Annotated in this window: 227 protein-coding genes and 1 tRNA gene; 107 read left to right on the top strand and 121 right to left on the bottom strand. The window is 38.8% G+C overall.

Annotated elements, in window-relative coordinates:
- Window positions 1-106 precede the first annotated feature (106 nt).
- Entirely contained in the window at window positions 107-1,774 is a 1,668-nt protein-coding gene (locus tag ACKWBX_RS10485; protein WP_413968630.1) for an LVIVD repeat-containing protein, read from the top strand.
- 79 nt (window positions 1,775-1,853) lie between these two features.
- Here ACKWBX_RS10485 and ACKWBX_RS10490 read toward each other — a convergent pair whose 3' ends face one another.
- Both ACKWBX_RS10490 and ACKWBX_RS10495 read right to left on the bottom strand, forming a co-directional pair.
- Window positions 1,854-2,978 (bottom strand): redoxin domain-containing protein, encoded by a 1,125-nt coding sequence (locus ACKWBX_RS10490; protein ID WP_413968631.1) that lies wholly within the window; start codon window positions 2,976-2,978, stop codon window positions 1,854-1,856.
- 97 nt (window positions 2,979-3,075) lie between these two features.
- The gene (locus ACKWBX_RS10495) at window positions 3,076-3,564 is read right to left on the bottom strand and encodes a hypothetical protein (RefSeq protein ID WP_413968632.1); all 489 of its coding nucleotides are present in this window, start codon (window positions 3,562-3,564) and stop codon (window positions 3,076-3,078) included.
- A gap of 91 nt (window positions 3,565-3,655) precedes the next feature.
- Here ACKWBX_RS10495 and ACKWBX_RS10500 point away from each other — a divergent pair, with 91 nt between their 5' ends.
- The gene (locus tag ACKWBX_RS10500) at window positions 3,656-6,568 is read left to right on the top strand and encodes an FAD-binding and (Fe-S)-binding domain-containing protein (RefSeq protein WP_413968633.1); all 2,913 of its coding nucleotides are present in this window, start codon (window positions 3,656-3,658) and stop codon (window positions 6,566-6,568) included.
- Here the strand turns inward: ACKWBX_RS10500 and ACKWBX_RS10505 are convergent.
- The gene (locus tag ACKWBX_RS10505) at window positions 6,557-7,405 is read right to left on the bottom strand and encodes a UDP-2,3-diacylglucosamine diphosphatase (protein ID WP_413968634.1); all 849 of its coding nucleotides are present in this window, start codon (window positions 7,403-7,405) and stop codon (window positions 6,557-6,559) included. The two genes, ACKWBX_RS10500 and ACKWBX_RS10505, sit on opposite strands and share 12 nt — an antisense overlap.
- A gap of 204 nt (window positions 7,406-7,609) precedes the next feature.
- Between ACKWBX_RS10505 and aroC the strand changes: the two genes are divergently transcribed.
- From aroC to ACKWBX_RS10530, 5 genes are all read left to right on the top strand, one after another.
- Window positions 7,610-8,674 carry a chorismate synthase gene (gene aroC / locus ACKWBX_RS10510; RefSeq protein WP_413968635.1) on the top strand — a complete coding sequence of 355 codons (1,065 nt, stop codon included), beginning with the start codon at window positions 7,610-7,612 and terminating at the stop codon, window positions 8,672-8,674.
- A 58-nt stretch (window positions 8,675-8,732) separates the two neighbouring features.
- On the top strand, window positions 8,733-10,058 hold the full coding sequence (locus tag ACKWBX_RS10515; RefSeq protein WP_413968636.1) for a dicarboxylate/amino acid:cation symporter: 1,326 nt from the start codon (window positions 8,733-8,735) through the stop codon (window positions 10,056-10,058).
- Between the two features lie 143 nt (window positions 10,059-10,201).
- The gene (gene gshB / locus ACKWBX_RS10520) at window positions 10,202-11,233 is read left to right on the top strand and encodes a glutathione synthase (RefSeq protein WP_413968637.1); all 1,032 of its coding nucleotides are present in this window, start codon (window positions 10,202-10,204) and stop codon (window positions 11,231-11,233) included.
- Window positions 11,226-12,050: an N-formylglutamate amidohydrolase gene (locus ACKWBX_RS10525; RefSeq protein WP_413968638.1), complete on the top strand. Its 825-nt coding sequence runs from the start codon at window positions 11,226-11,228 to the stop codon at window positions 12,048-12,050. Before gshB ends, ACKWBX_RS10525 begins: the two co-directional genes overlap by 8 nt.
- A complete protein-coding gene (locus ACKWBX_RS10530) occupies window positions 12,047-13,219 on the top strand; it encodes a flavohemoglobin expression-modulating QEGLA motif protein (RefSeq protein ID WP_413968639.1) in 1,173 nt (390 codons plus the stop codon). The genes ACKWBX_RS10525 and ACKWBX_RS10530 overlap by 4 nt, the downstream gene beginning before the upstream one ends.
- Window positions 13,220-13,313: 94 nt before the next feature.
- Here the strand turns inward: ACKWBX_RS10530 and ACKWBX_RS10535 are convergent, their stop codons facing one another.
- The 3 genes from ACKWBX_RS10535 to ACKWBX_RS10545 all read right to left on the bottom strand — a co-directional run bounded on the left by ACKWBX_RS10535 (window position 13,314) and on the right by ACKWBX_RS10545 (window position 16,897).
- On the bottom strand, window positions 13,314-14,477 hold the full coding sequence (locus ACKWBX_RS10535; RefSeq protein ID WP_413968640.1) for a DUF748 domain-containing protein: 1,164 nt from the start codon (window positions 14,475-14,477) through the stop codon (window positions 13,314-13,316).
- Between the two features lie 71 nt (window positions 14,478-14,548).
- Window positions 14,549-14,956, bottom strand: coding sequence for a thiol-disulfide oxidoreductase DCC family protein (locus tag ACKWBX_RS10540; RefSeq protein ID WP_413968641.1), 408 nt, complete (start codon window positions 14,954-14,956; stop codon window positions 14,549-14,551).
- 39 nt (window positions 14,957-14,995) lie between these two features.
- Window positions 14,996-16,897: a tetratricopeptide repeat protein gene (locus ACKWBX_RS10545; protein WP_413968642.1), complete on the bottom strand. Its 1,902-nt coding sequence runs from the start codon at window positions 16,895-16,897 to the stop codon at window positions 14,996-14,998.
- A 451-nt stretch (window positions 16,898-17,348) separates the two neighbouring features.
- Here ACKWBX_RS10545 and ACKWBX_RS10550 point away from each other — a divergent pair, with 451 nt between their 5' ends.
- The 3 genes from ACKWBX_RS10550 to ACKWBX_RS10560 are packed head-to-tail and all read left to right on the top strand — an operon-like array spanning window position 17,349 to window position 20,373.
- Complete coding sequence (locus tag ACKWBX_RS10550; protein ID WP_413968643.1) at window positions 17,349-17,834, top strand: T9SS type A sorting domain-containing protein; 486 nt, start codon at window positions 17,349-17,351, stop codon at window positions 17,832-17,834.
- 1 nt (window position 17,835) lies between these two features.
- Window positions 17,836-18,480 carry an outer membrane beta-barrel protein gene (locus tag ACKWBX_RS10555; protein ID WP_413968644.1) on the top strand — a complete coding sequence of 215 codons (645 nt, stop codon included), beginning with the start codon at window positions 17,836-17,838 and terminating at the stop codon, window positions 18,478-18,480.
- A 12-nt stretch (window positions 18,481-18,492) separates the two neighbouring features.
- Window positions 18,493-20,373: a hypothetical protein gene (locus ACKWBX_RS10560; protein ID WP_413968645.1), complete on the top strand. Its 1,881-nt coding sequence runs from the start codon at window positions 18,493-18,495 to the stop codon at window positions 20,371-20,373.
- Window positions 20,374-20,455: 82 nt separating this feature from the next.
- On the opposite strand, the gene ACKWBX_RS10565 is transcribed toward ACKWBX_RS10560, so the two are convergent.
- Together ACKWBX_RS10565 and ACKWBX_RS10570 are read right to left on the bottom strand one after the other, a co-directional pair.
- The gene (locus ACKWBX_RS10565) at window positions 20,456-23,734 is read right to left on the bottom strand and encodes a two-component regulator propeller domain-containing protein (RefSeq protein ID WP_413968646.1); all 3,279 of its coding nucleotides are present in this window, start codon (window positions 23,732-23,734) and stop codon (window positions 20,456-20,458) included.
- 154 nt (window positions 23,735-23,888) lie between these two features.
- Entirely contained in the window at window positions 23,889-26,063 is a 2,175-nt protein-coding gene (locus ACKWBX_RS10570) for an endonuclease MutS2 (protein WP_413968647.1), read from the bottom strand.
- 287 nt (window positions 26,064-26,350) lie between these two features.
- Between ACKWBX_RS10570 and ACKWBX_RS10575 the strand changes: the two genes are divergently transcribed.
- Window positions 26,351-27,016, top strand: coding sequence for a uracil-DNA glycosylase (locus ACKWBX_RS10575; protein ID WP_413968876.1), 666 nt, complete (start codon window positions 26,351-26,353; stop codon window positions 27,014-27,016).
- A gap of 73 nt (window positions 27,017-27,089) precedes the next feature.
- The gene (locus ACKWBX_RS10580) at window positions 27,090-27,518 is read left to right on the top strand and encodes a response regulator (RefSeq protein ID WP_413968648.1); all 429 of its coding nucleotides are present in this window, start codon (window positions 27,090-27,092) and stop codon (window positions 27,516-27,518) included.
- Between the two features lie 6 nt (window positions 27,519-27,524).
- Here the strand turns inward: ACKWBX_RS10580 and ACKWBX_RS10585 are convergent, their stop codons facing one another.
- The 5 genes from ACKWBX_RS10585 to ACKWBX_RS10605 form a co-directional block, all read right to left on the bottom strand.
- Window positions 27,525-28,373 carry a substrate-binding domain-containing protein gene (locus ACKWBX_RS10585; protein ID WP_413968649.1) on the bottom strand — a complete coding sequence of 283 codons (849 nt, stop codon included), beginning with the start codon at window positions 28,371-28,373 and terminating at the stop codon, window positions 27,525-27,527.
- Window positions 28,370-29,242: a nucleoside phosphorylase gene (locus ACKWBX_RS10590; protein WP_413968650.1), complete on the bottom strand. Its 873-nt coding sequence runs from the start codon at window positions 29,240-29,242 to the stop codon at window positions 28,370-28,372. The genes ACKWBX_RS10585 and ACKWBX_RS10590 overlap by 4 nt, the downstream gene beginning before the upstream one ends.
- A gap of 1 nt (window position 29,243) precedes the next feature.
- The gene (locus tag ACKWBX_RS10595; RefSeq protein ID WP_413968651.1) at window positions 29,244-30,176 is read right to left on the bottom strand and encodes a DUF1835 domain-containing protein; all 933 of its coding nucleotides are present in this window, start codon (window positions 30,174-30,176) and stop codon (window positions 29,244-29,246) included.
- 114 nt (window positions 30,177-30,290) lie between these two features.
- The gene (locus tag ACKWBX_RS10600; RefSeq protein ID WP_413968652.1) at window positions 30,291-30,620 is read right to left on the bottom strand and encodes a translation initiation factor; all 330 of its coding nucleotides are present in this window, start codon (window positions 30,618-30,620) and stop codon (window positions 30,291-30,293) included.
- Between the two features lie 4 nt (window positions 30,621-30,624).
- Complete coding sequence (locus ACKWBX_RS10605) at window positions 30,625-31,575, bottom strand: isopenicillin N synthase family dioxygenase (protein WP_413968653.1); 951 nt, start codon at window positions 31,573-31,575, stop codon at window positions 30,625-30,627.
- 117 nt (window positions 31,576-31,692) lie between these two features.
- Here ACKWBX_RS10605 and ACKWBX_RS10610 point away from each other — a divergent pair, with 117 nt between their 5' ends.
- From ACKWBX_RS10610 to ACKWBX_RS10665, 12 genes are all read left to right on the top strand, one after another.
- Window positions 31,693-33,669 (top strand): alpha-ketoacid dehydrogenase subunit alpha/beta, encoded by a 1,977-nt coding sequence (locus ACKWBX_RS10610; RefSeq protein WP_413968654.1) that lies wholly within the window; start codon window positions 31,693-31,695, stop codon window positions 33,667-33,669.
- 149 nt (window positions 33,670-33,818) lie between these two features.
- Window positions 33,819-34,301 (top strand): hypothetical protein, encoded by a 483-nt coding sequence (locus ACKWBX_RS10615; RefSeq protein ID WP_413968655.1) that lies wholly within the window; start codon window positions 33,819-33,821, stop codon window positions 34,299-34,301.
- Between the two features lie 22 nt (window positions 34,302-34,323).
- Window positions 34,324-35,019, top strand: a complete 696-nt coding sequence (locus ACKWBX_RS10620; RefSeq protein ID WP_413968656.1) for an OmpA family protein — start codon at window positions 34,324-34,326, stop codon at window positions 35,017-35,019.
- A 34-nt stretch (window positions 35,020-35,053) separates the two neighbouring features.
- Entirely contained in the window at window positions 35,054-36,217 is a 1,164-nt protein-coding gene (locus ACKWBX_RS10625) for an NAD(P)/FAD-dependent oxidoreductase (RefSeq protein WP_413968657.1), read from the top strand.
- Window positions 36,214-36,939: a methyltransferase domain-containing protein gene (locus ACKWBX_RS10630; RefSeq protein WP_413968658.1), complete on the top strand. Its 726-nt coding sequence runs from the start codon at window positions 36,214-36,216 to the stop codon at window positions 36,937-36,939. Before ACKWBX_RS10625 ends, ACKWBX_RS10630 begins: the two co-directional genes overlap by 4 nt.
- Entirely contained in the window at window positions 36,936-37,991 is a 1,056-nt protein-coding gene (locus ACKWBX_RS10635) for a type III polyketide synthase (RefSeq protein ID WP_413968659.1), read from the top strand. Before ACKWBX_RS10630 ends, ACKWBX_RS10635 begins: the two co-directional genes overlap by 4 nt.
- A 12-nt stretch (window positions 37,992-38,003) precedes the next feature.
- On the top strand, window positions 38,004-38,792 hold the full coding sequence (locus tag ACKWBX_RS10640) for an enoyl-ACP reductase FabI (protein ID WP_413968660.1): 789 nt from the start codon (window positions 38,004-38,006) through the stop codon (window positions 38,790-38,792).
- A 4-nt stretch (window positions 38,793-38,796) separates the two neighbouring features.
- On the top strand, window positions 38,797-39,255 hold the full coding sequence (locus tag ACKWBX_RS10645; RefSeq protein ID WP_413968661.1) for a 3-hydroxyacyl-ACP dehydratase FabZ family protein: 459 nt from the start codon (window positions 38,797-38,799) through the stop codon (window positions 39,253-39,255).
- Window positions 39,248-40,522, top strand: coding sequence for a beta-ketoacyl-[acyl-carrier-protein] synthase family protein (locus ACKWBX_RS10650; protein ID WP_413968662.1), 1,275 nt, complete (start codon window positions 39,248-39,250; stop codon window positions 40,520-40,522). Before ACKWBX_RS10645 ends, ACKWBX_RS10650 begins: the two co-directional genes overlap by 8 nt.
- Window positions 40,523-40,547: 25 nt before the next feature.
- Complete coding sequence (locus ACKWBX_RS10655) at window positions 40,548-40,802, top strand: acyl carrier protein (protein ID WP_413968663.1); 255 nt, start codon at window positions 40,548-40,550, stop codon at window positions 40,800-40,802.
- Between the two features lies 1 nt (window position 40,803).
- Window positions 40,804-41,040, top strand: coding sequence for a hypothetical protein (locus tag ACKWBX_RS10660; RefSeq protein ID WP_413968664.1), 237 nt, complete (start codon window positions 40,804-40,806; stop codon window positions 41,038-41,040).
- On the top strand, window positions 41,037-41,465 hold the full coding sequence (locus tag ACKWBX_RS10665; protein WP_413968665.1) for a hypothetical protein: 429 nt from the start codon (window positions 41,037-41,039) through the stop codon (window positions 41,463-41,465). Before ACKWBX_RS10660 ends, ACKWBX_RS10665 begins: the two co-directional genes overlap by 4 nt.
- A 19-nt stretch (window positions 41,466-41,484) precedes the next feature.
- Here ACKWBX_RS10665 and ACKWBX_RS10670 read toward each other — a convergent pair whose 3' ends face one another.
- Together ACKWBX_RS10670 and ACKWBX_RS10675 are read right to left on the bottom strand one after the other, a co-directional pair.
- Window positions 41,485-42,432 carry a TerC family protein gene (locus ACKWBX_RS10670; protein WP_413968666.1) on the bottom strand — a complete coding sequence of 316 codons (948 nt, stop codon included), beginning with the start codon at window positions 42,430-42,432 and terminating at the stop codon, window positions 41,485-41,487.
- 139 nt (window positions 42,433-42,571) lie between these two features.
- Window positions 42,572-43,084, bottom strand: a complete 513-nt coding sequence (locus ACKWBX_RS10675) for a YceI family protein (RefSeq protein ID WP_413968667.1) — start codon at window positions 43,082-43,084, stop codon at window positions 42,572-42,574.
- 131 nt (window positions 43,085-43,215) lie between these two features.
- On the opposite strand from ACKWBX_RS10675, the gene ACKWBX_RS10680 reads away from it, so the two are divergent.
- Window positions 43,216-43,572 carry a hypothetical protein gene (locus ACKWBX_RS10680; RefSeq protein WP_413968668.1) on the top strand — a complete coding sequence of 119 codons (357 nt, stop codon included), beginning with the start codon at window positions 43,216-43,218 and terminating at the stop codon, window positions 43,570-43,572.
- Window position 43,573: 1 nt separating this feature from the next.
- Here the strand turns inward: ACKWBX_RS10680 and ACKWBX_RS10685 are convergent, their stop codons facing one another.
- The gene (locus tag ACKWBX_RS10685; protein WP_413968669.1) at window positions 43,574-43,876 is read right to left on the bottom strand and encodes an HPF/RaiA family ribosome-associated protein; all 303 of its coding nucleotides are present in this window, start codon (window positions 43,874-43,876) and stop codon (window positions 43,574-43,576) included.
- A gap of 294 nt (window positions 43,877-44,170) precedes the next feature.
- Between ACKWBX_RS10685 and ACKWBX_RS10690 the strand changes: the two genes are divergently transcribed.
- Entirely contained in the window at window positions 44,171-44,398 is a 228-nt protein-coding gene (locus ACKWBX_RS10690; RefSeq protein WP_413968670.1) for a hypothetical protein, read from the top strand.
- 12 nt (window positions 44,399-44,410) lie between these two features.
- Window positions 44,411-44,965: a DUF4251 domain-containing protein gene (locus ACKWBX_RS10695; protein WP_413968671.1), complete on the top strand. Its 555-nt coding sequence runs from the start codon at window positions 44,411-44,413 to the stop codon at window positions 44,963-44,965.
- A gap of 580 nt (window positions 44,966-45,545) precedes the next feature.
- Here the strand turns inward: ACKWBX_RS10695 and ACKWBX_RS10700 are convergent.
- The 4 genes from ACKWBX_RS10700 to ACKWBX_RS10715 all read right to left on the bottom strand — a co-directional run bounded on the left by ACKWBX_RS10700 (window position 45,546) and on the right by ACKWBX_RS10715 (window position 50,069).
- Window positions 45,546-45,980 (bottom strand): hypothetical protein, encoded by a 435-nt coding sequence (locus ACKWBX_RS10700; RefSeq protein ID WP_413968672.1) that lies wholly within the window; start codon window positions 45,978-45,980, stop codon window positions 45,546-45,548.
- Window positions 45,981-46,227: 247 nt separating this feature from the next.
- On the bottom strand, window positions 46,228-47,412 hold the full coding sequence (locus tag ACKWBX_RS10705; protein WP_413968673.1) for an ATP-binding protein: 1,185 nt from the start codon (window positions 47,410-47,412) through the stop codon (window positions 46,228-46,230).
- Window position 47,413: 1 nt separating this feature from the next.
- The gene (locus tag ACKWBX_RS10710; protein ID WP_413968674.1) at window positions 47,414-48,991 is read right to left on the bottom strand and encodes an ATP-binding protein; all 1,578 of its coding nucleotides are present in this window, start codon (window positions 48,989-48,991) and stop codon (window positions 47,414-47,416) included.
- 1 nt (window position 48,992) lies between these two features.
- The gene (locus ACKWBX_RS10715; protein WP_413968675.1) at window positions 48,993-50,069 is read right to left on the bottom strand and encodes a DNA adenine methylase; all 1,077 of its coding nucleotides are present in this window, start codon (window positions 50,067-50,069) and stop codon (window positions 48,993-48,995) included.
- 515 nt (window positions 50,070-50,584) lie between these two features.
- On the opposite strand from ACKWBX_RS10715, the gene ACKWBX_RS10720 reads away from it, so the two are divergent.
- Both ACKWBX_RS10720 and ACKWBX_RS10725 read left to right on the top strand, forming a co-directional pair.
- Window positions 50,585-50,860 carry a transposase gene (locus ACKWBX_RS10720; protein ID WP_413968676.1) on the top strand — a complete coding sequence of 92 codons (276 nt, stop codon included), beginning with the start codon at window positions 50,585-50,587 and terminating at the stop codon, window positions 50,858-50,860.
- The gene (locus tag ACKWBX_RS10725) at window positions 50,857-51,720 is read left to right on the top strand and encodes an IS3 family transposase (protein WP_413968677.1); all 864 of its coding nucleotides are present in this window, start codon (window positions 50,857-50,859) and stop codon (window positions 51,718-51,720) included. The genes ACKWBX_RS10720 and ACKWBX_RS10725 overlap by 4 nt, the downstream gene beginning before the upstream one ends.
- 430 nt (window positions 51,721-52,150) lie before the next feature.
- Here ACKWBX_RS10725 and ACKWBX_RS10730 read toward each other — a convergent pair whose 3' ends face one another.
- From ACKWBX_RS10730 to ACKWBX_RS10760, 7 genes are all read right to left on the bottom strand, one after another.
- Window positions 52,151-52,300, bottom strand: coding sequence for a hypothetical protein (locus ACKWBX_RS10730; protein ID WP_413968678.1), 150 nt, complete (start codon window positions 52,298-52,300; stop codon window positions 52,151-52,153).
- Between the two features lie 115 nt (window positions 52,301-52,415).
- Window positions 52,416-52,577: a ribbon-helix-helix domain-containing protein gene (locus ACKWBX_RS10735; RefSeq protein ID WP_413968679.1), complete on the bottom strand. Its 162-nt coding sequence runs from the start codon at window positions 52,575-52,577 to the stop codon at window positions 52,416-52,418.
- A gap of 102 nt (window positions 52,578-52,679) precedes the next feature.
- The gene (locus tag ACKWBX_RS10740; protein ID WP_413968680.1) at window positions 52,680-53,771 is read right to left on the bottom strand and encodes a glycoside hydrolase family 18 protein; all 1,092 of its coding nucleotides are present in this window, start codon (window positions 53,769-53,771) and stop codon (window positions 52,680-52,682) included.
- A 149-nt stretch (window positions 53,772-53,920) separates the two neighbouring features.
- A complete protein-coding gene (locus ACKWBX_RS10745; RefSeq protein WP_413968681.1) occupies window positions 53,921-55,099 on the bottom strand; it encodes a PQQ-dependent sugar dehydrogenase in 1,179 nt (392 codons plus the stop codon).
- Window positions 55,096-55,890 (bottom strand): sugar phosphate isomerase/epimerase family protein, encoded by a 795-nt coding sequence (locus ACKWBX_RS10750; RefSeq protein WP_413968682.1) that lies wholly within the window; start codon window positions 55,888-55,890, stop codon window positions 55,096-55,098. Before ACKWBX_RS10750 ends, ACKWBX_RS10745 begins: the two co-directional genes overlap by 4 nt.
- A 106-nt stretch (window positions 55,891-55,996) precedes the next feature.
- Window positions 55,997-57,253 (bottom strand): FAD-dependent oxidoreductase, encoded by a 1,257-nt coding sequence (locus ACKWBX_RS10755; RefSeq protein ID WP_413968683.1) that lies wholly within the window; start codon window positions 57,251-57,253, stop codon window positions 55,997-55,999.
- 157 nt (window positions 57,254-57,410) lie between these two features.
- Window positions 57,411-58,964 (bottom strand): DEAD/DEAH box helicase, encoded by a 1,554-nt coding sequence (locus tag ACKWBX_RS10760; RefSeq protein ID WP_413968684.1) that lies wholly within the window; start codon window positions 58,962-58,964, stop codon window positions 57,411-57,413.
- A gap of 118 nt (window positions 58,965-59,082) precedes the next feature.
- On the opposite strand from ACKWBX_RS10760, the gene ACKWBX_RS10765 reads away from it, so the two are divergent.
- On the top strand, window positions 59,083-59,658 hold the full coding sequence (locus tag ACKWBX_RS10765) for a pseudouridine synthase (RefSeq protein WP_413968685.1): 576 nt from the start codon (window positions 59,083-59,085) through the stop codon (window positions 59,656-59,658).
- A gap of 13 nt (window positions 59,659-59,671) precedes the next feature.
- On the opposite strand, the gene ACKWBX_RS10770 is transcribed toward ACKWBX_RS10765, so the two are convergent.
- Window positions 59,672-60,598 carry an EamA family transporter gene (locus ACKWBX_RS10770; RefSeq protein ID WP_413968686.1) on the bottom strand — a complete coding sequence of 309 codons (927 nt, stop codon included), beginning with the start codon at window positions 60,596-60,598 and terminating at the stop codon, window positions 59,672-59,674.
- 18 nt (window positions 60,599-60,616) lie between these two features.
- Window positions 60,617-61,075 carry a cold-shock protein gene (locus ACKWBX_RS10775; protein ID WP_413968687.1) on the bottom strand — a complete coding sequence of 153 codons (459 nt, stop codon included), beginning with the start codon at window positions 61,073-61,075 and terminating at the stop codon, window positions 60,617-60,619.
- 294 nt (window positions 61,076-61,369) lie between these two features.
- On the opposite strand from ACKWBX_RS10775, the gene ACKWBX_RS10780 reads away from it, so the two are divergent.
- Window positions 61,370-62,833, top strand: coding sequence for a c-type cytochrome (locus ACKWBX_RS10780; protein WP_413968688.1), 1,464 nt, complete (start codon window positions 61,370-61,372; stop codon window positions 62,831-62,833).
- A gap of 817 nt (window positions 62,834-63,650) precedes the next feature.
- Here ACKWBX_RS10780 and ACKWBX_RS10785 read toward each other — a convergent pair.
- Window positions 63,651-64,442, bottom strand: coding sequence for a hypothetical protein (locus ACKWBX_RS10785; RefSeq protein ID WP_413968689.1), 792 nt, complete (start codon window positions 64,440-64,442; stop codon window positions 63,651-63,653).
- Between the two features lie 195 nt (window positions 64,443-64,637).
- Here ACKWBX_RS10785 and ACKWBX_RS10790 point away from each other — a divergent pair, with 195 nt between their 5' ends.
- Window positions 64,638-65,255, top strand: a complete 618-nt coding sequence (locus tag ACKWBX_RS10790) for a GntR family transcriptional regulator (protein ID WP_413968690.1) — start codon at window positions 64,638-64,640, stop codon at window positions 65,253-65,255.
- Here the strand turns inward: ACKWBX_RS10790 and ACKWBX_RS10795 are convergent, their stop codons facing one another.
- Window positions 65,256-65,855: a hypothetical protein gene (locus ACKWBX_RS10795; RefSeq protein ID WP_413968691.1), complete on the bottom strand. Its 600-nt coding sequence runs from the start codon at window positions 65,853-65,855 to the stop codon at window positions 65,256-65,258.
- Between the two features lie 3 nt (window positions 65,856-65,858).
- Window positions 65,859-66,347, bottom strand: a complete 489-nt coding sequence (locus ACKWBX_RS10800; RefSeq protein ID WP_413968692.1) for an RNA polymerase sigma factor — start codon at window positions 66,345-66,347, stop codon at window positions 65,859-65,861.
- A gap of 137 nt (window positions 66,348-66,484) precedes the next feature.
- Between ACKWBX_RS10800 and ACKWBX_RS10805 the strand changes: the two genes are divergently transcribed.
- Window positions 66,485-66,631, top strand: a complete 147-nt coding sequence (locus tag ACKWBX_RS10805; RefSeq protein WP_413968693.1) for a hypothetical protein — start codon at window positions 66,485-66,487, stop codon at window positions 66,629-66,631.
- On the opposite strand, the gene ACKWBX_RS10810 is transcribed toward ACKWBX_RS10805, so the two are convergent.
- The 5 genes from ACKWBX_RS10810 to ACKWBX_RS10830 all read right to left on the bottom strand — a co-directional run bounded on the left by ACKWBX_RS10810 (window position 66,628) and on the right by ACKWBX_RS10830 (window position 70,735).
- Entirely contained in the window at window positions 66,628-66,900 is a 273-nt protein-coding gene (locus tag ACKWBX_RS10810; RefSeq protein WP_413968694.1) for a protealysin inhibitor emfourin, read from the bottom strand. The two genes, ACKWBX_RS10805 and ACKWBX_RS10810, sit on opposite strands and share 4 nt — an antisense overlap.
- Window positions 66,901-67,917, bottom strand: coding sequence for a M4 family metallopeptidase (locus ACKWBX_RS10815; protein WP_413968695.1), 1,017 nt, complete (start codon window positions 67,915-67,917; stop codon window positions 66,901-66,903).
- Window positions 67,918-68,003: 86 nt separating this feature from the next.
- Window positions 68,004-69,068, bottom strand: a complete 1,065-nt coding sequence (locus ACKWBX_RS10820; protein ID WP_413968696.1) for an amidohydrolase family protein — start codon at window positions 69,066-69,068, stop codon at window positions 68,004-68,006.
- A 48-nt stretch (window positions 69,069-69,116) separates the two neighbouring features.
- Window positions 69,117-69,728, bottom strand: a complete 612-nt coding sequence (locus ACKWBX_RS10825) for a nucleotidyltransferase family protein (protein ID WP_413968697.1) — start codon at window positions 69,726-69,728, stop codon at window positions 69,117-69,119.
- A complete protein-coding gene (locus tag ACKWBX_RS10830; RefSeq protein WP_413968698.1) occupies window positions 69,725-70,735 on the bottom strand; it encodes an XdhC family protein in 1,011 nt (336 codons plus the stop codon). The genes ACKWBX_RS10825 and ACKWBX_RS10830 overlap by 4 nt, the downstream gene beginning before the upstream one ends.
- A gap of 163 nt (window positions 70,736-70,898) precedes the next feature.
- Between ACKWBX_RS10830 and ACKWBX_RS10835 the strand changes: the two genes are divergently transcribed.
- From ACKWBX_RS10835 to ACKWBX_RS10845, 3 genes are all read left to right on the top strand, one after another.
- Entirely contained in the window at window positions 70,899-71,990 is a 1,092-nt protein-coding gene (locus ACKWBX_RS10835; protein WP_413968699.1) for a vWA domain-containing protein, read from the top strand.
- 213 nt (window positions 71,991-72,203) lie between these two features.
- A complete protein-coding gene (locus tag ACKWBX_RS10840) occupies window positions 72,204-73,028 on the top strand; it encodes an OmpA/MotB family protein (RefSeq protein ID WP_413968700.1) in 825 nt (274 codons plus the stop codon).
- Window positions 73,029-73,210: 182 nt separating this feature from the next.
- Window positions 73,211-73,378: a hypothetical protein gene (locus ACKWBX_RS10845; RefSeq protein WP_413968701.1), complete on the top strand. Its 168-nt coding sequence runs from the start codon at window positions 73,211-73,213 to the stop codon at window positions 73,376-73,378.
- Between the two features lie 2 nt (window positions 73,379-73,380).
- Here ACKWBX_RS10845 and ACKWBX_RS10850 read toward each other — a convergent pair whose 3' ends face one another.
- From ACKWBX_RS10850 to ACKWBX_RS10860, 3 genes are read right to left on the bottom strand one after another with little or no spacing between them, the layout of a single operon-like run.
- Entirely contained in the window at window positions 73,381-74,865 is a 1,485-nt protein-coding gene (locus tag ACKWBX_RS10850) for a M14 family metallopeptidase (RefSeq protein ID WP_413968702.1), read from the bottom strand.
- Window positions 74,855-75,514 (bottom strand): N-acetylmuramoyl-L-alanine amidase, encoded by a 660-nt coding sequence (locus ACKWBX_RS10855; RefSeq protein WP_413968703.1) that lies wholly within the window; start codon window positions 75,512-75,514, stop codon window positions 74,855-74,857. Before ACKWBX_RS10855 ends, ACKWBX_RS10850 begins: the two co-directional genes overlap by 11 nt.
- Window positions 75,511-75,870, bottom strand: coding sequence for a 3D domain-containing protein (locus tag ACKWBX_RS10860; RefSeq protein ID WP_413968704.1), 360 nt, complete (start codon window positions 75,868-75,870; stop codon window positions 75,511-75,513). The genes ACKWBX_RS10855 and ACKWBX_RS10860 overlap by 4 nt, the downstream gene beginning before the upstream one ends.
- A 161-nt stretch (window positions 75,871-76,031) precedes the next feature.
- Between ACKWBX_RS10860 and ACKWBX_RS10865 the strand changes: the two genes are divergently transcribed.
- A complete protein-coding gene (locus ACKWBX_RS10865) occupies window positions 76,032-76,433 on the top strand; it encodes a DUF2452 domain-containing protein (RefSeq protein ID WP_413968705.1) in 402 nt (133 codons plus the stop codon).
- Here ACKWBX_RS10865 and ACKWBX_RS10870 read toward each other — a convergent pair.
- Window positions 76,428-77,303: a pirin family protein gene (locus tag ACKWBX_RS10870; RefSeq protein ID WP_413968706.1), complete on the bottom strand. Its 876-nt coding sequence runs from the start codon at window positions 77,301-77,303 to the stop codon at window positions 76,428-76,430. The two genes, ACKWBX_RS10865 and ACKWBX_RS10870, sit on opposite strands and share 6 nt — an antisense overlap.
- A gap of 55 nt (window positions 77,304-77,358) precedes the next feature.
- On the opposite strand from ACKWBX_RS10870, the gene ACKWBX_RS10875 reads away from it, so the two are divergent.
- A complete protein-coding gene (locus ACKWBX_RS10875) occupies window positions 77,359-78,684 on the top strand; it encodes a serine hydrolase domain-containing protein (RefSeq protein WP_413968707.1) in 1,326 nt (441 codons plus the stop codon).
- Between the two features lie 487 nt (window positions 78,685-79,171).
- On the opposite strand, the gene ACKWBX_RS10880 is transcribed toward ACKWBX_RS10875, so the two are convergent.
- From ACKWBX_RS10880 to ACKWBX_RS10905, 6 genes are all read right to left on the bottom strand, one after another.
- Window positions 79,172-80,014 (bottom strand): 1,4-dihydroxy-2-naphthoyl-CoA synthase, encoded by an 843-nt coding sequence (locus ACKWBX_RS10880; RefSeq protein ID WP_413968708.1) that lies wholly within the window; start codon window positions 80,012-80,014, stop codon window positions 79,172-79,174.
- Window positions 80,015-80,620: 606 nt separating this feature from the next.
- Window positions 80,621-81,241, bottom strand: a complete 621-nt coding sequence (locus ACKWBX_RS10885; RefSeq protein WP_413968877.1) for a class I SAM-dependent methyltransferase — start codon at window positions 81,239-81,241, stop codon at window positions 80,621-80,623.
- A gap of 50 nt (window positions 81,242-81,291) precedes the next feature.
- Window positions 81,292-82,521, bottom strand: coding sequence for a glycosyltransferase (locus tag ACKWBX_RS10890; protein WP_413968709.1), 1,230 nt, complete (start codon window positions 82,519-82,521; stop codon window positions 81,292-81,294).
- Window positions 82,522-82,796: 275 nt separating this feature from the next.
- On the bottom strand, window positions 82,797-84,308 hold the full coding sequence (locus ACKWBX_RS10895; RefSeq protein ID WP_413968710.1) for a DEAD/DEAH box helicase: 1,512 nt from the start codon (window positions 84,306-84,308) through the stop codon (window positions 82,797-82,799).
- 135 nt (window positions 84,309-84,443) lie between these two features.
- Complete coding sequence (locus tag ACKWBX_RS10900) at window positions 84,444-85,373, bottom strand: 2-hydroxyacid dehydrogenase (RefSeq protein WP_413968711.1); 930 nt, start codon at window positions 85,371-85,373, stop codon at window positions 84,444-84,446.
- Window positions 85,374-85,883, bottom strand: coding sequence for a DUF6155 family protein (locus ACKWBX_RS10905; protein WP_413968712.1), 510 nt, complete (start codon window positions 85,881-85,883; stop codon window positions 85,374-85,376). It abuts the gene before it with no gap.
- Between the two features lie 169 nt (window positions 85,884-86,052).
- Between ACKWBX_RS10905 and ACKWBX_RS10910 the strand changes: the two genes are divergently transcribed.
- Complete coding sequence (locus ACKWBX_RS10910; protein WP_413968713.1) at window positions 86,053-86,916, top strand: sigma-70 family RNA polymerase sigma factor; 864 nt, start codon at window positions 86,053-86,055, stop codon at window positions 86,914-86,916.
- A gap of 648 nt (window positions 86,917-87,564) precedes the next feature.
- On the opposite strand, the gene ACKWBX_RS10915 is transcribed toward ACKWBX_RS10910, so the two are convergent.
- The 6 genes from ACKWBX_RS10915 to ACKWBX_RS10940 form a co-directional block, all read right to left on the bottom strand.
- Window positions 87,565-88,791: a YaiO family outer membrane beta-barrel protein gene (locus ACKWBX_RS10915; protein WP_413968714.1), complete on the bottom strand. Its 1,227-nt coding sequence runs from the start codon at window positions 88,789-88,791 to the stop codon at window positions 87,565-87,567.
- Window positions 88,788-91,139 (bottom strand): sulfatase-like hydrolase/transferase, encoded by a 2,352-nt coding sequence (locus tag ACKWBX_RS10920; RefSeq protein WP_413968715.1) that lies wholly within the window; start codon window positions 91,137-91,139, stop codon window positions 88,788-88,790. The genes ACKWBX_RS10915 and ACKWBX_RS10920 overlap by 4 nt, the downstream gene beginning before the upstream one ends.
- A 64-nt stretch (window positions 91,140-91,203) precedes the next feature.
- Window positions 91,204-92,634, bottom strand: a complete 1,431-nt coding sequence (locus ACKWBX_RS10925; protein WP_413968716.1) for a glycosyltransferase family 2 protein — start codon at window positions 92,632-92,634, stop codon at window positions 91,204-91,206.
- A complete protein-coding gene (locus ACKWBX_RS10930; RefSeq protein WP_413968717.1) occupies window positions 92,624-94,762 on the bottom strand; it encodes a HEAT repeat domain-containing protein in 2,139 nt (712 codons plus the stop codon). The genes ACKWBX_RS10925 and ACKWBX_RS10930 overlap by 11 nt, the downstream gene beginning before the upstream one ends.
- A 4-nt stretch (window positions 94,763-94,766) precedes the next feature.
- Window positions 94,767-95,138, bottom strand: a complete 372-nt coding sequence (locus tag ACKWBX_RS10935) for a response regulator transcription factor (RefSeq protein WP_413968718.1) — start codon at window positions 95,136-95,138, stop codon at window positions 94,767-94,769.
- A 6-nt stretch (window positions 95,139-95,144) separates the two neighbouring features.
- Window positions 95,145-95,774, bottom strand: a complete 630-nt coding sequence (locus ACKWBX_RS10940; RefSeq protein WP_413968719.1) for an Hpt domain-containing protein — start codon at window positions 95,772-95,774, stop codon at window positions 95,145-95,147.
- A 138-nt stretch (window positions 95,775-95,912) separates the two neighbouring features.
- Here ACKWBX_RS10940 and ACKWBX_RS10945 point away from each other — a divergent pair, with 138 nt between their 5' ends.
- Entirely contained in the window at window positions 95,913-97,223 is a 1,311-nt protein-coding gene (locus ACKWBX_RS10945) for a dipeptidase (RefSeq protein ID WP_413968720.1), read from the top strand.
- Between the two features lie 136 nt (window positions 97,224-97,359).
- Here the strand turns inward: ACKWBX_RS10945 and ACKWBX_RS10950 are convergent, their stop codons facing one another.
- Both ACKWBX_RS10950 and ACKWBX_RS10955 read right to left on the bottom strand, forming a co-directional pair.
- Window positions 97,360-97,758, bottom strand: coding sequence for an acyl-CoA thioesterase (locus ACKWBX_RS10950; protein WP_413968721.1), 399 nt, complete (start codon window positions 97,756-97,758; stop codon window positions 97,360-97,362).
- A 154-nt stretch (window positions 97,759-97,912) separates the two neighbouring features.
- Window positions 97,913-98,806, bottom strand: coding sequence for a DUF72 domain-containing protein (locus ACKWBX_RS10955; protein WP_413968722.1), 894 nt, complete (start codon window positions 98,804-98,806; stop codon window positions 97,913-97,915).
- 131 nt (window positions 98,807-98,937) lie between these two features.
- Here ACKWBX_RS10955 and ACKWBX_RS10960 point away from each other — a divergent pair, with 131 nt between their 5' ends.
- Both ACKWBX_RS10960 and ACKWBX_RS10965 read left to right on the top strand, forming a co-directional pair.
- The gene (locus ACKWBX_RS10960) at window positions 98,938-99,141 is read left to right on the top strand and encodes a hypothetical protein (protein ID WP_413968723.1); all 204 of its coding nucleotides are present in this window, start codon (window positions 98,938-98,940) and stop codon (window positions 99,139-99,141) included.
- A gap of 132 nt (window positions 99,142-99,273) precedes the next feature.
- Window positions 99,274-99,681, top strand: coding sequence for a glyoxalase (locus tag ACKWBX_RS10965; RefSeq protein WP_413968724.1), 408 nt, complete (start codon window positions 99,274-99,276; stop codon window positions 99,679-99,681).
- Here ACKWBX_RS10965 and ACKWBX_RS10970 read toward each other — a convergent pair.
- Complete coding sequence (locus ACKWBX_RS10970; protein ID WP_413968725.1) at window positions 99,673-100,353, bottom strand: DUF2461 domain-containing protein; 681 nt, start codon at window positions 100,351-100,353, stop codon at window positions 99,673-99,675. The genes ACKWBX_RS10965 and ACKWBX_RS10970 overlap by 9 nt on opposite strands.
- A gap of 94 nt (window positions 100,354-100,447) precedes the next feature.
- On the opposite strand from ACKWBX_RS10970, the gene epsC reads away from it, so the two are divergent.
- From epsC to ACKWBX_RS10990, 4 genes are all read left to right on the top strand, one after another.
- The gene (gene epsC, locus ACKWBX_RS10975; protein ID WP_413968726.1) at window positions 100,448-101,236 is read left to right on the top strand and encodes a serine O-acetyltransferase EpsC; all 789 of its coding nucleotides are present in this window, start codon (window positions 100,448-100,450) and stop codon (window positions 101,234-101,236) included.
- A complete protein-coding gene (gene cysM, locus ACKWBX_RS10980) occupies window positions 101,229-102,113 on the top strand; it encodes a cysteine synthase CysM (RefSeq protein WP_413968727.1) in 885 nt (294 codons plus the stop codon). The genes epsC and cysM overlap by 8 nt, the downstream gene beginning before the upstream one ends.
- A gap of 461 nt (window positions 102,114-102,574) precedes the next feature.
- The gene (locus ACKWBX_RS10985) at window positions 102,575-103,456 is read left to right on the top strand and encodes a helix-turn-helix transcriptional regulator (protein ID WP_413968728.1); all 882 of its coding nucleotides are present in this window, start codon (window positions 102,575-102,577) and stop codon (window positions 103,454-103,456) included.
- 93 nt (window positions 103,457-103,549) lie between these two features.
- Entirely contained in the window at window positions 103,550-104,140 is a 591-nt protein-coding gene (locus ACKWBX_RS10990) for an ester cyclase (RefSeq protein ID WP_413968729.1), read from the top strand.
- Between the two features lie 663 nt (window positions 104,141-104,803).
- Here ACKWBX_RS10990 and ACKWBX_RS10995 read toward each other — a convergent pair.
- The 6 genes from ACKWBX_RS10995 to ACKWBX_RS11020 form a co-directional block, all read right to left on the bottom strand.
- Window positions 104,804-105,601: an alpha/beta hydrolase gene (locus ACKWBX_RS10995; protein WP_413968730.1), complete on the bottom strand. Its 798-nt coding sequence runs from the start codon at window positions 105,599-105,601 to the stop codon at window positions 104,804-104,806.
- 1 nt (window position 105,602) lies between these two features.
- Window positions 105,603-106,472 (bottom strand): alpha/beta hydrolase, encoded by an 870-nt coding sequence (locus ACKWBX_RS11000; protein ID WP_413968731.1) that lies wholly within the window; start codon window positions 106,470-106,472, stop codon window positions 105,603-105,605.
- A 99-nt stretch (window positions 106,473-106,571) separates the two neighbouring features.
- Window positions 106,572-107,117, bottom strand: coding sequence for a hypothetical protein (locus ACKWBX_RS11005; RefSeq protein ID WP_413968732.1), 546 nt, complete (start codon window positions 107,115-107,117; stop codon window positions 106,572-106,574).
- Between the two features lie 51 nt (window positions 107,118-107,168).
- Window positions 107,169-107,660: a Dps family protein gene (locus ACKWBX_RS11010; protein ID WP_413968733.1), complete on the bottom strand. Its 492-nt coding sequence runs from the start codon at window positions 107,658-107,660 to the stop codon at window positions 107,169-107,171.
- A 210-nt stretch (window positions 107,661-107,870) separates the two neighbouring features.
- A complete protein-coding gene (gene corA / locus ACKWBX_RS11015) occupies window positions 107,871-108,965 on the bottom strand; it encodes a magnesium/cobalt transporter CorA (protein WP_413968734.1) in 1,095 nt (364 codons plus the stop codon).
- A gap of 39 nt (window positions 108,966-109,004) precedes the next feature.
- Complete coding sequence (locus ACKWBX_RS11020) at window positions 109,005-109,790, bottom strand: tRNA pseudouridine synthase A (protein WP_413968735.1); 786 nt, start codon at window positions 109,788-109,790, stop codon at window positions 109,005-109,007.
- Between the two features lie 107 nt (window positions 109,791-109,897).
- Between ACKWBX_RS11020 and ACKWBX_RS11025 the strand changes: the two genes are divergently transcribed.
- The 4 genes from ACKWBX_RS11025 to ACKWBX_RS11040 all read left to right on the top strand — a co-directional run bounded on the left by ACKWBX_RS11025 (window position 109,898) and on the right by ACKWBX_RS11040 (window position 113,342).
- Complete coding sequence (locus ACKWBX_RS11025; protein WP_413968736.1) at window positions 109,898-110,332, top strand: hypothetical protein; 435 nt, start codon at window positions 109,898-109,900, stop codon at window positions 110,330-110,332.
- 158 nt (window positions 110,333-110,490) lie between these two features.
- A complete protein-coding gene (locus tag ACKWBX_RS11030; protein ID WP_413968737.1) occupies window positions 110,491-110,973 on the top strand; it encodes a hypothetical protein in 483 nt (160 codons plus the stop codon).
- A gap of 177 nt (window positions 110,974-111,150) precedes the next feature.
- Window positions 111,151-111,849, top strand: coding sequence for a response regulator (locus ACKWBX_RS11035; RefSeq protein WP_413968738.1), 699 nt, complete (start codon window positions 111,151-111,153; stop codon window positions 111,847-111,849).
- Entirely contained in the window at window positions 111,846-113,342 is a 1,497-nt protein-coding gene (locus ACKWBX_RS11040; protein WP_413968739.1) for a sensor histidine kinase, read from the top strand. Before ACKWBX_RS11035 ends, ACKWBX_RS11040 begins: the two co-directional genes overlap by 4 nt.
- Window positions 113,343-113,402: 60 nt before the next feature.
- Here ACKWBX_RS11040 and ACKWBX_RS11045 read toward each other — a convergent pair whose 3' ends face one another.
- The 3 genes from ACKWBX_RS11045 to ACKWBX_RS11055 all read right to left on the bottom strand — a co-directional run bounded on the left by ACKWBX_RS11045 (window position 113,403) and on the right by ACKWBX_RS11055 (window position 116,557).
- Window positions 113,403-114,872: an AAA family ATPase gene (locus ACKWBX_RS11045; protein WP_413968740.1), complete on the bottom strand. Its 1,470-nt coding sequence runs from the start codon at window positions 114,870-114,872 to the stop codon at window positions 113,403-113,405.
- Window positions 114,873-114,878: 6 nt separating this feature from the next.
- Entirely contained in the window at window positions 114,879-115,292 is a 414-nt protein-coding gene (locus tag ACKWBX_RS11050) for a hypothetical protein (protein ID WP_413968741.1), read from the bottom strand.
- 104 nt (window positions 115,293-115,396) lie between these two features.
- Window positions 115,397-116,557 (bottom strand): vWA domain-containing protein, encoded by a 1,161-nt coding sequence (locus ACKWBX_RS11055; protein WP_413968742.1) that lies wholly within the window; start codon window positions 116,555-116,557, stop codon window positions 115,397-115,399.
- A 77-nt stretch (window positions 116,558-116,634) separates the two neighbouring features.
- Between ACKWBX_RS11055 and ACKWBX_RS11060 the strand changes: the two genes are divergently transcribed.
- Window positions 116,635-117,441: a DUF1853 family protein gene (locus ACKWBX_RS11060; protein ID WP_413968743.1), complete on the top strand. Its 807-nt coding sequence runs from the start codon at window positions 116,635-116,637 to the stop codon at window positions 117,439-117,441.
- A gap of 101 nt (window positions 117,442-117,542) precedes the next feature.
- Here ACKWBX_RS11060 and ACKWBX_RS11065 read toward each other — a convergent pair whose 3' ends face one another.
- Window positions 117,543-118,388 (bottom strand): DUF4249 family protein, encoded by an 846-nt coding sequence (locus ACKWBX_RS11065; protein WP_413968744.1) that lies wholly within the window; start codon window positions 118,386-118,388, stop codon window positions 117,543-117,545.
- A gap of 3 nt (window positions 118,389-118,391) precedes the next feature.
- Window positions 118,392-120,791, bottom strand: coding sequence for a TonB-dependent receptor (locus ACKWBX_RS11070; protein WP_413968745.1), 2,400 nt, complete (start codon window positions 120,789-120,791; stop codon window positions 118,392-118,394).
- A 592-nt stretch (window positions 120,792-121,383) separates the two neighbouring features.
- Between ACKWBX_RS11070 and ACKWBX_RS11075 the strand changes: the two genes are divergently transcribed.
- The 8 genes from ACKWBX_RS11075 (at window position 121,384) to ACKWBX_RS11110 (ending at window position 126,665) form a co-directional block, all read left to right on the top strand.
- Window positions 121,384-121,851, top strand: coding sequence for an OsmC family protein (locus ACKWBX_RS11075; protein ID WP_413968746.1), 468 nt, complete (start codon window positions 121,384-121,386; stop codon window positions 121,849-121,851).
- 243 nt (window positions 121,852-122,094) lie between these two features.
- A complete protein-coding gene (locus ACKWBX_RS11080) occupies window positions 122,095-122,637 on the top strand; it encodes an RNA polymerase sigma factor (protein WP_413968747.1) in 543 nt (180 codons plus the stop codon).
- Window positions 122,637-123,176: a hypothetical protein gene (locus ACKWBX_RS11085; RefSeq protein WP_413968748.1), complete on the top strand. Its 540-nt coding sequence runs from the start codon at window positions 122,637-122,639 to the stop codon at window positions 123,174-123,176. The genes ACKWBX_RS11080 and ACKWBX_RS11085 overlap by 1 nt, the downstream gene beginning before the upstream one ends.
- Window positions 123,160-124,251 carry a hypothetical protein gene (locus ACKWBX_RS11090; protein ID WP_413968749.1) on the top strand — a complete coding sequence of 364 codons (1,092 nt, stop codon included), beginning with the start codon at window positions 123,160-123,162 and terminating at the stop codon, window positions 124,249-124,251. The genes ACKWBX_RS11085 and ACKWBX_RS11090 overlap by 17 nt, the downstream gene beginning before the upstream one ends.
- Before the next feature lie 86 nt (window positions 124,252-124,337).
- A complete protein-coding gene (locus ACKWBX_RS11095; RefSeq protein WP_413968750.1) occupies window positions 124,338-125,024 on the top strand; it encodes a hypothetical protein in 687 nt (228 codons plus the stop codon).
- 81 nt (window positions 125,025-125,105) lie between these two features.
- Complete coding sequence (locus ACKWBX_RS11100; RefSeq protein ID WP_413968751.1) at window positions 125,106-125,771, top strand: hypothetical protein; 666 nt, start codon at window positions 125,106-125,108, stop codon at window positions 125,769-125,771.
- Between the two features lies 1 nt (window position 125,772).
- Window positions 125,773-125,913: a hypothetical protein gene (locus ACKWBX_RS11105; protein ID WP_413968752.1), complete on the top strand. Its 141-nt coding sequence runs from the start codon at window positions 125,773-125,775 to the stop codon at window positions 125,911-125,913.
- A gap of 32 nt (window positions 125,914-125,945) precedes the next feature.
- A complete protein-coding gene (locus tag ACKWBX_RS11110) occupies window positions 125,946-126,665 on the top strand; it encodes a head GIN domain-containing protein (RefSeq protein WP_413968753.1) in 720 nt (239 codons plus the stop codon).
- Here ACKWBX_RS11110 and hisIE read toward each other — a convergent pair whose 3' ends face one another.
- The 23 genes from hisIE to ACKWBX_RS11225 all read right to left on the bottom strand — a co-directional run bounded on the left by hisIE (window position 126,666) and on the right by ACKWBX_RS11225 (window position 147,427).
- Window positions 126,666-127,286 (bottom strand): bifunctional phosphoribosyl-AMP cyclohydrolase/phosphoribosyl-ATP diphosphatase HisIE, encoded by a 621-nt coding sequence (gene hisIE, locus ACKWBX_RS11115; RefSeq protein ID WP_413968754.1) that lies wholly within the window; start codon window positions 127,284-127,286, stop codon window positions 126,666-126,668. It lies immediately after the preceding gene.
- Window positions 127,270-127,914: a GNAT family N-acetyltransferase gene (locus ACKWBX_RS11120; protein WP_413968755.1), complete on the bottom strand. Its 645-nt coding sequence runs from the start codon at window positions 127,912-127,914 to the stop codon at window positions 127,270-127,272. Before ACKWBX_RS11120 ends, hisIE begins: the two co-directional genes overlap by 17 nt.
- Before the next feature lie 8 nt (window positions 127,915-127,922).
- Window positions 127,923-128,678, bottom strand: coding sequence for an imidazole glycerol phosphate synthase subunit HisF (hisF, locus tag ACKWBX_RS11125; RefSeq protein ID WP_413968756.1), 756 nt, complete (start codon window positions 128,676-128,678; stop codon window positions 127,923-127,925).
- A 70-nt stretch (window positions 128,679-128,748) separates the two neighbouring features.
- Complete coding sequence (locus tag ACKWBX_RS11130) at window positions 128,749-129,102, bottom strand: four helix bundle protein (protein WP_413968757.1); 354 nt, start codon at window positions 129,100-129,102, stop codon at window positions 128,749-128,751.
- Window positions 129,103-129,184: 82 nt separating this feature from the next.
- Complete coding sequence (locus ACKWBX_RS11135; RefSeq protein ID WP_413968758.1) at window positions 129,185-129,694, bottom strand: DinB family protein; 510 nt, start codon at window positions 129,692-129,694, stop codon at window positions 129,185-129,187.
- Between the two features lie 2 nt (window positions 129,695-129,696).
- Window positions 129,697-130,446 (bottom strand): 1-(5-phosphoribosyl)-5-[(5-phosphoribosylamino)methylideneamino]imidazole-4-carboxamide isomerase, encoded by a 750-nt coding sequence (gene hisA, locus ACKWBX_RS11140; protein WP_413968759.1) that lies wholly within the window; start codon window positions 130,444-130,446, stop codon window positions 129,697-129,699.
- A gap of 46 nt (window positions 130,447-130,492) precedes the next feature.
- Window positions 130,493-130,855: a four helix bundle protein gene (locus ACKWBX_RS11145; RefSeq protein WP_413968760.1), complete on the bottom strand. Its 363-nt coding sequence runs from the start codon at window positions 130,853-130,855 to the stop codon at window positions 130,493-130,495.
- Window positions 130,856-130,877: 22 nt separating this feature from the next.
- Window positions 130,878-131,525 carry an imidazole glycerol phosphate synthase subunit HisH gene (hisH, locus tag ACKWBX_RS11150; protein ID WP_413968761.1) on the bottom strand — a complete coding sequence of 216 codons (648 nt, stop codon included), beginning with the start codon at window positions 131,523-131,525 and terminating at the stop codon, window positions 130,878-130,880.
- Between the two features lie 42 nt (window positions 131,526-131,567).
- Window positions 131,568-132,707, bottom strand: coding sequence for a bifunctional histidinol-phosphatase/imidazoleglycerol-phosphate dehydratase HisB (gene hisB, locus ACKWBX_RS11155; RefSeq protein ID WP_413968762.1), 1,140 nt, complete (start codon window positions 132,705-132,707; stop codon window positions 131,568-131,570).
- Window positions 132,700-133,749, bottom strand: coding sequence for a histidinol-phosphate transaminase (gene hisC, locus ACKWBX_RS11160; RefSeq protein WP_413968763.1), 1,050 nt, complete (start codon window positions 133,747-133,749; stop codon window positions 132,700-132,702). The genes hisB and hisC overlap by 8 nt, the downstream gene beginning before the upstream one ends.
- A gap of 5 nt (window positions 133,750-133,754) precedes the next feature.
- Complete coding sequence (hisD, locus tag ACKWBX_RS11165; RefSeq protein ID WP_413968764.1) at window positions 133,755-135,071, bottom strand: histidinol dehydrogenase; 1,317 nt, start codon at window positions 135,069-135,071, stop codon at window positions 133,755-133,757.
- A gap of 91 nt (window positions 135,072-135,162) precedes the next feature.
- Window positions 135,163-136,020, bottom strand: a complete 858-nt coding sequence (gene hisG / locus ACKWBX_RS11170) for an ATP phosphoribosyltransferase (RefSeq protein WP_413968765.1) — start codon at window positions 136,018-136,020, stop codon at window positions 135,163-135,165.
- Between the two features lie 197 nt (window positions 136,021-136,217).
- On the bottom strand, window positions 136,218-137,033 hold the full coding sequence (locus tag ACKWBX_RS11175; protein WP_413968766.1) for a prohibitin family protein: 816 nt from the start codon (window positions 137,031-137,033) through the stop codon (window positions 136,218-136,220).
- 12 nt (window positions 137,034-137,045) lie between these two features.
- The gene (locus ACKWBX_RS11180; RefSeq protein WP_413968767.1) at window positions 137,046-139,073 is read right to left on the bottom strand and encodes a vWA domain-containing protein; all 2,028 of its coding nucleotides are present in this window, start codon (window positions 139,071-139,073) and stop codon (window positions 137,046-137,048) included.
- Between the two features lie 124 nt (window positions 139,074-139,197).
- Window positions 139,198-139,512, bottom strand: a complete 315-nt coding sequence (locus tag ACKWBX_RS11185; protein WP_413968768.1) for a YbjQ family protein — start codon at window positions 139,510-139,512, stop codon at window positions 139,198-139,200.
- A gap of 17 nt (window positions 139,513-139,529) precedes the next feature.
- Complete coding sequence (gene fabG, locus ACKWBX_RS11190; RefSeq protein ID WP_413968769.1) at window positions 139,530-140,279, bottom strand: 3-oxoacyl-[acyl-carrier-protein] reductase; 750 nt, start codon at window positions 140,277-140,279, stop codon at window positions 139,530-139,532.
- A gap of 103 nt (window positions 140,280-140,382) precedes the next feature.
- Complete coding sequence (gene sucD, locus ACKWBX_RS11195; RefSeq protein ID WP_413968770.1) at window positions 140,383-141,255, bottom strand: succinate--CoA ligase subunit alpha; 873 nt, start codon at window positions 141,253-141,255, stop codon at window positions 140,383-140,385.
- A 70-nt stretch (window positions 141,256-141,325) separates the two neighbouring features.
- Complete coding sequence (locus ACKWBX_RS11200; protein WP_413968771.1) at window positions 141,326-142,261, bottom strand: UDP-3-O-(3-hydroxymyristoyl)glucosamine N-acyltransferase; 936 nt, start codon at window positions 142,259-142,261, stop codon at window positions 141,326-141,328.
- A 90-nt stretch (window positions 142,262-142,351) separates the two neighbouring features.
- Window positions 142,352-142,918 carry an elongation factor P gene (efp, locus tag ACKWBX_RS11205; RefSeq protein WP_413968772.1) on the bottom strand — a complete coding sequence of 189 codons (567 nt, stop codon included), beginning with the start codon at window positions 142,916-142,918 and terminating at the stop codon, window positions 142,352-142,354.
- 40 nt (window positions 142,919-142,958) lie between these two features.
- Window positions 142,959-143,744 (bottom strand): acyl-ACP--UDP-N-acetylglucosamine O-acyltransferase, encoded by a 786-nt coding sequence (gene lpxA, locus ACKWBX_RS11210; protein WP_413968773.1) that lies wholly within the window; start codon window positions 143,742-143,744, stop codon window positions 142,959-142,961.
- A gap of 4 nt (window positions 143,745-143,748) precedes the next feature.
- Window positions 143,749-145,155, bottom strand: a complete 1,407-nt coding sequence (locus tag ACKWBX_RS11215) for a bifunctional UDP-3-O-[3-hydroxymyristoyl] N-acetylglucosamine deacetylase/3-hydroxyacyl-ACP dehydratase (RefSeq protein ID WP_413968774.1) — start codon at window positions 145,153-145,155, stop codon at window positions 143,749-143,751.
- A 2-nt stretch (window positions 145,156-145,157) separates the two neighbouring features.
- Window positions 145,158-146,174 (bottom strand): UDP-3-O-(3-hydroxymyristoyl)glucosamine N-acyltransferase, encoded by a 1,017-nt coding sequence (lpxD, locus tag ACKWBX_RS11220; RefSeq protein WP_413968775.1) that lies wholly within the window; start codon window positions 146,172-146,174, stop codon window positions 145,158-145,160.
- A 23-nt stretch (window positions 146,175-146,197) separates the two neighbouring features.
- The gene (locus ACKWBX_RS11225; RefSeq protein ID WP_413968878.1) at window positions 146,198-147,427 is read right to left on the bottom strand and encodes an HD domain-containing protein; all 1,230 of its coding nucleotides are present in this window, start codon (window positions 147,425-147,427) and stop codon (window positions 146,198-146,200) included.
- A gap of 115 nt (window positions 147,428-147,542) precedes the next feature.
- Here ACKWBX_RS11225 and porX point away from each other — a divergent pair, with 115 nt between their 5' ends.
- The 6 genes from porX to ACKWBX_RS11255 all read left to right on the top strand — a co-directional run bounded on the left by porX (window position 147,543) and on the right by ACKWBX_RS11255 (window position 152,432).
- Entirely contained in the window at window positions 147,543-149,087 is a 1,545-nt protein-coding gene (gene porX, locus ACKWBX_RS11230) for a T9SS response regulator signal transducer PorX (RefSeq protein ID WP_413968776.1), read from the top strand.
- Between the two features lie 68 nt (window positions 149,088-149,155).
- On the top strand, window positions 149,156-149,566 hold the full coding sequence (gene tsaE, locus ACKWBX_RS11235) for a tRNA (adenosine(37)-N6)-threonylcarbamoyltransferase complex ATPase subunit type 1 TsaE (RefSeq protein WP_413968777.1): 411 nt from the start codon (window positions 149,156-149,158) through the stop codon (window positions 149,564-149,566).
- A gap of 205 nt (window positions 149,567-149,771) precedes the next feature.
- The gene (locus ACKWBX_RS11240) at window positions 149,772-149,903 is read left to right on the top strand and encodes a hypothetical protein (RefSeq protein WP_413968778.1); all 132 of its coding nucleotides are present in this window, start codon (window positions 149,772-149,774) and stop codon (window positions 149,901-149,903) included.
- Window positions 149,904-150,006: 103 nt separating this feature from the next.
- Window positions 150,007-150,666, top strand: coding sequence for a hypothetical protein (locus ACKWBX_RS11245; protein ID WP_413968779.1), 660 nt, complete (start codon window positions 150,007-150,009; stop codon window positions 150,664-150,666).
- Window positions 150,667-150,770: 104 nt separating this feature from the next.
- Window positions 150,771-151,970 carry an alanine dehydrogenase gene (locus tag ACKWBX_RS11250; RefSeq protein WP_413968780.1) on the top strand — a complete coding sequence of 400 codons (1,200 nt, stop codon included), beginning with the start codon at window positions 150,771-150,773 and terminating at the stop codon, window positions 151,968-151,970.
- 75 nt (window positions 151,971-152,045) lie between these two features.
- Window positions 152,046-152,432 (top strand): DUF4258 domain-containing protein, encoded by a 387-nt coding sequence (locus ACKWBX_RS11255; RefSeq protein WP_413968781.1) that lies wholly within the window; start codon window positions 152,046-152,048, stop codon window positions 152,430-152,432.
- On the opposite strand, the gene ACKWBX_RS11260 is transcribed toward ACKWBX_RS11255, so the two are convergent.
- Complete coding sequence (locus tag ACKWBX_RS11260) at window positions 152,429-153,595, bottom strand: proline dehydrogenase family protein (RefSeq protein WP_413968782.1); 1,167 nt, start codon at window positions 153,593-153,595, stop codon at window positions 152,429-152,431. The two genes, ACKWBX_RS11255 and ACKWBX_RS11260, sit on opposite strands and share 4 nt — an antisense overlap.
- 112 nt (window positions 153,596-153,707) lie before the next feature.
- Here ACKWBX_RS11260 and aroB point away from each other — a divergent pair, with 112 nt between their 5' ends.
- Both aroB and ACKWBX_RS11270 read left to right on the top strand, forming a co-directional pair.
- Entirely contained in the window at window positions 153,708-154,769 is a 1,062-nt protein-coding gene (gene aroB / locus ACKWBX_RS11265; protein ID WP_413968783.1) for a 3-dehydroquinate synthase, read from the top strand.
- Window positions 154,770-154,868: 99 nt separating this feature from the next.
- A complete protein-coding gene (locus ACKWBX_RS11270) occupies window positions 154,869-155,207 on the top strand; it encodes a hypothetical protein (RefSeq protein WP_413968784.1) in 339 nt (112 codons plus the stop codon).
- Window positions 155,208-155,209: 2 nt separating this feature from the next.
- Here the strand turns inward: ACKWBX_RS11270 and ACKWBX_RS11275 are convergent, their stop codons facing one another.
- The 3 genes from ACKWBX_RS11275 to ACKWBX_RS11285 all read right to left on the bottom strand — a co-directional run bounded on the left by ACKWBX_RS11275 (window position 155,210) and on the right by ACKWBX_RS11285 (window position 157,500).
- Window positions 155,210-155,725, bottom strand: a complete 516-nt coding sequence (locus tag ACKWBX_RS11275; RefSeq protein WP_413968785.1) for a DinB family protein — start codon at window positions 155,723-155,725, stop codon at window positions 155,210-155,212.
- Window positions 155,726-155,794: 69 nt separating this feature from the next.
- A complete protein-coding gene (locus ACKWBX_RS11280; protein ID WP_413968786.1) occupies window positions 155,795-156,274 on the bottom strand; it encodes an Lrp/AsnC family transcriptional regulator in 480 nt (159 codons plus the stop codon).
- Between the two features lie 116 nt (window positions 156,275-156,390).
- A complete protein-coding gene (locus tag ACKWBX_RS11285; protein ID WP_413968787.1) occupies window positions 156,391-157,500 on the bottom strand; it encodes a M14 family metallopeptidase in 1,110 nt (369 codons plus the stop codon).
- A gap of 267 nt (window positions 157,501-157,767) precedes the next feature.
- Here ACKWBX_RS11285 and ACKWBX_RS11290 point away from each other — a divergent pair, with 267 nt between their 5' ends.
- The 3 genes from ACKWBX_RS11290 to ACKWBX_RS11300 are packed head-to-tail and all read left to right on the top strand — an operon-like array spanning window position 157,768 to window position 159,381.
- On the top strand, window positions 157,768-158,154 hold the full coding sequence (locus ACKWBX_RS11290) for a helix-turn-helix transcriptional regulator (protein ID WP_413968788.1): 387 nt from the start codon (window positions 157,768-157,770) through the stop codon (window positions 158,152-158,154).
- A gap of 53 nt (window positions 158,155-158,207) precedes the next feature.
- Window positions 158,208-158,585, top strand: coding sequence for a hypothetical protein (locus tag ACKWBX_RS11295; protein ID WP_413968789.1), 378 nt, complete (start codon window positions 158,208-158,210; stop codon window positions 158,583-158,585).
- Window position 158,586: 1 nt separating this feature from the next.
- Complete coding sequence (locus ACKWBX_RS11300) at window positions 158,587-159,381, top strand: TerC family protein (protein ID WP_413968790.1); 795 nt, start codon at window positions 158,587-158,589, stop codon at window positions 159,379-159,381.
- Between the two features lie 42 nt (window positions 159,382-159,423).
- Here ACKWBX_RS11300 and ACKWBX_RS11305 read toward each other — a convergent pair whose 3' ends face one another.
- From ACKWBX_RS11305 to ACKWBX_RS11330, 6 genes are all read right to left on the bottom strand, one after another.
- A complete protein-coding gene (locus ACKWBX_RS11305; RefSeq protein WP_413968791.1) occupies window positions 159,424-160,380 on the bottom strand; it encodes a sterol desaturase family protein in 957 nt (318 codons plus the stop codon).
- Window positions 160,381-160,498: 118 nt separating this feature from the next.
- The gene (locus tag ACKWBX_RS11310) at window positions 160,499-163,165 is read right to left on the bottom strand and encodes a DNA gyrase/topoisomerase IV subunit A (protein WP_413968792.1); all 2,667 of its coding nucleotides are present in this window, start codon (window positions 163,163-163,165) and stop codon (window positions 160,499-160,501) included.
- 31 nt (window positions 163,166-163,196) lie between these two features.
- Window positions 163,197-165,053 (bottom strand): DNA topoisomerase IV subunit B, encoded by a 1,857-nt coding sequence (locus ACKWBX_RS11315; protein ID WP_413968793.1) that lies wholly within the window; start codon window positions 165,051-165,053, stop codon window positions 163,197-163,199.
- Window positions 165,054-165,199: 146 nt separating this feature from the next.
- Window positions 165,200-166,096 (bottom strand): DMT family transporter, encoded by an 897-nt coding sequence (locus ACKWBX_RS11320; protein WP_413968794.1) that lies wholly within the window; start codon window positions 166,094-166,096, stop codon window positions 165,200-165,202.
- A 95-nt stretch (window positions 166,097-166,191) separates the two neighbouring features.
- Window positions 166,192-167,286 (bottom strand): redox-regulated ATPase YchF, encoded by a 1,095-nt coding sequence (gene ychF / locus ACKWBX_RS11325; RefSeq protein ID WP_413968795.1) that lies wholly within the window; start codon window positions 167,284-167,286, stop codon window positions 166,192-166,194.
- 284 nt (window positions 167,287-167,570) lie between these two features.
- Window positions 167,571-167,924 (bottom strand): 4Fe-4S dicluster domain-containing protein, encoded by a 354-nt coding sequence (locus ACKWBX_RS11330; protein WP_413968796.1) that lies wholly within the window; start codon window positions 167,922-167,924, stop codon window positions 167,571-167,573.
- A gap of 136 nt (window positions 167,925-168,060) precedes the next feature.
- Between ACKWBX_RS11330 and ACKWBX_RS11335 the strand changes: the two genes are divergently transcribed.
- The 9 genes from ACKWBX_RS11335 to ACKWBX_RS11375 all read left to right on the top strand — a co-directional run bounded on the left by ACKWBX_RS11335 (window position 168,061) and on the right by ACKWBX_RS11375 (window position 176,474).
- Complete coding sequence (locus ACKWBX_RS11335) at window positions 168,061-169,125, top strand: acyl-CoA reductase (protein WP_413968797.1); 1,065 nt, start codon at window positions 168,061-168,063, stop codon at window positions 169,123-169,125.
- Window positions 169,126-169,194: 69 nt separating this feature from the next.
- Window positions 169,195-170,259, top strand: a complete 1,065-nt coding sequence (gene serC, locus ACKWBX_RS11340) for a 3-phosphoserine/phosphohydroxythreonine transaminase (RefSeq protein WP_413968798.1) — start codon at window positions 169,195-169,197, stop codon at window positions 170,257-170,259.
- A 6-nt stretch (window positions 170,260-170,265) separates the two neighbouring features.
- On the top strand, window positions 170,266-171,216 hold the full coding sequence (locus tag ACKWBX_RS11345; protein ID WP_413968799.1) for a D-2-hydroxyacid dehydrogenase: 951 nt from the start codon (window positions 170,266-170,268) through the stop codon (window positions 171,214-171,216).
- A 65-nt stretch (window positions 171,217-171,281) separates the two neighbouring features.
- The gene (locus ACKWBX_RS11350; RefSeq protein WP_413968800.1) at window positions 171,282-171,914 is read left to right on the top strand and encodes a DUF937 domain-containing protein; all 633 of its coding nucleotides are present in this window, start codon (window positions 171,282-171,284) and stop codon (window positions 171,912-171,914) included.
- Between the two features lie 67 nt (window positions 171,915-171,981).
- Window positions 171,982-172,470 carry a DUF6146 family protein gene (locus tag ACKWBX_RS11355; protein WP_413968801.1) on the top strand — a complete coding sequence of 163 codons (489 nt, stop codon included), beginning with the start codon at window positions 171,982-171,984 and terminating at the stop codon, window positions 172,468-172,470.
- 28 nt (window positions 172,471-172,498) lie between these two features.
- The gene (locus ACKWBX_RS11360; RefSeq protein ID WP_413968802.1) at window positions 172,499-172,816 is read left to right on the top strand and encodes a DUF6787 family protein; all 318 of its coding nucleotides are present in this window, start codon (window positions 172,499-172,501) and stop codon (window positions 172,814-172,816) included.
- 56 nt (window positions 172,817-172,872) lie between these two features.
- Window positions 172,873-173,175, top strand: a complete 303-nt coding sequence (locus ACKWBX_RS11365) for a hypothetical protein (protein ID WP_413968803.1) — start codon at window positions 172,873-172,875, stop codon at window positions 173,173-173,175.
- Between the two features lie 254 nt (window positions 173,176-173,429).
- Complete coding sequence (locus tag ACKWBX_RS11370) at window positions 173,430-175,751, top strand: TonB-dependent receptor (protein WP_413968804.1); 2,322 nt, start codon at window positions 173,430-173,432, stop codon at window positions 175,749-175,751.
- Between the two features lie 102 nt (window positions 175,752-175,853).
- Window positions 175,854-176,474, top strand: coding sequence for a GTP cyclohydrolase (locus ACKWBX_RS11375; RefSeq protein ID WP_413968805.1), 621 nt, complete (start codon window positions 175,854-175,856; stop codon window positions 176,472-176,474).
- A 98-nt stretch (window positions 176,475-176,572) separates the two neighbouring features.
- Here the strand turns inward: ACKWBX_RS11375 and ACKWBX_RS11380 are convergent, their stop codons facing one another.
- The 5 genes from ACKWBX_RS11380 to folE form a co-directional block, all read right to left on the bottom strand.
- Window positions 176,573-177,454 (bottom strand): sterol desaturase family protein, encoded by an 882-nt coding sequence (locus tag ACKWBX_RS11380; protein ID WP_413968806.1) that lies wholly within the window; start codon window positions 177,452-177,454, stop codon window positions 176,573-176,575.
- Window positions 177,454-177,897 carry a monoheme cytochrome C gene (locus tag ACKWBX_RS11385; RefSeq protein WP_413968807.1) on the bottom strand — a complete coding sequence of 148 codons (444 nt, stop codon included), beginning with the start codon at window positions 177,895-177,897 and terminating at the stop codon, window positions 177,454-177,456. The genes ACKWBX_RS11380 and ACKWBX_RS11385 overlap by 1 nt, the downstream gene beginning before the upstream one ends.
- The gene (locus ACKWBX_RS11390; RefSeq protein ID WP_413968808.1) at window positions 177,897-179,117 is read right to left on the bottom strand and encodes a sulfite oxidase; all 1,221 of its coding nucleotides are present in this window, start codon (window positions 179,115-179,117) and stop codon (window positions 177,897-177,899) included. The genes ACKWBX_RS11385 and ACKWBX_RS11390 overlap by 1 nt, the downstream gene beginning before the upstream one ends.
- Before the next feature lie 85 nt (window positions 179,118-179,202).
- Window positions 179,203-179,502 carry a hypothetical protein gene (locus tag ACKWBX_RS11395; RefSeq protein WP_413968809.1) on the bottom strand — a complete coding sequence of 100 codons (300 nt, stop codon included), beginning with the start codon at window positions 179,500-179,502 and terminating at the stop codon, window positions 179,203-179,205.
- 70 nt (window positions 179,503-179,572) lie between these two features.
- Window positions 179,573-180,172 (bottom strand): GTP cyclohydrolase I FolE, encoded by a 600-nt coding sequence (gene folE, locus ACKWBX_RS11400; RefSeq protein ID WP_413968810.1) that lies wholly within the window; start codon window positions 180,170-180,172, stop codon window positions 179,573-179,575.
- A 263-nt stretch (window positions 180,173-180,435) separates the two neighbouring features.
- On the opposite strand from folE, the gene ACKWBX_RS11405 reads away from it, so the two are divergent.
- From ACKWBX_RS11405 to ACKWBX_RS11415, 3 genes are read left to right on the top strand one after another with little or no spacing between them, the layout of a single operon-like run.
- Window positions 180,436-181,116: an ABC transporter ATP-binding protein gene (locus tag ACKWBX_RS11405; protein WP_413968811.1), complete on the top strand. Its 681-nt coding sequence runs from the start codon at window positions 180,436-180,438 to the stop codon at window positions 181,114-181,116.
- Window positions 181,117-181,133: 17 nt separating this feature from the next.
- Complete coding sequence (locus ACKWBX_RS11410; RefSeq protein ID WP_413968812.1) at window positions 181,134-181,691, top strand: CPBP family intramembrane glutamic endopeptidase; 558 nt, start codon at window positions 181,134-181,136, stop codon at window positions 181,689-181,691.
- Entirely contained in the window at window positions 181,688-182,452 is a 765-nt protein-coding gene (locus ACKWBX_RS11415; RefSeq protein WP_413968813.1) for a TIGR02757 family protein, read from the top strand. The genes ACKWBX_RS11410 and ACKWBX_RS11415 overlap by 4 nt, the downstream gene beginning before the upstream one ends.
- A 65-nt stretch (window positions 182,453-182,517) precedes the next feature.
- Here the strand turns inward: ACKWBX_RS11415 and ACKWBX_RS11420 are convergent, their stop codons facing one another.
- From ACKWBX_RS11420 to ACKWBX_RS11440, 5 genes are all read right to left on the bottom strand, one after another.
- The gene (locus ACKWBX_RS11420; RefSeq protein WP_413968879.1) at window positions 182,518-182,925 is read right to left on the bottom strand and encodes a fasciclin domain-containing protein; all 408 of its coding nucleotides are present in this window, start codon (window positions 182,923-182,925) and stop codon (window positions 182,518-182,520) included.
- Window positions 182,926-182,949: 24 nt separating this feature from the next.
- On the bottom strand, window positions 182,950-184,050 hold the full coding sequence (locus ACKWBX_RS11425; protein ID WP_413968814.1) for a fasciclin domain-containing protein: 1,101 nt from the start codon (window positions 184,048-184,050) through the stop codon (window positions 182,950-182,952).
- Window positions 184,051-184,201: 151 nt separating this feature from the next.
- Window positions 184,202-186,046, bottom strand: a complete 1,845-nt coding sequence (locus tag ACKWBX_RS11430; protein WP_413968815.1) for a cytochrome-c peroxidase — start codon at window positions 186,044-186,046, stop codon at window positions 184,202-184,204.
- Between the two features lie 79 nt (window positions 186,047-186,125).
- Window positions 186,126-187,655: a PhoX family protein gene (locus ACKWBX_RS11435; protein WP_413968816.1), complete on the bottom strand. Its 1,530-nt coding sequence runs from the start codon at window positions 187,653-187,655 to the stop codon at window positions 186,126-186,128.
- A gap of 203 nt (window positions 187,656-187,858) precedes the next feature.
- The gene (locus tag ACKWBX_RS11440) at window positions 187,859-188,992 is read right to left on the bottom strand and encodes a Gfo/Idh/MocA family protein (protein WP_413968817.1); all 1,134 of its coding nucleotides are present in this window, start codon (window positions 188,990-188,992) and stop codon (window positions 187,859-187,861) included.
- A 120-nt stretch (window positions 188,993-189,112) separates the two neighbouring features.
- On the opposite strand from ACKWBX_RS11440, the gene ACKWBX_RS11445 reads away from it, so the two are divergent.
- Window positions 189,113-190,600 (top strand): S10 family peptidase, encoded by a 1,488-nt coding sequence (locus tag ACKWBX_RS11445; RefSeq protein WP_413968818.1) that lies wholly within the window; start codon window positions 189,113-189,115, stop codon window positions 190,598-190,600.
- Here ACKWBX_RS11445 and ACKWBX_RS11450 read toward each other — a convergent pair.
- Window positions 190,597-191,061, bottom strand: a complete 465-nt coding sequence (locus ACKWBX_RS11450) for a hypothetical protein (RefSeq protein WP_413968819.1) — start codon at window positions 191,059-191,061, stop codon at window positions 190,597-190,599. The two genes, ACKWBX_RS11445 and ACKWBX_RS11450, sit on opposite strands and share 4 nt — an antisense overlap.
- Window positions 191,062-191,180: 119 nt before the next feature.
- On the opposite strand from ACKWBX_RS11450, the gene ACKWBX_RS11455 reads away from it, so the two are divergent.
- The 5 genes from ACKWBX_RS11455 (at window position 191,181) to ACKWBX_RS11475 (ending at window position 196,654) form a co-directional block, all read left to right on the top strand.
- On the top strand, window positions 191,181-191,636 hold the full coding sequence (locus tag ACKWBX_RS11455) for a hypothetical protein (protein WP_413968820.1): 456 nt from the start codon (window positions 191,181-191,183) through the stop codon (window positions 191,634-191,636).
- A 20-nt stretch (window positions 191,637-191,656) separates the two neighbouring features.
- Window positions 191,657-192,334 (top strand): SGNH/GDSL hydrolase family protein, encoded by a 678-nt coding sequence (locus ACKWBX_RS11460; protein ID WP_413968880.1) that lies wholly within the window; start codon window positions 191,657-191,659, stop codon window positions 192,332-192,334.
- A gap of 11 nt (window positions 192,335-192,345) precedes the next feature.
- A complete protein-coding gene (locus ACKWBX_RS11465) occupies window positions 192,346-194,061 on the top strand; it encodes a phytoene desaturase family protein (protein ID WP_413968821.1) in 1,716 nt (571 codons plus the stop codon).
- A gap of 167 nt (window positions 194,062-194,228) precedes the next feature.
- Window positions 194,229-194,936 (top strand): Bax inhibitor-1/YccA family protein, encoded by a 708-nt coding sequence (locus ACKWBX_RS11470; protein ID WP_413968822.1) that lies wholly within the window; start codon window positions 194,229-194,231, stop codon window positions 194,934-194,936.
- Window positions 194,937-195,097: 161 nt separating this feature from the next.
- Window positions 195,098-196,654 carry a M28 family peptidase gene (locus ACKWBX_RS11475; protein WP_413968823.1) on the top strand — a complete coding sequence of 519 codons (1,557 nt, stop codon included), beginning with the start codon at window positions 195,098-195,100 and terminating at the stop codon, window positions 196,652-196,654.
- 63 nt (window positions 196,655-196,717) lie between these two features.
- Here the strand turns inward: ACKWBX_RS11475 and ACKWBX_RS11480 are convergent.
- Window positions 196,718-196,793, bottom strand: a tRNA-His gene (locus ACKWBX_RS11480).
- A 152-nt stretch (window positions 196,794-196,945) separates the two neighbouring features.
- Between ACKWBX_RS11480 and ACKWBX_RS11485 the strand changes: the two genes are divergently transcribed.
- Together ACKWBX_RS11485 and ACKWBX_RS11490 are read left to right on the top strand one after the other, a co-directional pair.
- Window positions 196,946-198,985, top strand: coding sequence for a tetratricopeptide repeat-containing sensor histidine kinase (locus ACKWBX_RS11485; protein WP_413968824.1), 2,040 nt, complete (start codon window positions 196,946-196,948; stop codon window positions 198,983-198,985).
- 166 nt (window positions 198,986-199,151) lie between these two features.
- Window positions 199,152-201,260: a tetratricopeptide repeat-containing sensor histidine kinase gene (locus tag ACKWBX_RS11490; RefSeq protein WP_413968825.1), complete on the top strand. Its 2,109-nt coding sequence runs from the start codon at window positions 199,152-199,154 to the stop codon at window positions 201,258-201,260.
- On the opposite strand, the gene bshB1 is transcribed toward ACKWBX_RS11490, so the two are convergent.
- The 4 genes from bshB1 to ACKWBX_RS11510 form a co-directional block, all read right to left on the bottom strand.
- Window positions 201,257-201,973, bottom strand: a complete 717-nt coding sequence (gene bshB1 / locus ACKWBX_RS11495; protein ID WP_413968826.1) for a bacillithiol biosynthesis deacetylase BshB1 — start codon at window positions 201,971-201,973, stop codon at window positions 201,257-201,259. The two genes, ACKWBX_RS11490 and bshB1, sit on opposite strands and share 4 nt — an antisense overlap.
- Window positions 201,974-202,032: 59 nt before the next feature.
- Complete coding sequence (locus tag ACKWBX_RS11500; protein WP_413968827.1) at window positions 202,033-203,211, bottom strand: trans-sulfuration enzyme family protein; 1,179 nt, start codon at window positions 203,209-203,211, stop codon at window positions 202,033-202,035.
- Window positions 203,212-203,250: 39 nt separating this feature from the next.
- Window positions 203,251-204,657, bottom strand: coding sequence for an MATE family efflux transporter (locus ACKWBX_RS11505; RefSeq protein ID WP_413968828.1), 1,407 nt, complete (start codon window positions 204,655-204,657; stop codon window positions 203,251-203,253).
- A 223-nt stretch (window positions 204,658-204,880) separates the two neighbouring features.
- On the bottom strand, window positions 204,881-208,063 hold the full coding sequence (locus ACKWBX_RS11510) for a cytochrome c biogenesis protein (protein WP_413968829.1): 3,183 nt from the start codon (window positions 208,061-208,063) through the stop codon (window positions 204,881-204,883).
- A 138-nt stretch (window positions 208,064-208,201) separates the two neighbouring features.
- Between ACKWBX_RS11510 and ACKWBX_RS11515 the strand changes: the two genes are divergently transcribed.
- The 8 genes from ACKWBX_RS11515 to galK all read left to right on the top strand — a co-directional run bounded on the left by ACKWBX_RS11515 (window position 208,202) and on the right by galK (window position 217,350).
- Window positions 208,202-208,957: a Rossmann-like and DUF2520 domain-containing protein gene (locus tag ACKWBX_RS11515; protein ID WP_413968830.1), complete on the top strand. Its 756-nt coding sequence runs from the start codon at window positions 208,202-208,204 to the stop codon at window positions 208,955-208,957.
- Window positions 208,950-209,477, top strand: coding sequence for a KdsC family phosphatase (locus tag ACKWBX_RS11520; protein ID WP_413968831.1), 528 nt, complete (start codon window positions 208,950-208,952; stop codon window positions 209,475-209,477). Before ACKWBX_RS11515 ends, ACKWBX_RS11520 begins: the two co-directional genes overlap by 8 nt.
- Window positions 209,478-209,479: 2 nt before the next feature.
- The gene (locus tag ACKWBX_RS11525; RefSeq protein WP_413968881.1) at window positions 209,480-210,067 is read left to right on the top strand and encodes a Maf family nucleotide pyrophosphatase; all 588 of its coding nucleotides are present in this window, start codon (window positions 209,480-209,482) and stop codon (window positions 210,065-210,067) included.
- 36 nt (window positions 210,068-210,103) lie between these two features.
- Window positions 210,104-211,057 (top strand): septum formation inhibitor Maf, encoded by a 954-nt coding sequence (locus tag ACKWBX_RS11530; protein WP_413968832.1) that lies wholly within the window; start codon window positions 210,104-210,106, stop codon window positions 211,055-211,057.
- Window positions 211,058-211,060: 3 nt separating this feature from the next.
- Entirely contained in the window at window positions 211,061-211,624 is a 564-nt protein-coding gene (locus tag ACKWBX_RS11535; RefSeq protein WP_413968833.1) for a mechanosensitive ion channel domain-containing protein, read from the top strand.
- 77 nt (window positions 211,625-211,701) lie between these two features.
- Window positions 211,702-214,230: a PIG-L family deacetylase gene (locus tag ACKWBX_RS11540; RefSeq protein WP_413968834.1), complete on the top strand. Its 2,529-nt coding sequence runs from the start codon at window positions 211,702-211,704 to the stop codon at window positions 214,228-214,230.
- Between the two features lie 111 nt (window positions 214,231-214,341).
- On the top strand, window positions 214,342-216,075 hold the full coding sequence (locus ACKWBX_RS11545) for a sodium:solute symporter family protein (protein WP_413968835.1): 1,734 nt from the start codon (window positions 214,342-214,344) through the stop codon (window positions 216,073-216,075).
- Window positions 216,076-216,150: 75 nt separating this feature from the next.
- Window positions 216,151-217,350: a galactokinase gene (gene galK, locus ACKWBX_RS11550; RefSeq protein WP_413968836.1), complete on the top strand. Its 1,200-nt coding sequence runs from the start codon at window positions 216,151-216,153 to the stop codon at window positions 217,348-217,350.
- A gap of 41 nt (window positions 217,351-217,391) precedes the next feature.
- Here the strand turns inward: galK and ACKWBX_RS11555 are convergent, their stop codons facing one another.
- Window positions 217,392-218,240 (bottom strand): DUF2911 domain-containing protein, encoded by an 849-nt coding sequence (locus tag ACKWBX_RS11555; protein ID WP_413968837.1) that lies wholly within the window; start codon window positions 218,238-218,240, stop codon window positions 217,392-217,394.
- Window positions 218,241-218,453: 213 nt separating this feature from the next.
- On the opposite strand from ACKWBX_RS11555, the gene ACKWBX_RS11560 reads away from it, so the two are divergent.
- Genes ACKWBX_RS11560 through ACKWBX_RS11575 form a run of 4 tightly spaced genes read left to right on the top strand, consistent with a single transcriptional unit; the run spans window position 218,454 to window position 222,433 of the window.
- Window positions 218,454-218,951: an SRPBCC family protein gene (locus ACKWBX_RS11560; RefSeq protein ID WP_413968838.1), complete on the top strand. Its 498-nt coding sequence runs from the start codon at window positions 218,454-218,456 to the stop codon at window positions 218,949-218,951.
- Window positions 218,952-219,641: an SDR family NAD(P)-dependent oxidoreductase gene (locus tag ACKWBX_RS11565; protein WP_413968839.1), complete on the top strand. Its 690-nt coding sequence runs from the start codon at window positions 218,952-218,954 to the stop codon at window positions 219,639-219,641.
- Complete coding sequence (locus ACKWBX_RS11570) at window positions 219,642-220,958, top strand: cryptochrome/photolyase family protein (RefSeq protein WP_413968840.1); 1,317 nt, start codon at window positions 219,642-219,644, stop codon at window positions 220,956-220,958.
- Window positions 220,958-222,433: a cryptochrome/deoxyribodipyrimidine photo-lyase family protein gene (locus ACKWBX_RS11575; RefSeq protein ID WP_413968841.1), complete on the top strand. Its 1,476-nt coding sequence runs from the start codon at window positions 220,958-220,960 to the stop codon at window positions 222,431-222,433. Before ACKWBX_RS11570 ends, ACKWBX_RS11575 begins: the two co-directional genes overlap by 1 nt.
- 103 nt (window positions 222,434-222,536) lie before the next feature.
- Here ACKWBX_RS11575 and ACKWBX_RS11580 read toward each other — a convergent pair whose 3' ends face one another.
- Entirely contained in the window at window positions 222,537-223,586 is a 1,050-nt protein-coding gene (locus tag ACKWBX_RS11580) for a DUF6340 family protein (protein WP_413968842.1), read from the bottom strand.
- A gap of 325 nt (window positions 223,587-223,911) precedes the next feature.
- Here ACKWBX_RS11580 and ACKWBX_RS11585 point away from each other — a divergent pair, with 325 nt between their 5' ends.
- From ACKWBX_RS11585 to ACKWBX_RS11605, 5 genes are all read left to right on the top strand, one after another.
- Window positions 223,912-225,339, top strand: coding sequence for an amidohydrolase (locus ACKWBX_RS11585; RefSeq protein ID WP_413968843.1), 1,428 nt, complete (start codon window positions 223,912-223,914; stop codon window positions 225,337-225,339).
- Window positions 225,340-225,357: 18 nt separating this feature from the next.
- Window positions 225,358-225,525, top strand: a complete 168-nt coding sequence (locus ACKWBX_RS11590) for a Lacal_2735 family protein (RefSeq protein ID WP_413968844.1) — start codon at window positions 225,358-225,360, stop codon at window positions 225,523-225,525.
- Between the two features lie 11 nt (window positions 225,526-225,536).
- On the top strand, window positions 225,537-225,992 hold the full coding sequence (locus ACKWBX_RS11595; protein WP_413968845.1) for a VOC family protein: 456 nt from the start codon (window positions 225,537-225,539) through the stop codon (window positions 225,990-225,992).
- A 145-nt stretch (window positions 225,993-226,137) separates the two neighbouring features.
- Window positions 226,138-227,136, top strand: coding sequence for a pirin family protein (locus ACKWBX_RS11600; RefSeq protein WP_413968846.1), 999 nt, complete (start codon window positions 226,138-226,140; stop codon window positions 227,134-227,136).
- Between the two features lie 191 nt (window positions 227,137-227,327).
- Window positions 227,328-227,753, top strand: a complete 426-nt coding sequence (locus tag ACKWBX_RS11605; RefSeq protein ID WP_413968847.1) for a BLUF domain-containing protein — start codon at window positions 227,328-227,330, stop codon at window positions 227,751-227,753.
- 558 nt (window positions 227,754-228,311) lie between these two features.
- On the opposite strand, the gene murA is transcribed toward ACKWBX_RS11605, so the two are convergent.
- The 3 genes from murA to ACKWBX_RS11620 form a co-directional block, all read right to left on the bottom strand.
- Window positions 228,312-229,619: a UDP-N-acetylglucosamine 1-carboxyvinyltransferase gene (gene murA / locus ACKWBX_RS11610; protein WP_413968848.1), complete on the bottom strand. Its 1,308-nt coding sequence runs from the start codon at window positions 229,617-229,619 to the stop codon at window positions 228,312-228,314.
- A gap of 16 nt (window positions 229,620-229,635) precedes the next feature.
- The gene (locus ACKWBX_RS11615) at window positions 229,636-230,289 is read right to left on the bottom strand and encodes a DUF4290 domain-containing protein (RefSeq protein WP_413968849.1); all 654 of its coding nucleotides are present in this window, start codon (window positions 230,287-230,289) and stop codon (window positions 229,636-229,638) included.
- An 82-nt stretch (window positions 230,290-230,371) separates the two neighbouring features.
- The gene (locus ACKWBX_RS11620) at window positions 230,372-230,659 is read right to left on the bottom strand and encodes a DUF493 family protein (protein WP_413968850.1); all 288 of its coding nucleotides are present in this window, start codon (window positions 230,657-230,659) and stop codon (window positions 230,372-230,374) included.
- Window positions 230,660-230,686 lie beyond the last annotated feature (27 nt).

A 230,686-nucleotide genomic window follows, 5' to 3' on the forward strand; every position in this document is an offset into this window, starting at 1 on the left:
TAATCTTATTTTAATGTAGTTCATCGAAAATACATTGTAAGATATATGATGCTGGGTTTTGTTCCGTTCTAGGAAAAATAAGTTCCCAAACCCAATGATGTATTTTATGAAAACAACACGTATTTTATCGATTTTATGTATTGCCATAATATTTTCCTGTAGTGATGAGACAACAGTATTTGAAGACCCGGAAAATGATTTAAGCCTAGAGACCAGCCCAAATGTATTGGAATCCAGTGTACAATATGATAAAGCGGGTGTCCTTGATATATTTGAAGAAGACGAAATTACCGGAAAAAGTAACCGAGATGAAAAAGATGCTCCCGTAGGCGATTACCCATTAACATTGATTGCCCAAGTAGAAGTGCCTTCTTTTAGGGGAGGTGAAAATCTAACGGCATCACATGTAGCTATTTCTGGAGATTATGCTTATGTGTCCTATAATACGGTTGACGCTACCTATGCTGGTGGTGTGGATATCGTGGACGTTAGCGACCCTGCCAACCCTATAGTTACCTCGCGTTTATATTATCAAGGTGTTGATGTTAATTCCGTTGCGTATGATAATGGATATGTATATTTGGCCGGTGGTACGGATTCTGAGACCAATACGGCGCCATTCAATTCATTGGTAGCTAAAATTCAAGTCACTGGAAACGGTAAGTTTGATTTTAATGCAGGTATTGAATATGGCTTCCAAAATGGCTTTACCGCTACGGATGTTGCCGTAAATGGCAACCTTGTTTTTCTCACAAGTGGTGCGCAAGGTGCTGTAGGTGTTTATTCTACATTAGGATTAACGCCAATTGTTGATTTACCTTTTGATGATTTGCGCTCTGTTGCAATAAAAGATAATAATATTGCTGTGTTAGATGCTAGCGAAGGCATACGTTTTTTAAGTAGTGCATTGGAGCCTATCAGTAATATTACGCTTGACTCTGATTTTGGAGCAGGAGAAAAAAGAACTTTGGATTTTTTTGAAAATAACATCGTTGTATCGGAAGGCAATAAAGGAGCAGGAGTTTATAATGCTTCTACCGGTACTTTTCTAGAACACGTTTCAATTTTATTAGATCCCGAAAATGTTGCCGAAGGAGACATTGTGACCAATGCGGTGGCAGTGAACGAAGATGTTTTGTTAATGGCCAATGGTGGCGCGGGTCTTTCTTTGTCCGATGAATTGGCAACCGCCACAAATGTTGTGGGTGTTGTTCAATTGGAAGGTTCAATAAACTATGTAGCCTCTAAAGGCGACTTTATTTTTGCCGCTTCGGGAAAAGAAGGACTTCAGATTATAAAGTTGAATAGACCTAGTAACAGTTTGGCCGCTCGTTGCGAAGAAACATCTACTTATAAAGGTTCCCGTAACTTAAATGTGAACAGTAACGATGTTTTTGCATACAATAGCGGCCAAAGAGGAAAACGACTCGCTAGTGCAAATATAGGTGGAGAGGCTTTACTGTGTGGTTCGTGGTCCGTAATCAGAAGTGTTAATTTAAATGCCAATGGTATGTTGGACATCAACGGCTCCTTTGCTATTGGAAGTAACATAAGAAGAGGCGGTAGCAACACCACAAGTATTTTGAACATTAACAGTGGTGCCAAATTAAGGGTTGAAGGTAAATTAACGGTCTACGGAGATTTAACATTAAACGACGGTGCTACGCTTGAGTTTTTAGGAGAGGATTCCGAGATAGATGTACACGGAAGGGTTTTTCGTAACGGAAACACTACTGTTGAAGGTACTTTTATAGATAAGAAGAATAAGTTTTAATAAGTAATCGATTGCGATTTGATGCTAAAAAGCCTGCACCGAATGGCGCAGGCTTTTATATATAATATTGTTTCTTAAGCTAGTTCAGTAATTCTGCGACTTTTGCTTCCAGATCAGGGCCTCTTAAGTTTTTCGCTACGATGACTCCATTCTCATCCAATAAAAAAGCCGCGGGAATCGCGTTGACACCGTATAACTGAGCAATTTCATCGTTGAAATAGGATAGGTTGGACACTTGGTTCCATGGTAATCCGTCATCGGATATCGCTTTTTTCCAGGCATCCTCTGTCTTGTCCAAGGAAACCCCGATAATATTCAAACCTTTGTCGTGATACTTATTGTATACCGCCAATACATTTGGGTTTTCTGCACGACAAGGTCTGCACCATGCGGCCCAAAAGTCTATTAGTGTAGCTTTGCCTAGAACATCACTAAGAGCGGTAGTTCCGCCTTCCGGATTTGGCCCTGAAAAGTTGGGCGCTTTAGCTCCGATAGAAGTCTTCTTTTCCGCTTCTTCTACCTTCTTCATTTTTTCAAGGTTCTCCAAAATACGTTTTCCTGGTTTTGAGTTTTGTATTTCTGGTGTCAAGGAATCATACATGGCTTTTACTTCATCCGTTGCTATTGCCTTTGTAGCAAGGGCCCTATCCAATAATAAAGCGGATATCAAGGCGTTAGGATTGTTTTTGATGTAATCCAGCTCAAAGGTTTTGTATTCCTCTTGCAACTCTTTCATTTCATCACGGAGCGCGGTAGTCTGCTCTGCGCTCCCCATGGCATTTTTCATATCTTCCTGAATGGATTGTGCCTGCTGGGAAAGCTCTCGTGATTGCTTCATGTATTTCGCAAAAATATCATTTTGTAAGGTTCCTTCTACTGTTGCAAACCCGAGACTGTCTTTTTGCGCATTAAATTCTATCGTGCCATTTTCAAGAATCACCGCAGTATATCCCTGGGACTTGTCCAAGAAGATATAGTGTAATTCTGGCGAAGGTGCCGTTCCGGTAAAAGTGAACTTGCCTCCCGTCAATGAAGCGGTGTCCACTTCGATAGGTTGATTGTTATCACCAATTTTTTTCAAAAAAACCATTGTCCCTTCCTCGAGTTCACCTCTTAAGTTTCCTTCGATGGTGAAACCTTCTGGATTGGAGTTACATCCTGCTAATAATAAAACAACCATTAGGGACGATACTAAATTTCTCATATTTCTAATTTTATCAGGCAAATGTACTTATATCACAGCGTAAAAAAAAAGTCCTTTGGTAGGAATACGAAAGGACTTTTTTAAATTAATAGATCGGTCAAAAGGTATAACGAATGCCCAGACCTACATCAAAGTCGAAATTATCACTAAAATCGCTGTACCCTAATAGGCCTACCTCGGGTCTAAAATCCAGGGAAAGCATTAACGGAATATCAAAATTGTATTCAATCCCAACATCCCCGGCAGCAAAAACGAACAATCCACCGTCCCTGTCCGGGTCAAATCCAAAATCAACGCTTCCTACACCGCCGCCAAAACCATAATACCAATTAAAACCACCATCAATGGGTCGTACCCATTGGTAAAGTGCGGCCAATTTAAAAGCATCAAAATTTCGGCTATCCCGCCATCCTAGGGCAAATTCGGCCCTATTGTAGCGACCAATCGATTTTTGATAAGATACTTCGGCTCCAAAACCGTCGCTATCACCCAATCTAAGCCCAATGGCATGATTGTTTATTTCTTGGGCGGTCAATGAGGAAACCGCAAACAATAAAAGAATTGCAAAACAATTTAAAAGTTTCATGTGTTCAGTTTTTAATTAAGTTGAAAAACGAGCTATTTTCATATGTAGCTCAAACAATAAAACTTAATTTAGTAGCCAAAATTGTGCCACGTTGAAGAATTCCATACTGCAAGATCTTGCTCCGAAATTAACCGGAGAACTTCAAACAGATACGCTTTCCAAAGCTTTATATGCCACTGACGCCTCTGTTTATCGTAAAATTCCCCTCGGTGTAGCATTTCCAAAAACCAAAGAAGATATTAGAGAACTCATTTATTTTGCAAATAAGCACAATATTGGACTCATTCCAAGAACAGCTGGCACCTCTTTGGCAGGACAATGTGTCGGGGATGGTTTGGTTGTCGATGTTTCTAGACATTTCACGAAAATCGTTCATTTGGACAAAGAAAAAAAACAGGTTACGGTACAACCCGGCGTCATTCGTGATGAACTCAACCAATATTTAAGACCTTTTGGATTGTTCTTTGGTCCCAATACATCAACTTCCAACCGATGTATGATAGGAGGTATGGTAGGGAACAATTCTTCCGGAACTACTTCGATTCAGTATGGGGTAACCCGTGATAAAGTAATTTCGTTAAAAACGATATTGTCAGACGGAAGTGAGGCCGAGTTCGAAACGCTTTCCAAAACGGATTTCAATTCAAAATTGAAAGAAGATTCATTTGAAGCATCACTTTATAAGAATATACATAAAGAACTATCAAATAAAAAGATAACCTCTGAAATAGAGGAGAATTTTCCAAAAAAAGAAATTCACCGAAGAAACACGGGATATGCGGTAGATGAACTCTTGCAATATGAAGTTTTTAATGGTACGAAAACCGGTATAAACCTGGCCAAATTACTTTGCGGAAGTGAGGGAACATTGGCTTTTACTACGGAAATTACGCTGCAGTTAGATGATTTGCCTCCACCGATGTCCGCCATGGTAGTCACCCATTACAAAACCTTGGAAGATTGCCTTTCCGATGTGGCACCGGTAATGAAACATCCATTGCAATTATGTGAAATGATGGATAAGGTAATTTTGGATTGTACCAAAAACAATAGGGCACAGAGGGCGAATCGGTTTTTTGTGGAAGGAGATCCGGCGGCTTTGTTAATGCTACAGGTGAGTGCGAATCATTTGGAAGAATTGGAAGAAGCTATTGCAGCACTTCAAAATACCGTAGCGGATTCCGGATTAAGCTATGCCAGCCCTGTACTGTATGCGGACGATATCCGAAAGGCGATCGAGTTACGAAAAGCAGGTCTTGGATTACTGGGAAATATCGTAGGTGATAGGAAAGCAGTTGCCTGTATTGAGGATACGGCAGTCGCCTTGCCCGATTTGAAAGATTTCATAGGCGAGTTTACCCAAATTATGAACGGTTACGGTCAAAAAGCCGTTTACTATGCACATGCCGGTGCCGGAGAATTGCATCTACGCCCCATCCTAAACCTTAAAAAAGGAGATGATGTAAAATTGTTCAGGGATATCACCACGGATGTGGCCAAACTCACTAAAAAGTACAAAGGTTCTTTTAGCGGGGAACATGGTGATGGTATTGTACGTGCAGAATTCATCCCGTTGATGATCGGCGAACAGAACTATAAACTTTTACGGCGTGTAAAATTCTATTTTGATCCCAACGGAATCTTTAATCCCGGTAAAATAGTGGATGCTTATCCGATGGATGAATCTTTTCGCTATGAAGTAAATCGTGAAGAACCGGAAATAAAAACACTTATGGATTTTTCGGATAGTGAAGGAATTCTGAAGGCTGCCGAAAAATGTAACGGTAGTGGGGACTGTAGAAAAACGCATCACATGTCCGGCGGAATGTGCCCGAGTTACCACGCTACCAAAAACGAAAAGGATACCACTCGGGGAAGGGCCAATGCGCTACGCGAATTTTTGACCAATCCGAAGGAAACCAATGGTTTTGACAGTAAAGAACTGAAAGAAGTTTTCGATTTATGCCTTAGCTGTAAAGCTTGTGCAAGCGAATGCCCAAGTAATGTGGACGTAGCCACATTAAAAGCCGAGTTTTTATACCAATACCAAGAGTCGAACGGATATCCGCTGCGCAGTAAATTATTCGCCTACAACACAAAATTGAACAAATTGGGTAGCAAAGTCGCAGGATTGACCAATGCGGTTTACGATTCCAGTTTTTTAGGAGGATTGTTAAAAAAATCCAGTGGTGTTGCCAAGGGAAGAAGCCTCCCAAAAGTTTATAGTGTTGATTTTGATAAGCACTTACAAAAATTTAAAAATCAATTTATTAATTCAAAAAAAAGTATTGTTTTATATATTGATGAATTCACACGGTATTTAGATGTGGAGGTGGGGAAGGACGCGATAGAGCTTTTGGTAAAATTGGGTTATGATGTTGAACTATTTTATGCGGAGAGCGGGAGAACTTATCTGTCTAAAGGATTCTTAAAACAAGCCAAAACGTTGGCCTTGAAAAATAGCGAACGTTTAAAAGTCTTTGCCGAGCAAGAAAGACCGGTCATAGGGCTAGAACCATCTGCATTACTATCTTTTAGGGACGAATACAAGCGAATGAACGATGATAAGGCAATGGCCGACAGCATTGGGGAAAATTCGTTCTTATTGGAAGAATTTCTGGCCAGTGAAATTACCAATGAGTTGTTGGATGCCTCGCTATTCACAACGGAAGCCAAAGACGTAAAGATTCACAATCATTGCCACCAAAAGGCATTGAGCAATCAAAAAGTCACTTTTGATGTATTGAATCTTCCAAAAAATTACAAAGTAACAATAATTCCGTCCGGTTGCTGTGGGATGGCCGGATCCTTCGGTTATGAGAAAGAACATTATGAAACCAGCATGAAAATTGGGGGTTTAAAACTTTTTCCTGCGGTGGAAAAATCTCCTGTAGATACCATTATAGCGGCTAATGGAACCAGTTGTAGACATCAAATTTTTGATGGAACCAAGAGAGTTGCCCAACACCCTGCGAGCATTCTTAAGGATGCGTTACTCAATTGATTCTATATCTTTTTCCGACTTCTTTGCTGCCGCTTTATTAGCGATGCTGGTAACTAGTTCGTGTATGTTCATCTGCTTTATCTCGGCATCGGCGTAGAAGGCAGAAAGCTTATCGTGGTCGTATTTATAGATTTTCCAACGTTTAAAAGAATATTCCAGTGCCGTAAGATTTTTGACCCAATCGCCTGAATTAAGATAAGTGCAAGTCCCTTTCTTGGTTCGATGCAGTTCTTTTTTTGGTTTCTGAATGTAGCCGGAGACTACGTGGTCATAATCGTTCTCCAAGGCTATATCCACAATAAAATTTTCAAAACCAGTATAAAATCCTTCGGATGTATCGCTCTCAATGAAACCGCTTCCTTCTTTTTTCGGTATGCCGAAAAAAGATTTTAACCATTTGTTCAAACCTATCATCATTTTTTCGCCCAACGGACCAAATTGCGTAAGCCAAGTGGTATATTTTGAATTGGCATTAAAAAAGGCACCATTGAAGAACCAAATTTTCTTTTGGTCTACCTGAAGGATGAGTCGCTCACAAAATTCAATATTTCCAAGCGATTTTATCTTAGAACTAAAAAAGGCTTCATCCCCCTTGTCATTGACATAATAAACTTTCGTCCCTTTAATGGACAGCTGTAATATCTTATGGATAACGCTTATATGGGAGGTTGGGAAATGATGTAAACGTGATGTAGATGCCCCCAAAATACCACCGTTCAATACCAATGTCTTGGGCTGTATGCTGTTGAGATAGGTCAATAATTCATCAGCATAACAGCTTATTGTTCCTAAATGAACATCGGAAATCACCACTATTTCGGGCTTTCGCTTTTTCACGTTCTTGTTTGTGCACAAAATTAAACCAAATGGTATCTTGAAGCTTTTACCAAATATCAAGATTACTTATTTTAAGTGTTAAATAAACATTAGGTAAAGTGCTCAAGGTTAAGTAAAGATTAAGTCCGTGGTAAGTTTTTGTGTCAGCTTTTTAAGATTTACCTTTGCCGGAAGCATAATCAACCGTAATATTATTCAGAATACATGGCCGGAAACAGTTTTGGGAACCTTTTTAAGGTAAGTACGTTTGGAGAATCACATGGGAAAGCAATTGGAGGGGCTATAGATGGATGTCCTGCTGGTATCGAATTGAATTTGGAGGCTATCCAAACCGATTTAAATCGAAGAAAACCTGGACAATCCGCTATTGTGACCCAACGAAAGGAACCGGATACAGTGGAATTTTATTCCGGTTTGTTTGAAGGAAAGACAACGGGTACGCCCATTGGTTTCGCCATTCACAATACAAATCAAAAATCGAAGGATTATGGTCATATCAAGGATTCTTATCGTCCTTCGCACGCCGATTATGTGTATGACCAAAAATATGGTTTCAGGGATTATAGAGGTGGAGGCCGCAGTTCAGCTAGGGAAACCGCCAGTAGGGTAGTTGCTGGTGCTATTGCCAAACAATTATTGAAGGATGTGAAGATCAATGCCTTTGTTTCGCAAGTAGGAACGATGAAGTTGGAGAAGCATTACCAAGATTTGGATTTCTCTGAAATAGAAAAGAATCCTGTGCGCTGTCCCGATCCTAATATTGCAGTTCAAATGGAGGATTACATAAAATCCATTAAAAAAGAGGGCGATACCATTGGGGGCGTTATTACCTGTGTGGCCCAAAATGTACCTATTGGGCTAGGGGAGCCTGTTTTTGATAAACTGCATGCAGAACTGGGAAAGGCAATGCTTTCCATCAATGCCGTGAAAGGATTTGAATATGGTAGTGGTTTTGAAGGGGTAACCATGAAAGGCAGCGCCCATAACGATAAGTTCAACAGTGACGGTTCTACAAAGACCAACTACAGTGGTGGGGTGCAAGGTGGCATCAGCAATGGTATGGATATCTACTTTAACGTTGCATTTAAACCAGTGGCCACGGTCATACAGGGCTACGAAACCATTGATAAAGAGGGGAGTATGGTGCAGACACAAGGAAAAGGGCGTCACGATCCCTGTGTAGTGCCACGAGCCGTGCCCATAGTAGAAGCAATGACCGCTTTGGTATTGGCCGATTATTACCTCTTGGCAAGAACCAGCAAAATATAGGTTTTCATTTTAGTTGTTTTCCGGTCAATATACTATCTTTCTTCCCTAAACTTTAGGAATGAGGAAGCTAGAATTGCATTGGCAAATTATGATCGGAATGGTACTGGGACTTCTTTTTGGTTTCGGTATGAATTTTGTTGATTGGGGTAAGGATTTGGTTGTCAATTGGATAGCTCCCTTTGGGACTATTTTTATCAAACTGTTGAAACTCATTGCGGTTCCCCTGATTTTAGCCTCTTTGATTAAAGGGATATCAGATCTAAAGGATATTTCAAAATTCCGTGATATAGGATTACGTACTATCGGGATCTATATTGGAACAACGACTGTTGCCATTATCCTTGGTTTGGTCTTAGTGAACGTGATTGAGCCCGGGAACGGGGTTTCTGAAGAAACCATTGAAAAATTGACATCTACCTACGCCAATGATAGTGGTGTTACAGCCAAACTTGAAGAAGCCTCAAGACAAAAAGAAAGTGGTCCTTTGAAGTTTTTGGAAGATATGGTACCGGACAATGCCGTGAGTGCATTGGGAAACAACCAATTGATGTTACAGGTAATTTTCTTTACCATTTTTATGGGAATTTCAATGCTACTAATAGGAGAGGACAAGGCCAAGCCCTTAAAGAATTTCTTTGATTCGTTGAACGACGTAGTACTGAAGATGGTGGATTTGATCATGCTGACGGCACCATACGCGGTTTTTGCACTTTTGGCCAATGTAGTAGTGTCCTCTAGCGACCCTGAAATTTTATTGGCATTATTAAAATATGCCGGAGTCGTTATTCTAGGATTGTTTTTGATGATTGTCTTTTATGCAATTTTAATTTTCGTATTTGCGAAGAAGAACCCGTTTTGGTTTTTGAAACAGTTGAGTCCGGCACAATTGTTAGCTTTTTCCACAAGTTCCAGTGCGGCTACGCTGCCGGTGACCATGGAACGTGTTGAAGAACATATTGGAGTGGACCCGGAGGTGGCAAGTTTTGTGCTTCCCGTAGGGGCTACCGTGAATATGGACGGGACAAGTCTTTATCAGGGGGTTGCGGCCGTATTTATAGCCCAGGCCCTTAGTTTTGACCTACCGTTGGCTGCACAATTGACGATAGTACTTACCGCACTTTTGGCATCTATCGGTACTGCAGCGGTTCCCGGAGCGGGAATGGTGATGTTGGTCATTGTATTGGAGTCCGTTGGTTTTCCACCAGATAAATATGCTATTGGTTTGGCCTTGATATTTGCCGTGGATAGACCTTTAGACATGTTGAGAACTGTTGTGAACGTAACGGGTGATGCTACCGTGTCTACCATTGTGGCAAAATCGGTAGGGAAATTAGGAAAACCCAAAGTAAAGAATTGGGACGACCATTATGACGAGGTGAAATAAACCGTATAAATACCAAACCATAAACAAAAGGTGACCTGAATTACTTGCATCGCCTTGATACAAATCTTATATTCTAGGCTGATTTGAAGGTTTCCAAAGGAATTTTTATCCAAACGGAAATAACTTAAAATAATAACGAGTCTATGAATATTTGTTTTTTAATGTATCCTTGGGAAGAAATTGACCCCGAAAACGATACAAGTTTAGCCTTGATTCATGAATGCGTGAAAAGAAAGCATGGTGTGGCACTTTGCTCACCTGCCAATCTCACGATACGCAATAGTGTTACCAATGCCTTTTGTACCGTGGTAAAACGGATGGACAAGGTGCCGGCAAGTTTAAAATCGTTCTATAAACAAGCCAATTTAAGGGAGGAGATGTTGCCTTTGGCCGGTTTTGATGTCATTTTTATGCGAGCTAATCCGCCGTTGGACCCCATTATGTTGAATTTTTTGGATTCGGTAAAAGACGATGTATTCATCGTGAATTCGCTGCAGGGAATCCGAGAGGCCAACAATAAACTTTATACAGCGGCTTTTGGGGATTCACATAGTAATATCATTCCGGCCACTCATGTATCCAAGAACAAAAATCATTTGATACGACAGATCAAAGAATCCAAAGCCGATAAAATGATCTTGAAGCCTTTGAACGGTTTTGGAGGTTCTGGGGTGATACTGATTGAAAAAGCGGCCATGAGCAGTATTAAATCCCTATTGGATTTTTACATCACCAATGCAGATGGGACATCCAATTACGTGATACTTCAGGAATATATAGAAGGAGCCGATCAGGGGGACGTTCGTATTCTATTATTAAATGGAGAAGTAATCGGAGCTATGAAACGCGTACCGGGCACGGATGACCATCGTTCCAATGTTTCTGCGGGTGGTTCTGTGCAAAAACATAGCTTGACCAAACAAGAAAGAGCTCTCTGTAAACAAATTGGCCCTAAACTTGTAAAAGACGGACTCTACTTTGTTGGTATTGATGTAATCGGGGGTAAATTGGTCGAAGTCAATGTAATGTCGCCCGGTGGTGTTACCTATATGAACAAAGTGTACAAAACAAAAATTCAATCTAAAGTCGTCGATTTTGTAGAAAGCAAGGTAATTGACAATCTACAGGCTTTTGATAGACGGGCAAGACTTCGAAATGAGGTAAATAATGCATAGATTTTCCATAGAAGAAATTATTTACAAAATTCAGAAGGAAGAATGTTTTGAGGCCGTTACGGAAGATTATTCCTTTATGATAAAGATTGATGGCTACGCGCCCTATGTCTGTGGGGCGGTCCATGACGGGCATCAGTTTCGGAAATCGCTTTGGGAAAATTGCTTGCATACGGAGTATGATCGTTGGTACGAGGAAGACCCATGCACAAAGGAAATGGTGCAATCACATCCTATCGTTATCGCCGGATTGGACAGTAGGTTCGAGTATGATTTAAACCGCGCTCCCGAAACGGCCATTTATCATGATGCTTGGGGAAAACAACTTTGGAAATCCCCATTGCCGGAAGCTGAACGGGAACACAGTTTGCAAAAACATCAGAATTTTTATCAAGTGGTACATGCCTTGGTAGAAAAAATTCAATCCAAATATGGGAAAGCACTAGTTTTTGATATGCACAGTTACAATTGGAAACGTTGGGACAGGGAAGTGCCCACATGGAATTTGGGTACCGCCAATATTGATAATGAACGCTATGGTCACCTAGCAGAATCATGGAGCGCCAAATTAGGCACTATAAAACTGCCCAATGCCATAAAATCCACGTCCAAAATCAATGACACTTTTCAGGGAAACGGTTATTTTCTGAAATACATCACACAGAATTTTAAAAACACCTTGGTATTGGCTACCGAAATTTCAAAAATCTATTGCGATGAATATACCGGTATACTTTATCCCGAAGTAGTGCGTTCTGTGGAGACACAACTAAAAGAATTGATACCTTTGCAGGTAAAGGAATTCCAAGAAGATAAATGACACAGGAGCAGGAGTTACAACAATTACAGCAAGAATATGCTAGTCTCTTTGAAATTGATGCGAACCTTGACCGGTTGGTACAAAAAATAGAGTTGCTGAGCTATGTAAACCCCTTGAATACGGAGAAAGAAAAAAATCGTTTTTTTGCCTCAAAGTATTCCTACGAGCCCATTTTTAGATACCCGAAATTAAAATTCAGTCCTTATAAATTACACCGTTTGTTCTTTTCGCAACGGTTGGAGCGTATTGAAAATGAAGAAATACGCACATTTTACAAGGAGATTATCTATTACTATTCCAATATGGTTCAGTGTATTGAAACCATTGGAAAAACAAAGAAATTTCATTACAATTCCCTACGAATTTACGGTTCCCCAACAGAGAAAGATGTTGATAATGCCCGTTTTATATTGCATTTTGCCGATGAGCCCCTCTCCATTGACATGGAGAAAGTCCATAGCCCGGAAGAGGCGAAGCGCTATTTTGAAGATTTTTCAGAGCGATATGAATTTCCGCTGAACATTAAATTCTCCACCCACATTGCGGCAGATGCAATGGTCAGCAACGCTACACAGACCTTATTGTTAAAAAGAAATGTCAAATTCAGTAAAAACCAGCTGTTGACTTTGGCAAACCATGAGATCGGCGTGCATTTGGTAACTACCTATAACGCCATGCAGCAGCCGCTTAAAATTTTCTCCAACGGATTTCCCAAAAATGTTGAGACACAGGAAGGGTTGGCCGTATTTAGTGAGTACATGAGTGGTGCATTGACCTTAAAGCGATTAAAGGAATTGGCATACCGCGTATTGGCTTCTGATAGCTTGATAAAAGGATATTCTTTTGTGGATACGTTCGATTTGATTCACAACCAATATAAACTCAACCGAAACGATGCATTTTCTATCACGCTAAGAGCGCATAGGGGTGGAGGATTCACAAAAGACCGGTTATATTTGAGCGGACTTCGTAAAATCTACAAACGATATTTAAAGGAAGAGTCAATGGAAGTGCTACTTTCCGGAAAAGTAAGTCTGGACTATGAACACGCAATTTCAAAACTTAATAAATTGGGACTCGTTCAAAAGAACGGTCACACGAATTTGGCATATCAACAAAATTTGAACACTAATAAAACGTTGGATTTTATTTTGAATAATTTGAAGTAGGCCGTACTTATCAGAACGGAACTATATCTGAGTTTGAAGGGAGTGAACGGCTATTTTCAGATAAAAGAGTGTCTTTTTAATCTAATCCATTCAATTAACCATTTTTTTGTTCTTTTTTCCTTGCGTCACGTTTATCTTTTCGAGCCTGTTTTCTATCCGCTTTTTCTTTATTCTCGTCGGCAGCTTGTTCCGCATCCTCAAAATCAATGTCGTCATCTACTACACCCTTAAAGGCCTTTACCCATGCATTTTTAAATATTCCTGTTAGCGTAGGCCAAACTTTGGTCCCCACGCTATTTAAATCACCTTCAATGGGTACTTTAGTGGCTAGGGTATCCTTGCCTTGATTTTTTAGTATAAATTTGAAAAACCCAACAAATCCTTCCCAAAGCACGCTTAAAAACCCATCTTCCTTTCCAATCAATTTGGCATTTTTCAAAATGGGTTTTATAGATCCTTTCAGATATCCGTCGGCAATCGCCACCTCTCCAAAAATCTCAAAACTACCACTGTCAAAATCTATTTCAGCGTAATGTTTGGTAAAATCGTTCAGAGCGGTCGCATCCGCATTTTCGATAGACACCGAGATATCCATGTCCGGAATTTCCTTTACGAGATTCATTTTGCCATCTAATTTCATTGCCCCGTTCCCAATAGATGTTGCGGTCGCGTTGATTTCTGATGGCAACGTGCGTTCCTTTTGAACCACGTTTCGCAGATTAGTGGCACTTAGTTGTATGTTTTTTAAATTTAAATCTATATTGGGATCCGCTTGCAGCTCTACAAAAGCGGCAGTACCTTCAATGACTTCAAGGTTATTTATGTCAATAGGGGCTAAATCTGTAAGTGCTTTTGTCCAATCCTCAACTTCGGTTTCCTCAGTGCCGTTTTGCTGGTCCTCAAAAACATATATGACCTTGGGCCTCGTCATGATAATTTCACTAACAATTTTACCATTTAAGAGCGCGTTCCATTCTATAGAAATGTCCGTTTTCTCAAAATCCAAAAAAGGTACTTTTGACCCTGCATCTATCTTATTAAGATACAGCCCATGAATTACATATGCGCCGCGGTAGAGGGCAATATCAATATCATCAACCTGTCCATAATATCCGGGAATATCGGCTAAAACATCGTTTACATATTTTTTGACCAGGAAAGGGAGCAGCAAGCGGAATCCTACCAACAATAGAACTATGATTGCTGGTACGATGTATCGTTTCTTTTTAAAGGGCCTGCGTTTTTTCTTTTTCTCCATGAATTTTTAATCTGTTCACAATGAATTCATTGCTGAGCGAGAACTTTATCTTATTTACATAAAATGATAACTCAATCCAAAAACTTTGCCTTAAGTTCTGGAGTTGGAATCATACATTGCTCCTTTTTTCCGAACCAAGTATATCTACATTTTGCAATAAAATCATATACGATATTCCGTAAAGTACTGGGAATCAAAATTAAAATTTTGGAAAGGGTACGATATCCCTTTAAGTGTCGTCCAATCTGTAGCGCTACATCGGATTTTAGATAATACGCTGTTCCCGGATCAATTAAGATGACGGAGTCTAATTTTTCCGTATCAATATTTCTTTCGGAAACAAGCTGTTGCCCAATCTCACTTTGTAATGCGGCATAACGGAAAACATCATTTTTATCTCGCCTAATGACAAATTGTATGAACCCGTTGCACAGATTACAGACCCCATCGAACAATATAATTTTTTTATTGTTTTCCACAATGTAAAGATACTACAGCCGTACGCCACATTTAAAGTTTTATAATGTATTTAAGAAACTGGTCAAATCCGTTTCTTTGTTCAGTCCCAGTTTCTTCTTCAATCTGTATTTCGATTTTAAAATACTCTCGGGCAAAACATTCAAAGTTGCAGCTATTTCTTTTGTGGTCAAATTCATACGGAGAAATGCTGCCAATCGAATTTCCTTCTCGGAAATATCATTGTAAAGGGTCTTTATCTTTTGGTCAAAATCATTATGGACTTCTGCAAAATAGGTTTTGAAGACCTCCCAATCTTTATCGGATGCATTTTCTTTTTTCAAAAGCATTACAATACGTCTATACTCCATTTTAAACGTTTCCGGGGATTCCTTGATCTTCTCAAGATTGTTTATGAGTTCTTGGATAAATGTATTTTTTTGAACCAAGTGCAATGTTTGGCTCGCCAGTTCCTTTTGTTTGTGTTCTAGTTGCTGTTGATAAATGGTCTCTTGTTTTTCACGCGCAATTCTATTTTTCTTGAGGCGTTGTCTAAAACCAAAATAGAGTAATCCTATAATGAGAAGTAATGCGGACATGCCTAATACATAAAACCCTTTTGTGAGCTTATCTATTTTCGCTTTTTGGTTCAAAGTGTTTATTTCTTCTTTTTGCAAAGCAATCTCGGTTTCTTTCTTATCCGTTTCATAAATGGTTTTTAACTCCTCTACTTGTTGGTATTTTCTTTCGTTGAATATGCTGTCACTAATTTGATGATATGTTTTATAATCTTCGAAGGCGAGGTTATTTTGATTTAATTTATTACGTATCTCTGCCCTTGTTTTATAAGCATCCCTAAGCGTTGGCAAGACATCTATCTCTTTAGAAATGACAATTACCTGATTTATATTAGTAAGCGCATTTGCGAGTCTATTTTGCTGAATGTCCAAATGGGCCATTTCATGTAATACTTCGGTTTGGTCCAATTTAATATCTTCTTTTCTTGAAATTTGTAAAGATTCTTCCAAGTAAGTTCTTGCCAGTGTGTAGTTTCCTTTAATGCGCTCTAGACGCGCCAAATCGTTCAAGGATTGCGAGATCATGGATTGAACGTTCATTTCTCTTGCAAGTGCCACGGATTCCTTGAAATATTGTTCCGCTAAGTTAGAATCCTTGAGCATTTCTGCGGCAAGGCCAGCGGTGTTTGCTGCATAACTGTGATATACCTTATCATCATTTGCTTTATAAATAATTATAGCTTTTTTAGCATAATCAAGGCTAGAGGTATAATTCCCCAGTTGATACTCTATATCCGCTAACTGTTTTAATGCATCCGCTTTCCTAACCTCATCTTCAACTTCTTCAAAAAACCGCAAGGCTTTCAAAGTATTCTCCAACGCAATTCTATAATTGCCTTTTTCAATATAGATGCTTCCAAGTACTTCATACTCGGAGCCTCTCAAATCAAAAGTTCCTAAATCTGTATTTTTTCTATTATAATCCGTGTACATGTCAAAGATAGAATCGATTATGGCTATCGCTGTATCATAATTACCCTTTTCTCTTTCCAAAGTGGCCAAAGAATGTAATGCAAAGGTTTGACCTCTAACGGAATTAATTTCCTTGAATTTTTTGAGCGCTAATCGATGAAAATAAATTGCGGAGTCATTTTGAGATTGATTATAGTAATAATTCCCAAATTGGACATAACCATTTCCAATACCCCTTTCATAATTGATTTTTTTGGATAAGGCGAAAGCTTCTTTAGCATATTTGAACGCCTTTTCATTGTCCATGAACATCATTCGTTCATGAATCCTGGATAATACTTTTGCCTTTAAGGTGTCCTCCGGTAATGATTTTGCTCTTGCAATAAGACTGTCCAATTCTTTTTTTCGACCTTGGGAATGACAAAGACTCGAAACAAAAAAAATGACGTAACACAATTTAATAATGGTTTTCATAGGGTTGGGAATGGTTCGATTAAAGGTAAACATTAAAAATTTTTACTAAAATAAGGGAAGAATTCGCTCTTTACAGCTTTGTCCACACTATGTCCATACTATTGATTTGCAACTTGATCTTTAAAATAACTCCTAAGTAAATAATACCAATGATTTTAAGGGATTTTATCTTTTTTAGTGAAACACTCGTCCATACTCTTTCTTAAGAAAAATTCCTATCTGTCCATTCTTTTTTTATATTCCCGTCTGCTTTCAATATAGTTTGATTTCTCTAAAGCATTGATTTTATTGATGTTTTAAAGATTTTAACTTTCTTTCTTTTTTACTATTGTCCATACGTCTTTTAAGGCTTGTCTTTGTAGGATGTCCATACTTTGTCCATGGACAAAACTATTAAGCTGGCTTTTGATCTGCTATTTTTGGGCCGTTCCCCAACCAAACCGAATTACAAATGAAGATATCAGTATATATTACCTTATTGATTTCGTTGGGTGTACATTCCCAGACTTCACTAAGGCAAACATTGAGTATTTCTGGGGGACTCTCCAAGGCCAATATTGGACCCAAGCGTTATGTCTTGTTTCAGTCCGTTGGGCAATCAAGTGTTATAAATACTTTTGGGGTAACGGACAAAACTTTGCGACAAGGTTTTGTACAGCCCCTAGGTCCTGCTGCGATAGAAGATGTTAACCTTCAATTATCACTCATTTTTTATCCAAATCCTTTTGTAAATAGCATCAATGTAGATTTCGAGGAGGAACCTGTTGAGGAAGTGTCCGTTTTTATGTTTGACATGCTTGGAAGATTAGTGCTGTCAAAGGAATATGGACTCTCAAAGAGCTTCAATGTAAATACTGCAACCATTTCTACTGGTGGGTATCTCCTAACCATACAATCTGGTGAACGCAAGAACGTGCAACAAGTAATAAAGTTTTAGGATGGTAAAAAAATTACTTCACGTATTATTCCTTTTTACATTTTATGCGCAAGGTCAAGTCATCTATGTAGAATTAGGTCAATCTATTTCTCAATTCGACTATGAAAATTCTGTAGGGGGTACTTTAAATAATTTACAAAGTGGAACAAATACCTTTTTGGGACTAGGATACAAAATTCCCTTAAAGGCGGATAAGGCAAGTATCATTATTGGAGGACTTTGGTCTAATTACAGTGCTATAGGAGGAGATACAAGAACGGATAGTTTTTTTGAGTGGGATGTAACCTATGCAGGGCTCAATTTTGGGCTGGACTATAAATTTGCCCGCTCTAAAGAGTTTGTATTCTTCATAAAGGTCACTACTTCGGCAGAATATCTCTTGCGCGGAACGCAAACTGTGAACAATCAGGTATTTGGTCTTAATGGAGAGGATGAATTTGATAATTTCCTAGTGGTTCCACGTTTGGGTATCGGGGTACAATACCCATTATCCAATACTGCTGTTTTATACGCACAATATCAATATGGAATAAGCTTCCCTCTTGTCAATGGTAATCCTGATGACGACGAAAAGCTCAATATTGTTACCCATAATATAGGTATAGGAATTACCATCAAATTGCCAGGATGCAATTGCTCACTTTAAAACCAATTAACTATGAAACGTATACTAATATTAATCCTTTTAGTGTTCAACATTTTTTTGGCTGAAGCACAGACCGAAGGAATTACCTATCAAGCCGTATTGGTCGATAACAATCCAGATGAAATCCCTGGAGTTGATGTACCTGCGAATAGCCTGGCCAACCAACCGTTATCCGTTCGTTTTTCGATTTTGAACGTAGCGGAAAATACGGAATATCAAGAAATTCATAGTACGGAGACGGATGCTTACGGTACCATAAACCTTGTGATTGGTAGAGGAGAGGTAACTTCCAATAGTCAAGGAGCTTTTGACCAAATAAATTGGGACGGCCCCAAAAACTTACGTGTGGAAATAGATTTAGAGGCAGGAACAAACTTTACGGAGTTCAGTTTTCAAGAATTGACTTATATTCCCTACGTACGTCATAGGAATATCATTGCTGATGGAGATGCAAATGTTATGGGAAATACCGTGTTGGGTGGTCCGACAGATATTTTAGACCGACTTACAGTACGTGATACCTCCGAGTTTCTTAATAAAGTCACTATACGTACAACTCCACAACAAACAGACCAGACCAATTATGAATCATATCCATTACAATTGGAAAGTGGTTTTCATGGAATGGCGATACGGTTGAACCAAATTAACCCGGGAAGGAATATCAATTACATGTCGTTTTGGGATGGTAATGGTAATGCCATTGGAAGGGTAGAAGGTTTCAGGGCATTTACGGACATTAGTGGCAACTTTTTGTTGCAATTTATAAAGGATAGCGCATTTGGTGACGATGATGTAGAAAATCAGAATGATGAGGATGTTTTGGAAGCGCCACCATTGCCTAGTGCTTTTCAACAATATCTGAACAATGATTATGGGCTTAACTATTTCCTTGAGTACACGGATTTATTATATACCTCTTTTCAATTTGGTGTAAACCTGGCACCCTGTATTGCAACTGCAAGTGTTGCGGGTGACTGCGATGATGCCGTCTGGGCAGGTGTGGATATTGTAGTTCAGGGATTACAGCTAGGAGCCTTTATCTGGTACAACGAAGCGAACAAGGGGGTTGCGTTCGAGTCTGGCGGTGCCGATTATGCGGAATGGTTAAAGAAATACAACATAAATGAAAAGTTTGCCTATGGCGATGTAGTCGGTGTAAAAGCAGGACAAATCTCAAAATCGTTCATTGATGCAGAAAAGTTTATGGTAATTTCAAAAGACCCCATAGTTTCCGGTGCCATGCCACAGGAAAGCAAAAAGGATATGTTCAAACAAGTAGCTTTTATTGGACAAGTTCCCGTTAAGGTAATAGGGCAAGTGAACAAAGGGGATTATATCTTGCCCTCAGGAAATATGGATGGTATGGGAATAGCGGTAAGACCTGAGAATATGAGGGTAAATGACTATAGGCGTATTATAGGTGTAGCATGGGACGAGTATCATGGTAATGACTTATTTAGCTATATCAATGTAGCCGTGGGAATAAATTCAAATGATTTGGTCAAAGAAATCGAAAAAATGCAGATACTTATAAACAGTATGCAAAGTGCCATAACCGAAATGAACCCAAATTATAAGCCCATATTTTTTGAAACGGGTACCACATCATTTACTTCAAAGTATAGGAATACTTCAAAATCAAAACCGATGCGCCAGTTGGTTATGGAAAAGTATGGTCTGGATAAAGCATTGACTCCTTCCGAGGCCCTTCAGAAATTGAATTATATTATGGGTGAGAACGATGAGAAATCAGTTGGATTTAGTTTTTCGGAGTTACCCTATCTAAAGGAAATGATAAAAAACCCATCGCCAGAAAATATTCAGAAGTTTAACGATGAATATGCCATTCTTATGAAGGGTATTGACAATATTATGAGAAGTATCAACTAAAATAGTTGCTGCTATAGTGCTTATTTTTTCTAAAAAAACTTACGTTAAGCGTATCTGATTCTCAACGGTAAAGGTTTTTAAATCAATCGGCTAATACAAGTTCTTCTTTTACTTCTTCAACTACGGCTTGAGGTTTTTTAGGGTCGTATTCCGGTAGTGTTACGGTAAACGTTGCCCCTTTGCCTTTTCCTTTGGAAGTTGCCGTAATATCCCCTCCGTGGGCCGTTACCATTTGCTTGGTCATGTATAGTCCAAGCCCGGTGCCTTTCACTGTTGAATGAAAACGAACAAAAGGGGAGAATAATTTTTTAAGTGCACGCTCGTCCATTCCAGAACCATTATCGGTTATGGAAAAATGATTGTAACCACCTGAGTTTGTAACGGACAAGGATACCTTTGGTTTTTTCTGTTCCCCCATATACTTAATGGCATTGTCTATAAGGTTACTGAACACTTGGATAATCCTGTTTTTGTCCCCGTAAATCTTCGGGAGATTGCTGGGAATGGTAAGTGTTACGTTCTTTGTATTTAATTTGCCACTGACCAAGGTTCTGGCCAATTTCATTATATTGTCGGTGTCCAAAACTTCGTTTTGATTTTCAATTTTCCCTAATTGCGCAATTTTTGTGATATCCGCTATGAGTCCCTCCATAGTTTCACAGGAAATATTGATCAAATCAACATATTCCTTCATATCCGGAAAATCCTCCACGGGAAATTGTATGGGGAACAGGCTCATAAACCCCTGTATACTGGCCAAAGGGCTTTTAAGGTCATGGGATACGGAAAAGGCAAATCGCTGTATTTCCTCATTTTTGACCGATAGTTCATTCGCCACATCCTGTAATCTTTCTTTCTGTCGTCTAAGTTCTTGGGTGCGCTCGGCTATTTTTCGCTCCAGCTTGACCTGATATCTTTTAAGACTGCGCATTCGTAAGTAGTACAATAGATAAACAATACCGACAATAGCAGCAAGTACAGTGATTCTAAACCACCATGTCATCCAAAAAGGTGGGATAATCGTGATATGAAGTTTCTTGCTATTATCCGACCAAACCCCGTCCGAATTTGAAGCTTTTACATGAAAAATATACTCATCAGGATCCAGATTGGTATAGGTAGCATAGTTTTGATTGTTAACATAGTTCCACGTTTCCTCAAAACCTTCTAAGTAATAGGCATACTTTACATGCTCCGGATGTCTAAACGTAATGGCATTGAAATTTAGACTGACAACGGAATGCTTGTAATGAAATGCCAAAGAATCCAATTGGCTGATATGCCTATCTATGACGTTGAACTTGTCCTTTGGTTTTACTGTTTCGTTGAAGATTTTTAAGTCGGAAAAATAGACCATTGGGGTATGTTCCGAATTTTGGATCGTACTTGGGTCGAAAATATTGAAACCCTTACTGCCGCCAAAAATAAAATCACCCGAAACGGTCTCATAGGAAGACCCGCTATTGAACACTTTTCCTTGTAATCCATGATGTGTGTCATATTGCCTATTTTCATGAGTGACCGGATTATATCTTGATAATCCGTTATCCGTACTAAGCCAAAGCCATCCTTTTTCATCTTTTTCCAAAGCTTTGATAGACTCGTTCAGCAACCCTTCCGCTTTTCCAAAAGTGGAAAAACTGTCCTTTGTAGCATCATACTTGTTCAAACCTTCTTGGGTAGCTACCCAAATGGTACCTTCTTTATCTTCATATATATCATTGATGAAATCATTACTTATATTACGGGTCTTACTTGAGCTATGGTATTGCTGCCATTCCCATCCATCATTTTTTTCCGTTATCTTAAAAAGACCTTCTGCCTGAGATCCGGCCCAAACGTTTCCCTCAGTATCCTGCTTCAATTGATAAATGGTAGTCGCCAACGAAGCATCTACTTCGGTTTTGATATCCAGGTTTTCATATGTATCGGTATTCGGGTCGTAAATATGTATTCCACCAAACCAACTTGCTATCCAAATTCTACCGCTTTCGTCTTTGAGGAGCCCCATAATATCATTGGTATGGAGGAAGGAGTTTTCCATGGTCAAAACCTTGTATTCCTTGGTCTTTGTATTGAAAATGGTAAGTCCTTTGCCCCAGGTACCCACCCATAGTTCGTCCCCATTTTTCAATAAACATAGGGCTACGTTACTGTTAAAATTGCCATCATCCAAAGAGTATCTTTGAAATGTATTTCGCGTTCTGTCCCAAAGATTGATGCCGCCTCCATCGGTAGCGATCCAAATAGTTTCGTTCTCATTTTCAAGAAAGGAAGTAACGATGTTATTGCTTAAAGAGTTTTCATTATAAGGCTGATTCTTAATATGCTGAAATTTATGATACTTGGAATCATAGAATGCCATACCATTTTTGAAAGTCCCAATCCATACCGTGTTGTTTTTTGTTTCGTATAAAGACCAGATAGAATTGTTGGGAAGTACTTTGGGGCTTTTGGGGTTGTTGATGATATGCTGTAACCTGTTGAATTCACTGGAGTATACGAACAAACCATTATTTTCAGTACCGATCCAGATGTTCTTCTCGTTATCTTGAAGAATGCTCGGAATGGCATAACCAGGACTTATTGGGATATGTTTTCGATTTATGGTATAGTCGTCTTCAATCTTTATCTGAATGATCTCCCCGACCTGATTCCCCATTAGATAAGCTTTTTTTTCTACTTTGGTAATGCTACGTAACTGAGCGTCCTCGGACACTGCCGAAATAATATTCAAATCCGAATCGATAATCACAACGGAGTTTTTTGTAATTAAAAGCATGTGCTCTTGATCAATGGGCTTTAACTTAAAGACTGAATTTTCCAAATACTTATTGGTTGCATCTTTATTGAATAAAAGCTGTTCCAAACTCCCACTGTCCATATTATATTTGTACAGTCCGTTTTTAAAAGTACCTACCCATAAAAAATTATCCTGCTTATAGATGCTTTTTAAATGCAGTGTATTCAGTATTTCCGCATTCCCTTCAAAATAATAGGGCTTTACGATATCCAATGTACGATCATAAGTGCTTAAACCATAATCAGTAGCGATAAGCAAATTTTGATTTTCGGTTTCAACGATATCATAAATATTGGTATTGGTAAGTCCTGTTTTTCCATTATCGGTTTTTCCAAATAATTGAAAATTAGTACCATCATATTTATAAAGACCATTGGTGGTACCAATCCATAAAAACCCATAGCTATCTTCATAAATTTCTCTAACAGAGCTTTGAAATATGTTATCCTCAATCTGTTGAATGGACAATTCAGTATTCAATTGAGCGAAACTGATATAAGGATTTATAAGGGCAATAACACCAAAGCAGAACAGGTGCAGATAATGTGTTAGTTTCATGGATTTCTATTAATGTAAGAAAATACTTATAACACTAACTCAAAATATTCAAAAATGTTGTAAAAACACCGGTTTTTATTTTATTGGAATTCAAAAGATTTTATAATCGAACAAAATGGAAAGGAGAATCAAAAAAAATCACTTGTGATAACTTCTATTTTTTCTTTGCTTGGACTAGCGCTAATTGGTCCGTGCTTACGTTGGTAGTGAACGTGCCATAATTGACGATAGCCTTCCCTTTTTCCAAAGCATCAATGGTGCCAACGGCTTTTCCATCATGCATGCGCACTAAATCACCAATCTTGAAAACTGGTGCGGGTTTGTTTTTTTCTTTGATTACGGCCTTTTTTTGCGCTACTTTCTTTTTTTCACGGATGACCTTAACTTCCTTTTGGGCTTCTTGGGCTACCTGTGCTTTTTTTGCCCGTTCCGCTTTTGCCTGTTTGGAAGTTTTTTTCTTTCGTTTGCTATTTTCCGTCTCAACAATACGTAAAAGTTCAGAGACCAATACACGTTTTCGCTTATCTTGAAAATAACGGTCAGCAGCAGTATTTACCTTGTTCCCCAACTGAATCATACGTTGGTCATGATCGTACAGCTCTTGATAGTTTTCAAGCTTGGATTTTACCTTTGCGTTCAATTTTTCCAAGCGGGCCGCTTCCTCACGTGCTTTGGCTTCCTCCTCCTGTAATCGGGAGCCAGTTTTTGACATTTTGCTTCGCTCTTTTTGCAGCTTGGCGATAGTGGCATCAAAACGGACCTTACCGCGGTCTATTTTTTTCTTGGCCTTATTGATAAGCGAGTAGGGGATACCGTTTTTTTGTGCCACTTCAAATGTAAAAGAACTTCCTGCCTGTCCCAAAACCAATTGAAACGTGGGTTCCAACGTTTTTCCATCAAAAAGCATATTGGCATTGGTAGCATGGGGCAGCTCATTGGCAAGAGCCTTGAGATTGGCATAATGCGTAGTAATGACACCGTAAGAGCCGCGTTCATAGAAAACCTCCAAAAACGTTTCTGCCAATGCACCTCCCAGTTCTGGATCGGAGCCTGTTCCGAACTCATCGATCAAGAACAGGGTCTTATCATTGCATCGTTTTAAAAATTGATTCATGTTTTTAAGCCGATAACTGTACGTACTTAAATGATTTTCAATAGATTGGTTATCTCCAATATCCGTTAGGATTTTATCAAAAAAGCAAACTTCGCTACGCTCATGGACCGGAATCAACAAACCACTTTGCAGCATTACCTGTAGTAATCCAATGGTTTTTAAAGTGATACTTTTACCTCCTGCGTTAGGACCCGAAATCACGATAATCCTATTTTCAGGGTGTAGTTCTATGGTTTGTGGATAGGTCTTTTCATTTTTACGTTTGTTGTTAAGATAGAGGAGCGGATGATAGGCATCACGAAGATAAAGTCTGTTGTTAGCGTTCAAATTTGGCAATATAGCATTGATATCGGCTGCGTATTTTGCTTTTGCGGCCGTAACATCAATCTGAGCTAAATATTCCTGATATGCCCTTAAGAGCTCCCCAAAAGGCCGTAATTGGTTCGTCAACTGATTGAGGATGCGCTGTACTTCCTCTTTTTCCTCAAATTCGAGGTTGTTTAGTTCCCGGCTATGCTTTAGGGAAGCTTCCGGTTCTATATACACGATACTTCCAGTTTTGGAAGTACCCATAACACTGCCTTTAACCTTGCGGCGATACATGGCCTTTACCGCCAGGACCCTTCGGTTTTCTACCACGGATTCCCTTATTTCATCCAAATAGTCAGAAGATTGATACGTAGAAAGTGCCGCACCAAAACTCTGGCTTATTTTACCGCGTACATGGTTCATGGACCTTCTAATGCGCAGCAGTTCCTCAGAAGCATTGTCCTTGACCTCGCCAAAACGGTCGATTACGTTGTTGATAAGTACGGGAATCTCCGAATTGGACTCCAAGCCAGAGGAAGTAGTATAGAGTAACGGAAAGTATTCCTTAAATTTTTTAAAAAACTTTTGATGAGTCGCTACGGTATCGCAAATACTGTGAATACGCCTAAATCCCAATAATTCCAGAGTGGTATTCTCAATCTTGAGCAACTTCAACTCGCCCGAAATACTATCAAAACCATGATTGGGAATGCGATTGTCACTTTCAAAGGAAGACAGGTACTCTGCCGTTTTTCCCAAGCTTTCCCTTATTGCTGTTTCAACAATGGCAGGAACGATGGTCTTCGCCAATTCCTTGCCCATTTCCGTATTGCAGCGGACGGCCACTTGTTGTAAAACGGCAGGAAATTCTAGGTCTTGAAGTGTTTTGGAGTGTATGTTTGCCAATTTTCTTTTTTAAGCTTTGGCAAAGTTACGGATTGCACTTGAGATGGGGAATTTGGGAAGGTTTCAATATCTATATTGCGAACGATAACGAAGTTAGCTTATTCCAAAAATTGTTTTCAAGAGGTAAAGTAAGCATTGTAAACAATTAAAGGGTTTTGATTAATTTTGAAAGAAACAATAAAACTGTTATTTCGAGTGTAGTGGAGAAACAGTTTTATCAGCTAGAACATCTAAATCACTGCGGCCATCACACAGCGGCCGTTAAAAACCTGAGAAACGCTTATCATATGCCCGTAAACATCCATCCTAGTTGGAAACAACAGCTTCAAACTGAATTTGAACAACCTTATTTTCAAAGCCTGATCAATTTCGTAAAAGCGGAATACACCCAATATACGTGCTACCCCAAGGGCTCCGATATTTTCGCCGCTTTTGACCACTGTCCTTTTGATCAAACCAAAGTGGTGATTATCGGTCAAGACCCATATCATGGCCCGGGACAGGCAAACGGACTCTGTTTTTCGGTAAAGGACGGGATTCCCCATCCGCCATCGCTCATCAATATTTTTAAGGAAATTCAGACAGATTTGGGGCAACCCTATCCGCAAAGCGGCAATCTGGAACGCTGGGCCAAACAAGGAGTATTGCTCCTCAATGCCACCTTGACCGTTAGGGCACACCAAGCGGGAAGCCATCAGGGCAAGGGTTGGGAAACTTTTACGGATGCAGCTATACGAAAACTATCAATGGAAAGGGAGTCACTGGTTTTCTTGTTATGGGGCGGCTTCGCCAAAAAGAAGGCTAAACTTATTGATGGAAACAAACACCGTATTTTAACTTCCGGACATCCATCACCCTTAAGTGCGAACAGGGGATACTGGTTTGGTAACGGTCATTTTTCCGAATGTAATAAAATTTTGAAGGATTGGGACAATAAAACTATTGCTTGGTGAGTTCTTAAATAAAGTTTTTTAATACCTTTATGTGAGGTTTTTTCTCACATAGCTAACTCAAACTAACAAAATTATGAACAAATTTGACGATTTAAAGTCCATTCTACTAGTGGACGACGACGAAGCAAGCAACTTTCTTCACTCAATTTTCATTAACAAATTAGATTTGGATATTGAAGTCAATTCAGCCCTGAACGGTCAAGAGGCATTGGATTTTATCTTGGACAAAGGGATTGAACAACTGCAATTGCCCTGTATGGTCATGCTGGATTTAAGAATGCCCGTAGTTGATGGTTGGAAATTCATGGAAATGTATGCCGAACAGGTCCCTGAAAATCTTAAAGAACAAATTAAGATAGTTTTGGTTACGATCAGTGACAATCAAGAAGATAAGGATATGGCCATAGCTAACCCTTACATCATGGATTATGCTCGTAAACCACTTTCTGACGACACGTTCAAGAAGCTTATTCAAAAGAATTTCTCGTTGTCCTTAGCATAAGGATGGTTAAGTAAGAAGGATTCTTTCCGGGGCTAACTTTTTTTCCAAAAGTTCTAGTGCCAGCAATATTTTTTGCACCTTTTCCAAGGTTTCAAGAGGCAGTTGCCGTTGGCTCCATTGTGTCAACGAAAGCCATTCCTGAATGTCCGGCAGCTTTTGTTCATATCGGTTGGCCAATGTGCGATCAATACTGGGTATGTTCTTAAATTCCTGTGTGTAAGTATTGATGACTTCTAAAATATGTTGAAGAACTGTGGCGTTTCGTTTCAAAAAAAGGTTTGTGGCCACGATCATAAAACAGGGCCAAGGTGTGGGGCAGTTGCCCAAACGTCTAAACGTACCATTATCTACCAAAGGTTTGGTGGTAAACTGTTCCCAAATGAAATAATCAGCCTGTTGGTCGGTCAACCCTTCTACGGCACCCTTAAGGCTATTGATAATCTCAAAATCCAATTCCCTTAAGTCCCAACCTTCCTTTTCTGCATTTACGTAGGCCATAAGGTGACTTCCGCTTCCAAAGCGACTAATGGCAGCTTTTGCTGTTTTTAAGTCGTCTATGGTCTTAAAATCGCTATTAGCGGCCACATGTATGCCCCAAAGTAGGGGAGAGCCTATATACTCTTGAACGATTTTGGAATTATTTCCTTCTGAAATACTCTTTACGATACCTTCCGTGAGGATAATGGCAAGATCTGTTTCCTCATCGGACAATAACCGACTCATTCTTCCGGTTCCTTCCGGAATATCGGTCCACTGTAGGTCTATTCCTCGTTCTAAAAAAGCACCTTCTTCTATGGCCAAATGCCATGGAAGGTTAAAATGTTCTGGGACACCGATAATTCTTACTGTTTTCAATGGGAAGTCAATTTATTGAGGGTGTATTCAATGAGTTTATGTATAGCTTCTGAAGGGTTATTGGAAAATTTCCCCGTAGCCCTATTGGCCAAAATGCAATTTAAGGAAATGGCATCATGTCCTAGTAAATGTGCCATTGCATAAATACCCGATGTTTCCATTTCCAAGTTGGTAATTTTGAGATTTTCATACTCAAAAGCCATTAAACGTTGCATGAAATCGTTAGGGCTCGGTTCAATACGCAACGATCTTCCTTGTGGCCCATAAAAGCCTGTATTTGTGGCCGTAAAGCCTAATCGTATACGATTTTCATTAAACATGACACCCAATTCCGAACTGCATTTAAGAATATAGGGCCTTGCTTTATGGTTATTCCAGTCCGTTTGTTGGATAAAAGCATTTTCCAGATAGCGAAAGTGAGTTTGTCCATTTTTATAAAAGTATAAAAGGCCGTCAAAACCAATAACAAATTCGCTCATTAGGAATGAATCGATAGGAATATCGGGTTGAATGGCACCTGAGGTTCCTATTCTGACAATTTTAAATCGTATACGATTTTCCTTGGTTAGTCTCGTTTGAAAATCGATGTTTGCCAGGGCATCTAGCTCGTTCAAGACAATATCGATGTTGTCCGTTCCTATTCCTGTTGAAATTACTGTGAGCCGCTTACCGTTTAAATGACCGGTATGGGTCAAAAACTCGCGTTTTCCTTTTTTGATTTCTACGGTATCAAAACAGTTGGATACTTCTGTGACCCGTTCGGGATCCCCTACGGTAATAATGGTATGTGCAATGTCCTCTGGAAGTAGATTAAGGTGGTAAATACTGCCATCAGCATTCAATATAAGCTCAGAATGGCCTAAAGGCATACTAGAGTTTTAGTATTCTGTCCACGTTTGTATTGTAGAGGAAATTGTATTTGAGGGCACCGCCCAAATACACATCGTTATCTTGAATGGTGGAATAGTAGTTTGTTTTGCCTTCCAATATTTCTTTGCCCTTTTTGGAAAGCCGTACCGGATTGAATCCCGTGAACAATGGTTTCAAGCGGTTTATAGCCCTTTCGTATTGGGAATCGCCAAAACCTAAATTACCCTGATTTTGGAGTAGAGTTCCCAATAATCCTTTTTTGTTAGCATGTTTATGTTCCATGGCCTGCTTCAAAATATTATTCTCCATGGCGTTAAGCCCATTGGCAATGCTAGGAAAACGTTTTAAGTGGCTTTGAATGGCATCGCCTAAATAGTCAAAGTTGTAATTCTTGAAATCGGTGAGATTTTCCAAACGCATGGGGTTGTCACTACAATATAGTTGCCATACGTAATCCGCATATTCAATATCATCTTGGTTCAGCAACGTTTTTTTCTTGTACAATCCTAAAAGCTGTTCGTCCGAAAGTTCGTTAAGGCCATACATTTTATCGGAATCATCCTCATCTCCACTGCATACCAAAGAAATCTGTGCATATTTCCTATTGGCCAACAACCAACTGATGACGGCAAGCATATTTACTTGGCAAAACAGGTCATATTCAAACCAAAGTACGATTTCATCCTGTTGCTTATGGTTACAAAGGGAGCGATACTCCTTCAATGTTTTCTCAATGAACCAGGATTTGGAAACTTTGTAGTTTTTATGAAGAAACTCAAATCTAGTTTTCCAGAAAGATTCGCTACCTACATTGGTCAGGGTTTTGCCTTCACATAACATTTCGCGCCATGTAATAACGTCTCCTTTTAGGTTGAGTTGTTGGAGGCGTTCGGTAAAACTGTCTCCATTGGTAATGTGAAGTAGGGAACTCATTTTCAATTTGAGTTATTGGTTCTTAGGGCTAAAGTAAGATTTAGTAGAAAAAAACCCAATAATTTAACAGAAAAAGACGCAACCCTTAGTTTTGAATGCACTTATTTCGCTTCATCAACCTCCTACGCGCTTTACGTTAAAGCCCTTTTCTTTAAGGATGCCCATGATTTTATCTCTGTAATCCCCTTGAATAATGATTTTATCGTTCTTAAAGCTGCCGCCAACGCTTAATTTGGTCTTTAGCTCTTTTGCCAATAGTTTAAAATCCGCATCGGCACCGGTATAACCTTCCAAAATAGTAATAGGTTTGCCCTTTCGCTTTTCATACTTGCAGATAATGGGGTCTTCTTGGAGCCAAATATCGCTTTTTGAGGATTCTTCTTTTTGTATTTCCTCAGGTTCATGGTCCGGGAACAGGTTTTTCAGTTGGTCTTTCAAATCCATTTGGTTATCCTTTTATCAATCCTAGCTCGATCAAGCGCTCGTGGAGGAATTCCCCTGCGGTGATATCTTCGTACAGTTTGGGATGTTCTTCATCAACACAGTTTTCTAGGCAATTTAAGGGCATCTCACTGACGGGATGCATAAAAAAGGGTACTGAATACCTAGAAGTGCCCCAAAGTTCCTTAGGAGGGTTTACAACCTGGTGTATGGTCGATTTTAATTTATTGTTTGAAAGTCGCGATAGCATATCGCCCACATTGATCATCAACTGATCTGGTCGGGCAATAGCGTCTACCCATTCTCCATTGTGGTTTTGTACTTGTAGGCCCTTACCGTGTGCTCCCATCAACAACGTAATTAAATTGATGTCGCCGTGCGCAGCGGCACGCACCGCATTTTTAGGTTTGGAGGTAATGGGAGGGTAATGGATAGGGCGAAGGATGGAATTTCCGTTTTTAATATACTCGTCAAAATACATTTCTTCCAGATCAAGGTGCAAGGCCAGGGCACGTAGCACATATTTGGCCGTTTTCTCGAGCATTTTAAAGGTTTCTTTGCCAATTCGGTTGAATTCCGGTAATTCCGCTACCATCACGTTGTCCGGATATTCTTTCGCCAATTTTGGGTTGTCTTCCACATACTGCCCAAAATGCCAAAACTCTTTTAAATCGCCTTCTTTTCTACCTTTTGCATGTTCCTTTCCGAAAGAAGTGTACCCTCTTTGGCCGCCAATTCCGGCTATTTCATAGCTTTCCTTTGTTTCCTGCGGGAGGTCAAAGAACTTTTTGATTTCCTTGTAAAGATTGTCCACGAGGTCATCGGAAAGAAAATGACCGCTTAAGGCCACAAAGCCTATTTCTTCAAAAGCGCTCCCAATTTCGGTAATGAACTTTTGTTTTCTTTTTGGGTCTTCGGAGGTAAAATCGGTCAAATCTACACTAGGTACTGCGCTCATTTTCATTATTTCTATAGCGTAAAATTACGAATAATTGGGATGGATGTAAAACATTAAATTTTACAATGATTAAGTGCCTTTTTGCTACATTTATACCTGCTAAAAACTGAATGCCAAATGGATTATCGGAATTTTGTTGTTTATGACGAGGTAAAATTATCGCTTTACAAAGCGATGCTGAAACCACGCATGGTAGAGGAGAAAATGTTGATACTCTTACGGCAAGGGAAAATTTCCAAATGGTTTAGCGGTATTGGTCAAGAGGCGATAGCGGTGGGAGTAACCAGTGCTCTCCAAAATGAGGAATACATTCTCCCAATGCACCGTAACTTGGGCGTTTTTACAACAAGAGGCATTCCGTTATCTCGTTTATTTTCCCAGTGGCAGGGCAAGGCGAACGGTTTTACCCAGGGGCGGGACCGTAGTTTTCATTTTGGTACACAGGAATTCAAGATTGTAGGGATGATTTCCCATTTGGGACCGCAGTTAGGCGTAGCAGATGGTATCGCCTTGGCACATACCCTAAGGAAAGAAGCTATGGTAACCGCTGTGTTTACGGGAGAAGGCGGTACCAGTGAGGGAGATTTTCATGAGGCTTTGAACATTGCTTCGGTATGGAAACTTCCCGTGTTGTTTTGTATTGAAAATAACGGTTATGGCCTTTCTACACCGACCAATGAGCAATATAACTGTGAGCATTTGGCGGATAAGGGCGTAGGTTATGGAATGGAATCCCATATCATTGATGGCAACAATATTTTAGAGGTATATACCAAGGTGAATGAGCTTTGTGAAGCGATGCGGAAAAATCCACGTCCGGTTTTGTTAGAGTTTAAAACCTTTAGGATGCGCGGTCACGAAGAAGCGAGCGGAACCAAATACGTTCCCGAGGAATTGATGCAGGCTTGGGCCGAGAAAGACCCTTTGGACAATTTTGTTGTCTATCTAAAAGAATTCGGATTGCTTTCCGATAGTGACGATAAAGCGTTGCGTAAGGAAATCACCAAAGAAATTGATGCGCATCTTCAAAAGGCTTTTGACGAGCCCCCAATCAATATTAATTTAAGTAAGGAATTAGAAGAAGTATATAAAAGCATTGAAAATCAACATATTGAACCTAGTATTCATAAAAAAAATATTCGTTTGGTAGATGCCATATCGGATGGTTTACGGGGTGCTATGGAAAAGCACGACAATTTGATTATTATGGGACAAGATGTTGCGGAATATGGTGGTGTCTTTAAAATTACGGATGGCTTTGTGAACGATTTTGGCAATGAACGTGTGCGAAATACACCCATTTGTGAATCGGCCATTGTTTCGGCGGCCATGGGACTTTCCATCAATGGTATGAAAGCGGTCGTTGAAATGCAATTTGCCGATTTTGCCAGTACCGGATTTAACCCTATTGTAAATTATTTGGCAAAATCTTATTATCGTTGGGCGCAACACGCGGATGTTGTTATTCGGATGCCTTGTGGCGGCGGGGTCGCTGCCGGACCTTTCCATTCCCAAACGAATGAAGCATGGTTTACCAAAACACCGGGCTTGAAAGTGGTTTATCCAGCCTTCCCGTTTGATGCCAAAGGGTTACTGGCAACAGCCATAGAAGACCCAAATCCCGTACTTTTCTTTGAACATAAAGCCTTGTACCGCAGCGTTTATCAGGATGTGCCTACAAACTATTATTCTCTGCCCTTTGGAAAAGCCAGTCTTTTAAGGGAGGGCGATGCTATCACCATTGTTTCGTATGGCGCGGGGGTACATTGGGCGTTGGACACCTTAAAAAAACATGAAAATATTGATGCAGACCTTTTGGATTTAAGGACCTTACAGCCTTTGGACATAGAAAGTGTATATGCATCCGTTAGGAAAACGGGAAAATTGATTATCCTGCAAGAGGATAGTTTATTTGGTGGTATTGCTAGCGATATAGCGGCTATGGTTATGGAGAATTGCTTTGAACATCTAGATGGACCTATAAAGCGGGTGGCCAGTTTGGAAACCCCAATTCCCTTTAATGCAAAGTTGGAAGAGAATTACCTGCCCAAAGAACGTTTTGAGACAGCACTTAGGGAGTTGATAGCCTATTAACACGGCATGTGCGTCAAGAATACTGCGAATAGAGCTAATTCCTTGTTCAATTTTCATCAAACTTTGCAATTAATATTTATGTGGTCCGTGCCGTCTAAAAAACGTTACGGTACGTAAATAGCTCACAACCCCTAAAACAACATAGATTTATGAAAAAAATGATTTTGCTCTTAGGAGCGGTAGCAATGATAGTATCATCCTGTTCAGTTTCAAAAGCTGCTAGAGGGCAACGTAACCTCTTGAGTGGTTCCTGGACCTTGAACAACGTTTCTTTTGAGAACAATACCGGTAATTTTAAAGCCGTTTTGTTCAATGATGTGGAAGATATCTGCTTGGAAGGTAGCGATTGGTTCTTTCGCGATAATAACAGCACTGGAAGATATACGATACAACCATCGACCTTGTGCAATGGTGGGGACCGTTTTATTAGATGGTCCATAGTGGAACGTGAAGAAAACTATCAGTCGCAGTTACAATTTAAATTTATAGATGAAAAACTAAAGGATATTTCCGGTGGTTTGGGCTATCGGCTAAATATTGAAACCTTAACGGAGCAGGCAATGACCTTAAAATCCAATGTGACCGTAGATGGTGAGACGGTAACGGTCGTTTATGAATTCACTAAAAAGTAAAATCCCCATAATAATGTTATATATGAAAGTTAAAGTATTAAAAAACACAAGTTATCTAATGGCCTTGGCCTTGGTCATGAGTTGTAGTACCGTAAAAAATGCCAATAAAACCCAAAAAGGAGCCGTAATAGGTGCCACTGGTGGGGCCATTATCGGTGGTGTCATCGGAAATAATGTAGGCGATGGCAACAATACCGTATTGGGAGCAATATTGGGTGCGGCCATTGGTGGTGCTGCAGGTGGATATATTGGAAACCGAATGGACAGACAGGCCGAACGTATTGAAGAGGAAATACCTGGAGCGGAAGTAAAAAGAATAGGAGAGGGAATCAATGTGACCTTTACGCAGGATGCAGGAGTGTATTTTGATACCAATAAATCAGATGTGAAAGGGACTTCAGCCACAACTTTGGATAAATTGGCCGGAATCTTTCAGGAATATCCAAATTCAAATATTTTAATCGAAGGACATACGGATAGTGCCGGACCCGAGGATTATAACCTGAACCTTTCCAAACAACGTGCAGAATCGGTCAGTAATTATTTAAAGTCCAAATACATAGCTGCGGACCGGATTACCACAAAATGGTATGGAGAGCTTCAACCTGTAGGAGACAATACCACCTCAGAGGGAAAAGCGAAGAATAGGCGCGTAGAATTGGCTATCGTTGCCAGTGAAGAATTAAAAGAAGAGGCCGTTGAAAAAACCAAAGGCTAAAACTTTTATAAAAGCGTGATTAAAATCCCTTCAAATGAAGGGATTTTTTTATGAATTCTGTATCTTCTTCGCGATGAATACTCAGGATATACTTATTGTAGGTGGAGGTTTGGCCGGATTGACCGCAGCCATACATTTAGCTGGTCTTGGCCATGCAGTAGCACTGTTTGAAACAAAGGAATATCCGCATCACAAGGTATGTGGTGAATACATTTCCAATGAAGTGCTGCCATATTTGGACCGATTGGACATTGATATCTGGGGAAACGGAGCCCAAAAGATTTCCGATTTCAAAATGAGCAGTACGGATGGCAAGGAAATTGGAACAAAACTGCCCTTGGGCGGTTTTGGCATGAGTCGCTTTGCATTGGATCATCTTTTGTATCAAAAAGCAAAGAAGCTAGGCGTACAATTTTATTTTGAAAAAGCGGTCGATATTCGATTTTCTGAAAATAGATTCACCATTACGACCCATACGGAAGCGAATTATCATAGCAAAACAGTTATAGGGGCCTATGGAAAACGTTCAGTATTGGATAAAACTTTGCAGCGTGATTTTATCAACGATAAAAATGCGTGGTTGGCCGTAAAGGCACATTACCAGCTGGAAAGTTTCCCAGAAGGACAAGTCGCTTTGCATAATTTTGAAGGAGGTTACGGTGGTTTGTCCAAAACCGAGACGGGTGCGGTCAACTTTTGTTATTTGGCCCATTACGATAGTTTCAAAAAACATAATAGTATAGAAAAGTTCAATGAAAGGGTGGTTTCTAAAAATCCGCATTTAGAACAATTTCTAACCAGAGCATCGCCATTGTTCAAGGTGCCATTGACCATTGCCCAGATTTCCTTCGGTCAAAAAGAACCAGTTCTTGATCATATCTTAATGTGTGGGGATACCGCAGGTCTAATACACCCGTTGTGCGGTAACGGCATGGCTATGGCCATTCATAGTGCTAAATTGGCTTCGGAATGCATTGATATGTATTTAAGCGACGATACACTGTCCAGAAGTTGGCTGGAGCAAGAATATCAGCGACGATGGAACAAAACCTTTAAAAAAAGACTTTGGTTTGGAAGGAAATTACAAAATATACTACTAAGGAAGCGTTGGGCTAATTTTGGAGTTGCGACCGCAGGCAATTCCAAACCATTATTAAAATATATAATTGCAAAAACGCACGGGAAACCTATAGCATGATAGATTTACGCAGTAGAAGTGAACAGGAAGAGCTTATGGACGACTTTCAAGGAACGTCTGCCGAACTCAAAATTGTTTTGGATGACATTAATCGGGTAAACCGGATATTGGGAGGGAATAGTATTACCTTAGATGCCGTATTCAGGATGATTTCAGAGAATAACTTAGAATCGTATACGATTTTAGATGTGGGTTGTGCTGAAGGAACCATGCTCAGGGAGTTGGCAAAAGAAGCTAGAAAAAGAAATATTCATGTAAAATTGATTGGTATTGACCTAAATGAAGATGCATTGGAAATAGCGAAGCATTTTTCGACCGATTTCCCAGAAATTGAATATATGCAACAAGATGTTTTGGATGAAAAAAGTTCAAATTTAGCATGTGATATCGTCACCACGACCCTGACCATGCACCATTTTTCCGATAGCGACATATCAATATTCACGAAACGATTTTCGGAATTGGCCAGAGTAGGGGTTATTGTCAATGATTTGCAGCGGAGTACATTGGCCTATTATCTATTCAAATTATTCAGTCTTTTCTTTATCAAAACGAAAACGGCAAAGATTGATGGCTTGATTTCAATCAGCAAGGGTTTCAAGAGGAACGATTTAAAGATTTTTGCAAATCGATTTAAAAATATAAAACATGACATCCAATGGAAATGGGCTTTTAGATATGTTTGGGTCATGCGCAAAAATTTGCGGGTACAAGAAATATGAGTAGTACGAGAATAGTATCGGTTGCCAAAGAATTACCGGCATATTACAAGGAAACTAAGGATATTCTTCCTTTTGTCGAGTTTTGGTTACAAGGTCAGGAAGAACGTTTTAGGCGTAAGGTGATTAAAATCTTTGAAGGAGCGGCGGTGGACAAACGTTATAGTATCATGCCACCCGAAGATGTTTTTATAGCTACTTCCTTTGAGGCCAAAAACAACATTTATGTCCGTGAAGTAAAAAAACTGGGCACCAACGTCCTGAAAAAAGCGTTAGCAGATGCCGATTGGAAGGCATCATCCTTGGATTATATTATTACGGTGAGCTGTACCGGGATTATGATTCCTTCTTTGGATGCTTACCTCATCAACGAATTGGGGCTGCGGCAAGATGTCACAAGGCTTCCCGTGACGGAAATGGGCTGTGCCGCAGGAATCTCGGGTTTGATATATGCGCACAATTTTTTGAAGTCCAATCCCGGTAAGAGAATTGCACTGGTTGCGGTAGAAAGTCCAACGGCTACCTTCCAATTGAACGATTATTCTATGGCCAATATGGTAAGTGCCGCTATTTTTGGGGATGGTGCTGCCTGTGTTCTATTGTCTTCGGAAGAAAATGCCAAGGGGCCCAAGATTATCGGTGAGGAAATGTATCATTTTAAGGATGCAACCCATTTGATGGGGTTCGATTTAACCAACCATGGACTTAAAATGATATTGGATCCTGCGGTCCCAACAACGATTGCCGAATATTTCCCGGATATCATTCATCCATTTTTAGAACGAAACGGTAGTAACATCGAAAAAGTAAATCATCTAGTTTTTCATCCTGGCGGACGTAAGATCGTGCAAACGGTTGAGGAACTTTTTGGTAAATTGGGAAAGAATATAGACGATACTCGAGAAGTACTTCGATTATATGGGAACATGAGCAGTGCAACGGTACTTTACGTATTGGAACGCTTTATGGAGAAAGACTTACAAAAAGGGGAACAGGGCTTATTGTTAAGTTTTGGACCGGGTTTTTCTGCACAACGAGTTCTTATCGAATGGTAATTTTATGAAGATATGAGTAAAAATTCCCAACATTGGGCATTGATTCTTGGCGGAAGCCAAGGCTTGGGTTTGGCAACGGCCCAAAAATTGGCCAAACATGGGTATCATCTTGTTATTGTACATCGGGATAGAAGAACGGATTTAGAGCCTATTCAAAAAGCGTTCGATACGCTGAAAAGTCATGAAATTGAAGTAAAATCCTTTAATGTTGACGCGTTAAACCCGGATAAGCGCAGCGACACGATTATCAAAATTCAAGAGGAGCTTCCCAAAGGACATAAAATAAAGGTCGTGGTACACAGTATTGCCAAAGGAAGTTTAAAACCTATGTATGCCGATGTAGGAACAACGTTATCCAATCAAGATTTTAAAATTACATTGGATGCGATGGCACTCAGCCTGTATGATTGGACCAAAAGTTTGGCAAATTCACATCTTTTGGCAGCGGATACCCGTATTGTGGCGTTCACCAGCGAAGGGAATACGAAGGCCATTCCCAATTATGGAGCGGTTTCCGTGGCCAAGGTTGCACTGGAGGCACTTGTAAGGAATATAGCATTGGAGTTTGCACCCATCGGCATAAAAGCCAATTGTATTCAAGCGGGTATTACCGTCACCAAATCCTTTGAGATGATACCGGGCCATGAAAAGATTCAATCCAACGCCTTGGAACGTAACCCCAATAAGCGTTTGACCACTCCAAAAGATGTAGCGGATGTGGTTTATCTATTGACTTTGGATGAAGCACAATGGATTACCGGCACTACCATTAAGGTTGACGGTGGGGAAAGTTTACGATAGTTTAATGGAAAAAGAGCATTACACAAACTGGATAATTGAAACCCTGCCTTATGAAAAGCCTTTTCTTTTTGTAGATGAATTGCTTAAGATTGATGAAGAAGGAGCGGAAGGAACATACACATTTCATGAAAACTTGGATTTTTATAAAGGTCACTTTAAAAATAATCCCGTTACTCCCGGGGTAATTTTAACGGAATGTTGTGCTCAAATCGGTTTGGTATGTTTGGGCATTTTTTTATTAAAAAATGAACCGGGTATTCATAAACTTCAAATAGGGATGAGCAGTTCTGAAATGGAATTTTTAAGACCGGTATTTCCAAACGAAAAGATAAGAGTGGTTTCCGAAAAGGTATTTTTTCGTTTTGGGAAGCTTAAATGTAAAGTGAAAATGTACAATAACAATAACGATCTAGTCTGTAGAGGAACACTCTCGGGAATGCTAAAAGCGAATTCTTATGGGTAGACGGGTAGTTATCACGGGGTTGGGCGTCTGCGCTCCTAATGGTGTGGGGCTCAGGGATTTTAGAACCGCTTTACATACGGGGAAAAGCGGCATACGCCACCAACCAAAGCTAAAGGAGTTGGAATTTTCATGTCAGATAGCAGGGGAGCCATTGCTCAAGGATAACGTACTCAATCAATATTTCAGCCCATTACAGCTCCGGGGATTGAATGCTACGGGACTCGTTTACGGTGTAATAGCGGGAATGGATGCCTGGAAAGATGCCGGATTAAAAAGAAACATTTCTGATACACCTCTTTGGGATTACGGAGTTATTTTCGGAACAGGAATCCTGGGAGTGGATAAGTTTCGGGAAGCCATACATAAGATTGATGATAAAAATGTACGGAGATTGGGCAGTACCGCTGTGGTTCAGACTATGGCCAGTGGAATAAGTGCATATTTAGGGGGCTTGTTAGGCTGCGGGAATCAAGTGACCACCAATTCTTCTGCCTGTACTACCGGAACGGAAGGTATTTTAATGGCTTACGAACGAATTTCACAAGGAAAGGCGGAAATTATGCTTACCGGAAGTTGTAGCGATAGTGGCCCTTATGTTTGGGGTGGTTTTGATGCCATGCGGATATTGCCCAATGGTTATAACGATAGTCCTTCAAAGGCCAGTAGACCTATGAGTGCTACCGCCAAAGGTTTTGTTCCAGGAAGTGGTGCTGGCGCTCTGGTATTGGAATCATTGGATAGCGCGACCAAACGTGGCGCTAAAATCTATGCGGAAGTTTTAGGAGGTGAAATAAACAGTGGGGGACAAGTAGGTGAGGGGTCTATGACGGCTCCAAATAGTATGGCCGTACAACGGTGTATTACGAGTGCCATAGCAAATGCTGGAATCAACAGCGACGATATAGACGTTATCAACGGACACCTGACCGCCACTGGCAAAGATTCGTTGGAAATCAAAAATTGGAGTGCCGCTCTAACTAGAAAAGGGAGTGATTTCCCTTTGATAAACTCTTTTAAAGGAAGCATTGGACACTGTTTGGCCGCAGCGGGAAGCATAGAATGTGTGGGTACAATACTTCAATTTGAGGAAGAGGTCGTTTTTGGGAATGTAAATTGTGAAGATGTTCATCCGGAAATAGCCAATATCATTGATGTTGACAGAATCCCACAGAAAACGATGCCGTACAAGCCCAAAAATATAGCTAAAGCTAGTTTTGGTTTTGGTGATGTAAATGCATGTGTTATTTTTAGTGCTTTTAATGACTGAAGGGTCTATTGAACAACGAATATTTATGCAAGAATCGGAAAAGTATCAAATACTTAAGAATATCATTAAAATATACTTGCCAGAAGACGTTTCGGCAGACGAAATAAGACCAGAAAGTACTTTCCTGGAGGGTTTAAATATAAATTCCGCTAATTTGGTAGACATTGTCTTGGATGTTGAAGATGCCTTTGACATCCGACTGGAGAATGAGGATATGGATGAAATGCGCACGGTGAAAGATGCTCTGGAAATTATAGATAAAAAAATAAGCGAAAGCTAAAATGGTACAGGAATACAAACGTCTAAAAAGAAAATGGCTGCTCACGGGCGGTTTTGGGGCTGTTTCTTTAGGAGCCGGTCTAAGCGGTAGTATCGAAAGTGGATTTTTAAAATATTCTGGAGCAGACATGTGGATTTGGATAGGATGCGGAACACTTTCTTTATGTGTCTTGGTATTAGGAATAATATTATTGATCAAGGCTGGGTTACTTAGTTTAAAATTGAATGAAAAACCATGAAAACCTTCATAGATTGGGCGGTAAAGCAATTAGACGTTGAAAAACCACTTGTTATTTTGTATTGTGTGGTCTATTTTGTCTGGGGACTGGGAATGCATTGGTTTGGAGCTCAGGTAGAAATCGCCAAATTCACCTTTTGGTGGCAAGTGATTACCTGTTACATTTTTTATATGGTTCCCATTTCGTTATTATTGAGAACGCTTCCCTTTCACATGCAGTACGCTTATGGACTTATTGCGATGGGAATTTTGGAATTTGGCGGGTATGCCTTACAAACTTCGTATGCCTATCCCAATAACCTGTTGGACCAATGGTTCGGGGAACGTAATTTTGCTTTGGGAATGGCATTGTTTTTTGCACTTTACTTCCCTTTTGGGAATTGGGGCGTACAAAAATTATACAATTCGATTTTCAAAAGGGGATAATCCTTTTCATTCGATTCATTTAGCTAGTTTCTTTTTTTTCAGGAAGGACCAAAGAAGCTACAATTCCCCCTATCAATGAAACCGAGATTACGCAAAGCGAAACCCATTCCGGTAAATCAATATAATGGGAGAATAACATTTTGAGTCCTACAAAAGCTAAAATGATTACCAAACTATAATTGATATATCTAAATTTTTGTAGCATTCTGGAAATCAAAAAATACATGGAACGCAATCCCAGAATAGCTAGAATATTGGAACTAAAAACAATAAAAGGGTCGGAGGTAATCGCCAAAATTGCGGGGATGCTGTCTAGTGCAAAGAGAATATCGGTCAATTCAATTACGATAAGTGCCATAAATAGGGGAGTAGCTGCTTTAATTCCCATTCTTCTAATAAAAAAATCATGTCCGTTGAGTGAGGTGGTTACTGGATATATTTTTTTAAACTGCTTAAAAACGAACGAGTTTTTAGGATTAAAATCATGGTCATCGCTCTTTAACATTTTAAATGCGGTATAGAGCAGAAAAACACCGAATACATAGATAATCCATTCAAACTTAGTAATGAGCGCCACACCGAAAAGAATCATCAATGCCCTAAAAACAATTGCCCCTAAAATTCCCCAAAATAATACCCTGTGCTGATATATGGGCGGAATTTTAAAGGCAGAAAAGATAACGGCTATGACGAATACATTATCTATACTCAAAGATAGTTCTATAAGATAGCCCGTAATGTATTTTAGTACGGCATTGTTCGCTGTAAGTTGAGTTGGGTTAGGGGTGAGTCCACTAGAAAACAACCAATAAATAACACCGCTGAAAGAAAGTGCTATGATTACCCAAATAGCGGTCCACATACCTGCTTCCTTGGATTTTATGACGTGATCTTCCTTATGAAAAACTCCAAGATCTAAAGCCAAAAAGACAATGACACAGGCAATAAAAATAATCCAAACCCACATACCCAAAATTTTTAAGCCACGAAGTTAAACATCATTTTTATATTGATATACTTTCCAATTTAAGAAAATAGCTATTTTATAGGTTTGGAGTATAATAGCGTCTATTTTGCTTGTTAACGGATTAAAAACCGGACGCTTTTTATTTCAGTTTCAGATTAAACCGTACTGTAACTTTATTAGATTCTCTACCTTTTTTCAGAATCGTAATGCCAAAATCAGATGAGAATAGGGTAGTGGTGCCCTTTAAGGTATTACCATTTTTAGTAAACGTGATAGTTATAGGTTTTGAAATATCTTTAATGGTAAGTCTACCGGTGGCCAAAATAGTGCTGCCTTCGACTTTTATCAAGGTACTTTCAAAAAATATCTTTGGATAGGCATCAGCATCAAAATATTTACTTCCCTTGAGGGACCAATTTCTGAGGAAGTTATTGGTGTCCAAAGTTTCTACCGCAACAGAACCTTTAATCGTTGAATTCTCTAGATTGTCAGGGTCTATTTTTGATGTAGATTCAAATCCAGAAATACTTCCGTCTACATCTTTCTCCACGAAATTGAATGTTATTGTACCTGATGAAATGGTAGTGCCGGACTGCCCCCAGACCAGTGGAAAGGACAAAAGAAGAAAGAGTGCGAGAATCGGGTTTTTCATGATATTTTATTGAAAATAGACAGTTTTACATCAAACAAAAAATACATTTTATCGATGCTTATACCTTTTAATAGCGCAAATATAGTCGCTCTATTTAAAAATTCATACATTTAGTACAGAACACTATTGTAATGAAACAAAATACCAAAACGGTAATCCTTATGGGGTTGCTCCTTGTTTTTGGATATTGTAAGGGTTTTTCCCAAACCAAAGCTAAACCCACGGACAAAGTCAAAAAACGAACCATAATGGAGCAGTTTGAAACGGAATACGTGATGTCCGTTGAAGACCGAATTGCCTTAAAGGAAAAAAGATACGCTCATCAAATCCGCGCCAAAAAAATTCTGGACACGCTGGCCATTTCCGATCGCAAGCGGAAAAAATTGATGAAAGAACTTAGAAAACGCCCTTTTTCCCAACGTATTAATAAGGCTATTTTAGTAGAAACGATGTTTGAGGATGCTATAGAGAAGCCACAAAAAAAATAGATTAACGCATCTTCATCTTCGCTTTTCTTTTTTGAAGCTGACGTTGTAATTCCTCTACCGATTGTGCTATGGAAGCTTCAAAACTACCATTGCTTGCGTCTGCAAAAAGTCTAGGTCCGGGCGTGCTCAAACGTATATTACAAATCATTCCAGTATCTGGGGAAGAAGTGTTCTCTTTCTTGAAGAAAACATCGGCACGAACAATAAAATCAAACTTATCCAATAGTTTGTTTAGCTTTTTAGCGGCCATTATTTCCAATCTATTGCTGGCTTTTACATCATCGTATTCAAAATTGATATTCATACGTTTAATCTTTACGAAAAGATAGTTATTTTGAATTTCAATTCCGAATATAATTTGGAGTTTAAAATTGTTATAGAAGTATTAAATTATTGTTAAGAGTTGATATTGTGATATTTATCATTAAAATAATTAGAGAAAATTATGTAAATTCTGTAAGGTAATGGATAATATTCTTCTAATTTGATAAATTTAATTATGACTGTTTCGTCCCGTCATCTGAATCATAAAGACATAAACTCGTGTTTATTCAGGGTTGAGCGCAGTTATAGGGATTTGATACAATTTAAAGAAAAGATGTGTAGTTACCGTTTTGAGCCAACTACATACCACCAATTTAAGGTTAGGGAGGCACTCGACCAAAAAATAGAACTATTACGCAAAGCGCATTTAGAATTATTGAGAACCTTAAGGACGCAAACAAATAATCCGGAAGCGGAATTTAAGGAAACGACCCAACAATTGGAGGCTGCCAAAAAGTTGGAGGAAGGAATTCATCAGTATATGAATATGCCACAGCATTAAGAAGGCGTCATCATGCTAAAAGTAAACCATACGTTTTTCATTTGTTTTATAATTATATTGATATTGGGATGTTCTTCCGCATCAAAACGACCAACTAATCGTGATATTGGTACTACACTGGAAAACAAAGAATTTAAAATGAATTTTACGGTTGCTCAACCGATGGTAACCCAAGCTTTAAGTCAAATTGCTTTAAGCGGTTTGTTACCACCAGGGAGTACTATTAATAGAATTGATCTAAACGGCGATAATAATTTTTTTAAAATGTACGGTGATTCCGTTGCTGCTGATTTATCTTATTATGGAGAAAGACAAATGGGTGGAGGATATACAAGTAAAACTGGGATAGTTTTTCAAGGAGTTCCAAAAGATTTGGAATTTCAAAAAGACAACGGAAAAAATAATTATACCATAAAATTTACTATTTCTAGTGATACCGAAGTTTTTATGGCGAATGCAATCATAAGTTCTAACGGTACTTGTTCATTAGATTTATGGAGTTCTCATAGAACAAGAATCAGATACTTAGGTAGAATTGAAGAAATAGAAGAGGATAAAAGGAGGTAATTGTTTCGATGACAGTAGTATTCTATTTTACATAATATAAATTATAGTACAGTTTGAACTGTATTCTTTTGTGGTTCAACACTTTAGCTGTAAGCTATAATTATATTATGTCAAATATCCCTCTCGTTCTTAGCTTTTATGGGAAGTAGCAACAGGGTCATCACCCTTTTTAATTTACGTTTCTTGGAACCTCCGTCACAAAATAAAATTTGTTCTAGGCTTAGAGATTCAGGACATCCCGCACATGAGAACCTTCGCAACGCTGTACCATAATTTGCCGTTATGTAAAATTGCCGCTGCCAATCGCTCGATTGCTTTCATAAAATCAAAATGCTTATGGCATTTTATTTTATACGCAATTTCCAGCCGCTTGCCAACGCCAAAAAAAGCAAAACCTTTTAGATTTTTTGGATTACCGGATTTACGAGAAACTGCCCGCAAGTAAATTTTTCACTACCATTTCGCCGGATTGCCGCAACAGCACAAAATTTTGAAATAAAATTTCTGTGCACTTGCTACCTCTCTTGTTCCAAAAAAACCTTTTTTTCTCTCTATTTGACATAATGTAGAAACATGCCAGTTATTTAAAATTCTCTATTTGATTGTAGATTATATACTCGCCTAACTTCTCCATACCTTTTGTAAACACCTTTATTTCCCAATTTGATAGATATGTATGCATACCGACATTATTCTCGAAAAAGACGAAACTATCTGGTTTAGCTAGGGTTTCAGAAGGAATTAAGAATATCAAAGGCTCTCTATCGGGAATAAAACCTATCAATGCCACCCAAAGATTTTCTCTAGGTTCGCCTAACTTTTCTTTTGGGATTTTTGAACTTTGTTGTGCGATCATGTCCATTGGTTGCAAAAAAACCTCAGTTTGCTTGCCGGTTTCTCCTTTTACAATAAAATCGACTCCTTCCCTGCCATTTTCTTTTGCGCTGATTTCAAGCCCTGCATTGGTCATTTTCGACTTTAAAACACTTTCTGCTTGGCTTTGAAATTCTTCCATCCAATAAAGTTAATCTTTCTTTTTCCTTGATGAAAAAGAAACAAAAAATCAAGGCTTACAGATAATTTTGGAAACAAAGTACGGGTCGGTCGCTAAATTTTAGGATCCATTCTAACTATGAAGACTGCTTTAAGGCAAGACCACCAATATGGCAGTCAACAATTATTGTAACTAGCCCCCTAAAATTCTTAACGCTCCTCTCCCCTATTGTTTTAGCCAAAATTCTCTTAGGCCGGAACCCTCCCGTTTAATCTAATTTGTACGCATTGAAAAAACCAGCGCGAACACTTCCATTCTGCCTTTGAATCGAAGAAACTCCATTTGCGTCCATAGACACTTCATAAATTGAAAAGTCATTTCTAAAGTTGAAATACCTACTATGTGAAGTAAAAAACACTTGATTTATTTGGCCTTGATTGATTAAATTCCTCAGGATTTTGAATAGCTCTCTTTGTGTTTTAGGGGAAAGATTTAGTTCAAGTTCTTCTATTAAAATCACTTTACTTCGAGTACTAAATATTTTAGCTAAAATGAAAAAAATCTGACTGACACCCGTTCCAAAACTACTAATCGGCAGTCGTTCAGAGCCATTATGAAGTAGTAAGTCCAAATTATTGTTTTCATCTATCGAATAAGAAACATCTAGTTTAGATAAAGAATTCAGACTTTCGATTTTATTAGTCCGCACAAATTCTAAAAGACTAAGGTATTCCTCATATCTGAATTCATCCAAGGAAAAATTATAAAGCCAACTTTTAAAGTTCTGAGCATTTAACGAACTAACTTCTTTTTGAAATTTTTCTTTTTCAAAAAACCTATCGTTATCAATATATAATGTTATTTCGTTCAAATAAGAGATAAGCTGTTGAAATTTGATTTTATCACCTAAAAGGCCCATTGGGTCATGGCCGCTATTGAAAAATTTTTCCTGTTTTTTATCTTTGAGATAAACCTCTTTGCCATTTAGAGAAACCGAATCTAAACTTATTTCCGAAGTCGATTTAGTATCTAAACTTCTAATATTACCCTCAAATTTTAATTTAGCAACCTTACCGCCCCCATCTAAGTATTCTTCTTTTAATGTTTCAAAAAAATCAAATCCAGCAGTTTTCAATTCTTCATTGGAGATATCTATAAAGAATTTAAAGACTATTTTTTCATCCCGCTTATTTTTATGAAATATATATGGTTCATTGTCGATAATGCCCTCAAAAAAATAGTTCAATGAATCTTTAGACAAAACATCACCTTCAACTTCAATGGCATTTGTTGTCCTTTTGAGATTAAATATTAATTTGAGAAATTTCAAAATATTTGACTTACCAGAGTTATTTTCTCCGTAAATAAAATTGATAACGTTCGCATCGTAAATACGATTTTTACCGTTTTTGAAACTCTTAAAATTCGAAAGAATAAATTGTGTGATTTTCATATCAATAATCGTGGTAATATTTTAAAACATCTTTGGTCAATTTTGTAAAAGCGTCTTCACTTATTACTTTCTGCCTAAAATTCATTAGCATTAATAGATGGATTTTTATAAAGACATCTGTATACTTAAGGCCCTTGAACAAAGGGTATTGGGAGTTAATAATAACTACATTGCTTACTAATTTACAAGCAGGGAAAAATTCTTTTTCATAATCCCAAGATTCAGACTTCACTAAGTATCTGTTTCCTTCAATAAGAATGTGCTTTTCGAAGGCGGATAAATCTTCATCGATTGAAATTTCTTTAAGTTCCTCGTTAATTATTACATTGTTGGACTTTATATCCTTGTGCTGCATTACCTCAAAGCCTTCATTTTCAAACTTTTCAACTTTTCTTTTTAAGTATTCAGGATTTAATAAATTAACATCCCTCACCCGAAATTCCTTTCCAGTTTGACTTATTTCTTTTTTTAGTGAGGATTCTAATTCAAGTCTATTTGAAAAATGTTGAAGTCGTTCATTGAAAAAATCCTTCAAATCCTCATAATCTCTGCTATAATTAAAATCATCTCTAGACACCCTAATTAGATTGTTCATCCCATCTAAAATATGTACTTCTCCAGTCAACCAATGGATTCGAGACCTTGACCCACCCCGTCTTTCACTAAAATCATCTCGTTCGTCTCCAACGCCAACATTAAGGTTTCTAATTTTCAAATACTTCCCATTATGTGGAAAAACGGATTTACGAGGTGTTGAAATAAAATATTTGAATTTTATATTACCAATTTCATTATAGTCATTTTTATGTGTTTCAAGAATCTCAGTTCCATATACTCCCCTGTAAAGCTTTTCTCCATTTAAATACACATCAAAAGATGGCTGTTCTTCATAGTTAAAAACCTGATTAAATTTTTCTTGCTTAAACCGTAGAGGTAAATCATCTTCAAGAATCCATTTGAGCTTCTCAAGACCAGGGTAAGTTTCTATATCATAGTTATTTTTCTTGTTAGAAGTGTGGAAAAATGATTTGGTTAAGTCATTAAATCCATTCAATTCTATTCTTGTGTAGCTCACAGTCTTTTTAGAAACATCAATTCTTTCGCCTCCATTTATAGAAATGCTACCGACATCAAGCGAACTAGTAGACATGTCAAAGTACTTCGCAAGTGGTATTTCTGCATGCAAAACCTTATCAGAGCCTGCTTTTGAAGATTCGATTTTATAATTTTTAAAAAATGGGAAAACAGATAAAAAACCAACCCCAAACTGACCAATGATTTTTCTGCCCAAGTCAGTAGTATTACTATTTTTTTTCCTGTCTTTTCCGGCTATTCGAAGATAAAAACCAAAATCTACCGCATTCATACCCTTGCCATTATCCGTAATAATAATTACTTCTTTTTCTATATCCACTTTAATAGATACCTCATGCGCATCAGCATCATAGCTGTTTGTAATGATTTCCTTTAAGGCTCGGGGGAAATTTTTATAAGTAGAAACACTCAAAATACCTACTATCCGTTTATCAACAGTAATAGTTTTCGGCCATTTTTCATCTGTATTTTGCAAATCTGACATATTAACGCCCAATTATTAAGACCTCTCGATTGTGTTTGGCATTACCATTCTGTTTATTTAAAGCATATTTATAGTGCTTACTTTTTTTAGTTACATTTTCCTTATATCTACCCATTAATTCCATTATTTCTTCAACTGAAGGTGTGCCACCGATTTTATATGAAAGCACTAAAATACTGTCTTGAAAAGTCTGGAATAATAAATTTAGTGAATCATAAATCCTCCTTTTGTCAAATGGATTAGGTTGAGCCTTAAATCGTAAATTTTTTGTTTTATAATCTATTTTATCTCCCCAATTCTCATAATCTGTCATACCTTCCAAAAAATGATAACAGTTTAAATAATTGTTTGTTTCATTATCACCACTTCCTGAAACATATGGCGGATCTAGATAGACCATGTCATAGTTCTCATTTTCTAAATCAAATATTGATTTATTAAGAGCAAAACAGTCAATCCCAGAATCAAAAATAGATTCATTAATTTCTGATATAAAACTTCGAAAGTCTAACTCGAAATCTCGTTCCCACGTCGTTTTGTTACCAAAATTTCTTTTAACATCGTTCAAACGGATATCAAGATTTTTTCTATGAAAAAGGTTAAAAGGTCTCTTCCTTAAACTAGTTTGAAAAAGTGCATTAAAACAAATTGCTTTTTTGTACGCGGTTTCAGATTCATCAACACCTGGTAATACATTTATTCGTCGAATAACATTATCCAACCATATATTCTCTTTATCGGTAAAATATACTCCGCCAAATGTTGATTTAATGAACCCATTTTCCTCTAAACCATCAAAGTTTAAAATGAATTCCAAATCGTCTGTGGTGATTTTGATATTTTGGTTTTCAATTAAGGCCTTACCTGACAATGAATTAAATTTTAAAACATCATTATAAGTAACGCTCTTACCCATTTTTTTAAAAAGATAGCTAACGGATCCAGTTCCTCCACAAGCATCCAAAACAGTTTGAAACTCAATATCTCTTAGGTTTTCATTGAGCCAATCTAGTATTTTTCGTTTACTACCTTGATATCGTGTTGTAGGAAATGTTTCAATATCTATTAATTCTGACATTTATTCGGTTAGTTTTAAGCTTTTTCAAAGATAAAACTAAATTAAATAGATTTAGTAACTATTTTAAATTATTGATAATCAATATATTATATAGATTTCGTACATTTAATGAATGTTAAACAGATTATATGAAAAGCATTCTATTTACAACAATATTTCAGGTTTGAATTTAGATTTGAAAGTTTCTAGTCAAGGTACAAAAAGGGGAAGGCTACAATTTCTTAGCACTTGCTACCCTTCGTGTTCCAAAGAAACTTTTTTAAATATCTATTTTATATAATGTAGAGGCGTTCTAGTTATCTGAAATTCTCAATTGGATTGTAACTTATAAACAAACCTATTTATATTGGAATTAAAAATCGGAAGAAAAACTTTATAATTCCATTTGAACCTTTCTTATTTGATTCGTTATTAATGATAATATTTCCAGTATTTTCTCTCTTCAATGAGTATAATTACCCCCGAATTTAGGACAGTAAGTTAAGTTTAATTTTTCACCTTAAATTTACTGTACCATGAGTAGAAGGAAACACACACCGAAGTTCAAGTTCAAGGTCGTTTTGGAGGCACTCTCCGAACGGACCACGATCCAGGAACTGGGCAGGAAGCATAACATCCACCCCGCCCAGATCACCAATTGGAAGACGCAGTTCCTCAAGAACGGCGAGGAGGTCTTCTCCAAGAAGGCCAAGAGCGCCAAGAGCGAGGCCGAGGAGAAGGAGGAACGGCTTTTGAAGACCATCGGGCAGCTTAAGGTCGAGAACGATTTTTTAAAGACGGCCTCGTCATGAGTAAGTCCAAAAAAGAACGGAAGGCATTGGTAAAAAGGGATTCCAAGCTGAGCGTGGTGCGCCAGTGCGAACTGTTGGATATCCACCGCAGCGGCGTCTATTACGAGCCCAGGGGCGAGACCGCCCTTAACCTAGAGCTGATGGGACTGATCGACGGAAAGAACCTTTTGCACCCCTGGCTGGGCGTACCCAGGATTACCACATGGCTGCGAAAGGACATGGGGCACAAGGTCAACAAAAAGCGTATCGAGAGGCTGTTCCGCCTGATGGGGCTATCGGCCACCGGACCGAACCCCGACACCTCGAAACGGGGCAAGGGCGAACTGCACAGGATATACAAATACCTGTTGAGGAGCCTTAAGGTCGAACGGCCGGGCCAGGTATGGGCGATGGACATCACCTATATCCCGGTACGGGGCGGCTACCTTTACCTGTGCGCGATAATCGACCTGTACAGCCGCTACGTGGTGGGCTGGTCGCTCTCCAACACCATGACGTCGGAATGGTGCAGGAAGACACTGGAGGCCGCCATCGAAGGGCACGGCGCACCGGAGATCCTGAACACCGACCAGGGCAGCCAGTTCACCTCCATCGGATTTACGCATTTCGTTACCAAGGAAAAACGGATACGCCTCAGCATGGACGGCAAGGGCAGGTGCCTGGACAACATATTCGTCGAACGCCTATGGCGCAGCGTAAAGTACGAGCACGTATACCTGTTCCCGGCGGACGACGGGCTGCAATGCTATCGGGGGCTCGAGGAGTATTTCAGGTATTACAACGAAGAGCGGAGGCACCAGAGCCTGGACGACGAGGCCCCGTCAACAATTTATGAACAAAGCAAGAGGAAAGCGGCGTGATGGTACGGAAGGGAAATATAGGGTTGTCAACAAAAAAGGGAAGTTATGAGTCTCCCCCCGGACCCCCCTCTTTTAACACCGTCATCAAACTTATTTTTAAAGAATTATTGTCCTAAACATTGGGGTAATTATACATTGTTTTTAACCAATGTAGTTCAAATCCCATTCCACACACATTACACTCCCCTCCTGCCGTCGGGTCGCATAATAAGTGTTCAATTACCTTTTAGGAGAGAGTTTTTAGAAGAAAAATTTTAAGAAAGTGTAGTACTAAATACTTTGCTTTTCCAAAGCAAAGTTACATAACGCAAGACATTATGTTTCAAAAACAAAACATAATTTGACGTTATATCAAATAGCGATAAGTTATAAGTAATTTCTGTGTATTCCTAGCTTAGTTATAGGTTCCGCTCATAGTCCATGCGCTGACTTAGCACCCTAAGAATAAAAATTCCGCTTGCCGTTTCAGATAAAATATGGTATGTGCCTTAAAAGAGAATCTTTTTAAGTCTGCAATAAATTCAGAGGCATCCCTACTTAAATCTGCATTTTCATCAAGTATTTGAAAAACATCGTGCATTTCTAGAAAATACTTTTGTGCCTGAAGTAGATCAAATTTCGGCCAAATCGATTTCGGCTTTTCTGGAGAGTTTATAAACGCCCATCTTCGCGAATACGTGTTTCTACTTCTTTCATTATTTCAGGTAGAGATAGAAACTTTGCTTATTTGCTTGGTCTTGACGGACAAGATTTCGTAAGTATTCACTATCATTTGTGTATTCCCCAGCTTCGATTTGAGCCTTAATCCATTTATCTTGTTGTTCGGTAAAAGTTACCGTTTTGCGAACAGTTGCCATATCTAGCATGCTTAAATAAGCATACTATTGGTGTAATATAGCGAATATTAGATTACATTTAAAAATAGATTTCGTTTTGCTATTTATCGAAACACAAAACTTTTACTCCGTTGCTGCTTTGTAGATAGCATCAAGCAGACTTCGTTCTTCTTTGGTATCGTTACCTAATTCCCAAAACATAATACCTCCTAGACCTTTTTCAATAGTATATTTTGTCTTTTTAGCTACGGAAACGGTATCATCATATGACATCATTAGGCTGTCCATCGCATTGTACATATAGGGTGATTTGGCATTTTCGTCCCAATAACGTTTAAAATTTTCATCTTTTTCATATGATTTTCTTATTTCATGGTATGCTAACCATCCTACATGCATTCCTTTACTCCTTTGATACAGACCGTTATTTTTTGGTACTACTCCTTTCCAGACCCTACCATAAAAGGCAGCACCTATAATTATTTGTTTAGGATTTATCTTTTGTGCTATAAGAAAATCAACTATTTTCTCGGTAGAACGTGGATGTGGGTCGGGATATCTACCTGTTTTATAGAGACTGTCCAAATGTTTTTGGAAAGGAGTACCGGATATATCCTCATTTTGTACTTTACCCAATGCGGTATGGTGCCCTGTATACTCGGATACACCTGAAACCAGATCATAAGTCATTACATTGGTATAATCGGCGTATTTCATAACCTCGTTTACTTGGATAAAATCGTAATATCGTTTCCAGCCGGCCGAAGCGAAAGTGAGTGTTTTAGGAGTATCAAAAGCATCCAACATTTCTCTCAATCCTTTCATCAGGGCGGTGAAATTTTCAGTGTCAACTTCTCGTGCCATTGTACCGGCACCCGATATCCCAGGGTATTCCCAATCCATATCCAAGCCATCTAACTGATACTTTGCTATAAATTCTGAAGCACTAGCGATGAATTTAGCCCGACCGGCCTCGGTAAGTGCCATATCCGAAAAACCATCTGCACCCCAGCCACCGCAGGCAATCATTACTTTTAAGTCAGGATTACGCTTCTTCTGTTTGACCAATGCCCTTAATTTTGGCCCTGAGCTTTCGGGAGTTCTAAATTTCATTTCACCATCTATTACATTGGTAAAAGAAAAAATGATATGGGTCAATTTTTCAACAGGAATCTTCTCTGGCTCATAATTGGCTTCCGGCACATAATAAGCCATTATGATAGGGTTATTTACAGTTGTTGAAGCTTCGGATTTTATATTCTTTTTGTCGCCTTTTTGGGTACAAGCCGCTAGAAAGCAAAAAATCAAAAATGGATATCGAATTCTATTTTTAAAGTTCATCTAAATAATTGTTCGCATATGTTTTAAGAATTCATTTTCTGACCCGAATACGTAACCCTATAAATAGCATCACCATAATCATCGGAAATGAGCATGGAACCGTCTTCCAGGAATAAAATATCAACAGGCCTCCCAAAACGCTCCTGACTTTCATCATCCAACCAGCCTTCTAAAAAGGTTTCGTATCCAACGGATTCATTGTTTTCCAATTGTACCAATGAAATTTTATATCCTACTTTTTTAGAGCGATTCCACGAACCATGCTCTGCAATGAAGGCATAATCTTTATACTTTTCGGGAAACATATCACCAGTGTAAAATTTAACGCCCAACGGTGCTACGTGGGCACCAAGCGCCTGAACCGGTGCTACGAAATCCTCACAAGGTCTTTGATCTCCAAACTCAGGATCTTTTACGATACCGCCATGACAAAAGGGGTAACCAAAATGCTGGCCTGCTTCCGTAACTCTGTTCAATTCGCAAGGCGGAATGTCATCTCCCAGCATATCCCTGCCGTTATCCGTAAAGTACATTTCCTTCGTTTTTGGGTGCCATGTAAAACCTACCGAATTACGGACACCTTCCGCATAAATTTCCCTATCACTACCGTCCGCATTCATTCTAGTAATCGTTGCGAATCTCTTATCCACTGAGGTGGAATCACAAATATTACAAGGAGCACCTACGGGAACGTACAATTTCTCGTCCGGTCCAAAAGCAATGTATTTCCAACCGTGATGAAATTTATCCGGGTAATCATCATAGATTACGGTTGGTGTTGGTGGATTGTTCAATCGAAATTCAATACTATCGAAACGAACCAACCGATCTACTTCGGCCACATATAAAGCCCCATCTTTAAAGGCAATACCATTGGGTACTTTTAAAGTTGTATCGAGTACAATGACATTATCGGCCTTATAATCTTCGTCCCTATCCTGAATGGCATACACTTTATTCTCGTTCCGTGTACCAACGAATAATGTTCCATCCGCTCCCATAGCCATAGATCGGGCACCGTCTATACTGTCTGCATATACTTCTATTTTGAAACCTTTTGGCAGCTTTAATTTGTCAATAGGCAACAGCGAGGCCATTTCTTCATACTGAACCAATTTCTTGGTTTCGGTTGTTTTTTCTTTTTCTTGTTTGCAGGCAGAAAAAAGGAAAAGAAATAAGATAATTGTGATATAATTTTTCATAGGTACTGTTTTAATTCATTTTTAAAATAAGAGGCGCTATCCGTTATGCTTTGCATAGAGTTCTGTGCGAAATTACCACCTTGTTCCAAATAATAAAATTCTAGCCCCGTTTTATCCAGTTTTGGCAGCATGGTATGATAATTAATGGAGCCGTTACCCAATTCGCTATAATCTCGGGTCACTTTATCCATGTCCTTTATATGCCACATCACAAAACGTTCTGGAGCTTTCGCTATCAATTCTACTGGTGTTTGTTTAGATGAATGCACAGCCCAATATAAATCTAGCTGAAGTTTTACCAGTTCAGGGTCAGTTTCGGCCATAATCATTTCATATCCGGTCTTGCCACCATAGTCATGAAATTCAAAATCATGATTGTGATAAGCAAACTGCAACCCTGCGGAAGTAACCTGCTCCCCTATCCTATTGAGCAATTCCGGTAGCTTTTCAAATGTTTCCGTGTTTCGGTACTTAGGATGCATCCAAGGCCAGGTGATATAAGGTGTGTTCAATTCTTTTGCTCCTTGGATACAGGAATCCACAAAGCGTTTCAGTTCATCATCTTGGCTTTCGAGATAGTCCGAAAAACCATAATGACAACTGGAAGCCGTAAGCCCAATATCGTCAAGCATTTGTTTGAAGTCCGATGCTTTATGACCGTAATAGCTTCCTTTTTCTGAATCAAAACCATAAAGTTCCAAATCTTCGTACCCCAAGGATTTTACAATCTCTAAACTCCCTATAAGGTCTTTTTCCATGGCATCACGAATGGTAAATGCCTGAAGTCCCATTTTATATTGTTTTTTTGAGGTCATTGCGCAAGTAACATTAGGTAGTGCTATTAATGATAGTAAAATTCCTGATTTTTTTGTAAAAGTTCTACGATTCATAAAAAAACTATAATTTCAAAGTTCCTTTTGCAGTTTCAATAAGTCCTTTGGCAGCCATTTCACCGCTCATCATCGCAGCGTTCAGCGAACCGTTCAACAAATAATCTCCGGCCAAAAAAATAGAATTGGTCAATCTTGTTTCTGAGGGCGAAATACTATACTGTAAATCGGATAGCCGTGGGAGTGCTTGCCGGATTTCATATGTTTTCAAATAGGAAACTTCTGTAATACCACACACTATTTTCAGCTCTTCCTTTACTTGGTTCATGAGCTCATATTCGGAAAGCGTATGTGCCTTGACCACTGTGACCGAAAGCAAATCATCAGTTCCCGAAGTTTCCGTAGCCAATGTTGTATGAAAGAAAATATTGTTGATCAGTGTATCCTTTTTTGGTATAAGCCCGATCAACGGTCTGTCATCATCTTTCTTGGGTACAGTGAAATATAAGGTTTCGCATGACTTCCACGAAATGGCCTGATTGCGCATATTATCGATAAGCGACGAAGCTTCAGTAGCTAGAATAATGAAATCTACAAGCTCTTTGCTCCCGTCGGCAAATAGAATTTTGCCGTCTTCACAACTCGTAATTTCCTTATTGTACTGAATACGGGTACTCTTCAATTGGGCTGTCAATTGTTTTGGAATGGCCTCGATACCAGCTTTTGGCAAGGTTGCATACCCAGAACCGAACATTTTATAGACAAATTCAAACATTCTGGAAGAAGTAGCTAATTCGGTCTCCAAAAAGATTCCCGAAAAAAAAGGTTTGAAGAAATCGGTTATAATTTCGGTACTAAACCCAAAATCTTGTAAATAGGCCAAAGTGGTCCGTTCCGATTCCTTAAATATAGATTCAATTGTTTTCTTTTTAAGCTTGTTGTTCAGCTTTAGGATTTTAAGCTTATCCGAAAAGGTGCCGATGCCCGATTTTAGGGTCGGTATGAAAAGTGAAAGGTTGCGTAAAGGATCGCCGATGACCGATTTTTCACCTTCTTTAAATATAATGGCACCAGGATAGAATCTTTGCAGTTCCAAGGCTTCTAGGTTCAAATATTTTTGAGCCATAGGATAAGCGTCCAATAACACCTGAAAACCATGGTCCAGCTGATAACCGTCCATGATATCGGTTTTTACACGCCCTCCTGTCCTATCGGTTTTTTCATAAATAGTTGGTGAAAATCCTTGCTTTTCCAATACCTGAGCCGCAATTAATCCGCTAATGCCGGCACCTATGATAGCAATTTTCGTTTCCTTTTTTTCCATTGACCTAAAAATAGGAAATATAACGGTAGCCACTCAGGATTTGAATAGCGTTTTCTATTGCAAAAAGAGATGATATTCAGGCTAAAAAAGTTCTCCCGAAGGATTTTCTAACAGGGTAGCTTTGGGTTTTTGTTAAAATGAAATCAAATGATATGATTCATTCTTCCGGCGGATGCCCGTGAATTTCTTCAAAAATAGTATCAAAATTCTCTCGGAGATAGGAGTTCAATTTCTTCTGGTAATCCAATTTAAGCCAGCTTAAAAAGTTGTGGGTGCTTTTGCTGATGCACTTTGCATACATCTGAATACGATTGTCTATATCCTCTTTTAGCAGTTTTCCCAAAGCGATGGCATCATAAACATCCTCGCTGTTTTCAATACAGATGTGCGCATGATGTACTATGGATTTTTCGAGGACGGTTTTTGAGGATTCCCCTGCAAGAGTAGCCTCCTCATAGGCCTCTTTCACGTCAAAATAAGTTTCTTTTGATTTTGAAAACGATGCTTTTACCTCCTCCGACAAATCGTGCCTAAAAGAGCTTTCTATACTTTCATCATCCTTTATACGGTCTATGTAGAAGTTGGGCGACCTGAAAATAGACTGCCAGTCCAAATCAGCTCCCCAAGGCCCAAAACGGTATAGATTATTGCCTAAATCTACTACCGTAAATTTGGATTTGTTGTTCAATATCCTAGATCCACGACCTATCATTTGATAATACAGCGTAAGCGACTTTGTCGCTCTGTTCAAAATAATCGTATCGATTGTGGGTTCGTCAAAACCTGTGGTCAAAATACTCACGGAAGTCAAAATGGCATTGGGGGTTTCCTTGAACCAATTTAAAATTTGTCGCCGCTGTTTTTTAGTGGCGCTATTATCCAAATGCATGACGGGCAGTCCGGCATTTTTAAAAGTATAGTAGACTTGGATGGAAGTTTCAATACCGTTATTGAAAATCAACGTTTTTTTGTTCTCGGCATGCTTTCTATAAGCTTCCAACAATTTATTGAGCATTGCCGGACTCGTGTACAAATCTGTGGAAGATTTCACGGTATAATCCCCATTGGAGCCTACTTCTAGGGAGGTCAGTCCCATATCATATTGAAAAACTTCCGCCTTCGCCAAAAATTCGTTCTCGATTAAATTTTCTATGGATTCCCCGGGAATGAGTTCATCATAGTTATCGTTCATCGGCAAGTCCTTATTGGAACTTAAAGGCGTAGCGGTAACTCCTAAAATAAAGGACTTCTCAAAGAATTTGAAAAGCTTGGTAAAAGAGTTGTAATGGGCCTCGTCCACAATAACAAGGCCTACATCTGAAATGTCCAATTTATCATCGTTTAGACGATTGTTCAGGGTTTCTACCATGGCCACAAAACAGCTATATTGGTCTTGGTCCTCCAAATTGGCCTTGCTGTTCACCACTTTGTTCACCACTCCAAAACTTGTGAGCATTTCCGAAGTTTGGTTACAAAGCTCCACCCTGTGCGTCATCACCAACACTTTTTTATTGTGGTTCTTTAGATATTGACGTACGATTTCAGAGAAGATTACGGTCTTACCACCACCTGTAGGCAATTGATACAGCAAATGGTAGTCCTCCCTTTCATTGTCAAACTTTTCAAAAATTTTCTGGATGGCACCTTGTTGATAATCGTATAACTCCTTATCGGTTTTTTTGTCCTGTAGCTCAAAAACGGTCTCTTGCATATTTTCTTTTTCAACGGATGCAAAGGTACGATGTTCATTGCCTTTTATAGAATGATTTGGATAAAAAGGGTAACTTTCCGGCTAATCCGGTATTGTTATGAATTTGAATTGAAACAGTGTGATCCATAGTCATTTTAAATTGTACAAACCTTTTGGAATGCTTAGTCAATTAAGCTCTGGCGAAGCGCGACAATTACGCAAAAAACGATTCTTGAGCGAACTCTATGATTTTCCCCAAGGGGTTATGCCCATTGGCCGGTTGGATGAAAAATCAGAGGGCCTCTTATTGATGACCACGGACGGTAAATTGGCAAACACCATCAATAGCACAGGTGTCGAAAAAGAATATTGGGTTCAATTGGATGGGGAAATCACAAGCGAAGGTATAAGACAACTTAAAAACGGTGTAGAAATTGGTCTGTTCGGAAAACGATATCAAACAAAGCCTTGCGAAGTGGAATCCATAAAAATTCCTACTATCCTACCGGAAGCGGATGAACGATTACGTATAAACCGACATCGAAATTCCTCTTGGATAAAAATAATCCTGACTGAGGGTAAATTTAGGCAGATTAGAAAAATGACGGCAGCCATTGGTTTTCCAACGATAAGATTAGTAAGGGTTAGAGTAGGCACTATTACGTTGGGAGGTTTAAAAATAGGAGAAACACAATCTATGACAATACTCATTTAGACTTTCCAGCCTGTTATTTTTTAGAGATAAACCTGGAAAATAACGTTAGTTTTTTCTTGGTATTGATAAAATATACACCGGTAAGTAAAACTATCGCCGCTATAATTGTTTGGGCAGTAATTACTTCATTCAAAAAATACCATCCTAAAAGCACTGCAATTATTGGATTTACATAAGTAGACGTTGCCACTTTTTCAGGGGATACCGTACGTAACAAATAGTTGAATGACGTAAATGCTATAATGCTTCCAAAAATAATCAATAATAAGATGGACCATAAGGTGGGCTCGCTCCATGTAGTTGGGGAAGACCAGCTTTCACCGGTCACCAAACTCGTTAAAATGAGCATAAAGCTTGCCGTTAACATTTGGTAGCCTGTATTCACAAAATAATTAGGCGGTAAGTCCGCCTTACCAACGAAAAGACTTCCATACCCCCAGCTAAGCATACAACTAAAAAGTAAGGCCATACCCAAAACGGCGCCTTCTTGCGTGATTAGTTCTTTTTGGCTGGTCAGCAGATATATACCGATAATACCGAGACCGACTCCCATGAGGGACATGGGTTGTATTTTCTTTCCCTGTAAGAAACGCATGAGCAATAGTACGACCAGAGGCTGCGCCGATATTTCCAAAGCGGCGAAACTACTGTCCACATAATTCAATGCAAAAACGGCCATGCCGTTCCCGTAAGTAAGAAAAAGAAACCCTGCAATAGCGGTATTTTTAAACTGCTTTTTTGAAATCCTTAAGGGGAGTTTCCATATTCTTGCAATGAGAAAAATAAGGCACCCTGCTATGAAGAATCGAATGCCGGAGAGCATAAAAGCAGGTAGCTCCGTAACAGCAATTTTATTCAATAAATAAGTAGACCCCCAAATGACATAAATGGCAAAAAAGGCCAATATGACAAGAAATTTATTTTTTTTGGAAGTATTCAATCGCTGTGGCGCAATGCACTAGATTTTTTTGACCCTGACCGCGTTCATGCCCTTCATGCCTTTTTCAAGCTCAAATGAAACCTTGTCGCCTTCGGCTATTTCGTCGATGAGACCGCTAACGTGAACAAAATATTTTTCTTGATTTTCACTATCTATTATAAAACCAAAACCTTTGGAAGTATCAAAAAAGTTGACCTTGCCGTTTCTAACCGGGTCAAATTCCTCTACATCGCCTTCCTCCTTCTTTGGAATTCCTAGAACAATATCCTCTGCCTCGATCTCTACTTTCATATCCGGATCTGGCGGTGTATCTACCAAGTGTCCGTTGAAATCAACATAGGCCATTGGAATACCAGAAGTACCGTTTTCTTTAGCGGCGGCTTTCCTAGCTTCCATTTTTTTTCTTTTTTCCTCACGTTTTTTCAAACGTTTTTTTTCTTTTTCGGTTTTATTAAAAGTCTGTTGCGATTTTGCCATATACTATTTAAAAATTTATGCTGTGCTTAAAAGGAAAGAATTACTAAAAATGATTAGTATGGAACATCGCCAAATTGTGTAGAAACAACAATGATACATAGGGAGCATAACAAGGAAATCCCAATCCTTTTAATTTTTCACAAAGATAACAGCAATATTTTAATTATCGGGCAGATTTAGGACAATGAAGCCCTATAAGTTATTAACCGATGATAATGGTAACTCATCCTTTATAAAAGCTTAATATATCATACTTTATGTATTTTTATACGAAGGTTTTGTCAAGTACGATTCATGAAAACAACATCTTTTTATCTTAAGGCGATAACTGCTCTTGTATTGATTTCATATATGATTTCATGTTCGAGCACCGATGTTCGGGAAAAGGTCTTAAATCCCGATGAACCCGATGTCATTGACGAGCCTGCACCTACGGTTAGAAAAATTACCAAGATTTCGGAATCCGTCCAAAGACCCGGTGATGCCATTGTAGGCAAGGAATATCTCTTTAATGGGGATTATATGAGTTCAGGAGTACCGTATGACGCTTGGATTTTTGGTAATGGGGAGAACGACGATAACGTTCTTGAAAGAACTGGGGACAACGCTATTATTTCCTATGATAATACAGCCGTAAATGCAGTAAACGGTGTGCGTGTGGTAGCGCCTAATTGTTTAAACTGCCACTCGGCAAAAATCAATAATGAGTATGTCATCGGTTTAGGACAGCATGATGGCGATTATACCAATAACCGAGCGGACAATGTTCCCTTGTTGACCGCTGCCATCAATTCTATTTACGGCTCCAATAGCCCGGAAGCGGAGGCCTATCAACAGTTTGGAAGAAGTGTTACCGCTATAGGTCCAAAGACCATCACGGCCAGTAGAGGCGTGAATCCCGCCAACAAAATTGCAGAAGTCTTGATTTCGCATCGTGATAAAAACACGTTGGATTGGAACGATGAACCCTTTGTTCAAGTTTCAGATGAAGTGATTCCTACGGACGTACCCGCTTGGTGGTTGCTCAAAAAGAAAAATGCAATGTTCTATACCGCAATGTCGCGCATGGATTTTTGTAAAAGTTTTGTCGGTGCCAGTCTATTGACGATGGGCGGGTTGGAGAAGGCCAAGGAAGTGGACAAAAATATGGAAGATGTTTTGGCCTACATCTATAGCTTGGATGCCCCGGACTACCCTTTTGAAATAAATACAGGATTAGCGGCCCAGGGAAAGGAAATTTTTGACAACACTTGTGTGGAATGTCATGGCAGCTATTCGGCAAATGAAGAAACGTACCCTAATGTACTGGTAGCACTCGAAACGATTGGTACCGATGCATCACTGTCCGATAAATATACGACGAGCACTACTACGAACACTTATTTTTTGGATTGGTTCAACAACGGTTGGTTCGGGACAGACGAAAATGCTATCGCCATTATTCCGGAAGGGGGCTATATTGCACCGCCTTTAGATGGTATATGGGCAACGGCACCCTATTTTCATAATGCTTCCGTGCCAACAATTGCAGCTGTACTGAATAGTAAGGAACGACCTCAATTTTGGAAAAGGACTTTTGATAATTCTGATTACGATACAATAAATCTTGGTTGGAACTACACGATTGAGACAAATCAATCCGATACGGATACTTACAATACCACATTAAAAGGATATGGCAATGGCGGACATACTTTTGGGGATGCATTGACCGACACAGAACGCACTGCTTTATTGGAATATCTTAAAACGCTTTAGTGCTTAAACAACATCTCTCCTCTCCTATTCACTTTATAAATGGATTCATCAAGAATCTTTTTTTGTTAAAATTCGATTTTTTATTTAATCTATAAATAACTGTTTTTCAATTAGTTAAATTATTTCCTTTTTGAGAAAATGTTAAATATAGTACCTTTTATAACATAGTACTGTAACGAAATTGATTTATCATCGTCTCTTAAGTATACAAGAAATTGTAAATAAAAATTCATCAATCAATTCATCAATTAAAAAACGAACATCATGAGAACTTTTATCAGAAACACGCCAACGGAATCCAGGAGACATTCATTTTTCTCCACTTTCAGGAGCAGCAAAAGGGTACAATGGGCGGAGGTCAGAAACCACACGCACTAGACAACTCAAACATCATCAAACATTCATCAATCATCAAAAAACGAACATCATGAGAACTTTTATCAGAAACACGCCAACGGAATCCAGGAGACATTCATTTTTCTCCACTTTCAGGAGCAGCAAAAGGGTACAATGGGCTGAGGTCAGGAACCACACACATTAATAATCCTTTCATCAATCAAATCAATTCAATTCATCATCAATCTATATCCTCCCTCATCAGGAGGATTTAAAACAACACCATGAAAAATTCAAAACGAATGTCCCCCATGGTATCCAAAAAGTTTGCTTTCTTTTCCATTGCGAAGGGAAGTAGACCTGTACAAAAGGTAAAACCTAAACAACCAAAAGGGTAAGCCAAATTTGAATTAGCTAAAAAAGGGAGGACCAAATTGGTCCTCCCTTTTTATTTTAGCTTGAAAATGCTGAAAAAATGAATCTAGTCCTTAAGCGAAATTTCTTCTTCTACGCCGTTAGGATACATAATGGTAGCGACATCGTCACAAGATCCGTCACCAAAAGCAACGGTGATGTTCAATCCATTTTTATCTATGTTCATATTACCGGAAACCAAGTAAGCACAACCTAAATTGCCCTCTAAAGTATCGGTCACATTTACTTTATAGGTATCACCATCAACCATTAAGGTCCAATTGCCGTCAATAGTGAAAATGGTAGTTGCCAAACTGTCTCCAAAGCTTACTCCTAATGTTTTAGTACCGTTTTCAGAGATGACCGATTCATCTTCCATTACTAGCTCCATATCACTCGTAACAGAGAAAGAGACTATACTTTGACCGGCATTACCAAGTACACTATAACTTCTTGTTCCGTTAATTTTGATGTTACCTACATAAAAATCAACATAAGTAGCTGTATAGGATACGGCGTCATTTTCTAGACTATAAGTTACGGTTACCGTACCATTTACATCTTCGGTACCATTAAGTACACAGTTATTGAACGTGACCGTATAACCGGTGTCCGTATATGTAGCGCTATAACAATCATTGGTATTGTTTGATTTTCCGGTATTACCGTTTGCATAAAGTTCGGATAAAACAGTATCGGCTACGCCAGAAACATCATCGGTCTCTAAAATAGTTTTTACTTCGGTCTGCGTTAAAACAATATCCTCTGCCATATCCTTATCATCACTACAATTGAATGTGACAAATGCCATAATTGCTATAAGCCAAATGTTTTTAAATCTTAAAACTGATGTTTTCATAAAAATTAGTTTGTGGGTGTACTGCTAAAAACGAGCTGGACCGGTATTTAGTATGATAAAGGTTCCCCGTTCATCGATTTTATTTAAAAAAATAAGTGTAACTCAGAAAGGCATTACATTTTTTTATACACTAAAAGCATATCTTTTCTCGTTAAATCGTATACGATATACTATTTTAGTTCGATGATTGTAAAAATGAATTTGCGGGACCAAGTGCGGGAACATCTTTTAAAGCAGATGGTCAGCGGGGCATTACAAATTGGTAAAACCATAAATCTGGCGGCGTTGTCCCGTGAGTTGGATGTGAGTGTAACGCCCATTCGTGAAGCGTTGACACAATTACAGCAGGCACATATCATTAAAGCGATACCCAACAGGGGTTTTGTCGTTTCCGAGTTGGACGTTGATGAGGCGGAAGACCTTTACAATTTAGTGGCCAATCTTGAAGTAATGGCGATTGAAAATTCAGAGTTCGATACAGCTACCATTGAAGCCTTAAAAAAGCAACAAGAAGTTTTTGAAAACGCGCCCAACGCGCTACAACGCATTCAGGCCGACTTGGAATTTCACAAATTAATGACGCAAGGATACGAAAACAAGTTGGCGTTACGCATTCTAAACGACCTCAAAACTCGTATTTTCTTTTACGAGCGTGCCTTTATGTTGGATGATTCCTTTTACAATAAATCGGACAATCAGCATGAGGCCATTATTTCTGCTATCGAGGATGATAATGTTCCTACCGCTTCCCTTTTACTTAAGATGAATTGGATGCTAATTCTTAATTATATTCAGAAGAAACTGACCGAGTGATTATTCCAGTTCATTGATAATATTTTCAGCCGAGTTGGTCATTTTCCTATAACCTTTGCCAGCCCAAACAATCATACCGATTATAAGCAAAACAGAAAATGCCATGGCTACATAATTCCAACCATTGCGCTCAACGAGGAAAAAATCTTTGCCCGAAAATAATTTGGCAAATACGATGGCAATAGAAAATAACTGAATTAAGCTTAATCCCATAGTAATGCGTTGCCATAACATGAGATTGTTTTTCTCTTTAAGATATTCATCCAAAGCTTCTTTATGAGGCCTGTTCACGATATCCATGTTCTTTAGTTTAAAAATCGATCTAAGCACTACTACGGGTAAAACCAACAGGAAAACCAAGGAGAATATTCCGCAAGCCATCAGATACCAGGTATCCAGTTTTGAAAAATTGATGATAATGTAAATAGCGGTCACGAAACAGAACACTGCCCCTACCGTTTCAAAAATTGATACTGTTTTAAACTTATTACGATATTTTTCCTGTGTCATTTTCATTATGATATTATTCGTCAATTTTTTTTGATTTTCCAATTCTTGGCTCATTTGCGACCAAGCTTTTTGCAATTCTTCAAGTTCCATAGCCTACTGTGTTAGCATGTTTTTCTTTAATTTTTTCTTGATGCGCGATATACGCGTGCCCACATTGGAAGCTTCCAAACCGGTTATTTCGGCCATTTCCTTATAGCTTTTGCCTTCCAATAGCAAGAGCATTAGCCCTTTGTCCAAAGCATTGAGCTCACCAATATGTCTGTATAATAATTTAAGACGTTCCTCAAGGAGGGAATCCGTATTTTCCATCTTTCCAAGAACAGCATCCGAAATAGGAATGGCGGTACCTCCTCTCTTCTTTCTCTTTAAGTGCGTAATCGCGGTGTTCATTCCTACGCGGTACATCCATGTAGAAATTTTGGATTCTTTTCGAAACGAATCAAAATATTTCCAAAGCTGAAATACAATTTCCTGAAACAAATCTTCTTGGTCCTCTTTATTATCGGTATAAATGGAAGACACCTTAAACAACAGTCCTTGATGTGTTTGTATGAGCTTGGTAAAAACTTCTTCTTTAGGCATATGCCTTTTTATTTTTTCAATAAGTATGGGGCTTTGTTTATTTGTCACACAAAATCCGAAAAAAATTAAAAACGTGGTTTTGATATATCGAATAAAGACAACAAATAAAAAGCGCTATCGTTCTAAAATAAAACAACATGCAGTTTTTAAACAAGGAAATAGAAGCATTGACCAAAAAAAGAAAAACCTCTTCCTTGATCAAAAAAAAAGAGGTCTCATGCGGCATTTTCCAGAATTATGACGCTAAGCCGTATAGTCCAAAAACCAAAGAATCAAAGGATTAAGGACTATTTTGAGAATCTTTTACTTTTTGAATGAATTTACGCAATTGCGCAGGCATATTGGTGTCGTCATAGGTATTGGTATGCAGGCCATTATCCGTGATGAAGGATATTAAGTATGAGAAACCGTCCCTGACATTATGATTCTTTTCGGGAGGGTTTTGTAGGGCAGCTATCAATTCCTCCTGCTCTTGAGGGCTAAGGTCGGTTTCCCCAATGTATACTTCGGGCAAACCACGAAATCCTCCTTCTATTTTAATTTTATATTCCATTTATACCGAAATAGAAACTAGACCCACAGCTTCAAAACTTTTGGATATCGCCTCTTTGGCATTTGTCGAAACTCTATTATCGTCCGATAACTTTTGGGTCGTTTCCAATATTACCTCCAACATATCATTAAAATCTGCCGTCCTCCAAAGCCCTTTTAAGGTTTCGAACCAGATAAGTGCACAGTCCGCTATTCCCAATTCCAAACAACTTAAGTAAAACGCCTTGTTCGGAATACCGGAATTAATGTGAACCCCCTGGTTATCGGCCAAACCGGAATAGTAGTTGTCCATATGATCGGGTTGCGTATCAAAATCATTGGCGGTACCGGGTGATTTCATAGACCTGAGGGCCACTCCGGGGAAGTTTTCCGTCACAATGGTATCCCCAATAAGCCAATCGGCTTCCGTAATATCTTGCTTTAAGAATTTTTGTTTGATGATAGTACCAAAAACATCGGAAAAGTGCTCGTTTAACGCTCCGGATTGCGACCGATATTCCAAATTAGAAAGAAACTGGGTAACACCGTGGGCCAGTTCATGCGCAACCACGTCTATAGCACTGGCAAAATTGGTGAATTCCTTTCCATCCCCATCGCCGTACGTCATTTCGTCTCCGTCCCAAAAGGCATTGTTGTACGCCTCTCCATAATGAATATTGGAAATAACGGATAGGCCATTGCCATCAATGGAATTTAGACCGAACGTCTCCTTGAAATAGTCCCGCACGAACCCGGAAGTCTCGTAAGCCCCATTGGCTACTTCATCCTCTACCACTGCTCCTCCTTCCTCGCGCACCAGTTTCACACGTTGTTCAAATTGGTTTTGGGAGTCGTATATGAATCGGTCTCCACTATCTTCCTCTAATTCACGGAACAATAGATTGTTTAGAGCCGCATTTCTTTTGCCAAGAATTCTGTACGTATCGTTGAGTGTTTTCTTGCAATTTGTATTTCCTCTTTTTGCCAATGCTTCCAGAATATGTGGCGGCACGATGTGGCATTGATGCTTATTGCACATTGTAATCAGATTTTGGGGTTTCACCCACAAGTTCAATTCTTTTGGGGCGATGGCCAAATTTTATGCGTTAAACTCTTTTTAAAAAATTAATTGGAAAAAAGGGTTTTGTCCAGACCGGGAATAAGATTTAGCGCGTTCTGATAGTATAATTTTTTCAATACTTCATCGGGGAGGTTTAAACCGTACATGGCCCAGAAAGCATGATATTTCTTGTAATATGGGAAATACTCGTCATTGCTTTCCAACACCCTGAAATAGGTGGGAAACTCCTCTGGTCTCCAACTGTCCTTTCCAAACAATACCCTGTCTTGATACTTAATGAAAAAGGCACGGGCGTTCTGGGGTTGCCTCCCCAATTCTGCAATGACCGCGGCAATGCCTACGTTCATGTTGGGAATTTCATCCAATAACTCGCCCAGTCTTCCTAGGTTATTGGCATACCAGCCCATGTGCGCATTAATGAACTTGGTTTTAGGGTGTTTTTTGAACATACGATGCTGTTCTTGGATAATTTGCTCCCACGGGGCGGGATCGGTCGCGGAACGCTGTCTTCTTGGATGTGTTTTAAGCTCCAACCAACGCTCATTGTCACTGTCCATATCATCCCAAAATGATTTTGGATCTGCGGCATGAATCAAAACGGGAACACCCAACTCCCCGCATTTGGCCCAAATAGGGTCCAACCTTACATCATCAATAGCCAACCGCTTACCTTCCGTGTCTTTGTAACGTAATCCCAAGCTTTTGAAAATTTTTAGCCCTTTGGCACCATTTTTAATATCGATTTCTAACTGGGCCGCGGCTTTTTCTCCCCATCCGGGTTTTCCCACGCCATCAAAATCAACATTGGCAAAAACTACAAAACGGTTTGGATGGCTTTTGTTGATATTATCTATTTTAGTTTTTAAACTGGCTCCTGAACCGCCGCTTAGATTTACCATAACACCCTCGTTGAGCGCGTCCATATCTTTTACAAGTTGGTTTAATCTTGAGACGGACATGTCCCTTTGGTGACTATGGACATCCACGAAGGGAAATTTCGCTTTTTTTATTTCTTTTCCGGGGACAACGAGTGTAGAAGATGGATTGTATTCCTCAAAACTCATTTCTTGGCCCGAAAGTCCGTGGCAGCCTAATAGAAATACTGCCAATAATATAAAGGACTTTTTAAATTTAAATTGATGGGTCATTGTCATGGATTAATGGTATTTATGATACAGTTCGTGATATGTTTCTTGTGTGTCAATATCTTGGTTCATCTTTCCCGAATCCAGAACCAAGTTGAGATTTGCATACTTTTTCATGATTTCCTTGGCACCAAAATCTTCCGATAGATCCAGTAATTCATCAAATAAACTCTTATGAAAAACTGCGGGTACTCCTGCCCTGCTTCCGTATGCCGTTGAAACTATTTTGTGCCTTTCTTGTTTAAACTCAGCAAGCATTTCGTTAAAATATGTTACGGTAAACAGCGGTTGATCCGCTAGCATCACCAAAATTCCGTCCAAATCATATTTTTTCTCATTAAAATACTGTACACTGGTAGCTATACTACTACCTAGCCCTTTTTTCCAGTCGTCATTCATGATAATTTCAACATTCAGGACTTCCAAAGAACAAGCCTTCTTAATTTTGTGCGCGCTGGCCCCTAGTACTATAAAAACTTGGTTTGCGGTCGTTTTTAATGCGGTATGAATAGCGTTTAAAAGTAAATTTTCATGTTCCCATGGTAGTAACTGCTTTATGGATTGCATCCGACTGGATCGTCCTGCCGCTAAAATCAAGATGCCTATGTTGGATTTTGTTGTCAATCGTGAATACCTTGTTTCTTATCTCTGAGCGATATGGGTTCTTGGTTTCGTATGACGGCCAGGATTTCTGAAATAATGGCAATCCCAATTTCCTCGGGAGTTTCAGCCCCTATATTTAAACCAGCTGGACCATGAATGTTTTCGAAGAAATCAAAATCCATTTCGGGATACAACTCCATAAATTCATGGAATAGTTTTTCTCTTCGTTTCAAGGGACCTAAAAGCCCAAAATACATTGGTTTAGCATCGCTTAATCTAAACAAATACTTTAAGTCCTTTACATAACTGTGTGTCATGAGCGCTACAGCAGTTTGCGCATCAATTTTAGCCGACGGAAAATCCGAGGGCTCAACATTCCAAAAATCATGTATCCCTGGAAAATCGGCAATGGTTTTTTCTTCCTGCGGAACAGCACAAACGGTTACTTCCCAACCCATGGACAGTGCTAATTTTGACAATTGCACGGCATCATGCTCCGCACCGATGATTATCAATTTCATACAGGGTTGAAATACCTGCTCAAAAAATTCAAGTGTTGCTTCAGGTTCTTTTTTAGGCTGAAGTTCAAACTTCTTTCCGTTTATAGTGAAAGAGGAGCCAATACCTTTGAAAGAACCGTATTCTTTTTTAAAACAAGAAGTTATACTAAAAGGTTTTCTATTAGAGATGATGGTGTCAAAAGCTTGAAGTAATTCCAAATCAGGGGCAAACGGTTCTATTAAAATATAAAGAATACCTTCGCAACCTAATCGGTATCTGCCGTCATAGGTCATCATCTTTGGGTTACCAGTGGTCAGCACGGTTTCTGCTTGTCGTGCCACTTCTTTTTCTACGCATCCACCACTTACGGCCCCAGTGAGTTGACCATCTTCCCGAATCAGCATTCGCACTCCCGGTCTTCGGTAAGAGGAACCATCCAAGGCGACGACGGTAGCCAAAACGGATTTCAATCCTTTCTTTTGGTTACTCAAATAGTCGTTGAAAATCTGCTTCAACTCATGCGTCATACAATAGTATATTAACTCTTTATACTGGATGAAAATACCTATTTAAGCCTGTTTTTTAGGGCATATTTGACTTCTTTAACAATGTTTAACATATTTTTTTATGCTGCTTATACTTTAAACAAAGTTTGTCCGTTCTGCTTGTTGAACTCAAAAATTTATGATTATGAAGTTTTTTTTGAAAACCATTACACTTCTTTTTTCAATTTCACTATTTGTTTCATGTGGAAATGCCGATAACGACATTAATTTTATTCCTGATTTTGGGGACGGTCTGGGAAAAGGGAAACCCGTAGATGATTGTCTCGGACTGGATGAGGGGGAATTGGTGCTTTCTATTCAAGAGGAATTTACTACGTTACCGGGGAAGGTCTCTATTTTTTTTAAAGTATCCGATACGGACGGAAATCCCGTTTCCGGTTTAACAGCGGACCAATTTACCATATACGAACAAGGAAGGAACGATGATTGTTTCAATACCATATCCACTTCAGAATCTGCCGCGCGCATTTCGCCTAATTCTCAGATTTTCAATAATAATACTCTGCTGGTCCTAGACTTAAGTAATAGTGTTTTGGACAGTAGTTTGGATGAATTAAAAGTGGCTTCCACCAGTTTTGTAAACAATGTTATGCCCGCAACGGATGTAGATTCCTTTAAAATGGCCATTTACTGGTTTGATGGAGAGGATGAATTACACCTTCTAAACGAGTTGACTTCCTCCAAACAAGAATTGATTACGGCAATAGATGGTATTACTACGGATATTAGCAGCGATCCTTCTACCGATTTGTACGGAGCGGTCATAAAATCGACCGACATTGCATCCAATTTAATCCAATCAACAACGACAAACGGAAACATTGGAGCCGCATCTGTAGTTATTTTTACGGACGGTACAGATCAAGCGTCCCGTTTTACCGAAGCTGCCGCTTTGAAGAAAGTAAACGAGGCCAATGCCAATATTTCATTCTTCACCATTGGTCTGGGAAGCGAGATAGATACACAGGTTCTAGAAGATATAGGAAAGACCTTTAGTGTTTTTGCCCAAAATAAGGAAGAATTGGAACAGACCTTTAGGGATATCTCCGAAAAAGTATCGGAAAGGGCCAATAGCTTCTATTTGTTCGAATACTGTAGTCCTAAAAGAGATGGTAGCGGTGAGAATAATTTGGCCATTCAGGTTAAGACCGGTTCCCGCCAAGGTGCCGTGCAGACCAAATTCAGTGCCAACGGATTTACGGGAGGCTGCGAATAAGATTCTTTCATTTCAAACAATATAAAAAAGAGGCACAGTGTTGCTTCTTTTTTTGTTTTAATAAAGACAAAACAACAAATTGAAAATCAAAAACTTATGCACTTTTCTATTTGAAACGGGTATCTATTTTGAAATCCTTGAAACATCCGTTTGTCGATTTTATGCGTAGATAAGGGCTATAATACTAATATTAATCTAAAAGGAATATTCAAAATGAAAAAATTATCAATAGTTGGATTGCTGTCCGTAGCACTTTTAACTTCATGTGTTTCCAAAAAGAAATATGTTGCCTTGGAGGATAACTTGGCACAGACAAAAAGTGCTTTGACCAAAACTCAGGTAGAAAAAGAGGAGTTGGAAGGTAAAATGGCTAAAATAGAAGCTAGAGTTGCCGAATACAACGCTAAAATCAATTCTTTGAAAGAAGTAAACGATAGTCAATACACCGTTAACGATGTAACGGTAATGAGTAATAATACCATGGACAACATGCGCAAAACCTTAGCAAACGTTGATCCTGCTAAACTTGCCGAGGCAAAAACCTTACAGGATTCGATGAACTTGGCCGTCTCTTACAAGTTAAAACAGTCTATTTCCGATGATAGCGAAGATGTAGACGTTAGTATTGACAAAACGGTAGTCATGATCAATATTTCCGATGAACTGTTGTTCAATACTGCTAGTTATAAGGTAAGTAACAAAGCGGATAACATCCTTCAAAAATTGGCGGACGTGATCAATTCCGAGCCAAGCATGGAAGTAATGGTAGAAGGTCATACCGATTCCAGAACCATAAATACCCCAATGGTAACGGATAATTGGGACTTAAGCGTAAAACGTGCAACATCTATCGTAAGAAAATTACAAAAGGATTTTGAGGTAAATCCATCGCAGCTTATTGCCTCCGGTAGAAGTAGCTATGTACCCTTGGTAGAAAACGACTCAAGGGAAAATATGGCCAAGAACAGAAGAACAAAGATTGTTATTCTTCCTAATTTGGATAAGTTTTTCGCGTTGTTGGATACTGCTGAGTTATAGGAAAAGTATATTTCTAAATATAGAAAATCAATTAAGGGAGGCGTAAGCTTCCCTTTTTTATTGGACTAAAATGTACAAGACCTCAGTAGGGTTTTTGGCCCGATAATTGTTTTAACATAACAAACCCTAACTGTAACGAACAACATCCTAAAACTGTAAACTATTAATTTAAAAAGAAAATTATGGATGTACTTAACGAAATTATCCGAAACAGTGCCATAGGACCATTGTCCAAGGGGTATCAGAGCTTTGTTTTATTTTTATTTTCGGCAATAGTGGTTACTTTGGGCACTATGCTCTTTGTTTTGTTGACCTATGGGCGTTACGTGAATGTACAGTTTGGCTACTAAGATTATCTGAAAATCATTGCATTTTTATTCGCGAATTCAAATATGATTTGCTTAGAATCTTTGGATAAATCGATTAAAAAACCATTGATGACCGCATATTTCAACTCGCCCTCTTTTTCCAAAAAGAAGGTAGGATTCACACCTGGTTGCAAGTTTAGCTCCGGAATTTCAAAGCTTTTACTGATCAAATGAAAAGGGAATGGAGAATTCAACTGTTTGTTTCCAATCCTATGAGTTCTAATATATCCATACCCAGCTTTTAATAGTTCTTGAAAATTTAAATTCCTCAAATCTTGAATCGAATTAAGTACTTCAGGATAAACTTTGGCTTGTTTTATGGTATACCCCGCTGCATCAAAAGTGTCATATCCATAATAGGTAGATAAATCTCCTTGGTCCCAAATACGGTTGCTATACCAAAAATCATCATGGTCTTCATCATCAACCTCTACGTGATGTATCCCGATATCAATTTTATAGTTTTTTCCAAATAATGGATAATTTGCCCCTATAATTTTTAGATCGAACAATTTTCTATCGTTTTCCGGAATTTTTTCATAATCGGAAAGCGGTATATTTTCATAGTTTTTGATAGCGATCGTGTAAATTGCCGATAGGATGGAAACATAATTCAGCTTACGGATCTCCTGTTTTTCAATATCGTTTTGATACCCGCCAGATTCAATTAAAATAGTGCTTGTGCCCCATTTCTGAATATTATCGCCAAAAGCCCTTGGTTCAAAATCATCATTATAACGGCCCACCTGTCCTGGAGCATATTCTTGAATGATATTATTCATAAAAACGATGATTTTCATAGCGTTTCCCCGAACCATATTAATATCCTTTTCATAATTATAGGCAGGTGCCAAATAGGAAATAGTAGCAGGTTTTGCCGTTCGTTCCGCATTGTAATATTTGCTTTGGTCATGGAGGTTAAAACCAAAATCGGCCTCCAAACTATCGCGAACACGTTTTAAGGTTTTGGATTCGGGAGATTGTAGCCTGAGTGCATCCCTATTGATGTCAATTCCCAATAAATTTCGTCTCTGAAAAAGTTCAGCTCCGTCCGGATTCAACATCGGTAGAAAATGTAAGGTCACTTCGGACAGTATTTGTTCTTTCTCGGTTACGAAATCATCATTGTTCAGAAAATTTAAAATATCAAAAATCGCTTGGGTAGCCGTAGGCTCATCGCCATGCATTTGCGACCAAAGCAACACATTTACAGGTCCTTTGCCCGTACTTATCAAGGAAAGTGATTTTCCTCCAATGGATTGCCCTACTTCAGTCACTTTAAACCTAGGATTGGCAGTATATTGTTCGATTAAGGGCTGAAGCTCACTGTGCTTTATTCTTCGCTCGTTTAACGAGCTTTCCTTATAAGTGTCATAGGTGTCATATAATTCGGCGGTAAGATTCGTTTCTTGCGCAAATACTGAGAAGGAAAAAAGAAATAAGTAAAAAAAGAGTGTTTTAATCTTCATTTGGTAATGGTTTAAAATTCAAATCGGAAACTGCATCTCGCACTTTTTGCATAAAATACTGCCCAGGATCGGTTTTCTTTGTACGATAGCCATCGTCTCTCTCCAACCACAGCGGATGGTTTTCAAAAAGGGTATATTCATAATGACCTATGAGATAATCAATATCATACTTGTCTTTTAAATAGCGTACCAGCCAGATATTGGATTTTAGTTGAGCCTTGGTCAAGGGAAGCTTTTCCGTACCGCCTACATTTTCTATCCCAATGGCACAGTGGTTTAGGCCTATTACGTGACGGGCCATAGTGGTCTCGGGCAATAATCGGTAAATAGTCCCATCCCGGTCTATCATAAATTGGGAGGAGACGTTCAGTCCGCTGATATCTTTGATTTCTGGCCGCCAATTGGGCAAAGTAGGATTATCAAATGCTTCGAAGGATTTTTCAAAAGTGGGAATAACGGTCCAATGTAACACAATCATTTTGGGAACTATTGTGGGGGTGTTTTGGACCAATCCGTATCTGTTCTCCAAATACTCCAGCGTAAGCGCTTCACGCTCATCATTGAAAACAATAGGACGGTCTACGATTATTTTTGTAGAAGTACAGGAAAAGAAACTTGCCAGAACGATTAATACCGTTATTTTTTTCATGGTGAAGTGCTAACAGTATCGGTGGTTACCGCGTATTGAATAATAACTTTTCTTCTTCCCCATTGCCTTGCCTTTTTGATATTATTTCCCATATAAATATCGATTCTATTTCTCCAACGCCAATGCATTTTGTCCTTTACCAAATAAACCCCTTCAAAAGTATCTATTTTCACCATGGTATTATGGGTCAAGCCTTTTCGTAATAAATCCCTGGAAACAGCGATCCATTTTACACCGGGCTTTATAGAATCGCCCCAAGCGGTTATTTTGGGATGCTCATAAGATGTTTGACTCGGAACGGAGTTATATGCCGTAGCGGTAACTTCCATGGGAATCCATTCGTAACTAGGTGTCATTTCCCGTTCTTTACAAGAAAAAAATAGCAGAAAGAGGGACAAAGAGAACAGTTTTTTGAAATAAAACATCATTTCAAGATAAGAATAACTTTTAAAATGTTGAAAATCCTATGGGAACGGAACTTCCCATAGTCTTCCATTTTGTTTAATTTTGTAATGCTATGACGAAAGAAAAGAAACCGGATTCCGTTGTTTTTGATGAAGAAACACAGGCCTATCATGGGAAACTAATGCCCTACGCCACCGGGGTATTCGCACCAAAAATTACACCGCCCGATGTTACTTCTTGGAAGAATACCAACATCGTCAGTGCCAACAATCAATTCAAGGCAAAGTACGAAGCCATTCAAGAGGAATATAAAAATTTGATGGCGGAGTTTGAATACAATAGTTTGGTCTATAACGCCAAGTTCAACTTTGAACCCATTGTTGGCAAGACATATCATTTATACCGGTCTAAGGATGAAAGCACTTTTCTCTCCCTTATTTTACCGCACGAATGCAATTTTGAGCACTTGGGAACTTTTATATTGGCACCGGATAGAACTTGGCAGAAATTATGATCCCGGCAGCGGAACGTAGCTTTTATCGTTCTTCATCATAGGGAACGTTTTGTCCTCCCATGCTTGTTTGGCAGTTTCAATTTTCTGGGCATCATGTGAAACAAAGTTCCAATGGATATGGCGTTTTTCGGGAAAAGGCTCACCACCAAAAAGCAGCAAGTGGGTATTGGGTTTTAAAATGGTTTTACAGGTATCGGCTACCTTACTGACCAAAATATTTCCTTTTTCCACAGATTGACCACAAGCTTCAATACCGCCATCCACAATGCAAATTCCAATTTCGCCTTTAAGATTGTCCATCGTATTCAATTCATAGGTTTCCTCCGTTTTTATTTCGACCATAAATAATGGGGAATGTACCGGTACGGGCGATTTTCTTCCGTAGCCTTCCCCGGCAACCAGCTTAAATTGGGTCGTACCGTCTTTCCAAGAAGGTAAATCCGTGGCCGGAATATGATGGAATTCCGGTTCAATATCTTCCATGTCCTTGGGCAAAGCCACCCATATTTGATAGCCGTGTGCGGTAAATGTATTTCCGTTGCGAAGATGTTCCGGGGTTCTCTCAGTATGGGAAACCCCTTTTCCGGCAACCATCCAATTTACGGAACCGGGTTGTATAAGTTGTCGGGTGCCCAAACTGTCCTCGTGCATGAGCTCACCCTCCAATATAAAGGTCAAAGTGGACAACCCAATATGTGGGTGTTGGTCAACATCCATATATTTTTTAGGTCCTAAATCCGTGGGTCCCATATGGTCAATGAAGATAAACGGACCGATCATCCGCTTTTTTCTAAAGGGAATCAATCGCCCTACCAGAAAATCTCCAATATCCCTGCTTCGCTCTTCAATAATCAATCCAATATTCGACATAATTACGTTTCCTTTTTGATAAATTTACAATAAGAACTCATTCAAACTTTTATACTTGAAAAAATTAAGGAATTTTCTGCTTGTTCTGTTACTTATCGTTAGTGTTGCCATTTGGTGGAACTATCCCAAATTAAACATGATTTCTGGCTTTGCCTCCAAAAATTTAGCTTCTTGGAACCATATTTCCCATAGAATGTACAGCGATATTGATGCAATGGACAATGACATGCCCCTCATTAAAATGGCGGAATTAGAAGAAGTCGTAGGGAACAAGGTCACGAGTTCGGTTTATGGCTTAATGCCAAGAACTACGGTGTGTAGAGATGGTCTGGGCTGTGTTTTGGTCAATGAGGCATATGATGCTTCGTTCGTGTTGCCAAAGCCCAAAAGAACTGTTTTACAAAATAAGCTGCCCTTTCCCTTTGGAAACAATAGCGTTAAGGATACAATTTTCCCGGAAGTAGATTATGATCAGTTGCAAAAGGCGGTCGATTTTGCTTTTGCAGATTTCGAGACCGTAAAAACCCGAACAGTTTTGATCGCATACAAAAATGAACTATTGACGGAACGTTATATGGAAGGGTTTTCTCCCGAGACCCCTATTCTGGGCTGGTCCATGACCAAAAGTATCCTGGCAACCTTGTACGGGATTTTGGAATACCAAGGAAAAATAGATGTAGCGGAAAATGCCCTTCATCTTAAAAGTACCTATCCAAGCATTACCTATGATCACTTGTTGCGGATGCAAAGCGGTCTGGAATGGAACGAGGACTATGCCTCTATTTCCGATGTTACCAAAATGTTGTTCTTGGCCTCCGATATGACCAAAATCCAGGCTGAAAAGAAAGCGATAGCCGCACCTACGGAAATATGGAACTATTCCTCAGGGACTACCAATATGCTGTCCGGAATACTAAGGGAGCGGTTTTCTTCACATCAAGAATACCTTGATTTCCCCTATACATCGCTTATTGATAAAATTGGAATGCATTCCATGCTTATTGAGGCAGATATGGAAGGTAATTTTGTGGGCTCTTCTTACGGATGGGCCAATACACGGGACTGGGCCAAATTTGGACTACTCTACTTGAACAAGGGGAATTGGAACGGGGAACGGTTATTTGATGCCGATTGGGTAGATTACGTAACGACACCTACCCAACATTCCAATGGAGTCTATGGGGCTCATTTTTGGCTGAATGCCGGTGGAAAATATCCTGATGTCCCCCGCGATGTATATTCCGCTAACGGATTCCAAGGGCAACGTGTTTTTATAATTCCCTCCAAAGAATTGGTTGTGGTTCGCACCGGTCTGGCCAATGAAGATGTTTTTGACAGCAATACTTTTCTAAGCGAAATTATTAAGGCATTGCCTGAATAAATTATAAAATTGTAAGATTTTTCTTTCTAAACCACAACAATCAGTAGGTTCACCACAACTTTTGCTTGTCCCACAACATTAGTTACGTTTTTTTTAGGGCTACTTCTATATTTACATTGTAGTTAAGAAAGTAAGATAACATTTTAAAGACTGACAAAAATTTTTTCATTTTCATATAGTGTTCTCGTAAAAGAGTCCTGTTTCTAAAGCAGGGCTCTTTTTAGTTCATAAGATTCTCAATGGAAAAGTGCGCAATGCGAATGACATGGAGCCAATCGAATTATTTCCGCTGAAAAAGCGGAATTTCAGAACTCAATTCCAATCCGTTTTTGATATTATCTTAGTATATCGACTGCCTTTCCTACTATACCATTCAAGCGGGCGTTCGATAGGACAGGAAAAAATACTCGGATGGTATTGAAAAGTTGTTTTAATGGAACTATCAACAGACAGTTAAAATGTTCCCCCTTCGGAGGTTAGGAGGCTTTTATGGCAGCCACTTATCCTTCCCAAAATTGGGTTTGCGTTTTTCAAGGAATGCATTTCTGCCTTCTTTGGCTTCCTCGGTCATATAGGCCAATCGTGTGGCTTCCCCGGCAAAGACCTGCTGTCCTACCATACCATCATCCGTTAGGTTCATCGCGAATTTGAGCATTTTTATGGAGGTAGGCGATTTTTCCAATACTTCCTGCGCCCATTGGTAAGCGGTAGCTTCCAATTCCGCATGTGGCACCACAGCGTTGACCATACCCATTTCAAAAGCTTCTTGGGCGGAATAATTGCGACCTAGAAAGAATATTTCGCGAGCCTTTTTCTGCCCTACCATCTTAGCAAGGTAGGCCGACCCATATCCTCCGTCAAAACTGGTCACATCGGCATCGGTTTGTTTGAAGATAGCATGTTCTTTACTGGCCAAGGTCATATCACAGACCACATGCAGGCTGTGTCCGCCACCTACGGCCCAACCCGGTACCACGGCAATGACCACTTTGGGCATAAACCGGATCATTCGCTGTACCTCCAAAATGTTAAGGCGGTGCTGACCGTCCTCCCCAACATACCCTTGGTGTCCCCTAGCCTTTTGGTCGCCACCGCTGCAAAAAGACCAAATCCCATCCTTTGTAGAAGGGCCTTCCGCAGAAAGCAATACCACACCAATACTCGTATCTTCTTGGGCATCATAAAAAGCTTTGATTAATTCACTGGTGGTATTGGGTCTAAAAGCATTACGTACATCGGGGCGATTAAACGCAATACGGGCTACACCATTGCTTTTTTTATAGGTAATATCTTCAAATTGGAGGGCAGTTTGCCATTGGGCTTGTTTCATAATAAGAATACTCAAATTAAAGACTAAAGATACGGTTTGGAATTACTAGAAGCAAAATGTTAAACCAGTGCTGTTTTAGTAGAAGAGCGAAGGGAAACTGTTAAAAACTTTCTCAACAAGAACTATAGGAAACCCTTGAAATTATTATTAGAAACAATGAACTTCGTTATCAGTCACTAAATAGAAATTAAAACTTCTTTTAGCTTATCGATGATGTCGAATACGCCTGCGGCGTACTTTTGTTGCACTGCTAACGCAGCTACCGCACCAAAAGCGGGTCGACATCATCGCCGCGCTATGCCGGATCGCCAAATCCGTAGGACAAGGACCCCTTTTGCCAATATCGCCGCAACGGCTTAACTACTCGACATATCAGGACACTAAATGCAATCCGGTACGGCGAATTTTATTCCCAATACCGCAAAATCCACAAGGCTTCACGGCCTGCCCTGCAGGCCTGGCCGAGAACCATAACGAGAGACTAAGCGGAGGAACCTTTCTCACGTTATGGTTTTACAGGATTTTGCTATATTTCCTTAAAATTAGCCGGACTGCACATAGCGCGGCGATAACTAAACCAAAAAATTTCGTTGCCATCCCTACATTTTAAAAAAGCTTGTATAGCATAGTCTTGATAACTCCTTTGCCATCCGTTACCGGAACTGTCAATAGTTGTTTTGCAGATTTTACTTTTAAATGAAATGGTGCCGCTAATACATCTACTCCGCTCTGTTTTTTAAGCCGTATGCCCTGCCCAGAGATGATGTCTTTGTTGGGTATAAAGTCGCCCTGAGGGAGATGTTCCGTAAGCAGTACATATTTATAATTACCCAGTTTGGAAACGATTTGCTGTATTTCTGCATTGGATAGGTGCTGTAACACTTGCCTCAAAATAATACAATCCGCTTTGGGCCAGTTCTCTTTGGCAATATCCAAACACCGAAACTCCAAGTTTTCAGCGTTAAAAGTTTTTTTATTATATGCAATGAGGTCCGGTACAATGTCTACCGCGATATATTTTCGGGTATGGGATACCAACGCCTTCCCCACGTTAAAATCCCCGCAACCTAGGTCCAACACGATAAGCGGCTTTTCAAAAGATTGTAAAAAGTGTATGACCATTTTTAGATAGGGAACCACCAGTTCCGGATGATGGGAGCCTTCCCCGGAGTAAAATGGAATAGCGCTTTCCCCTCCCCATAGCTTCATTTCATAAATCTGTTCCATAGCGGCTTTGGTGGGCCAAGCTTGTTTTTTCTTTTTGGAGGGATTGGTATTCACTTGTTTTTAGCTTCGATCCATTTACTCATAAACTTGGTGCTTTGCAGGGTTTGATGTTGGAGCAAACTTCCTATAAAATTGGCGTCTCGGTGCTTCTGTACATCTTGTTGCAACCTTTTTAGGGTATTGTTCAGTGTCTTTTGAAGCTTGCTTTTGGAATAGATGGCGTTTATCAGTGTAATGCCCTTTGCCTGAGCCATTTCCCATTTGTTTTTGCTTGAATATATTTTCACCGCAGCTCGTGCAAAAGCAGCTGGATTGGTTGCGATGCTTCCATTCCAAGGTAAATCGCCATGCATTCCTTCGGCACCGATTGGAGTGGTGATACTCGGTGTTCCAAATTTCATGGCCTGTAACAACTTTCCTTTTATTCCGGCCCCAAAACGTAAAGGCGCTAGGCAGATTTTAGCATTGCACATCACTTCTCCAACATTCTCCACCCTACCATGTACATAAAAGCTTTCTTCGGGTCGGTTGAATTCCAAAATTTGTTGCGGAAGATAACTCCCGTAAATATGGAGTTTTGCTTCGGGAAGTTGTTGATGGATCAAGGGCCAAATCTCGGTCTTCAATTGTTTTATAGCATCTATATTTGGCGTGTGCTTCCCTCCGCCGATAAAGATAAAATCGTTTCGCGCTTCAAAAGGGTTCCAATCCGGTTTTTTGGGGAGTTCTTCTTCCATAAAGGGAAGGTGGAGCAACAAATTCTTATCGATTCTAAGCTCCTGTAGCAACAATTCCATTTCAAAACTTGAAATAATCAAGGAAATGTCGCATCTGTAGATGCTGGCTATTTCGCGTTTGGTCTTGTCGTCCTGTTTCCAGAGTTGTGCGGTAAAAGGAACTTGTTTTTTTAAGTATTGTTCCCGCACATGGCGCAAGGAATGCAAATCTTCTGCATCCAAGATGCGCAGCGCATTGGGTACTTGTTCCGCAACACGCCAACCGAACTGCTCTTCGGTCAAAAAACGGTCGAACAAAACGATATTGGGTTGTAAATCACTTATGAAAATATCAAAAGAAGTATGGTTTAATTGAATGGCCTGTTTCTGAATTCCAAGGATTTCTAACGGAAAGGAATACTGAGTTTCAGCAGCGGAAGAGGCAAATGTAATTTTATAACCTTCCCTAATAAAAAACTCCAACAGTTGCAGCATTCTGACCCCGGCCGCGGTAGAATCAGGTTCTGGCCAACGAAGCCCTATCACAAGGAGTTTTTTGTTCATTTTAGCTATTCGTATATGTCGACTAGGCCCATTTTGAGCGGAGCCGAAAGATTAGAGGTGACGTCTTATTTGTTTAGCTAAGTTCAAAACCCTGCAATTTTATTACGGCAACTCTAGTTTTTATAAACTTTGAGCCTATTTCGTCATTTCGATAGAACAGTTACGATAACTATCGGGAGATAGACGGAAAATCTTAAAACAATGAGATTCCTCTCTTCGTACCTCATTCGGAATGACAACTATTTCACTAAGTACTGATTCCTAACCACTAATCCTCACATCTTCGCAGCAAACTTCTTGGAAATCTTACTACGCAACTTACGTTCGTAATCCTCTTCCAACCACTCTTTATAGTTCTTGGTGTTGTTCATGATGCAATAGGAATATTGCCGCACGCGGTATTGAATCTCTTCTTTCAGCTTTTTGGCAAGAATGCGGGCATCAAAGACATCTTCGGCATTTTCTACACAAATCTGTGCATGTTGTTCTATGCTTTTTTCCAAGACCAGCTTGGATTTTTCGCCGTTTGCAAAGGCTTTTTTATACTCGGCCTTAATATCGAAATCAATACACGGGCTTTTTGAGAATTCCGCCTTGAGTTCTTCGGGCATTTCATAAACGAACTCCCGTTCAATCTCCTCATCGTTCTTAATATTCTCCAAATAGAAATCCGGAAAGTGGAATATCTCCTGCCAGTCTATTGGAGCGTTCCACATACCAAAACGGGCAATATTGTTCCCCATGTCCACCACGGTAAACTCCTCTTTATTGGGCAGATACCTGGAGCCACGCCCGATCATCTGAAAATATAGGGTGAGCGAACGCGTAGCGCGATTTAGAATAATGGTTTCCACGGAAGGTTCATCAAAACCCGTGGTGAGAATACTAACGGAGGTCAATATGGCATCCGGGGTTTCCGAAAACCACTGCAAAATTTCCTTTCGCTCCGCAGCCGAATTTTTATTGTCCAAATGGCGAATATTATATCCCGCCTTTTTAAAAGTTTCATATACGTAGCGAGAGGTATTGATACCGTTATTGAAAATCAACGTTTTGGTACCTTTCGCAATATCATTATAGGCCGAAAGCAACTTGCCCAGCATACTGTGGTTTCCATACAGCTCATCGGAAGACTTTACCGTGTAATCCCCATTGATCCCCAGTTTGAGGCTTTGAAGGCTTACGTCGTAATTATACATATTCGCCTTTGCCAAAAATTTCTTGCTTATCAAAGATTCAATAGATTCCCCAACGATCAACTTTTTGTAGTTGTCCTTCATGGGGAGCTTTATATTGGAACTTAACGGCGTTGCGGTAACGCCCAAAATGGTAGCTTCCTCAAAATATTTGAACAGTTTACGGAACGAATTATAGTGGGCCTCATCAATTATGACCAAACCAATATTGTTGATTTCCACTTTTTCCTCTTGTAGCCTATTGTTCAAGGTTTCTACCATCGCCACAAAGCACATAAACTCATCCTGGTCCTGAAGTTCCTTTACTTCGCTATTGATAATTTTATTGTTTACCCCAAAGCCGTGGAGCATTTTGGAGGTTTGGAGGCTCAGTTCTATACGATGGGTTAGCACCACTACTTTTTTTCGTGTTCTTTGTGTATAGCGCTTTGCGATTTCGGAGAAAACCACCGTTTTACCTCCACCTGTAGGCAATTGGTAAAGGATATTGGAATTATCGGAATTGTTTTCCAAACACTCAAAAATGGTGTTAAGATCCTCTTCCTGATAATCATAGAGCTTTTTTTCGGCGATGTCAGTTTCAGATTTCAATGGAGAGCTATCCGTTTATTTGGGTTAGGTAAATGAAAACCTTCCAAAATTAGGAGAAAATTCACCTTCAAAAAAATATTATTTTGGAAAAGCGAGAAGAGTTATCCACGGGTTGTATATTGACGCAGTGTTGCATTAATACCCATTTTTTCTATCCACTTCGTTCAAAAGAGGCTTCCCATTTTGGAGCCGTTTATAATTCTCCAAAATTTGGGGTATCACTGAATTTGTGTCGGAAACGCTTGCGTAATGGGGGGTCATCAATATTTTTGGATGCTGCCAAAAAGGATGTTCCTCCGGTAAAGGCTCTTGATGGTACACGTCCAAACATGCCCCGGAAAGATGGTCGTTGTCCAAATAGGCAATCAAATCGGCATCCGTTAAATGCCCTCCTCGGGCCACATTGATGATATAGGCACCTTTGGGAAGTTGCCGAAACAGACTGGCATTTAAAATGCCTTCCGTAGCTGGTGTTAACGGGAGCAGACAGACCAAGATTTCCGTACTATTCAAGAATTCCGAAAGGCTATCCGTGCCGGAGAAGGTCTTAACGTTACTGATCGATTTTTGTGAGCGGGACCATCCCTGTACCTGAAAACCAACCCGGGTCAAGTCCGCTGCGGTCAATGCGCCCAATTCCCCTAGTCCCATAATACCGACCGTTACATCTTTTATACGGCGGTAGTCTTTAGGCTTCCAATACGATTTTGTCTGATTTAATTTGTAGGTATTGAAATTTTTGAGTTCCGATAAGATTACCGCTAGCACATGTTCGGACATATCACTGGTCAAATAAGGATCTACCAAACGGGTAATAGGAATATTTTTGGGAGCCGTGCTGTCGGCAAAAATATAATCCACACCGGCCCCGGCAGAAGCAATGCACTTTAGATTGGGATACTTTGCTAGCGAGCCTTTTGGGTGTTTCCAGATAAGCGCCATGCTGATCTCATCCCCAGGGTGTTCTTCTAAATAGCTGTATACCTTACTATTTGGGTCGAAACGTGTTATCGCATCTTTCCATGAATCTATTTTTTCGTCCTGTCTTATAATGACTATGCCCATTTAATCCAATATGTCCATTGCCTTATGAAAATCGTCTTCATAAAGCCATTGTTGTTCTTCTACTGTTCGGTGAATTTTCAAAATTCGATCTTTAAAATCAGGTAATAGCTGGTTTTGCGAAATATGCTGTATCATTTCCGTAAACGAGTTGAGCATGCTTTTATAAAAAGCATCGGGTACGTTTTTCTCGGTAGCAAAGGTATGTGCCACTTCCAGATTATAGCACATGACATCGGCTATTAAAAATGCTTCCATCCCCAAAGTTTTAAAGTGCTTGATGTATTTCTGCGCTACGGAACGTCTCGCTTTGGGCCTTCTCCGCTTTAAGGGAAAATACTCGTTGGATATTTTTGCCTTGGCTTCCTGTACCAGTTTTTCTTCCTTTGGGTTGAATACAAAGTCATAGTATGTCTTAACCATGGGAAACCGTTGGTACAAATCCAAAATTTGTGTTTCCAGATCTGTTTTGGATAAATTTTTCAAATATTCCTTTAACGCTCTTTTACTCATGCATTCAACTGTTTTTCAAAAATACGCTTTGCCAAGGGATTACCCGAAATACGGTAAACTTTTCTTAAAACCTCATAAATTATGTATAATAAAGTCCCATACCTTTTGGAAAAGACATAAAAAAAACTTATTATGAGAACTTGTACAATCATAAAATCCATTCACATATATGAGGCAGCTAAAGATTATCAAGCAGGTTACCAACAGAGAGTCAAAATCATTGGACAAGTACCTGCAAGATATCAGCAAAATAGATTTAATTACCGCAAATGAAGAAGTTGAACTCGCACAGCGTATAAAAGAGGGAGACCAAGTAGCCCTTGAAAAATTAACGACGGCCAATTTACGTTTCGTGGTTTCCGTGGCAAAACAATATCAAAACCAAGGCCTAAAATTACCCGATTTAATTAACGAAGGAAATCTTGGACTTGTGAAAGCTGCAAAACGCTTTGATGAAACAAGAGGTTTCAAATTTATATCCTATGCCGTTTGGTGGATCAGACAGTCTATCTTACAGGCACTGGCAGAGCAGTCTAGAGTCGTGCGACTTCCATTGAATAAAATAGGCTCTATCAATAAGATCAAGAAGACATTTTCTTATTTGGAGCAAACACACGAAAGACCACCATCTGCCGAAGAAATTGCAAAAGAATTGGAGATGACGGTCAGTGAGGTGAAGCAGTCCCTTAAGAATTCGGGTAGGCACGTATCCATGGATGCCCCTTTAAGAGAAGGTGAAGATTCTAATCTGTATGACGTATTGCGTTCGGGAGAATCGCCAAAGCCAGACAATAAGTTATTGCACCAGTCTTTAAATACCGAAATCAACAGAGCTTTGGAAACCCTTTCTCCACGTGAGGCTGATGTTGTAAAGCTCTATTATGGTATTGGGGACCAGCAATCCATGACCTTGGCAGAGATAGGACAGACTTTTGACCTGACCAGGGAAAGAGTGCGCCAAATACGTGAAAAGGCCATTCGTAAGTTAAGACACAATTCCAGAAGCAAACTCCTTAAAACATATTTAGGATAAAACTGGTACTGCTTTATATAAAACTAAAACGCCCGTATAATACGGGCGTTTTTTTGTTGGTCGGTATTTTTCTTTTTCTAAAAGTATGATAATTTGCTGATATTGAAATCAACAAGAATATCGTTTAAATCCTGAATAAAATTCTGATAGGAATTGTTGTCTTGATTGTGCAGGGCCATAATAATAGGTTTTGGGGTTGTTGAAATGGGATTACTGAAATAGATATCGAACTACATATAGTCCAATTCCGCTAATTCGTTAATACTTAAAATTTCGTTTAAATCTTGAAGGAAAACTAAATATTCCTCACCGTAGGTATCGTAGAGCATTTGTAGGATTTATATGTTAATACTGATTTGGGTACTCATAATTTTCTGTATTAAAAGTATATTTTAAGTACCCACAAAACAATTAAATGTGGTGAAGCATTAAATTTTTGTTGTCAAAGCGATATTGGATATAGGTAAACAGTATTAAAGCCGTTCTTATTGAAGATATTACTACATAAAAAAGAATGTAGTTCATCGATATTTTTAAGATTCCAATAAAGAAAAAGATTGTAATGGGTCGCATTTTTGATGTCAAAAAACACGAAACAAACTGAAAAACAGTGTTTTATAAACACGCTTAGGTGTTAGGACATAAAAATTACAATCTTATTTCATAAGAAAGTCCTGCACTGATGGCCCAAAAGAAATTACCGGAACTAAAGGCCAGTTCCTGCCGATTGACACCAAGATTGGTGTTATACACATTGTTTCCCTTTTTGTTGCTAAACTGATATTCCAATCGTAATCTTTGGGATTCCAAAAACAATTGGGTTTCCGAAAGGAGTTCACCGTCTACGATAAATTGATTTAACTCAGCGGAATATCCCATCCCTGCGTCCAATCCTAAATAGTTGTCACCGTCCTTAAAGTACTTGCGCACCAATAAAGCGCCGGAAGCACCCCAATTTCCAGTGGGTTGTGGGGTAATGTAAGGTCTAAGGGAAAAATAGTAGTTTCCCTTATAAAGACCAAAAGAGCCAGTTAGAATGGCTACGTTCGTTCCTGAAAAATTCAAATAGCGCATTCCCAAAGAAGCTTCTTTAGCTTTGGGAAGGTTCGCATATAGCTCCGCTCCTGCCCTATGGCCTGGATATATGGTAGCGTCCGAATAGCCGTAATTCAGGTAAGCATAAAAGGTTTTAGAAATCTTTGGATATAAATCTACCTCATACTGAATGCCATTGGTTTCAAAACGATTGCTATAATTTACTCTTCCTATAATGGTGCCGTATTCCGTTTTGCGTCCGTATCCAATACTGGAATAGATCATGGGATTAAATACGATATCGAACACATCAATTGAATTTCTAAAATTGATACTGTTCTGTAAAGACTTGGTCTCAACGGACTCTTTTGCCTTCTCGGCCGCCGAAGGGGATTCATTTTCTTTCTTGATATTGGCCAAAGCGGTAGCTCTAAGTTCTTGGATATCCGTATCATTTTGCAAATAAAGCAGTGCCTTGTTGGATAACCCTAAAGCCAAATCGTTCTTTTTGGCATACAACTCATTTTTTATCGCTGCTATCCAAACTTCCTTGTTTTCCTTATCTGCGGATAGAATTCTGTTAAAATGTCCTCTTGCCTTCTCATACTTACCATCCCAACTGTAAGTACTGGCCAGTAGACTACGAACATCCGCGTAGTTCGGATATTTGGTCAGGATATTGGTCAGGGTATCTCTTGCGATGCTACGCTTTCCGTTAAAGGCCAAATCCCTCGCGGTCAAATAAGAAGTGTCCGGGTTTCCGTTATATGCAATCTCCTGTGCCTTATTAAATAAAGGCAATAAAAAGAAAGCCAGTAATATTATTTTAAAAGGTTTCATTGGTTGCTCACTATTTGGGTTGATTCTGGTGTTTCGGGAGAAATGACCGATATTTTTTCTTCGGTTTCCACTGCGGATGCCTTCATATATTGCTTTCTGGCCCTGCTGATCTTATCTTTTAATATCGCCGCATCCGAACTGTTTTCCTCGACGGTATCAATGAGTACATAAGCTTCCTTATAACTGTCCGACCAGAAGTAGACGTCAAAAAGTGCAGCATACGAATCAATATAATTGGGATTCATGCTAATGCAAGATTTTAAGATTGAAATGGATTCCTCATAATTGCCATTCCAGGCGTTGATTCTACCCATCAGTATTTTAGTATCGATATGACTTGGGATTTCAGAAAGAATATAACGGGACAATAACAATGCCTTGTCATAGTCCTTTTCAAAAGCAAGCTCCCGTGCCGTCAAGTAAGCATTGTCATAATTTCTACCGTTACTAACACTATTGATCCAAACAATTTCACTTTCCGTGAACGCTTCCTTTTCCAATTTAAAGATGGCCAGACTATCCGGTATGATTTTATTTTCTTGGGTAACATAAGAATTCATTGCCTTGAACGCATTGAATTTTGAGGCGATAGCATCACTTGCCGTCAGAGTGGAATTTAGGTGCATGTCTTCATTCAATTGCAGTACTTCTCCATCAGTATATAAATAATCCCCACTAATAAATTCTTTCAGTTCGTTTTTGTTTCGCATCAGCGGAATTTGCTTTGTGGATCTAAATGCTTCCTGCATGTCCAGCCCATCCCCCATCCAAGCCACTTTTTGCGGCATCTGTAATTGATAGTTATCCTTCAATAGTGCCAATAAGGAGGGGACAACATCAAAATGTGAAGAAACGGAACTAATTTTCTTGCCGGATTTTAACATGGGACTGTAAATCAGCAACGGCACGTGAAATCTACTTAAAGTACTTTCCTGTGGGATGGGAATCAGCCTGTGATCACCCGTAATGATGAAAATGGTATTATTGTAGTTGGGTTGTGTCCTATAGGCGTTCATTACCCATGCTATGGACTCGTCCGTATATAACAATGAGCCAAAAACATTATCGTTTTTAGTTATGATTCTTTTGGTCCTATCGTTAAAGTCTCCTTTGGATACCAACTCCTCTACTTTATTCTCATAATAGGCCCAAGCTGGTGGTATGAAGGGTTCGTGATTGCTAATGGTCATGTAAACCTCCATTCTGGGCTGTTCCTGTGCTCTTTTAAAGCTCATACTCTTTTTGAAAAGCTCTTTGTCCGGATATCCCCATGAAGAACCTGCCGCATCCTCTTCTTGTAACGTGTAATTTTTTCCAAAACCGGAGCGATCTAATACAAAATCCACTTTTTCGCCCATGAGGAAATTATCCACATTGTCAAAAGAACTATTGGTTCCTTGGTAGAAAGAAGTATGGTAACCGTTTTGTTTAAGAATACCATAGAGCGTCAATTTATTCGGGGGTTCCTCCAACTCCATAAAGCCGCTTTTTCCAAAAGGGAGCGACCCAATGAGCGACGGTAACACTCCAAATGTCCTCCCGGTATTGCTTAAAAAATTTTCAAAATAAAGCGATTGGGTGCTCAACGAATCCAAATAAGGCGTAAAACCACCAAATTCCGCTCCTTCGCCCATAAAATCCCTTCCCAAGCCTTCTACGATGATAAAAACGATATTGGGTTTTTCCGGCTTAAGTTCAAAGTATGCGCCGAGCACATTTTCGGAATCAACATCCTTAATAAGCGGATATTCCACATCGGCCACATAATCGTTATTGTCCGTATAGGAGTTATATAGATTTACGGCCAAATATTGTGTCTTGTTTTGATTGATGGGTTTTCCTTCCGTGAAAAGTGTAGCAACAAACAAACTGAAGAAAACAATTGTCAAAGGATACATGCCACTGACCACATGATAGAGCTTTGAGGTTATTTTGTAAAAAACCAAAAACAAACTTATCAGAATTGCAATACCTGCTAATAGATAAAGTCCTATGGACAACCCGCCGGAATTAGCAATGGTAGCTTTGATATCCGCGAAACTGTATCCCATTAGATCCGAACCTAACGGAACCAGCGTTACGCAGTAATAGGAAATCAATATGGCCTCTATAATCAGTAGAATAGATAATAAAAGAATAATGATCCTAAATCCGTATTTAGGTCTTAAACTTTCCCAAAAATTGAAGGTAAAGACCAGTATAATACCCAATAATGCGGTGTAGCCCAAATTGTGCAATAGCGAAAGGCCAAAACTTTCCGTTAGAATACTTTCTACGATACCCTTTGCGTAAAGAATACTATATTGAATGAGCGATAATACTACCAGACAGCCAAAGAAGGCTATCATCAACCTAGTATAATGCTTTAAAACGTATCTATTTATTTTACTTGAACCCATATGTAATTTGCCTTTAGGTGGCTTTGGCGAATCCCTTTCTTACCTGAGATCCCCAACCTGATTTTATATTGAACAATTTTTTATAATTGCCCCTTACTGCTGCATAAACAACAATGGGGTGAAATAATATTGGTTCTATGAATGCGCAGAACATCAAAATAAGAATGTCCTTGGTTTTGTTGTACTCATTATAGGAATACACGTCCCATAGAATGGCATAAAAGGAAAACATAACGGAGAAGACGTAGACCGCTACGGTAATGGACCAGAAAAAGGTCCAGTTAAGCACCCCGGCCCAAATGAAAAATATGATGGTGAACGCTCCGAAAAATTCCAGCAACGGTGCCAACCATTCATAAAAGAACCAATAAGGATAACTTAACATTCCCAGTAACCCGTATTTGGGATTAAAGAACATGTCCCGGTGTTTATATAGCGTTTCCAGGTTTCCTCTTGCCCAACGATCTCTTTGGTTTACCAATATGTTAAGGTCCTCTGGAACTTCTGTCCAGCAAAGTGGATCGGGAATATACTCGACCGTGTAAGGCTCCTTTAAATTGTTCATATAGCGTCTCATCTTAAAGACGATTTCCATGTCTTCCCCTACCGTATTGGTATCATAACCGCCCACTTCCAAGGCTATTTCCCTATCAAAAAAACCAAAGGCACCGGAGATGATCAATAGACTGTCTATCCTGCCCCATGCCATTCTCCCTAAGATGAAGGAGCGAGTATATTCCAACAATTGAAAGCGTGCCAACCAGTTTTTCGGTAAGCGTATCTCTTCCAATTGGCCGCCATTGATGACGCAGGAATTTGCTACACGAATAACGCCCCCAACGGCGATTACCCTTTTTTCCGAGGGTTGATAAAAGGATTTTACCACATGTAAAAGAGCATCCGGCAACAAAAGGCAATCCACATCTATACAACCAACATATTTATTGGTGGACAGGGCCATACCCGCATTCAGTGCATCGGATTTACCTCCATTTTCTTTATCGACTACGGTTAATTTTGAAAAAGATTGCTGTTTGGATTTATATATTCCTCTTACCGGCTTTGATTTCCAATCCGGGTCAATCTCCTGTTCTATTTTCTCCAGATCATACGCTTCGATTATTTTTTGGAGCGTATCGTCCTTACTGCCGTCATTTACTACCATTACTTCAAAATTCACATACCGGAGCGACATTAAGGAACGAATGTTCTCTACTATGGTGAGCCCCTCGTTATAGGCCGGAGCAATAATCGTAATACTAGGTGCCAAGGGCGATGCCATAAGTTTTGACATGTCGCCAAAACTGTTCTTATTTCTATAGTGGATGGAATTTCTCGTGGAGAGATAGCCCATTGCAGTGAACATGGTAAAGAGTACCAAGGTAAACACCAAAAAGACGATGTTTATATATTCCAACAATACTTCAAATAAGCTACTGTCCATCTTTATTGTTGTATAGTTTAGAAGTAGCCGAACAAATCTGATTAAAAAGCGTGATTCCCGGGATAAAGGAGTTTCCTACCGTGATTTTTTCTTCTTTTTTGATAGTTTTTTCAGGTTCAAAATCTAAATTGAAGAGTTCATTATAGGTAATTGTGCTATCTATATTTTCTATGGTTTTAGTTTCTGCTTCAATCTCTTTTTGTTTTTGATCGATGTTATCGATCAAGCGATTGTTCAGAATAGCTAAGGCTTTTTTTGCATTTTTTGCTATGATAGTATTGTTGTCCTTTGAAAGCTTATGCAATAGCGGTAATTCTTTTTCATCACCTACTTTTCCTATTTCTTTAAGCAACATCACTTTTGAATCCAAATCACCTCTTTTGATGAGGTCGTTGAAAACACTATCGGTCACTTCATAGCCTGTAACTTCAAAGTTCGGTTGGCCTTTAGTCTTTTGTGGGTCGTTCTCCATAGTGGTCAATTTTGCTATGATTTCCAGACTTTTCTCTATGACCACATCAGAGGTTTCATCGATCAATAAATTTTTCAGGAAAGGAATTTCCCGTTGGTCGCCCAATTCGGCTATGTTTTCAAGAAGGGCCATTTTTTCCAATATCGCTTCATCGTAAAAATCTGACTGCGGAATCTGAAAATCCAACGGATTCTGAATGGCATCCATGCCGGATTTTAAACTTGAGAACGCTTGTTTTTCTTTACTCGCAAAAGCCTCGATATCATTTAGGTTTTTCTCCCGTAACGCATTGATTACCGTTTCTTCAGTATGATTTTGATTTTCTAATTCAGAAGAGATTTCTAATGTTTCTTCCTCCATGACTTCTTGGTTTTGTACCATAGGTACAGTCTCAATTTCTTCTTCTAAAGGAACATTGGATTGTGTTTCAATTTCATTGGTCAATACGCTATTTTCATGGTCAACCGCAGTAATGTCATGGCTCAAATCCATTAAAGTTTCAAGAACACCTTCATTGGTGGCTTCCTCTAGAACTTCATCGACAGTACTACTTTCTTTAGCATCTATTTCGGATATGTTGATCTCCTTAATATCGTGAGTTGGTAAAATAAGGTTGGGGCACAAGGTGTTTATGGCACTGATTATCTTTCCTTTTATAGTGAAATCTTTTTCTTTAAGTTCAACGGACAGCAGAAAATCCACATCTTCTTCGGAGCCTATTTGTGCTATGGCACCTAAAATTGCCATTTTTACACTATTGGTACTTTTTGTAAAAACGGTCTTTAGTAATGGTATCGCCTGCGTTACATTAAAATCACCAATACATTCAATAGCTTCTTTTTTTATATGGTTGTTCCTATGCTTTACCAATTCAATAATCGGTATTCCGGCATCGTTTTGATTGTAAAACTTTATCAATCGTAAGGCAAAAAGCACCACATGATTATTTTTGGAAGTAAGCCATATTCTAAAAGATGGTGGTATTAGGGTTTCCTTATTTCTGACGACATCTAAAAGTTTTAACTGCTGCCATTCGGAAATTTTACATTTGGTATGGTCCAAGAAGTATGAAATGCCATTCTCATTTAGGGTAACTACAGCTATTTCGGCTTGTTTTCTAAGGGTAGAATGTTTGTTGTTTATATACCTTGTAGTATGCTCAAAAGCATCCGTTACGTTCATTTGGGTCAATTCAAACAAACCCTTGGCCACCACTTCCCAACGCCAGCTGCCCATTTTTTTGAAGGCATCTTTGTGAAGTTCCAAATCTCTATAGATATCATAGATCAATTCCCGTGTGTTCCCGGATACATCCTTTATAAGGTCCATTAGAATTCCGGTCAAAACCTTTCGGTCAAAATCGTTTTTGATATGTTCCCTGATGAGAATTTTTAATTCCAAATAATTGATCCGCTCGCCCTTGTCACAGTTCTCCTCATAAAACAGAAATTCACTTATGATGGGAGCAAGTTCCTTCTTTTTCTCCTTTACCTTTTTAGTCTGACTCGCAATCTTATTGCGGATAAAAAAGGTGGAAACAAAGTAGATGAATGCCAAGGCACCGAAAAAATAGGCAAGGTTCCATAATATTTCCGTGGGAATTACGGGAGCACTTACCAAAGCGGTCAGGTTGTAGGTTGGGGGATTTGGGGTCAAAATCTTAGGCTTTGTTGAGTTCCCTGGCTACTCTGACAAGTAGTTCCGATGGACTCACAGGTTTGGATATAAAGTCATTGGCACCCATTTGAAAGGCGTCCAACACATTTTCTTCATTTCCGGCGGAAGAAATGATAATGATCGGCACTTTGGAAGAAAGTGTATTTCTCACATGGTCAATGAGCTCTATTCCAGAGAAATAGGGCATCATAATATCTGATACGATGATATCTGGCATGGACTTGTCCAAAAATTCCTTTACTTCTTTACCATCGGCGGAATGGTGAACATCATAACCACCCTTTTTTAGTCTAAAATTTAATAATGATGCTAAAAGTTCATCATCGTCTGCCAGTAAGATTCGTTTTTGGGACATGGTCGTTTATTTTTTTAATTCATTCATTGCTTTATCTATTATGGCTTCATTTTCAGGATAGACTTTTAGAAAGGTTTCGTAAAGTCGGGTTACGGTATTTTTATCTTCTTCTTTTGCGGAAAGCTCTATATTCACCACTAAGTCCGTAAGATAATCGGCATTTATCATTCTTACACCGGCCTTCATTTTATGTGCGGCAAGCGCAACCTCCTTAAGATCGGTATTGTCAAGGTGTGTTTTCACATGGCCTATAAACTCAAGCACATTTTGCTTAAAAAGTCCTATGAGTTCCTCTAAAATTTCTACTTCTCCAAAACAATCTTCCAATACAGCTTCTAGGTTTACGCCAACATTGGTAGTAGGAGTAATGGTTTCTTTCTTTAAAAATGCCATGCTGTTTTCGGTTAATTCTTCATCGTTCGTACTTCGTACCATGTTCAATACAGGTTCTTTTTCTATTACTATTTTATGTTCCGGTCTGTATATCTTGTCTTCCAGATCCGTTTTAAAATTTTCAAAAGATTGCTTTAGGCTCGTCGCTTCTTGGGTGCTTAGGTTTTCAAAGGAAAATTGGTTCATGGTTACTTCTAATTCCGCTATTAAATCAAGTAGGTTTACTGTTCTGGAAATTGACATTCTTAAAAATTCGTTTGGTGGTGAATTATTCTATTTTGACATAAAATTCCTACAAAATGAATGCACGGACAATTAAATGTTTTCTGTACTTCGGTTTTTGTTGTGAATAGGCTTTATTTGTAGGTGTAAACTTAAATTATGAAACAATTTGTCTATTTATTAAGTCTATTAGCGATGATTTCCTGCGGAAACAAAGAGAAGAAAGTTGAGCAATTTGTAGAAGAATCTATGGAAGTAAAAGCCATGCGTATTCATAAAAAGGTGATTACCATAGACACCCATAATGATATCAATGTCAAGAATTTCACGGATAGTGTTAATTACACACAACGCCTGGATACCCAAGTAAATCTTCCCAAAATGGAAGAAGGTGGTCTGGATGTTTCTTGGTTGATCGTATATACGGGCCAAGGTGAGTTGACTGAAGAAGGTTATGAAAAAGCTAAGGCAAATGCCATGGACAAATTTGATGCTATACATAGACTATGTATGATATACGCTCCTGAAAATAAAATGGATATTGATCTTGTAACTACCTCTAAAGATGCAAGACGCAGCCATGCTTTTGGAAGAAAGGCTATTATGATAGGCGTTGAAAATGCTTACCCAATGGGCGAAGATCTATCGGAATTTAAAAAGTATTATGATTTGGGCGCCAGATATATTTCACTTTCCCATAACGGGCATAGCCAATTTTGTGATTCCAATACTGGGGAAGCGGACGGTGTATGGTTACACAACGGCCTGAGCGATCTGGGCAGGAAAGCGGTAAAAGAAATGAACCGGCTTGGAATTATAATCGATGTTTCCCATCCTTCAAAGGAATCCATGAAACAAATGATAGCCCTGTCCAAAGCACCGATCATTGCCTCGCATTCTTCGGCAAGAGCCTTATGCGACCATAGCAGAAATTTAGATGATGAGCAATTACAACTAATGAAAGAAAATGGTGGTGTCGTACAGACGGTGGCGTTCAGTTCTTACCTGAATACCGAAAAGCACGAAGCAAGAGCGGCGTATATGAAAGTTATCCATGAAAACATTGCGGACTCCCTTGGTGTAAAATGGTACGATCGGTCAGCGTTTAGAAAACTTTCCGAAGCGGATATTGCCAATTATATGGGTTATCGTTCTAAAGTATTGAATTTGGGAAAAGCGAAAGCAGACAAGGATGCTTCTGCTCCACCAGCCGTAAATGTCGCGGATTTTGTGGATCATATTGATTACATGGTCAAATTGATAGGCATAGACCATGTGGGTATTAGCTCTGATTTTGATGGCGGTGGCGGTATAGAAGGATGGTCGGATGCTTCTGAAACCTTTAACGTGACCCTAGAACTGGTCAAAAGAGGATATACCGAAGAAGAAATAGAAAAACTCTGGGGTGGAAACCTGTTACGTGTTTTGGACAAGGTGCAGGAAGTCGCTAAAAGTATGGCCAAGTCCTAACCAAATAATTACTAGAGCTCTGCCATAGGCCTGTCTACGGCTAAGCAGGGTTCCTGAATTTTCCTCCCCTCGGGGGAGGTCAGAATTGACTTTTTCAATTTTGGGAGGGGCGAATAAAAAAATTCAATAATTTTTTTTATTCCTCGTTAGCGGCCAGACGGTCTTTTACAAATTCTACCTTTGTTTTGCCATGGGGTTGGGGCCTCCCGTTTTCACCAAGGTTGACCATGATGATATTGTCAACGGTCACGATAGTTTCATGGTTCATTTTATTCCTGACCTCGCAATTAAGGGTTAACGAAGTTTTTCCGAATTTCACCACTTCTATCCCTATCTCTATAATATCCCCCTGTTTGGCAGCACTCATAAAATTGATTTCGGACATATATTTGGTCACTACCTTACCATTTTCAAGCTGTATGATAGCATAAAGAGCGGCTTCCTCGTCTATCCATGCTAAAACCCTTCCTCCAAATAAGGTTCCATTGGAATTTAAATCTCCTGGTTTGACTAATTTTCGCGTATGGAATTTCATAATGTAGGTTTTTAATACGGTAAAATTAGACCGAAATAAAAAATAGACCTAATCGCTAACCATTTAATAAAGAAGAATTCACATGTTTAAAAGTAGTGTCTGCTTAAAATAAGTATTCCCAAATAAAAAACAGTAATTATTGATAATTCTACTTTTAAAACAATGTATTTGGTTGTACCAGTGTTTTAGGAACGGTCAAATTACAATCAAACCTTTCGTTTAGTTTTTTGATAAAATGAACCGATAATAAAGGGGATTCCAATTCCATATTTTGATGTACAAAGAAATTAATACGTTTTAAACCTTGAGCTTTCCAATGTGCCAAACGGGTAACCCAATCATCCAATCTGGAATAATCGGATTCATGGTTGGCCCCGACATAACGAATAAAAGCTTCATCGTTTGTCAACCGCATATGCATAATATCCCTTCTCCCGGCTGTATCTACCAACGTATTGGCAATATTGTTTTCTTCCAAAAGATGATATAGCTCTTGTGCCACTTTTTCATCATTGAACCAATCCGTATGTCTAAATTCCATGGCAAGACGAAATTCCTTAGGCCATCTTTCCACGAACCGCACTACCCTATCCCAATCCTTTGGGCTAAAATTATTATGCATTTGAAGAAACATAGTGCCCAATTTCTCTTTGAGGTTGCTAGTAACGTCAAGGTAATTGTCCAAAACGGGATACGCTTGGTCATTGAGTCTTCTAAGGTGACTTACATTTTGTACTATCTTAGGAAAAAAGGTGAAATTTTCAGGGGTCTTCTCTCTCCATTTTTCGTATTGTTCCGCAGGGAAAATACGGTAAAAAGTTGCATTTAATTCAATACAATTAAACTGGGAGGAATAGTATTGCAACTCGTCTTTTGTGCCTCTTGGATAAAAGTTTTTAAGGTCTTGCCTATTCCACTTAGCACAACCCACTTTAATTTGAAAAGGTTCATCATTTTTTATGCTTTGTAATACCACAGCTGTATCAGCGTGGTCTTCGGGTATGGTAAAATCTATTAATTCTGGCTGTTCTACTTTTCCGAATTTCATGGAAGAAAAGATTTTTAGTTCTGATACTAAAATTAGGAAAAATCAAAGGATTACTATGACAAGAGCACATTATAATTATTTTAAAAATAGAATAAAACAACTTCTGTTACGTTGGAGTATAAAGCTAAAAAATGAGTTTCAAGTTCGGTGAAAATACGCTTACGTACAGCAGTGAAGGAAAAGTTATATTCACTGGAGAAGTAGAGCTCGAAAAAGCATACTTGAACCCCACAACGGATTTGACTTCCGTTGAGAAAGAGACCTATGAAAAATTCTTTGATTTTCCTTTGGGTGGTCTTAACGTAAAAAAAGTGATTTGGATAACCAAAAAGTGACGAGCTGAAACTATTTCCCTAAAGACATCCTATTTATTCCGTGATTATTGCTGTTCATAACCCCTTCAAAACTATTTGAAATTAAGAAAAAATAGGTTATTAGAATTCCTACCTTTAAAAAAACTGCTTATCATGAATGACAGGGCACAACAGTTACTACATATTAGGCCTGAAATACCGAATGCCAAGATCTTACCCAATATGAGTGCCGATGAACGTTTTCAGAACGAAACTTTAAGGCCCATTATAAAGCTACAAAATGACCTCCTGTTGGCTTCTTTCCAGAATTATATTATCAAAGGGAAAAATAGATTTTACGAGTTCACCTTGGAAAAGCGGCTGAATTATGTCACGAATGCCATTCAAAAGGATGTAAAATATAGAAACGCTCTAAAAGGAATGATTATTGGTCAATTTACGGTGGCGGAATATGAAGTGTATATCCAGAATTCATCGGCATTGAACAAACGTATGATGAATATGGTCATCAAAAGAATACAGGACCAGCTACAATATTTTGAAAGGGAAGTGTTAATCTAGAAGGGATTCCCCATTTAAATTGGTGGTCAGGATATTGCTCATTAAATCAAAATAAGGACGTATCGCCTTAAACGATTTGTTCACTTCCAACAAAAAATCCTTGTCCAGTACTTCGGCATCAGTAAAGTTTCGGACAAAAATGAATTGCTTTTTTTTGATGAAATCAATATTCTCGTGTTCCTTATCAAAACCTTTAGGTGCCGTTTTTACTTCATCTCCGGCCAAATCGCCCCAAGTTTCCTTAAAACTTTTTTTATCGATAATCGATTTTAACTCGTCCACATCCAATTCCCATTCTTTCCTTATTCTGAACAAATCCTCTTTGTTCGGATTCCAAAAACCGGCAGCAACAAAACTACCTCCTGGTTGTATGTGCAGGTAATACCCTCCCCTTCGTTCGTTTCCAGCTCTTGAAAAAGAGGCGGAAAAGTTGTATTTGTACGGGGTTTTATCTTTGGAAAAACGAACATCCCTGTAAATACGGAACACTTTTAATCGTTCTATTTCATCATGTTGTTTCATCAACTCCAATAAGCTATTAAAGAATGTTTTGGCCGTTGCTTCCCGAATTTTAAATTCAGGTTTGTGTTCCGTAAACCATTCGCGATTATTATTCTTTTTCAATTGGTTTAAAAATTGAAAGACCTCTTTGGTAATTACAGGATGTAACATACGACTTAGCTGTTGTGATTTTAAGCTAAAGTTAACCATTTGCCTAAAAGTCTATAGGTTTTATTGGTTAATTTTGAAAATTGAACCTAAGCATATGAGTCATCAATCTGTAATAGATAAAATCAACCTTCACAAAAAGCAGCCAAACCTCAGGTTTCGGCTCAAAAAAGAGGTAGAACAATTCACGGACCTTCTTTATTATACGCTGTTTGATATAGAGACACCCGTGGCGGATAACCTGAGCGAATTACAACAACGCTTTGATTCTTTAGTGAATCTGGCCTGTTGGGAAAGTGAAAAACCTTGTAAAAAAGTTTGGGAGAACTATGTAGAAAAACTACCGGGAATTTTGGAAAGCCTAAATCTGGATGCGGAAGCTACGGTAAACTGCGACCCCGCTTCCTTATCCATAGAAGAGGTTTATATGGCTTATCCCGGGTTTTATGCCATTGCCATTTATAGGTTGGCCCATGAACTGTACACCATTGGTTTTCCTTTGGTACCGCGTCTAATGACGGAATATGCACATAGGCAGACCGGAGTGGATATCAATCCCGGAGCACAGATAGGGAAATCCTTTCATATAGACCATGGTACCGGTGTGGTCATTGGGGAAACGGCCATCATTAAAAACGATGTGAAGCTATACCAAGGGGTAACCCTAGGAGGACATTTCGTGGCGAAACATTTACAGCAGACCAAACGACACCCAACCATTGAGGATAACGTGACCATTTATGCGAACGCCACTATTTTGGGCGGTGATACTATAATCGGTGCCCACAGTACTATTGGTGGAAATGCTTGGTTAACAGCTTCCGTACCACCTCACTCTACCGTTTTTCACACACCTGAAATCAAGATAAAAACAGAACATGTCTAAATCTATCATAGCACTTATCGGGAATACACCACTCGTGGAATCCCGTGTTTTGAATACCAATACCAATGTAAAATTGTTTTTTAAGCTTGAGGGGCATAATCCCGGAGGGAGTGTAAAAGATCGGGCTGCATTGAACATGATCAAAAGTGGTCTGGAGCGCGGCAATATAAAGACTTCCGATAAACTAATTGAAGCTACCAGCGGCAATACCGGTATTGCCCTGGCGATGATCGCTGGAATGTACGGTTTGGATATTGAACTCGTAATGCCCGAAAATTCTACCAAAGAACGGGTGCAAACCATGCGCGCCTACGGTGCAAAAGTAACGTTGACCTCCGCTGACGTGGGTATTGAAGGTGCTCGTGACTATGCTGAAAATAAAGTGACGGAAGAAGGTTTTATCATGCTCAACCAGTTCGCCAACGACGATAATTGGAAAGCGCACTATAAAAGTACCGGACCTGAAATCTGGAAGGATACCGAGGGCAAAATCACGCATTTTGTTTCCTCCATGGGGACTACGGGTACTATTATGGGAACTTCTACCTATCTCAAGGAGCAAAGTGCCAATGTGCAAATTGTAGGGGTGCAGCCTACGGATGACTCCCGAATACCGGGCATACGAAAATGGCCGGAAGCCTATCTGCCAAAAATTTTCAATCGGGAAAAAGTAGACCGCATCATGGAAGTGAGCCAAGAAGAGGCCGCCACGATGGCCAAACGCTTGGCAAAAGAAGAAGGTATTTTTTCCGGGATGAGTAGTGGCGGTGCCGCTACCGTTGCATTACGCTTGGCCAACGAATTGGAATCCGGTACCATTGTTTCCATTGTCTGTGACCGTGGAGATCGTTATTTGTCCTCAAATTTGTTCGATTGATTTTTAGATTTCTCACGCTCGTTCCATTCGGTTCGAAATGATCTGTAACTCTCAAAAGTCCTTTCAAAACGAAAAGCAATAAGTACCAAAAGCTCCTTCCCTTAGACAAGGGAAGGTAGTCAAACCTTGGTTTGGGCGGAAGGGATGGATTTACATAATCCTAAAGCAACACAAAACCCAATGCATTTAGATTTCTCAAGCTCATTCTATTCGGTTCAAAATGACGAACTGAACCTTCCAGTCGTTTCGAAATGAAAGGCGAAGATCTCGATTTGGATACCCAAGAAATTTATCGCTAAAAATTAAGAAGCATGTAAAAATTATATTTCAGGAGTAGCGCATTTATTTATTGTACCTTGAATTGGGCAAACAGCCGAATACCGAACCTAAAATTCTATTTTTTGAATATCCAATTGGACATCACCAAAAATTTAAAGGACCAGTTTCTACAATACTTCAAAATGAAAAAGGTAGAAGGGTCATACTTTTTGGATGCTGCTATTGGTGGTGGTCAAAGCATGCTGTTTATCGACTTCCCAGGACAAATGGAATTCTATCACTTTAGAAAATCCTACTTTAAAATTCCTGTAGAAATGAAATCTATAAATCCGGCTAACAGTGATTGGTTTTTAATACATATTAATCTTTCAAAAGTGGGACAACAGAAAAAAGTGGACAATCAAATCATAGATTTTCAAAAGCACCTCCCAATAGGACTTTTGCTCTACGGTCCTGATTTGGAAATAGACACATTATTGCCCCCAAATGTAGAAATGGAATTGGCAAGCATACATTTTCATCGTTCTTTTTTGGATACTTACTTTGATGATTGGCAGAAAAGCATTGACACTGACAAAAATTTAATTTATGAAGATTTAGATTATAGGCTAGAAAATGCCCTATACAAGGCATTGCGCTCCATCGATAACAAAATAGAATGTCATGCCAATGTGCTGTTCTTCATGAACCTTTTTTTCGAAAAGATTCGAGCCCATTCCCCGACCACACGTCATAAAATTCTGCATTCCGAGGATGTAAAAAATTTACTTGTCGCTTCTGCCCATTTAAGAAATCCGTTATCAAAAAAAGTTCCTTCTTTGAACGAATTGGCTTGTATTGCAAATATGGGTGTTACAAAATTCAAAACGTCTTTCAAGCAATTATTTGGAACTCCGCCAATTCAATATAGAAATAAGATACGGATGGAATTCGCAAGAGAGGAAATCGTTGCGGGTAGAAAGACGCCAACCGAGATCAGTTATGATTTGGGATATTCCCATCCATCCAATTTCACCTTGGCCTACAAGAAATATTTTAATGAATTACCCTCGTCCCAAACCTGAATAGTTTCGTCTTATAGCACTAATCAATCGGCTTCTTAAGTTAATGTCAAAACAGTTTTAGATTTTAAATTGCTAGAAATCAAAACTATAAATATGAAAAGTATTCATTTAGCACTGATATTCATTTTTTTTATTTCAGGAGTATTTTCTCAGGAAAAGAATAGAACTCGAACAAACCAACAAGAAATCAATAAGGAAATTGCCCGTAACTTTTATCAAGACCTATGGTTTACCAATAATACCAATAACTATAAAAAATATGTGGCAGACGAATATGTGGTGCATGACATAGGAGATAGAAAGAATGTCAAGGAACTTGCCATAACGCAAAAAAACATTGCGGACTCTTTTTGGGAAAACGGCTATTTTAATTCTAAAATCGATTATCAAATCGCAGAGGACGATTTGGTAATGACCAGATGGACAGGGTCCTTTACGTCGAATACTTTATTTGGACGTATTGCTTTGGAAACCAAGGAACCTATAAGTATTATTAATGTATTTAAGATTAAAGATGGAAAAATAGTGGAGTTTTGGAACCACAGGCACGATATTGAAACACCCCAAACATTAAAATTTACGGTGAAAGGCTTTGCGATAGGTTTACTCATAGCCTTGATACCCATTATGCTATTGATCAGGGTCAAGAGAAAATTGAAAGTCATTCGAAGTAAAAGGCAATAATTATCAAAGGTTACTTCCCTTGTCTAAGGAAAGGTGGTCAAACCTTGGTTTGAGCGAAGGGATAGATTAACGTAGACTAGAGGCAAAAGACGCTTTAAAATCAGATTTATCACGCTCGTTCTATTCGGTTCGAAATGAATAATTGAACCTTCCAGTCATTTCGAAATGAAAAGCATAGCTTTGATTGAGAAATTTATTCCTGTTCAAAACTTTCTTACAAAAATTCACGAAAACCTCTTCAAATTCCTATTGGAAACGCCGAACTTCGTTATCAGTCGCTAAATGAAATTAAGATTTCTTTTAGCAAGTCGATGATGTCGAATACGCCTGCGGCGTACTTTTGTTGCGCCGCTAACGCAGCTACCGCACCAAAAGCGGGTCGACATCATCGCCGCGCTCAATCCCTAGGATAAGGGACCTTCTTGCCATAATCGCCGCTACGGCTTAACTACTCGACATATCAGGACACTAAATGCAATCCGGTTCGGCCAATTTTAATCCCAATACCGCAAAATCCCTAGACCATAAGACCGCTGCGCGGTCCGGCCGGGAACCATAACGAGAGACTAAGCGGAGGAACCTTTCTCCCGTTATAGTTTTACAGGATTTTGCTATATTTCCTTAAAATTCGCCGGACTGCATATAGCGCGGCGATAACGAAACCTACCGCAAAGCCTGATCCACTCCTTCTTTAAAAGCATCAAAATCCTGCAAATAGTTGTGTCCTGCACCTTCAACTTTATAAAAACGACCTTGACCTTCCGGGATTTTATTAAATAAGTTTTGCGCCTGCTCAAAAGGAATAATACGATCTTCCGTACCGTGAATTACATATACGGGACAATCTACTTTTTGAATATATTCGTGTGACGGAAAGCGGTATTGGGACAACAAACCTACCGGAAGGATGGGAAAACGATGTTTGCCAAGTTCAACGGCACTATAGTATGGCGATTCCAAAATGACTTTACAAGGATTGTTTTCCGCAGCCAAACCCGTGGCGACCCCCGTACCAAAGGAACGACCGTAGACCACAATCTTATTTTCATCATAGCGTTCTTTGGCGTAGTCATAAAACAATTGCGCATCTTTTTTGATGGCGTCTTCACTCATTTCACCCGTACTTTTCCCGTAAGTCCTATAATCCACAAAAATACCGTCATAACCGTATTTGGAAATCAAGTTGGCCACATGGCCTAAATGGGAAATATTCCCGGCATTCCCATGAAAATAAAGTACCACCCCTTTCTCAGAATTATTTTGGATATGAACGGCGTTCAATTTGGCACTATCCGCTGTGTTGATCCAAAATTCTTCAAACGGTTGACAAAAGTCATATACATGATTTTGCGGCATCTTGGTAGGGATGAAGATGAGTTTTTCCTGAAAAGCGTAGGCGGACCATACAAAAAGTGCATAGAGCACCAAGAGTACTATCCCAATTTTCTTTAATCTGCGCATGCTATTTTTTTGTGGAATGTTTTACACCAATACTGGACCCTACCAAATTTACGGGTTTCGGTTTAACGGTAATAATGGTTTCCAGCATTTTGTGGTAGGATTCAAAAGTATTCAGGTTTTTGTGTCCGCCGCCGATAACAGTGTGTAGCGTGGTGATAGCTGGTTGTATCTTGGATAGTTTTACGCTGGTTTTATAGGGAATTAATTTATCGTCCGTGCCATGGATGATATGTACAGGACATTTTACATATCTCAACCATTTATATGTGGGCATCGGAAATTTAATTAAAAGGGACAAGGGCATGAACGGCACATATTTTTTGGCGACTTTGCTCAAACTATAATATGGCGCATCTAGAATAAGCATCCTTGGATTGTTCATAGAGGCTAATTTTGTGGCAAAACCAGAACCCAACGAACGCCCATAAAGAATAATGTACTTTTCCGCCACATTTTCCCTTAGTTTATTGTATACCAGTTGTAAATCTCGTTTAATGGCTTTTTGGGTTCTTCTTCCCGTACTTTTACCAAAACCGCGATAGTCTACCATAACCACATCATAGGAATGCCTGGTAAAATCGACCGCGAATTTACCCCACCCTTTAATACTTTTGGAATTTCCCTTCAAATAAAAAACCACTCCTTTAGGGTTCTGAGTCTTAAAACGAAGTCCATTGATAATGGCACCGTCACGAGTTTCTATATTGTATTCCTCGATTTCTTGGTTCTCATAATGGAATTTGAAATCCTTCGCTAGTTTTTCGGGCTTGAACATTAAATAATCCTGTAAAAAATAGACGATAACATTCACGCCCAAATACACCAACAAAACTATGGTCAGCATGTATTTCCAATCTAAATCCAAAAACATAGTTTTGAATGTACAAAAAATACACACCTTCTCAATTTAAAGTACTAAAAAAGGCCCTTTTTAAAAGGGCCTTTTTTAGTACTGGGTCAGATGATTATATTATTTGGAGTCATTCATATTATTCCATGAATTATCATATTCCTCTACCATAAATTCAATCTCTTTCCCATTATTATCGGTGAAAATATAAGCTTGATTATTTCCTAAACTGTTTTTGGATTTTAAACTCATATTTTCTAAAATTTTCAGATTTTCACCATTATCAATAGCTACCATTAATTCGTTATCGTTAGATACCAACACAAAGTCTTCGGGAGTAGCGGATTTATAACTAAATACTATTTTCTCATCAAAAGCATCATCTTTATCCTTATCAATTTTTACCGTTTTGGTAATCATTGATTTTGATTGTACGATTCTGTCTTGATTTATTTTTGTGCTATCATTCTCATCCAATTTAATATCGTTGTTTCGCACAGTACTGATTTCTACCGTTCTTTTTTCCACTTCATCACCTTTGTGAATCATGTAGGTTTTAGTAGTTGTGGTTTTCAGAGCTTCGGTGTCTTTTTCCTGCGCCATGGCCATACTGGTTACCAGGCATAATGATGCTACGGATAATTTTAAATTTCTTCTAATATTCATTTTTTGTGTGTTTTAAGGTTAATAAATTATTTCTGTTGGATTATGTGAAGTCTATGCTTCTTTTAATCGCTCGGTATTTTTTCTGTTCCAAGCATCGAGCATCCAACTACTCTTTTCCAGTTCCCTGATGTAAGCCCCAATTAAATCAATGGTGCCTTCATCACTGATATCATCTGCTTTTTTCACCACTTTGGTCATTTGTTTTAATAAAAGACTGTGAGCTTCGAGAATATCGTTTACCATCTCCACATCACTCGAGTTGGTTTCACTTTCATTGATAGACGATGTTTTTAGATATTCGCTATAATTACTCATAGGATGATATCTCAGGGTTAAAATACGTTCTGCAATTTCATCTATTTTGATTCTTGCATCTCCGTACAATTCTTCAAATTTTTCATGCAAATCAAAAAAATTCTCTCCCAAAATATTCCAATGGAAGTTTCTAAGTTTTTGATAATACACGTGATAATCTGCAAGTAGTGTATTCAATTCTACAACTACGGGAAGTAATTTTTCTTCTTTTATATTCAAATAATTCATTGAATTATAATGTTTTAAGGTTAATAAAATTATTTTCTGTTGGACAGTGAAGTATCTTGGTGGCCAAGAGAATATTGGCGGTACTGGCAGGAAGCCTTTAAAAGAATGTTAGTTTAATTATCCAACTCTCCTAATATAAAGGATAAACAAAATTTGTCAAGTGATTTAACGGGCTTTAACGTCCGTTGGGAAAAATTAACATAACTATTGTTAAAGCCATTGCTTCTTTTTAAAATAGATTAACATACCCGCAAGCAGTATAAACATTACTCCCCAGAAATAATAGTAACCGTATTCCCATTTAAGTTCCGGAATATGTTCAAAGTTCATCCCGTAAATACCCGCTATGAAAGTTAAAGGAATAAAGATAGATGCCATAATGGTCAAGACTTTCATTACCTCGTTCATCTTATTGCTCATGTTGCTCATGTACATCTCCATAAGACTCATACTCATTTCCCTATAGATTTGTAGGCTTTCATTTATTTCTAGGGTGTGGTCATGTACATCTCGCAGAAATATTTTGGTGTCTTTTGTAATCAATGTACTTTCAGAATCTATAAGACGACTTATCAGTTCCCTAACGGGAAAAATCCATCTTCTTATTTTCAGGATTTCTTTCTTTAAAAGTTGTATTTTCTGCGCCACTTCCGGTCTGGGGTTATCGTAGACTTCATCTTCCAATTCCTCTATTTTTAGATTGATGTGCTCCAACACTAAAAAATAATTATCGATAATGGCATCTAACAAAGCGAAAAACAAATAGTCCGCTCCCCTACTTCGTATACGCCCGGATTTGGACTTGATCCGATTACGGACACCGTTAAAAACATCATCCTCTACCTCCTGAAAGACCAGTACCGTATCCTTAAATAGCGATATGGCCACATGTTCCCCAATAATTTCCTTCCCACCATTGATGTACAACATTTTAAAGACCCCAAAAATATAATTGTCATATTCATCAATTTTAGGCCGCTGTTCCGTATTTATGGCATCTTCTAAAACCAATCCGTTCAAACCAAAATATTCCCCTAACGCTTCTATAAAAGGCTCGTCCGTAATGCCAACGACATCTACCCAAGAAATCTTGGATGAAGTGCGAGTGGCCTCTATAATCTGTAATTCTTTTGACGAATCCTCATCGTAGGAATCTTTGTTATAGGAAATAACGTGGGCAACGCTTTCCGTTTTTTCCTTTGTTCCCATATAACTGACCGTACCCGGAGCCTTGCCCATTTTTCCCTGAATCCTGGACACTTTTTTCTTTCTTTTGGGCAAGATTATCTTTCTGCGAGAAGCCATATAGATTGTTTGTTTAAATATACTAAATGATGGGCAAGATTATTCAAATATAACAGCATTCAGCATTAAACCGGAACCCGGAGCTACTGTGGTCAACTTCATATTGGAGTCTGACCGAAGTGACGCTTTAATATCCGCTATGGAAAGTTCTCCCTTTCCCAATTGAAATAGAGCACCCATGATCATGCGTATTTGGTAACGCATAAAACCTTCTCCTTTAACAATAAGGGCAAAACTCTTTTCTGGAAAGAAATTGGCAGAAAGAAGGGTATTCGGTACAATTTTGCAACTTGTAATAGTCCTAACCACTTTTGTATTAGGCTGAAGCCTGGCCGTGTAGGCCGAAAAATCATGATTGCCCTCAAAAAGAGAGGCTGCTTCTACCATCAACGCTATATCCAAGTGGGTTATAACATTGGTTAGAAAAGGCGCACAAAAAGGGTGGTTTTTTTCACCAAAGGAAAATAGATATCTATATTCCTTGGCTTTACTATCCCGGATAATATTAAAGCTCCTGTTGGTTTCCGTTATTTCAAGTGCCCTGATATCTGGCGGTAGGTTCGTATTGATCAACACAAGAAAATCAGGTAAATTGGTTAGCGGTTCATCTTCTAAAAAAAGTTCAAAAGCGGAGTCCAAGGCAGATACCTTGGCATCTGTTCGTCCCGCTCCCAATATTTTGAATTTCCTTTCTGAAAGAACAAATTTTAGAGTTTTCTGAAGCATCCCTTCAATGGTCCGTTGTCCAGGTTGTTTCTGCCAGCCACTATATCGAAATCCTAAAAACTGCAATCGTATGATATAATAAAAACGTTTTGGCTCCATTTTACGGTTTAGAGTGAAAGTTTATTCGGCTGATAACAAGTAGATTAACTAAAAAGTATTTCTTTTTTTGTAATTTACCGTAGCAAAATAACCTAAACCAATTAATTATGACAAATTCTACAGTTAAACCACCCGTGTGGTTTTGGATTGTTAGTGTATTAGCACTATTATGGAACCTGGCCGGTGTAATGGCCTACCTAGGGCAGGCATACCTGAGTATTGAGGACCTTGAAAAAATGAGTCAGGCAGAGCGTCTGCTGTATGAATCACAACCCGCATGGGTCACCGGTGCTTTTGCTCTTGCCGTTTGGGGTGGTGCGCTCGGGTGTATCTTATTGTTATTTAGGAAAAAGTGGGCCACCCCCATTTTCATTATTTCGCTCGTCGGAATTTTGGGCCAAATGTCCTATAACTTTTTTATGAGCAATAGTTTTGAGGTATATGGACCAGGAGCCATGATCATGCCGATTATGGTGTTGCTCGTTGGGATAGGACTCGTTCTCTTTTCCAAAAAGGCAGTCGCTAAAAATTGGATTAACTAAAAACAGATTGAAATTGAGAATTCGAGGGGCAACTTGCCCCTTTTTTTATTCGTTCAAAGTATGTTTTAGCGTTTTATCGATTAATTAAATCGAACATAAATATGTTCCCGTACTTTATCCAAAAATAGTGGTTCCCCATGACCGGAAAAATTATCAAAATGAATTTCATTAAAGAAATTTTACCCTGGAAAAAGACACTGATAGCATCTATAATCGTACTGATTTTATTGAGCATATTTAGTTTTTACGGCCTTTACACCAACACATTTTATTTCTTTAAGGTTGGGAATTATGTTTTCCCTATTGTATCCATAGTACATTTTGTTTTCTTGTATGTAATGTGGTTTAAGATTAAGGAAGATGAATATAGTGATCCTCCCATGCAAAAAATAGAATATGCACTATATGTCATTTCATTCATATATCTGTACAAGCTAGTGGATACGGTAATTATGCTCTTCTCCTTTTCAGAATATGAAAACCATGCTATGCCCGTTACCTTTTTACCGCTAGGTATTGGCATTCTGTTATTATACGTGTTTTTAATAGTGCTAACGGTACTTGCGATCAATTACAGAAAACAGCTCGTGGGCACCTATCAGTTTGATGAAATGAACCAGCACGTAGATAACTGGAACTAAACTTTTTCTAAGTTTTTTTTCTGAATTCATCCCTTTTATTATTGGTTTCATGTAAGGAAGTGATACAAACTTTGACCTTTTAGGGGTATCATTGGAATTGCATTCGTTAGGCAAATCATTTATGTAGCGTTGTGATAACTGTGTGATACTTTTTAACGTGTTTTGTACGACCCTATTATGAAAGAAATACTAATCATAGAAGATGATCCAGAGATTGTAAAACTATTGGAAATTCATCTTACAGATTTAAGTTACAAACCTGTAAAAGCCATGGATGGGGCCTTAGGTCTAAAATTAGCCCTTGAAAATGACTATGATCTGGTTCTGTTAGACTTGACGTTGCCTACTTTGGACGGTGTAGAAATCTGCAAAAAATTAAGGGCGGAAAAAAATACCCCGGTAATTATGCTTACCGCAAAATCCGAGGAAATAGATAGAGTTTTGGGATTGGAGATAGGTGCCGACGATTACATCACTAAACCCTTTAGCATTCGGGAGCTTTTGGCAAGAATTAAGGCGGTCATTCGCAGAACGGCCACTCAAAAAGTTATCGAAAAAGATTCTTCGGCCATTGCTGCGGAAGGACTTTTTATAGACATTGACAAAAGGAAAGTATTGCTGGACGATAAGAAAATAGAACTTTCTCCCAAGGAGTTTGAACTATTGGTCTTAATGGCATCTAACCCAGGTAGAAATTATTCCAGAAATGAGCTTTTGAACATGATATGGGGCTATAATTTTGAAGGTTATGAGCATACGGTAAATTCTCATATCAATAGGTTGCGGGCCAAGATAGAATCGGACATGGCGAACCCAAGTTATATTTTAACCACTTGGGGCGTAGGATATAAATTTAATGAAGATATTTTAGAATGAGTACTAAAGAAAAAGCCCTTACCCCAAGATTGGTCAAAAAGCTATGGCTCGCCTTTGTTCTATTGGTAGTCTTAATGGGTGCTTCCTATATTTTTATTACAGGTTATCTTACGAACAAGCATAACCAAGCCATTACCCAGCGTGTAAATGCCAACGTTGCAGAGCATGTCATTCAGGAAAAGTTCCAGAATGCTTCACCTTTTTTGGAGGATGGCACCGTGAACAAGGAGCTTTTTGGGGATTTGATGCACGATATGATGGCGGTGAACCGTAGCATTGAGGTGTATCTACTGAACAAATTAGGAGAAATTCAATATTCCGTAGTATTGGAGCACAAAGAGAACGAACCCATGAAAACGGTTTCATTGGCTCCTATTCATTCATTCGTTAACTCCAAAGGAAAGGAATTCGTGGTCGGTGACGACCCTTTGAATCCCGGTGAGGAAAAAATCTTTTCGGCCGCTCCGTTTAATGTAGATGGGAAGGAAGGTTTCGTTTATATCATATTGGCAGGAAAAGAATTTGAACTCATTAGTGATAACCTTTTAGGGCAATATTTCACCAAATTAGGTATTGGAGCCACACTTCTAACCATGCTATTTGCTGCGATTATTGGAATGTTGAGTATTTGGTTTTTGACCAAGAACTTAAGATTGATTACCCATACGGTACGGAAATTCCAAGAAGGCGACTTGGATATCAGAATAGAAAACCCCCAAGAATCAGATATTGAAGTCTTTGCCCATTCCTTTAACGATATGGCCGATACTATTGTAGACAATATGGATAAGATGAAATCCGTAGATACGTTGCGGCGCGAATTAATAGCCAATGTTTCCCATGATTTAAGAACACCGTTGGCCATTTTGAAAGGATATGTGGAAACCCTTCAGATAAAGAGGGATTCACTTACCGAAGCTCAAAAAGACGAGTACTTACAAATTACCCATGATAATATTGACAAACTCTCAAATCTTATTAATCAATTGTTCGATTATTCCAAATTAGAGGCGGAACAAGTAGTGCCTATCAAAGAACCATTTTCCATTACGGAACTGTCGCATGATCTTATTGCAAAATTCAAGGTAATAGCGGATAAAAAGAGTGTGGAACTTGAGTTGGACAATCCCAAGGATAACTGTATGGTATTCGCCGATGTGAGCTTGGTAGAGCGTGCTTTACAGAATCTTTTGGAAAATGCCATAAAATATACGGAACCCAATGGAAAAGTAACCTTAAGTCTGATCAAAAAACAAAGTGATGTTGAAATCAATATCACGGATACCGGAGCTGGTATACCGGCAAATGAGCAACCGTTCATTTTTGATCGCTACAAACAAGTAGATAAAAGTGCACAGAAAAAGAGCGGTTATGGTCTAGGTTTGGCCATTGTTAAGAAGATTATGGATTTGCACGAAACCACCATCACAGTATTGAGCAAACCTAAGGAAGGAAGTACGTTTATTTTTAATTTACCTGCTTATCAAGCATAATGGGAATTAATTGTTGTGAAGAAAAAGCCCTTTCGTCTGAAAGGGCTTTTTTTAGTATTCTTACAATCCACTAATATAACTGCCGTATAAATCTTTAAACTGGTATCCTTCGCTAAAACGATGTTTGTTCAATTTCTTATGGGCTACCAATCCCCAAAGCAGAAGCTCCTTTAAAAAATAAGTATCCGCTTTAGAGACATCCGGTTGGTGTTCTTTCACCAAAGCATTCAATTCCGGGATGCTATCCAAAGTTCTTTTGTATTCGGCATCGGTAAAGTCGTCCAAAAGTTCAAAGCCCTCTCCTTGGAAAAACCAATGTAACAAGTCGTCATAGGGCGTTTCGGCATCTTTTCGTTCCAACTTATTGATTTTTGGAAAATAATTGTTGAACAATGTTTTTACGGCATCGTCTATCAAAATAGCGGCAACACCGTCCGCTCCCTCCTGCTCTCCTTCGTAGACCAATTCGATTTTTCCCGTAATAGCGGGAATCACACCCAAAAAGTCGCTTAACCGAACCGATGTTTTATCGGCACCGGTCAATAGGGCACGACGTTCCGCAGTACTCAATAAATTTTCAAAAGCGGTAATACTGGTTCTAGCGCTCACCCCGCTCTTTGCATCTACATATTCACTATTTCTTGCTTCAAAACTGATTTGTTCCAACAAATCCTTTGCCGTATCGGGAACGTATACGAAATCTGACTGTCTACCATCCAAATTGGCTTCTTGCTCCGTTATTTTTCGAGCAGTGGAAATATCATCCGGGTAATGCGTCAATATCTGCGAACCAATCCTGTCCTTTAAAGGTGTTACAATACTTCCCCTATTCGTATAGTCCTCTGGATTCGCCGTAAATACAAATTGAATGTCCAAAGGCAATCTCAATTTGAATCCACGAATTTGGATATCGCCTTCTTCTAAAATGTTGAAAAGCGAAACCTGAATCCGAGCCTGTAGATCGGGTAATTCATTGATTACGAAAATACAGCGGTTGGCTCGTGGAATCATCCCAAAGTGAATCACTCTATCATCCGCATATGATAATTTCAAATTCGCCGCTTTTATGGGGTCAACATCGCCTATCAAATCAGCTACGGTCACATCCGGTGTGGCCAGTTTCTCGTAAAATCGGTCGCTCCGATGTAGCCAAGCAATCGGGGTTTTATCTCCTTTTTCTTTTATAAGTTCTGTGGCAAACCGGGACATTGGCTTTAGCGGATCATCGTTGATTTCCGAACCCTCTATTACAGGAATCCATTCATCCAAAAGGTTCACCATCAATCTGGCCAAACGTGTTTTTGCCTGACCCCTAAGTCCCAATAAGTTTATATTATGCCTAGAAAGAATGGCACGCTCCAACTCTGGAATTACAGAATTTTCATAGCCCCAAACACCGGTAAACGTATCTTCCCCGGACTTTATCTTATCCCGAAGGTTATCACGTAATTCATCTCTAATACTTTTGGTTTGGTAACCTGTTTTTTTAAGTTCTCCCAAGGTGGAGATTTCTTTGTGGTTCAATTTCATAGTTTTTTAATCAAATGGTAATAAATCTGGTTCCAGGAATATTGTTTTAGCATGATAAGAATCAAAAATATCAAAACTGTAATGTGTATTGATAAGGTCTTTAAAGTTTGTTAAGAGTCTAGGAAACTCTTGTGTAAATGCCATAAATGTATCTGATTCGGATTTTAAGTTAAAGTGATGAACCGCTTTCACAGCCGCCGTGGTCAACGTCATATTATATTTATCGGTAACGCCCAGATTGTTTACATAATCTTGAATCTGCTGCAGTATATTGGTTAATGCATTCTGAATACCATATTTATTGATATGAATCCACGCCAGCCTAAGGTGTGCTTCGTGTGTAAAAAGCTCAGGACTTAATTCACACTTTTCAAACTTTTGTTCAAATTCGTCATCCGTAAATTGAAAATGAGTAATCATGAAAATATCAACTTTTATTTTTTGTTTTAGATATAGTTTATGGTATTCTAGTTTTTATCCTACTTGATTTCATGTATGAATATGATGACTAAAGACAGTCAAAATTATTTTAGTCTTTTTCTTCTGTTGGATTCATAATCCTCAAAAATCATTTCACCCAATCCCTTTAACCCGGTGAAAAACGCCTTTCCTTTATTCGCTTCGGTAAAATGACGGATGAATTGCATTAAATAGGGGTCTTGGGCAATCATAAATGTGGTAATCGGAATATGTAGTTTGCGAGCTTGCCTCGCCATATTATAACACTTCTCCACAATGAAATCATCCAAACCTACACTATTCTTATAATAAGTGCCATCTGGCATGCGCAAACAACTAGGTTTACCGTCCGTAATCATAAAAATTTGTTTGTTGGTGTTTCGTTTTCTTCGGAGCATATCCATCGCCAATTGCAACCCGGCAACCGTATTGGTGTGGTAAGGACCCACCTTTAGATATGGCAAATCTTTGATAGGTATGGGCCAGGCATCATTTCCAAAGACTAAAATGTCTAACGTGTCTTTAGGGTATCTGGTCGTTATCAATTCGGATAGTGCCATAGCGACTTTCTTGGCCGGTGTAATCCTGTCCTCGCCATACAAAATCATGCTATGACTAATATCAATCATTAATATAGTACTCATTTGGGCCTTGTATTGAGTATCCTCAACGACCAAATCCTCTTCACTCAATCGAAAACTACCGATACCGTGGTTCACCTGCGCATTTTTAAGGCTTTCCGTCATGGAAATATGTTCCAGTCCGTCACCATACCGGTATTCCCTGAAATCGCCCGTATGTTCATCGCCCTGACCGGATTTTCCAGTCTTATGATTTCCTGCACCACTACGCTTAAGTTTACCAAAAATCTGGTCCAACGCCCGTTGTCTGATAATACGTTCCATTTTAGCGGTTATGGAGATGGTACCGTTGCCGGAACCATCACCCTCTTCGCCTTCCTCGCCCATTTGTCCGCCGCCATCTTCAAACTCTTCACGGATATAGCCTTTGGCCTTTAAGTCCTCAATAAAATCATCGATCGTATAGTCTGGAGTAGTCAATTCATATTCCTTGTCCAACTCCCTTAACCAATCAATAGCTTCATCAAAATCGCCCGAAGTATGGGTAATCAACTCCTGAAAAATTTCAAATAATTTATCAAACGGGGATTGCTCCGGTGCTTCGTAAGATACAAAGCGGAACCCATTTCTCATATTCATAGCCATACTATAAAAATAAGACTTTTGGGAGGATGATGAATTCTTTTTAAGAAAACTTAAAGGTTTGTGTTAACTTTAAAACCATGCTATTGGAACAGTGCCTTGGCTTTATCAGTACGCCACCTTTATGGATAAACGAACAGTTTAACATCATTCAATTCAAATTCCCCGAAATTGATTTGGCGCAGTTTGAGCCACAACCTATTCCCACAAAAATTAGATTGGGCCACCAAATGGAACATATATTCAAACAGTTGCTTGAATATTCTCCCGACTATGAAGTATTACTGCATAATCTTCCGATCAAAAGCGGCAAACAAACCCTTGGTGAAATTGACTTTATCCTGAAAGAAAAACGAACTCAAAAATTGATTCATGTTGAACTTACCTATAAATTCTACATTATCAATCCCAAGATATCAGAACCCGTTCACCAACTGATGGGACCTAATAAAAGAGATATGTTTTTCACTAAAATGGAAAAGATAAAGAACCATCAATTTACATTGCTTCATTCCAAAGAGGGTTCCAAAGCTTTAGCGAAAGTTGGTGTTGACCAACAAAAAATAGAACATCAAACTTGCTATAAGGCCTTGCTATTTGAACCCTACAGGAGCAATGCCATTTCTATAAGACCTTTAAATACCGATTGTATTATGGGATATTGGCTCCGGTTTTCCGAATTCAATGCGGCAGAGTTCAAAAATCATGAATTCTACATACCCTTCAAATCCCAATGGGTCATTGCGCCTCATGATAATGTAGAATGGTCTTCACACTATGAAATACTTCTGGAATTGAATCTGAGAATACTCAAAGAGAATGCACCTATGGTCTGGATGCGTAAATCCGATACAGTCTTTGAAAGGTTTTTTGTGGTTTGGTGGTGAAATCATTTATTTTAACTACGCTTATTGCATGTGCAATATAGTATTGAATAGTGCCGGACTCTTTGACCCCGACACTATCAACACATTCAAAAAAAATCAACCTAATCTTCTACAAAAGTATAACTGGCCTTTACGACTTCCGTCACCCTAAAGTAACCATGGGCATAATTTTCAGGATTGGTCACATTAATACAGTTTCCCTTTACCGCTACTGGCACAGCTTCAAAAAGTCCCACACCGCCTAATTGACTTATTAATATTTCTATATAATCGTTATATGCCTCGGAAATACCATAAAATTCAATGTTTACTATATCTCCGGGTTCAAAGACCTCGATTTCCTCCGTATCCTCATCTTCCTCGATCTCATACCACCAATCAATTTCCTTTCCGTTTATGAACTTATCGTTTGCTACTTCCAAATCTGGCAACAATTCCCCTTCCTTTTGAAATTTAAAAAGATAAGCATTCCCTTCCTCGGCCGGATCCGTAAAAACCAAATGGACTTCCAGTTTCTCTTCATCAAAACCATCTTCCCTAGCTTGATATATTTCCGTGAGTTCCGGAACGGCATTCAAGGTTTCGTTCGCGTTATAGGTTTCTCCATCATGGATGATATTCAAGGTATAGGAAGCACCGATAATGGGAATAAAGCTTTCCGTCAGGTAGGTTCCGTCATTTTGGTCCGTAAATAGAAAAACCGTACCATCAGTATCATTGGTCACCTGTACCGATGCTCCGGTGACCGCCGTATTTCCATCGGTATTGAAAAAGGAAGTGGAAGTGCTTAACTTAATGGTTTGTACGTTACCGGAAGTTCCTTTTTCCCAATCCAAAGAGGCTTCTACAACCAATCTACTAGGGGCTGTTTGTACGGGTACCTCAATAACATCTTCACAAGCGGTTATGGTAAAAAACAATACCATCAATTTAATATAGGTCTTCATATTCTAAAATTTAAAGTTATAGGTCAAGGAAGGTACAATACCGAATATTGCGGTCCTTGTGGCTTCGTTAGCTCCCGTTTCCGCATTTTGTCCAAAGGAAACAGAAGCGGCATTTTTTCTATTGTACAAATTATAAATACCTAATACCCATTCCCCTTTAAATCTATTGTTGGGCTTTCTATTGGGCTTATAGTTCACGGAAACATCCAAGCGATGATAGGTAGGCAATCTGTCCGAATTTCTATCCGAGTAACTGGCAATGGACAATCCCTCATACTCATACTGACCATTGGGATATGTTACAGGTCTTCCGGTCTGGAACACGAGATTGGCACCAAAACTCCATTTGTCATTTAATTTATAGGAACCTGAAACCGAAACATCATGGGTACGGTCAAAAGCCGTGTTGTACCATTGCCCGTTATTGATTCCAAGACCGCCAGCGTTACCTCCGGGGGTTCTTTGCTCTGCTTTTGAGAGCGTATAGGCTATCCAACCTGTAAATTTGCCTTCGTTCTTTCTCAGTAAGAATTCCAACCCGTAAGCACGGGATTCTCCATTTAAAATCTCTGTTTCAATCGTATTTTGACCAATAAGATCGGAACCGTCCAAATAATCGATCCTGTTATCCACATTTTTATAATACGCCTCCACTTCCAAGGAATACATCTTGTCCTTAAAATTCCTAAAGTAGCCCAAGGCATATTGATTGGAGAGCTGAGGGGATATATATTTTCCGCTGGGCGTCCATACGTCCAAGGGTGTCACGGAAGAAGTATTGGACAATAAATGAATATACTGTGCCGCCCTGGAAAATCCTGCTTTGATAGATGATACGTCATTAAGCTCGTAAGCGAGCGAAATCCTCGGTTCAAAATTCCCAAAACGTTTTATAGCGTCTCCTTTTTCAAAATTGGTTTCTCCAACTGCTGCCCCTCTCTCATAGATTCCCAAAACATCATTATATACTACAGGCTGATCGTTGGCATATTCTACCATGGCCTGACCGCCCAAACGGGTAAAGGCACTGTATCGCAAACCATATTGTGCCGTGAGTCTATTGGTGATTTTATGCTCAGCATTGATGTACAATCCACTTTCCAGAGCTCTTTTACGGTCTAATTTCAATTCGTTTACGGCAGATGCTTCCGAAGTAGGATTAATTTGTCCTGGGTCAAATTCATAATAAATGGTACTCGCCCCAAAGTCCAGCTTAAAAGCATCGTTCCAGTAGTACTTAAAGTCATACTTTAAGTTATAATTATCGATTGCCGAAACCCAATTAAACTGGTCCGAGGTAAAGCCAAGCTTATAATCGTACCGACTTACAATGGCCGAGAGGTTTGAAAACAGTTTGTCGTTAAAAATATGGTTCCAACGCAGGTTTCCGGAAGCGTTCCCATAACTGGCGTCAAAATCCGACCCGAATTTGAAGGTATCACGACCAAAATAACCCGAAACGAAGAGCTTATTGTTCGCTGTGAGATTGTAATTTGCTTTTAAGTTCAGGTCATAGAAAGAAGCACTGTTGTCTTCTCCGGAGGCTTTAAGAATCAAATCGATATATGACCGTCTGCCCGACACTAAAAAAGACCCTTTTTCCTTAAATATGGGACCTTCTGCCGTAAGCCGACTGGAAATAAGTCCTATCCCCCCTGTGAACATTAGGTTTTTGTTGTTCCCGTCCTTTTGACGTACATCCAATACGGAGGAAACCCGCCCGCCAAAACGTGCCGGGATTCCACCCTTGTATAATTTAACGTCCTTGATGGCGTCCGCATTAAAGACCGAAAAGAATCCGAACATGTGCGAAGTATTATAAATAATGGCCTCGTCCAAAAGCACCAAGTTCTGGTCCTGCGCTCCTCCCCTCACATGAAAGCCACCGGTCCCCTCGCCATTGCTGGTGACGCCCGGAAGCATCTGAAGAGATTTTAAAACATCTACCTCACCCAAAACCACGGGCATTTGCTTTACGGTGGCCATATTCATTTTTACGATACTCATTTCCGGTTTCTTGAGCAGTGCCCTTTCCGGTTCATCACCGGTAACGACTACCTCTTCCAACTCTGTGGAGATTGCCGGTATCTCAAAGTCAATTTTTTGGTTTTTATCCAAAGTGACATCCGTGCTAATTTCACGATACCCCATATAGGATATGGTAAGCGTATAATTTCCTTCAGGAGCGGTCAAGGAATAAAAGCCGTACTCATTGGTCACCACCCCTATGGTAGTTCCTTTTAAGAACACCGAAGCCCCAAAAAGCGTTTCCCCATTATTTTTGTCCGAGATAGTACCACTAACGGTATAGGTGGTTTGCGCTATAGTGGACGTGCTAAAAAATAAGGTTAAAATCCATAGTGCACGTGTATACGGATTTCGAAAATTAAATTTTTTAAACATGCTTGATCGATTTTTGATTGTTGTTTTGATTCACCCTATAGACAATTGGAAAAATGAAAGGTTGCATCAATTGAAATTATTTGGGTTTTATTTTGAAAACAGATAGATGTCCTATCCTTTTCACCAAACGGCCATTTGCAAAAGGTTAGCGGAGGCCTTAGTCATTTCAAAGTGAAAGGCAATAAGTACCAAAGGCTACTTCCTTGTCATCCTGAGCGGAGTCGAAGGAAAGGGAAGGTGGTCAAATCTTGGTTTGAGCGGAAGGGATGGATTTAGATGGCCTTGAAGCGACACATAACCTCCAAACATTTAGATTTCTTATACTCATTCCGTTCGAAATGACAAATAAAACCTAGTAGTCGTTTTTAAATGGAATAGTAAAGCCTTGATTGAGAAATCTACTCCTGTTGAAAACTATTTTGTAAACAAAATAAGAAGGTCTTGAATATGATTTTAGAAACAATCAACTTTATTATGAGTTATTAGATAGAAATTAAAACTTGTTTTGGCTTAACGATAACAAAACTCTTCTATTACTTAATAATTTGACCAATAAAATGATTGCCAATGGTTATCTCAAAAAACCAATTATATGAAAAAACACAAGTATACTATTCAAATAGACTGGACCGGTAACGAAGGAGATGGCACATTGAATTATAAATCCTATACCAGAAGCCATACGATTTCCGTAAATGGAAAATATGATAAAATAATGGGATCTTCGGACCCTTCATTTTTAGGCGATAAAACAAAATACAACCCTGAAGAACTTTTTCTCGCTTCCATAGCTTCCTGCCATATGCTCTGGTATTTGCACTTATGCTCCGTGCATAACATAGTGGTTACCGATTATATGGACCATACTACGGGCGTTATGCAAGAAGATGAAAACGGAAGTGGAAAATTTGTGGCCGCGACCTTGCATCCACAAGTTAAAGTAGCACAGATTAGTATGATTAAAAAAGCCCATGAACTGCACAAAGAAGCCAATACGATGTGCTTTATAGCCAATTCATGTAATTTTGATATTGGACACGATGCTACAATCACTACTTAAATAACAATTATTGAAATCGACCATCCCCGAGACAATCCCAGGGGTTATCGCCTGCGGCCGGCAGGTCTCGCCAATTTATTTTTGACATATGCCAGAGAAAAAGTGAACGTACTTCCTTTTGGGCCCAAAACTTTCCTAAGCCTTTCAATTTAATTTTTTTCGCTTCCGTGCAACCTTTGTACTTTACGGTTGTCTTTACCTTAACAACAGCAATAATAAAGGGTTAAAAACTACCTGAATTCATTGGAAACCAATATTCGTTTTACGCATAAAACACTCGTAGAAAAGTGTAAGACCGGTCATAGCAGCTCACAGTACCAACTGTACAGTCTCTATGTGGATGCCATGTACAACATTGGCATGCGTATGTTGGGCAGTAAAGAAGATGCTGAGGATGTTGTTCAGGACAGTTTTGTAGATGCTTTTAAAAACCTGTCAAAGTTTAAGTATGAAAGTACGTTCGGCGCATGGTTAAAACGTATCGTAATCAATAAAAGCATCAATCATCTAAAAGCAAAAAGGATTCTTGCGGTGCCTATGGAAGACCATGAGTATCACCTAAAAGAAGAAATAAATGAGGAGCCCATAGCTGCCGTTGACATTAAAAAAGTAAAAGCGGGAATGGCGCAATTGCCCAATGGGTACAAACAAATTATGAACCTGTATTTGATAGAAGGGTACGACCACAAGGAAATTTCGGAGATATTGGATATTTCCACGGCTACCTCCAAATCGCAATACCACAGGGCAAAAAAGAAATTAGTTGAAATCATAAACGAATTGTAATGGACAATTTTGAAAAACATATTCGGGAGAAAAAGGCCCTTTTTGACGAGCACAAAGCGGACAAAAGTAAAATGTGGGCCGCTATCGCTACGGAATTAAGAGCGGAACAACCTAAGGTAATTCCCTTATGGAAATCCCCAATGCTCAGAATAGCGGCCAGTATTGTTATCATACTTGGCATATCCGCTTTTGTGGCCTTTTCCGTCATGAATGTTTCCGATGACCACACGCAATATGCCTCCAAAGAGCTTTTGGACATAGACATGCACTACAAAAATCTAGTTTCGTATCAGGTGAAATTGGTACAGAATCATCCCGAACTATCCGATGAGGATAAGGCGGAGTTTTTATCCTTTATGGATGAGCTAGATACGGAATATGAGCAATTACGGGTAGAGATGCAAAATAACCTGGACAATGAGGTGGTGCTAGAGGCCATTGTAGCCAATTATAAAAAGCGGATAGAGCTCATAGAAAACTTGTTGAAACAAATAAACGATTCCAAATTAACAGATGATGATTATGGATACACTTTATAAGAAAATGCTATTGTTCTCCGTAGCCATTTTTCTGGGTCATTTGGTAACGGCCCAAGAAAAAGTATCTAAACAGATAAAGAAAGATTTCACCGTGAACGGCGAGGCGGCGCTGCATTTGGAGAATAAATATGGGGACATACGCCTGTACGGTTGGGACCAAAACAAAATATCGGTAGCCATAACCGTCACGGTGACTCGTAGAAAAAAAGAACAGGCCGAAGAGCTCTTAAAAAGAATCAGACCTAAGTTAACAAGTTCTGGTACATTGGTAGATGTAAGCTATGAAGTTGAAGAAAAGAACAGCGGTTTCTTTGCTAAATACTTTAACAAAGCCAATCCGTTTGATTTTGATAGGAGCAACCTGCAAATAGATTATATCATTTATATGCCTACGGATGCTACTTTAAAAGTGACCAACAAATTTGGTGATGTGGTCCTAGAAGATTGGAAAGGAAAACTAAGGGCAAACATAGAACATGGGAATTTATGGATCAACGAAAACCTTAGTAAGGCAGATGTAGAGATGAAATATGGTAAACTTAGGGCCAAATCTTTGGATTATGCCGCGCTACGTATTAAGAATGCGAGTTTAAACATGGATGCTTCCAAGAGTTTACGCATCAATAGTAGTGGTAGTACCCTAGTGATCGGTAAAACGGCCTCCTTGGAAATTTATTCCAGTAAGGATGAAATTAAGATCGAGGAAATGGGGAGCATGTACGGCACCTTGAAATTTACCAACGTAGCTATTCATAAATTAAAAAAGGACATTGATTTGAATATGAAAATAGCGGATTTTAGAGTGAATACCATTATTGATCCAAAATCTGAAATAAATATTGACCAAGAATCTTCTGAGGTAAGTTTGATAATTACCGATTTCCCGCATCGGTTTGAAGCAACTTTGGAAGAAGGACTGGTTCGCTTACCAAAATCCTATAAAAATATAGATTCAAAGATGTTGGATAAAGGAAAAAGGTTACGGAAAATCAGTGCTTCTTATGGAAAAAATCCCAATGGGAAAGTAACGATTACAGGAAAAAAAGGACTTGTTCTTATGAAAGAAATTGATTGATTCCCCCAGCATTTTAAAAATCATTCTAAGAATGCAACCTTTTGAAACCAAGGTTGTCTTTAAAAATAATCGACATAAAACAGTATATGAAACTTCAACCAATATTATTATTTCTATTCCTGACCTTTATCTTTCTCTCGCTGAACGCGCAAAATACGCCCAAAGATTCCATTGAAACTGTGGATTATATAGAATTCAACGACCGTAACAATGTTGTGCACGGGGTGTATTTGGGTCTTAATACGCACTATGGGCAAACCTTTAAAGAACCCTCATACGGATTTGGATTTAATATAGCTTATGTGGCAAACCAACAGTTTGAAATAGGTCTGGCCGTAAATGTTTTTCAATCGGACCAACAATTCATAACGAGCGAACTCATTGATAACAAGCTTACCGGAGGATATATTGGACTACACTTAGAACCTATCTTTTTTAGCAAAAATAGAATTAGTCTCTCCATTCCGATAGTCATAGGACTCGGTGCCGTAGGGTATTTTACCCAAGGGGATGGGGATTTTGATGATGATTTCTTAGACGCCGAATTTGACGATGTAAATGTAATGCGGGTCTTTGAACCCGGAGTAAGCGCACTTTTTAATATCTCCAGATACCTGCAATTAGAAGCGGGAGTAAAATATAGGTTCACCAATAGGTTTGATTTTGCTACGAGTCCTGTTAAAAACCTAAACGGGTATTCCGTGGGATTAGGAATTAAAGTAGGTGTGTTCAACATGGGGCGGAACCGCTATAAAAAGAAGGTTCCAAATTAAAAAAACAAATTTTATGCAACCTTTTGCATATTGTTTTGTCTATTGATACAAGCCTTAAACAATCAATCAAAAGAAATCAAAATGAAAAAAATAACAATAACCCTTTTAGCTCTTTTTCTATTGGCGATATGTAATGTTCGTGCTCAAGAAGAAGATGCAGATGAGTATTTAGAATTCAATGACCGTAACAATGTAGTGCATGGCGTTTATTTGGGCTTTACTATGGGATACGGTGAAATAGACAGCCAAAATGCATATATGGCCGGTTTAAAAGTAGCCTATGTGGCCAATCAGCAATTTGAAATAGGTTTCGCCGGCAATTTTCTATTTTCTGAACAAGATGTCTTTAATAATACGCTTTCCAGAAATGAAGATTTGATAGGAGCTTATGGTGGTTTCCATTTAGAACCCATTTTCTTCAGTAAGTCCAAGGTAAACCTCTCCTTTCCTTTACTCATAGGAGCTGGTGCCGTTGGATATATAGATTCCAATTTTGACGATGATGATTTTGATGAAGAATTGACAGAAGATGATTTTGATGCCATTTTCGTGGCAGAGCCAGGAGTAAGCCTACTTTTTAATATTTCCCGCTACCTACAGTTAGAAGCGGGCGTTAAATATCGTTTTTCCAGTGAAATAGATATAGCTCCAGTTCGGTTAAAACGAATCAACGGTTTTTCCGGTGGAATAGGTATTAAAGTGGGCATATTCAATATGGGCCGTAATCGCTATAAAAAGAACTTGTAAAATGAAAACAAAGTATGTGTTTATAGAGAACGATCAGGTCTTTCTAAAAAAGGAAAATCAATGTACTTCTTCTTATGAAACGGAAGAATGGTATCCAATACATTTTCAATGGATTCCAATTATGGAATTACAAAAAGAATAAAAATAATAAACAACAATCAAAAAACAATCAAAATGAAAATCAAATCAAATATCGTGTTCGCCATATTGGCATTGGTATTATTGGGCTCATGCAGTACCGAAACCATAAGGGTATCCGGAGAAGTAACTTCCGTAACATATAATTTTTCAGATTACGATGTACTAAATGTTTCCGATGATTTTAATGTATTCGTACGGTTTTCCCCAACGGAAGAAGAAATTCGCGTGGAAGCCAATGCCGATTTACAAGAGAAAATTATCGTCCGAAAAGAAGGGAATGTATTGACAATCAAATTTGATAGAAATTTAAACGTAAGAGGAAATGCCACCCAAAATGTTTATATCACTACGGCATCGATTACCCAATTCAAAGGGTTTGGTGATGTGGAAATTGATTTGGAGAATATTTTGATAGCGGAAAACATAAAAATAGAGCTCTTTGGAGATTCCAATTTCGAAGGCGAAATAGCTACCAAAAACCTCACTTTGTCATTACGGGGAGATTCAGATATGAACATTTTTGGAAACGCGGATGATGTAGTGGCCAACTTACAAGGCGATAGTACATTCCGGGATTATGATCTTTCTACCCTAGATTTGGATATTGATCTAAGCGGGGATAGCGATGCCTATTTATCCGTTTCGGAATCCATTAAAATTAGGGCATCCGGAGATAGTCGACTTTACTATAAAGGCAACCCGGAAATAGTTAGACAACGTCTTACGGGAGACTCAAAATTAATTAAACGTTGATTATTTTTTCCTAGACTTTAAAACAGCCTCGATATCCTTTAACGTAAATCCTTTTGCCTGTAGCAAAATAAGGTAGTGAAACAGTAAATCCGCACTTTCGTTTAGAAATAGGTCATCATTGTCATCTTTGGCCTCGATGACCGTTTCTATCGCTTCCTCCCCTACTTTTTGCGCAATTTTGTTGATTCCTTTTTCAAAAAGTGACGCTACATAGGATTTTTCGCCATCGGCAGAATTCCTTCTATCCTCAATGACCGATTCCAACTTGGAAAAAAAACCAAAGTTACTTTCATTGCTTTCGTTCCAACAGGTATCGCTCCCTGTATGACATGTTGGACCAACAGGATTGACAGTCACCAACAAAGTATCGCTATCACAATCATTCTTTATATCGACCAAGTTCAAAAAGTTTCCACTTTCCTCACCTTTTGTCCACAATCGTTGTTTGGAACGGCTGAAAAAAGTAACTTTTTTGGTTGTTTGTGTTTTTTCCAATGCTTCATTGTTCATGTAGCCTAACATCAATACATTTTTCGTAACGGCATCCTGTATGATGGCCGGCACGAGTCCATTCTCTAATTTGGACCAATTAGGTTCGGTAAAATTATATTCTTTGCTCATGTAATTTTGTTTTCGGTTTGCGTCTTCCTTTTTCCATATCGGGCAGTCTATTCATTCGTAACATATAAATGGGAAAACCTAGTTCTTTTTCTACATTGAAAATTTTAAGTCCAAATTTTTGATATAGCTGAACATGCTCCTCAGATGCAGTGTCCACAATAACGGGAAGCTCATTGTCCATATGTCTTTTAAAAACTTGCATAATGAGCTTGGCAGCGGTTACCGTACCCTTAAATTCATTTTTCACGGCAAAAATCATGGGGCGTATATAGTTGCCTTTAGGATAATTACGCTGAATGATTTGTTGTCTTTTCAATACTTTCCTGACCTGGGTAATCCCTATGCCGCGTATGGCCAAATTTAAGGTGGACAATAATTTCTTTATGCTAAACTTATCCTTATCCGCATAGGTAAGCAATAAACAACTGGCCCTATTATCGGATAGGTAGACTTTGCCGGTGCGCATGGCCTTGTCAAAAAGAAAGCCCATAAGGATATGCATGCGTTTTAGACGCTTTTCATCATATCGTACTATAAGATTTATGGAATTCTCTTCCTTGATAGGTTCAAAAGCCTCTACCAAAATACCAACGACCAAACTCTTGTCTTTCTGCTGCGCCTCTATCATTTATCCAACTAGATTCTTACCGGGATTTTGGCCTGTTCCAATTCTTCTTTTAAATCTTTTATAGCAATCTCTTTAAAATGAAAAACACTGGCAGCCAATGCCGCATCCGCTTTTCCATATGTAAACGTATCCGTAAAATGTTGTATGTTTCCTGCCCCACCGGAGGCAATTATCGGAATATTAAGTTCATCCGATAATCGTGCAAGTGCGGCATTGGCAAATCCGTCTTTGGTGCCGTCATGATCCATAGAGGTAAACAAAATTTCTCCTGCCCCACGTTCCTCTGCTTCTTTGGCCCACTCGAACAAGTTCAGTTCGGTCGGAACCTTGCCCCCGACCAAATGAACGATCCATTCTCCCTTAATATTTTTTGCATCGATTGCCACAACGACACATTGAGAACCAAATTTGGCAGCTAAATCATTGATAAGCTGCGGATTCTTAACGGCAGATGAATTAATAGACACTTTATCCGCCCCGTTTTGTAAAAGGATATCTACATCTTCAACCGATGATATTCCACCGCCTACCGTAAAAGGAATATTTACTTTTTCCGCTACACGATACACTAGATTGGCCAGCGTTTTCCGTTTTTGTTCCGTAGCCGAGATATCTAGAAAGACTAGTTCATCAGCTCCTTCTCGACTATATATTTCAGCAAGTTCTACAGGGTCACCCGCATCACGCAAATCCACAAAGTTTACACCTTTCACGGTGCGTCCGTCCATAATATCCAAACAAGGGATGATTCTCTTCGCTAACATATTTTTAGATACGAAATTTGAGGTTCAAAATACGAGAAATTCAAAAGTTTAAAATATTTTATGAATAGAATCATTTTCTCTGATTCTTTCTAGCAGTTTTAATCGATGCTACGGTTATTGCCAATAACTCTTCCCCTTCTTTTTTCAATCGTTTCATCTCTTCATGATTTATATTCAACACTTCTAAAAATAATTCGAGCCAATAAATTGTTTCGTCCGCCTCTTCCTCTACAATTTTAAGCTTATTGATAAAATCCGCCGTAGATTTAGCCCTTTGAGATGCTCTAAAATTTGCTCCAACGGAGCTAGAACAACGAATAAGCTGTCTTGCCCAAGCATCAAACTCTCTTGATTTTGGAATTATGGAACAAAGCTGCCAACAATCAACGGCAAATGTCTTCGTCCTTAATTTCAAATCTTGCATTCTTAATTACTTATGGTATAAAACTTTGAATCTCGTATTTTGTACCTCTAACTTTTTCACTATGTACTAAATACTTAATTTATTACTCATTCTTAATTTTCAAGTCCACACCTTTATAAAATCCTAAATCTTTATTCTTTAATTGCTTGGTCCAAAACGCAATTTGACCTGTGTGATATGAATAATGCTCTACCGCATGTAAAATAACACCTATTCCCGAGAAATAAAATCCTTGAACATTTCTTTTTCTTAGCAATTGCTTCATAGAAGCATCATTGATAGCACGTTTTGCCTCATCTACCGTTTCCTTCAATTTCTTTAGAAGTACTTTCTTGGGAAAATACTGTTGCGTAGCAAATTCGCTGTCCCGGTCACGAGTGTCCTCTTTCTCTCCCAAAGAAGAAATTACATATTGCGTTATATTTCCGCACAAATGCAAAATCAAATTACCAACACTATTTAAAGTCTCATTGGGTCGCTTCCATAGCTCTTCATTAGAAAGCTGCTCCAATGAAATACCGTTCATACGCGTGCTTTCATCTAAGCGATATAAAGCATTTTGAACAAATTCTTCCCTAAATTTCTCTTCCATGGTCAATTAGATAAGATATAATTTTCCAATTGTTTAAGACTGATTCTATTTTCATAAATTGCTTTACCGATGATAGCGCCTTCACAACCTATTTCTGAAAGTCTCGGCAACTCATTAAAAGTAGATATTCCTCCTGAAGCAATGAGTTTCAATTGCTTTTTGACTTCATTTGAATTATAGGACAAGTCATTGATTATCTTTTCGTACAAATTAAAAGAAGGTCCTTGAAGCATACCATCTTTACTGATATCCGTGCAAATTACATATTGAATTCCCTCCGTTTGATAAGACCGAATGAAAGGCAGCAATTCCTCATTGGATTCTTCTTGCCATCCGGAAACTGCAACTTTTTCGTCCATCGCATCGGCTCCCAAAATAATTTTATCGGCACCATACGTGCGTATCCAATTTGTAAAGGTTGCTTTGTCCTTCACCGCAATACTCCCGCCTGTTATTTGGTTAGCACCGTTTTCAAAAGCAATTCGTAAATCATCATTCGTTTTTAATCCGCCTCCAAAATCGATTTTTAAATTTGTTTTTGTGGCTATTTGTTCCAAAATTTTATGATTGACGATATGTTTGGATTTTGCACCATCCAAATCTACCAAATGTAAATACTGAATCCCATGGTCCTCAAATTCTTTAGCTACTTCCAATGGGTTTTCGTTATAGATTTTCTTGGTATTGTAGTCGCCCTTGGAAAGACGTACACATTTACTGTCTATAATATCGATTGCGGGGATGATTCTCATACAATTAAATTAGAGATATGAAATTAGAAATACGAAAGCCAAATATTCACTTCCTTCCATTGTCAATTCTTTTTCTTGCTGTATTAATTGAAGCAACTACAATAGATAGGAGCTCATTTCCTTCTTTGTGCAGTCTTAGCAACTCCTCTTTTTTAGAATTCTGAATTTCTAGGAACATTTCAATCCAATACATGCTTTCATCACATTCCTCCTCAACAATTTTTAATTTGTTTATGAAGTCTTTGTCAGATTTGCTACGTTGTGAAGCTCTAAAATTAGCGCCAACAGAACTTGAACTTCTAATTAATTGATTTACAAAAGCGTTGTATTCTCTAGATTTTGGAAGCGTCGCACACAAATGCCAACAATCCAAGGCAAATCTTTGAGTTCTTTTTTTCAAATCTCTCATTTCTATTTTCTAGTTTCGTATTTCATGACATTCCTAAAAAATTCCTCAAAATCCGTTCTCCTACTTCACCACTCTTCTCTGGATGAAACTGGGTGCCGTAGAAGTTATCTTTTTGTAATGCCGCACTATATTCCAAATCATAAAAACACGTAGCTATGGTTTCGTTGCATTTTGGAGCATAGAAGCTATGTACCAAGTAGATATAGTCTTCTGCTATGTTATCAAACAATGCTGATTTTAGATTTTCAATTTTATTCCAACCAATTTGTGGAACTTTAACTTGTTTAGAGAATTTAACTACATCCACATCAAAAATTCCTAGTCCTTTAGTAGCTCCTTCTTCAGAGGAGTTGCACATCAATTGCATACCTAAACAAATGCCCAAGACCGGCTGCTTTAATTCTGGAATAATTTCATCCAATCCGCTATCCTCTAGTTTTTGCATCGCGCTACTGGCCTCTCCCACTCCTGGAAAAATAACTTTATCCGCCTTGCGTATTTCATCCGGGTCTCTGGACAAAACGGCTTCATGACCCAAACGCTGAATCGCAAATTTGATGCTCTGAATATTCCCTGCACCGTAATCTATAATAACGATATTGGCCCCCTCTAACTCCCCCAAAGAGGGAGAACTCTTACTCGGGCGAATATTTTTATTTTCTTTAATCATACGATTATACTAACTGAATGAATTTCCACTTTCTGAAGAAAACTATAGCACTCCCTTCGTCGATGGTAAAACCATCTTTTCAACATCTCTTTTAACGGCCATTTTTATACTCTTTGCAAAAGCTTTAAAAATAGCTTCTATTTTGTGATGCTCATTGGTGCCTTCCGCTTTTACGTTCAAATTGGCCTTAGCGCCATCGGTAAACGATTTAAAAAAGTGGTGAAACATTTCTGTAGGCATATCACCGACCATTTCCCTTTTAAAATCCGCATCCCATACCAGCCAATTACGACCGCCAAAATCTATGGCTACCTGTGCCAAACAATCGTCCATGGGAAGGCAAAAACCATAGCGCTCAATCCCTAATTTATTTCCCAAAGCATTGTGAAAAATTTCTCCTAGCGCAATACCAGTATCTTCTATTGTGTGGTGTTCGTCCACTTCCAGATCGCCATCTACTTTAATCTCTAAATCCATCTGGCCGTGACGCGCCAGTTGGTCCAGCATATGGTCAAAAAACGCCAGACCCGTTTTAATATCGCTTTTACCGGTACCATCAAGATTTAGTTTGATAAAAATATTAGTCTCATTTGTTTTTCGGGTGATTTCGGCCGTTCTCTCCTCCAGTTTTAAAAACTCATATATCTTTTCCCAATCATTATTTTCCAACGCAATAACCGGGTCTAGTTCCTCCCTTTTCACAGTAATCTCCCCCGTACCCAAGTGGGTGTCATCATTGATAAAAATACCTTTGGCCCCAAGGTTTTTGGCGAGTTCTATATCGGTTAGCCTATCCCCAATGACAAAAGAATTGGCAAGGTCATATTCCTCTGAAAAAAAATCAGTTAATAAGCCTGTGCCCGGTTTGCGGGTATCGGCATTGTCAGCAGGAAAAGTTCTATCCAGAAACACCTTCTCAAAAGTTACCCCCTCATTTTCAAAGGATTTCAAGATGAAATTGTGAACAGGCCAAAAAGTTTCCTCTGGAAAAGCAGTTGTTCCCAAACCGTCTTGATTGGTAATCATAACCAGTTCATAATCCAGTTCTTTGGCAATTTTTCCAAGAAAAGTAAAAGCCTTGGGATAAAAAATCATTTTTTCAAACGCATCGATCTGTTCGTCAACGGTCTCTTTGATGATGGTCCCGTCCCTATCAATAAAAAGGACTTTCTTTTTATTCATTTGTCATATCTTTTAAAGCTTGTATCAATTTCTTATTTTCATTTACCGTTCCAACGGTAAAGCGGAGCGTATTTTCACATAGTGGTTGTGTAGTTCTGTTACGTATCACGATTCCTTTATCAATGAGCTGATGATATCTTTTTGTGGCATCATCTACTTTAGCCAGAATAAAATTAGCATCGGATTTATAAATCGATTTAACAAAATCAATTTCAGATAAAACAGCATTCAATTTTGACCTTTCGTTTACTATTTTGGAAACTTCAGATTGTACCTTCTCCTTATCCAGAATTCGTCCCAGTGCTTTTTGTTGGGTCAATTCGTTGACGTTGTACGGAGGTTTTATTTTGTTTAAGATGGAAATGATTTCTTTTGAAGCTATACAAATTCCTAATCGAATCCCGGCCATTCCGTAAGCCTTGGAAAGGGTTTGCGTAACCACCAAATTTGAAAATTCCGATATTCTGGACACCCAACTTTCTTGAGCTGAAAAGTCGATATACGCTTCATCTATCACCACCAAACCTTTAAACCGGTTCAGCAAACCTTCAATAATTTGTGTAGAAATGCTGTTTCCCGTGGGATTGTTGGGGGAACAAATAAATACTATTTTAGAATTAGCGTCAATTTCGTGTAAAACAGCATCCATGTTTGGCTGAAAAGCTTCGGTGAGTAAAACTTCCTTATTTTCAATATTATTGATTTCCGAAAGTACCTTGTACATCCCGTATGTTGGGGGCAACGAAATAATATTATCCACTTTTGGCTCACAAAAAGCACGGAACAATAAGTCCAAAACTTCATCGCTACCATTCCCCAAGAGTATATTATCGGATGAAATCCCTTTTTGTGCTGCTAAAACAGCCTTTAGGTTTCGTTGTTGTGGATCTGGATAACGATTCACGCCGTTTTCAAACGGATTCTCGTTAGCATCTAAAAATATCATTTCAGAACCGTCCGATACATATTCATCACGCGCAGAGGAGTAAGGCTTTAAACCTTTAACATTGTCCCGGACTATATTTTCTAAATTGAACTTCATATCAATCATTTAGCATTCCCTTTTGGGGAGGGTTGGGAAGGGCTTAAACTTTTTAGTCTTAGTGTTACTGCATTTTTATGTGCTTGCAATCCTTCCGCCTCTGCCATGATTTCAATGGCATTTCCTATTTCTTTTATTCCAGCTTCGCTTATTTTTTGAAAAGTCATGCTCTTCATAAAACTATCCAAATTTACTCCGCTATATTGCTTTGCATAGCCATTGGTAGGCAAGGTATGATTGGTTCCCGAGGCATAATCCCCGGCACTTTCGGGAGTATAGTTTCCAATGAAAACAGACCCTGCATTCACTGTGTTTTTAATATAGAAATCTTCATTCTCAACACAAATAATGTAATGTTCCGGAGCATACTCATTAATAAGGTCTATGGCAACTTGATCATTCTCAACAAAAATCAACTTACTGTTTCCTATCGCTTTTTGGGCGATTTCCTTTCTTGGCAAATCCTCTATTTGCAGTGCCACTTCTTTTTCAACAGCATCAATCAAAGTTTTAGAGGTCGAAACCAAAATCACCTGACTATCCACACCGTGTTCCGCTTGACTCAATAAATCGGAGGCTACAAAAGCGGCATTCGCCGTATCATCTGCCGCAACGAGTAATTCACTAGGGCCTGCCGGCATATCAATGGCTACCCCGTGTTTTGTAGCAATCTGTTTGGCCACTGTAACAAATTGATTGCCAGGACCGAAAATTTTATACACTTGAGGAATACTTTCCGTGCCAAAAGTCATCCCCGCAATGGCCTGAATACCGCCTACTTTAAAAATTTTGGTGACACCGCAAAGATTAGCAGTATATAAAATAGCTGGATTTATGTTTCCTTGACTATCCGGAGGGGAACATAATATAATTTCCTGACAACCAGCAATATTAGCTGGGACCGCCAACATTAAAATAGTAGAAAATAATGGAGCGGTCCCACCCGGAATGTAAAGTCCCACCTTCTGAATAGGTCTTTTTTCTTGCCAACAGTGCACACCGTCTGTTGTCTCCACTTCCACGCTATCTGTTTTTTGGGCAACATGAAATTTTTCAATATTGGATTTCGCCAATTGGATAGCAGCCCTTAATTCCTCCGAAACAAGTTCATTGGCTTGCGCAATTTCATTATCGGAAACCATGAATATGTCCAAGGAAACACCATCAAATTTTTTTGTGTATTTGCGCAGTGTAAGGTCTCCATCTCGCTTCACTTCATCAAAAACAGTGTTGACCGTAGCTTCAATATCGGCCACTGTTTGGGTTGGCCTCTTTAGCACCACATCCCAATCTTCTCTCCGTGGACTATCTATTTTATTCATTTCTTTTAGTTGACAGTTTCATGTATAAATCTATTGTATCTCCCATCGCTTTATACTTTAACTCCTCCCCTTTGCGGAGGTCGGGAGGAGCTTATAATACCATTTTTTCGATAGGACAAACCAATATGCCTTCCGCACCTGCTTTTTTTAATTCATCAATAACATCCCAAAACTTATCTTTTTGTATTACGGTGTGTACCGAGCTCCAACCTTCTTCCGCCAACGGCAGAACAGTGGGGCTTCTCATTCCCGGCAGTAAGTGCAGTATTGACTTCAATTTATCGTCCGGGGCATTTAAAAGCACATATTTAGATTGTCTGGCCCGTAAAACCGACTGAATCCTAAACTGTAATTTTTTCAAAATCAGTTTTCTTTCTTCTGAAATTAATGGGGAAACCGCTAAAACAGCTTCGCTCTTTAGCATTATTTCTACTTCTTTCAAATTATTTTTGAACAGCGTACTGCCGCTAGAAACAATATCACAAATAGCATCGGCCAATCCTATATTCGGGGCAATCTCCACCGAACCACTAATAATGTGCAAATCTGCCTTTACCCCTTTTTCGTTCAGGTATTTTTGAACCGTGTTTGGATAAGACGTTGCAATACGCTTGCCTTCAAAGTCCTGTAATGAGCCATATTTCACAGATTTTGGAACAGCAAGGGAAACTTTGCACTTGGAAAACCCCAGTTTTTCGGCAATACTGATATCTTCTCCTTTCTCAATCAATACATTCTCGCCAATAATAGCAATATCCACTACTCCATCCCTTAGGTACTGAGGAATATCACCGTTTCTCAAATAAAAAACTTCCATGGGGAAGTTTCTGGAAGATGCCTTTAATTGGTCTTTGCCATTATCAATGGAAATTCCGCAGTCCTTTAAAATCTGTAAAGAGTCTTGATTCAACCGACCCGATTTTTGAATAGCAATTCTAATTTTTGTCATTTTTATTTCTTAATTCCGAACCATCAAAAAGATTCATTAAAAAACCCGTTTGATCGCTCAAACGGGTTTTACATATGTTGTACTACTACAAAACACTTTTACCTCGCCTGAGAGCCAGTATAAAAATGATGATGTGTAGTGTTGTTTTTCATGATGGAGTAAAATTATAACTTAATTTTTATACAAAAAAGTAAATATTAGTTATTTCCTAAAATTAAGGGTAATCCAGATTCGCCACCACCAACAACAATTACCTTGGTATTTGGAGATTCCGATAATTTTAAAGTGGCATCTATACCTTTGTCCTGTAAGATTTTATCTGTTAGGGAAGCACTTAAAATACGGTTGGCATCCGCTTTACCTTGTGCTTCAATAGTCACTTTCTCTGCTTCTTTTTTAGCAGTAACCAATCTAAACTCATATTCCAAAGATTCTTGTTCTTGCCTAAGTTTACGTTCAATAGCTTCTTTTATGGTAGGCGGTAGCGTAACGTCACGAACCAATATTTCGTTAAGTTGAATGTATTCATCGTCAACAATTTTTTTTGTTTCATCAAAGATTTCCGCCTGAATAGCATCCCTTTTACTGGAATACAATTGCTCTGGCGTATACCTACCCACAACTGAACGAGCAGCTGAACGTATGGTAGGTAATAACACCCGTTGAACATAGTCCTCTCCTTTTTCTTGATGTAATTTTCCTAAATCGTTGTATTTAGGTTGAAACCATGCCGAAGCATCCAATTTTATGTCCAGTCCATTGCTAGAAAGCACGTTCATTTTTTCAAATACTTCCTGTTGCCTTACTTCATAAACATAAACTTTGTTCCAAGGGGCAACAATATGAAATCCTTCGCCAAGCGGTGGCTCATCTGTAACTACACCTCCTCCAAAAGTCCTATATAATACTCCCGCCTCACCGGAACCAATGGTTACGGCCGATTTGGAAATTAAAATAACTAGTAAAATAATAATGAAAATTGCAGGTAACGCAATCTTAGGTAGTTTGTCCATTAGGTTCTGTTTTTAAATTAATCCGTTATATTTTCTGATGAACCATTCCGTTGCAAAGGCAAAAGCGATTATGGCCAACAGTATACTGTAATCTATTAAAGATACGACATTTTCAAAGCTTTTTTGGGTAGGAATATATACGTCGTTGGTAACTAATTCCTCTAAAAGGGAATCTGACTGTGTTTCAAAATAATGTTTTCCACCAGTATTGGCGGCCAATAATTGCATCTTCCTATAATTGCTGGATACAAACTGCTTTTCCATATCAAAATCTGAAATAACGAAACTCCCCGATTCCGAATAATTTTCATTGGCCACTGTGACCTTAAAAGAATAATTGCCCGGTGAAAAATTGGTCAAATCTGCTTCGAAAAAACCATTTTTCAATAACATAGGTAAACTTGTGGTCTTTCCTGTTTCATTTTCCGTTACTTGGATAACAATACTTGCGTTCGGATCAAAAATATAAGCCTCGTCAAAATACGTTGCCGTAATTATGGCCTCGTTACTGCTTGTATAATTCTTGTTATAAACTACATTCAATCTATTTTTTGCCTTGTCACTGCTCAAATAGCGTACAAGTTTTCCCATAAATTCATCAAAGTTGGAAAAATCGCCATTATTTCTAAAAGATTGTATTCTCCATTTCCAAATACCTTCTCCAACCAACAATGCCTTACGCTGAGCATTGTCATCAAAAACGGTGAGTAGGGGTGTATTCATGTTCTGCCCCTTTATTTCCGTACCCAATAGCGGTTCGTTCTGCTGTTCAAAGCCTATAGGTCCGGCATCGCTGATGAGTGGTGGAAAATCGGTAATATCAAAATTGGCGATATCAAACTTTGTAAACCCATTATAGAGCGTAGCAATAACTTCTTGTTTTGGGTATCCATCCTCTATATCGAAATCGAGCTGATTTCTATTTAGAAAATTAAAATCGCTATTGGGTCCGGCAATAATAATATAATTTGATTTTTTCTTTTTGATAAAATCGAAAATCGAATTAAAAATCGATGTAGGCTGATACAAAATGAACAAATCGATTTCTTCTAGCTGTTGGGAGCTTATATTTGGTTTTAAAATCCGTACAGCTCTTTGTTCGTTACTTTCAATGGATTTTTTAATGGCACCCAAATCCGGATGGACCATATCACTTATCAAACCGATATTCGTCTTTTCATCAATGACCTCTACAACAGTTTTTCGTGAATTGTTTATGATGTTTTTTTCCGATGCAATAGGTCTGACGGATACTTGTATATTTTTGATTCCTGTAGTGTTCGCATCAATTTTTGTGTTAATACTTTTCAGGGTATTTGTATTAGACAAATCAATATGTTCCGTGTAGACCGATTTACCATTGACAGATACGGAAACATTTGCGGTTACCTGACCATTGCCCTGATATACTACATAAGTTTCCAACGGGTATTTGTTCTTCAAAAAGGCATACCTGTTTACGTTGATGGGCCCAATACTTAAGTCTTCAAATTGGGTGGTATCACCAACGGTAACAGGATAAACGGTAAAATTATCCTTTACTTTTTTAAAAGTATAGTCCTGCCCTATGGTCTGGTTACCGTCCGAAAATAGTATAACAGCCGTATTTTCCTTCGAATAAACCTCTTCCAATAAATCAATGGATTCACTTATATTCGTTTGCCTTTCTTGAAACGAAAGGCTATCCAACGTTTCTAGCTGCTCTCCAAACCGATATGTTTTAACTTTGAACCGATTTTGAATGTCCGTATCAGCGGACAAATCATTCAGAACTCCTTGTAATAATGATTTGTTGTTCGCCACCGAAGATGAATTATCCACCAAAACCGCCAAATTGGGCTTTTCTAACCGATAACTCGTTTTTTTAAACTTGGGATTAATCAGAAGCAACAATAGTCCAAAAACACCGATAAATCTTAGAAAGGAAAGGAAAAGGTTTTGTCTTGAATTCTTTTTAACCTTAAAATGATATTGCAGTATGACTACCACCAATGCCGCTACTCCGGCTAAAATTATAAGTAGTATTGTTTTTGTTTGCATCAATAATTTCGCTTCTCGAAATCTTCATTCTTTTTATCCACTATTCTTTTGAATATGAAATAAACCAGAATAATAAATAACCCCCCATATACCAACATCATCAATATAACGGGAACGTATTTCATTATTTTAGTTTTACGGCCGTACCGTACGCCAACATTTCCGCAGCACCTTGCATAACTTGTGAAGTATTGAACCTTACGTTAACTACGGCATCGGCACCTAATCGCTTTGCGTCATCCAGCATTCTTTTGATGGCCTGCTCCCTTGCTTGGGCCAATAACTCTGTGTATTCCGAAATTTCTCCGCCGACCAGATTTTTAAGTCCGGCAAAAACATCCCTGCCAATATTCCTGGCCCGTACCGTGCTTCCCCTTACGGTTCCCAAGGATTCCGTAATTTCCTTTCCGGTAATCTGTTGCGTGGTAACGAAAATCATAATTGGTATATATTTGATTAGGTAAGCATGCCACCGTCCACATTAAGTACTTGCCCTGTGACATAGGCCGATAGATCAGAGGCAAAATATAAGCATGCGTTTGCGATATCCTCGGGAGTTCCGCCTCTTTTTAAGGGAATTCCGTCTCTCCATCCCTGAACGATTTTCTCATCCAATTTATCCGTCATCTCCGTTTCTATGAAACCTGGCGCAACCGCATTACATCTAATGTTTCTGGAACCTAATTCCAACGCCACAGATTTCGTAAAACCGATCATACCGGCTTTTGACGCGGCATAATTGGTTTGACCGGCATTTCCTTTGACACCGACCACGCTACTCATATTAATGATAGAACCTTTCCTTTGCTTCAATAAGGTACGCTGAACAGCTTTTGTCATATTAAAAACCGACTTTAAATTGATGTCTATAACTGCGTCAAAATCAGCCTCAGACATGCGCATCAATAAATTATCTTTCGTGATACCGGCATTATTGATCAACACATCAATGACACCGTCAAAATCTTTTAAAACTTGCTGTACTAGAAGTTCCGCTTCCTCAAAATTAGCGGCGTTACTTTTGTAGGCCTTGGCTTTTACCCCCTTTTCATTTAACTCCTTTTCCAAAGCCAAAGCAGGAGCCTCACTGGAACTATAGGTAAAAGCAATATTAGCACCGTAATCCGCAAAGACCTGTGCAATACCCATTCCAATGCCACGGCTTGCTCCCGTAATAATTACGTTTTTTCCTTCTAACAGTTTCATATTCCTCTCAATTAGTTGGTTGCATCAAATATAAGTTTTGTTTTAGCTATTGGCTAAAAAAAATCCCGTGAAACACGGGATTTAGTATCTATTTAACAACTTGCTAAGCCATTACTTCTTTAACTTTTTTGCCTATTTCCGCAGGGGAATCCACAACGTTGATACCACATTCCCGCATAATTCTTTTCTTGGCCTGAGCGGTGTCATCACTGCCTCCAACAATGGCACCTGCATGCCCCATGGTCCTTCCCGCTGGAGCTGTTTCGCCTGCTATAAAACCTACAATTGGCTTTTTGCTACCACTGGCTTTGTACCATTGTGCCGCATCTGCCTCCAATTGCCCACCGATCTCTCCGATCATTACCACGCATTTGGTTTCTGGATCGTTTATCAATAGTTCCACAGCTTCTTTTGTAGTCGTTCCAATAATTGGGTCTCCTCCAATACCAATAGCAGTGGTAATACCCAACCCTTGACGTACTACTTGATCGGCGGCTTCATAAGTCAACGTTCCCGATTTTGAAACAATACCTACATTTCCTTTTTTGAACACGAACCCTGGCATAATGCCAACTTTAGCTTCTCCCGGGGTAATTACTCCAGGACAGTTAGGACCTACCAATCTACAATCTTTTCCTTTTATATAATTTGCGGCCTTTACCATATCTGCCACTGGAATACCCTCGGTAATGGTAATAATTACCTTTATTCCGGCATTGGCCGCCTCCATAATCGCATCTGCCGCGAATGCAGGTGGCACAAAAATAATGGTCGTATCCGCTCCAACTTTCGCTACAGCTTCTTCAACGGTGTTGAAAACAGGTTTCCCCAAATGCTCTTGTCCTCCTTTGCCCGGTGTAACGCCTCCAACGAGATTGGTACCATACTCGATCATCTGTTCAGCGTGAAAGGTACCTTCACTTCCCGTAAAACCTTGAACTATTATTTTGGAATCCTTGTTTACTAAAACACTCATGTTGTTGTCCGTTTATATTTTGTTGCACAAAAATATACGTTTGAGAATAAATTCTAAAGTATTCTCTCGCTTATTTATCTTCTAGTTTCTTTATGATTTCAGGAATCTTTTTGACGTAGGCCAATTGCTTCAGTTTTTCCCTTGACTCCTCTATTGGGGTTCCAAAATAGCTCTTACCGCCTTCAACAGACTTGGTGACCCCTGTTTGCCCCATTACTACCGCCTTTTTTCCAATGGTAATACCGCTGTTTGTTCCTACTTGGCCCCACAAAGTGACCTCATCTTCGATAATTACACAACCTGCAATTCCGGTCTGTGAGGCAATCAGGCACTTTTTACCGATTATCGTATCATGCCCAACATGTACCTGATTATCCAATTTGGTTCCTGCCCCAATAGTAGTATCACCCGTAACACCCTTATCTATGGTGCATAATGCACCAATATCTACACGGTCTTCCAATACTACGCGACCACCGGATAATAATTTATCAAAACCCTCAGGTCTATTTTTGTAATAAAAAGCATCTGCCCCCAATACCGATCCAGAATGAACCGTTACCCCATTTCCTAAAATGCAATTGTCATAAATGGCTACGTTGGCATGGATTACGCAATCATCACCGATTACCACATTATTACCAATAAATACATTTGGTTGGATAATAGTGTTTTTTCCGATTTTAGCGGATACTGCTATCGATTTATCCGAAGATTTAAAAGGTCTAAAATAATTGCTAAGGATATTAAAATCCCGAAAAGGATCATCTGAAATGAGCAAGGCTTTCCCTTCCGGACAAGCTACTTTTTTATTGATAAGCACAATAGTTGCAGCAGATTCGAGTGCTTTATCATAATACTTTGGATGGTCTACGAAAACAATATCACCTTTTTCCACTACATGAATCTCATTCATTCCCAACACTGGAAAATTAGCATCACCAACAAATTCAGCTTTAATAAGCTCTGAAATCTGCGCTAATGAAAATGCGGTCGGGAATTTCATGTATTACAAAAGAATTAAGTAAATCGTATTTTATAAAAAAGTACACAGTAGACCTGCTATTTATTACTTCTTGACTTTGTGCTTTTTAGCTTACTCCTTCACACGTTCCATATAGGAGGCACTAGAAGTATCTATTTTAATTTTGTCGCCTTCATTGATAAAAAGCGGTACGTTTACCTCGGCTCCAGTTTCCACCTTCGCAGGTTTTGTAGCGTTGGTAGCCGTGTTTCCTTTTACTCCCGGTTCGGTATAGGTCACCTCTAGAATAACACTGGCAGGCATATCTACGGATAACGGCATACTATCTTCCGTATTGAACATGATTTTTACCACTTCCCCTTCTTTTAAAAGCCCCGGAGCGTCCAATGAACTTTCCTGCAGGGTAATTTGATTATAGTCGTCCGTATTCATAAAATGATATGTCTCCCCCTCAGCATACAAAAATTGATAGGACCTTGTTTCCACCCTTACATCTTCAATTTTATGACCTGCGGAGAAGGTGTTGTCCAATACCTTTCCCGTGGAAACACTTTTTAATTTCGTTCTAACAAAAGCGGGACCTTTACCAGGTTTAACGTGTAAAAACTCTATTATTTTATAAATGTCATTATTATATCTGATGCACAATCCTTTTCGTATGTCTGATGTAGATGCCATATTGGAATTCTAATTAGTAGTAATTTGTTAAGTATTTGATTTAACTGTTGCTAAAATAGCCTTTCATGATCCCGCGTTGGGAATCTCGTATAAATTGAAGTATTTCATCCCTTTCTGGAGTTGCTTCCATCTCCGCTTCCAGAATTTGTACCGCTTGCGAATTATTGTAATTTTTTTGATAAAGGATTCTATAAATATTTTGAATTTCCCTGATTTTTTCCGATTCATATCCCCTTCTACGCAAGCCAACCGAATTAATCCCAACATAAGATAATGGTTCACGAGCGGCTTTTACATAAGGCGGAACATCTTTTCGAACCAAGGAACCACCAGTTACGAAAGCATGTTCTCCCACGGATACAAATTGATGCACAGCGACCAGACCGGCCAAAATTACATTATCCCCTATAGTCACATGACCCGCCAAGGTGGAGTTGTTTGAAAAGATACAATTGTTGCCTACCAAGCAATCATGTGCCACATGGCAATAGGCCATGATCAAACAATTTTTCCCGATTACCGTTTTCATGCGGTCCGAAGTCCCTTTGTGAATGGTAGCACACTCCCTAATGGTTGTTCCATTGCCTATCACAACGGTCGTATCCTCGCCCTCGTATTTTAAATCTTGTGGTGGGGCGGAAATAACGGCCCCCGGAAAAATATTACAATTTTTTCCGATTCTTGCGCCTTCCATTATGGTAACGTTGGAACCGATCCAAGTTCCATCACCAATAGTTACATTGTTGTGAATGGTAGTGAAAGGTTCAATAACAACGTTTTTGGCAATTTTAGCTCCGGGGTGAACGTAGGCAAGCGGTTGATTCATAGGACTATTCTTGTTTTGTTTTAACTATTTGCGCCATAAGTTCGGCCTCCGATACTAATTTACCGTTTGCATAAGCGTATGCTTGCATGTGACAAATTCCTCTTCGAATAGGAGAAATTAAAGTACACTTAAAGATTAAAGTATCTCCAGGTAAAACCTGTCTTTTAAATTTGACATTGTCCATTTTCATGAAAAATGTCAGGTAATTTTCAGGATCTGGCACAGTACTCAAAACCAAAATACCTCCAGTTTGTGCCATAGCTTCAACTTGCAAAACACCTGGCATCACGGGTGCCCCCGGAAAGTGACCTACAAAAAAGGGCTCGTTCATGGTCACGTTTTTCACGCCGACCACATGAGAATCCGATAGTTCCAGTATTTTATCTACCAACAAGAAAGGTGGTCTATGCGGAAGCATGTTCATGATTTGCGTAACATCCATTAACGGCGTTGCATGCAAATCATATTGAGGTACATTGTTCCTTTTTTCGGTCTTAATGATTTTGGCCAACTTTTTTGCAAACTGCGTATTTACAAAGTGTCCAGGCTTTGTGGCAATTACTTTTCCTTGAATTCTACTTCCTGCCAAGGCTAAATCACCTATTACATCCAATAATTTATGCCGTGCCGCTTCATTGGGCTGATGTAAGGTTAAGTTGTCCAAGATACCATTGGGTTTGACCGAAAGCTTTTTTTTATTGAACGCTTTTTCCAGTTTGCGCATCGTTGCTTCGGATATTTCCTTATCCACATAAACGATGGCATTGTTTAAATCGCCCCCTTTGATCAGGCCATTTTCTAAAAGCATTTCCAATTCGTGTAGAAAGCTAAAGGTTCGTGCATCTGCAATTTCGGACTTAAAATCAGAAAGGTGCTCCAAAGTAGCGTTTTGGGTGCCCAAGACCTTTGTACCGAAATCCACCATCGTAGTAACCTGATACTCTTCGGAAGGAATTACGGTAATCTCACTTCCGGTAGCTTCGTCCTTATAGGATATAACATCTTTCACCACATACACCTCGCGCATTGCTTCCTGTTCCACAATGCCCACTTTTTCCAAAGCTTCAATGAAGAATTTTGAAGAACCGTCCATAATAGGAGGTTCTGGAGAATCCAATTCGATTAAGGCATTATCAATCTCTAAACCGACCAAAGCGGCGAGAACATGCTCCGAAGTATGGATTTTGACCCCTCTCTTCTCTAAATTGGTCCCTCTTTGGGTGTTTACTACATAATTGGCATCCGCTTCTATGATAGGTTCTCCTTCAAGATCTACTCTTTTAAAAGCATACCCGTGATTTTCAGGGGCAGGTAAAAATTTTATGGTGACGTTTTCACCAGTATGCAAACCAACACCGGTAAGTGATACCTCCTTCGCGATGGTGCGTTGTTTATCAGTTGTTGTTTTCATCGTCAATCTTTATTTTCCAAGCTGTCGATCCTATTGATTATTTTGGGCAAATTTTTGAAGTGTACATAAGACTTGTTATAGTCGCCATAAGCCAGCGCAGGAGACCCTTGGAGTACCTCACCATCCTTTACATTACGTCCGATACCGGATTGTGCTTGGATCTTTACGTTATCGCCGATAACGATATGGCCAACAATACCCACTTGACCACCGATCATACAATGCCTCCCGATTTTAGTGGAACCCGCAATACCCGTTTGTGCAGCAATTACGGTATGTTCCCCAATTTCTACATTGTGCGCTATTTGTATTTGATTGTCCAGCTTCACCCCCTTCCTCAAAATAGTTGAACCAAGCGTAGCCCTGTCTATAGTAGTGCCGGCACCGACATCTACATTGTCCTCCAATATAACATTCCCGGTCTGTGGAACTTTTGTGAATTCCCCTTTTTCATTGGGCGTAAAACCAAATCCGTCCGCACCGATAATAACACCGCTATGTATCACGCAATTATTACCTATAATACTTTCGGAATAAATCTTGGCTCCCGCAAAAACGGTTACATTGTTGCCTATGGTAACGTTATCCCCTACATAAGCATTCGGATATATCTTAACGTTATTCCCTAAAACGACATTATTTCCTAAATAGGTGAATGCCCCTAAATAGAGATTTTCACCACAGGAAACCGAATCAGATTTAAAAACCGGTTCTTCAATCCCTGTTTTATTATTTTTCACCTGATTGTAATATTCCAATAATTTGGAGAAAGATTTGTAAGCATCCTCTACTTTTATCAAGGTAGTGGTAATATCTTGTTCGGGAACAAAATCCTTATTGACAATAGTAATAGAAGCTTTGGTTTTGTAGATGAAGGAAGTGTATTTTGGATTGGCCAAAAAAGTAAGGGAGCCTTTTTCTCCCTCCTCTATTTTTGCAAGTTTATGGACGGCAATCTCTGGATTTCCTTGTACTTCGCCCTCTAAAATACCTGCGATTTGCCCTGCTGTAAATACCATGAATGCAAAAGTAAGAAAAATAGTTAAACAGCTTCTTTAGGGTAGCAGATATAATATTTGGTAACCGTTTTGGAAAGGGCATCCAAACTCAGATGGTCGGAGAGCTTGGCAACATCTGTTATTTTACCGTTCTTTCGTAAGATATTTATGTTCTGGTTTTCTTTATTGTAGGCTTTGTTTTCAATTTTTCCCGAAAAAACAAAATAAGAGACCTCCTTATCGGTCAATTTATATTCTTTTTTCACCTTTTCCATTCTATTTTGCATTTTGGAAATATCAATCGGTTCTTTTTTAATCTTGATATGCAACAACCTCCGGTTAATGATCATTTTGCAAAGCTTGGACAATACAATGTCCTCGTGTTCCTGCCATTCCTTAATGGCCGACATGATATCCACATCATCCAGCTTTGAAAATAGTCTTAGGACGTTATCTCCAAAATTCTCCTTTTGAATGTTGTTCTCCAAAAAATATTGTAATGTGCTACTTGCTTTAATAGTGCTTCCTTCTCCTATTAAAAAACGGGCTCGCCTCAAAATATTGATGAGCAATTGTTCCGCCACAATACCCGTCTTGTGCAAATACACCTGCCAATACATAAAACGGCGGGCCAATAAAAACTTTTCCACCGAATAAATTCCCTTTTCCTCTACCACCAAATTACCGTCCACAACGTTCAACATGGTAATCAACCTTTCTGCATTGGTGTTCCCTTCCGCCACGCCGGTATAAAAACTATCTCTCTTGAGATAATCCAACCGATCCATATCCAATTGACTTGATACCAATTGATTTAAGAATTTTTTGGGATGGTTCCCGGTAAAAATGGCTATGGCAACCGTTAAACTCCCGTTAAAATAATCGTTCAGTTCTTCCATGAATTTCAAGGAAATATCCTCATGGCTAATGTTATTGACAATGCTGTGTTCCATGGCATGCGAGAAAGGACCGTGCCCAATATCGTGTAACAAAATAGCGGCCAACAGACCGTCTTCTTCCTCCTTGTTCAATTCAACACCCTTAAAACGAAGCGCTTGAATGGCCTTCTGCATTAAAAACATGCTGCCCAAAGCATGGTGAAAACGAGTGTGATGCGCACCGGGATATACCAAATAAGATAGTCCCATTTGGGAAATTCTTCTTAATCTTTGAAAATAAGGGTGGCCAATAAGGTCGAAAATCAAGGTATTGGGGATTCTAATAAATCCGTAAATTGGATCATTGAATATTTTGAGCTTGTTGGAAGATGCCAAGTTTTGATACGGTTTTGAGTAATCTTCCACAAAGTTAGACAAAACGCTTCGGTTTAAAAGGAAATAGAAATATTCCGATAGAGCGATTTTTTTTAAATCGATATAAAAAACTTTAATGAACAAAATAAAGATACTTTGGGTAGACGATGAAATAGATCTGTTGAAGCCCCACATTCTATTTTTAGAAGGAAAGAATTATGAGGTCATTACTTGCAAGAGCGGACAGGAAGCTTTGGATGAATTGGCCGATACTAGGGTAAATATCGTTTTCTTGGATGAAAATATGCCGGGTATTTCCGGCTTGGAAACACTAAATGAAATCAAGGTTCTGGATGCTTCGCTCCCAGTGGTCATGATTACTAAGAGCGAAGAGGAGTTTATTATGGAGGAAGCCATTGGCTCCAAAATAGCGGATTATTTGATCAAACCGGTCAATCCGAATCAAATATTGCTTTCGCTCAAAAAAAACCTTGACCATTCTCGACTTATTTCCGAAAAAACAACAAGTAATTACCAACAGGAGTTTCGAAAAATAGCGATGGACTTGTCCATGGTAAATTCATACGAAGAATGGGCGGAACTTTATAAAAAATTGATTTATTGGGAACTACAACTTGAAGAGATCGAGGACAGTGGCATGTTTGAAATCCTGGAATCACAAAAGGTAGAGGCCAATCAACAATTTAGCAAGTTTGTGGATAAAAATTATACAGATTGGTTTTCGGATATGGATGCACCCGTGATGTCGCACACCCTTTTTAAGGAATGGATTGCCCCGGAAATACAGGATAGTAAGACGTTATTGATCGTGGTGGACAACCTACGGTATGACCAATGGTATGCTTTTGAGGAAAGCGTAAGTGCTTTTTACAATAAACAAAAAGAGGAATCGTACTGTAGCATACTACCTACGGCAACGCAATACGCACGGAACGCTATTTTTTCAGGTTTGACTCCCTTGGATATGGAAAAAAAATATCCCGATTGGTGGAAAAACGATACGGATGAAGGCGGAAAGAATTTGTTCGAGGATAAGTTTTTGGAAGCCCAGTTGAAACGATTGGGGTTGGATATTAAATGGGAATATCATAAAATAAGTAGCTTAAAGCAAGGAAAACACCTTTCCCAAAACTTTAAATCGCAAAAAGACAATGATTTAACGGTCATCGTGTACAATTTTGTGGATATGTTGTCCCATTCTAAAACCGAAATGGAAGTCATTAAGGAATTGGCCTCCAATGACAAAGCCTACCGGTCGTTGACACAAAGCTGGTTCAAAAACTCGCCCATGCTGGAAATGATACAACAGGCACAATCTTTGGGAATGAAACTAATCATTACCACAGATCACGGTACTATTAATGTAAAGGGACCTTCAAAGGTAGTGGGCGACCGTGATACGAGTTTGAACCTACGCTATAAGACCGGAAGAAGCCTCACCTATGAGGACAATGATGTGTTGGCGGCAAGAAACCCCAAAAGCATTCATTTGCCCAGCATTAACATGAGTAGTTCCTATATTTTTGCAAAGAACGATTTATTCTTTGCCTACCCTAATAATTATAATCATTACGTAAGTTACTACCGAAATACCTATCAACACGGAGGGGTCTCGTTAGAGGAAATGATTATTCCGTTTGTGGTGTTGGAGCCTAAGTAAATATTTAATCGATAATGGAATTAATCTATTCTGAAGGTGTTGGAGCCTAAGTAAATATTTAATCGATAATGGAATTAATCTATTCTGAAAACGATTTGGAAATTATTTCCAAAAAAATCCTACAACATTCTACATCCAAAATATTGGCATTTTATGGTCCTGTGGGTGCGGGAAAGACAACTTTGATCAAAGCCTTAGTAAAATTATTGGGCAATAACGAGGAAACGCATAGTCCTACCTTTGGTATTGTGAATGAATACGAAGATACAACAGGAGCGCTATTGGCGTACCATTTTGATTTTTATCGCTTACATGATGAAATAGAGGCTTTGGACATGGGGATTGAGGACTATTTTAATACCGACGAATGGATTTTCATAGAATGGCCCGAAAAAATCCAAAGCTTACTTCCAGAAGAAACCCAGGCACTTACCCTAGAAGTTTTGGAAAACCAAAAACGAAAAATTTCCTTTAGTTAAATTTTAAAGAGGTAAGAATTCAGCTACGCATCGTTTTTGACTCGGTTTTATTGTATTTTTTTCGATGAAAAACCTAATTTTCGATGAAATGTAATTTTTTTGGGTTAAAATGTTCACTTTTAACGTTAAATAACATTTTATTTGTCGATTATTTCCTACTTTTGAAATACAAATCATTTTATTTAACTAAAAACCCCTATTAAAAATGAAAAACAAGAGAACATTTTTAGCATCTGTAGCTTTAGGAATTTTTTTATTCGCAATGGCTGCGCCCATTATCTCAATAGATAAAGGAGACATAAGTGTAAAAAAAATGAATTTAGGCAAAAGAATATAATTTTTATTACAGATTAATTATAAAAAGGGAAGTGTAATCTTCCCTTTTTTTTATAATTTTTTTTAAAATGAATCGTTAGCAATTAGTAATAGTGTTTTGACTAATGGTTTTGAAATCAAATAAAAATAAAGTAAGGATAAAGATTTACCTAGAATCTTTACTGGTTTTCTTTATAGCTATTTCGCCGTTCCTCTATAAATTATATGAATACTTACCAAGTAATTCAGATGGTACTATTTCAATTTTTGGAATGGTTTTTAGCGCAAATGGTTTTCCGGATACAGCAACTTATTTATGGTTTTTGACTAGTAAAATAATCCCTTTATATTTACTAATATTTTGGTTTTTAACATCTCGTAATTGGTGGTATCATATCATTATTATTCCCATCGCTATGTATGCATTCCAACTATTTGAAGTTATTTACGACTCTGATGATATAGTTGATACAAAAAATATATGGTGGTTACTTCCTGTTTGTATGATAGTCATTCCTATTGTTTATTTCATAAGAGTGAAATTATATGATAAACACGTCCATGGTATTGATTTGGAGGCCATGGATGCAGAATTACAGGAATTAAAACAAAAAATGGGTCCCGAGGAAACTTCATCTGGACTTTCGGATGATGATACCATTGAAAAAGAAACATATACAGATGAATCCCTTTCCGATAAAATTGACAGAAAATTATCTACCGAAAGCCTGGAACAAGGTTTAAAACAATTCTCGGAACGCCTAAAGGATTGGAAACATTCTTAATTTTCTGATTTCCCAATTATTCATTTACCCTTACCATCCCTTCAATTATTCGCTAAAAATTGTACATTTGAATTGACCCTTTTTTAGGTCAATGACAATCAATTATGGATCAACCTTCCTCTCCTTTTAGCAAACAGCAATTACTCCCTCAAGAAGAAACCCTTGAAATCCTGAAACAAAAGGGAGAACTTTTCATCGGCCTGCCCAAAGAAAATCAATATCAAGAAAAACGTATCTGTCTTACCCCAGATGCCGTAAATGCGATTACCGCTAACGGACATCGTATTTTAATAGAATCCGGAGCCGGGAAAGGAGCCAATTTCAGTGATATGGATTACACCAATGCCGGTGGGGAAATCACCAAGGATACAAAAAAGGTGTTTTCCTGTCCCTTATTATTAAAGGTGGAGCCTCCTACCCTATCCGAAATTGCGATGATCAATCCGCAGACCACTATAATTTCGGCGCTACAGATAAAAACACAGCATAGGGCCTATTTTGAAGAGTTGGCAAAAAAGAGGATTACGGCCATCGGTTTTGAATATATACGGGATGATGATGGTAAATTTCCCGCCGTGCGTTCCTTAAGCGAAATAGCCGGAATATCATCAATACTTATCGCGGCAGAGCTAATGGCGGCCAGTAACAAAGGAAACGGACTAATGTTCGGGAACATCAGCGGTGTTCCTCCTGTGGAAGTCGTTATCATCGGTGCGGGCACCGTTGGCGAATTTGCAGCTAGATCGGCCATTGGCCTCGGAGCCAACATTAAGATATTCGATAATTCCATTACCAAGCTTAGGAACATACAGACCAATCTAAAACAAACGGTCTATACCTCTACCATTCAACCCAAGAATCTATTAAAAGCATTGAAACGTTGTGATGTGGCCATCGGTGCCACTCGCGGGAAAGACCGTTCTCCCGTAGTGGTGAACAGCACCATGGTAGAACACATGAAAAAAGGGGCGGTTATTATAGACGTGAGTATAGATACCGGAGGTTGCTTTGAAACCAGCGAAATTACGGACCATAACAAACCCACTATAGAAAAATTTGGAGTCGTACACTATGGTGTGCCCAATATTCCTTCAAGATATCCAAAAACTTCCACGGTTTCCATTAGCAATATTTTTACGCCTTACCTTCTGAAAATTGGGGAAGACGGCGGCTTGGAAAATTCCCTACGATTTGACAAAGGTTTAAGAAACGGACTTTATATGTATCATGGCATTCTTACGAACAAGTCCGTTGGGGAATGGTTCGATCTGCAATATAGCGATATCAACTTCCTCATTTTTTAAACAAAGTTTAAGTGCCGCTTTTTTCTGTATGCTACACGAAAACAATAATTTTACATTCTCATTGAAATTAAATTGATGGTTGTTTTAAAACGCTTGGGTTTTTATTTGGTCGGGCTTTCCATAGGGATTGTATTCCTCACCTTTTTCTTTAAAAAAAAGTCCGATGAGACGGGGGTTTCCTTTTGTTATTTTCCAAATTGTAGAACTCTTAAGGATATCAGGTCCAAGCCATTTAATTACGCGGCCAACATCGAAGCGTTATTAGAAAATGGCAGCTTGGATACTATGGCCATAAAACTTTTTTTAACCGAAGGTTCTGTCGATTTTAGAAAAAGTGACACCAAAACAACACCATGTAAAACCTATATTATTAAGGGTGTACTTCAAGAAAAAGAAGCTGTTCTAAAAATTAAAAACTGCCCGGATAAAGCCCTATTGGAAAGCATATCCTATCCGAACTAAATTTTCCTACGCTCGCGTTCTTTTTTCAACAAGGATAGCTCCCTACTCGTTTGTCCGGCGACAGAGGTATTTTCTTCAGCTCTTCTGATCAAATAGGGCATGACATCCCTTACTGGACCAAAAGGCAAATATTTGGCCACATTATAGGCATTGGCTGCCAAATTAAAGGAAATATGATCACTCATCCCGTACAATTGCCCAAACCAAATACGCGCATCGCCCTTGTCTATTCCTTTTGTTTTCATCAACTCCATAAGTCTATAGCAGCTCTCCTCGTTATGCGTTCCCGAGAAAATGGAAATGACATCAAGATGCTTTACCATATAGGCTATCGTTGTGTCGAAATTTATGTCCGTTGCTTTTTTAGATTCGCATATGGGCGTAGGATAACCAAGTGCTTTGGCCCTATCGTTTTCTTTTTCCATGTAGGCACCGCGCACCACTTTTATTCCAATTTTGAAATTATTATGGACGGCTCTTTCGTGAAGCGCTCTTAGATAATCCAGTCGATCCCATCTATAGGTTTGGAGCGTATTGAAGACCACTGCCTTTTTGGTATTGTATTTTCGCATCATGTCTTCCACTAGATTATCGGCAGCATCCTGCATCCAGCTTTCTTCCCCATCGATCAATAGTGAAACATCAAGTTCAAAGGCTTTTTTACACACTTTATCAAATCGGTTCACTACACGCTGCCATTCGGCCGTCTCGGAGTCGGTCAGCTTTTTTCCTTCCCCAATTTTTTGATATAGCGCGAACCTTCCAAACCCGGTTGGTTTAAAAACGGCAAAAGGTATGGCTTCTTTCTCCTTTACAAAATCCAATATTTTAAGAATCATTTCCGTAGCATTGTCAAAAGGGTCTTCTTCATCCTTTCCCTCTACGGAATAGTCCAATACGGAACAAACTTTGCTTCCCCACATTTTTTCTACCACGGGTAGACAGTCCTCTTCGCTCACGCCACCGCAAAAATGGTCGAAAACGGTAGCGCGGATAAGACCTTCTACCGGCAAACGTGCCTTGATCGCAAAATTGGTCATTAAAGTACCCATTTTTACCAAGGGCTCATTGGCTATCATCTTGAACAGGAAATAGGCCCGTTCCAGTTCAGAATCGGTTTTTAAGGCAAAAGCGGTTGCGGTATTCTCAAAAATCTTATCCATTTACAACGTTTCTTATAGCCGTCAAATATAAACACAGAAAATATATTCCAATGATTAAAAATTACCTTTATTTTGCGAATTGATTCTTGCTTTTAAAGATTAAGTAGACACTATGGAATCCATCATTTCTGATTCATATGCGGTTCATTTCAATGATACGGCTTTTAACGAATTGAATTCGATTTTACAGCTTCGTCAATACTCGACCATTTTTATTTTAGTGGATGAAAATATCCATACCCATTGTTTGGCTCCATTTATGGGTGCAATTCACGGGGAATATCATTTTGAAATTATCGAAATCGAATCTGGGGAAATCAATAAGACCATTGAAACCTGTGTTGGCGTTTGGGAAGCTTTATCTGAACTGGGTGCCGACCGAAAAAGTTTGTTGATCAATCTCGGTGGCGGTGTTTTAACCGATTTAGGTGGTTTTGTAGCTTCCACTTTTAAAAGAGGAATCCATTTTATCAATGTACCCACTACCCTATTGTCTATGGTCGATGCATCCGTTGGTGGTAAAACAGGTGTGGATCTAGGGCCTTTAAAAAATCAAGTCGGGGTCATCAATCAACCTGTAATGGTCTTGATCGTTACGGACTTTCTGGAAACCTTGGAAGAAAGACAGGTAACCAGCGGTTTTGCCGAAATGCTGAAACATGGTTTGATAAAAGATGTTACTTATTGGAACCGTTTGAAAAAAGTATCCGGCCTTGCCGAAATGAAAAATCACATTCTCGCTTCGGTACATATAAAAAATGAAGTAGTCCTTGAAGACCCAACGGAACAAAATCTAAGGAAAATTTTAAATTATGGGCATACTTTGGGGCATGCTATAGAATCTTACTGTTTGGAGCATAAAACGAAATCTTTGCTACTACACGGTGAGGCCATTGCCATTGGAATGATACTGGAAGGATATCTTTCCCATAGATTGACAGGGCTTCCTAAACAAAGTCTGAATGACATTAAAACAACTTTTTTGACCTATTTTGAAAAAGTTTCCTTTTCCGAAGAAGACATCACCAATATTTTGAATTTGCTGAAGTACGACAAAAAGAACTCGCACGGAAATATCAACTTTGTGCTCCTAAAAACTATTGGTAAAACCGAAATAGATGTGCGTGTTCCGGACAATCTTTTTAGGGATGCTTTCGCTTACTACAAAGAATAAAAACTTCATATACTAAAAACACGCTTTTCACAACTCTTTGCAATTCCCCATCCAAAAAAGGTTTAGCTTGGGCTAACAAACCAATTAACCTATATAGCGATGACCAGACGTTTAATAGATTACAAGAAATTAGATCACAAATTAGCCGCCCAACTCATAGACAGCTACCCGTATGGTTATGGAGATGAGGATATTATTACTTTTAAAAACCAGCATGGAGACGTAGTGGAAGCCGTAGAATTGAAAACTGTGGATACGCTGTATTTGGTAAAAATCAGCAAAAGCTTATCCGACTTTATTTCCAATTTTGAGGATACTATCGAAAAGGAGATGGAATCTAAAACACCTGAAGAAGTCATGGAAGGCGAAATTTCCAACGCTTCTGAAATGGAACTCAATTTTGATAACGATACCGAGGATTATTCTGATATAGAATAATATCAAAGGTAACGCTCCAACAAAATATTGGTATGGTGTTTTTGATGCCCGCTAATGACCAAACCCAGTGCGGCAACACTCCACGGCATATCACTTGCCGTTCCAATACGTTTTAATTTTGTATCGTCCATTGTTTCAAAAAGAGTGATGGTCGCATTTCTTACCGAAAGGTATTCTTCCAAAATGCTTTCTTTGTTTCTTCTTTCAGATTCGCATTCCGCAACAAAATCGTCCTGATCAAATCCTGGCAAAGGTGTCATATCATTTCTGGAAAAGCGAAAAGCACGGTATTGAAATACTCGTTCCGTATCAATGAGATGCAACAATACTTCGGCAATGGTCCATTTTCCTTCTTGATAGTTATGGCTTAATTTCTCCTCCGGTAAATTGTTGACAAAATCTTGGAACCATTTTTTACCATCTTTTAATGCATCCATCAACGCAACATCATCCAATACATTTAAATAGGTTGCATAAAAATGAGCGAATTCCGTTGGTGCAAGGTCAGATACTTTCATGAGGTTTAAATTTATGGTACAAAAAATGCCCAACCGATAAAGTTGGGCATCGGCAATTATATGTTTCGCTTACATCTCGTTAAAGATGGTGTGCATTAATCGCTTTTTATCGTTAAAGCTTTCTTCCAAGGAAATCATGGTTTCGGTTCTACTAATACCGTCAATATCATCTATTTTAAAAATGATGTTTTTGGCATGTGTAGTGTCCTTGGCCCTAATCTTACAGAAAATGTTGAACTTTCCCGTAGTAATGTGTGCAATAGTAACGTTCGGAATTTGATTTAAACGTTCCAACACAAATTTGGTCTGATGCGTTTTCTCCAAAAATATTCCTACGTAGGCAATGAACGCATAGCCTAATTTCACATAATCCAAAGTCAAAGAGGAACCTTTTATAATACCCGCTTCCTCCATTTTCTTAACACGCACATGAACCGTACCTGCAGAAATCAATAATTTTTTTGCAATGTCCGTAAAGGGGGTTCTGGTGTTGTCTATTAACATGTCCAGAATTTGGTGGTCTATTTCGTCTAATTTTACTTTTCCCATAGTTGGTGATTTTGTGACAAAAATAGATAATTATAAAATTATATTTAAAGAAGATTACATTTTTATAATGAAAATGTAATCTTGCTATCATTTTTTATGATAAAATATAGTTTGAATTATTTCAACAAAGCGAGTATTCCCCTTTTTGCCAACCAATCCAAATCGGTTTGTTTATGGCAATCCATCTGTTTATGAGCAAAATAGGTTTCATTTTCAAAACCTATTTTTTCAACAGTAGGTTTAAAATGGATTGCGCACTCCTTTAAAACTTCCTTATATAAGATACCGATAGGCTCTGATTCCTTATATTTTGAATTGACAACTGATGCATTTTCAACAATTACATCAAAAAATTGCTTGCTATTTTCAGGAATATTTTGATACTCCGCTATTTCATATAAATTGATTTCCCCATGGGCAATGGTGCGAACACCTGACAACATAGCCTGAAATATATATGCTCTGGTTATTTCCCGTTCATAATCATCCTTAAAATGTCCCGCTTCAAATAGAACAGTCGGTGTCTCCAACATTTGAAAAGCATCGCCTACACAATTGGCATTAAAGGCATCATCGTATCGCCCGACCTGACCAGGTATCTGACTTTGCAATGATTTGTTCATAGCAGCAATCAAAAGCATGCTTTTTTTTCGCGAGGGAGAAATATTTCGCGCTTCATCAAAAGCAGGTGCTAAAAAAGAAACCGTTGCCGGTTTATTGGTACTCCCTACATTGAAAATGGTGCGTTGGTCATGAAGATTAAAGCAATAATGCGGCGTAAAACTATTATAAACAGCTCTCAATATCTTGCTTTCCGGTTGAGAACGCTCCTGAGCATCCCTGTTCAGGTCAACTTTATTGGCGTTAACTCTAGTATAGGCAGCAGCACCGTCCGAGTTCAAGATTGGAATGATGGTAAATGTGCAGGCGTTTAATATAGATGCTACATCTTCTCTTTTTTGAAATATCAAACTTATAAAATCCAAAACAGCTTTGGTGGTCGTAGACTCGTTTCCGTGCATTTGCGACCACATCAAAACCCGTTGCTGCCCTGTGCCGAAAGTAATGCTCTTTATGGACCTTTGTTGTACGGATGTTCCGATCTCCATAATTTGAAAGGAAGCATCCAGTTTATCAAAAAAATTAAAAACCTCATGGTTGGTCACATATCTTCCTGTAACCTCCTTTACTTTTATTTCGGAATAAACTTTCTGGTCAATCTCCATTGCATCTAATTATAAAGCAAAATTACTACGGATATAAATTACATATGTAAACTGTATAGGATATAATATGACAAAATTTTATACTGAAATTCAATTTTCTAAACAACATTCACCATTACAAGTAAATTAATATTTAATTATTTATTAATCAATTATTTAAAATACTTTAAATCAAATAAAACTACAAATATAATGATGTATAAAAATCATATTTTATGTGTAATTTTAAAATTGAAGCGATGGCATTGTTTATTTTTGTAAACTGAAATGAATACGGAAAAAATCATCAAAAGAATAGATAGGCTGCTCACCTATTACGAACTATCCGCCTCTAATTTTGCGGATAAAATCGGGGTGCAACGTTCTAGTATTTCCCATCTTTTAAAAGGTAGGAACAAACCAAGTCTTGAATTTATTTTGAAGATTGTGGACAATTTCCCAGAAGTAAATTTGTATTGGCTTTTATATGGCAAAGGCACGTTTCCCTCTGCGGAAACGAGCGCAGAAACCCAAATTGAAACCGTATCCACAAAAATTGCATCGACCAAAAAAGAGATGACCAAATTAAACTCAAAAACTTCCATTGACAAAATTGTTATTTTTTATACCGACGGGACCTTTGAATCTTTCAAAGATTCATCCAGTGACAATTGAAGAAAATAGCATAAATGAAATGGGGCGATTGCTATTTTCCTTATTTTGCAAATATGTCAAAACAAATACTCTTAACACTTTTTACAATACTATTTTTATCTTCCTGCTACCAACCACAAAGGGACTGTGAAGCCTTTAAAGAAGGGGCTTTTCAATTTGAATATACCGTTGGTGATGAGATTAAAATAGGGAAGTTTATCCGAGGTAAAAAGTATAGTATAGACTATTATGATAACAAGATAGATAGTGCCACCATCCGTTGGTACAATGATTGTGAATTTGTTTTACAGGACATCAATAGCAAAACCGCGATACAATATAAAATCATAAGCACTACCGATAGCTCTTACACTTTTGAATATAAGAGTGCCGTAAAAGACCCGAATAAAAAATTGGTCGTAAAAAAAGGAACTGCCATAAAAATCAACTAACATGTTTGAAATTTTCACGAGTCCAGACGCCTGGATAGCACTATTGACACTTACTTTTCTAGAAATTGTATTGGGCATAGATAATATCATTTTTATTTCCATTGCCGCCGGTAAATTAGAAAAAATGCAACGCAAAAAAGCGACCAATATCGGTCTTGTTCTGGCTATGGTAATGCGCATTGTTCTACTTTTTGGAATTACTTGGCTCACGGCGGCCAAAAAGCCTTTTTGGGTTTTTGATGCGGATTGGATTTCAGGCGGCATCAGTGGTCAGGCACTGATTCTGTTTGCCGGAGGACTGTTCCTACTTTATAAAAGCACTAAAGAAATACACGAAAAAGTTGAGGACCGCGGACATGATGAACGTGAAGTAACTAACGCGAGGGGGAATACGCTCACCAAAGCGATAGTTCAGATAACGGTTATAAACATTGTCTTTTCTTTTGATTCCATATTGACCGCAATAGGAATGACTAACGGTATTTCCCCAAACCCCAATGATGCTTTGTTGCTGATGATCGTAGCAGTTGTGATTTCGGTGGTTATTATGATGCTTTTTGCAAATCCTGTGGGCGATTTTGTGAACAGACACCCTTCTATTCAGATTTTAGGGCTATCCTTTTTAATCTTGATTGGATTCATGCTTATTACCGAAGCGGCCCATATTGGACATCTAATCGTTTTTGGAAATGAAATAGGTGTAATACCTAAAGGATACCTCTATTTTGCTATTGCATTTTCCCTAATGGTAGAGTTTTTTGATTTACGGATGAAGAAAAATAAGGCCACACCTTAAAAATTCAATATACATATCCGTTGCAAATCTTTGATTAAAGCTTTAATTAGGCCTACTAAAAGCTATTTCAGGGTTTTCGGCCATTTGTTTTTTGAACAGTCTCTGCTGTTGCTTTACCGTCATTGTGCTCCCATCATGGCTCCACCCTGGAGGGCCAAAGATGTACATCAATTTGTGTGATAATTTGGAGGATTTCTTAGTATCTGCCCAAATATCTTTAAACTCGTGCGTCAATATTACCAATGGATTATAAGAGTCTGGCGCGTGTATTACTCCAAACTTCACTTCAACATCATCATCCAATTCTTTCCAGGTGCCGAATATCTTATCAAAAATGTTCAGGAAACCTCCATGGTTTTTATCCAAGTACTCCACATTTTGGGAGTGGTGTACTTGATGCATGGTATGGGTATTGAATATTTTTTCTATCCACCCCATTTTAGGTACATATTTGGAATGTAACTGAAACTGCCAAAAGGATTCTATGGCCAAAGCAAAGATGACTACTTCCACGGGAAAACCAACAGCGGGCATCCACATGTAAAAGAAAGGCTTATAAAGCAATGTGAACCAACCGTTCCTAATGGCCGTTCCTAAATTAAAATGGTCCGAGGAATGATGCACGATATGTGCGGCCCATAACAAACGAATCTCATGATTGGCACGGTGAAACCAGTAGTATGTAAAATCATCTGCCAACTGGCAAAGCAAGAAAACATACCAAGCATAACCAAAAGACTCATACCCCATGATATTGGTACGCACGCCATCAACCAACGGGTTGAACAGTTCGTACGTAAAATTAAAAACTACAATGAGTACGGTCAATTTGATCAATGGCCCAAGAATGGCCGAACCTATCCCCATAGCACCGCTGGCCATTAAATCTTTCCACACGTACAGATCTTCATCTCCATGGGTGTGGCTATAGGTGATTTCGAGTAAAATTAAAGCTATAAAACAAGGTACTCCGTAAATCAGGGGGTTTGTCAAATCCATTCTCTAAGTCAATTTTTTTCAAATATAGCCATTAATGTAGCTTCAATAGCACTTGTTTAATCTTTCATGTTATTACTGCATAAGATATCCTTATCCCTTAAACAACAACGCCAAATCATTAAAATAACGTAATCTGACCTTCGCCGTCATCGTCGTTTTCTTTGCGGTTTTCCTGATTATCATCTTTGGCTCCAGAATCTACATTTTCCTCATCCACCACTTCTATTTCGGCAGCTTCTTTCTCTTCCGGTTCCTCAAAAGGCAGAGGATCCAACAAATTAATGTTTTTTACCTTTTCGGTAATCAGCTGATTGCCTTGCGCTTTTATTCCTTTTATGGATATAAAATTCTCCACATCAACTGTTTGATTTTCTTTTGCTTCTTTTCCCCTGGGTTTTGGAAACTCCATTTCTATCATAGGTCGCCAATCGGTCGAGACCAATTCCAAATAGGATTTTGGATGTTCCGAGATGAAAAGCTCTTCTTTATTTCCGGCCTCAATCAGAAAACGTTTTACGTAAAAACGTTCTTTTTCCCCTTCCCAGTAAATGGCGGATATCGGTTTCAACGGATTCCATTTCTCCAAGACGATCATATCATCATCAAAACGGGCCGTAAGAACCGGTAAAACAGTTTTAGCGATTCCTTTTTGGGTGATAATCAATAACAAATCATCGCCCCGGAATTCTCCGAGCAACTCTCCCCTTCCGTCCACATTTAGACGCCTTACCACATCATCAAACCAAATTTTTCTTGGTTTTAGGGTTGAAACGCCCTTCTCTTTTAGTTCGATGCGTTTTACGGTGTATTTAGTGACAATGTTGCCTTTGGAACCACGACCTTTAATCAGTACATCGGCAAAATCGATATCCCATTTCAATTTTTTGATACTTCCCGCTTGTCTTAGATTTACCGTAACCACCTCTGCTTCCCCATTGGGATTGGCTGAAAAATAAAGTACTTTGGAGTTAGCGCTTCCTGCCGTAAGATCGTACTGTTTATCTCTCGTGACGCTAGTAACATTAAAACGTTTAATATAGGTGGGCCCGCTCTTACCATCTTTATATACTAGATTATAAGTGGTACGCTTGTCTTTTTTCTTGAAAACCGCCACGTGTAGAATACCTTTCCCCACGAACGTTTTACTATCTACTTTGGTGACCATCATTTTACCATCGCTGGTAAAGACAATAATGTCATCTATGTCGGAGCAATCGGTCACATATTCATCGCGTCGCAATGAAGTACCTACAAAACCCTCTTCCCTGTTTACATAAAGCTTTGTGTTCCGAATAACCACTTTAGTCGCTTCGATATCATCAAAAACCCGAATCTCGGATTTACGCTCTCTCCCCTTCCCATAGGTCGTTTTAAGGTTGTTAAAGTAATCAATGGCGAATTCGACCAGATTCTCCAAGTGATACTTTACCTGCGTTATCTTTTCCTCAAGCGATTCTAAGTGTTGTTGCGCCTTGTCCAAATCAAATTTTGAGATACGTTTGATGCGTATTTCCGTGAGCCGTACAATATCTTCTTCGGTAACCGCTCTTTTAAGATGTTTTGTATGAGGCTTTAATCCTTTATCTATTGCTTTGATAACTCCTTCCCAAGTTTCCTCTTCTTCGATATCGCGATAAATTCTGTTCTCGATGAAAATACGTTCCAGCGACGCAAAATGCCATTGTTCCTCTAGCTCGTTCAATTGAATCTCCAGCTCTCGCTTCAATAATTCAACCGTAGCATCCGTGGAACGCTTTAGCATTTCCGTGACCCCTATAAATAGCGGTTTGTTATCTTCAATGATACATCCCAAGGGTGAAATGGAAGATTCACAAGAGGTGAACGCATACAGCGCATCAATGGATTTGTCCGGAGAAATACCGGAGGGCAAATGCACTAAAATCTCGACTTCGGCAGCCGTATTGTCTTCGATTTTCTTTACTTTGATTTTACCTTTATCATTTGCTTTTAAGATAGAATCTATTAAAGAAGAAGTATTGGTTCCATAGGGTATTTCATTGATTACCAATGTATTTTTATCTTTTTGGGCTATTCTTGCCCGAACCCTGATCTTTCCTCCGCGCAGGCCATCATTGTAATTGGTAACATCTATAATGCCGGCAGTCGGAAAATCGGGAAAAAGTTTAAATCGCTGTCCTTTTAAATGCTTAATGGAAGCATCGATCAATTCGATAAAGTTATGGGGCAGTATTTTGGTCGATAATCCCACCGCGATTCCCTCCGCTCCCTGTGCCAATAACAATGGAAACTTTACCGGAAGATTTACGGGTTCTTTTTTACGGCCATCATAGGACATTTGCCATTCCGTAATCTTTGGACTAAAAACAACCTCCAGTCCAAATTTGGAGAGTCGCGCTTCAATGTATCTTGAAGCAGCGGCCCTATCTCCGGTAAGTATGTTTCCCCAGTTTCCTTGCGTATCTATCAAAAGGTCTTTTTGGCCTATCTGCACCATGGCATCAGCAATACTGGCATCACCGTGAGGGTGATATTGCATAGTATGCCCCACCACATTGGCCACTTTGTTATAACGACCGTCGTCCAATTCCTTGAGGGAATGCATGATCCTACGTTGCACCGGCTTAAAGCCATCTTCAATAGCGGGCACCGCACGTTCCAAAATCACGTAGGAAGCGTAGTCCAAAAACCAGTCCTTGTACATACCGGTTACCCGGGTCAGGGCCTCTGAAGTATCTTCTTGGGGAGATTCACCAGCAGATAGATTTTCATTCTGTTCCTCGTTCAAGTCCTCATTTTCCTCCATTCAGAAGTGATCGTATTAGCTTGGTTTATAATTAGTTTTCTTGTATTAAATCTATTTCTACTTTAAGATTTTCAATTATGAATTCCTGTCGGTCCGGAGTATTTTTGCCCATATAGAAATTCAATAATTCCTCAATGGACATGGCCTTGTCCAACATCACCGGTTCCAAGCGAATATCATCCCCTATGAAATGTTTAAACTCGTCAGGAGAAATTTCCCCCAACCCTTTAAATCGGGTGATTTCCGGTTTACCGGTCAGTTTGTTTATGGCATGTTGACGTTCTTCATCGCTATAACAATATATCGTCTCTTTTTTGTTTCTCACCCGGAAAAGCGGGGTCTGAAGAATATATAAGTGATTTTCCTTGATAAGCTCCGGGAAAAATTGCAAGAAAAACGTAATCAACAATAAACGTATATGCATCCCATCTACATCCGCATCCGTAGCGATTACAATATTATTATATCGTAAATCCTCCATGGACTCCTCAATGTTCAAAGCCGCTTGCAACAAATTAAATTCCTCGTTCTCATAAACAATTTTCTTGCTCATGCCATAGGAATTCAAGGGTTTGCCCCGTAAACTGAATACGGCTTGCGTATTTACGTCCCTGGATTTGGTGATAGAACCAGATGCAGAATCCCCTTCCGTAATAAAAAGGGTGCTTTCCAATCTGCGATCATTCTTCATATCGCCCAAATGTACCCGACAGTCACGTAGTTTCTTATTATGTAGGCTTGCCTTTTTAGCACGGTCTTTAGCGAGTTTTCGAATTCCGGAAAGTTCCTTCCGTTCTTTCTCCGCCATCAAAATTTTGCGCTGTAGCTTATCACGTGTTTCTGGATTCTTATGTAGATAATTATCCAAGTATCGACCTACAAAATCATTGATGTAGGTTCTTACCGTTGGAAAATCCCCTCCCATTTCCGTAGAGCCCAATTTTGTTTTGGTCTGACTTTCGAACACGGGCTCCATCACTTTTATGGATATAGCCGAAATAATGGATTTACGAATATCCGATGCATCATAATTCTTACCATAATACTCACGTACCGTTTTTACAATGGCTTCACGGAAAGCCGCTTGGTGCGTACCGCCCTGTGTTGTATGCTGGCCGTTTACAAAGGAATGGTACTCTTCACTATATTGCGTTTTGCTATGCGTGATAGCCACTTCAATATCATCACCCTTTAAATGAATAACGGGATAGAGCATATCTTCCATGTTGTTATTCTCTTCCAAAAGGTCTTTTAATCCATTTTCCGAATGAAATTTTTCGCCATTAAAAACAATGGTGAGACCCGGGTTTAGATATACGTAGTTTTTGAGCATGCGCTCCACATACTCATTTCTGTATTTAAAATTCTTGAAAATAGCTTCGTCCGGGACAAAGGTTACTTTTGTTCCTTTACGTTTGGTAGTCTCAACGGGACCTTCCTCGTTTTCAAGGTTTCCTTGACTGAATTGCGCTGTTTTCACTTGATTGTCACGGGAAGATTGCACCTCAAAAAAACTGCTCAGCGCATTTACCGCTTTGGTTCCCACTCCATTTAATCCAACCGATTTCTTAAAGGCGCGACTATCGTACTTACCGCCCGTGTTCATCTTGGAAACTACATCGACCACTTTCCCCAAAGGAATTCCTCGACCGTAATCGCGTACTTTTACCATTTTATCCTTAATAACGATTTCAATGGTTTTCCCGGCACCCATCACAAATTCGTCAATACAATTGTCCAAAACTTCTTTTAGCAAAATATAGATGCCATCATCCGCAGAAGAGCCATCACCCAACTTACCAATATACATACCAGGGCGCAATCGGATATGTTCTTTCCAATCTAGCGAACGGATGTTATCTTCAGTATACTGACTGTTCTTGGACATTTAACGAAAATTTATGAAAGTGATGCTAAAGATAACACGACTTCCAAAAAGAACAAACCCCTCCTGGGTAAAGTAATTAACAATGAAATCAGGGGTTTTGTTGATATATTTCCTGTCAAAACCAAACTTTACAGGTTAGTTATCGACTAAGATTTTTTTCTCGTGACCAACAAAACACCAAAAATCACAACTATTATTCCTGAAAATTGAAGCCATGTAATTTCTTCATTTAAGAAAAGATAAGCGAATATAATAGTTGAGATGGGTCCCAAACTTCCGAAAATGGAAAATGTATTGGCTCCCAAACGTTTTATTGCTCCAGAAACTAAAAAAGAGGGCAATAGCGTAGAAAAGATGGCCATACTTAACGAAAGATAATATACTTCTATTGGATAATCCAGCAATTTAAAATCCCCTTTAATACAGTAATGCGCCATGACACAAAGAGTTGATACAATCATAGCATAAGAGGTGAACTGCAGTACTCCAAATTTTGGAATCAACCATCCGCTACCGACTAAATATGAAGCGTATGTTATGGCACTTAACAGAATTAAAAAAGCACCCCAATATACTTGGTTTCCTTCTAGACCAATTTCATCCCAAAACGTAACTATGATTCCCAAATACGTAACTATGATCGCCCATGTTTGTATTTTGGAAAGTCTTTTTTTGAAAAATAGCCATGACAATAACACCACAATGGTAGGATAAACAAAAAGTATAATCCGTTCTAGACCAGCTTTTAAGTACTGAAGCCCCATGAAATCGAATAGACTGGCCAAATAATACCCTAAAAAACCAAAAATAAATATCCATAAATAATCCTTCTTGGTAACTTCTTTTGGTGCTATGGGTTTTTTCCGAAAGGCTACAGCGATATAAAACGGTAGGGCAAATACCATTCTGAACAATAACAGAGTAAGATGGTCTATTTGGTATTTATAGGCTAGCTTGACCAAAATGGCTTTGGCCGAAAACAGGACTACGCCAAGAATAGCAAAAAGAACCCCAATTCCTTTTTCCGATGTGTTTCTAAACATAGAATGAAAATACTAATCAGAAGAAAAGTGGGAAGCAATCTTATTACAGGACTACGAAGTTCAGAAGGCTTTTTATAAAGAATTGGTTAGAGGGCCTACACATTAAACCTAAAATGCATCACATCACCGTCCTTTACAATATAATCTTTCCCTTCTACACGCATTTTACCCGCCTCTTTTACTTTGGTTTCGCTCCCATACTCCACATAATCATTATAGGCGATCACTTCCGCGCGGATGAATCCTTTTTCAAAGTCGGTATGGATGACACCGGCCGCTTGTGGCGCTGTGGCACCTACAGGAATGGTCCAAGCGCGGACTTCTTTCTCGCCTGCCGTGAAATACGTTTCTAGATTCAATAATTTATACGCCCCCCTGATTAATTTTGCGGAACCGGGTTCGGACAATCCCAAATCTTCCAAGAACATTTGTCGCTCTTCGTAGGTTTCTAATTCGGTGATATCCGCTTCTGTTCCCACTGCCAACACCACTACTTCTGCATTTTCAGAGGCCACTGCAGTTTTCACTTTTTCAACGTAGGTATTTCCATCGACAGCAGCACCTTCGTCCACATTACAAACATACATAACGGGTTTGTCCGTAATGAATTGAAGTGGTTTCACATATTCGTTTCTGTCTTCTTTTGAAATTTCAATGGCACGTACGGAAGTTCCGGCTTCCAGTCCATTTTTTAAGGCCAGCAAAACGACTTCTTCTTTTTGGGCCTCCTTATTTCCGGTCTTTGCAGCTCTTTTGACCTTATCCAGTTTTTTATCGACCGTTTCCAAATCCTTTAACTGAAGCTCCATATCAATGGTTTCCTTATCCCGAATTGGGTCTACGCTACCATCAACATGAACAATATTATCATTGTCAAAGCAGCGTAACACATGCAGAATAGCATCGGTCTCCCTAATATTCCCCAGAAACTGATTACCAAGACCTTCCCCTTTACTTGCACCTTTGACCAACCCGGCAATATCTACGATTTCTACCGTGGCGGGAATCACTTTTTCGGGATTTACCAAAGTCTCCAACTTCTCCAGCCTGGTATCCGGAACGTTTACCACACCAATATTAGGTTCAATAGTACAAAAAGGAAAGTTTGCACTTTGCGCCTTTGCATTGGACAAACAATTAAAAAGGGTGGACTTGCCAACATTGGGCAATCCTACGATACCTGCTTTCATTCTTATAGACTTTAGATGCTAGACTTGAGACGTTAGATGTATAAAATTGGATGCAAATATAACATCATTTGTTTGTATTAAACGATTCTGAACCACTCTTCATCATTGAAGAAAATGAACCAAACAATATAAATCAGTATAAATAAAAAATAAGCAGTGCAATAATGCTTAACCCACAGCCTATTTTTTTCCAAAAACCGTTATAGATACTTTGTTTTTCCATAAAAAAAGCCCCAGTAAGGGGCTATCATCTAAATTTTCTGTTTGCTGTAGGCTAAGAACTTCTACTCTTCAGGATGCATAAATGCCTGTTTTTCTAAAAGTACTTCTTCGGATTCTACCCTGTCTTCATCGGGAACACAACAGTCCACAGGGCAAACGGCGGCACATTGCGGTTCTTCATGAAAGCCCATACACTCCGTACATTTATCCGGGGCTATATAGTACACTTCATCGCTGATCGGTTCTTGAACTTCATCCGCATTGACGGCTTTACCATCGGGCAGGACCACGTCTCCTTTTAGGGAAGTACCATCTGCATAACGCCACTCATCGGCCCCTTCATAAATCGCGGTATTCGGACATTCCGGCTCGCAGGCCCCGCAGTTGATACATTCATCCGTTATAATGATCGCCATATATCTTTTTTTAAGCTGAAACGCCCAATCGGGTCGCTTACATTCAATTTTCTATCTCTCTAACGTAATAGTGCTACTAAAAAGTATCCCTATTTTTGCACAAAGGTAATTCCTAAAAATTCCTATTACAAATATAATGACGCAACACAACACAAGAATCAAAGCTTTTGTTAAACTAGGTGAATTTTTACGCGAATTTTGTGAATATGACAAAACGAAGTCTGTCGTTGAAAAAAACTCTTCCGAATGGTTCGAAAAATTGGACAAAGCCACCACTATTGCGGGTCATCATAACGGATGGTTTACCCGTGAAAGTATCATTCACGCGCTATCGCAATGGGGGAATGAACTAACGGAAGAACGCTTAAATAGTTGGTTATCCAAATATGATTTGGAAAGGAATACTGAAAAGAAAGTAGCTTTAATAATGGCCGGAAACATACCATTGGTAGGCTTACATGATGTATTGGTAGTTTTGATTACGGGAAACAAAGCGTTGGTCAAACTTTCCAGTAACGATAAAATTCTATTGCCCGTATTGATGGAATACTTGATTTATATGGAACCCTCTTTTAACTCAAGCATTGAATTCACGGAAGAAAAATTGAACAATTATGATGCTGTTATTGCAACGGGCAGTAACAACACGGCACGTTATTTTGAATATTATTTCAGCAAAAAGCCAAATATCATTCGAAAAAACAGAAATTCAGTTGCGGTATTGACCGGGAACGAGACCAACGGCCAACTACAGGCACTTGGCGAGGATATTTTTAGGTATTATGGCTTAGGCTGTAGAAGTGTTTCAAAAATTTTTGTTCCCCGAGGATATCATTTTGACACTTTTTTTAAAGCGATATTCCCTTTTAATGAAATTGTACAACAGGCTAAATATGCCAATAACTACGACTATAATAAGGCAGTGTACTTGATGAGTGAATTCAAAATCCTTGACAACGGATTCCTTATTTTGAAGGAAGATGAAAGTTACGCCTCTCCTATCGCTTCACTTTTTTATGAATTTTATGAGTCGGCCAAAATACTTCAAGAACGTTTAAAGTACGATGAAGAATATCTTCAATGTGTTGTATCATCTGGATTTATAAATGGTGAAATTGACTTTGGAGCAACGCAATGTCCGTCACTTTCCGACTATGCGGATGGGGTAGATACTGTTGAATTCCTGTTAAAAACATCGTAGAATTATTTTATTTCCGCTTTTTGTTACGCAAGAAATTCAAGACCTTTAGCAACTTAATTTAAAAGCACCATGAAGAAGCATAATTTTAGCGCAGGCCCTTGTATACTGCCCAATGAAGTACTCCTAAAAGCATCTGAAGCTGTGATGGACCTTAACGGTTCCGGACTCTCTTTGGTCGAAATTTCGCATAGGAGCAAAGATTTTGTTGCTATTATGGAAAATGCCCGTGCATTAGCACTGGAATTACTGGGTTTGGAGGGCAAGGGATATCAAGCTCTTTTTCTTCAGGGTGGTGCGAGTATGGAATTTTTAATGGCCGCCTATAACCTCTTGGAGAAAAAAGCAGGATATATAAATACGGGCACTTGGAGCGATAAGGCGATAAAAGAGGCAAAATTGTTCGGTGAAGTGGTTGAAGTAGCTTCCTCCAAAGACAAAAATTACAATTACATTCCAAAAGGATACGCCGTGCCCAAAGGTTTGGATTATCTACACTTAACTTCCAATAACACCATTTTTGGAACGCAGTTTAAAGAATTTCCAAAAACGGACGCGCTCTTGGTCTGTGATATGAGTTCCGATATTTTTTCCAGAGTGTTGGATTTTTCGCAATTCGATTTGATTTATGCCGGAGCACAGAAAAACATGGGTCCTGCCGGAACGACCTTGGCAGTGGTCAAAAAGGATATTCTCGGGAAAGTTTCAAGGAAAATTCCCTCCATGTTGGATTATCAAGTTCATATCTCCAAAGACAGCATGTTCAACACGCCTCCTGTATTCGCGGTTTATACTTCAATGCTCACATTGGAATGGCTTAAAAATAAGGGCGGTATTGCCGCCATAGAAGAAGTAAATGATAAAAAAGCGCAGTTATTGTATTCCGAAATAGACCTCAATCCTGTTTTTCAAGGTTTTGCAAAGAAAGAAGACCGTTCAACCATGAACGCTACGTTCAATTTGGCTGATCAAGATTTAAAGGAAACTTTTGAAAGCATGTTGCAAGAAGGCGGAATCAATGGTTTGAACGGCCACCGTAGTGTGGGAGGATATCGCGCGAGCATGTACAATGCACTTTCTTTGGAAAGTGTCGGTGTTTTGGTCGATATTATGAGTGAAATGGAACGCAAAGCATAGAGAAGCATGAAAATATTGGCTAATGATGGGATTTCCAATACGGGAATCCATGCTTTGGAGAAGGCCGGTTTTGAAGTCTTGACCACCAATGTTGCACAAGGGCAACTCATTAATTTTATCAATGAACATCAGATTGATGGTTTGCTGGTTAGAAGTGCCACTAAAGTCAGAAAAGATGTATTGGACGCATGTCCTTCTTTAAAATTAATAGGTCGTGGTGGGGTCGGCATGGATAACATTGATGTAGCCTATGCTCAAAAAAAGGGTTTACATGTCATCAATACGCCAGCTGCCTCCTCCGAATCAGTTGCGGAATTGGTTTTTGCCCATTTGTTCGGTGGGGTCAGGTTTTTATACGATGCCAACAGAAATATGCCTTTAGAAGGCGATAGTAAGTTTAAGCAATTGAAAAAATCATATGGCAATGGAGCCGAATTGCGGGGAAAAACCTTAGGCATCATTGGTTTTGGAAGAATAGGGAAAGCCACGGCAAAGATTGCTTTGGGCGTAGGAATGAAAGTGGTCTATTCAGACCCCATTGTTGAAGAAGTTTCTCTGTCACTATCTTTTTTTGACGGACAATCAGTTGATTTTAAGTTGGAAGCAATTCCTAAGGAGGAATTATTAAAAACTTCCGATTTTGTGTCCGTACATGTTCCTGCTCAAAAAGAATATATCATCGGCAAAAAAGAACTGGAATTGATGAAAGACGGTGCAGCAATCGTAAATGCGGCCCGTGGCGGTGTTATTGATGAAGTGGCCTTGGTAGACGCTCTGGAAAACAAAAAGCTTGCTTTTGCCGGCCTCGACGTTTTTGAATCGGAACCCTCTCCAGAATTAAGAATACTCATGCATCCCAATGTGTCGTTAACACCTCATATAGGAGCCGCCACAAAAGAGGCCCAAGATCGAATCGGTCTGGAACTTGCCCAGCAAATCATATCGCTTTTAAAATAATGTCCTATTAGGGATTTTAGGAACTCTTTTGTACATTACTGAACGAACATTAAATTAACTATAAAATGTCAGGATTATTAGATTTATTAGGTAGCCCAATGGGCAAACAATTAATACAGGGTGTTGCTAGCCAGACAGGCCAAAGTACAGACCAAACAGGAAGTGTGCTGAGCATGGCACTACCTGTTTTAATGGGAGCAATGAAGCGCAACGCCGCTACCCCCCAAGGTGCCCAGGGGCTCATGGGAGCAATTTCAGGAAAACATGATGGGGGTATTTTAGATAACCTCGGGGATTTATTCAATGGAGGTGTGGATGATGCCGTTATGCAAGATGGAGCCGGAATATTAGGTCACGTTTTGGGTTCCAAACAACCACAGGTAGAAAATGCATTAAGTAGTAAATCTGGAATGGATGCCGGTACGATCAGCACTATTCTCAAAGTTGCCGCTCCCCTATTGATGGGCTATTTGGGAAAACAATCACGTCAGCAAAATGTCTCGGATTCCAATGGCATAGGAGATCTATTAGGCGGTCTAATGGGTGGTGGACAAGCGGCGAACCAACAACAGTCTCTAATCGAATCTTTCTTGGACTCCGACGGAGACGGAAGTATTTTGGATGACGTGGCTTCTATGGCCCTAGGTGGCAATAAAGGCGGTATTGGGGGCTTGCTAGGAGGTCTATTTGGAAAATAAGGTATTTTAAGCATATTTTATAAAGCCATTTGAAACAACCAAATGGCTTTTTTTGTATCTTAAAATCATGAAAAAGAAACTATTGAAATTTACATTGCTCTTCGGAGCTATAGGAATTCTTACGTATAGCTGTGGATCTACAAAAGAAAAGTCACAGATAAACCAAGTCAATACGGATGAAATTACGCTCAGCGAAGCGGAAAAAAAGGTTTTTGAAAAAGTAGAAGGTGATACGATTACCATCGCAAATGAAGAAACCGAGTACGAAATAATAATTATTGAACCTGGTTTTTTCACTTGGTTGAACAGCATAGCAAGACCAGAAGGATATTACTCTCAAAACTTCTTGGAGAACAGAAATCAAATTCTGGTTATCAATTGGAACCAAAGAGTGCTTCAACCTATGCGGTTCAATCCTGACCTATATATGCAGCAGATAGATTATCAACCTAATATTGATTATGGGTATGAGGTTAATTATAAGTTGTACAATTATTTCATTTTTTTTCAGCGAAAATATAATCAGCGTCTTGGCCCTTTTATACCCCGCATTTAACCTATATATTTGTTAGCGAAATTTCGCTATGGAAAAATTGAAAGAAAGATGGGGCATAACCAATAATTTTCAATTGTTGGTTATTTTTATCGTATTCGCCATTACAGGTTCTTCTTCGGTATTTGTGGCCAAGCCCTTTTTGAATTTAATCGGTTTACAACTGGATAATTTTCCGGATACTTGGTGGAGAGGGCTTCTCTATTGGACATTGCGCATTTTATTGATATTCCCATTTTATCAAATTTTGCTGGTCATTTTCGGATGGCTGTTCGGGCAATTCAAGTTTTTCTGGGCTTTTGAAAAAAAAATGCTGAGCCGAATGGGATTGGGATTTTTATTTAAATAATGAACTGTTAGGGTTTCTTTAACAAAGAATTCTCTTCCATTGCTTATTTTCGCATCGTGAAAAATACTTTTTTTAGAAATAGTATAGGTGTATTCCTACTTACTTTAATGTTCTTTAAAGTAAGTTCTTTTCATGTATATGCACACGAAGACAATGCTTCGGATACGGTCGAAAATTGTAGTATTTGTGAAGTTGCCATAGAAAATCAAAATTCGGATTTTTTACATGCGGCCGCGCAATCAATTCCACGACCCTTACCGCTAATTATTTCTAATGAATCACAGATAACAGTTGATTCATTTGTTTCTTCTTCATTGTTACGCTTTCGTTTTTTTGGGAGACCGCCACCTTCCCTTTAATCACTTTCAAAATCTCGCTCTATAACTGGAATATATTGATAACATCTTTGTTTCTAAATCTAGTATACAAAGCTGATTTTAGTTACAGAGCTACCAGAATTGGTATTTTTAGTACCATTCTCATGAACAATCTAGTAGAAGCAAAATCATAGGCTTATAGATTACCCATAATAATGAAGATTAAATCTCTTTTATTGATTTTTCTGTTTTTTTCAACTTATATAAATGCACAGTCGCAAACGTGCCGCTATACCATGAGCGGAACCGTTTTGGATATTGAAACAAAACAGCCTATACCCAATGCCATTGTGAAGGTTAAGGGGTCGGAAAGATACGCCAGTACAGATACCGAAGGTAACTTTAAAATTGATAGGCTATGTTCAAAAGAAAATACGCTCGTTATATCTTGCATAGGTTATGCTGATTCAACGAAAGAGCATGAGCACGATTCGGCCATACACTTTTATTTAACCCAAGAGGTCACAGGATTAGACGAAGTAACTATACAGGCGGAACGTCATAAGGAAAAAGGTACGGAAACAATCTCGCAGGTGAGCATAGGAAAAGTGGAAATTATCAGCAATCCTACTCAATCATTGGCATCTACCCTGTCTAGTCAACAAGGAGTTACTTTTACATCTACAGGTACTAATGTACAATTACCTGTTATTCATGGTTTGTACGGTAATAGGATATTGATTTTAAACAATGGCCTAAAGCACGGTTTCCAAAATTGGGGAACAGATCATGCACCAGAAATAGACATTACTGCCGCAAACAGTATCACTTTGGTGAAAGGTGCTGCTGGGGTCAGATATGGCCCAGAAGCCTTGGGTGGAGCTATTATTATTGAACCGAATCCCTTACTTTTAAACGACCCATTATACGTAAGTATCGGTATGGGATATCAAACTAATGGAAGGGGATACAACACCAATATAGAAGTTGGAAAAGGAAACAAAAACTGGAGTTATTTTGTTAATGGAAATTATACAAAAATTGGTGACCGAAACACTCCAAAATATAATTTAACCAATTCAGGAAAAGAAGAAAAAGCGTTTAGCTTTGGTGTACTCCACCATCTGGATAGGTTCGATTTTAAGATTTATTACAGCTTTGTTGACCAAAATCTAGCACTTTTACGATCTTCCATAGCAAGTAGTCCTGACGCTTTCATTAGAGCAATCAATTCCGATGAACCTGTTATTGTAAACCCTTTTTCATATGATATTAATGAACCCAACCAACTTACCCAACATCATTTGGCCAAGGCAGAAGTAAATTGGTGGTACAACGAAGCTGCAAGATTAACTCTGATAGGCGGGGTACAACTGAATAAAAGGGATGAGTTTGATGTAAGAAGAAATGCGGAACTTCCCATCATTGATCTTGATTTAATCACTTATGATTACCAATTGGAATGGAAACATCCTGAATGGAATAATCTTGATGGTATTCTGGGAATCCAATATTTTAGTCAAAACAATGATAATAATCCAGGTACGAATACCACTCCCTTTATTCCCAATTACAACACAAATAGGTTTAGTTCCTTTGCCATTGAAAGTATAGATTTTGGAAAAAACACCATTGAAGCCGGGATACGATTTGATTTCGAATCCAATGATGTTAGAGGCAGGGAAACCAATCAGGATATTTTTAGGGACAACTATAGTTTTAGCAATTTTACCGGATCCTTGGGTTATGTAAGGCAACTTTCTGAAAACAGTACCTTTAGAACCAACATAGGTACCGCATGGCGCACACCCAATGTGGCGGAGCTTTTCAGCTTTGGGCAAGAGGGTTTTAGAACTACCTTCGGTCTACTCCGTTTTGCTGATACCAATGGACAATTAAGTACAGATGAAGTGGTACTCTTGGAAGAAAGCACCGTAGATTCCGAAAGGGGCTATAAATTCATTAATGAATTTAAGACCAATAAAAACGGTAATCTTCACAACCTGACCGTTTACTCACATTACATTGAAAATTACATATTTGATAAACCTTTGGGAGTCTTTGGAACAGTAAGAGGGCCAATGCCCGCATTTATTTTTGATCAGGCGGATGCATTATTTTTTGGAGCTGATTACAGTTGGAAGAAAGAATGGTCAGAAAAATTTTCAAGTGTTTTTGGATTTAGTTATCTCTGGTCCAGAAATATCGGAGATAATGAACCCTTGATAAATCAACCTCCTATTACAACAAGTTTTGAGTTACAATGGGACCATGGAAAACTCTGGGAACTGGAATCATCAAAATTAACGATAAGACCAAGCTACACCTTTCAACAATTCCAAGCCCCAAGAACGGTTTCTCCCGAAAGTTTAGTTGATGGTTCCGCTGTTATTACCACAAATTCGGAAATTTTTGATTTTATAGATGCTCCTAAAGGCTATTTTCTACTTGACCTCACTTGGCGATTTAAATGGAAAAGTTTAAACGTTGGCATTACAGCTCAAAATCTTTTAAATACCAACTATCGTGATTATCTCAATGAAATGAGATACTTCGCTGACGAACCCGGTAGAAATATATTATTTAACCTGAATTATTCATTTAAAACAAAGAAGTAGTATGATTGAACAGAATTAATCCACTAATAGATGACCTTATGAATTTATTTAAGACTATGTAAAATTCCTGAAACAATTAATAATAATTAAAATTAAAGTAAAATGAAAACAATTGAAAAATTTATGAATTATCGTTTATTGGCCATCCTACTCACCGCTTTCATGATAAGTAGCTGTAGTAGTGATGATGATGCTCCTGAAGAAGAAAATGATGAAGAAGTTATTACCAATGTCACATTAATATTTACCAATACCAGTGATCCCAATGACGTTGTTAGAGCAAGTGCAGAAGATCCTGATGGTGAAGGGGTACAGGAATTAGAGGTAATGGATTTTATTACACTTAGCCTGGATACGGAGTACACATTAACGTTTGAAGTTTCGAATGCATTAGATCCCAATGATGTGGAGGATATTACAGCAGAAATTCTTAAAGAGGATAATGAGCATCAAATTTTCTTTAGTTTCACGGACGGAGCTTTTGCTAGCCCAACGGGCAACGGAAATGTAGATAATGCTTCTGATCCATTAAATTATAATGATGAAGATGAAAATGGTAATCCTGTTGGTTTGTCTACCTCTTGGACCACCCCTGCTACAAGCTCAGCTGGTGGAACTTTCAATGTTAGGCTTCAACATCAACCTGACCTTAAAACAGCTACAACAGGGGCCGATGTGGGCGATAGTGATTTTGATCTGGATTTTGTGTTGAATATCCAATAATACAATTTCTCATATTTCAGACTTAAGGACTTTGAATCATAAAAATAAAACCAGCTATAAAGCTGGTTTTATTTTTTAAAAAGTCGAACTGTTTTAAACTACTGCCCTTTTTTGGATTTTAAAATCCCGTAGGTATTTTGTTGTACAAAGTCACTGGGGAAATCTTTATCCCCCGGAAAACCCAATTCAACTTCTCCAGAATCCTCGGGAATATAATCCGTTTTAAAGATGTAGTCCCAAAGGCTTAGACTAATTCCAAAATTTACCCCATACTTTCCTTTTGGAAGATGGTATGCATGATGATATAAGTGCATCACCGGATTGTTCAATAGATATTTGAACGGGCCCCACGTGATTTTTATATTGGAATGATTAAAGTGACCTATTGCAATCGCAGCAAAGTGGACAATGTAGGCCTGTTCCGGTTCAAAACCGCCTAAAACCATTACTGCCAAGGTTTTTAAAGGTTTATACAGGATATTTTCCATCCAGTGATAGCGTAAATGCGCTGCAAAACCCATCTCCTTTACAGAATGATGCACTTTATGAAACTGCCATAAAAATTCATATTTATGCAATAATGTGTGCGTAAACCACTGTACAAAATCCAATAGGATAAAGAAAATAACCAATTGCGACCATGCAGGAAGACTATCCAAATCTATAATGGAAAAGCTTGTGGATGCCATACCCAAATCCTCAAAAAACAATGACAATAATTTATAAAATCCACTGATGCAGATAGAAAAAATAAAGAAGTTGAAAAACATATAAAAACCATCCAACCAAAAATCTTTTCTAAAAGCACCTTGATTTTTTCGCCATGGAAAAAGAACTTCCAATCCCCAGACCATCAATGAAATTAATATAAGTCCCCAAAAATAATTGGTGTGCCAAGGAACCTCGAACAAAATAGATTTCCAGGTCCAGTTTACCGAACCTAAAAAAGAATCCTTAAATGCTTCTAAATAAGCCTGCATTACTTTTCTAGTTTATACCAATCTATATTTGTTAAAACCTGTCTCCTACCCTTTTTTGCCAAAGGATAATATTTTGTCAAATAGTTAACAATAATATCTTCATTTTCGCCCAAATCCCATAAACCTTGCTTTTCCTGCATCCAGCGTATGGTAGCATGCCATTGTTCTGCGGTCATTCTGTTTTGGATAATTAGTTTCGCGGAATGACAGTTAGTACAATTGTTCACTGTTTCCTGCAAGCCATCTCCGTCTACCAATCCGGTGCGTACATGAACACCGTTTTCAACATGATTTGGGTCGGAAAAACCCTCCCCATCCTTACTTTGTGGAACATCTACGTATTCAGATTTATTGGGAAAGATTTTAAAGAGGACAATGACTACTGCGCATAACAAAACTATCCACAAAAACCCTTTCTTCATGTCCAAACCGCTACTTTTCATTACACGATTTTAATGGCTATTCTGTGACAGGCATTGTTCAGGTATCCTTTTGGGTTCCAACCCGGTAAAAGCATCGGTTGTGATGTACCTCCGGTATCCGTAGCCTTGGCCCAAACCTCGTAATATCCTTTTTTTGGAAACGCTATTTCTGCCGAAAAATGTTGCCATGCCAAACGATTGGTCGGAGGTTTCACTTGACAGTTCATCCAGCTAGATCCAAAATCTATGGAATATTCCATTTTGGCGACCTGCAACTCCCCTGCCCAAGCATGACCGTTAATGATTAGTTTTTTTCCTTCTGAAATCATGGCACCCGATTTTGGATAGGTAATCAAGGATTTTACCGGCATGGATTCAATGATACACATGTCCTCATCTTTTACATTTTCTCCAGGTGCAACAGGATTGCAGGGAACACGATAGGCAGTACCCGTCATTTTAGCGCCATCATGAACAATGTTTCTTATACTTAGTCTATTGATCCATTTACCGGAAGCCGAAGCAGGCCATCCTCCCGCGACCAATCTCAAAGGATAACCGTGTACCATTGGAATATCTTCTCCGTTCATCTGAAAAGCTAGCAAGGTTTCATCCTGCAAAGCCTTTTTCATGGGTACACCGCGAGAAATTGCTTCTTTATTGGGATTTCTACTTAAGTGGTAATCGGCCGCGTGATAACCAACATATACGGCATCATCTTTGATTCCGGCATCCTCAAGGACGTCGCGCAAACGTACACCGGTCCATTTGGCACAAGATATGGCACCTACCGTCCATTGATTTCCCTTTGCGGGTGGGTCAAATTCACTTCTACCGTTTCCCCCACATTCCAAGGTTAATTGATAGGTATGCCTTTGAAATTTTGATTTTAAATCCGATAAAGTGTATGTTTTCTTTTTTATGACCGATTCCCCATCTATGGTCAATGTCCAATCCGCAGCGTTTATATTTTGGGGAATAATGCCATTGTTCCGGATGAACATATACTTGTTAGGCGTGACATCATCATTCAGTAAATGTGCCTGCGCCTCCATATTCCAAGGTTTGTCGTTCAATAAAATCATCTCAGGGTCCTTCTTGAACAATTTAAAAGGGTCTGGATTCTGTAAGGCCAATGGAACATAACCTTTTGGCATGGTAGCTCCAAAAACGATTTCAGCTCCTATTATACTAGTGAAAGAGGCAGAGACGGTCTTTTTGAGAAAATTTCTTCTTTTCATATGGTATCAAATAGGACAAAAAATATGAACCGTTTTAAAAAGCTATAAATATTTCATCTGGTCAAGTGCTATCCATGAAATGTAATCAAGCATCCAATAGCTTCTCTTTTTTCGCTCCTTTGAAAACATATGTATACAACCACATCAACGTAAAGGAAGGAATAATGTCCAACCCGGGAATTATCTCTTCAACAAAAGTTACTAGACCGGCAGCTTGACCAATCTTCCCCTTATACATACGGGTCATTAACCATGCAGAAAGCGGTGCCCAGATAATATCGGAAAAATCCCCTATAAAAGGTATAGCAAAGGAAAGCATTCCTATACCATCAAATAGCAGCCCCATAAAGAGGTGCTTGATTTTTTTGTCCTTATTTTTTGACATATTGAAAAATAATTAATTCATCAATATAAAACAACAAAGGTGCCAAAAGTATTTCCCAAGAAATTCAGGGTTAGGAAAGTTTTGAACCGATAAGTTTTAAGAACTCGTTCCGGGTCTCGATTTTTTCAAATTGTCCTCTAAATCCTGATGTTGTAGTAACCGAATTTTGTTTTTGCACCCCGCGCATCATCATGCACATATGGGAAGCCTCAATGACGACTGCAACACCTTTAGGCTGTAAGGTGTTGTTTATACATTCCAAAATATCATGCGTAAGGCGTTCTTGCACCTGTAACCTTCTTGCAAAGACATCTACGACCCTTGGTATTTTGCTCAAGCCTACAATATGTCCGTTTGGGATATAGGCAATATGGGCCTTTCCAAAAAAAGGTAGCATATGATGCTCGCAAAGTGAATACAATTCTATATCCTTAATAATGACCATATCATCATAATCCTCTTTGAACATGGCACCCTGTAAAATTTTGACAGCGTCCTGTTTGTAACCTTGCGTGAGAAAAAGCATTGCCTTTGCAGCCCTTTCCGGAGTTTTCATAAGGCCTTCACGCGTAACATCTTCTCCTATTTCATCAATAATGGAGGAGTATCTGGACTTTACCTCATCCGTAATTTCTAAATTGTACTCTTCTAAATTTCTATATGGAGCCATGCAGAACTATATAATGTTTAATTATTTTTTTTATTTGTTAAACAAATCTATTGAATAAAAATATAATTTTCACTAAAGTATGCTTAAAAAATAGTATTATCTTAAAATTGGATAAAGTTTGCTTATAGCCTTATTTTGTTATGTGCCGACCATTAGCTAATTTCACTCGATAATCGAGATTTGATGCTCCAACGCCTGTGTCAAAATCTAATTTACGGTTTGCACCAATGCCACATAGGTTTACTTTTAAGACTGAAGTTTAGATGATCAAAGCAACCAATATTCATAAGTATTACGGGGAGTTAGAAGTTTTAAAAGGTGTTGAACTTCACATCAAAAAAGGAGAAGTGGTCTCAATTGTTGGAGCCTCCGGTGCTGGGAAAACCACGCTCCTACAGATTTTGGGGACTTTGGATGTGCCCACTAACAAATCAGACAGCCAACTACTCATCAACGGCACACAGACCAATAATTTGAACGATAAGGAACTGGCTCGTTTCAGAAACGAACATATTGGTTTTATCTTTCAGTTTCATCAATTGTTACCGGAATTTACGGCACTTGAAAATGTTTGCCTTCCGGCATTTATCAAAAAAACACATAAGACCGAAGCTGAAGAACGTGCCAAAGAACTCTTGGATTTTTTGGGTCTGACCAAACGTTATCACCATAAACCCGCTGAACTATCTGGCGGTGAGCAACAAAGAGTTGCCGTGGCAAGAGCCTTGATCAATAATCCTTCCATTATTTTTGCCGATGAGCCCAGTGGTAACCTAGATTCCGAAAGTGCGGATAATTTACATAATCTCTTTTTTGAGCTACGCGAAAAATTTGGACAAACCTTCGTCATTGTCACCCACAATTCCGAATTAGCGGAAATGGCAGACCGCAAACTAACCATGGTAGACGGTAAAATAGTTGGCGAAGCGGTACCTGTCTCCTAACATTCCTTATCCGAACGATGCGCAGACAACTTTGGGATTTTCTTAAAAATCCAACTTATAGGGAAGATGAGAATAAGAATATAGACCATAGGTTACGTATTTTCTCAAAGTTGGTATTGTTTTCTTTGGTGTTGAGTTTTTTGTTTGCAACTTTTCTCGGAATATTGGAAATAGTATTTAAGCTTAATTTGGGCGAGCACGCCATGGATACTTTCGTAAAAGAGTATCCGGTCCTTTCTCTATTTTTTGGAGCGGTAATCTTAGCTCCCGTTCTTGAAGAATTGGTTTTTAGGGGACCGATGTTGTTTTTTAAGGAGAAAAGTTATTTCCGTATCGTATTTTATGTGCTCACCGTTCTTTTTGGATTTTTGCATATCTCTAATTTTGAACTCAGCACAATTGTTATTTTGTTATCGCCCATCTTGGTCTTGCCACAATTGGCAATTGGCGTCATTCTAGGTTTTATACGTGTACGTTTTGGCCTATTGTGGTCTATGGCACTTCACGCTTGTTACAACGGAATATTGATAATTCCCTTAGTGCTGGCAAAACTTCTAAAACTACCGTTAGCATGAAGAAGGCCGAATTGAAAGCATTTTTGAATGAAAAAGTAGTTTTATATGAAAATCCAAAATTTTTGGAAAGCGATCCTTTGCAAGTACCCCATGAATTCTCTAAAAAAGAGGATATAGAAATCAGTGCTTTTTTGACGGCGACCATTGCTTGGGGAAATCGGAAAAGTATCATTGCCAATGCCAATAGGTTGATGGAACTTATGGGAAAAAGCCCTCATGAATTTGTGCTTCACCATACCAAGGCCGATCTAGAAAGCCTACAGGAGTTTGTGCACAGAACTTTTAATGGTATTGACCTTGCTTATTTCATCCATTCATTAAAGAATATTTATATAAACCATAATGGATTGGAAACCGTGTTTACCAAGTACCAAGAAATGGACTCTTTACAACCGGCCATTTCTAAATTCAAGGAGGTTTTCTTTGAGCTGCCACACCAAGTAAGAACCATGAAGCATGTATCCGATCCTTTAAAAGGTTCTGCTGCTAAACGTATTAATATGTTTTTACGTTGGATGGTTAGAACGGATAAGACCCAAGTAGATTTTGGAATATGGAAAAATATTCCCTCTTCAAAATTATCTTGCCCGTTGGATGTGCATTCCGGTAATGTAGCCCGAAAACTAAAATTGCTCCAACGAAAACAAAATGATGCCAAAGCACTGGCTGAACTGGATAAGAACCTTAGAAAGCTAGACCCAAAAGATCCCGTAAAATATGATTTTGCACTATTTGGCCTAGGGGTCTTTGAAAAATTTTAGCTGAATGCCCGTCCCGAAATTTCGGGAAGGACCATTCCATTTAATTCTATTTTACTATTTGAAATCTATAAAGAAAGTTCCCTTATAATTTCCTCGGGCAATAATACTTTATCCACTACATGAATAACTCCCTTTAATAATTCCTTATCTGATGCGGTTACTTTGGCGGCGTCCATCGTTTTATCCAAAACGTAAACGCCTTCATCGATGCTTATTTCCAATTTTTCCCCTTGGGCCGTTGTTAAAAGTTGTCCATTGATTAAATCGTCAGCATTCAACTTTCCGGTTTCCACACAATGATATTTAAGAATGGTAATCAATAGTTCTATTTCCTCCACCGTGTTAAAATCGGCAATGGAATTATAACCTTCCAAATTATCAAAAAGTTCTAAAAATGCCCGATTAGTGGGAAGAAAAAATGTGAATTCGTTATCCAATAGTCCGTTAAGGTTATCACCTACCATACTTACAATTTTGAATACATTGGTAAGGTTCTCCTATTCGGATAAAAAACCCAACAAAGCCCTGCTTGCATCGGTATGGATATCATTTATGACAGATTCCGGCAATAGAAGTCTATCTATGGTATGGACAACCCCATTATTTGCGGGTATGTCAGTAACCTTAAAATTAGCATCCAATTTTGTGACATCGTTTAACACATAATTTCCGTCTTCAAACGATACATCAATTATATTATCCTCGGAAAGGGTGGGCAATTCCCCAATGGATAAATCCTGAGCGGTAAGTTTTCCGGCATGGATATGATAGGAAAGTACATCCCGTAATAAACCGATTTCAAATTCGGTATCAAAATCATTGATTTCAGTCAAACCTGCGCCCAACAAGGTAAATACCGCACTTAATGCTTCACTGGTCGGGGCAAAAACGGTAAATGGACCATCTTCTCCAAGGGTATCCAGTAATCCGGTAATTTCTAGGGCTTCCTTTAAAAAAGAAAAATCATCGTTTTCTTCCACCAATTCCTTAATCGTTTTGGATTCCGCTTGGCTTACTTCGTCCAAAAACTCTTGAACCTCCGCAGGGATTAAAATTTTATCGATGACATGAACTACTCCGTTTGATGCCATGTTGTCCGTAACGGTTATTGTAGCATCTACTTCGGAAGCATCACCTATTACAAAACTGTCATCCGAAGCTATAATTTCGATACTATTGTCAGTGAACAAAGTGGGTACCGCTCCCGGAGTTAGGTCGTCTTTCATAATGTTACCGGAAACTATATGAAACTTTAGAATACGCGTCAGTAATTCTATCTCCAAAAAATTATCAAAATCATTAAAACTATTAAAGCCGTCACCTAGCGCTACGAATAAATCTTCTATAGCGGTATTGGTAGGTGCAAATACGGTATAAGGTCCTTCACCGTTTAACGTAACGGACAAATTTGCTTTTTCTATCGCCTCTACCAATAACGATAATTGCTCTGTTTCGCCGGCCAGTTCTACAATTGTTGGGAGCAATTCTTCCTTCTCCTCTTCTTTAGGTGAAGGATTATCATCATTCTTATTACAAGATGAGATAAATAAGATGCTTATAATCAATAGCATCCAGTTGAATTTAAAAAAGATTTTCATTTTCATAATTTTAATGTTCGGATAATTTAAAATTAGACCTTTGCCAGTTCAAAAAGGTCAATACATTTTTAACTCTGGGTTAGGAAAAGTTTATATTTTGTTCGCTTTGTTAATTTTAGATTTCTTGCCAGCTTTTACGACAACATCTCTTTTATATTCCCCCACATTTATATTCCCCCACATTTGTGTCCGTAAGTGTTTTTACAAAAGTCACTAACGCCTTCAATTCAAGATCGGTCAGGTTCAATTCGTCAAAAGGCAGGGTTTGATAATCCAAATCAAAGCCCATTCCGCCTCCGCCACCTTTATTGTAAAAATCCATGACTTGATCTAAATTGGCATACACACCATTGTGCATGTACGGTGCCGTAACTTCTGCATTGCGCACGGTAGGAGTTTTGAACATACCTTTATGGACTTCCAATTTTTGGCCGTGTCTCCAATAATACCCTAAATCGTCATCCAACTCTTTGTTTGCCATAGTCTCGGGCACCCCGACCACCTCTTTTTCATGCTCCGTGAAGAAGGGAGGCACAGTACCGTTGGTCAATGGAATAAAATGGCAGGTTGCACATAGGCCCTTGCCCATGAACAAATTCATGCCTAACTTTTCCTCCTCGGTGAACGTATTCTCCTCGCCTCTCATGTTCCTATCAAATTTGGAATTGAAAGCATTCAAGGTACTTATATAGGAAGATATGGCCCTTATGATTTCGGTGTTTGTTTTAGAGACACCTCCGTAAGCCTCTTTAAACAGTGCTATGTAGGTAGTATCACTTAGGATTTCCGTAGAAAATTGATGAACGGAACTATCAAACTCTTCTTTATTGGTAAAGACCATGGTAATCTGATCCAGTAGATTTGGCGAACGACCGTCCCAAAAGAAGCTTTGTTGAAAAGCCGAGTTAATTAGTGTTGGCGTATTTCTTTTTAATTTTTTCCCTTGATTGTCCGTATTCAGCACCAGTCCATCTGCCCAAGCTTTACCGGGGTCGTGACAACTAACACATGCCATATTGCCGCTTTGCGATAATTTTGGTTCAAAAAACAACTTTTTGCCCAAGGCTATTTTCTTTTCATTTGCGTTTCGGTTAACGGGAGGAATAAAAAACTCGACATTAAAAGCATCTTCCTCGAAAAAAGTAGGGGCATCAAAATTGAAGGGCTTATTGTTTACAGGTTCCCATATATCAGCCGTTTTTCTAATTTCTACCCAATTTCTCGTAATCGGGTTCATATAATTTCTGATAAAACTATACCTATCAAAGGTTTCAAAATTTTTGTTCGATGCTATGAAATCCACAGCCCTATTGATATTATTCCCAAAAATGGAATCTAACGAACTGGATTTAGATTGTATGAGTTTACCAATGGTGATTTCATAAACCTCCTTTAAACTTTCCAAGGATACTATGGTTTCATCAAGGCCCAACTGGCTCACAGGAGTATCAAATCCAGTTATGGAAAGACTGATAATACGCATAAGTTGTTGGTGGGTAGCTATAAAAAAACGCTGGGGTGTGAGTTCATGTTCGCGAATGTTCCGTTCGAGATTTTTCAACAGGCCTATTGTCAATTTAATTTCTTCTCGATAACGGTCTTCTTCCTCGTTTCCTTCATAAATACTCTCCTCTATTTTTTGAAGACCGAAGGGCAACAGTACCTTTTGACTGTCATCCGTAACGATAGGTAGCGCGGGACCGTTAGCCCTATGCCCTACTTTAGGATTTAGATACGAAGCAAAAGGTTCCGCTTTCTTAAATGAAACTCGGGTCTTGGCAAATGCTTGTTCCGTTTCTTTACCGGTCACGGGCATTTTTGACAACTCCTCCAAAGAAGCAATGACCTTGGATATATACTTAAGATAATATTCCTGCCCGGACCGCCAATCTACCGGGGAGGTATTCTTTTTAATTACCGTGGCTTGCTTTGGTTGTTGTTTACAACCTATTACCGTAAAAGCAAATACTAAAAGATATATGAATAACCGACTCATTTATTAGATGGTTTGTTTAAATAGGAAAAAGACCTCCACCACTGGTGAAGGTCTTTGCTTGTTCAATTTTTTGTAATGCTTATCTGGGAAGACCTTTTAGGATAACTATTTGCCCTCCTTGGTCATCTTCTCTTGCCCCTCTTTCAATCGCTTCAGGTCTTGTTCTCATATCATGACCGTCCACGTTTTGGAAATCTGGGCTTTCCCAATAATGCGGTTGAAGGTTCAATAAGAACGTTCCCGGTATACCAACTTTATCCGAGATATCTTCTAATGCACCATATTCCCCGCTAAAACCTGTACTTCCTGTAGGGTCTAAATCCTGACGGATTACAAATTCCAATACTACTTTTGTATTGTTCCCATTTAAATCTGACTGATAGATATAGGCGGCATGTCCTCTGTCAAAAGAGTTAGGGTCTTCTTGCGTATAAATAAAGTTTTCCGTAACCGCAATATTATCAGGACTTTGTAGTGAGGCAACATTACCATCTGCATTATTGGTATCCACATTTCCGGAAATGATCTGGGTAAGTTTACCTGTTAACGGAGAATCTTCGGAAAGTTCCAATTTATAGACCGTTCCCCAGTCATTATAAGTTCCCCTTCCAGGTCCTCTACCCGTTACGGCAAAATAGATATTTCTTCCTGCGGCATCAGAACCTTTTTGATAGTCAACATCTTCCACTCTCATAAAAGCAGAAGCACCGGCAGCTACACAGGCATCTTCCATTTCATCTTTGGTCAGCGCGGCCCCATTTTCTATTTCAACGAATTCAACATCATAAGTGCTCCCAAAATCCAAGTTGCTCTCATTATAAATGGTTTCTTCAGCGGTATCCATTACACCACCTGAACCGTCTGAAACTTGCTTTAATTTTAACACATAAATTTTACCGTCGTCAAGATTTTGATCTCCGTTTTCCGAATAGTATAAAGTGACCTGACCTTCGGAACCGCTTGAATCATCATCACCTCCGATAATTACCGTTTTTCCGGAGTAGGCATCCCTTGGTAACGGTACGGCATTTTCCCATGCAAACTCGCCAAGGGCATCCAATCCAAAATCGGCTGTTGGCGTTGGCACTGCCTGATAAGGATCAATTCCTTTTACATCATAGTTAAAACTTTCCGAAGCGGACAGAAATAAATCCCTAGTACCACCATGAATGGAAGTATCCCACATGGTACCGGAACACTGTCTTGCAAAATCGGCGACACCTGAGTTAAGCATCCATTCCCCGGAGAGTGGGTTTAAATTTTTGTCGAGCATAATCCTTGCAACGGCATAATCATCCTCGGCATTCACTAAATACATGTAGCCGTCACTATTTGGGTCTTCCAGAAATCCGGCACCGTCCTGCGCACCCACTAAACGAAATCCGTTATCCAATATATCGGTAGAACTGATAAGGGAGTAAGCTTCCACAAAATTAAATTGTGGTTGAATGGCTACCAAAGGTTCAAGACTTGACTTGTTTTCGAAAATAGTGCCTTGTTCTTCACCACCGCCGTCTCCGCCGTCTCCGATGAAATCATCCAGTTGGTCACATGATGCCATTGTAGCGAAGCCTGCCGCACAAAAAAGCAATTTTTTAAGTGTTCTCATTTTTAAAATTTGTTTTAGATTATGAATAGTCCAAAACTATAATGAGAGCCTTAGGTTAAGGTTTACTGCAGATTAGTATTTTATTTTTAAAACCTTACCAAATTGTTACTATGTTATCTTAACCTATTTTTAGGTTGAATTAATCTTGAATATAATGTAAAATTATATTTAGGGAGCAATAAATACGGGCGCTAAGAAGTGCATTAACGAACAATACCCATATTCCCTAGATCCAAAAGTTGCTTCTTTCCTCCTTCTTTAATGGATTTGTATATGGCTTCAACAATGATCATATCCCGTTTGCCCATTTCCCCAGGAGCTACATTCGGGGTTTCTTGAAGAATATGCTTGGCAAAATCGTCCATCTGTAATTTTTGTTGGCTTTCTTGTTTGAAATTGAGTGGGCCACTTGAGGTTTTCCCACTCAACGGAGCATACGCGCTCGCGGGGTCCAACGCTATCCATCCAGATTCACAGGATACGCGTAATCTATTTGCATTTACATTATGGGAGGTCATCATATGCCCCACCGTATTGCCCGGAAATTCGAATTGAGCAGTTATTGTCTCGTCCGTCTCCTTAAAGTATTCGGGGCGAGTGCTAAACTCTTGGGCACTTACGGAAATAGGATTGCTTCCCGTACCGTAAATTGAACTTTGTATGGAATAGACACCCATGTTCATCAAAGCTCCACCCCCACTTAATTTTTTGTCCAACCGCCATTGATTTGGATCACCCTTGGAAATATAGGCAGCATCCGACGATACAAACAGAACATCCCCATAAGTTTTGTTTTTGACCAATCGTTTCACCTCATTTGTAAAAGGTTCGGATTGCAAGCGATAACCAACGGACAACTTCACTTTTGCATTCTCACATGCTGAAATCATGGCATCACATTCCGCTACGTTCATCGCCATGGGTTTTTCACAAATAACATGTTTTCCCGCTTTTGCTGCCCTTATAGTAAACTCTTTGTGCATACTGTTCGGTAGGACCACATATACGATGTCTATATCTGGATTATCCGCTATATTGTCAAAATTCTCATAGTTATATTGATGTGTTTTGGGAATATTATATTTTGCTCCCCAGTCTTTGGCTTTCTCTGGCGTTCCGGTGACGATACCCGCCAAGTAGCAGTATGATGTATCTTGCAAGGCAGGTGCCAATTGATAGGTGCTATAACTGCCCAGCCCGACCAGTGCCATACCCAACTTTTTCTTTTCAGGCTTATTTTCCATTCCACAGGCCAAGGTAGTACTTCCCAAGATAGAGGTTCCGACTATTCCCTTTCCAATGGTCGTTGCAAATTGTCTTCTGGAAATCTTTTTCATACTATATTCTTTCTAGTTCCAAATAAAGGTAAAAAGAATTTTGATATTGATTTATCATAAGGTGATAGTCATCATTCATTCTAAATACTTATTTTTAAAACGACTAATTCAATACCGGACATGAAAAACATATTACTTCTATTTACGGCACTATTTTTATTTCAACTCAACAGTGCACAAGAACGTAAACTCCCAATCGACACCATGGTTACTACACAACATAGTGTAACCATTAACGGAACACCTATAAACTACACGGCCCAAACGGGCACGCAACCTGTTTGGGATGAAATGGGCAAACCGATAGCTTCTTTACATTATACATATTATACAAGAAATAACATCAAAGACCGTGCTTCCAGGCCATTGTTAATTTCTTTCAACGGGGGTCCAGGTTCGGGGTCTGTTTGGATGCACTTGGCCTACACCGGACCACGGATCTTAAAAATAGACGATGAAGGTTACCCGGTTCAGCCGTATGGAGTAAAACAAAACCCTTATTCTGTTTTGGATGTTACGGATATCGTATATGTAAACCCTGCAAATACAGGATATAGCAGGACTGTACCGGAAACTGGAAAAGAAGTGGACCGCGACACATTTTTTGGTATCAATGCCGATATAAAATATTTGGCGGAATGGTTGAATACCTTTGTAACCCGAAACAACCGTTGGCGTTCCCCAAAATATATTATTGGTGAAAGTTACGGGGGAACACGTGTTATGGGGCTTTCCCTTGCATTGCAAAACCAACAATGGATGTATCTAAATGGAGTCATTATGGTTTCACCGGCAGATTATAAGGTGATACGGGTTGGCGGGCCTGTTTCGGAGGCACTCAACCTTCCCTATTTTACGGCGGCCGCTTGGCACCATAAAGCATTGCCACCGGCATTGCAACAAAAAGATTTATTGGACATACTTCCCGAATCCGAGGAATATACCATTAACACCGTGATTCCCGCTCTTGCCAAAGGATGGAATATCAGTGATTCGGAAAAAAATGAAGTAGCGGAAAAAATGTCTTTTTATTCCGGTTTATCAAAGCAGGATATCTTGGACCAAAACCTTTCCGTGCCCACTTCTTTCTTTTGGAAGAATCTTTTAAGGGATAAGGGCTCGTATACCGTAGGCAGATTGGATTCCAGGTATCTTGGAATTGACCGTCAAAAACTGGGTATGCGTCCGGATTACAATTCCGAAATAACTTCTTGGTTGCACAGCTTTACACCGGCCATCAATTATTATTTACAGGAAGAGTTAAAATTCAAGACCGATATTAAATATAATATGTTCGGTCCGGTACATCCGTGGAACAATGAAGGTGACAATACACGCGATAACCTAAGGCAGGCAATGGCCCAAAATCCATACCTGAACGTTTTGGTACAGTCCGGATATTATGATGGGGCAACCACATACTTCAACGCCAAGTACACCATGTGGCAAATAGACCCAAGTGGTAGAATGAAAGATCGTTTTAGTTTTAAAGGGTATCGCTCGGGACATATGATGTACCTAAGAAAAGAGGATCTTGAAAACGCTAACAATGATATACGGGATTTTATCTCAAGAACATTGGCTAACGGTAAAAGTGCTAAATATTAAGGATTCTGGTATGCTTTAAAAACCGAGGAGGAAAAACGCAGTGCATGAATCGATGTAATTTGGGTAGGAGAAGAATTGGATAGTGGTTTTTGATAAAGCTTAAAACTTACCGCTTCCCTAAAAAGTTGGTCACGCTTTCTTATTTTACGTTTTTTGAACAGGTCTATGGTCACACCTACCGTGGCCCCACCGAGAACGGTAGCCAATAAATCTTCATTGTCCCAACCTCCGTATTGGTTTTGGTCAATACTTTCTTTAGCCAGCCCTATTAGTAAGCTACCGCCCAAAGAACCCACGAAAGTCCACGTTCTATCCCCTTTGGAAATCTCATTGGCCACACCTGCTCCCACCAAACCATACAAATTCCCTCCTAAAAAGTGCAATGCCTTATCTTCCTGTATTTGGGAGTATGAGGTATAAACCAATGCTAAACAAAAGAATATTGAGAAGATTTTTTTCATTTAATGTCAAAGATATTAATATGAATTCAAAATAGAACAAGATATAGATTTCCTTAATTCGCCATTCCACTTGGTGATCTATAACTTTATATAGTATCTTAGAATTTTTAATGCGCATTATGGAAATCAAGACCTATTTGAAATCATTGTCCTTCTTACATTTATCGTTAGTGGCCGGAGTGGCGCTCTTTACTATTTTTGCCGTGTCTAAAGTACAGCGTTTCGACACAGCAAACGGACAAGGAAATGTCCTGCTTTACGCTGTTCCAGTAGTGGCTTTAATCGGTTATTTTGGAAGTCAATTCATATTTAAAAAATTGCTTTCAAGTCTAAAGAACACGGATTCCTTAGAGGACAAGCTTAAAAAATTTCAATCGGCCTCTTTGGTCAAATATGCTTTTATAGAGGCTCCTACATTTTTAGCCCTTTTTATATATTATTCTTCGGGAAATGCGCTTCCCTTGGTCATCGCACTTTGTTTATTGGCATATTTGTATGTGCAAAAACCCAATAAAGAGCGTATTATTAAGAGTCTTCCATTGACTTCCGAAGAAGTGCGAACGTTACAACAATAAAATAGGTATCAATGAAAATTATGAAATATTTTATTTTGGGCATCTTAACCACGCTATTTAATATTAAAGCTACCCATGCGCAGGATTGGGCCGATTTGAAACATTTTCAAGAAGATAATGAGCGGCTTGAAGCTCCAAAAGCGGATGAGGACAGAGTCGTTTTTATGGGAAATTCCATAACGATTGGATGGTTACATGCAAGGCCGGATTTTTTTGAGGGCAAGCCGTACATAAATCGAGGAATCAGTGGGCAAACAACGCCACAGATGTTAATACGGTTCAGACAAGATGTTATTGACCTACGACCCAAAGTGGTGGTCATTTTAGCCGGAACCAATGATATTGCAGGAAATACCGGTCCGTCTACATTGAACATGATAGCGGATAATCTTAAAAGCATGGCGGAAATAGCACAGGCCAATGGTATAAAGGTAGTTCTGTCCTCTATCTTACCAGTGTATGATTATCCTTGGAAACCGGGATTGGAACCAGCTGGTAAAATCATAACGTTAAATGAAATGATCAAAAAATATTCCGAGGCGAAAGGACATGTTTATTTAGACTATTTTTCTGCTATGGTAGACGAACGGAACGGGTTGCCAAAAAAATATGCTTCGGACGAAGTACATCCTACCGTTGAAGGATACATGGTAATGGAGCCTTTGGTAGAAAAGGCCATTGCAAAAGCTTTAGAATAAGGCGATACAGGTTGAAGGAAAACGAAACATATAAATTACTCGTAAATCAAAAATGGGATACGATTATCATTGGTTCAGGTGCCGGAGGGTTGGCAGCGGCCATCTGTTTATCTCGCGCAGGTCAGAAAGTATTGGTGCTAGAACAGCATGATGTTCCCGGTGGATGGTGCCATAGTTTTTATTTGAACGGCCACAGGTTTACACCAGGAGTCCACTATATAGGGCTGTTGGGTGAAAATGAGGCCACAAGTAATTTATATAAGGGATTAGGTATTGCCAATGATCTGGTCTTTTTTAGGATGAATCCAGAAGCGTACGAGCATGTTCATTTGGGAGAACATCGATTTGATTATCCGGATGACCCAGTTAAATTGGAAGCCCGCTTAATCAATAAGTTTCCCAAAGAAAAACGCCGAATCAAAAAATACTTAAAGCTTATTCGCTTGGCAAGCGAGGAATTATATTCGTTACCCTACATCAAAGGTTTTTGGCAAAAGTTGACCCTGCCTTATCGCACAAGGCATTTTGGTAGATATGGCTTATTCAGTTTAAAGAGGGTCATTAATTGGCATATAAAAGACCCGCTCTTAAAAAACATTTTGAATATTCAATGCGGTGACCACGGCGTACAGCCCAAAAAAGCGGCATTTATTCTACACGCTGCCCTAATGTTCCATTATTTTAAAGGAGGATACTACCCCATGGGCGGTGGCGGAGCCTTGATAAAGGCTATGACCAATGCCATTAAAAAGCATGGCGGCGAACTAAAAACTTCCATGGCCGTCAGAAAAATTTTATTGGAAGGTACAGAACATAAAAAGGCCGTCGGCGTGGTATTGCAGAATGGGCAACAACTTTTTGCCAATAACATTATTTCCAATGCAGATGTAGGCATCACTTATAACCAATTGATAGGGAAAGAACATCTTAGTGATAAGCTTCAAAAAAAATTGAACAAAACCATTTATTCCTGTACTTCATTAATGTTATTCCTTACGGTAGATATGGATGTTCGCAAAACAGGGCTGGATTCAGGTAATATTTGGATGATGCCCGATAAGGATGCCGATGAGTACTACGACAATGCAATGAAAAAAGATATTCTCAAAGGAGATGCTTTTGAGGGAATGTTCATTAGTTGTACAACATTAAAAGACCCAGCTAGCTATGATGGAAAACATCACTGCATAGAGGCCATTACCTTTATAGATTACAGTGCTTTTGAGCGATTTGAAAATGAAGCGGAAAAGCGATCTAAGGAATATTTGGAATTCAAGGAAAAGCTGCTTCAAAAGATGATAAGCACCGTTGAAAAAGTATTGCCCAACGTACGCGAACACATCGTACAAAAAGATCTTGGGACTCCCATCACCAATGAATACTACATCAATACAACAAAAGGAAACGTTTATGGCACGGAGAAAAGCCTAAAACATATTGGCCCCTTTGCTTACAAAGCTAAAAGTGAAATCGAAAACCTGTATCTATGTGGTGCCAGCATCCTTTCGCATGGGGTGGCGGGCGCAAGTCATTCAGGCGTGGAAACTGCTTCTTTAATATTGGGGTGTACGGCCGATGAGTTAAAAGAACCTAAACCCGAACAATCATTATTAGTGCTTGAGGCAGAAGCAGAAATAGATTCCTATCCAGAAAATATTAGAAGAAAAATCGAATTGCGCCGAAAGAAAGCCCAAGAAAAATTTGCAACTCCTCTTACCGGAGAATAAAAAATCTCTAGGAACGAAATATCCTCGACGCTTAGCGTCAAGCAATTCTTTTCAATTAAAATAAGTTCATCTTTAGAGCGATTATTTAAGTTATTTGACGGAAAACAACAATTTTATAGAATACCGCTACGTTGCACACCCATAAACAATCTGAAAATTTTAAAATTATGGAAAACCATCAAGCACCCAACCTACAAATGGTCAATGATTTATCTCAAGAAGCAAGAGCAACTTTCTACAAGAAAACATATGCTCATTTAGCCGGAGCGGTTTTATTATTTGTTTTGATCGAAACCTTCTTTTTTCAAATTGATGCTATTGTCAACCTTGCTATTTCCTTAACCGGTGGCATAAGTTGGTTATTGCTTTTAGGGGGATTTATGTTAGTAACCAATTATGCAGAAAAAATGGCCTTGAAGAGCGATAATGTAAACATGCATTATGCCGGATTAATACTTTATGTGATTGCAGAGGCATTCATTTTTATTCCGCTAATCTTTATGGCAATCATGATTTCCGGGGAAGGAGCTTTCAACATCCTCAATCAAGCAGCAGTCCTTACATTATCACTGTTTACTGGACTATCCGCCGTGGTTTTCTTAACCAAAAAAGATTTTTCGTTTTTGAAATCGATATTATCCATAGGATTCGCCATCGCTTTGGGATTGATTATTGCAGGCACCCTTTTTGGGTTTAATCTTGGTCTTTGGTTCAGTGCAGGTATGGTGGTGTTGGCATCAGGTTCTATACTGTATCAAACTTCCAATATGATTCATAAGTACCAATCGCACCAACATGTGGCGGCTTCTTTAGGCCTGTTTGCTTCGTTAATGCTTTTATTCTGGTATATTCTGAGTATCCTTTCAAACGATTAGTGCAATTTGTATTGCATAAAAAGACGCCCAAGTTGTGGGCGTTTTTTTATGTTATTTATTCACTTTGAAAGTCAGTTACAATCCTAAGCGTTGATTTACAATACCTATTTCATAAGAAGCATTCTTTTAGGTACTTTTGAAAATTAACGATGACTAATAAAATGAAAAAAACACTAATTATCCTAACAGGAATTATTTTTAGCTGTAATTCCTCCCAAAAGACGGTTTCGGAAAAAACGGTAAAACCGGAAGCAGACCCAACGGAATTTGCGGCTACCATTACCCAAGAAGAGCTCAAAGAGCATTTATATACCTATGCTTCGGATGAATTTGAAGGGAGGGAAACCGGTGAGCCCGGGCAAAAAAAGGCAGTGGCCTATCTAAAGGCGGAATATGAGAAAATTAATATTCCCGCGGCTCAAACCAATGGGGATTATTTTCAAAAGGTACCCTTGGAAATGAGTAGAATTCCCTCCGGGAGTTTGTCATTGAACGGAAAAGAGTATCCAATTGGAGAACATGTTTTAACCTTTACGGCCGGAAAAAATAGTTTTGAAGAAATAGTATATGTGGGATATGGTATTGAGGAAGAAGGCTATTCTGATTATGAGGGATTGGACCTGACCGGGAAATTAGTTTTAGTGAAATCCGGTGAACCCATGAACGAGGATGGAACTTATAGAATAACAGGGTCTCAGGAAAAATCCATGTGGAGCAACATGTCAGAGTCGATGACCAAAAGAATCCAATTGGCCGGTGAAAAAGGTGCGAAAGGAATTTTATATTTTGATGATGCCAATTTTAGTCGCTTCAAGAGAAGATTTGATTATATGACCACTAATAATAGCGGTAGAATGTCCATTAGAGATGATAAAGCACCAAAATTTTCCAGTCTTTTTATAGATGAGACCTTGGCAACAGCAATTATAAACAATATCAAAGAGGATGACCAACCAAAAATAGTGGATACTAAAATTAGTATTGCCTTTGAAAGCGCTAATCAAAAGGTAGACTCTGAAAATGTGGCGGCCATTTTAAGAGGGTCGGAAAAACCGGATGAATATTTAGTTATTTCTTCACATTTGGACCACATTGGTATTTCTGCCAATGGGGAAATAAATAATGGTGCAGATGATGACGGTTCCGGTTCCGTTGCCCTTTTGGAAATTGCGGAAGCTTTTAAAGAAGCTGCCAAAGCTGGATATACGCCAAAAAGGTCAATTGTGTTCTTGCACGTGACCGGGGAGGAAAAAGGGTTATTGGGCTCCCAGTACTATACCGATTTTGACCCGATTTTTCCGTTGGAAAAGACCGTTGCCAATTTAAATATTGATATGATCGGTCGTATTGATCCAAAGAGGGAAGGCGATAGAAATTATATTTACCTTATTGGTTCCGATAAATTGAGTACGGAACTTCACGAACTGTCCGAAGCGGTAAACACAAAGTATGCAAATATAGAGCTGGACTATACCTATAATGATGAAAATGACCCTAACCGATTTTATTACAGGAGCGACCATTATAACTTTGCAAAAAACAATATTCCGATCATCTTCTATTTTAACGGCACCCATGATGACTACCATAGACCCGGGGACACTCCGGACAAAATAAACTATGATTTACTTGAGAATAGAGCTCGCCTTATATTCCATACGGCTTGGGAAGTTGCCAACAGAAATGAAAAAGTAATTGTAGACAAAGCAAGCAAATAAAATTTAATCTAAAAATTATATAAAAAGGCCCGTCTATATAGACGGGCCTTTTGCTTTAGTGAAGGGTGGAAGACGGGATTCGAACCCGCGACCCTCGGTACCACAAACCGATGCTCTAACCAGCTGAGCTACAACCACCATTTGAAGCGGTGGCAAAGGTAATTTTTTTACTTATTCTGAACAAATATAAACTAACAAATGAGTGATTAATGAAGTACAAATCAAAAATGTTTATATAACTTGTAGATGTTCAGGTTTTTCTCTTCAATATATTTTAACCAACCCAACAAAATGAACATTTTAAAATATCAAATTACACTAATATTATTTCTTGTCACTAATCTCTCTTCAGTAGCTCAAAAAGATAGTATTATTCATCTCAACCAACAAATAACCAATCTTCAGCTTAAAGATGATTTTGCCCAAAATGATACACTTTACATAAACCTATTGAACAAACTAGCTTGGGAAATAAAATTTTACAACCAAGACTCTTTAAAGTTGTTATCCGATAAGGCATTTGAGTTGAGTAAGGCCTTGAATTATAAAAAAGGAATCCTTAATTCCTTGGCTAACCAAAGTTTGTACCATTTATATGTTGGAAACTCGAGGAAAGCTATTGATCTTGGAGAAAGAATTTTGAAAAAGGAATACAAGGATAAATTCCCATACCTGGTAATGCGAGCGCAAAACCAAATAGGACAGGCTTATTTTATTCTCTCCGATTATCCCAATACTTATAAAACATTTTTAAAAGCGATTAAAAAGGGGGAAGAACTAAATGCAACAGAGCAATTATTCATTATGAAATTAAATTTGGGAACCATGTTTTTGCTATTGGAAGATTATGAAGAGGCAGAAAAATTTTATACCCAGATCATGAATAATTCTACATATTTAGAAAAAAAACCAATTAATAAAGGAATGGTTTACAGTAATTTAGGGTTTCTTTATCTAAAAACCCGAGATTTTGAGAAAGCTCAATATTACCTTGAAGAGAGTACTAAAATTTTTGCGGAATTCAAAGTAGCAGAATGGCTTGCATTTGTATACGGAACCAAGGGGGATTTAAATTTGGTAAGGAAAAATGAGGAAGAAGCATTACAATATTATGACAAAGCGGATTCCATTCATCAAAATTTAGAGGACACCAAGGGAAAGGCAGATATTACTTACGGTAAAGGAATGGCATACATGGCCTTAAAAAAAGCTGACAAAGCAAAAAAACTTTTTAACGAAAGTCTACAGCTTTATAAATCCTTCAATTTAAAAACGGGGCTTGAGAAATGTTATCGTAGTCTATATATGTTGGCAAAGAACGAAAACAATACAGAGGAATCGTTGACCTATCTAGAACTTGCGGGAAAATTTTCCGACAGTATCCTGAGGGAAAAAAATAAAGCAAACATTGTAATGCTGAGAACTAAAAATAATTTTGAAAATGAAAAAGAAAAATTAAAAAAGGAAAATTTAAACAATAGCGTAAAGCAAAAAACCTATATCCAATTATCTACTGCAGCGCTACTTATTTCCATTATGATCGCGTTTTTAATTTTTAAGTCGCGTAGTGCACAAAAAAAATTAAATCTAGAGTTAGAGGATAAGACAAAAATTTTGTTGGAAAATCAAGAAAAATTAAATCAGACGAATAAAACACAAGACAAGTTGTTTTCAATTGTTGGGCATGATTTAAGAGGTCCCATCGTTTCCCTTAAGGAATTGGTCAGTTTATGTCTTGAAGAAAAAGAAACGGGAGAAATCTATTTTAAAAAATTTGCCCCCAAGCTAAGTACTAAATTGGACCATATTCATTTCACTTTGGATAATTTACTGAATTGGGGAAGAACACAAATGCAAGGTGCCAGTATATCTTCCGAAGAAGTTGATATAAAAGAAGAAATCGATGCTATTTTTAATTTGTTCAAACCTAACTTAAAGCAAAAGAAACTAAGTTATGCCAATAAGATAGCTGATGGTTTTATCGTATTTGTAGATTTTAACCATTTTAATATCATTTTTAGAAATCTTATCAGTAATGCAATTAAGTTTACTCCGGAAGGGGGGCATATTGATATAGATGCTATAAAAAGGAACAAATATATAGTGATTTCTGTTACGGATACAGGCTTAGGTATGAGTCATGAAACGATAAACAAAGTATTTACAAGATTAGAGCACTACTCCACTTATGGTACAAACATGGAAAAAGGAACTGGTTTGGGATTGTTGCTATGTAAAGAAATGGTTCAAAAAAACAAAGGAACGATTACGGTGGAAAGTGAAAGGGGAAAAGGGACTACTTTTAATATTTCCATACCAAAATTTGGATAATCTAAAATATAAGCAAATTAATTAATATTTGTTGATAGAATTTTTACTTTATCGATGAATTGCATTTATTGATTGATTAAACACACAAATATCACTGTTTGACAACAAAATTTATTTTACGCTCAATTAAGTTAATATCTTGCGAAACATTAGTACTAAAATCATTGTGAAAAGAACAATATATTTTATTTCGTTTCGCACTCCACAAAGAAATATCCTCCTATTGGGATTGCTCTTTTTGTTTGGGTTATTCTCTAATGCCCAAACTCAAAATATAGAGGACGTAAGAAGTAGAATTCTGGAAATAAAAGCCCAAAAGGATTTCAATGAAAAAGATACTACATATATTGAATTGTTGGATAGGCTTTGCTATGAATACAGTTATTATGATACGGATACATTGCTTCATTATACCAAGAAAGGTCTCAATCTAAGTAAACAGGCAAATTATACCTACGGTGTAAGCCGATTCTTATTTAACTATGGACAATATTTTTCCTTTTCGGGAGAATCGGATAAAGCGTTGGAACATTATAAAAAAGCATTAAAGATTGCCAAAGACATCAATTCTTACGAACTGATTGCGAACATTCAAAATGGGATAGGTTTGCAATATAGTATGCGAGGAGAAAAAGCAAAGGCTTTGGACGTTTACCTATCTAGCATAGAAGTAGCGGAAAAATTAGAGGATAAGGTTTTATTATCCGTAATTACTGAAAATATTGCGAGTCTATATGCTGACCAAAATGATTATACAAATGCCCTGTCATGGTATGAACAAGTAGAAAATATCAATCAAAAAATCGGTGACGAAATAATTATTGCGGAAACCAGTTGTAACGTTGCATCTATTTACAACGAAATCAAAGACTACGAAAAAGCTCTTGAAAATATAAATAGAGCCATAAAGACTTTTGAAAAAGAAAAGATATATGACTGGTTGGCGTTCTCATACGGCATTAAAGCCTCAATCTATCTAAAACAAAAAAAATACAAATGGTCCAAACACTGGCTTGAACAAGGTATTTCATTACATGAAAAATTGGACGATGAGAATGGCAAAATGATTCTCCTTCATGGATTATCGGAAGTATATTTAGATGAAGAGGAAAAAGAAATATCAAAGGAATACGCAACGAAAGCTTATGACATAGCCAACAAACTAAAAAATTTAGAAGGTCAAAAAAATTGCGCTGAAATTTTATATAAGATAGAAAAAAGCATAAATAACAGCAAAGCGGCCCTACACTATCATGAGATATTCAAAAAATTATCGGACTCCATTACTGTAGATGACAGTCGAAAAAATCTATCAATGCTGAAAGCAAAGATGGATTATGAAAAACAGAAAGAAGGTTTAATTCTAGAAAATGAAAAGGCACTGGCACAGCAAAGAAATTATATATATGCATTTATAACTATTGCAATATTACTTCTTGGCATTCTATTATACAGAAGAAAAACTATCAGATATCAGAAAAAACTAAATAAAAGGTTATTGTCCAAACAAAGGGATTTAAAGAAAAACCGAAAACATTTACGAAAGGTCATCAAGACAAAAAATACGCTTTTTTCTATTATTGGTCATGACCTCAGAGGCCCCATAGGTGCTTTACAAGGGCTATTGGATATGTTCAAACAAGGTCAAATCGAAGAGAAAGAACTCATTGGGTTTCTTCCTAAAATGAAAAATGATGTGGACAATATTGCCTTTACCCTTAATAATCTTTTGAGTTGGGGGCAGACACAAATGAAAGCGGATGTTAACAAACCCAAAAACGTTAATTTGGGAGCTATATTTGAAAAGAACATTTCATTGTTATCTGAAATAGCGTTGAGAAAAAATATCAAAATTGTAAATAAAGTAAAAAAGAATACCATTGCATGGTCGGATGAAAACCAAATAGATGTTGTCGTTAGGAACTTAATCAGCAACGCTATAAAGTTCACCCCGGAAAATGGAAAAATTGTCGTTGGTGCTGTTGAAAAAACAAAATCCTGGGAAGTTTTTGTCAGAGATAACGGAGTAGGAATGGATTCCGAAACAATGACAAAAATCTTTAATAAGGATAGTAACCATACCACTTACGGAACAAATGACGAAAAAGGGACCGGATTAGGACTTTCCCTATGTAAGGAAATGGTAGAGACAAACAAAGGTATTATTTGGGCAGATAGTGCCCTTGATAAAGGTTCAAGCTTCTATTTTACGGTTCCTAAGGTAAAAAATAAAACAGGTGCCGATGTTGAGGAAAAGCTAAAACAATCCGCTTAAATAAGCATATCCAGATTATCTACCGCTATCATCCTCTCTACGGTAAAACCTTCTGCATAATCTTTTCCGATTAACCTTCCAAGATCTCTTGCTCGGTAATTTACACTATCCAAAAATGTCTTGCTACTTATAGGGGTTTCCGGTTCATCACTATTAGGGTCATGAAACTGGGAAGAATAGGCCAGGATAGCCTCTGTTTTCTTTTCGATAAAACTACTGATGTCCATCACGAAATCAGGTACAAGGTTCTTCCACTGAATAAAATGATACACTAATTTTGGTCGCCATGGTTCCTGATTTTCATTTTCTATTTCGGTCTCAATTTTGACCAAACCACTTAAAAAACAGGCATCACTAACTAATTTACTTCCTTTTGCATGGTCAATATGTCTATCATCGATTGCATTGCAAAGCACAATTTCCGGGCGATATTTCCGAATTATTTTGATAATTTCCAATTGATGCTTCTCGTCATTCATAAAAAAACCGTCCCGAAATCCTAAATTCTCCCGAACGGAAACTCCCAAAATCTTCGCCGCCGCCGCCGCTTCTTTATCCCGTATCTCAGCGGACCCGCGTGTACCGAGTTCTCCACGGGTCAAATCTATAATACCTACACGTTTACCGCTATCAACTTCTTTGGCTATAGTACCGCCTGCACCTAGCTCTGCATCATCTGGATGTGCACCAAAAACTAATATATCTAACTTCATAAATGGGTTTCGGATTGGTTTACCTCAGTCGCTAAAAAATAATAGCACTTACAGGATTGTTATTTATCCGATGCGATAGCGGTTTCCAATTTGGCTTTTTTTATTGCTTGTCCGATATCTGCCATCAAATCTTCCGGTTCTTCGATACCTACCGAAAAACGTATCAATCCATCAGATATGCCCTGGGCTGCCCTAACTTCTGGACTCATAAGTGCGTGTGATGTTTGTGTTGGTGACAATACGGTACTTTCCACACCGGCCAGACTCATAGATGATTTTATCAATTTTAAAGACTTCTGAAAAACGGAAGCATCTACATATGGCCTTAATTCAAATGAAAGCATACCCCCAAAACCTTTCATTTGTCTTTTTGCCACATCGTGACCGGTATGTGTTGGCAAACCAGGATAATAAACAGCATCGATATCATCTAAATCATTTAGAAAATTGGCCATTTTTAAGGCGTTTTCATTCTGCGCCCTTACACGCAAGCCCATAGTTTTAATGCTGCGCTCCAAAAGCCATACTGTATAATCGCTAAGACTGCCGCCAAAATTCTTGGCCAATTGAAATATGCGATTTATATTTTCTGAACTCGAGGCAACTGCTCCCGCACAAATGTCGGAATGCCCTCCCATATACTTGGTAGCACTATGAATGACAATATCAATTCCAAAATCAACGGGATTTTGGTTCACCGGACTGGCAAAGGTATTGTCGATCATGGAAATGATACCCTTATTTTTTGCCAGTGATGCCACTGCCGCTAAATCCGTAATGGTCAATAACGGATTGGATGGTGTTTCTAAATAAATCACTTTTGTGTTCCCCTTGATTTCTTCTTGAAAGTCCTTCGCTTCCCAACCTTTTGTAAAAGAAAATTCAATACCATACTTTGAAAATTCTTCGGTGACCAAATTATAGGTGCCTCCATAAAGCGTTTGCTGTAAGACCACGTGGTCCCCTGCTTTCAAAAAAGCCATGAGTGCAGTACTCACAGCTGCCATGCCGCTACCGAAAATCAATGCGGACTCCGTATGCTCCAAAGCCGCTATTTTTTTGCAAAGCCCTTCTTGGTTGGGCGTATTAAAGTACCGGGGGTACCGCTTAACGTCCACATCATCAAAAGCATAGGAACTGCTCATATATAAAGGAGATATGGCACCCTTATATTGTTTGTCCTCTAACTCCCCAACGTGCGTACAAATGGTATTTAATCCTTTATTTTTCTCTTCCATTTAATGAAATATTTTCTCTTTAAAAGTACGAATTTCGATTTACACCTGAAACGATTTCCACTTTCCCCTTTTGAAGAGAAAAATTGAAATGACGGCCAATAGGACTTCGGCAAGTGTTATCGCCATAAATACGCCAATGGCTCCCAAATTAAAATAAAAAGCCGCTAAATAGGCAAACGGCAACTGAAAGGCCCAAAAAGCGATTAAGTTGATTCGTGTTGGAGTACCAGTGTCCCCTGCACCATTAAAAGCTTGCGTAACGACCATGCCATAGGCATAAAAAATATAGCCCGCAGCAATAATCTGTAAACAAAGTCCCCCATTTTCTATAACGGCGGGAGTATCGTTAAACCAACCGACAATATCTTTTGCAAAGAGCAAATAGACTATAGATACCAATCCCATAAAATAGGCATTATACTTTCCTGTTTTCCAAACGGACGTTTCGGCCCTCTCAAGTTTCTTGGCACCTAAATTCTGCCCTACTAAAGTGGCAGCAGCATTACTCATGCCCCAAGAAGGCATTAACGTGAAGAGCATCACTCTGATGGCAATGGTATATCCTGCCAAAACCTCACTGCCAAATTCGGACATCATTCGCATTAAAAACACCCAGCTAGAGGTGCCGATTAGAAATTGCGCTATGCCACCCAACGAAACCCGGATAAGGTTTATCATCACTTTAATGTTCAATACCAAGTCTTTTAAAGCGAGTCTTATTCTACTCCAACCGAAGAATAAAATCCCGATTTGAAATAAAACTGCGCTTCCCCTACCAATATTAGTGGCTATGGCAGCTCCCATGACTCCATATTCCGGTATGGGACCCCAACCAAAGATAAAAAGTGGGTCAAGGATTATATTTAGTCCATTGGAGAGCACCAAAGTCCACATCGCAATGGAGGCATCCCCGGCTCCCCTGAAAATAGCATTGATCAAAAACAAAAGCATGATGGTAATATTACCTCCCATTAAAAGTTTGGTATACCCATATCCTTCTGCAATCAAGTCCGGTTCGGCTCCCATAAGCGAAAGAATATCCTTCGCGTAAACAAACCCGAACACGCCTACGAGCAATGAAATTAAAATTCCTAGCGCAATGGCCTGCACGGCAGCCTCTTTAGCTCCAGAAATATCCTTTTCCCCCACCCTACGCGCTACGATTGCCGTGGCAGCCATACTCAATCCAATGGCCAGTGCATAAATAAGGGTGACAACAGATTCCGTAAGTCCTATCGTAGCAACCGCATTTACGCTTACTTGTGATACATAGGCAATATCTACAAGAGCGAAGATAGACTCCATCAGCATCTCCAGAATCATTGGGACCGAAAGCATGAAAATTGCTTTACGAATACTCCCCGAAGTAAATTCCGATTCTTTTCCTGTAACGGCTATCCAGAAATAGCCCAAATACTTTTGTATTGATTGTATATATGATCTCATTAAATAAAAATTATGTGAATAAAAAAGAGAATGTCTTTAGAACCGAAGAAGTAAAAAACGGTTACAAAAATCGCTCGGTGGCAATCAAGACATTTATTCCAAACATAATTTTAGAGCTTCATAATGGAACAAATATGCAAAAAAAATTTATATCTGAAACAAATATTACAGAAAACATGATTTTAAAGGTAAAATGCGTTGTAAGACAATAGCTAGAACAAGCTTATTTAGAATAATTGACTTTATAACGCCAATAACTCAAAGCACCCAAAGCAAATACTCCAACTATAGTATAATAAATAAATGTTGGCGTAACTACTTGCGCACCACTGGCATAACTATGCAGTCCTACCAAATAGAAATTTACACCTTGGTAAGTCATCATGATACTACCATAGGCAACAACGCTCAAAAAATTAAAGGTCCACTTTCCGCGAAGTCCCGGCACCAAACGCGTGTGTATTACAAAAGCATAAACCATAATGGAAATTAAGGCCCAAGTTTCTTTTGGGTCCCAACCCCAGTAACGTCCCCAACTCTCGTTGGCCCACTGGCCGCCGAGAAAGTTTCCAATGGTCAACATAATCAATCCTACAGTCAGCACAATCTCATTGATAATGGTGAGTTCCTTTAGATTGATTTCCATGCGTGCTTTATTGTTTTTAGTGGTCAATAACATTAGTAACAAACAGACTACACCTAAAATCATCCCTACAGTTAAGGGGCCGTAACTCCCAACAATAACGGAGGTATGTATCATGAGCCAATAACTATCCAAAACAGGGACCAGATTACCAATAGCGGGATCTACCCAATTTTGATGTGCAAAGAAAAGCAGCATGGAACAAACAAAAGCGGCAGCTGACAAGGTCATCATGCTTTTCCTCACGAAAGACATACCCATACCCATAGTTGCCCAAGCTACGAACAATATGCTCTCGTAAGCATCACTCCACGGCGCATGCCCAGAAATATACCAACGTAATATCAGTCCTGCGGTGTGCCATAAAAACAGGAGTACAATAACTCCTTTACAAAGGTAAATTATTGCCCTCCATATTTCTCGGTCCTTTAGTATCTGTAGGACCAATACAAAAAACATGAGTACACCAACCATTGCATAATATTTATACAATCGATTAAAAATATCCAGCTTGTTGTAGATAACTTCCGCATTTATCTTTTCTTCCGATGGAAGCACTTCACTCCCGTGATTTTTCTGATTCTGTTTGAAGGCCGCCAATAATTTATCCGCTTGAGTATAATCTCCACTTTTTTGCGCTTTGCCCAAAGTCATTAAATAATAGGGCATCGCATTTTTAATAAAGTTTGCATAAAGTGAATCAGCAACCTGATATTGTCCTCCACGATATTCAACGGCAGAAATCCATTTGTTATTCTCATCATTCAACAGGGGAAATATCTTTACAATATCCTGACCCAACGCCTGGTTCAAAAGACTTAAGCGTACATTCAAATCCTTCAGATCACGTTGAAACTTATTAGGGATATTAGTAGCCGTGGCTTCTCGTAGAAAAGGCTCTAGTTTATACTGTCCTTTCTCATTGAAAAAATCGGTTGCCTTTATAAATTCTTGTTCCTTTGGAACCCCAATAACGTTTCGGATACTATCATTTTGCCCTTTTTTATCCAACGCAATGAATTCCGCATTATACCAAGCGGCAGGATTCATCATCATGGATAGAAAAACTTGGTCGGAACTATAATCCAAATACGTATTCTTTAAGCTCAGTTTTCGCAGTAATTCCGAAGAAAAGGTATTGATAGGTTTCATTCTACCGCCAGGGTCTTGTATGACGAGTTTTCCAAAGGCCTCCGCATGTTCCTTGGCCACGATAGATGTTTTAATGAGGGAATCTACCTGTGCAGCACTTGGTGCGATACTGTGGTCATGACCATCATCAATAGAATGTTCTTGCGAAATGGCAGGAAAAGTAAAACCAATCAATAGAACAATGGTAGTCAATATCTTCTTTTTCTTCTCCTTTAATTTTCCAAGGGATTGCGCCAAATCCTTAAAACGGGTCTTCCCAAAAAACATGATCCCCAACAATCCTATGTACAATAGAAAATAACCAATATAGGTAATCCATGTTCCCCATAAGTCATGGTTTACGGACAATGTGGTTCCTTTTTCATCAGGGTCAAAACCAGATTGAAAAAAGCGATAGCCTTCATGGTCCAATACATGGTTCATAAAAATATCATAATCAAAAGGGCGTTCATCTTTTACGGTGACCTTGCTCATAAAAGAAGCATAGCTGTTTTCCGTTCCCGGATGCTTTTCAGCTATAAAATCGTTCAATTGTATGGAGAAGGGAAGTTCATATACTTTAGATCCGTACCGTAAAGAAAAGTCCAGACCACCAACTCTTACTTTGTCAGTATAGTTGGTGCCTCCTTTTCCTCCTAAAATTTGAACATTTTTGGTTTCTCCGTTGGAAGTAATGGCCACTTCCAGAGCATCTAAATCTACTTCGGTCTTTTCTTTCTCGGGTATTTCAACAATGCCGTATGTTCCTTGAACCAATGGCTCGGGAATTACAAACTGCATATTGGCCATATTGTACAGGGAGCGTAACTGTAATTGTTGTAAACTGTCCTTGACCACAGTTCCTTGAAACTGATCTGCCATACGCATAAAATTCCCATTGAAAGGAGTTTCTATTTGATAGCTACTATCTGTGGCATAAATATTTATGGCACCCTCCGTTTTTTTGTTCACGGCGAACAATACGTTATGAATACTTGCTACTTTTCCATTTTCTAAAAAATGCTCGTGACGTTGACCATCGCCGGCCTCCACTATCTTGAGATACGTATTTCCTTCTTTTCCTGGAATCAACCCTTTTTTGGCACCGGCTATAAAATCAACATATTCAATCTTAAATTCTTGATCATTAAAATCGGATTTCCAAGGCAGATTGGATTTAATGGCTTCCGTAGTAACGATTAAATCATCTTCCAAAATTTTTCGTCTGGGCTCGCCATTAATTTCACCGTCTACGTTGGCCGTGAGGAAGGTTTTATCGGAATAGAATATCTTCTCTGTCCGGCCCTCGCGTATGGGCATCATTCCCTCGTAACTAATGTAACGAGTGACAAAAGCACCTATAATAATAAGAATCCAAGAAAGGTGTAATGTTAAAACGGGCCATTTTTCCCAACGTAATAATCTGTACCTAAATATGTTTCCTGCAAAATTAATGACAAAGAAAACCATGATAACTTCAAACCACGTAGCATTGTAGATCCATATACGGGCAGTTTCCGTGCTATACCAACTTTCGACAAAAGTTCCGAAAGCCATTGCGGTAGCGAAAACAATAAAAAGTACGGCCATTAAACGGGTAGAGAAGAAAATTTTCTTGAGCAATTCTGTCATGAAAAATAACATTGATTTTCAACAGGCAAAAGTACGGACTATTTCTCTTTCGCAATGATTATAAGCCCTTTAAAAACTTAAACAGAATTGTTAATTTTAACACAAATAGCTACTCACTTTTCTTTGTATTTTTGGTTCATGATTTCAGTTGTTCTTGTGGGTACAGGAAATGTTTCCAAATTACTGTTCAATGCTTTTTTGACGACCAAAGAAGTTAATGTCAAACAGGTTATTGGGAGGTCCGAAAAAAAACTTAACTACTTTAAAAAATCCGCCCATACCAGTACAAATTTTAAAAAGCTCTTTAAAGCTGAAATATATATCATCGCCGTAAAGGACGATGCTATTATTGAAGTGTCCGAAAAAATGAGCTCCGTAGATGGCCTTGTGGTGCACACTTCTGGCGCAATTCCCATGGAAGCCTTGAAAGTCAATGCCCATACCGGTGTTCTTTATCCCCTACAAACATTTACTTCGGGCAAAAAAGTGGATTTTAAGGAAATCCCGATATGCATTGAAACTTCGGAGAAAGATGATTTGGCCCTATTGAAAAGGCTGGCCAATTCACTAAGCGATAAAGTTGAAGTAATCGATTCCGAAAAAAGAAAGATACTTCATATAGCTGCAGTTTTCTCCAATAATTTTACCAATTACCTATTCACGGCGGCAAAAGAAATTTGTGACGACAATGAATTGGATTTCAATCTGTTAAAACCTCTGATTTTAGAAACGGCTTCTAAAATATCCGATATGACTCCGCGACAAGCCCAAACAGGCCCTGCAGTACGAAATGACCAAAAAACGATGCGCGAACACTTAAGTTTATTGGAAAACGAAAAACACAGAGAAATATATATACTTTTGAGCAATGCGATAAAAGATACCTATGGATAAAAGTTACAAGGAGTTTTTACAACAAATCACTACATTCATTTTTGATGTTGATGGCGTATTTACAGATGGTTCGCTATTGGTCACCACGGATGGGGAAATGCTAAGAAAAATGAGTGTTAAAGATGGTTATGCCCTAAAAGTGGCATTGAGCCAAGGATATAATGTCTGTATCATCACCGGAGGAACCAACGAAGGGGTTAGAACGCGTTTAAAAGGACTGGGGGTGAAGGATATTTATATGGGAGCACATCATAAAATTGATGTATTGAACAAGTACTTGGATAAAAATGGGATCAAATACGAAGAGGTATTATATATGGGAGATGACATCCCGGATATTCCACCAATGGAACGGGTACAATTGGCTACTTGTCCCCAAAATGCCGTCCCAGAGGTAAAAGCGGTAAGTATCTATATTTCGCATATAAAAGGTGGGGATGGCTGTGTCAGGGATGTAATCGAACAAGTGTTGAAAGTAAGAGGGGATTGGATGAGTCATTTTAGTGCCGCAAACGATTAATGATACTACAGGAAAAACTAAAAAACTATAAACTTATTCTTGCTTCCGCCTCTCCAAGAAGGCAGCAATTCCTCAGGGAAATGGGGCTGGATTTTGAAGTTCGGTTAAAAGAGGTGGAAGAAATGTATCCTCTACATCTAGAAGCTTCCGATATTTCGGACTATTTGGCAAAATTAAAGGCATCCGTTCAGAAAGATGATTTGAAATCCCATGAAATACTCATTACTTCGGATACCGTAGTCTGGCACAACGGCGAATCCCTGGCCAAACCCAAAGATGCCCAAGAGGCTCAAGAAATGCTTGAAAAACTGTCCAATGATTGGCATGAGGTGATTACTTCCGTATGCTTTACGACCCCGAAAACTCAATTGATCAAAAACCATTCAACACAAGTCAAATTCAAAGAATTGTCCATAGCGGAGATTATGTATTATATAGAGAACTATCAACCTTATGACAAGGCAGGGGCTTATGGCATTCAAGAATGGATAGGGCTTATAGGAATCAAGGAATTGAAAGGTACTTACACCAATGTTGTGGGGTTGCCTACGCAATTGGTTTATGAAACGTTAATGCACATGGTATCTTAGCGTATTTTAGGTAATTTTGCTAAAAATAGATGAGTCATGTTTAAAAAGTGGTTGAAATTAGAACTTACTGTCGTTGTTTTTGCTGCATTGTGCAGTTTCAATCAATCCTGTAAGGAAGCGGAGGTAGCAAAATCGAACGATATCGCCATGGCCTCCGAAGACGAAGACATCAAAACGCCCAAAAAACATTTATCCCAAGAGTTCAAGGATTATTGGTATGCCGGAAAAGCGGAGATTACATCCTATACCTTGGAACAGGCCAGATATGGTGAGATACGGGAAGGCAATGCCGTCCTGATTTATGTAACCGAACCTTTTTTACCCGGAAAGCAAGTAAAGGCAGACCGTAGCAACCCTAAAAACATTCCTGTTCTAAAATTGAACGCCACAAAAAAGTACTTGACCGGTATTTATCCCTACTCCATTATGAGCAGCAGTTTTTATCCGGTTCATGATAATGAACATGCCATAAAGGTTTCGTTCTCCGCACAGGAATGGTGCGGTCATGTATATGCGCAACTTAACAATAAGAACGATTTTCAAATACAGTCCCGCTCTTATTTTGAAAGCGAGGCCGATGAAGATTTCAGTATTAAAAAAGCTGTTTTGGAAAATGAAATATGGAATAAAATTCGAATCGACCCAAATAATCTACCTGTTGGAGCTATTGAAATAGTGCCTTCTCTGGAATATGCACGACTATCACACAAAAAGTTAGCACCTTATTCCGCCAAAGCAGCACTTACCGATAATGGCAATATGAGCACCTATGAAATTTCATACCCAGAATTAAATCGCACGCTCAAGATTAATTTCACCAAAAAGTTTCCACACACCATAGAAAGTTGGGAAGAGACCTATAAAGACGGTTTTGGGCCAAATGCCAAAGTTTTGACTTCTAAAGGAACCAAAAATAAATCCATTAAAACTGCGTATTGGGGGCAAAATTCAAATAGCGACCTCTATTTACGCGATAGTTTGGGCCTGTAACCTATGAAAACTTTTTTTATCGATCATCAAAATGAACTACTGACCAGTTCGGTAGTCATTATTCTTGTCATTATCCTCAAATTAATACTTACCAAAACTGTTCGGAAGGTTGGTAAATTAGGTGATTTTAATCCGGTACGCACCAATCTTATTGTAAAATATATCTCGATAGCCCTTACCATTATAACCATAGCGACTTTCACCTTGATTTGGGGCGTAAATTATAAAGATTTGGGAGTTTTGGTGTCTTCGGTATTTGCCGTTATTGGAGTTGCCTTGTTTGCGCAGTGGTCTATTTTGAGCAATATTACCGCTGGTGTTATCATATTCTTTTCCTTTCCGTTTAAAATAGGAAATACGATACGTATTTTGGATAAGGAACTAGCGGATACCGATGCCGTGGAAAAAGAGGTTTTTGTAATAGAGGATATTCGTGCTTTTCATTTGCATTTGAGGAAAAAGAACGGGGAGATCCTTACCTATCCGAACAACATGATCCTACAAAAAGGCGTTACTCTTATTTCTACGTATAACGGACAATTGGTCGCGGATATAGATGAAAATTAGGGTGTTAAAGAAGTTGTAAAAAAATCCCATAGGTATATTATCTTCCTATCTTTGACCAAAGACTAAAACAACCGAATATGCGCCATTTGCTGGTACTTTGCCTCACCTTCTTTTTTATTTCCAATACTACTGAAGCTCAAACTCCCAAAAACAATACTCCCTCGGATATTTATCACTCCGTTCAAAAACTTAATTTTTTGGGAACGGCATTGTTCGTTGCCGCCCACCCAGATGATGAAAATACGAGACTTATCTCCTATCTGTCCAATGACGTAAAAGCCAGAACTGGTTATTTATCGTTAACAAGAGGTGATGGCGGGCAAAACCTTATTGGTCCAGAACTCAGGGAACTATTGGGTGTATTGCGTACTCAAGAACTTCTGGCGGCAAGAAGAGTGGATGGCGGCGAACAGTTTTTCACAAGGGCCAACGATTTTGGATATTCCAAACATCCCAAAGAAACCCTGAAAATTTGGGACAAGGAAACTATTTTGGGCGATGTTGTGAGAACTATTAGAACTTTTAAGCCAGATATTATCATCAATAGGTTTGACCATAGAAGTCCGGGAACGACCCATGGGCACCATACTTCATCTGCCATGTTGAGTGTTGAGGCATTTGATTTGGTCAATGACCCAATGGCCTACCCTGAGCAATTGACAATGACGGAAACTTGGAAACCAAAACGTTTGTTCTTTAACACCTCATGGTGGTTTTATGGGAGTAGGGAAAAATTTGAAAAAGCGGATAAATCTAAAATGCTTTCTGTGGATGTGGGGGTCTATTACCCTACTTTGGGTATGTCCAACAACGAGATTGCCTCTTTGGCGAGCAGCCAGCACCTCTGTCAAGGTTTTGGTAGATTGAGCACACGGGGAACACAACCGGATTATTTGGAACTTTTAGAGGGAGATTTACCAAAGGACATGACAGATCCCTTTGAAGGAATCAATACCACATGGTCTAGAATTGAAGGAGGCGAAGCCATAGGTGCCATTTTGGAAGACGTAGAAAAGAATTTTGACTTTACGAACCCAAGCAAACATGTTCCTGCTCTGGTCAAAGCATATCAATTATTGCAAAAAATAGATGATGCACATTGGAAAGGCTTAAAATCGAAAGAATTAGAAGACATTATCTTGGCAGCCTCGGGATTATTTTTAGAAGGCACTACACAATCGGCCTATGCAAATCCCGGAGAAACTACCCAAGTAAATATTGAGGCACTTAACAGAAGTAACGTTTCCATTACTTTGGAATCGATTAAGATAAATGACAAATCGGTCTACAGCGAGGCTATTGGATTAGGTGCCAATGAAAAAATCACAAAAGAGATTTCCTTCAATATTCCGGAAAACACTTCTTTCACAAGTCCTTATTGGTTAATGGAAAAAGGAACTTTGGGCACTTATACCGTCACCAACAAGGAATGGATAGGAAAGCCGGAAACACCACGTGCCTTTGATTTAACCTTCAACTTAACTGTTGATGATGTTCCCATTTTTATCTCCAAGCCTTTAGTGTACAAATATGCCAAACCGGATAAGGGGGAATTATATCAACCTTTTGAAATAGTTCCGGAAGTTACAGCTAGTTTTCAGGATAAGGTGCTAATCTTTTCGGACGGATCCTCTAAGAATATTCCCGTAACCATAAAAGCACATGCTGACAATGTATCGGGCACAGTACAATTTTGTTATGATAAAGCTTGGACAGTAGACGCGGAAACAAAACCTTTTTCTATAGCGAAAAAGGGTGACGAACAGACGGTATATTTTAAGTTATCGCCACCGGATACGGAAAGTGAAAGCTATATTTCCCCTTTGGTAAAAGTCAACGGAAAAGAGATTGACAGAGAATTGGTTACCATAGCCTATGACCATATTCCTACACAAACCATATTACTTCCTGCGGAAACTAAAGTAGTCCGTTTGAATATTCAAAAAGCCGGTGAGCATATCGGCTATATTATGGGGGCGGGAGATGATGTTCCTACCAGTTTGGAACAAATTGGCTACACGGTACATTTGATAGACCCATCCGAGATTACTGAGGGTACTTTGGACAATTATGACGCCGTAGTATTAGGCATAAGGGCCTATAATGTTGTAAAAGACCTTAGCTTTAAGCAAAAGTATATATTAGATTATGTGAAAAAGGGCGGTACAGTAATCACGCAATACAACACCGCGGGCAGATGGGCGGCACAGTTTGAGAATATTGCACCTTATTCCTTGGAAATCAGCAGGGATAGGGTAACCGATGAAAATTCGGATGTGAAAATAATCGCAAAAGAAAATTCACTTGTTAATTTCCCGAACAAAATAACGGAAACCGATTTTAATGGATGGGTTCAGGAAAGGGGATTATACTTTCCAAAAAAGTGGGACAAATCATTTACACCTATTCTGGAGATGAAAGATGATGGTGAAAATGCAAAAAAAGGTAGTCTGTTAATTGCCCCTTACGGTAAAGGCAATTATATTTATACGGGACTAAGCTTTTTTAGGGAATTGCCTGCAGGAGTTCCGGGAGCATATAAATTATTCTCTAATATGTTATCCGTAGGCAAGGAGTTGGAAATGCAAGACGAAATAAAAGGATGAGTCAAGAGAAAGATGATAGTAAACTTTGGAAAAAGGAATATACCCTTGTTCTGTTACTTAATCTGATATATATCTTGATATTCTCATATTTAATGACCTCATTCGCTTAATATGGGAGTACTTGACTGGACAATTCTTTGTAGCACACTTCTTTTTATCGTTGCTTACGGAGTTTGGAAAACGCGTGGCAGCAAAAATGTAAATGATTACGTAAAGGGCGGTAGCCAAGCACAATGGTGGACCATAGGTCTTTCCGTAATGGCCACGCAGGCAAGTGCCATCACTTTTTTATCCACTCCTGGTCAGGCATTTCATGACGGGATGGGTTTCGTACAGTTTTATTTTGGACTGCCCCTGGCCATGATCATTATCTGTCTGGTGTTCATTCCCCTATATCATAGAATGAAGGTGTATACCGCCTATGAATTTCTAGAAGGTAGGTTTGATTTAAAGACACGTTCACTAGCTGCTATTCTTTTTTTGATACAACGGGGACTTGCCGCGGGTATTACCATTTTTGCCCCTTCTATTATTCTCTCGGCAGTTTTGGGTTGGGATTTGCGTACTTTGAATATAATTCTTGGAACACTGGTCATCATTTACACCGTTTCCGGCGGTACAAAAGCTGTAAGTGTTACCCAAAAACAGCAGATGTTCATTATCATGACTGGAATGTTCATCACTTTTTTCTTTATTCTTGGGTATTTACCATCGGATATTACTTTTAGTAAAGCCTTAAAAATTGCTGGTGCCAGTGACAAATTGAACATTTTGGATTTCAGTTTTAATACCTCCAGCAGATATACTTTTTGGAGTGGCATGACCGGCGGACTGTTTTTAGCTCTCGCCTATTTTGGAACGGATCAAAGCCAAGTACAGCGTTATTTATCAGGTAAATCTATACGTGAGAGCCAATTGGGTCTTGTATTTAATGGTATGCTCAAAATACCTATGCAATTTTTCATTCTCTTGGTCGGGGTCATGGTTTTTGTTTTTTATCAATATAATCCGTCGCCCTTAAATTTTAATCCTTCGGCGACAAATACCGTGATGAACTCTGAATATGCTGAAGATTATACCCTATTGCAAGAAGGGCAGATTGAATTGGAAGCCGAAAAAAGAATTGCCCAGAACGATTTTTCCGCAGCGCTTGAAATAAAAGAATATGCTGCCGTTGCGGAAGCAAAAAATAAAATCATACGTATCAACGAAAAGGATAGGGTGAATCGCGAGGCCGCAAAAGCATTGATCGAACAAGCGGATGCATCCGTGGAGACCAATGACAAGGATTATGTTTTCATCCATTTTATCCTGAATAACTTACCAAAGGGACTTGTTGGGCTTCTGTTGGCCGTGATTTTATCTGCGGCAATGTCCTCCACGGCTTCCGAACTGAATGCTTTGGGTACCATAACCGCTTTGGATTTGTACAAGCGAAGCAAAAAAGGTAAAATGACCGAAAAGCATTATGTAATGGCTTCCAAGGGCTTTACCCTTATTTGGGGTATTATTGCCATTCTCATTGCATGTATCGCCAATCTTTTTGATAATTTGATTCAGTTGGTCAACATTATAGGAAGTATATTCTACGGTAATGTACTCGGGATATTTCTTTTGGCTTTTTTCTTCAAATTTGTAAAAGGAAATGCCGTTTTCTTTGCCGCTGTCCTCACCCAGATCATTGTCTGCATCATATATTATTATTTGATTCACATTTATCCTTCAGGCGAAGAAAAATTGGGTTATTTATGGTTGAATTTCATTGGCGCGGCATTAGTTATCGTCATTGCATTTATTTTTGAATTGTTTGATAAAATGCTAAGCCGTCCCCTAACTTCCAACTAATAACATGTTTTTTGTGAAAGGTGAAGCACAATTTTCAGCTTTGATTATATTGCGGTTCCTAAACCAATGACTTTTATGATTGCCTCAGAAATCAAAAACTATTTTGAATCCAATTATAACTCGCGACCCCTTGTGGTAAAGGCTCCGGGAAGAATAAACCTAATTGGGGAACACACTGATTACAACTTGGGCTACGTGCTTCCCGCCTCTATTGAAAAAGGTATCTATTTTGCGGTTTCTGGCAATGCAAAAGCCGAAATAAATATTGAGACGTTCTTGACTTCCCCAGAAAAAATAACTTTTAATCTAAAAGGAAAACATACTGCATACAATGCCGGATGGGGTAATTATTTTAAAGCGATTATCGAGATTTTGGTGGAAAACAATTATCCCTTAAAAGGAATGGATTGTGTTTTTGGCGGTGACATTCCTATAGGTTCGGGACTTTCTTCTTCCGCTGCGCTATGCTGTGGGTTTCTGTACGCGCTTTCAAAGGTTTGTGAACAGCATATTACTAGAGAGGATATTGCGTTAATCGCTCAAAAAGCAGAACATAAAATCGGTTTGAACTGCGGGCTAATGGACCAATATGCGGTTTTGTTCGGCAAGAGCAAAAATGCGCTTTTTCTGGATTGTAGAGATTTAAGTCATAAATATATACCTGTAAACCTCAAAGGATATAGCTGGGTCTTGATCAACTCTAAAATCACCCATAACCTAGCGGTAGATTCGGAATACAATAAAAGAAGAATTTCTTGTGAGAATATCGTTGCCAAAATTGCTGAAAAACGTTCCGAAATTACTTCTTTGAGAGATGTTACGATGAACGATTTAAAAAGCATTGAAAGCGATGTAAACCCGACCGACTATAAAAGGGCGCATTATATCATTGCCGAAAATCAACGGGTGTTAAAGATGATAGAAGTACTGAACTCCGGTGACGCCATACAGGTGGGGAACATTCTTTTGGAAGGCCATTGGGCAATGTCAAAGGAATTTGAGATCACTACGAAAGAACTGGATTATTTGGTTGAGAGTGGACAAGACTTAGAAGGAATTATGGGCTCTCGGATGATGGGTGGCGGTTTTGGAGGTTGCACCATCAATCTTATTAAAACCGAAACAGTTGAAGAGAATTTAAAGAAAATACTTTATTCCTATAAAAACCAAACTGGAATTAACGCTGAAGTGTACCGCCTCAACATTGACGATGGTGTCCATATTGTTGAGGATGTTTCAAGAAAAGAGGATTTTAATAAAAAAGCCGTAAAATAGCTTTCTACGGCTTTTTTGAGTTATTTTATTCTAAATTAAGGTTACATTGCACCCCACTCCTTTAAGGAGTCTTTGTTCAATTTTACGTAATCCGCATTCCCTGCCTCTTCTGCTTTTGCCAAGGATTCTTTGGCAGTTTTTATGGCACCTTTTTTGTCACCGGCTTTCGCTAAAATCAAAGACTGCTGTCTCAATTGCCAAAAACGTGGCTCATCAACCATGGACATGGCCTTATCCATCCATTCTTTGGCTTTGTTGATGTCCTTATTTTGGTCCAAGTAATATACGGCGGCTGCATAATAATCTCCTGCTCCGGGGCCAGCCATAACTTTATCAATTTGTTTTAATACCGTTTCGTCGGAGGGCACTCCAAAAGGAACGTCAACATAAACGTTTTCCCACATTAGGCCAAGGTTGGCACCTTCATTGGTAAGGTCATCAATAGTAATGGTGAATGTTTCAATAGGCGTGTCGTCCATTTTAAAAACAGGAACCGTGGCTTTCGCTACTATTTTACTTTCGTCCCAATCTCTAGGTGTTCCTCCACCTTCTGTATCAGTGTAGAAAAAAACTTCCCAGTTGGATTTTCCAGGTTTTGTAAAAATAGAATACGTTCCAGCTTTTACCGGTTGTCCTGCAATAGTAACATCGGTATCAAAACTTATTTTAGTATAAGCATTGGCGCCTGTACGCCATAATTTATCATAAGGAACCAAATCGCCAAAAATGGTTCTCCCGCGCATGGAAGGTCTAGAATAATCGACCATAACTTCGGTCAACCCTACAGTTTGCATCAATTTAGATGATGGGCTTGGAGCGGGTGTGTTTATTTGAGCCTCCAAAGATAATGAGGCCACAATGGCTAAAAGGAAAAGTACTACTTTGTTCATTAGTTATTTGTTTTTTTGTTTACACAAAGCTAAATATAAAGCCATATCTGCCTTGTTAACAAAGTCTTAAATAACTAAAGGGGCATTTTCTACCGTACCACAGCCATAAGATAGACAGCACTATTATCTTGTTGAGCAATAAATTTTAATATTGTTTAACTAATTATTTTTTATGTTAAACAATATTGCGCTTATATTTGAGCAAATTAAGGCATGAAATTATACCAGTTACATTCCAAACAAGCTTTTCCCATTTCTAAAAAAAAAGCTTGGGAATTTTTATCAAACCCAAAAAATTTAAAGGTGATTACCCCTGAACATATGGGTTTCCATATCTTGGACGGAGCGGACAGGCCCATGTTTCCTGGACAAATTATTCAATATAGGGTAAATCCTTTTCCGGGTTTCACAACAAAATGGGTGAGTGAAATTACACATGTGGAACATGGCGAATACTTTGTTGATGAACAACTTTTTGGTCCATATGCGCTCTGGCATCACAAGCATTTTATAAAAGAAATTGATGGTGGTGTAGAAATGGAAGATATTATTGATTATAAAGTTCCTTTCGGAATATTAGGACAATTGGTACATCCTGTTTTGGTAAAAAAACAACTGACAAAAATTTTTAAATACAGAGAAACAAAATTAAACGAACTTTTTGGTCAATTGGAAGGCCATAAAAGTGAACTTACATTAAAATCCATTTAAATGAAAAATATAGTACTAATCGGTGGTTCACATGGCATAGGCTTTGAAATGGCCAAATCGTTACAAAATGATTACAAGGTTCATGTAGCTTCCCGTACCAATGAACAATTGGATGGTATTGAAGTAAAACATATTTCTTTTGATGCTACCGAAGACACTTTGGACGAATCGCAATTGCCCGATGAAATCCATGGATTTGCTTACTGTCCGGGAAGCATCAATTTAAAACCGTTTAAAATGTTGTCCATAGAGGCTTTCAGGGAAGAAATGGAACTGAATTTCTTTTCCATGGTCAATGTGATGAAAAGCATCATGCCCAAAATGGCGGAGGGCTCAAGTATGGTTTTTTTCAGTACCGTTGCCGTAGGTACCGGGATGCCTTTCCATACCAGCGTTGCAGCGGCAAAAGGGGCCATTGAGGGCTTTGCCAAGTCCCTGGCGGCGGAATATGCCCCAAAAGTCCGTGTAAATTGTATTGCACCTTCTTTAGTAGACACCCCTTTGGCGGGCCGATTGTTGAACAATGACAAAAAACGCGAGATGATGTCGGAGAGGCATCCAATGAAACGCTATGGTGAAGCGGAAGACATCGCTAATTTGGCAGTCTTTTTACTAAGCGATAAAAGTTCTTGGGTAACAGGACAAGTTTTAGGCGTAGACGGTGGATTATCAACTTTAAACGTTAATTAAATGACTAAGGACAGGGAAGTTTCGGTTTTTTGGTTTCGGCGGGATTTACGTTTGGACGACAATATTGGCTTTTTAGAAGCCCTAAAGGATGACCTTCCCGTACTACCTATTTTTATTTTTGATAAGGAAATTCTAGACAAACTGCCAAAAGATGATGCCAGGGTCACTTTTATTTTTGAAACCTTACAAAAAATGAGGTCGGAAATCCAAGATGTCCATGATAGTTCCATTGCGATGTATTATGGGAAACCTTTGGAGGTTTTTCAAACCATAATGAAGGATTTCAATGTACAATCGGTTTATACAAATCATGATTACGAACCTTATGCAAAGGAGCGAGACAAAAAAATAAAATCGTTTCTTGATGAAAACGACATCGATTTCAAAACGTATAAGGACCAGGTAATCTTTGAAAAATCAGAAGTGGTAAAGGATGATGGCGACCCATACGTAGTTTACACACCTTATAAGAACAAATGGAAAGAGAATTTTGATCCGGACACACATTTAGAAATCCATTATACGAGTCAATATCTAGATAATCTTCTAAAACACTCTAGACTTCCAAACCTTAGTTTGGCCGACATGGGGTTTGAAAAATCTAAGATAGAAGTCCCTGATTATACCGTAACCCCTACCCTCATTAATAACTACGAGGATACCCGTAATTTTCCTGCCAAAGAAAATGGAACTTCCAGACTAGGGCCACATCTAAGATTTGGAACCGTATCCGTTCGTAAAATGATGAAAAAGGCGATATCCGAAGAAAATGAGGTGTTTTGGAGCGAATTGATCTGGAGAGAGTTCTTTATGCAAATCCTGTGGCACTTCCCCCATACCAAGGACAAAGCTTTCCGTTCTAAATATGACCGTATTGAATGGCGCAACAATGAAGAGGAGTTTGAAAAGTGGAAAAACGGACAAACCGGTTATGCCCTTGTTGATGCGGGCATGCGAGAACTAAATGCCACCGGTTACATGCATAATAGGGTGCGCATGCTAACGGCAAGCTTTTTATGCAAGCATCTACTTATAGATTGGCGTTGGGGAGAAGCTTATTTCGCCGAAAAATTGTTGGACTATGACATGAGTTCCAATGTGGGGAACTGGCAATGGGCAGCTGGAAGCGGTGTTGATGCTGCTCCCTACTTTAGGATATTCAACCCAATGACCCAAGTGGATAAATTTGATAAACAGAAAGAATACATTAATAAATGGGTACCGGAATTACAGGAGCTTACCTATCCCGATAAAATGGTGGACCACAAAATGGCTCGGGAGCGCTGTTTGAAAACCTACAAGGAAGCTGTAGCGTAATGGTAGTGGTCTGGTTCAAACGAGATTTAAGGTTGATGGACCATGAACCCTTGGTGAAGGCCATTACCACTGGAGAAAGAATTCTTTTGCTATACAGTTTTGAACCTTTTTGGATAGCTGATGCCCATTACAGTGAGAAACACATCAATTTTATTAAACAAAGCCTTCAGAATCTTCAAAAACAGCTGTTACCTTGGAATACTCAAGTGCTGGTAGTACAGGATGATATTCTTGAAATATTTGAAAAGCTACACGAACATGAAAGGATAACAAATCTATTTTCATATCAAGAAACAGGTATGAAGATTACCTATGACCGTGATAAGAGTGTCGCAAAGTGGTGTAATAACCGTACGGTCATTTGGGAAGAAAGTGTACAGAATGGTGTTTTTAGAGGTATAAAGAACAGAAAACAATGGAAGAATGACTGGATTACCTTTATAAATCGGCCTTTGAACAAACCAAATATGGAGAAGGGTGAGTTTTTCACGATTGCAGAGGTCAAAACCCTTGCAAAAAATAATTTCAACCCCATATCTCTTAAAACAGAAAAAAACAAGAACATACAACAAGGTGGCACTTCCTATGCCGTAAAGTATCTGGATTCTTTTTTGGACAAACGCATCGGAGGCTATAATCAACATTACTCCATTCCATCTACTTCTCGACTACACAGTAGCAGACTATCCCCCTATCTGGCATGGGGCAATTTATCTACGAGACAAGTATGCCAATATGTAGCCAATCATAAAAACAAGGAAAACCATAAAAGAAATTTAAACGCTTTTCTTTCCCGTATGCGTTGGCAAGCGCATTTCATTCAAAAATTTGAAATGGAAGGTGCTATGGAGTTCCAAAGCATCAATAAGGGATTTCATGAACTGAAAAAACCTGTAAAGCCCCATTTGCAAAAAGCATGGCGAGAGGGTCAAACGGGCGTTCCTTTGGTGGATGCGGCAATGCGATGTTTAATCACCACAGGATTTATAAACTTTAGGCTCAGAGCCATATTGGCATCGTTCTTCACCCATTTATTATGGCAACCTTGGCAAGATTGTACCGAGCATTTGGCACAGAATTTTTTGGATTTTGAACCGGGTATCCATTTTCCGCAATTGAACATGCAAGCCGGTGAAACGGGTATCAATACCATTCGAATTTACAACCCCATCAAAAACAGTAAAGAACACGATGCCGAGGGTCGTTTTATTCGAAAATGGGTTCCTGAATTGGCACGGCTACCGTCACAATACATACATGAACCGTGGAAAATTCCACCTATGGAAACCGAATTTCTCAATTTTAAATTGAATAGGGATTATCCCGAACCCATAGTCGTGTTGGAAGAAGCGAGAAAATCTGCCAGCGAAACACTTTATAGATATAAAAATCAGAAAAAGATACAGGCCGAAAATATTAGAATTTTGGATAAGCACACCCTACCCGGACGACCCGTTTGGGACACGCACGTTTAAGTAGGACATTAATACGCTAGATTATAAATCCTACACTATATACTATTTAAAAATTGTAAAAAGTAAGTAAGAATGTATTAAAGAACTTGATCAGCACTGTTTATTATCTAGAAAGTTGCCGTTTCAATTCGCGCTTTTCAGCAGCTCTTCGTTTTAAAATGTTTACATATCCTAGCGCGTTATTATTCCCATAATCCGAATACGCTTTAGAAGCCCAATCTATGGCTTTTTCCAAATCCCCGTTAATTTCATTTATAATCGCCATGTTATAGTAAGCACGCCCGGCTACTTTCATTTTTGGATTGTTCAGTTCACGTTCCCATAAATCTGCAGCTCCGTCCCAATCTCCAGTTTGAGCCCTACGTTTTGCGATGACAAAATTATCGGTTCCTCGAACAAAATAATCTCTGGCCACCCTTCTTCTTAATGGCTTTGTATTACGACCATATTGAGTGCCCAAATCAGCACTTACTTGCTGAACACCTTCCTTTCTGCCAATAACGGCTTCTATAGCTTTAACCGGATTGATTCCGGCTCCTCTGGAAACTATATAATCCCTAGAAGTATACTCGTCCAATATCACTTTTCCTACTGGGTCATATATCCGCCATCCATTTTTGATAACCGTATTCAATGCTACTTTATGGCCTGGTACTTTGGCTTCAATTCCTAGATTATTGGGAATGGTGACCATGGTCATTTCATAATCCGCCTGCGTATCCGTGTCATAGAACTCCAAAGAAAAAAGAATATCCACATCATGTTCCTTACAGATTTTTTCGACCGTATCCCAAGAAAGTGCAGCCGGAAAAACGCCAAGACCTTTTCGTTGTGCTTCCCCATCGGAAATGATTTCAATTTTATCAAAACGCTCTCCCCTGTTCAATTCATCTTTAAGACCCGTTATTAATGCCTCCGCTCCTTCTTTGTCCAAATTTTTGCCTTCTAGGGACAGTATTTTATCAATCTCGTTTAAAACTCTATTTTCTTCGGATGGAATACTTCTATTAATGATACCGATACGAGCAATATCCGAGCTTAAAGGTATTCGTGCTGGTTCAGTAACGCCCATCGTCAAACGATTGGTAGAGCTACAAGAACTTATAAAAACTAAGAGTACGGCAAGAATTGCAAATTGAAGTAGGTTTTTCATTGGTTTAAGATTTTGGTTTGGTATTAAACTAAGTCTAACGCGTTGAATATTAACGCATAAAGTCCCTTAAAATTGTATGTTCAGCAAAGGAAAACCTCGATTGTTTTTGAACATTGACGGGAATTGGGGTAATGCCATGCTAATTTTAATTTGCCCAATGATGGTGACAATGTTACGTACAGAACAAAAGTTTCCGATGGCACGCCAAGCGGACTTCTTTTGGACTTCAGAAAATAGTATATTTACGCAGTACCCTATTTTAAAGAATAGTTTTTTCAATCTTATTTTTTACGGGGAAGTAAACACATACAAACAACACTAGAAAATGAAAAATGTTAGCCTCACCCTAATACTTGCGATGCTCTGTTTATCCGTGCAGGGACAGAAATTGACCAAAAACAAAAAAGCCGTAATTGCATCGGTAGAAAAACACAAGGCAGCGCTTATCAAAATAAGCGATTCCATATGGGCACTGGCCGAAACTGCATTTAATGAAAGTGAATCTTCACGTATTCTGGCCGATTATGCCGAAAAAAACGGGCTTAATGTTACACGAGGCGTAGCCGATATCCCAACAGCTTTTACGGCGACTTACGGCTCCGGGAAACCTGTTATCAGCATTTTGGGCGAGTTTGATGCTTTGCCCGGGATTTCGCAAAAGACAACTCCCGTAAAGGAGCCTTTTAAAGAGGGTGCCGCAGGACATGGTTGCGGGCATAATATGTTCGGGACCGCAAGTTTAGGTGCCGCCATCGCTATTAAGGAATTAATGGATGCCGGAAAAATTACGGGAACCGTAAAATTTCTTGGTACTCCTGCCGAAGAAAAATACTTTGCCAAAGTATGGATGGTCAAAGCTGGTCTTTGGGACGATGTGGATGTGAACATAAGCTGGCATCCCTCCGCAGGGATTGAGGCAGATGTACAAAGTGGTCTTTCCCTCATAGATTTTATCGTGGAGTTTTATGGGCAAACGGCCCATGCCTCTGCCGATCCGTGGAACGGAAAAAGTGCTTCGGATGCCCTGGAAATCTATACTACGGGAATCAATTATTATCGAGAACATATTTTACCAAGTTCAAGAATACATTACCATATTCAAGATGGCGGACAAGTTGTAAACGTGGTGCCAGACTATGCAAAACTTTGGGTTCGTGTACGTGACCCAAAACGTAAGATTATGTTGCCAACCTACGAACGTGTAAAAGCTATGGCCGAAGGCGCAGCGATTATGGCAGATGTGGATTATAAGATTTCCCTGGTTTCCGGAATTTACGAGACCTTGGTGAACCGTTCTGGTGGAGCCATTATGCAAAATAATCTGGAACTCTTAGGCCCTATTTCCTACACTGAGGAAGAAACCGCTTTTGGAAAGGCCATACAGAAAGCGACCGGTAAACCAGAAGTGGGCATGGACAGTAAAATTTATCCCCTGAAGGAAACGGAAGAAACACCTGGAGGAGGATCTACGGATGTGGGTGATGTAAGTTGGAACGTTCCCAATATTAATCTTGGGGTTACCGTTGCCCCAAAAGATACGCCGTGGCACTCTTGGGCCGTAGTGGCTTGCGGCGGTATGAGTATTGGGCATAAAGGAATGGTCTATGCTTCCAAGGCTATGGGAATGACAATGTTGGATTTGTTCGAAAACCCTAAAATGGTCAACGAAGTAAAAGAAGAATTTAAAATGAGAAAAGGTGACGAAGTCTATAAACCAATGATCGATGGCCCGCCACCTATTGGTGATAATTAAGAGAATAAAACAATTGCTATGTTCAGATTATTCAAAAAGAAAACGGAAAAGGAAAAACTGCAAGAGCAGTATCAAAAACTCATGAAAGAAGCTTTTGATTTATCAAAATCAAATCGTTCTGCGAGCGACACCAAATATGCGGAAGCAGATGAAATCCAGAAAAAAATAGATGTTTTAGAAAACTAATCTGTTAGTTTATGATTTTAAAAAAAGTATTTTTCATTGTATTGTTGGCAATTCTCGGTATCAGCCCTGGAAAAGCGCAATCGTTCAATTTTCAGTTTGACCATTTTGCCATAGTGGTAGAAGATGTGGATAAAAGTGCAAACTTTTACGGTAATGTGCTAAAGCTTAAAGAAGTTCCGCATCCGGATAAAAAACCTGGATTTCGTTGGTTCACGGTAAACGGAAATTCACAAGTGCATCTTATCCAAAAAGAATTCGCGCCTTTTGAGAAAAACAAGTCTATGCACTTATGCTTGGCCACACAGGATTTGGAAGGTGTCATCAAGCATTTAGAGGCAGAAGGAATCACCTATTCGGATTGGCCCGGAAAAGAGAATTCCGTGACCTTACGTACAGATGGTGTAAAACAGATTTATATTCAGGACCCTGATGATTACTGGATAGAAATTAATACGGCAGAGCACTGATAAAGTACACTTTCAGTCCAATCGATGTCCATAACTTTTTTTAGTACTTGAGACTATATCTCTATTCAATAGATCTGTTAAATGATTATAATCAAGGCTTTATCACACTGAACCCATTGAAAATGTTAAACTTGAAGATTAAACAATGAACAATCCTATTAAACAAATCTTTCCGTTAGGTTTTCCATGGCAAACCCAAAATCCTTTTCTTTTCTGTGTATACCATCTGGACCACTATCCGAAGGGAAACGGCGAACTAGGTCCTGATGCATCTTTGGAAGGAAGAAATTTAGGGAATGATTTCACCATTAAAGATGGTTGGCGCATGTATCACGGGCAAACCATTCCAGGATTTCCTGCGCATCCGCATAGGGGTTTTGAGACCATTACCATTGTTAACAAAGGATATTGTGATCATTCTGATTCTTTGGGTGCCGCCGGCAGATTTGGTCTAGGCGATGTGCAATGGATGACCGCCGGAAGCGGTGTACAACACTCTGAAATGTTTCCCTTGTTGAAAACGGACGCTGAAAATCCTTTGGAATTATTTCAAATATGGCTCAACCTTCCTAAAGCGAATAAATTTGTGGACCCGCATTTTAAAATGCTATGGCACGAAGATATTCCCGTAATCGAACAAAAAAATGCAACCATAAAAATCATTGCGGGAAACTTTAGGGAAACCCAAGCTCCTGAACCGGCACCTGATTCGTGGGCGGCCAATACAGATAACGAAGTCGCTATTTGGAACATTCACATAGAGGCCGATAGTTCTTTTGTACTTCCGAAAGCTACGCAAGATCTCAATAGAACGCTCTATTTATACGATGGAGCGGATATTACGATAGCTGACCGGAAAGTTTCTGAAAACCATGGTATTCAAATAGAGGCAACCGTTGATATTACAATCAAAACAGGTGATGCCTCCGCACACTTATTAGTGTTACAAGGAAAACCTATAGCGGAACCCGTGGCCAAATATGGACCTTTTGTTATGAACACCGAAGACGAAATACAAAAAGCCATGGAGGAATACCGTTTGACCCAATTTGGTGGATGGCCTTGGCGGTATCCCGATAATGTACACGATGCATCCAAGGGGAGGTTTGCCAAATATCCGGATGGAACATTAGTAGAAAAGTAAACAGTATATTTCGTTGCAGACTATTTTGTTTAAGTTTTAATAGGGAAAATTCTATTGGATAGTTTTTTTGGCTCTTATTTCTTAAAATCGCTACAGTTGTTTAAACCTTTAATTTGTTATTCTATTTCCTAATTTCATTAATACCGAACAAAAAAATGGATTATCTTTAAAAAAACAATCAATTTAGTTACATGTATTCGCTTATCTACCGTTCGGTGGCGAATGATTCTTTTGATTTGCCCCAAATCTATAGCATGTTGGGCGATTCAAATGAATACAATGCTGAACACGGTATCACAGGATGCCTTCTATACCATCGGAATCAATTTTTACAGCTTTTGGAAGGGGAAAAAAACGAAGTCCAGAAACTGTTCAACAAAATTTCCAAAGATGATAGACACCATGAAGTTCAAGAAATAGAAAAAGAATACAGTACAAAACGTCTTTTTAACAAGTGGAGCATGGCCTTCTATGATTACGGACAGAATGAATTATCTGCACAATTAAAAATGGGTCAAATAGATTCTTTTTTCAATACATCGAACGTTTTTCACCATAAGAGCGATTTGGTACTTCCCTTTTTCTCGACCGTGAGAGAAATCTTATTTCCACGCTAATATATTTTGTTGGATTCCATCACATTATTGTTCGATATGGGTACGTTAGTGCTCATTTGGCTTGTGCAGCTCGTTATTTACCCTAGTTTCATCTTTTATGCTTTACTTGATTTAGAAAAATGGCATAAACTTTACATGATAAGAGTTTCTTACGTGGTACTACCGTTGATGCTTGGGCAGTTAGCTTGTTCGCTTCTTGATGCCTTTTATTCCACTTCCATACTTACATTAACCAAATTAGTTTTAATTGCTTCCGTATGGGCGGTAACCTTCGCTATTTTCGTGCCGTTACATCGTAAAATTTTAAATAACGATTTCAATGTCAACCATTTGAATAAACTTATACGTTATAATTGGATCAGGACCATACTTTGGAGTCTTATTTTTGGTCTTGGGATTTTGATTAAATTCAAATAACGTTTCACTTCTTCTTTAACCGATAAGCAACCGTAGTTGATTAAATCATTGGTATACATACATTATAGCGGGTAAAAAGCAAAGGCTCTTTTCAAACAATTGAAAAGAGCCTTAAATATTATATTTGAAATGAAACAATAGTTATACTCTAACTATTTTAGCTCCTATAGCTCTTAAACGTTCCTCTATGTTTTCGTATCCACGGTCTATTTGTTCAATATTATGAATAGTAGATGTTCCTTTCGCCGAAAGTGCAGCGATTAAAAGCGAGACCCCGGCTCTAATATCCGGAGAAGTCATAGTGGTTGCCTTTAAAGTCGATTTAAAGTCATGCCCCATAACTGCAGCCCTATGCGGATCACAAAGAATGATTTTGGCACCCATATCCAAAAGCTTGTCCACAAAGAACAATCGGCTTTCGAACATTTTCTGGTGAATAACCACTTCTCCTCTAGCCTGTGTAGAAATCACCAAAATAATACTCAATAAATCTGGAGTGAGTCCGGGCCAGGGAGCATCTGCAATGGTCAAAATGGAACCATCTATATAATTCTGTATTTCATAACCGTCCTTATGCTTCGGTATGTAGATATCATCACCTTTCCGTTCTAATTGGATTCCAAGTTTTCTAAACACGGAGGGTATCTGTCCCAAATCGTCCCAACTAACATCTTTAATGGTCAATTCGCTCTTGGTCATTGCCGCGAGGCCTATCCAACTGCCAATTTCAATCATGTCGGGAAGCATTCTGTGTTCCGTTCCCCCCAATTTTGAAACGCCGTCAATCACCAATAAATTGGAACCGATACCGGAAATCTTGGCTCCCATTCTATTCAACATTTTACAGAGTTGCTGTAAATAGGGTTCACAAGCTGCATTGTATATTGTAGTTTGTCCTTTTGCCAAAACAGCGGCCATTACAATGTTCGCTGTTCCTGTGACGGAAGCTTCGTCCAACAGCATGTAAGTACCCTGCAACTCATCTGCCTCTACTCCATAAAAGTATTCTTCCTTATTGTAACGGAATTTTGCTCCAAGCTTTATGAACCCCTCAAAATGGGTATCCAGACGTCTTCTGCCTATTTTGTCGCCTCCAGGTTTGGGGATATATCCTTTTCCAAAACGGGCCAATAAAGGCCCTACCAACATAATGGACCCTCGCAAGCCTCTACCGTCCTCCTTGAACTGATCGGATTGCAGGTATTCCAGGTTTATATCATCCGCTTTGAAGGTATAGGAGCCCTTTCCTTTCTTCTGAATCTTTACCCCCAAATCTTCTAGCAAGGAAATAAGTTTGTTGACATCTACAATGTCCGGAATATTATTTATAGTAACTTTTTCTGGTGTTAAAAGTACAGCACAAAGAATTTGTAAGGCTTCATTTTTTGCACCTTGAGGAGTAATTTCACCGGATAATTGGTGTCCTCCCTCTATTCTGAATGTTCCCATCTATTTTAGTGGAAATTTAGTAGCGTTTTTTACCGCGATTATTATTTCTTTGATTTTTCTTACCGGAACTGGACCTAGGATTTTTGGCTATCCTATTTTTTAAAAACTGTCCGCTATCGGTAAGGCTCTCTCCGTCCGAAGCTAAATCTATTTGACCATCGCTTAATTCAAATAAATGTTTGAAAATAGCGGAATCGTCCACCACATCCTTGTTCCAATTCAGGTAACATTTTTTCATGTGGTTTGCAATGGCATATTCCAAACCTGAGCGTTTGTCACCTTTTTCCCATTGTACCGCAACATCTATCATTCTTTTGATATTATTGCCATAAAAACGATATTTCGGGAAATTCTGCGGATATTCCAAAGGATCTGGACGTTGTTGCAATACCTCTTTTGAAGTTAGTGGGAATGGGGAATCAACATCCAATTTAAAATCTGACATGATAAACATCTGATCCCAAAGTTTGTGTTGAAAATCCGGCACGTCCCTTAAATGGGGCTGCATATTTCCCATGACACTGATAATGGCCTTTGCCACCTTGTTACGTTCGTCACGGTCTTCTATGGCAACCGCATGGTCTACCATTTTTTGAAAATGTCGCCCGTACTCAGGTATAATAAGTTGTGGACGCTCTGTATTGTATTCGAGGTTATCTACTAAATCCAAATTGGAAAATTTATCTTAAAAATGTTGAAGAATTGTTATTATAACGGCGGCAAATTAAGAAAATTATAGGTCAAATACTATTTTAGAGCGATATTACTCCCTCTACGGCCCCTACTTCCTTATATTTTTGAATTACGGCATCTGGTCCGGAAAGATTCACAGTGACAGAAACACTCGTATACTTTCCTTTTTTTGATTTTTTGGAGTTTATTACCGCTCCGGTATTATCAAATATATCGTGAATCTGTTTTATTTTGTCATCATCGGATAGCACTATGAATTTATACAAATAATCGGACGGCCATGTATTCGTATCCATTAATTGCGCTCTTAATCTTGTGTAGAACTCCTCTGATTTATTCGCTTCCATACATGAAATTTTATACAAAGATAAGTG

This window comes from Maribacter algae (assembly GCF_047345745.1).
Lineage (GTDB): Bacteria > Bacteroidota > Bacteroidia > Flavobacteriales > Flavobacteriaceae > Maribacter.

Coding starts and splice junctions, on each gene's coding strand:
- ACKWBX_RS10750 (WP_413968682.1), bottom strand. CDS start 55,890: ATGGGACTTCAGGCATTTACCATTCGTGATGCCATGGAAAAAGACCTT.
- ACKWBX_RS11200 (WP_413968771.1), bottom strand. CDS start 142,261: ATGAAATTCCCGACCGCATTTTCATTAGCGCAGATTTCAGAGCTTATT.
- ACKWBX_RS10900 (WP_413968711.1), bottom strand. CDS start 85,373: ATGGGCATAGTCATTATAAGACAGGACGAAAAAATAGATTCATGGAAA.
- ACKWBX_RS10575 (WP_413968876.1), top strand. CDS start 26,351: ATGCCCGTAAACATCCATCCTAGTTGGAAACAACAGCTTCAAACTGAA.
- ACKWBX_RS10555 (WP_413968644.1), top strand. CDS start 17,836: ATGGTAAAAAAATTACTTCACGTATTATTCCTTTTTACATTTTATGCG.
- ACKWBX_RS11110 (WP_413968753.1), top strand. CDS start 125,946: ATGAAAATCAAATCAAATATCGTGTTCGCCATATTGGCATTGGTATTA.
- ACKWBX_RS10780 (WP_413968688.1), top strand. CDS start 61,370: ATGAAAACAACATCTTTTTATCTTAAGGCGATAACTGCTCTTGTATTG.
- ACKWBX_RS11375 (WP_413968805.1), top strand. CDS start 175,854: ATGAAAACAATTGAAAAATTTATGAATTATCGTTTATTGGCCATCCTA.
- ACKWBX_RS10655 (WP_413968663.1), top strand. CDS start 40,548: ATGCAAGAATCGGAAAAGTATCAAATACTTAAGAATATCATTAAAATA.
- folE (WP_413968810.1), bottom strand. CDS start 180,172: ATGGCTCCATATAGAAATTTAGAAGAGTACAATTTAGAAATTACGGAT.
- hisB (WP_413968762.1), bottom strand. CDS start 132,707: ATGAATAAAAAGAAAGTCCTTTTTATTGATAGGGACGGGACCATCATC.
- ACKWBX_RS10645 (WP_413968661.1), top strand. CDS start 38,797: ATGGAAAAAGAGCATTACACAAACTGGATAATTGAAACCCTGCCTTAT.
- ACKWBX_RS10550 (WP_413968643.1), top strand. CDS start 17,349: ATGAAGATATCAGTATATATTACCTTATTGATTTCGTTGGGTGTACAT.
- ACKWBX_RS11095 (WP_413968750.1), top strand. CDS start 124,338: ATGAAACTTCAACCAATATTATTATTTCTATTCCTGACCTTTATCTTT.
- ACKWBX_RS11185 (WP_413968768.1), bottom strand. CDS start 139,512: ATGATTTTCGTTACCACGCAACAGATTACCGGAAAGGAAATTACGGAA.
- ACKWBX_RS10835 (WP_413968699.1), top strand. CDS start 70,899: ATGAAGTTTTTTTTGAAAACCATTACACTTCTTTTTTCAATTTCACTA.
- ACKWBX_RS11565 (WP_413968839.1), top strand. CDS start 218,952: ATGAAAAATATAGTACTAATCGGTGGTTCACATGGCATAGGCTTTGAA.
- serC (WP_413968798.1), top strand. CDS start 169,195: ATGAAGAAGCATAATTTTAGCGCAGGCCCTTGTATACTGCCCAATGAA.
- ACKWBX_RS10810 (WP_413968694.1), bottom strand. CDS start 66,900: ATGGAATATAAAATTAAAATAGAAGGAGGATTTCGTGGTTTGCCCGAA.
- ACKWBX_RS11330 (WP_413968796.1), bottom strand. CDS start 167,924: ATGGCGATCATTATAACGGATGAATGTATCAACTGCGGGGCCTGCGAG.
- ACKWBX_RS11575 (WP_413968841.1), top strand. CDS start 220,958: ATGGTAGTGGTCTGGTTCAAACGAGATTTAAGGTTGATGGACCATGAA.
- ACKWBX_RS11305 (WP_413968791.1), bottom strand. CDS start 160,380: ATGGATTTGACAAACCCCCTGATTTACGGAGTACCTTGTTTTATAGCT.
- ACKWBX_RS11120 (WP_413968755.1), bottom strand. CDS start 127,914: ATGATAGAGGCGCAGCAGAAAGACAAGAGTTTGGTCGTTGGTATTTTG.
- lpxA (WP_413968773.1), bottom strand. CDS start 143,744: ATGAATCAACCGCTTGCCTACGTTCACCCCGGAGCTAAAATTGCCAAA.
- ACKWBX_RS11035 (WP_413968738.1), top strand. CDS start 111,151: ATGAAAGAAATACTAATCATAGAAGATGATCCAGAGATTGTAAAACTA.
- ACKWBX_RS11105 (WP_413968752.1), top strand. CDS start 125,773: ATGAAAACAAAGTATGTGTTTATAGAGAACGATCAGGTCTTTCTAAAA.
- ACKWBX_RS11085 (WP_413968748.1), top strand. CDS start 122,637: ATGGACAATTTTGAAAAACATATTCGGGAGAAAAAGGCCCTTTTTGAC.
- ACKWBX_RS11555 (WP_413968837.1), bottom strand. CDS start 218,240: ATGAACAAAGTAGTACTTTTCCTTTTAGCCATTGTGGCCTCATTATCT.
- ACKWBX_RS11410 (WP_413968812.1), top strand. CDS start 181,134: ATGCGCAGACAACTTTGGGATTTTCTTAAAAATCCAACTTATAGGGAA.
- ACKWBX_RS11430 (WP_413968815.1), bottom strand. CDS start 186,046: ATGAGTCGGTTATTCATATATCTTTTAGTATTTGCTTTTACGGTAATA.
- ACKWBX_RS10745 (WP_413968681.1), bottom strand. CDS start 55,099: ATGAAAAATTATATCACAATTATCTTATTTCTTTTCCTTTTTTCTGCC.
- ACKWBX_RS10490 (WP_413968631.1), bottom strand. CDS start 2,978: ATGAGAAATTTAGTATCGTCCCTAATGGTTGTTTTATTATTAGCAGGA.
- ACKWBX_RS10630 (WP_413968658.1), top strand. CDS start 36,214: ATGATAGATTTACGCAGTAGAAGTGAACAGGAAGAGCTTATGGACGAC.
- ACKWBX_RS10635 (WP_413968659.1), top strand. CDS start 36,936: ATGAGTAGTACGAGAATAGTATCGGTTGCCAAAGAATTACCGGCATAT.
- ACKWBX_RS10610 (WP_413968654.1), top strand. CDS start 31,693: ATGGATTATCGGAATTTTGTTGTTTATGACGAGGTAAAATTATCGCTT.
- ACKWBX_RS11065 (WP_413968744.1), bottom strand. CDS start 118,388: ATGAAGACCTATATTAAATTGATGGTATTGTTTTTTACCATAACCGCT.
- ACKWBX_RS11025 (WP_413968736.1), top strand. CDS start 109,898: ATGACAAATTCTACAGTTAAACCACCCGTGTGGTTTTGGATTGTTAGT.
- ACKWBX_RS11180 (WP_413968767.1), bottom strand. CDS start 139,073: ATGCAAACAAAAACAATACTACTTATAATTTTAGCCGGAGTAGCGGCA.
- epsC (WP_413968726.1), top strand. CDS start 100,448: ATGAGTCATCAATCTGTAATAGATAAAATCAACCTTCACAAAAAGCAG.
- ACKWBX_RS11515 (WP_413968830.1), top strand. CDS start 208,202: ATGATTTCAGTTGTTCTTGTGGGTACAGGAAATGTTTCCAAATTACTG.
- hisF (WP_413968756.1), bottom strand. CDS start 128,678: ATGTTAGCGAAGAGAATCATCCCTTGTTTGGATATTATGGACGGACGC.
- ACKWBX_RS10660 (WP_413968664.1), top strand. CDS start 40,804: ATGGTACAGGAATACAAACGTCTAAAAAGAAAATGGCTGCTCACGGGC.
- ACKWBX_RS10905 (WP_413968712.1), bottom strand. CDS start 85,883: ATGAGTAAAAGAGCGTTAAAGGAATATTTGAAAAATTTATCCAAAACA.
- aroB (WP_413968783.1), top strand. CDS start 153,708: ATGGAATCCATCATTTCTGATTCATATGCGGTTCATTTCAATGATACG.
- ACKWBX_RS10700 (WP_413968672.1), bottom strand. CDS start 45,980: ATGGAAGAATTTCAAAGCCAAGCAGAAAGTGTTTTAAAGTCGAAAATG.
- ACKWBX_RS10995 (WP_413968730.1), bottom strand. CDS start 105,601: ATGCGCAGATTAAAGAAAATTGGGATAGTACTCTTGGTGCTCTATGCA.
- ACKWBX_RS10915 (WP_413968714.1), bottom strand. CDS start 88,791: ATGAAACCTTTTAAAATAATATTACTGGCTTTCTTTTTATTGCCTTTA.
- lpxD (WP_413968775.1), bottom strand. CDS start 146,174: ATGGTATTTACAGCAGGGCAAATCGCAGGTATTTTAGAGGGCGAAGTA.
- aroC (WP_413968635.1), top strand. CDS start 7,610: ATGGCCGGAAACAGTTTTGGGAACCTTTTTAAGGTAAGTACGTTTGGA.
- ACKWBX_RS10525 (WP_413968638.1), top strand. CDS start 11,226: ATGCATAGATTTTCCATAGAAGAAATTATTTACAAAATTCAGAAGGAA.
- ACKWBX_RS11380 (WP_413968806.1), bottom strand. CDS start 177,454: ATGCAGGCTTATTTAGAAGCATTTAAGGATTCTTTTTTAGGTTCGGTA.
- ACKWBX_RS10495 (WP_413968632.1), bottom strand. CDS start 3,564: ATGAAACTTTTAAATTGTTTTGCAATTCTTTTATTGTTTGCGGTTTCC.
- ACKWBX_RS11605 (WP_413968847.1), top strand. CDS start 227,328: ATGTATTCGCTTATCTACCGTTCGGTGGCGAATGATTCTTTTGATTTG.
- ACKWBX_RS10805 (WP_413968693.1), top strand. CDS start 66,485: ATGCAGTTTTTAAACAAGGAAATAGAAGCATTGACCAAAAAAAGAAAA.
- ACKWBX_RS10710 (WP_413968674.1), bottom strand. CDS start 48,991: ATGTCAGATTTGCAAAATACAGATGAAAAATGGCCGAAAACTATTACT.
- hisIE (WP_413968754.1), bottom strand. CDS start 127,286: ATGAGCAAAGAATATAATTTTACCGAACCTAATTGGTCCAAATTAGAG.
- ACKWBX_RS10785 (WP_413968689.1), bottom strand. CDS start 64,442: ATGAAAACATCAGTTTTAAGATTTAAAAACATTTGGCTTATAGCAATT.
- ACKWBX_RS11020 (WP_413968735.1), bottom strand. CDS start 109,790: ATGGAGCCAAAACGTTTTTATTATATCATACGATTGCAGTTTTTAGGA.
- ACKWBX_RS11540 (WP_413968834.1), top strand. CDS start 211,702: ATGCGCCATTTGCTGGTACTTTGCCTCACCTTCTTTTTTATTTCCAAT.
- ACKWBX_RS10940 (WP_413968719.1), bottom strand. CDS start 95,774: ATGTCAATTTCCAGAACAGTAAACCTACTTGATTTAATAGCGGAATTA.
- ACKWBX_RS11440 (WP_413968817.1), bottom strand. CDS start 188,992: ATGAAAAAGATTTCCAGAAGACAATTTGCAACGACCATTGGAAAGGGA.
- ACKWBX_RS10945 (WP_413968720.1), top strand. CDS start 95,913: ATGAAACAATTTGTCTATTTATTAAGTCTATTAGCGATGATTTCCTGC.
- ACKWBX_RS11460 (WP_413968880.1), top strand. CDS start 191,657: ATGAAATATTTTATTTTGGGCATCTTAACCACGCTATTTAATATTAAA.
- corA (WP_413968734.1), bottom strand. CDS start 108,965: ATGGCTTCTCGCAGAAAGATAATCTTGCCCAAAAGAAAGAAAAAAGTG.
- ACKWBX_RS10840 (WP_413968700.1), top strand. CDS start 72,204: ATGAAAAAATTATCAATAGTTGGATTGCTGTCCGTAGCACTTTTAACT.
- ACKWBX_RS11505 (WP_413968828.1), bottom strand. CDS start 204,657: ATGAGATCATATATACAATCAATACAAAAGTATTTGGGCTATTTCTGG.
- ACKWBX_RS11060 (WP_413968743.1), top strand. CDS start 116,635: ATGCTATTGGAACAGTGCCTTGGCTTTATCAGTACGCCACCTTTATGG.
- gshB (WP_413968637.1), top strand. CDS start 10,202: ATGAATATTTGTTTTTTAATGTATCCTTGGGAAGAAATTGACCCCGAA.
- ACKWBX_RS11500 (WP_413968827.1), bottom strand. CDS start 203,211: ATGGAAGAGAAAAATAAAGGATTAAATACCATTTGTACGCACGTTGGG.
- ACKWBX_RS11405 (WP_413968811.1), top strand. CDS start 180,436: ATGATCAAAGCAACCAATATTCATAAGTATTACGGGGAGTTAGAAGTT.
- ACKWBX_RS10990 (WP_413968729.1), top strand. CDS start 103,550: ATGAAAAGTATTCATTTAGCACTGATATTCATTTTTTTTATTTCAGGA.
- ACKWBX_RS11310 (WP_413968792.1), bottom strand. CDS start 163,165: ATGGAGGAAAATGAGGACTTGAACGAGGAACAGAATGAAAATCTATCT.
- porX (WP_413968776.1), top strand. CDS start 147,543: ATGAACAAAATAAAGATACTTTGGGTAGACGATGAAATAGATCTGTTG.
- ACKWBX_RS11010 (WP_413968733.1), bottom strand. CDS start 107,660: ATGAATTATTTGAATATAAAAGAAGAAAAATTACTTCCCGTAGTTGTA.
- ACKWBX_RS11450 (WP_413968819.1), bottom strand. CDS start 191,061: ATGAAAAAAATCTTCTCAATATTCTTTTGTTTAGCATTGGTTTATACC.
- ACKWBX_RS10590 (WP_413968650.1), bottom strand. CDS start 29,242: ATGCCTTTAGGCCATTCTGAGCTTATATTGAATGCTGATGGCAGTATT.
- ACKWBX_RS10960 (WP_413968723.1), top strand. CDS start 98,938: ATGAGTTTCAAGTTCGGTGAAAATACGCTTACGTACAGCAGTGAAGGA.
- ACKWBX_RS10650 (WP_413968662.1), top strand. CDS start 39,248: ATGGGTAGACGGGTAGTTATCACGGGGTTGGGCGTCTGCGCTCCTAAT.
- ACKWBX_RS10705 (WP_413968673.1), bottom strand. CDS start 47,412: ATGAAAATCACACAATTTATTCTTTCGAATTTTAAGAGTTTCAAAAAC.
- ACKWBX_RS11345 (WP_413968799.1), top strand. CDS start 170,266: ATGAAAATATTGGCTAATGATGGGATTTCCAATACGGGAATCCATGCT.
- ACKWBX_RS11050 (WP_413968741.1), bottom strand. CDS start 115,292: ATGATTACTCATTTTCAATTTACGGATGACGAATTTGAACAAAAGTTT.
- ACKWBX_RS11005 (WP_413968732.1), bottom strand. CDS start 107,117: ATGAATATTAGAAGAAATTTAAAATTATCCGTAGCATCATTATGCCTG.
- ACKWBX_RS10600 (WP_413968652.1), bottom strand. CDS start 30,620: ATGGATTTGAAAGACCAACTGAAAAACCTGTTCCCGGACCATGAACCT.
- ACKWBX_RS10860 (WP_413968704.1), bottom strand. CDS start 75,870: ATGACACCTAGTTACGAATGGATTCCCATGGAAGTTACCGCTACGGCA.
- ACKWBX_RS11350 (WP_413968800.1), top strand. CDS start 171,282: ATGTCAGGATTATTAGATTTATTAGGTAGCCCAATGGGCAAACAATTA.
- ACKWBX_RS11390 (WP_413968808.1), bottom strand. CDS start 179,117: ATGAAAAGAAGAAATTTTCTCAAAAAGACCGTCTCTGCCTCTTTCACT.
- ACKWBX_RS11290 (WP_413968788.1), top strand. CDS start 157,768: ATGAATACGGAAAAAATCATCAAAAGAATAGATAGGCTGCTCACCTAT.
- fabG (WP_413968769.1), bottom strand. CDS start 140,279: ATGAAACTGTTAGAAGGAAAAAACGTAATTATTACGGGAGCAAGCCGT.
- ACKWBX_RS10690 (WP_413968670.1), top strand. CDS start 44,171: ATGTGTAGTTACCGTTTTGAGCCAACTACATACCACCAATTTAAGGTT.
- ACKWBX_RS10675 (WP_413968667.1), bottom strand. CDS start 43,084: ATGAAAAACCCGATTCTCGCACTCTTTCTTCTTTTGTCCTTTCCACTG.
- ACKWBX_RS10620 (WP_413968656.1), top strand. CDS start 34,324: ATGAAAGTTAAAGTATTAAAAAACACAAGTTATCTAATGGCCTTGGCC.
- hisD (WP_413968764.1), bottom strand. CDS start 135,071: ATGAATAAAATAGATAGTCCACGGAGAGAAGATTGGGATGTGGTGCTA.
- ACKWBX_RS10640 (WP_413968660.1), top strand. CDS start 38,004: ATGAGTAAAAATTCCCAACATTGGGCATTGATTCTTGGCGGAAGCCAA.
- ACKWBX_RS11600 (WP_413968846.1), top strand. CDS start 226,138: ATGAACAATCCTATTAAACAAATCTTTCCGTTAGGTTTTCCATGGCAA.
- ACKWBX_RS10720 (WP_413968676.1), top strand. CDS start 50,585: ATGAGTAGAAGGAAACACACACCGAAGTTCAAGTTCAAGGTCGTTTTG.
- ACKWBX_RS10855 (WP_413968703.1), bottom strand. CDS start 75,514: ATGAAAAAAATAACGGTATTAATCGTTCTGGCAAGTTTCTTTTCCTGT.
- ACKWBX_RS10735 (WP_413968679.1), bottom strand. CDS start 52,577: ATGGCAACTGTTCGCAAAACGGTAACTTTTACCGAACAACAAGATAAA.
- ACKWBX_RS10530 (WP_413968639.1), top strand. CDS start 12,047: ATGACACAGGAGCAGGAGTTACAACAATTACAGCAAGAATATGCTAGT.
- ACKWBX_RS10910 (WP_413968713.1), top strand. CDS start 86,053: ATGAGGCAGCTAAAGATTATCAAGCAGGTTACCAACAGAGAGTCAAAA.
- ACKWBX_RS10565 (WP_413968646.1), bottom strand. CDS start 23,734: ATGAAACTAACACATTATCTGCACCTGTTCTGCTTTGGTGTTATTGCC.
- murA (WP_413968848.1), bottom strand. CDS start 229,619: ATGGGAACATTCAGAATAGAGGGAGGACACCAATTATCCGGTGAAATT.
- ACKWBX_RS11045 (WP_413968740.1), bottom strand. CDS start 114,872: ATGAAATTGAACCACAAAGAAATCTCCACCTTGGGAGAACTTAAAAAA.
- ACKWBX_RS11300 (WP_413968790.1), top strand. CDS start 158,587: ATGTTTGAAATTTTCACGAGTCCAGACGCCTGGATAGCACTATTGACA.
- ACKWBX_RS11245 (WP_413968779.1), top strand. CDS start 150,007: ATGGTTTTGAAATCAAATAAAAATAAAGTAAGGATAAAGATTTACCTA.
- ACKWBX_RS11595 (WP_413968845.1), top strand. CDS start 225,537: ATGATTTTAAAAAAAGTATTTTTCATTGTATTGTTGGCAATTCTCGGT.
- ACKWBX_RS11435 (WP_413968816.1), bottom strand. CDS start 187,655: ATGAGAACACTTAAAAAATTGCTTTTTTGTGCGGCAGGCTTCGCTACA.
- ACKWBX_RS11145 (WP_413968760.1), bottom strand. CDS start 130,855: ATGAGAGATTTGAAAAAAAGAACTCAAAGATTTGCCTTGGATTGTTGG.
- hisH (WP_413968761.1), bottom strand. CDS start 131,525: ATGATTAAAGAAAATAAAAATATTCGCCCGAGTAAGAGTTCTCCCTCT.
- ACKWBX_RS11585 (WP_413968843.1), top strand. CDS start 223,912: ATGAAAAATGTTAGCCTCACCCTAATACTTGCGATGCTCTGTTTATCC.
- ACKWBX_RS11315 (WP_413968793.1), bottom strand. CDS start 165,053: ATGTCCAAGAACAGTCAGTATACTGAAGATAACATCCGTTCGCTAGAT.
- ACKWBX_RS11510 (WP_413968829.1), bottom strand. CDS start 208,063: ATGACAGAATTGCTCAAGAAAATTTTCTTCTCTACCCGTTTAATGGCC.
- ACKWBX_RS11570 (WP_413968840.1), top strand. CDS start 219,642: ATGACTAAGGACAGGGAAGTTTCGGTTTTTTGGTTTCGGCGGGATTTA.
- ACKWBX_RS10560 (WP_413968645.1), top strand. CDS start 18,493: ATGAAACGTATACTAATATTAATCCTTTTAGTGTTCAACATTTTTTTG.
- ACKWBX_RS10665 (WP_413968665.1), top strand. CDS start 41,037: ATGAAAACCTTCATAGATTGGGCGGTAAAGCAATTAGACGTTGAAAAA.
- ACKWBX_RS10795 (WP_413968691.1), bottom strand. CDS start 65,855: ATGGAACTTGAAGAATTGCAAAAAGCTTGGTCGCAAATGAGCCAAGAA.
- ACKWBX_RS10715 (WP_413968675.1), bottom strand. CDS start 50,069: ATGTCAGAATTAATAGATATTGAAACATTTCCTACAACACGATATCAA.
- ACKWBX_RS10985 (WP_413968728.1), top strand. CDS start 102,575: ATGAAAAAGGTAGAAGGGTCATACTTTTTGGATGCTGCTATTGGTGGT.
- ACKWBX_RS11590 (WP_413968844.1), top strand. CDS start 225,358: ATGTTCAGATTATTCAAAAAGAAAACGGAAAAGGAAAAACTGCAAGAG.
- sucD (WP_413968770.1), bottom strand. CDS start 141,255: ATGAGTGTTTTAGTAAACAAGGATTCCAAAATAATAGTTCAAGGTTTT.
- hisA (WP_413968759.1), bottom strand. CDS start 130,446: ATGAGAATCATCCCCGCAATCGATATTATAGACAGTAAATGTGTACGT.
- ACKWBX_RS10870 (WP_413968706.1), bottom strand. CDS start 77,303: ATGTCGAATATTGGATTGATTATTGAAGAGCGAAGCAGGGATATTGGA.
- ACKWBX_RS10845 (WP_413968701.1), top strand. CDS start 73,211: ATGGATGTACTTAACGAAATTATCCGAAACAGTGCCATAGGACCATTG.
- ACKWBX_RS11320 (WP_413968794.1), bottom strand. CDS start 166,096: ATGTTTAGAAACACATCGGAAAAAGGAATTGGGGTTCTTTTTGCTATT.
- ACKWBX_RS11560 (WP_413968838.1), top strand. CDS start 218,454: ATGAAATTATACCAGTTACATTCCAAACAAGCTTTTCCCATTTCTAAA.
- hisC (WP_413968763.1), bottom strand. CDS start 133,749: ATGAAGTTCAATTTAGAAAATATAGTCCGGGACAATGTTAAAGGTTTA.
- ACKWBX_RS11250 (WP_413968780.1), top strand. CDS start 150,771: ATGGATCAACCTTCCTCTCCTTTTAGCAAACAGCAATTACTCCCTCAA.
- ACKWBX_RS11475 (WP_413968823.1), top strand. CDS start 195,098: ATGAAAAAAACACTAATTATCCTAACAGGAATTATTTTTAGCTGTAAT.
- ACKWBX_RS11485 (WP_413968824.1), top strand. CDS start 196,946: ATGAACATTTTAAAATATCAAATTACACTAATATTATTTCTTGTCACT.
- ACKWBX_RS11470 (WP_413968822.1), top strand. CDS start 194,229: ATGGAAAACCATCAAGCACCCAACCTACAAATGGTCAATGATTTATCT.
- ACKWBX_RS11455 (WP_413968820.1), top strand. CDS start 191,181: ATGGAAATCAAGACCTATTTGAAATCATTGTCCTTCTTACATTTATCG.
- ACKWBX_RS11040 (WP_413968739.1), top strand. CDS start 111,846: ATGAGTACTAAAGAAAAAGCCCTTACCCCAAGATTGGTCAAAAAGCTA.
- ychF (WP_413968795.1), bottom strand. CDS start 167,286: ATGAAAGCAGGTATCGTAGGATTGCCCAATGTTGGCAAGTCCACCCTT.
- ACKWBX_RS10725 (WP_413968677.1), top strand. CDS start 50,857: ATGAGTAAGTCCAAAAAAGAACGGAAGGCATTGGTAAAAAGGGATTCC.
- ACKWBX_RS10615 (WP_413968655.1), top strand. CDS start 33,819: ATGAAAAAAATGATTTTGCTCTTAGGAGCGGTAGCAATGATAGTATCA.
- ACKWBX_RS10970 (WP_413968725.1), bottom strand. CDS start 100,353: ATGTTACATCCTGTAATTACCAAAGAGGTCTTTCAATTTTTAAACCAA.
- ACKWBX_RS11215 (WP_413968774.1), bottom strand. CDS start 145,155: ATGAAAACAACAACTGATAAACAACGCACCATCGCGAAGGAGGTATCA.
- ACKWBX_RS11535 (WP_413968833.1), top strand. CDS start 211,061: ATGAAAACTTTTTTTATCGATCATCAAAATGAACTACTGACCAGTTCG.
- ACKWBX_RS10790 (WP_413968690.1), top strand. CDS start 64,638: ATGAATTTGCGGGACCAAGTGCGGGAACATCTTTTAAAGCAGATGGTC.
- ACKWBX_RS10850 (WP_413968702.1), bottom strand. CDS start 74,865: ATGAAGATTAAAACACTCTTTTTTTACTTATTTCTTTTTTCCTTCTCA.
- ACKWBX_RS10865 (WP_413968705.1), top strand. CDS start 76,032: ATGACGAAAGAAAAGAAACCGGATTCCGTTGTTTTTGATGAAGAAACA.
- efp (WP_413968772.1), bottom strand. CDS start 142,918: ATGGCATCTACATCAGACATACGAAAAGGATTGTGCATCAGATATAAT.
- ACKWBX_RS10760 (WP_413968684.1), bottom strand. CDS start 58,964: ATGCAAGAGACCGTTTTTGAGCTACAGGACAAAAAAACCGATAAGGAG.
- bshB1 (WP_413968826.1), bottom strand. CDS start 201,973: ATGAAGTTAGATATATTAGTTTTTGGTGCACATCCAGATGATGCAGAG.
- ACKWBX_RS10885 (WP_413968877.1), bottom strand. CDS start 81,241: ATGGAACAGATTTATGAAATGAAGCTATGGGGAGGGGAAAGCGCTATT.
- ACKWBX_RS10880 (WP_413968708.1), bottom strand. CDS start 80,014: ATGAAACAAGCCCAATGGCAAACTGCCCTCCAATTTGAAGATATTACC.
- ACKWBX_RS10595 (WP_413968651.1), bottom strand. CDS start 30,176: ATGAGTTCCCTACTTCACATTACCAATGGAGACAGTTTTACCGAACGC.
- ACKWBX_RS10965 (WP_413968724.1), top strand. CDS start 99,274: ATGAATGACAGGGCACAACAGTTACTACATATTAGGCCTGAAATACCG.
- ACKWBX_RS10815 (WP_413968695.1), bottom strand. CDS start 67,917: ATGTGCAATAAGCATCAATGCCACATCGTGCCGCCACATATTCTGGAA.
- ACKWBX_RS10695 (WP_413968671.1), top strand. CDS start 44,411: ATGCTAAAAGTAAACCATACGTTTTTCATTTGTTTTATAATTATATTG.
- ACKWBX_RS11280 (WP_413968786.1), bottom strand. CDS start 156,274: ATGGGAAAAGTAAAATTAGACGAAATAGACCACCAAATTCTGGACATG.
- ACKWBX_RS10925 (WP_413968716.1), bottom strand. CDS start 92,634: ATGGACAGTAGCTTATTTGAAGTATTGTTGGAATATATAAACATCGTC.
- ACKWBX_RS10515 (WP_413968636.1), top strand. CDS start 8,733: ATGAGGAAGCTAGAATTGCATTGGCAAATTATGATCGGAATGGTACTG.
- ACKWBX_RS10670 (WP_413968666.1), bottom strand. CDS start 42,432: ATGTGGGTTTGGATTATTTTTATTGCCTGTGTCATTGTCTTTTTGGCT.
- ACKWBX_RS11395 (WP_413968809.1), bottom strand. CDS start 179,502: ATGTCAAAAAATAAGGACAAAAAAATCAAGCACCTCTTTATGGGGCTG.
- ACKWBX_RS11070 (WP_413968745.1), bottom strand. CDS start 120,791: ATGTTTAAAAAATTTAATTTTCGAAATCCGTATACACGTGCACTATGG.
- hisG (WP_413968765.1), bottom strand. CDS start 136,020: ATGACAAAAATTAGAATTGCTATTCAAAAATCGGGTCGGTTGAATCAA.
- tsaE (WP_413968777.1), top strand. CDS start 149,156: ATGGAATTAATCTATTCTGAAAACGATTTGGAAATTATTTCCAAAAAA.
- ACKWBX_RS10740 (WP_413968680.1), bottom strand. CDS start 53,771: ATGGCTTATTATGTGCCGGAAGCCAATTATGAGCCAGAGAAGATTCCT.
- ACKWBX_RS11620 (WP_413968850.1), bottom strand. CDS start 230,659: ATGGAAGCGAATAAATCAGAGGAGTTCTACACAAGATTAAGAGCGCAA.
- ACKWBX_RS11530 (WP_413968832.1), top strand. CDS start 210,104: ATGTTTAAAAAGTGGTTGAAATTAGAACTTACTGTCGTTGTTTTTGCT.
- ACKWBX_RS11295 (WP_413968789.1), top strand. CDS start 158,208: ATGTCAAAACAAATACTCTTAACACTTTTTACAATACTATTTTTATCT.
- galK (WP_413968836.1), top strand. CDS start 216,151: ATGATTGCCTCAGAAATCAAAAACTATTTTGAATCCAATTATAACTCG.
- ACKWBX_RS11000 (WP_413968731.1), bottom strand. CDS start 106,472: ATGTTTTTGGATTTAGATTGGAAATACATGCTGACCATAGTTTTGTTG.
- ACKWBX_RS10605 (WP_413968653.1), bottom strand. CDS start 31,575: ATGAGCGCAGTACCTAGTGTAGATTTGACCGATTTTACCTCCGAAGAC.
- ACKWBX_RS11255 (WP_413968781.1), top strand. CDS start 152,046: ATGGTTGTTTTAAAACGCTTGGGTTTTTATTTGGTCGGGCTTTCCATA.
- ACKWBX_RS11355 (WP_413968801.1), top strand. CDS start 171,982: ATGAAAAAGAAACTATTGAAATTTACATTGCTCTTCGGAGCTATAGGA.
- ACKWBX_RS10485 (WP_413968630.1), top strand. CDS start 107: ATGAAAACAACACGTATTTTATCGATTTTATGTATTGCCATAATATTT.
- ACKWBX_RS11055 (WP_413968742.1), bottom strand. CDS start 116,557: ATGGCTATGAATATGAGAAATGGGTTCCGCTTTGTATCTTACGAAGCA.
- ACKWBX_RS11030 (WP_413968737.1), top strand. CDS start 110,491: ATGAATTTCATTAAAGAAATTTTACCCTGGAAAAAGACACTGATAGCA.
- ACKWBX_RS10950 (WP_413968721.1), bottom strand. CDS start 97,758: ATGAAATTCCATACGCGAAAATTAGTCAAACCAGGAGATTTAAATTCC.
- ACKWBX_RS11445 (WP_413968818.1), top strand. CDS start 189,113: ATGAAAAACATATTACTTCTATTTACGGCACTATTTTTATTTCAACTC.
- ACKWBX_RS11275 (WP_413968785.1), bottom strand. CDS start 155,725: ATGAAAGTATCTGACCTTGCACCAACGGAATTCGCTCATTTTTATGCA.
- ACKWBX_RS10920 (WP_413968715.1), bottom strand. CDS start 91,139: ATGATAGCCTTCTTTGGCTGTCTGGTAGTATTATCGCTCATTCAATAT.
- ACKWBX_RS11240 (WP_413968778.1), top strand. CDS start 149,772: ATGAAAAACAAGAGAACATTTTTAGCATCTGTAGCTTTAGGAATTTTT.
- ACKWBX_RS11545 (WP_413968835.1), top strand. CDS start 214,342: ATGGGAGTACTTGACTGGACAATTCTTTGTAGCACACTTCTTTTTATC.
- ACKWBX_RS11090 (WP_413968749.1), top strand. CDS start 123,160: ATGGATACACTTTATAAGAAAATGCTATTGTTCTCCGTAGCCATTTTT.
- ACKWBX_RS11100 (WP_413968751.1), top strand. CDS start 125,106: ATGAAAAAAATAACAATAACCCTTTTAGCTCTTTTTCTATTGGCGATA.
- ACKWBX_RS11520 (WP_413968831.1), top strand. CDS start 208,950: ATGGATAAAAGTTACAAGGAGTTTTTACAACAAATCACTACATTCATT.
- ACKWBX_RS11425 (WP_413968814.1), bottom strand. CDS start 184,050: ATGAAAATCTTTTTTAAATTCAACTGGATGCTATTGATTATAAGCATC.
- ACKWBX_RS10775 (WP_413968687.1), bottom strand. CDS start 61,075: ATGGCAAAATCGCAACAGACTTTTAATAAAACCGAAAAAGAAAAAAAA.
- ACKWBX_RS10625 (WP_413968657.1), top strand. CDS start 35,054: ATGAAGGGATTTTTTTATGAATTCTGTATCTTCTTCGCGATGAATACT.
- ACKWBX_RS11175 (WP_413968766.1), bottom strand. CDS start 137,033: ATGGACAAACTACCTAAGATTGCGTTACCTGCAATTTTCATTATTATT.
- ACKWBX_RS10535 (WP_413968640.1), bottom strand. CDS start 14,477: ATGGAGAAAAAGAAAAAACGCAGGCCCTTTAAAAAGAAACGATACATC.
- ACKWBX_RS10755 (WP_413968683.1), bottom strand. CDS start 57,253: ATGGAAAAAAAGGAAACGAAAATTGCTATCATAGGTGCCGGCATTAGC.
- cysM (WP_413968727.1), top strand. CDS start 101,229: ATGTCTAAATCTATCATAGCACTTATCGGGAATACACCACTCGTGGAA.
- ACKWBX_RS10730 (WP_413968678.1), bottom strand. CDS start 52,300: ATGCACGATGTTTTTCAAATACTTGATGAAAATGCAGATTTAAGTAGG.
- ACKWBX_RS11260 (WP_413968782.1), bottom strand. CDS start 153,595: ATGGATAAGATTTTTGAGAATACCGCAACCGCTTTTGCCTTAAAAACC.
- ACKWBX_RS11135 (WP_413968758.1), bottom strand. CDS start 129,694: ATGGAAGAGAAATTTAGGGAAGAATTTGTTCAAAATGCTTTATATCGC.
- ACKWBX_RS10685 (WP_413968669.1), bottom strand. CDS start 43,876: ATGAATATCAATTTTGAATACGATGATGTAAAAGCCAGCAATAGATTG.
- ACKWBX_RS10545 (WP_413968642.1), bottom strand. CDS start 16,897: ATGAAAACCATTATTAAATTGTGTTACGTCATTTTTTTTGTTTCGAGT.
- ACKWBX_RS11580 (WP_413968842.1), bottom strand. CDS start 223,586: ATGAAAAACCTACTTCAATTTGCAATTCTTGCCGTACTCTTAGTTTTT.
- ACKWBX_RS11385 (WP_413968807.1), bottom strand. CDS start 177,897: ATGAAAAGTAGCGGTTTGGACATGAAGAAAGGGTTTTTGTGGATAGTT.
- ACKWBX_RS10890 (WP_413968709.1), bottom strand. CDS start 82,521: ATGAACAAAAAACTCCTTGTGATAGGGCTTCGTTGGCCAGAACCTGAT.
- ACKWBX_RS10955 (WP_413968722.1), bottom strand. CDS start 98,806: ATGAAATTCGGAAAAGTAGAACAGCCAGAATTAATAGATTTTACCATA.
- ACKWBX_RS11075 (WP_413968746.1), top strand. CDS start 121,384: ATGAAAAAACACAAGTATACTATTCAAATAGACTGGACCGGTAACGAA.
- ACKWBX_RS10580 (WP_413968648.1), top strand. CDS start 27,090: ATGAACAAATTTGACGATTTAAAGTCCATTCTACTAGTGGACGACGAC.
- ACKWBX_RS11415 (WP_413968813.1), top strand. CDS start 181,688: ATGAAGAAGGCCGAATTGAAAGCATTTTTGAATGAAAAAGTAGTTTTA.
- ACKWBX_RS11370 (WP_413968804.1), top strand. CDS start 173,430: ATGAGCGGAACCGTTTTGGATATTGAAACAAAACAGCCTATACCCAAT.
- ACKWBX_RS11360 (WP_413968802.1), top strand. CDS start 172,499: ATGGAAAAATTGAAAGAAAGATGGGGCATAACCAATAATTTTCAATTG.
- ACKWBX_RS11130 (WP_413968757.1), bottom strand. CDS start 129,102: ATGCAAGATTTGAAATTAAGGACGAAGACATTTGCCGTTGATTGTTGG.
- ACKWBX_RS10800 (WP_413968692.1), bottom strand. CDS start 66,347: ATGCCTAAAGAAGAAGTTTTTACCAAGCTCATACAAACACATCAAGGA.
- ACKWBX_RS11285 (WP_413968787.1), bottom strand. CDS start 157,500: ATGGAGATTGACCAGAAAGTTTATTCCGAAATAAAAGTAAAGGAGGTT.
- ACKWBX_RS11270 (WP_413968784.1), top strand. CDS start 154,869: ATGACCAGACGTTTAATAGATTACAAGAAATTAGATCACAAATTAGCC.
- ACKWBX_RS11335 (WP_413968797.1), top strand. CDS start 168,061: ATGACGCAACACAACACAAGAATCAAAGCTTTTGTTAAACTAGGTGAA.
- ACKWBX_RS10830 (WP_413968698.1), bottom strand. CDS start 70,735: ATGACGCATGAGTTGAAGCAGATTTTCAACGACTATTTGAGTAACCAA.
- ACKWBX_RS10935 (WP_413968718.1), bottom strand. CDS start 95,138: ATGTCCCAAAAACGAATCTTACTGGCAGACGATGATGAACTTTTAGCA.
- ACKWBX_RS10680 (WP_413968668.1), top strand. CDS start 43,216: ATGAAACAAAATACCAAAACGGTAATCCTTATGGGGTTGCTCCTTGTT.